This is a genomic window from Streptomyces sp. NPDC060035 (assembly GCF_042736635.1).
GTDB lineage: Bacteria > Actinomycetota > Actinomycetes > Streptomycetales > Streptomycetaceae > Streptomyces.
Genome location: NZ_JBHWVO010000005.1, coordinates 56,138 through 220,570, shown reverse-complemented (window position 1 = coordinate 220,570; position 164,433 = coordinate 56,138). Strand labels below are relative to the sequence as shown.

The following is a 164,433-nucleotide window of genomic DNA, read 5'->3' as shown; positions in this document are numbered from 1 at the left end:
TCCCTCTTTTATCCTCAACTCCACCAGAATGCCCTGTCCCCCCTCCCCCCCCCCCCGCCCGCCCGGCGGGCCCGCGCGCCGGCCCGGGGCCCCCCCCCCACGCCCCGTCGGTGTTCACCGCAGTGGTCGGACTGGATGTCAGACCTCTTCGGTGCCACCGCTCTCCTCGTCGTCTGCCTTCTCTTCCTTCGCCGCCGCGGGCGTCGCGCCCGGCTGCGGCTCGGCCACGGCCACCCGCGCGGGGCGGATGGTGCGCTCCCCGATGCGGTACCCAGGCTGCAGGATCGCCACGCAGGTCGTCTCGGTGACGTCCGGTGCGTAGCTGTGCATCAGGGCCTCGTGGATCGTCGGGTCGAAGGGCTCGCCCTCCTCGCCGAACTGGTGCAGGCCCAGCTTCGCGACGACCGTCTCCAGCGATTCGGCCACCGACTTGAAGCCGCCGACCAGCTCGCCGTGCTCCCGTGCGCGACCGACGTCGTCCAGCACGGGCAGGAGCTCGGACAGAAGGCCCGCGACTGCGACCTCCTTGACCTGCACCCTGTCCCGCTCGACCCGCCGGCGGTAGTTCTGGTACTCGGCCTGCAGCCGCTGGAGGTCGGCCGTGCGCTCACCGAGCGCGGTACGGACCTGGTCCAGCTGCGCCGTCAGGGCCGCTGTCTGCTGTACGTCCCCGGCCGGGGCCGCCGCCTCCTCGGAGGAGGGGGTGGCGGCCTGCGGCTCGACGTCGTCGGAGTTGGCGCCGGAGGGGACGTCGGGCTTCTCGTCGAAGCCCGGAGTCTCCTCGGTCACGCCGCACCGCCCTTGTTGTCCTTCTCGTCGTCCACGATCTCGGCGTCGACGACATCGTCATCGGCCTTGGCGCCGTCGTCGCCCGGAGTGTCGGAGCCCGGCGTCGCACCGTCGGTCTGGGCATTGGCGTACATCGCCTGGCCCAGCTTCTGGGAGACGGCCGCGACCTTCTCGGTGGCGGTACGGATCTCGGCGGCGTCCTCGCCCTTGAGCTTCTCCTTCAGCTCGGTGAGCGCGGTCTCCACCTCCGCCTTCACGTCACCGGGGACCTTGTCCTCGTTGTCCTTGAGGAACTTCTCCGTCTGGTAGACGAGCTGCTCGCCCTGGTTGCGCGACTCGGCGGCCTCGCGACGACGGTGGTCCTCGTCGGCGTACTGCTCGGCCTCTTCGCGCATCCGGTTGACCTCGTCCTTCGGCAGCGAGGAGCCACCGGTGACGGTCATCTTCTGCTCCTTGCCGGTGCCGAGGTCCTTGGCAGCGACGTGCATGATGCCGTTCGCGTCGATGTCGAACGCGACCTCGATCTGCGGGACACCACGCGGGGCCGGCGGCAGACCGGTCAGCTCGAACATCCCGAGCTTCTTGTTGTACGCCGCGATCTCGCGCTCGCCCTGGTAGACCTGGATCTGCACGGACGGCTGGTTGTCCTCGGCCGTCGTGAAGATCTCGGAACGCTTGGTCGGGATCGTGGTGTTGCGCTCGATGAGCTTGGTCATGATCCCTCCCTTGGTCTCGATACCGAGGGACAGCGGGGTCACGTCGAGGAGCAGGACGTCCTTGACCTCACCCTTGAGGACACCGGCCTGGAGCGAGGCTCCGATGGCGACGACCTCGTCCGGGTTCACGCCCTTGTTGGCGTCCTGGCCGCCCGTGAGCTCCTTGACGAGCTCGGCGACGGCCGGCATACGGGTCGAGCCACCGACGAGAACGACGTGGTCGATCTCGGAGAGCTGGATGCCCGCGTCCTTGATGACGTTCTGGAACGGGTTCTTGCAGCGGTCCAGGAGGTCAGCGGTGAGCTGCTGGAACTGCGAGCGCGTGAGCTTCTCGTCCAGGTGCAGCGGGCCCTCGGCCGAAGCGGTGATGTAGGGCAGGTTGATCGTGGTCTCGGTCGAGGACGAGAGCTCGATCTTCGCCTTCTCCGCGGCTTCGCGGAGACGCTGGAGAGCCATCTTGTCCTTGGACAGGTCCACGCCGTGCCCGTTGGCGAACTGCTTCACCAGGTAGTCGACGACGCGCTGGTCCCAGTCGTCACCACCGAGGTGGTTGTCACCGTTGGTGGCCTTCACCTCGACGACGCCGTCACCGATCTCCAGGAGCGACACGTCGAAGGTGCCGCCACCGAGGTCGAAGACGAGGATCGTCTGGTCGTCCTTGTCGAGCCCGTACGCCAGCGCGGCGGCCGTCGGCTCGTTGACGATGCGCAGGACGTTCAGGCCCGCGATCTCGCCGGCCTCCTTCGTCGCCTGGCGCTCGGAGTCGTTGAAGTACGCCGGGACGGTGATGACCGCGTCGGCCACCTTCTCGCCCAGGTATGCCTCGGCGTCACGCTTGAGCTTCTGCAGGATGAAGGCGCTCATCTGCTGCGGGTTGAAGCCCTTGCCGTCGATCTCGATCTTCCAGTCAGTGCCCATGTGGCGCTTGACGGAACGAATCGTCCTGTCGACGTTCGTGACTGCCTGGCGCTTGGCGACCTCGCCGACGAGCACCTCGCCGTTCTTCGCGAAGGCGACGACGGACGGCGTGGTCCTGGCGCCTTCGGCGTTGGTGATGACGGTGGGCTCGCCGCCTTCGAGAACGCTCACGACGGAGTTAGTCGTGCCCAGGTCGATGCCGACCGCACGTGCCATTTCGATTCCTCCAACTGACTACTTGAGTGGATCTGACTCAAGGATGCACGACACCCGCTCCCGAGTCAAAGGACCTGAGTCACATGGGCTCAACTAAGGTGCTCAGACCCATCCCCACCTGGGATTTTTATCTGCTGCACACATGAACGCCCCTCTGCCGTCGAGCGCGACACCCGGCACCCCCGCCACGCCGGACACCCCCGCCCCACCATCGCATCGTGGGATCGTTCTGTCACAAAATGCAGTGAGACGGTCATAACGGCACGTCACGGATCCCGGGCAGGTGCGATGCAGAACGCGAAGCAGACTGCGGTACGAAGGACGACGCACCCCGCCACAGCCACGGCGGCACGGGCGGCGGCCCGCGCGGCCGGGTTCGCAGCAGCGCATCTGGCAGCCATGACCGCCAAGCGGAGCCTGGACCTGGTGCTCGGCTCGGCCCTGCTGGCCCTGACCTCCCCCGCCCTCGCCGTCGGCGCCCTCGTCCTTGCGTTCCGGCCCGGAGGCGTACTGAGACGCGACATCCGGACCGGCCTCGGCGGCCGGCCCTTCGAGCTGCGCTCCCTGCGCACCCGCAGACTCCGCCTCGACCTGCTGTCCCGGCTGCCCCACGTCGTACGGGGAGAGCTCTCCCTGGTCGGTCCGGCGCCCCTCGCACCCGGCGATCCGGCAGCCGAAGGGCAGGGATGCCGGAACTGGCGGCAGGAGCTGCGGCCGGGCCTGACCGGGCTGGCCCAGGTGCGAGCCCGCTCCGGAATGCCCTGGGACGAACCCGCCCTGCTCGACGCGTACTACGCCGAGCATCATGGGACGGGACTCGACCTGGCGATCCTGGCGCAATCCGTACGCATCCAGCTGCGCACGGCACTCCGCGGGCCCGCCCGGCGGAGCAAGGCTCACCTGAGCGACACAGATCACCGCCCGCCCGGCTACAGCGTGGCGGAATAAGTGGATAGTGTCAGCACAGACTGATTAAGTTACTGCTTAGTAATCGCTTGTACGTGCTGGATCCCACCCTCGCAGGCCCGAGGAGCCCCCAATGCAACTCGCCGCGATCATCGTGTCGCTGGTGCTGACTGTCGTCGGCGTTGCGCTCATCGCCCGAGCCGTCGCGCAGATCTACCGGTTCATCCGTCTCGGACAGCCGGTCCCGGCAGGCAGCCGCACCGACGACCCCAAGCAGCGCACGATCACCCTGGTCAAGGAGTTCCTCGGCCACACCCGGATGAACCGGTGGGGGATCGTGGGCTTCGCCCACTGGTTCGTCGCGATCGGCTTCCTGACTCTGCCGCCGACGCTGCTCCAGGCGTACGGACAGCTCTTCCAGGCCGACTGGGTGCTGCCGATCGTCGGCGGCTGGCTGCCGTTCGAGATGTACATCGAGTTCATCGGCATCATGACCGTGCTCGGCATCGTCACGCTGATGGCCATCCGGCTGCTGAACCTGCCCTCCCGGGCAGGCCGCAAGTCGCGCTTCGCCGGCTCCAAGGCCTGGCAGGCGTACTTCGTCGAGTACATCATCCTGATCATCGGCCTGGCCATCCTGGCCCTGCGCGGCCTCGAGGGCGCGATCCACCATGTCGAGGGCTACGAGGCCGCGTACTTCGTCTCGTACCCCCTGGTGCTCGCCTTCAAGGGCCTCGCGCTCGGTTCGCTCCAGAGCCTGATCTACTTCACCGCGATGATCAAGATCGGCACCTCGCTGATCTGGATGATCACGGTCTCGCTCAACACCAACATGGGTGTCGCCTGGCACCGCTTCCTCGGCTTCCCGAACATCTGGTTCAAGCGGAACGCCGACGGCGAGGTCGCGCTCGGCGCACTGCAGCCCATGACATCGGGCGGCAAGGAGATCGACTTCGAGGACCCGGGCGAGGACGACGTCTTCGGTGTCTCCCAGGTCGAGCAGTTCTCCTGGAAGGGCATCCTCGACTTCTCCACGTGTACCGAGTGCGGTCGCTGCCAGTCGCAGTGCCCCGCCTGGAACACGGGCAAGCCGCTCTCCCCGAAGCTGCTGATCATGTCCCTGCGCGACCACGCGCACGCCAAGGCCCCGTACCTGCTGGCCGGCGGCGGCAAGGACATGGAGGGCAACGAGAAGGCGACCGCGGAGCAGCTCAAGGACGTTCCCGCGGCCGCCCTCGCGGAGGCCGAGCGCCCCCTCATCGGCACCGCCGAGGAGAACGGCGTCATCGACCCGGACGTCCTCTGGTCCTGCACCACCTGCGGTGCGTGCGTGGAGCAGTGCCCGGTCGACATCGAGCACATCGACCACATCGTCGACATGCGCCGCTACCAGGTGATGATCGAGTCCGCGTTCCCGTCCGAGGCGGGCACGATGCTCAAGAACCTGGAGAAGAAGGGCAACCCCTGGGGGCTTGCCAAGAAGCAGCGCGTGGAGTGGACCAAGGAGGTCGACTTCGAGGTCCCGATCGTCGGCAAGGACGTCGAGGACCTCAGCGAGATCGACTACCTGTACTGGGTCGGCTGCGCGGGCGCTCTCGAGGACCGTGCCAAGAAGACGACGAAGGCCTTCGCGGAACTCCTCCACATCGCGGGCGTCAAGTTCGCGATCATGGGCGGCGACGAGAAGTGCACCGGTGACTCGGCCCGCCGCCTCGGCAACGAGCCGCTGTTCCAGCAGCTCGGCCAGGAGAACGTCGCGATGCTGAACATGGCGTTCGGCGAGGACGACGACGAGCCGGAGACGAAGAAGCCGAAGTCGTCGAAGAAGATCGTCGCGACCTGTCCGCACTGCTTCAACACCATCGCGAACGAGTACCCGCAGCTCGGCGGCGAGTACGAGGTCATCCACCACACGCAGCTGCTCCAGCACCTGGTGGACGAGGGCAAGCTGATCCCGGTGACGCCGGTCGAGGGCCTGATCACGTACCACGACCCCTGCTACCTGGGCCGTCACAACAAGATCTACACGCCCCCGCGCGAGATCATCGCGAAGGTCCCGGGCCTGCGGAACGAGGAGATGCACCGCCACAAGGAGCGCGGCTTCTGCTGCGGTGCCGGTGGTGCCCGGATGTGGATGGAGGAGCGGATCGGCAAGCGCATCAACAACGAGCGCGTCGACGAAGCCCTCTCCCTCAACCCGGACATCGTCTCCACCGCCTGCCCGTTCTGCCTCGTCATGCTGACCGACTCGGTCAACGGCAAGAAGAACGACGGCCAGGCGAAGGAGTCGATCCAGGTGGTCGACGTCTCGCAGCTCCTCCTGGAGTCGGTGAAGATCCCCGCGGACCCGGCGGGCGACACGGAACCGGCGGACCAGCCGGAACCCGAGCCGGTGAAGTAACAGACGCTGTCGCGCGGCGGAAGCGGCCGGACCTGCCTCGGGGGCAGGACCGGCCGCTTCCGCCGTTCATGCATCATGTGGGTCGCACACAACCCACAGAGGCGTACGAGACGGATGAGGTGCCCGTGCGGATACGGATCGCAACGGCGAAGGCCGCGACGGCAGCACCGCTCGCGGCGGCCTGCGTCGGCCTGCTCCTGCTGACGGCCTGCTCGGGCCCCTCCTCGGCGCACGCACCCTCCCCGTCGGCGCCCGCCGCCCCGACGGGCAAGAACGGCGACGCCCCGCCCGAAGCCCTCGCCGGCCGGGCGGACACCCCGCGGCTGCCCGTCCCGCGCGGCCGGGGCAGCCGCACCGCCGACGACTTCAACGGGGACGGCCACCGGGACCTCGTCATCGACGACCTGGTGAAGGCTCCCGAGGACAGCCACGGCGACGACGCCGGCATCGGCATCGTGTACGGCTCCGCCGGCCGCGCCCTCGAACCCGGCTCCCGCCGGCTGCTGAGCGCCCGCACCCACGCGGCGAAGTTCGGCGACACCCTCCCCGCCGCGTTCGACGCCCAGACGGCGTGCGACCTCGACGCGGACGGCTTCACCGACCTGATCGTGGCCACGGATCCTCCGTACGACGGCATCGGCCGCCCGCCCGTGCCGCTCCAGGTCCTCTTCGGCTCGCCCGGAGGCCTGACCGGCAGGGCCGTCACGCTCCGCATCCCGGACACGGCCAGGTACGGCAACGAGTGGCCCGACCACCCCGTGTGCGGTGACTTCGACGGGGACGAGCACACCGACCTCGTCGTGACGGCGGGCGAGGGCAGGATCAGCCACCTCCGCGGCCCCTTCACCCGCGCCGGGGCGCCGCGCGGCGCCGAGTCCCTCCCGGGCGGCGGACCGTACCTCTTCGCCCCCGTGCCGAAGGCCGACACGAACGGCGACGGCTACGACGACCTCGTCCACACCGCCAAGCCCCACGCGCCCGGCGCGGCGGCCAGGGGCACGCTGCTGCTCGGCACCCCGAACGGCCCGGCCCGCCCCGGCGGCACCTACCGCTTCGAGGCCCCGCCGAACGGCATCCCGACGGCGCCGGTCCGCGGCTCCGGTTCCGCCGAGCCCGCGGAGACGGCACTGCTCGGCTACGCGGACTTCGACGGCGACAGGAAGCCGGACACCGTGGTCCGTACACACCGGGGCGAGGAGGCGGACCTCATCGCCCTGTACCCGGCCACCACTCCCGGCCGCCCCGGGATCAGTTTCTCCACGGCCCTGTTCCTGCGCTGAGCCCCTGCGGCAGACCCCCCAGGGTTCCCCTAGGGGATGTCACAGGTAGGCCGCAATGGCACCCGTGTTCCCCCGGCTCACCCACCGCACCCGCACGGACCAGGTACGTTCGATGCGTGGCTGGATTCAGGATCGGACGCGGCCGGGACAACCGCACGCAGCAGCAACACCCGCAGCAGCAACAGCCGTACGGCACGCAGGCACCACCGCAGCCGTACGGCCGGCAGTCGTGGCCTCCGGCAGGAAGCAACGGCGCACCGTACGGCGGCCCTCAGGGCGCCCCGTACAACGGCGGGCACGGCGGCAACGGACAGGGGCAGGGGGGCGGACACGGCGAACCGGAGTACTTCGGCGACCCGTACCACCAGCACCCTCAACAGGACCCGTACGCCAACGCCCCGGGCCACACACAGGCCTTCAGCATCAACGAGGACCCGTACGGCGACGGGAACACCTACCAGGGCGGCCAGGCCCCCGCCCAGCCCGCAGGCCCGCGCCTGCACTGGAAGCAGCTGCTGAGCGGCGTGGTGCTGCGCCCCGGCCCGACGTTCTGGCAGATGCGCGACCACCCGGTCTGGGGACCCGCGCTCGTCGTCACGTTCGTGTACGGCCTGCTCGCGCTCTTCGGCTTCGACCAGGCCCGCGACGAGGCGATCCACGCGGAGGTCTCCACGGCCATCCCGTACGTCGTGATCACGGGCATCGGCTTCGTCATCGGCGGCCTGGTCCTCGGCGCGGTCACCCACACCCTGGCCCGCCAGCTCGGCGGCACGGGCTCCTGGCAGCCGACCGTGGGCCTGTCCATGCTGATCATGTCGATCACGGACGCCCCCCGCCTTGTCTTCGCCCTGTTCCTGGGCGGCGAGAACTCGCTGGTACAGATCGTCGGCTGGGTGACCTGGCTGGCCGCCGGAGCGCTGTTCACCTCCATGGTGAGCAAGTCGCACGACCTGCCGTGGCCGAAGGCCCTGGGGGCCTCCGCGATCCAGCTGATCGCCCTGCTGTCGATCATCAAGCTCGGCACGATCTGACCCCGACACTGCGCGGAAGGGCCCCGGTGCTCGGCACCGGGGCCCTTCCCACGTCCGCCCGCAGGTCTACGAGTCGAGAACCTGCCCCGCACGGCGCACGACGGGCTTCTCGACGCTCCACGGGAAGTTGATCCACTGATCGGTCTTCTTCCACACGTACTCGCATTTCACGAGCGACTGCGACTTCTCGTAGATGACCGCACTGCGCACCTCGGCCACATGGTCGATACAGAAGTCGCGCACCAGCTTCAGCGTCTTGCCCGTGTCCGCCACATCGTCGGCGATGAGGACTTTCTTCCGCGTGAAGTCGATGGCGTTCGGCACGGGCGCCAGCATGACGGGCATGTCCAGGGTCGTCCCGACCCCGGTGTAGAACTCCACGTTCACCAGGTGGATGTTCTTGCAGTCCAGCGCGTACGCAAGGCCGCCCGCGACGAAGACCCCGCCGCGCGCGATGCTCAGCACGACATCCGGCTCGTACCCGTCGTCGGCCACCGCCTGCGCAAGCTCACGCACGGCGAGCCCGAAGGCCTCGTACGTCAGATTCTCCCGCGCCTCATCAGCCATGCCGCCTCACACCTGAGTCCGGTGGAAGTTCATGTACGAACGCGAGGCCGTCGGCCCCCGCTGCCCCTGGTAGCGCGACCCGTACCGCTCGGAACCGTACGGGAACTCGGACGGCGAGGTCAGCCGGAACATACACAGCTGCCCGATCTTCATCCCCGGCCAGAGCTTGATCGGCAGCGTCGCCAGATTCGAGAGCTCCAGAGTCACGTGCCCCGAAAACCCGGGGTCGATGAAGCCGGCCGTCGAATGCGTCACCAGCCCGAGGCGTCCCAGCGAGCTCTTCCCCTCCAGCCGCGACGCAAGATCGTCGGGGAGCGAGATGACCTCGTACGTCGACGCCAGTACGAATTCACCGGGGTGAAGGATGAACGCCTCGTCACCCTCCGGCTCGACCGTACGGGTCAGGTCCACCTGCTCGACCGCTGGGTCAATATGCGGATAGCGGTGGTTCTCGAACACCCGGAAGTAGCGGTCCAGCCGCACATCGATGCTCGAGGGCTGCACCATCGACGCGTCGAACGGATCAATGCGAACCCGCCCGGCATCGATCTCGGCCCGGAGGTCCTTATCTGAGAGAAGCACGCACCGAGGATACGCAGAACGCGCGAGCCCGCCCCAACCGGACCGCCCCGCGCGCCTGCTCCACCACTCCCTGCCGCCGCTACCGCTCCCCGAGCACCACAGGAACGGCCTGCCTCAACCGGGCACAGCGCGGACAGCGGATGAGCCGCCCCGGACCGATCCGGTCGGACCCGAGCTGCTGCATCGGGAACGACGAGGTAGCAAAGACGTGCCCCTCGGCACAGCGGACGACGGTGCGCTCCATCGACTCCATCAAGTCCCTTCCCCAACCAAGCCTTGGACGAGACCGCCACATTAGGGGATGAACAGGACGCCACTCCAGGCGGCACTCCGCCCGTCTACGCTACCCCTCCAACTCCCGCCCGGCGCACCCGCATCCATCCGGCGAAACACCGGAGGGGCCCCACGGCGAACACGCCGGGGGCCTGCCATGAGGTAGAGTGTGCGGCGATGCACTGCCGGTCATCGGCACGCTTCGCGGGTGTAGTTTAATGGTAGAACATGAGCTTCCCAAGCTCAGAGCGCGAGTTCGATTCTCGTCACCCGCTCCATGAAAAAGCCCCAGGCCAGCGGGCCGGGGCTTCTTTGTTGTCTAGACCGGTCTAGGCGTCGCGCACCACCTCCGCACCACCTTGACCGTCTTTTGGCTGTTCAGAGCCCTTCACCCGAGCGGCCCGGACCATCTTGTCCAGCCCGCTCGCCACCTCTCTCTGCCGCTCGTGATCCGAGTGCTGATAGATCAACGCGGCCTTCTCGGACGACTGTCCGGCCCGGACCATCGTGTCTTTGAGCGTCGCCCCCGAGCGCGTGGCCAACGTGTGCCCCGTGTGACGAAGATCGTAGAAACGAAAGCTGTCAGGCATACCGACCGCGCGTCGCGCCTTGCGCCACTTCCGCCCGAAGGATGAGCGACGGAAGGGCGCTCCCTGCTCCCCCACGAAAAGCAGTCCCTCCGGTCCCTTCTCCGCGTACCAGTCGAGATGCCTCCGCAGATCCAGATGGAGAAAGGCCGGCAGAATCACGTACCGCTTACCGGCCTCCGACTTGGTGTCGCCCAGGGCCCGCTCCCCGGTGTTCAGCTCCGGGGCTGCCTTGCGAACCCGGACGGTCATCGCGTCAAGGTCCACGTCCTTGCGGCGAAGCTCTGCCTGTTCCTCCGGCCGCAGCGGGCCGTAGGCACCGAGGTAGACCATGAGGCGCCACCGGATGCCGACCGCTGCCGCTAGCGCGTCCACCTGCTCCACCGTGGCGATGTCGCGCTCGGCAGGCGACTCCTTGCCCGCGCCACGGATGCGGCAGGGGTTGCGGCGGATCAGTTCATCGTCGGTGGCCGTTTCGAGGATCGCTTTCAGCAGCCGGTACGACTTGGCCACGGTCGTCGCTCCGGTGGCCTTGCGACGCTCTGCCCGCCACTCTCTGACCCTGGGAGCGGTGATCTGATCGAGGTCACTGCTTTCGAATCCGGGAAGGATGTGCAGCCGCAGCAGGCGCCGGTAGAGCTCATCAGTCGTCGCCGCGAGTTCCCGCTCATCCACCCACTTCAGTGCGTACTCACCGAAGTTGACTGCTCCCGCATCAGGGTCTCGCCAGTCCCCGCGGGTGAGGTCAGCCTCCACCTGCGACAGCCAGACCTCCGCGTCCGTCTTCGTAGCGAAGGATTCCGGTGCGCGGCGCCGCTCCCCCGTGGAATCGAGGTACGACGCGGTCCAGCGACCGGAGCGGTATTGCCGTACCGCTCCGAAGCGCCGCATGCTCTTGCCCTTCTTCGGGCCCCTCTTCGGCACTTACGCAGCCCTCCTTGCGCGGCGACGGGGACGGATCGGCTCGACGGTGTTCGCCTTGATGTAGGCGAAGAGGACGCTCTCCGCGATACGGACGTGTGTTCCGGCCTTTACGAAGGTGATGCGCCGCTCGGCAACGAGCCGTCGGGGGAAACGCTCGGTCGTGCCCAGAAGCTCAGCCACTTCCGGGATGGACAGATACCTCTCACGCAAGACGCTCTCCTCGCTCTGCCGTGCCGGAACCGGACAGCCCGGACAGCTCCTCTTCTGACTGTCCGGGTAGTTCTTGCTGGTCAGATGGGGCAACCGGACAGTCGGACAGCTGGGACACCTCCGGTGCGGCCTGTGTCCGGGTCTCGGTGTCCGGGAAGTACCGGCCGCTGCCATCTTTGGTGACCTGTCCGTCAGCAGCCATGCGCGAGCACGTGCGGCGCACGGTGTCCGCGTCGGCTCCCGGCAGCGCTTCTGCGATGTCCCGCGGCTTGGCTCCCGGGTTCGCCCGCACGTACCGCAGGATCGCGGCCCGGGTGTCGCCCACGGTGTGATCGGAAGCAGGACCATCGAGCAAATGCCAAGCTCCCGATGCCTCTTGGAACTGGAGGGCGTATTCGGCTTCGCTCACATCTCGGCCGGTGACGTGAAGGATGCCGTCGGCCTGTCCGCGGGCCCGCTTGAGTACGAGCGTGGCGTCTGCGGCTCCGGCAATGCCGTTGGTGCCGGAGACCTCCGTCAGAAAGTCCTCGGAGGCCATTTTGCGGACGTGGTGGACCAGGACCACGGCAATGCCGTAGTGGTCCGCGAGCCGCTTGGCGTAGCCGACAGAGACGTAGTCCGCGTCGTAGGCGGACACGCCTTGCGGGGCCTGTCCGCGCATCTTGGCGAACACGTCGATGACGACCATTCGCGCGTTGGGATTGCGCTCCAGCCATTGGGCGATGGCTTCGCTGCCGCCCTGGGGGAAGGGCGGGCATTCGGTTACGAGCGTCAGTCCGGACGGTGCCGGCCGACCGCCCAATAGCTTGCCCATGCGGCTCTGGAGACGGCGCGGTGTGTCCTCCAAGGCGAGGTAGAGCACCGGGCCGCCGCCGACGGGCACGGAGTCGAATGCGCGGCCTCCGGCCGCGACGGACAGGCCGAGTCCGAGGGACAGCCAGGACTTGCCGACCTTGGGCGGTCCCGCGAGCAGGGTCACGCCTTCGGCGATGATGCCGGGCACGGCCCATTTCGGCTCGGGGAATTCCGTTGCCATGAGCTGATCAGCGGTCCACGCGGTCCGGGTCCGCTCTCGTACCGGCGGCGCCGTGGGTGCGGGCTGCGGGCCGCTGGGGACGGAGTACAGGTGCAGCGGAGGAATCGGGGACGCGCTCATGCCGCCACCTGCCGCGGCCGGTTCGCTCCGGCTCGGAGACCGGATGCGATGGTGCGCTGTGCTTCCCGCTCGCTCTGCCCAGCCTGCCGGGCCACGTCGGTCAGCCAGGCGGTCACCTCACCGGTTCCCAGCTCTCCCCCAGCAACGAGTTGCCCGAGCGCAATCGAGGCGATGTACAGGGCCTTGTTGCGCCCGCCTTTCGGGGCTCCGGTCACCCGCTTCAGCTCTGCATCGACCGCACCGCGGAGCCACTTGCCGCGCCGGTCGGAGGCAAGCGCCACGGTGATGGGCTGCTGCGGGGGCAGCGGAGCCGGGCGCAGCAGGTCGGTCATCCAGCCGGGCAGTGGTGCGACCGGAGCGTCGTGGACGGTGGTGTACGGGGCGGGGCGGCCGGTGATGGTGCTGCCTGCGGCGACGACGTAGCCGCCGTGCGCACGGGTGTCGATCTTCCATCCGAGCTTGCCCGCGGTGTTGCGCAGCTCGGTCCCGTCCGGGGCCCCGGAGTACAGGTGCATGCCGCCGCTGGGGGTTTTGACGATGTGCGCGGCAGGCGCCATCTCGCAGTACCCGTCGAACGGCTCGCACATCACCAGCTGCCCGAGCCCGTCGGCATCGTGGCGCTCCCACAGGGCGAGCAGCACTCCGAGCCCGTTGCGGATGCCGGGCCGGGACCATTCGGCCGGCGGAAGGTCTTCGGGATTCTTGGGGGTGTCGAGGTCGACAACGACCAGGCCGGACGGGCCCGTTGCGACGCCGATGTTGTAGGGGGCGTGCGACCAGCACCGGGCGATTCGCTCAGCGTCGGTCGTGGCGCGCTCCTCCCAGTTTCGGATGGCGGGGCGCTTATCACCGGGAATGAGTGGGAAGACGTGCCAGCCGCGGCGTGCTGCGTCCAGTGCTGCGGTGAGCAGCGCGGAGTTGTGGTCATGCGTCATGCTGGTGGTTCTCCTGTTTCTGTCGAAGGGACGGAGAGCCGGGGCGGTCGCGGTCTTGTGGTGAGAGGCGACCGCCCCGGGCACAGCTACTGCTCTCGGACCCACAGGGCGTACTGCTGGCGGACGTAGTGGCGCGGGTCGCAGATGACGTCCGAGTCGTCGACGTCCATGAGCCGTGCGGCGGCGCACTCGGCTGCTCCGGTGGCGTCTCCGCCGCGGCTCTCGGCTTCCTCGGCCAGTGCGATGCGGTCCAGGAGCGCGGCTTTGCGAAGCCAGAAATCTCGGCCCATGCGGGTTCCGAACGGCTTGTCGGCCGCTGCCTGAGCGGTCCACCCGATCTCGCGAACGATGCCCGGAGCCTTGGCGTACGCCGTCTCTGGGGTAGGCCACTGGGTGGTGTCGGTCATGGGTCAGTGCTCCTTGGCTCGGTCGATGGCGGGGAGTTCGGGGAGTCCTGCGCGGGTGAGCGCCTGCGGGTCGAAGCCGGGCAGGGTGGCGCGGGCGGTGAGTGCGGCTGCGAGTGCTTCGGCGTATGCGCCGGTTTCGCGGGCCACCTCGATCTGCGTGCGGCTGCGGAGCAGTTCCACCCGCTCGATGTGCGCGTGCTCCTCGCGTCGGACAGCGGTCTGCCGCTCGTACGCCACGGTGCCGCGGCGGTCGGTGCGCCAGTACCGGGCCGCGATCCCGTACGCGGCCGTGGTGGCGAGCGTCCACAGCAGCAGCGGGAGCGGGAGCCCATCGGCGTATCCGGCGACGCCTGCCAGGGCGAGCCCGCCGGAGGTGGCGAACGCGGTCCCGGCGATGACCCCGTCACCACCGCCACGGCCCGCGGCGGCAAACGCGCCGGCCGTTGCGGCACCAGCAGCGAGGACGACCATCAACACGGCGTTGCCGGTGGAGTGTTCGGCGCCGTTGGCGTTCCAGATCCGGCCCAGGATGAGCAGGGTGGAGGTGGCTACGGCCGGTGCCACCTTCGGGGCCGCGAGTGCGACCCAGTGGCGTTGGACAAGGAGTTCGTTCATGGTTGGTCCCTTCACAGGTCGGGGATGGCATCGACGACGGCGGTTGTGAGTTCGTTGATGGGTCCGGAGGCGCCGGTGGAGGCGAGGAAGAACCCGAACATGACGGCGATGAACGCGGCGCCGTAGCCGAGGGTGTTGGAGCGGAGCAGGAAGAACAGGACCAGTCCGAAGAGCAGGACCAGGGAGACGGTGACAGCCACGACGGGAACTCCTTTGAGGCCGATCGGGAGTGCTGGGTAGGGTGCGGGGGCCCCGGGTGCTCGCAAGTTCGGGGCTTGGACCGGCGGCCACGCTGGCGAGCGCCTGACATGGTCGGGATCGCCTCAGGGCGGGTGACCGCCGGTCCCCCGCGTGGTTAGCGGGTGCCGTCGCGGTGCAGGCGGGCGGCGACGTTGTAGAGGTGTCGGCCGACGCGTATGCGCTTGCCGGTGGCCTTGCAGCGTCGGCAGTCCTTGCCGCGCTTCGTGCGGCCCCTGCGGTCGATCTTCATCGCGAAGCCCCAGCCGCGGCACTTGCGGCAGTCACCGAACGGGCTGGCAGCACACAGCCCGATGTAGCAGAACGTGACTGCGAGCAGGAAGCCGATAGTGAGCAGGGCAGGGGACATGAAGGGCCTCCAGAGGCGGTTTTCAGGGGTTTTCGCAGGTGGGCCGCTATGCGCTAGCTGCCTGATCAGGGCTCGCGTAGGCCGCTATCGGGGCTGCTATCGATAGCGGGGCAGTCCGCTATCGATAGCAGCCCCGGGCAGTCAGCTCGCGTCCCGATTTCGGTTACGCTCCGCTACTGCGGTGGTGATGTCGTCGCGCTTGATTCCGCGCTTGTTGACGAACTTGCCTTCGATGCGGCGCCCGATCTGCCCGGCGGTGATGCCGTAGGGCTTGAGGGCTGCGGTCAGGTGCGCGGTCTGCTCCTCACCGCTCATGCGGGCCCAGTCGCCGTAGCGTTCGGGCCGCAGCTCGGCCAGGCGCTCCACGACCGTCTCGTTCCACACCTTGGCCTCATCGACAGGGACGACTGCGAGGATGTCGGCCAGCAGGGTGTCCGCGACCTTCTCGGCCTTGGGGGCGTCCGGGTCGGGGAGTGTGCCGGCCGCGGCGCGGGCGGCCTTGGCCTTCTGGCAAATGACTTCGGCGTTGGCGTTGTCGATGTAGTAGGAGCGGACGATCTGCGGGTTGGGCCCCGCTCCGACCAGGTAGCCGATGCCCAGGTCAGCGGCGGTGAACGAAGTGGCGCGGATGCCGTTCTTGTACATCGAGGTACCGAGCACCATGTCGTTCTCGGGCTGGCCCATGACCTGAAGGCAGAACCGGATCCCGACGTTCGCGCTGATCGCCTTGGGCAGGGAGTCGGCGTCGGGGCGCTGGGTGCCGAGCAGCAGGATCACCCCGAGGGCGCGGCCCCGTTTGATGATGGCGGTGGCGAGTTCGGCGGCCTTCTTGCCGAGCCGTTCGTGGGTGAACACTTCCTGGCACTCGTCGATGGACATGACCAGCGGGTGCAGGCCCAGCGACTTCTTTGCCGCGAGGGCGGGGGTGACCTTGTTCTCCGGGCAGATGTCCTTGGGCAGCTTGTTGATCACCCTTGCCCGGCGGTCGAGTTCGCCGTAGACGTACTCCATAGCGTCCACGCAGCCCTCGACCGTGGCGTCGTCCCCGGGGCCGGAGCCGTAGGAGTGGGAGATGGGCTGGAACGAGGAGAAGTCGCCGGTGCCCTTGAACTCCCAGGTGTGCAGCTCAGCCGTGGGGTCCATGGCTGCTGCGAGGAGCAGGATGCGCAGGGCGAACGTCTTGCCGCGGCCGGGCATGGCTCCGGTCAGGAAGTTCGCGTACATCAGGTCGAACCCGACCTGCCGGCCACGCGGATCCGTGCCGTAAGGAACCGGCTTGAACAGCGTCGTCGCACCGGTCTTGAGCAGCGGCCACGACGGCTGCGGGGCACGGGCCATGTCCTGGTCCCCCACCCACAGCATCACCCGACCGGGGTGCTCCCCGGGCACGGGCTCCGGCCACACACAGCCCAGCGACTTGCGCAGGCCGGAGGCGAGCCGTTCCCGGCGGTCCAGCACATCGGAGACCGTCACCCCGTAGGGAAGGTCCAGGTCGGCGCGCCAGCCTTTGCCGTCCCGCTGGATCGGGGCCTTGAACTCGATACCGGGCTTGCCCTTGGCTGCCTGCTTGTTGATCTCCGCGATGCCCAGGGCAGCGAACGCCCGGGCCACGATGTCCGAGGTCAGACGCTGCACCTGGGGCAGGTCTACCGCCCTGGTGATGACCGGTGCGTCCTCGGGCCGACCCGCGTGGCCCAGGGCCAGTAGCAGGGCGGTGACCGAGACGGCCTGAAGCCAGCCGGGGGCCAGCACGTAGATGGCGAGTGCGGCGCCGAGCCCGACGACCAGGGCGAGCGTGGTCACGAGGGTCCGCAGGCGTACGCGCCCGTCGCGCTGGCGGGAGAGCTTGAGGTACTCGGCTGCGTCCTCGCGCCGGACGGATGCGAGTCGGACCGGCTCCCCCTCCCGGTCGGCAACCCACCGCATCGTGCCGCCGATGAACTTCGCGGCCCCGCGGGGCGAGAGCAGTGCCAGCCGGGCTACGTATACCGGGGATCGAAGGGCGTGGTATCCGGCCTTGTGGCCGTAGTGCCCGGCCACCCAGCCGGTGGCTGACTTGAGTTCCGTCGTGGACTTCAGCCATATCGGAACGACCGGACGGCGTTTGGCGTCCTTGAGACGGTCCATGAACCCGAGGCCCGCCGGGGCCGGACCATCCACCATCACCGGACCCGAACCAGCACCCGACTGAGTCGGGTGCAGATCAGCCGACTCTCCACCGGAGCCGGTGGGAGAGGAGTCGTCCGACCGGTCGGCGCGATGGTCGGCCGACTCGGTCCGGGCCGAGCGCGCCTTGTCGAGGTCGACTACTTCGCCACCCGAGTCGGGTGCGGGGGCGGTGTTCATGTCGGCTTCGAGTCGGTTGAAGAGTTCGCTTTCGTCGTCGTGATTCACTGAATGTCCTTCCCGGACAACAGGGGTTGGAAGGGGTCCGGACGGCGCTTTGAACGGCCGACCGTCCGGACCCCGCTGGGCGGACAGTGCAGGTTCAGCGCGCGGTGCGGGCGGCGGTGAAGTAGGACAGGACGCCGTGCACGCCGCTCTCGCACAGCCACGCGGACACCGCCTTCTTGGCGTCCTCGGTGCTGTAGCCGGGGCCTCCCGTGGCCTTACCGGCATAGGTCCTCTCGCGGGAGCCGACGCCGTTCACGGTCATCACCGTCGCGCGCCACTCGTACGTCACCGTCGTGTTCTCGGGCATGACTGATCTCCTCGAAAGCCGAGCAGGAAGGGGGGTTGGTCAGGCGACGCGGTGTTCTTCGGGGTAGGCGCAGGGCACGCACATGCCGAGCGAGGTCGGGATGCAGTACCCGGCATCGGTTCGGCATTCGGGGCAGGTGCGGCGGGCGGTCATCGCCTTGTCGAGGGCTGCGGCGCGGCCTGGTGTCATCGGGCGTACGGGCTTGGCCATGTCGATGCGGTAGAGGTAGGCGATCAGCACGCCGGACTTCCGGCCGCGGGAGCGGCGCATCAGCTGCGCCTGCACCTGCTGGCCGCCGGGCCGCAGTCCGCGGGCCCGGAGTTGGCGGCGGGTCGCGTAGCCGTCCGGGGCGAGCCACCAAGGGAAGGTCGGTATCCCGTGCCGGGCGCCGGTCGGGTCGTAGCACTTGGCGTAGGTCAGGGTCATCACGCCACCGCCTTCGAGGCGCTCGCGCCACGTCGGCCGGCACGGCGTCCGGACCACGTCGCGAAGAGCCTGCCGAGCCCCGCCCGGCGAACCCCGGCCCGCCCCTGCTTCGCTGCGTACATGGCTTCATCAGCCCGCCGCAACAGGGTGGAGAGATTCTCACCCGGGTGGTCCTCGGCACGGACCCAGCCCAGCGACACCGTGGTGCGCACGTCCGGGGCCAGGCTGGACGCCGGGCGAGCGAGTACGCCGTGCAGCACCGCGAGCAGGTCCCCAACAGTGCCGTGATCGTCGATGACGACGGCGGCGAACTCATCACCCCCGAGCCTCCCCGCAACGCCGGTCCGGCCGACGTAGTGGGCCAGCCGGGTCGCGGTCGCTTGCAGCAGGGTGTCCCCCGCTGCGTGGCCGTGGGTGTCGTTGATCTGCTTGAAGCGGTCGACGTCCGCGAGCACCACCACGGCCCGCGGGTCCTTGAGCAGGACCGTGGCGCGGCGGGTGAAGCCATCGCGGGTGCGGAGCCCGGTCAGTGGATCGAGGCGGGCGGTGTGCAGGCGGCGGCGCATCCACATGGTGTGGACGGACCACCCGGCCGCGAGCGGCCCAGCAGCGGCGAGAGCGGATAAGAGGGTGTTCATGCCGCCACCGCCCCGGCCTGCTCACTGCCGTTGTCGTGCTCGGTGAGCGGGTCGACGCTGTACAGCGGGTGGCTGGCGGTGCGCTCGGCCTTGAGTGCGTCGCGCAGGGTTCGGGCGGTGGCCTGCGAGACGTGCAGCTTGGTACGGATACGGTCCGCGGTCAAAGCCGCGGCCGGCCACGCGGTGGTGATCTCCCGAGCCTCGGACAGAATCTCGTCCGCAGTCCGCTTCCCCTTCGCCTTGCCCCGGGCCCTGCGTGCGGGCCGCTTCGCAGTTGGCTTCGGCTTGCTTTCAGGCTCAGGCTGCGGCTCTGGCTCGGTGGCCGGCACCTGCGTTTCACTCTCGGGGCTGATCTCCCCGAGCTTGAGCAGAACGCGTGCGCGGCGTGGTGTCTTCGACCTCCACCGACGGCCGTGCTGCTCGCGCAGCTCGGCACGGGCCAGTACGCGTTCCCGCTCGCGGGCCAGCGCATCGGCGTAGGAAGTGATCTCCCACAACGTCATCCGGCGCCACAGAGCAAAGGTGGAGGGGAAAGCGAGCAGCCACCGCGAGGCACGGATCTTGTCCATGCGCCGACCGGTGACCGCACCGATCCGGGACGCGTAGACGTGCGCGCCGATCTCGGAGAACACCACCCACAGCAGCGGCATCGTTCCGTGCGCGACCTTCGCCCACATCCCATGGCCTGCCGAGACGTTGAGTCCGCAGGTGACCAGGGTGAGGACCCAGGGCACGAACCGCACCCAGGCCAGCGCCATGTCCATCCGGATCAGCAGCAGGTTCGCCACGGAGAACACTGGGATGGAGACGTCCATCCCGACCGGCACCATCCACGGCTCACTGAACCCCCACCGCAGCGCGGCAGCGGACACCGCGTCGAACGAGGAGATCAAGCCCAGTGCACCGACCCCGGCCGCGGCAAGCGCACCGAACCCGGCCAGGCCCATTTCCGGCCGGGTCAGCGGCGGAACCGCCGGCCGATCCGTGCTCTGCGTCGGGGCGTTCATGCCGCTACCCCGCTCCGGCGTGTCTGCCTGCCGCGGCGAGCGGGCTGCGGCAGCGGGATCACGTTGAAGAGCTCCGGGGCGAACGCCTCGATCGCTTCGACGGCGACCCGGCTGACGTCGTCCGGCAGGCCGGGGTTGTCGGCGAGGATGTCGCGGGCCGCGTCCAGGCGGGCCGCGCGCTCCATCTCGCTCTCGCCCTCCACCCCGAGCCACAGCTCGACCGGGGTACCCAGGGCCAGTTCCACAAAGTCGGTGTCCGAGACGACCTCATGGCCGCCGATGAATGCACGCATGGAGAACTCCAGAACGTCGAAGGGACGGAGAGGCCGGGCGGTCGTGGCCTTGTGGTGAGAGGCGACCGCCCGGGATGAAGCCGTACTTCCGGCTCCCCTCAGCCCCGCCCGTACAAGACGGGCAGGGGAGGCAACCGGCCGCAGCGGTTATGTGCGCTGCGGAGTGGTTGAAGCTGCACTGTTCAGCGCGCGGCTCTCACCGCGCGCGCCGCCTACTTGGGCCAGGAGAGGCGACGAATCCCGATTCAGTTGTCAAGGAACGGGCGCTTCCTTCGAACCCGTTTCACGGGGCCCTCCGGGCGCAGGTGGTACCTACTGCGAGCGATCCCAAAGACTGATGCAGTACCTCTATTACAGGTACCGCATCGACTGCCGTCAAGCTCACTGGCGGAACTTCCGGGACTCTCTCCGGGGACTTCCTGGCGCACCATCAGCATCGCCCCAGGTCAGGGGCGTTGGTTACCCCATACGTGGACAGCTCGGATGCGTCTCGCTACCTTCAAGAGGTCCCAAGACGTCCCACCGGGGGTTGCGATGTCCAACGAACGCTTACGGTCGGCGCTGCTCGCGCAGGGCATGACCGTGCAGGATCTGGCCGATTCGATCGAGGTCAACCCGAAGACGGTCGAACGCTGGATCACTCAGGGGAAGGTTCCGTACCGACGACACCAGTACGCCACCGCGTCCCTGCTCAAGGTGGATGTCACGACCTTGTGGGACGACTCCCGCAGCGTGGACACGGCAACTGACCTGAGCAAAGCGGAGATCGTCACCATCTATCCGCACCGCCATATGGTGCCCAACACCCTGTGGCGTGAGATCTACGAACGCGCAGAGACGCGCATCGACGTTCTCGTCTACTCCGGCCTGTGGCTATCGGAAGACCCGCTGTTCCATGACCTTCTGAAGAAGAAGGTCCAGGGGGCGACCCAGATCCGAATCCTGCTGGGAGACCCCGGTTGCGCGGCGGTCCATCAACGCGGCATAGACGAGGGCCACCGCATCATGGACGGCAAGATTCGTAACGCCCTGGTGAACTACCGCCCTCTCTACACGAGCCACCCCGACATCGGCTTTCGCCTGCACGACGGGACGCTCTACAACTCCCTCTTCCGGTCCGACGACGAGATGCTCGTGAACACCCACGTCTACGGCATCGGGGCGTACATGGCGCCTGTCCTGCACCTGCGGCGACTTCCCGGCGGTGGGCTCTTCGACACCTACGCGAATAGCATCGAACAGACTTGGGGCAGCGCACGCCCGGTCGCGGATCACGACATCACGGGAGCTTGAGCATGGGACGCATCGACTACCTGCACGACCCCGACGCCCCGCCGGCCAACTCGGTCGTGCCGTCCGTCGTGGCGTTCGTACAGAACGGCTCAGGGGACGTCCTGCTCATCCAGCGTTCCGACAACGGACGTTGGGCTCTGCCGGGCGGGGGCCACGATGTCGGCGAGTCCATCAGCGACACCGTGGTGCGCGAAGTCTGGGAAGAGACGGGGATCAAGGCCGAAGTCATCGACATCTCCGGGATCTACACCGACCCTGGCCACGTGATGCTGTACGACGACGGTGAGGCCCGGCAGCAATTCAGCATCTGCTTCCGCGCTCGCCCCGTTGGTGGCGACGTCCGAACGAGCGACGAAACAACTCAGGTCCGCTGGATTTCCCCAGCGGACCTGCCTGCGTACGACATCCACTCGACCATGCGCCTCCGAATCGAGCACGCCATGGACGATGCGCGGTCGGCGCCCTACATCGGTTGACGCTTGACCTCGGCGAGCCGCAGCACGACCCGCGCAGTGCAGGCGAGGATCTCCGGTTCTGCACGACGGATGAACGTCCCGATGAGACTGTCGGGTCCATACCGGCCGGTGATCTCATTCACCCGATCCACGGGGTTCGTCGATGTGCCGTCTGGCGTCGTGTTCATGTCGCAGTAGCAGAGCGCGTCTGCAAGGTCAGGGTGCTCGCGCGGGAACTCGGCTTCCAGCTCGTCGCGCATCCCGCGCGCCTCGGCTTCCATCCACGCGCAGGAGTGGTGAGCGACCAGGCACACGATTCGCTCGTCCGCGTGCGCAACGTCCCGGAGATACCGAGCGCCGTCCAGTGGGTGAAAGCCGGTCTTGGCAAGGTCCGGCGCGTACCCGATGTCATGCAGTACGGCCGCGGCCTCCAGCAGCTCAGCGTCGTCGCCGAGGATCGGGGCGATACTCCGGGCCCGCTCGGCCACACCCTGTGAATGCGCCCACCGACGCGGCAACGGCTCGGCAAGCAGCTTGCCCGCGAGGGAGTAGGCCCAATCGGTCCATCCCGTGGTCGTCAAGATTCCGGAGACTCCGTTCGCTTTGGCAGCGCCCGGACCGAGCGCTGCTTGCCTTGCCGAGCCTCGGACAGCAGGCCGGCGGATTCCAGCTTGTCGAGAGCTTTGCTTACGGTTGGTCGCGAGACGCCGAACCTGGTGCTCAGAGCCGTCGCGCTCGGGAAGGCTTCCCCAACGGCGAGGCCGTCATCCGTAATCACCTCCGCCACACGTTCAGCGAGTGACCGACGGTCGATGTCCTGTCCAGACCGCACCACTCGCCACCGCCCCCCAGGCACTGGCTCTGCGATCCCCTCCCTCTGCAGTACCGCGAAGACCCGCAGGGCTACGCCGCGAGACACACCGTGCTTACGCATCAGCTCTGCAGCTGAAGGTAGTTCGGACAACCCATCATCGGTCTCGATCTGCCCCCTGACTGCCGCTGCGATCTTCAGAAAGGTCCCCCGCGGGTTCACCTGCTGCGGCACGCTTCGTTCCTCTCTTAGCCCAACCAACTCTGCCACGCCCTTCCAACGGTATGGGTAGCCCACCAGGGCACGTGGCGTCCCGGGCAAGCGAGCGGGTCAGAGGATCGTCTGAGGCCTCCGCCTCAGCCCTACTTGGGATAGGGCGAGCGATGGTTGGACTGGATGAGCATCTGACGTCTCCGCTAAGCCGAATCTGCGGGAAAGCACCCAAACCAGCTACCCCCTGTCTAAGCTAGAGCAATTGGGGATCAGGGGTAGCAGCTACGCGTTGACGGGAGTCCCCCGATGACGAACACCAGGGGATTTCACCCGAGGCGACAGCACCAGTTTTGGGGGCGCCATGGACTACAAGGTCTTTCTCGGTTACTCAAAGAATCCTGTCGACGTCTCCCAAGAGATTCAAAATGCGGCGACAGTGATAAATAGGAGCGGCTTCGCCGACGCGAAAACATGGGAGGAGAACCCGGCCACCGGACGAATCATAATAGAGACCGTCCTGCAGGACATCAACGAAAGCACTATTTGCCTATTCGATGTGACAACGTTGAGCCAAAATGTGCTTTTCGAAGTCGGATACGCATTTAGCCAGCGTAAGCATATCGTCCTGTCGGTCTGCAAGTCTAAGGAGTCTCTTCACGACTGGAAGACGTTTGATATCTTCTCCACTATCGGTTGCATTTTCTACGAGAATGGAAGCGAGCTAGCTGCTAGGTTCATGGCCGGGATAACGGCGGCGAGCGAGAAGACGCTCTGGGATGACATATCCCAATCTCTTGAGCGAACGTCCAAAAATTCCGTATTCTATGTGCCTACCTATCACACTTCCGAGGCTGAGCGAAATCTTCGCCGAATGATCGCAAAGGAAAGTGACCTAGGGACCAAGGTAACGATCGCAGATCCAGCAGAGCAGGGCTCAGCGCCACTCGCTTGGTATGTCAACGCGGTTTACTCGTCCGCTGCCACACTGCTCCAAATGTCAGGAGAAAGTCACGACCAGAATCGCATACATAATTCCCGGAGTGCTTTCATCGCTGGCCTGGCGAGAGGGCTCGAACGTCCGTTGCTCGTAGTCGTTGGGGAAGAATACCGAGGGCCGGTTGACTACAAAGACATCCTGTACACCTACCACAACAAGAAGCGACTCGCGGAAAGGCTGCAGCTGTGGCTTTCAGATTCCTTCCAAGCCTGGAGGAAGGAAGGCTCAGCACGCCAGACACCTACCCCTAAAATAGAACTTGCCACTGAGCTTAAAGATTTGAAATTTGGCGAGTATGTTGCCGAGAATGAGTCTGACACGCTAGACGAGTATTTCGTTGAGACAGCAGAGTACGAGGCGGTGCTGACCGAAAGTAGTGTTGTGTTCGTCGGAAGAAAGGGCATGGGGAAGTCCGCGAACATGATTCGAGCTTCGCAAGTTTTGCGTTACGATAAGCGGAACTTGGTCTGCGTAGTCCGCCCTACCAATTACGACTTGGACGGCCTTGTGGGCGTACTCCAATCCATTGGTGGCGACGGAAACCAATCTTTCCTAGTGGAAAGCTTCTGGCGATTCCTGCTTTATTCAGAAATCTCGCTTGAGGCCGTAGCCGCTGCCGACAAACTTCCGGCCGGCATCGGCGAGGGAACTCCCATGGCGAGGCTTAGAGACTATCTGCATCAGAACGACATATCGGATGATTTTTCGGTGCGTCTAGAGCGCGTCATCAATTCCGTCCGCAAGGAATTGCAAGAGGTTACCCCGAAGCTCTCCATTGAGAAGCAGCGAGAACGTATTACACAGGCTCTACAGGGGAAGTTCGTCGGAAATCTTCGACGTCTGCTCGGAGACGCATTGCGTGACCGCCATCGCGTAGCTTTGCTAGTGGACAATCTCGACAGCGGTTGGAGGAAATCTGCCGAGCTCAAGTCACAGGCGGTGCTGCTCGTAGGACTGCTCAGCACTGTAAGTAAAATCGCAGAGGAGTTCCAAAAGGAAAATAACCGACTTCAATCCGTGCACGTAACAATCAGCGTATTTCTTAGATCTGACATCTATGATGAAGTCATTAAGGAAGCCCGCGAGCCAGATAAAATCAACACGAAGAGGATTGATTGGAACCAACCCGATCTATTGAAGCGGGTCATGGATGAACGATATCTATCCGTGCGCCCTAAGGGGACAGAACCGGACGAGCTTTGGGACCGCTTCTTCTGCTCACATATCGGCGACCAGCCGATCTTTGACCATATCCTCTCGACGATTCTACACAGGCCCCGAGATCTCGTATTTTTCTGCAAGGCCGCTGTCTTCAACGCCGCTAATGCTCGACACTCACGGGTGGAACCTGAGGACATCAGAGAGGCAGGGAAGAGCTACAGCAAGTTTGCCCTCGACGCTCTCATCGTTGAATATGGATCAACGATACATAAACTGGAGGACGTGGTATACGAATTTTCCGGATTGCCCTCTGTGGTAACCAAGGCGGAAGTGCTGGAACTAATTGAAGAAATCCCCGGATTGGGTGCAGATCACGCAGGTGAGTACCTAGAGGAGCTTATGAAGATTTCTTTTCTCGGCATAGAGATCAGCAATAATAACTTCGCGTACCCCGACAGGGCGGACGATCTGAGGAAATTCAAGATTCTAGCGCGGAAGGCTTCGCGGCGTGGAGGGGGAAAGGAAAGGTACGAAGTGCATGCCGCATATCGCCACTTCCTTGAGATCGGGCAGTAGCCCCGATATTTCACATCTTCATGCACACCATTGAGGACTAGGTGCTCATGTCCGGACCTTCGCAAGAACTACGTGATGCGGTTTGGAACGCTAGCTGTTCACAGGCCGAGGGGCCTGAGAACTCAAGCTCCCAGCAGCAGATGATATTTGAACAGTACAAGATATGCGTGGAAATGGCCGATCGGATTAGCACGAGACGAGGGTTGACCAATTCTTTTTTCCTTACCTTGAACCTGGCTGCGATTAGCACCGTTGCGGCGCTCGCACCAAAAATCGACCAAGGACTTAATTCCATCGCGTTGTCGATTGTCATCCTAATACTGTGTGGGCAGTGTTTCGTTTGGTTCCACACTTTGCGCTCATACCGCTTGCTCAATAAGGCAAAATATGCGGTGATCGAGGTACTCGAAGAAAAGCTACCTGCCCGCGCATACTCTCAAGGGGAATGGCATGCTCTCGTGCGGTCGGGCCAGCACGGCAAATATTTGCGCCTCACCAGCGCCGAGCAATCTATGCCCCTGCTGTTCACCATGGGTTACGCAATTCTGCTCGCTTATATGATCATCAATGCGCTATCGATCTGAGTCTCACCCACTGCGGGCAGGAGCTCCGTACGGGACTCCTGGACCACGGCTTCAAGACCGGCCGGGACACCCACCACTCGATCCGACCGTGCTTCCATGCCCCACGCATGCGCCTCCCCCTGCGCAGGCGCCATAGGGGAGCCTGTCTGGGTCTGGCGTTACCAGGTCTCAGGCAGGGGGTATGGAATGGCATCTCAGTCCAGATGTGGTGCTCGCACCAAAGCTGGTACAGCCTGCCGGAACCTGGCCGTGGTCGGCACCTCTCGTTGCGCGAAGCACCAGGGGCCTTGGTCGGCCTATGGGGTTGCGCAACGCAAGGAGAAGGAAGCCAAGGCGAAGAAGCGCAAGATCCGCAGGACGCGGTAGACCTGCGCGGGCCGCAGTCTCATCCGTAGTCTCGTTCGCAGCCGTACCTGGTCGTTCAGCTCCTCAGCATGCGCGGCCCTGAGCTGGTCAGTGGACGCGCATGAACTGGGGCGAACACGACCCTGCAGAGTTGGAAAGCGTGTTGGTGGAAATCCGTCGGCGGGTGGTCGAAGGCTCGAGGTGAGCCATGTGTGGGCCAGAGAGGCCAGTCCCAAGGCTGCAAAGTGCTTAATCCCAGGTCAGAGGACCGTGACGTGCTCCTGCATCACAATCTTGAAAGCAGTCACTGTGCGAGCGCGGTAGAACTGCCCCTACTCCATCAAGGCCCGCGCACAGCGCGGGCGCGCGCCGCCTCTACGGCACGGCCCTCCTCCTGTCTTCGCCCCGGCTGGCGCCGCCCGGCCCCGCACTAGCGGCAGCGGCCATGAAGTGGGAGAAGCTCTCTCTGGCTGCGGCGGCCGGCTCCACCATTTTAGCCAGCCACTTTGGGGCGAGCCTCGAAGATCACGGCCCCAACGTCGTGCTTTAACGGGCAGCTCCACAGACTGCCCGACTCACCGGCAGCACGGGCCGTTTATCACTCGCCCCAAAGCTGCTTCCGGCCAAAGTCGCCCGCCGACCGCGTGGACGTGCCCCATTCGGTCCCATGAGACGGGGGAGTCATGGGGATAGCGGTCAGTCACAAGAATTGTCGATGGAGTCACCAAGCTGGAAAGCGCAGTTATTTTTTCGGTGAACTGAGGACTAGATCGCCTCTCGCCGCCGCTTGCTCGGCGGCCATGAGGCCGACTGCGATGCCATCCTCGAGGGGCCCTTTTTCACTCCATGCCCGACGGATTTGCTGGATCGAACCGAACGCGGTTATGAGCAATCCATAGAATGCTGACACCAGAGCCAGAGTGGGGTCTGGAATTATGCCGATGATCGACCAGGCCTCATTGTGAGCAATCACCAAACTGGTGCCGACTTTCTGGCGTCTCTTCAGTGCAAGGTATTCGTCTCTGACGCTTCCCGGAGCATCAGTTAGTAGGATTCTGTCGATGTGGTGGAAATAGGCGTCCAGCTCGTCAACGAGTTTATCTTCGTCAACATTTCCCGTTTTTTCGAACTTTGCCAATCTTTCCACAACCTTGCGACGCGAGCTTTCACTCCTGATGGAAGGCAATAGATCGGCGGGCATGGTGGCAAAGATCTTTCGCGACAGCACAAAGGGTGGGAGGCTCCAAGTATGGGGTTGCTCCGTAGGGGTGTGACGTCGCGTGGGCCTATCTCCCATACGAATATCTACTGGTGTCCAAAATCGGCTCGGAGACACAGGGATATCAGTAGAGACGTGCAGCGATTTTGGTATATTGAGCCTGTATGCCGCCCTAGCCGCTTTATCGATTTGATTCTTCTGCCACTGCGTGACTTCGCCTTGATTTACTTTTCTTTGAAGCCACCTGCGAAGCCTAATGAAGTACAGCGGATCTCGGGCACTAACGTAATCGTACGCCAAACGTTTGACATCAGGCGCGACACGCAATGAGCTATTCTGATCTAGGGAACTTAGGACCTGGTCTCGAAATAGTCGACTTACGTCACCAGTGTCGTATCCCTTTTCCCGACCATCCAATTCGGTCTCTACGAACCTTATGTAAGCATCGCTGCTAGGGGTTTCTGGTACGCCTCGACCTACAAGATCACCCCATACATCGTGTAGCGTCATGCCTGTTCGGACTGCGGGAAGCAGATACCCATAGTGCAGAAGAAGAGACAGGTCTTGGGGTGCCGAGTCTACGGGATTTTCTCCGGACCAAATCAGTGAGCGCAAATAGGGATTGTTGTTCAGCTGAGAGTCGCCCACCAGAAGTTCGTCGAAAAACAGGCAGTGCTGCACTATGTACGCGCGTAGTTGTCTGCCTTTCAGTGGAGATCTCCGAACGCCAAGTAGGTTCGCATGTGGATCAGCTTCTGTCACGTAGAGCCCTGCTGACTGGCGTTCCATATTCCTCGCCCACTCGTTGTTGCGCCTGCCACAAAAGAATCAAAGTGATGGGATCTTGCAACTTTCCCGATTTCATTAGCGATGTTGTGGAATAGATGTCGACTTCTTCAACTCCCTCTATCACCTCACTCTCTTCGGGGCTTCCTTTTTCCGTAAGGAGCCCCCAGCCTAGGAAGCAATGAGTAGGGTGGTAATTGAAGGCCGGATCGGCTACGAGTGCGCCAACATACTCGAGCGAAGAACACTCAAATCCGACCTCTTGGCGGGCTTCCGCGCGGGCTATTGTCTTCGGATCTGCCGCGTTAGCCCCAAACCCCTTTACTGCCTCGAGAATTACCTTGCGAGCGGCATGCCTATAGCTTTTAATGAGAAGGGCCTTCGACTCCCCGACCAGGGGCAATACTGCGACGGAAAAAGGAACTTTCCAAACCCACCGAACATACGTCCCGTGTGCGTTGGATGAGCTAAAGCGAACGTCATCGTCATATAGCTGGCCATAATTGTTTTCGTAAACTACCTTTTCGCGCAAAATTTCGATTTCAGGAGCCGAGTTCCCGAAGGATGGATCCATCATCTTAGACCCCTTTGCCATGCCGGGCTCTTCTGCTTAAACTCGCACAAATATTTTCTCACTAGCAAGCGTGAGGCGCATCTCAGTGCTGCTGAGGTAGAGCCACCGCTTCGCGGCGCGTGAGGCGGTCTCTTGAGCCAGGGCAATATGGTCGGGCGAATGATGACATCCACACTTGACATCAACGACGGCGAACATGTGCGGATTGCGACGGGGTCCTACAGAGCGGCAGCAGTGGCCGCAGTCGTGATCGAACTCCTAAAACGGGAGCCAGACCCTCCATCCCGACTCAGAGTGCTACGGGTCTCGGGCTGCCGTCCGGACAGACCAGCAGTCTCATCGACAGTCTTATTCGCGGCCGTTCAGCTCTCCTGCGAGCAACCCAGTGGCCCGGGCTGCGGATGACCGTGAACCAGTACGAACGGGGCCATGCAGAGTTGGAAAGCGTGGTGTGGACAACCGTCCCCGGGGTCGACTCTCGCAGCCGTCGGCGCGCTCCGGTCCGCTCTCATCGGTGTCGTGAGTCACTTCCCAGACGAGGTACCGAACCGCTGCGCCACGTCCATCGTCAACGGTGTTTCCCTTACGTGCAGGCATCGCCCCGCAGAGCAAGGCAACGTGACCGAGCCCCGGACGCAGCGTCCGGGGCTCGGAAGTGTCCCAGCTGTCCGACTGTCCGCTTAGAGCTCTGACCTGCACCAACCGGCCGGACAGCCAGGCTGAGAGCTGTCCGGGGTGTCCGGTTACCGATGGCTGCAACACCCCCGGGTGTTGCAGCCCGGTGGCGAAGCCACCCCTCGTGAGTCGCGGGCGCCGGTGCGTCTTCCTTTCTCAGGAACGCGCACCACGTCGCACCACCTCCGCACCATCTGCGGCAGAGAACCACGGTCAGCAGCGGTAAACACGACCATGGCTCGGAGCAAGGATCGGACGGTATCCGTGCAGGCCAGAGCGCCCACAGCGGGACGTCTTCTCAGGATTCCCAAGCTCAGAGCGCGAGTTCGATTCTCGTCACCCGCTCTTCGAGGAAGGCCCAGGTCAATGACCTGGGCCTTGCTGCTTGCCTAGACCATTCTTAGGTGGCGTGCCATTCGCGTGCCATACGCCACTCTGACCTGTACAAATGGCACGCGACGGGCTACAGAAGCGGCGGCTGCCACCTCATCGTCCCGCATCGTGAGTTCCGACTGGCCGGCTCGGACCATGAGGTCCTTCGGCTTGACGCCGGTGCCTGCGGCGAGGGCGTTCAGGGCGGAGTGAGCGAAGACGGGCATGTGGTCAGCCCGCGGCCGGTCCGGGTCCGTAGTCCGCCTTGAATCCGCCCAGACCGTCCGCGAGGTGGGCCAACCAACCGCTCGGGGAGTACGGCCGGGGCGGGTCGACCTCCATGCCCAGCTCCGCCACCGCGAGGGCGTATTCGGACTCTTCCAGGGCGAGGGCCAGCAGTTCGTGGAGCTCGCCCGTGAGGCGAGCAACCAGCTGCGGGCCCGTGGTTGCGGTGTAGTCACGTACGGCCGCGTCATGGTCCGGGAACTCGTCCGGCATGTCCTGCGAGAACCAGCCGCCGAGGAACTGGCCGAGCTCGGGGAAGCGGGCATGCCACTCCCAGTGGGTACGAGGGCCGGACGGGGGCGGGACCTCACCCTCCTCGATCGACCGCCTCAAGTGGTCCGCGATCACGAACAGCCAGTCCTGGATAGCCGATTCGGGCAGGCCGACGTCCGGCACGGGGCAGAACTCACCGAGGCTCAGGCGCAGCCGGCCCGGTGGGTTGCGTGCGTACTCGCGGATCTGCTGTTCGGCGGTGGCCAAGGCCCAGGGTCGGGTGTGCCAGGTGTGGCGGAGGTAAGCCTGGAGGGCTTCGCTCGGCTCATCCGGCTCGTCGTTGGCCGACATGCCGAGGTACGCGCTGATCACCTGGTCCAACTCGCCGTAACGGCGATCGAACTCGAGCGGCTTCATGGACACGGCACTGAACCCCTACAGGTAGATCGGGACGGTGGTGAGCACGACGAAGCCGTGCGGGCTGTTCGGTTCACGCTTGAGCACGACACGCGCGGCGCGGACGTCGACGGGGCCGCGGCCGGCGAGCATCATCGCCTGGAGCAGTACCCGGCCCACCGGCTCGTCGCGGGAGGGCCAGGCGGCCTCGATGGTCAGGCGGGCGCGGGTGCTTTGGGCGAGCCAGCGGTGGATCCTCTGCTCGTTGGCGGTCACCACCTGCTGGGTGGCCCAGTGGGCGGTTTCTCGGTCTGGATAGGTGGCCGAGCGGGTCCGTACGGTCATGTCTGTCCACTTCAGCTTGCGTCGAACGACCAGATGAGGCCGATTTCTTCACCAGACACCGCGAGGAGCCCGAAGTCCCAAACGTACTGAGACATCGGCCAGCAGCCGGAAACCCGCTCATAGAAGCCCGGATTCTCACCGCCATGACGGGTGTTGGTGAAGAATGTCGATCCGCCGGGAAAGCGCGAAAGGATCGCCTCCGCGTGGCGTTCCATGCCGGCTCTGCGCTCGGCAAAACCATGTTGCCGCGTCACGTTCATCTCATTGGTGGCCAGCATGACAAGGAGACGCACCACCGAACGGCGTGGAATCTCGAACAGTCCGCTTCGCCACTTCGCAGCGCCCTCCTCGTCCACCGGCGGAACGCGGAACGGGAAGGCGGGGTCCTCTAGCAACTCCGGTTCCCCCACTTCCGGGTCGTCGCCTCGCCACCCTCGAGGGTCCGCCACCTCCCTGCGCATGATCGCGGCTACGTCGGGCAGCCAGTCCTCGTGAGCGCGCGGGCCGACCGCGATGAAGGAATACCGGTTGCGGTACATCTCCACTGCCATCGCCCATGTCCCGGCATCAAGGCTCGTCTGCGGACCTCTCAACGTGGATCGAAGGACCAGATCAGCCCGACTTCCTCGTCGGACACCCACAGAAGCCCCAGGTCCCAGGGGTACTGACTGAGCGGTGAGCAGCTCGAGATCCGCTGATAGAAGTCGCGGGCCGCGCCGCCTCCCGAGGTGTTCGTGAAGAACTGGGCCCGGTCGGGGCAGCGCGAGAGAATTACCCTGGCGTGCTCCTCCATTTCAGCCAGCCGTTCGGGGAGACGGGGGTCCCGGGAGACATCGAGATAGAGGGTGGCCAGCATCACGAGGAGTCGCACCACTGAGGAACGCGGAATTTCCTTGAGCCGGCCTCGCCATTCCGTTGAGCCCGCCTCGTCCACGGGCGGGGTGAGGAAGGGGTAGGCCGGGTCGTCCTCCCTCTCCTCCGCGCCTTCCTCGGGATCGATGGTCCGCCAGGACCGGGGATCGGCCGTCTCCCCCCGCATGATCGAGGCGACATCTGGCAGCCAGTCCTCCCGCGTACGGGGTCCGACGGCGACGAAGGTGTACCGACGGTTGTACATCCCCACCGCCGCCGCCCAGGAGTCGGCATCCAGTGGTGTCGGCGGCCTGTCGGGCGTCGTCCCGTAGTTCATCCAGTCCTCGCTCATATGGGCATCGAGGTGAGCACGAAGTAGGGCGGGTCGAGGCTCGGATCGTGTATGAGCCGCAGGGAAACGCCCTTGGTGTCGTGCACCTCCGAAAGCTTGTTGTCGTCATAGTTGACACCCTTGCCAGTCACGGCGTCACCGGCGAGAGGGCCTTGCAGTGGAATGGAGTCAGTCTCAACGGTGATCATTTTGTCCGGCGCGTCCCCCGCCAGCCACTGATCGATCTCGTCGCTGTTGTCACGCAGGCAATACTGCGTGAACCGTTGTGCGGCCTCGACATCGACGTAGGTCGATGCCGCCGGAATCTTTGGCTCACCATCCGCTCGGCTCTCATCCCTCATCCGCTGCAGCAACTGCTCGTCGGTCTTCCCCACATGCTTGTCAAGGCTATGGGCATTCCCCAACCCTTCCGCCGCGGCAAGGTCCACCGAGTACCTGTACGGGAACTGGCTCTCCGGCAGTTGCCAGCTGTGCTCCTTCTTGAACTCATTCAAGGAGCGCGCACCGAACCCCTGCGCCCGAGCCCGTTCCGCCTGGAACGTGGGCACGCTCAAAAGCGCCTCGTCGAGCTCGAACTCGAGCATGGCCAGCTTGCCCGCAGCATCGCTGAACGCCTCGTGATAGGCCTCGACCGCCGCGTCCATGGAAGCCTTGTCCATATGGGACCGGAAGGTCAGGACGACCTCCGCGACTATGAGTCCGGCCGCGAGCCTGGTGAGTTTGGAGAGATCGAGATCCGAGGTGAGGCTGTTCACCGTCTTGTCCGTGGCCTCCTTGGCCAGGCGCATGGTGGTTTCCGTGGTCTTCTGGCCCATGTCGGCCAGGTCGTCGAAGAGCTTCTGAATGACGTTCGCGCTCTTGTCGAGGACCTCGATGATGGGCCGCCTGGTGGCGGGGTCCACCTTCCCGTGGGTCTTCCAGTTCCGGGTGCCCTTCTTCGCAGTCACCTCGGCCCGCTGGTCACGGGCCTTCCCCCATGCCGTGGTTCCCCAGATCGTCTGGCAGAAGGCCCTCATCGCGGCCTGCCATTCACCGTTGCCCGTGGGGTCGGTGATGGAGGAGATCGCGTCCGTGAAGTCGTCCGCCGCCTTCTTCACGTCCTTGGAGGCATCCCGCCAGGCCCCGGCGATGTCGCGGAACTCCTCTTCCTTGACGCCTGGCGTTTTCTCGTGGATGCGGCCGAGTCTCAGCCCTTCGTCGACCACGGGTTTCATGATGAACATGAGGAAGTCCGGGACCTCTCCCAGGATTCCGGAAATCGCCCACGAGTCATGGTCTTCGCCCTCCCCCCGCCACGTCAGGTCGTTCGGCGGACCGTACTTGGGCGCGGTGTCGATCACCGCTGGAGGCGGCTTCTCCTCCGGTGGCTCTCCCTTGCCCTTGCTCGCCGCCCAGTCCGCCTGCGCGTAGTTGTTCGCGGTCTGTGTGAAGCCCACTGCCACACCGCCCACCGACACCACGCTCTTGGCCCAGAGCTCCAGGAACTTCCCTGCGACGATGCCGTACCGGTCGGCGAAGGAGTCCGCGCCCCAGCCCGTTCCAGCGGACTGGCTGTACTTGTCCAGCGTTTCCGTCAACGCCTTCGCCTTCTTGTCATAGGCGAACTGACCGTCGCGTACGACGAGCGAGGTGAAGTAGAGATGCTGAGGCTTCACATCGAAGCGGCCCACACCTTGGTTGGGTGGCGCGGTCTTGGCCTGATCCCGTTCCCGCTGCCGCTGCTTGTCGGAAGGTAGTTCAGCCATCAGCCCGCACCCCAGCCCCGCATTACCGCCCTGTGTGCCGCCGCATAGTTGATCTCCCCGTTGACCACGACGTCGTGCAGCCACGCCTGGGCCGCCTGAAGGTCCGCCGCGGACCGGTCCCACTCGTCCAGCTTGTCGATGAACACCTCGCGGGCCTCGCCCTCCCAGGTCAGGACCACCTTCTCGGCGCGCCCGTAGAGCAGGTCCAGCTGCTCGTTGAGACGCTTGAGAATGTCCTCGAGATCTCCGGAAAGGTCCTGCAGCGTCGCGAAGTCGACGGCTATCTGGTCGTCGTCCACCATGCTTCCCCCGTTCAGAAGTCGTCAGTTGGCGTTTGGGCCCTCAGAGGTCGGAGAGGGCACTGCGCGGCGCAGCGGGCACCTCGGTGTTCGGCGTCGACAACGCGTCCGTTTCTCGGTTCACATCCGTCTCGACCTGGATCTTCCGGAGCTGCGCCATGATGTCCAGGTCCTGCTCCGAGAACCCGTCCCGGCTCAACCGCACGGCCTGTTCAAGACCCTGGATGACCATGCGGATACGTACGGCGTCCTCGGCCGCGCCCCGGTGGAGGTCCCGGTAGGCACGGGCGGCCGGCCCCTGCCATCCCGCCTCGATCCGGTCGACGATCGCGTCCATGCGTCTGACCTGCTTGTCCAAGGAGTCCTGCATACCGTCGAGGTCATTGGCCAAGTTCGTCAGCCGGTCGGACTCCGTCCGAAGTCGTGGCTGTCCGCCTGCACCGCTCATGGCGTCCCCCAGTCTGTGGCCGTCAACGCAGCTACTCCTCCGCCCACTTGTCACACCCGCGTCACCCTAACAACTTCACTTCAAACCATGGCAGCAGCAAATTTCCATGCATATGGGGTCGCTCTCCCGGAGTGGATCGGTGGATGCCACACCACCCGACACGGCCAGGGCCCGAGAGCGGAACAACTGCCTACGAGGACCCGTGCACATGCCACCCGCCCATCCACATAAGGGCACGCCCGGTCGGCCGGCGGGTCGCGGTCCAGATCGAGCCACGTAACCACGTCCGGATCAACGTCCTCTGGCTCGCCAGCCCCTTCGGGGTGTTGCGGATCCGCGCTTCCTCAGCGGGATGTCCTATGGTGTGACGCCTTGATGGGCGTCTACAGCGGCCCACTGCTCGTGCCCCATCTGTGCCCAGCAGAACGGTCAACAGCGGTGAACAAGGGCGCCCAGTGACCACACCAGGAGCGCCTCCGGAGCGGCGTATCACCAGGTCAGAGCCTGTTCGACCCCCGTAAACACCGTTGCTTCCCAAGCTCAGAGCGCGAGTTCGATTCTCGTCACCCGCTCCATGAATAAGCCCCAGGCCAGCGGCCCGGGGCTTATTTGTCGTCTGGACCAGTTCAAGCGTCCCGTGCCAGATGCCTGGTCATCCGACTTTTGGCGCCGAGCCCGTACGAGGCGGTCAAGGCCGACCGCCACCTCACACGGCCGCTCCAGGTCCGAGTGCTGCCGCAGCCGTCATCGTGTACACGATCGGGCTCGGCGGGCACGAACTGTCCTACTTCCCGCCGGGCTTCGATTGCCTGCTGGAGGACGGTCGCGGCCAGCGGACCCTACGGCTTGCCAAACGCGCGCCTCACCGGTTGACGGCGACGGCTCAGGCTCCGCCCGCATCCCCGCGCCCGACACGACGTGCCCCTTGAGCGGGGGCAGAGCAACCCAACCCCGTTCTTCGATACGGATGTTGGTGGGACAGAACCCGGACATGCGCGAGATCATTTCAGGATCGACTCGGCCCTAGAGTCATCGGTGCAAGCAGGAAGCACCGCAACCAAAAGCCGCTGGAGATCATGATGCGTTCGCGCCTCGCCACCCGTTCCGCCCGTCTCGCCCTCGCCGCCGCAGCCGTGACGGCCCTCGCCGCCACCTCCACCGCCTGCAGCCCCGACGACGTCGCGGACACCAGCAGCTCCTCGGCTCCCTCCGCCGCCAGCGGCGAGAGCGACAGCCCCTCCACCAGCGGCTCCTCCACCTCCAGCCCCTCCACCAGCGGCTCCGGTTCCAGCGGCTCCACCTCCACCCCCAGCGACTCCAATGGCAAGGCCGCCGACTCCGGCGACGGCGAAAAGAGTGGCTACGGGCAGTCCTGCGGCACCAACGACCTGGACTTCACGCTCACCTCGGAGACCCAGGCCGGCGGCTACTACCTCGTCACCGCCAAGGCCAAGTCCGGCATCACCTGCTACCTGGACATCAACACCCCCAGCGTGTCCTTCGGCTCCGGCGCCGACGGCCTCGCCTCCCCTGTCGGACAGGGTGGCGAAGACCCCATCAAGCTCACCGGCTCCACCGTCGCATACACCGGTATCAGCCCCAAGACCACCAACAGCAATGCCGGCAAGGAATTCGAGAACGTCATCATCGCCACCACCAACGACGACCCCGACCCCGCCGAACTCAAGCTCCCCGACACCGCCACCGTCGACAAGCCCATCGTCACCAACTGGGCCACCAACCGCGCCGAGGCCGTCCCCGCCATCGTCTGACGAACCGGGCCGACACCGCCGACATCGCGCTCTACACCATGGCGCCCGACGGCGCAGTCGCCCCCGCGCACCCCTAGGGGCGTCTCGTCGATCACGTGCCGAGCCAGATGAGGGTGCTTGCGGCAAGACGACCTCCAGGTCCTTGGTACGGAGCCGTGAGCGGCGGCACACCGGCCGACCTCTCACCTGACGCGACACGCACAGCCGTGCCACAACGTGCCAGCAGGGGCGGTAAACAGCAGTCACCAAGGGGCTCATGAAGTGGCCACGAGGGCGCCATCTGCGCGCGTATCCGCAGCTCAGAGGCCATACGTGAGACCAGGCACCGGGTGATTCCCAAGCTCAGAGCGCGAGTTCGATTCTCGTCACCCGCTCCATGAAAAAGCCCCAGGCCGGCGGCCGGGGGCTTCTTTGTTGTCTGGACCAGTTCAAGACCCTCGCACCAGATCCGCACCAGAAGGCTTCTTCTCGGCCTTCTCGCGGGCAGTGCGCACGAGGTCATCCAGCCCGCTCGCGACCTCCTGCTGTCGCGCAAGGTCCGAGTGCTGATAGATCAGCGCCGCCTTCTCCGACGACTGGCCGGCGCGGACCATCGTGTCCTTGAGGGTGGCCCCGGACCGGGTGGCCAGGGTGTGCCCCGTGTGACGAAGGTCGTAGAAGCGAAAGCCCTCCGGCATACCGACGAGAGCGCGAGCCCTGCGCCATTTCCGCCCGAAGGTGGAACGCCGGAACGGCTTGCCCTTCTCCCCCACGAACAGAAGTCCGTCCGCCCCCTTCTCCGCGTACCAGTCGACGTGACGCCGGAGGTCGGTCCGGAGAAAGGCCGGCAGGACCACGACCCGCTTGCCCGCCTCCGACTTGGTGTCGCCAGGAGCACGGCGACCGGTGGTCAGCTCTGGCCCCGCCATGCAGACCCGGATAGTCATCTCGTCCAGGTCCACGTCCTCACAGCGCAGCTCGGCCTGTTCCTCCGGTCGTATGGGACCGTAAGCGCCGAGGAAGACCATCAGTCGCCAGCGAGGCCCGAGAGCGTCGCTGACGCGTGCGGTAGAACTTTCTCTACTTCATCAAGGCTCCTCGCTCCGCTCGTCGCGCACTCCCCGGCTCACCGCCGGGGCCCTGCGCTCCTGTCTCCGCCCCGCTCTGGGCCCCGGCTACGCCGGTCGCGCAACTAGAGCGAGGGAACCTGACCGAGGAAAACGGAAGACACGAGAGATGCCTCCGGCGGGGGCGCTCAGACTCCGGGATGGGAGGGGCGCCGTTCGCGGGTGCCGGCGGATTCGTGGCGAGTGTTGGGGGCTCCCATCCCGACCACCTTCGACCCAGGCAGAGCCGAGCAGCCGCGGCCCAGGGCGTCAGAGTCCACTCCGGTGCCCCGCCCTACGGGCCGTCGCGCCGACCGTCCGGCAAATCAGTTTGCCGGATTGGAGTGGGCACTGCTAACCATGCGTGTGCGCGGTGGGTTGCCGTGTTGAGCAGCGATGTTGCCGTGTTGAGCAACGATGGAGGGCTCCGATGCGGGCTGGATACGACGTACGTACACCGCGGGAATCCGATCTCCCGTCGATTGTCGATGCGGTGAACGCGGCTGCTCGGGCAGACGATTCGACGGCAGGGGCCCAGACCGAAGACGAGTTCTTGCGTGCCTGGGCACAGATGGACAGGGCTGAGGACGCGTGGGTTGTGACCGGTCCGAACGACGGGATCTACGGATACGGGCACGTGATCGCCGCATTGCGTGAGGGCCGGATCTTCGCCGACGCGTACACGCACCCCGACCATGTCGGCACGGGAATCGGAACGACGCTCCTTACACATATCGAAGCTCGCGCCGCTGCGATGGCACCTGGCATCGTCTCCGGTGGCGAAGCCACAGACGTCGCCCTGGTGAACTATGTCCTGCTCGGTGGAGATGCCGATCGGATGCTTCGCGCCCGCGGATACCACCTGGCGCGAATCCATAAGCGCATGCGGACAACCCTGGACACACCACTGGTCGCGCCGGTCTGGCCCGGTGAGGTCAGCGTGCGCACGTGCACCGGGACTGCGGAGGATCTGAGGCGAGTGCACGAGTGCGTCGAGGAGGCTTTCGGTGACCGCTGGGGCCGGGCGCCGCGCTCGTATGATCAGTGGGCCGAGGACATGATCTACGAGGGGTTCGACTCTGCGCTCTGGCTCGTCGCTGAACGCGCCGGGCGAGTGGTCGGTGCGTCCCTGTGCCGCTTCCGCCAGTTCGACGACCAGGTCGCCGGCGAGGTCAGTCAGCTCGGCGTTCGGCGCGAAGCCCGACAGCTCGGGCTAGGCCGGGCGCTGCTGCTGGCCAGTTTCGCGCTCTTCGCCGAACGTGGCGCCACTTCCGTCGGACTTGATGTTGACAGTGAGAGTCCTACCGGCGCCCACCGTCTCTACGAACGATCCGGGATGACCACGACAGTGGCCATCGGACAGTTCGAACTACGGATCAGAAGGTGACCGCGCCCGTAGCATGCCCGATCGGAAGGGACACCATGGGGAACCACGGGGAAGAGCGGCGAATCGTCCGCGATCGCGCAGGTCAGCGTCTTGCCAGGTCGCAGGCATGCGCGTACGGGATCTTCCGAACTGGTGATGTACAGCAGCAAGGTGCAGCAACCACCGCGCCCGCAGCCGACCGCTACCAGCCTCGGCAGGCCGACGATGCCCCCGCAGACCACAACGGTTTCGGCCTATATCGCCCAGGTTGCAAAAATGCCCGACTCCTTCCCGATGAAGAGCGCTGCCGAAGTAGGAACCAGCAAGCAAATGCCTATGCCGCCAAGCACGTATGGCGCCACTGGCGTCGCTTTCGGGAAGTGGACATCGGGTCGACGCTTGCGCGCAATAGCGAAGCGCCGGATAAACAGAGCGGCACTCAACATAAGCAGGAACGCGCCGACAATCTGCAGCGCCATCAAGCCGCATTGAATAAGGAAAAGGACCAGGTACGAGAGCAGCACCCCCACGACTAACCTCACTTACTCAGATTTCGGCATCAATCAGAATCCGGTCGGCTTTCATTGCCGTCGGCCGCAACCACACGCAAGGCGGACAATAGGATCATGGCCTGAACTGCGTCAACCTGTGCAACTGAACGCCTGCCCGATGCGTGCCCGACCGGTTGGTAAGTCGCGGCCATCTACGGGCTCCCCCGCCCTGGACCAGCAACCGACAGCGCCCGCCATGAAGTCGACAGCGGCCCGAAAGCGGCCGTAATGACTCTGGATGACCGATCCATTCTTAGCTACGGATCAGAAGGCTTCTGACATCCACGGCTGACATCAACGACGCCGGACGAAGGTGTACACCAGCACCCCTGTCCGGCTGTCGCACCCGTCGACGACGGCCTCCGGAGCGGGTTCGGATCGAACTCCTAAAGCGAGTGTCGAACAGATTGGGTCGTCACGCGCTGGATGGACTCCACGATTGTGGGCCATGGCAGCCCTCGAACTTCTGGGCCCTCGCGGGGTTCATACAATGGCCAGACGTCAGGGCCGTAGACGAGGTCCACGTCGGCCTGCCGGAGCGCCTCGATGTGCCCCTGCCATGCCGGATGTCTTGCATGAGCTGCGTTGACGCGGGGGAACACCACGACGGGGACGCCGATCGTGCCGAGTGCCTCGCTCACCTGCGTCAGGGCTTGATTGTCGGCGATGCCCGTCGCGAGCTTGGCAACATAATTCGCGCTTGCCGGAGCGACGATGCAGCAGTCGGCGACCGGGTGGGGGCGGGGCTCGGTCGGCAGACGAGGGGTGTCCCGCACGGGTAGACCGGTCAGTGCCTCCAGTCGGTCCAGTTCGCCGTTCGCTCGCAGCCATCGGCCGGCATTCGGGGTCAGGGTCACGGCTACCTGCCAGCCGAGGGCGATGGCTGGCTCGACCAGGCCGGGGCGTAGCTGCTCGACTCCATCGGCTGCCGTACCCACAACTGCCAGCACTCCGCGTCTGCCTACGCTCACCGTTCCACCGCCCCGTATCGGTCCGCCCCAGGGCCAGCAATACAGCAGAGAAGTACCGCAACGACAGCGACCATCAGCAGCCGTTGCTGGTCCCCAGCCCCCGTGTGGGACCGTCGACAGCCCCCAGTGACCGCCGTGCCGATAGTTCGCATCGAGGAGGTCAGGGGCTTAACGGGCCTCCAGTCGCGACCTATACGGGGGCCTCCTGACTCTTGAGTCGCGACCTATACGGGGGCCTCCTGACTCTTGCTCCACACGTGGCGCTGCCACTGATCATGACGGCTACGGCACCCCTGGACGGAGCGGGCGCGACGAGTAGCAGGCAAGGCACAGCACCTCGCTGCCATTCCGGCATGCCCCACATAGGAATCCCTGAACCCGTCGTTGACCTGCCGCCGGGTGCACTTTTGATGTTCGCCTTGGTGGTGCTCATCAGGGAACTCTCCCGTCGTACTGGACGGGACATCAGGAAGCCGTGGCTCTTCTCTGCAGTGGCGGCGATCATTTTCGCCAAGTTGCTCTGGCCCTAGCAATGGGTTCCGTACAGCAGCGAAGTACAGCAACCCCAGCAACTAACATCGCCCGGCAGCATCCTCTGGAGATGGAGCAGGACCGGTGTGACCGCTACCGATCGATCCACATTGGGCTGCGGAACAGAAGGTCGAGACACCGCTCCGTCCTGCAGCGTGACGGGACTAGGATCGCAGCGGGCGAAGCCGTAGCGCAGGGGTAGTCGCGCGCGGTCTCCAAAATCGCGAGGACGCCGGTTCGAATCCGGTCGGCTGAGCCTGCCCCCGCTACGCGTCCAGAACGATGAGTGGCCGTGCCAGACGTGTGCCAGAACAACTGGTGACCGGCGGTCTGTCCCGGTCACTCCGAGGGACTGTCTCGGAGTGACCGGGACAGTCCCTCGGAGTGACCGGGACAGCTTTTCCGCAGCTCAAGCACCCTGTATCAACTTGAGTGTGCGGTGATTCCCAAGCTCAGAGCGCGAGTTCGATTCTCGTCACCCGCTCCATGAAAAAGCCCCAGGCCAGCGGCCGGGGGCTTCTTTGTTGTCTGGACCAGTTCAAGCGTCCCGTGCCAGATGCCTGGTCATCAGCGGCTTCGCGCCGAGCCCGCACGAGTTGGTGGAGGCCGGCCGCCACCTCACGCTGCGCGTGGGTCGAAGGCGGACGGGCTGGGAGCTGGAGTGAGTGATGCGTCGAGAGGCCGCGATCGCTCGCCCCATGGCAGCACCCTCGCCATGCGAACACCTGTGGGCTATGTTGAACGCGTTCAAATACCCAGAAACGTGAGTCGCGGGGGCTGAGGTGTCGACGGAGCAGGTAGCCGCTCACAGAGTTGGGCGAGTGCTGGGACGGATCGGGCGATGCGTGCTGACGTACCTGCTCCTTCACACCGCAGCATGGGTAGCCACCGCGCAGACAGTCTGGTGGGAGGAGACTTTTCTGGAGATCATGACGCTCGGGATGTTCCTGCTGCTGATCATCGGCATACCCAGCCTGCTCATCGCCGTTATCGCTGCCTCGGTACACAAACGTATGGACGTGGTCCGGTTCCGAGTACTGCTCGCGATCCCACTGCTCCTCTGCGCATGGCCCCTCCTGGCAAGCAGCGCAGCCGAACCGCTGGTGTTCCAGTTCATGGCGCAGATCGCTTTCGCCGCACTGATCCCCGCGCCGCTCTTTCCCAAGGGCTGGCTGGGTGAGGCTGAGTAGTGAGTTGTGCGAACTGCGGCTACTGGTGGGGAGTGCAGCCAGCAGCCGCTGAAGTCGGCATCCTGCAGTTCAGCACTGACGTCCAGGGAGGGCTGATGCCCATCTCGTGGCACTCGTGCCAGATGCGTGCCAAAACAGGTGGGGAAGAGGGGGCTTCCAGGTCAGGGCCCTGATCGAGGTTCATCGGCCGGTGATTCCCGAGCTCAGAGCGCAGTTCGATTCTCGTCACCCGCTCTTCGAGAAAGGCCCAGGTCAATGGCCGGGGGCTTTCTTGTTGTCCGGACAGGTCCGGATTCACCGTGTCCCCGGCAGAATGGCGACTCTCGGACAAGGCGATCACCTCGGTGCGGCAGCCGTACGATGCCAGGCGATCCGCCGGCCGTGCGAGCCTGGGGCAGGCTTCAGCTGCGGGTGGCGGTCTCCGCTGCCCGAGCCGGCCGCGCCGCGGAGGCCGAGGACCGGATCGGACACGCGAAGGACGCCGCCGAACGCAGGGACGCGTACTCGCACCCTCGGCGCCTCCGAAGCGGCGATCCTCCTGCGGGGCCAAGCGGCCGCGCCGGGAACAGCCGGTCCGGTCGGCACGGTTGCAACTGAGGGACCGGTGCCGCACGGGCGGAAACACGGAGACCACAAGGTCGTCCGCCCCACCAGGACCGGCCCCAGGATTGCGGTACGCCCGCCGCAACTCGAACCAAGACGTAGTTCTGCAGGAGGACTGTCTTTCATGACTGACCGGCCCTTGACGCTCATGGCAGTGCACGCCCACCCCGACGACGAGGCCACCGGAACCGGAGGGGTTCTCGCTCGGTACGCGGCGGAAGGCATCCGCACGGTGCTCGTGACGTGTACCGACGGCGGTTGCGGTGACGGAACGGGGGGTGTCAAGCCGGGCGATCCCGGGCACGATCCGGCGGCCGTCGCCTCGATGCGCCGCCAAGAACTCAAGGCGAGCCGTGACGTCCTGAAGATCAGCGATCTGGAGATGCTGGACTATGCCGACTCCGGGATGGCCGGCTGGCCGAGCAACGACGCCCCCGGATCCTTTTGGCAGACCCCCGTTGAGGAAGGCGCCGCCCGGCTTGCGGAACTCATGCGGCATTACCGACCCGATGTGGTCGTCACCTACGACGAGAACGGCTTCTACGGCCACCCCGACCACATCCAGGCCCACCGCATCACGATGGCGGCGCTGGAGATGACCGCGCTGACACCGAAGGTGTACTGGACGACCATGCCCCGCTCGATGATGCAGCGCTTCGGTGAGACCATGCGCGAGTTCCAGGAGGACATGCCGGAGCCGGATCCTGCCGAGGCCGCCGCGATGGCCGAGATCGGCCTCCCCGACGATGAGATCACCACGTGGGTGGACACCACCGCATTCAGCGGTCAGAAGTTCGATGCGCTGGCCGCGCACGCCAGTCAGGGCGAGAACATCTTCTTCCTCAAGATGGGCAGGGAGAGGTTCGGCGAGTTGATGGGCACGGAGACCTTCGTACGCGTCAAGGACGCCACCGGCGCGGCCGTACCCGAGAACGATCTCTTCGCCGGACTGCGCTGATCCGCCCGCCCGGCCTGGACCCGGGACAGCCCATAGGACGCACCGGACCTACCCTCCCCGTCTCAGTCCGAGGGGCCGCCGCATCCAGGTAATGCAGCGCTCAGTTCCCCCACCAGGCCGACCGCCTCCCCCGGAGGCCGCAGCACGGACGACGGCCTCGCCCTGGTGGTACTGGCGGGCGAGGCCGTCGTCGGGGTGTTTCAGCGGCCGGCGTTCGGCGTTGCAGCCATGGTCGGAAGCCATGCCTGCCGGAGGCGTCCTTGGCCGGTGGTTACGCTTCCTGGAGCTGGGACAGGATCCACTGGCCGAGTTCCGGGGTCATGACGGTGTGTTCTTCGTTGGTGGTGGCGCAGAGGAAGTCGTGGAGGTCGCTGCTCTCGCGGTCGACCTTGGCGTAGAGGGCGGTGTGGTCGTCGATGTCGGCCGACGCCACGGCGCTGATGGTGGGGACGAAGGTGGAGGCGTTGTGGGCGAGATCCGCCTTCTGCCCGTTGACCACCGCGGCCAGCACGGCGGCCATGCCGTAGTTGGCGGCGTCTTCCAGGAGCGGGGCCTTGGGGAAGAGGCCGCCGGGAGCGCCGTCGAGTTCGGGGAAGCCGGTGGTGTTGATCGAGACGGCGGCCTGGCGCGCCTTCGCCATCTGCGCGACGGTCTGTTTTCCGGGGCCCTGGGTGCGCAGCTGGGCGTTCACCTTCGGTCCGAGGGCGGCCATCGCGGTGTCGTCGGTGGGGATGTTGTTCCCGGCGCCGGTGCCCGTTCCGTTGGCGACACCGAGCAGGCGGGGGCGCTGGGGCCAGTCGCCCATCCGATGGAGTGCTTCCAGGAAGTCGGTCCGTTCCTGGGCCTGGCCGGCGGCGACGTCGAGGGTGACCTCGGTGCCGGTTTCGACGTGCCAGCGCAGCATCTGGCGTGCGGCCGGGCTGTTGACCAGGTTGGAGTAGAGGCTGAGGAGCGGGTTGGTCTCACCCCAGCGTTCCTTCACGAAGTGGGCGAATGCCTGGACTCCGAGGGGCAGCCACGCCCCTCTGTGCGGGGTGTCGTAGGAGAGGTAGACGGAGGTCTCGTGGTCCTCCTCCTGCGTTTCCATCCTGGCCAGGGCGTAGCGGGTGACCATTCCTCCCATGCTGAAGCCGCCCACCGTCAGCCTGGCGTCGCCCTCGCGGTCGGCGACCGTCCTCCTGATGCACTCGATCGCGACGTCGGCGTTGTCGAGAATGGATGCGGAGCGTTCGTCGAAGCCCAGGAGGACGACGTCGAAGCCGTTCTCACGCAGCGTGGAGATGAACGGGTAGTCCCCGTTCTCCAGGCCGTCGTACAGCACGTGGCCGTTGCTCCCTCCCATGGCGAAGCCGTCGGCGAGAATCACCGGCCGCCTGACGTTCGTCTGGCCGGATGAGCTGTAGAAGACCCAGGCGGTTCCGTTGCGGAGCTCCCACTCGGTGTCCCAGGGGTCCGCTTCCGCGGCTGCGGGCTGAGCCCCCGGAGGGGTGCCCCAGATACTGACAACAGGCTTGGACATGCTCCGACGACTCCTTGGTGCCGCGGCCGGTCACACCGAACACGGTTATCGTCCCCACGCGAGCATCCGATCCTCGCCCCAATCCACCAAGATCACTCTTCCGTGGACGAAACGCGTTTCACCCTCCCTTTCCTCGCGTCTCTCGTACGCGGGCGCGCCCTGCCTGGGGCGGAGAGCCGTCACGCGCTCCGCAGTCGACCGGAGGCGAACGCAGGTGAACGAGCCAGGACACTCGCTTGTCCAGCATCAACACCTTTGGAAAGCGTGGTGTGGGCAACCGTCCCCGTCGGCTACGTCTCTCCGGGGCCTTGTAGCGGCCGGTACGACCGCCGCTGACCGATCTGGCCAGAGCTACGGATCAGAAGGTGCCCGTGCCCTTCTGTCCCGATCTCCTGGACCTGGCCCTGCCATGGGCCGGTCATCCGGAGCACCGTGAACATTGGCGCCCGCACCAGGTAGGCCAGGGACAGGCGGTCACCCACGGTCGAGGCGGCACGCCCCTTCCCACTCCGATCCCGACTGTTTCGGCAGTGCAAAGGCCTTACAGAGCGAAGCCACTCGTGATTCCCAAGCTCGGAGCGCGAGTTCGATTCTCGTCACCCGCTCCATGATGAAGGCCCTGGTCAGAAACCAGGGTGTCTTTGTTGTCCGGACTCACCGGACACCGGCCTTGGCCTGGACGTGCGCGATGTAGCGGACCGTGAACACCATGGGGATCACGAAACCAGCAACCTGGATAAGCGTGGCGAGTGCCGAGTGGGCGTTCCCTTCGTGCGCCACGAAGGCGAGCACGACAGCGGTCAGGGCGAAGGCCGCGGTCCAGACGGCGGTGATGATGACGTTGGTCTGGATGAAAGGCTTGAGCCCCCAGACCTCGCGCGGGGTGGTGCGCTTGGCGATGCCCGACGTGAACGGCTTACCGATGGCCAGCGAGACCCCGGCGATGACCGCCAGCATGCCCGCCGACAGCGCCGCCGAGTAGTCGTGCACGCGCGAGTCCGGGTTGGCGAAAGCGATGACGGCCAGCACGGCGAAGAAGAGCGCGGAGCCGAACTCGATGATCAGCGCGTCTAATCCGGCTCCCGTACGTACCTGCTGGACGATCACCGCCACCGCGACCACCAGAGCTGCCATCGCCGCCCACTGCCAGTTCCCCGAGGGGAGCACGGCGAAGACGATCCACGGAAGGAACGTGCGCAGGTAGGACATGAGGTCTCCGCTTCAGCGTTTCCATTTCGACATGTCGAAACTAGAAGGTCCTGTAGCGACATGTCAAGAGTGGAATATAAGCTGTGCAGCATGAGCCTTCGACACGCACTGCTCGGGCTCCTCTCCGAGCGCCCCGCCAGCGGCTACGACCTGCTGAAACTGTTCGAGACGTCGCTGGCCACCGCCTGGCCGGCAACCCAGAGCCAGATCTACACCGAGCTGACCAAGCTGGCGGACACAGGGCTGATCGTGGTGGCAGCCGAGGGCCCGCGAGGCCGCAAGGAGTATGCCCTCACCGACGAGGGCCTGGCCGAGCTGCGGCACTGGCTGACCGAGACCAAGCCGCAGCGCAACACCCGCAGCGACATTCTGCTGCGGGTGTTCTTTCTCGGGGTGCTGACGCCCGAGCAGGCGCGCGGCTACCTCACCGAGCTCATCGAGCTGTCCGATCAGGGGTACGAGAGTCTGCGCCGGCTGGAGGAGTCCGTCGACTGGGATGACGACAATCTTTCGGTCTACGGCCGGATCGCCCTGGAGTACGGCCTGCGTTTCAACGCCATGCGCCGCGAGTGGGCCGAGTGGGCGGCCGACCAGATCGCCTGACGGCTGGTGGGTCGGCGGGAGTGCTGCCGGAACCGGACTCTCCCGTGGAACCGCCCTCCGCAACGGCGGCTGACACATCGGTCATGGACCACCGGCTGAGCTTGCAGTTCACTTCGGCGGAGGCGAGTTCCTGGAGACCGCGTGTGAGTTCACGAGCTTCGTAGACGTGGACACGAGCGGTGGAGCCCAGGGCGATCACCTCACGGACCTGCACCGCCGCTTGCTTGCAGACGTGCTCGCCGTGGGCGGCGCTTGCCCCTCGCGCTCACCGGCGGCACACGGTCCAGGCGCACGGCCTGGTCGACCGGCTCAGCCAGGACCTCGATGTCGCGACCGAGAACTCCGGTCGCTGTGCTGCCTGGACCCCTGCGGTTCGCAAAGCCCCCAACTGCCGGAGCCTTTGAATCGTGTACACCTCTGACCGGCACGGCGAACTGTGGGAGGAGGCCTCAGCAGCCCCAGGCCCATCCCCTTCCGCAGCGACCGCGTCTGGACGCCGTCGCTGCGGGATCCAACGCCCGCCCACGCAGAACGCTCGGCTGGGAGTCTCCAGCCGAGCGTCTGGCTGAGCTACTGACAACAGCCGCTTGACCGGCTGGTTGCCTCTCTTGAATGGGCCATCGGGGAGGGGCTTGTGCCTCCGGCGTGGCCTCTAGACCGCCATCAGGTCAGATCGTCGGTGTGTCATCGACGATCGCCTTGTGCGGTTCGACAACGAACCTCCAGCCGTCGCTGGGCTCCAGGAACCGCACTCGGGTCGGGTAGATGTCCAGGGCACGGCGGTCACGGTTTTGGGTGTTCGTGTTCTTACGCCCCCGGGCCGGCTCCTCGTACAGGTCGACCTTGACGTCCGGCACCGCGACGGTTTCCTCGCTCCAGCGCTGAACGATCCCCGCACCGAACGCATCCCGTGCGGCGGCGTAGAGCGACTCCAGGGATTCCGTGTTCCCGTCGGGCACGAAGAGAGCAAGGTTCAGGAGGACACCGGCACTCCGGAGAACCTCGATTTCCTCCCCTGCCTTGTCGGCAATCCAGATGCCGCCCTCTTCAGCATTGTCCGGGAGGACATGAATTTCCTCACCAAAGACCGTCCGCGCAGCGAAGGCCCCTCCCTCAAAATTCTTACCCGGCTCCGTAAGGAAAGCCGGAGCGTAGCAGTCGAGAGGAAGGCCACCCATCCCTGCCGGGACGAAGATACCGTCCTGGAGGCCCAAGCCTGAAATCTCCTCGGCCGTAAGACGTCGAGCCGTAACCTTCTCAGTATTCACGCCACTCCCCTTTTAATCGCGGCATCCTGCGAATTTGTTAAGACCCTACCACGAAAAGGATCAGCCACTTCCCATTACACATGTCTTCACGCTCGCGATGGCACCGGCAAACCCTCCGTGCAATTCCTCCGGGAGAGCAGCGGACAACTCCTCCTACATCACCGACAAAACGCAGCACTCGTAAGTCGGTCACCGAGGTGAAGTCGGTCGGACTCCGATGTGAGGACCGTGTGAGGCAGGGACAACGCAAGCAAAATGCGCATCCTCAGTGCTCTATGTCCACACCACGACAAAGCAGCTACCTGCGCGTACTGAGTAACGACCCCCGGAGCGAACTTCAAGCACGCCTGGGCGGAGCCGACTGAATGGACGACACGGAATTCTCCGCCTACGCACTCGACGGACGGGCAATCACCGTGCTGCGGCAGCGGGCACAGACATGGGCGAACACCACCGGGGAACAACTTCAGGAGCTTGAGGCTCCGCACGAGGATCGATGGTCTTACGAATTCCGATCGCTCGACACGAATGCGGTTCACGAAGGGCTGCCCGCACTCGGTCGCCTTGCCCCATCCGTGCCCTTCGGAGCGGTCAACGACAGTCAACCACGGCACCCAGAGACCACTTCGGCCTCGCCCTTCCGATCCAAAAATACAAGCAGAGGTACTTCACCCGCGCAAGCGCCAATGATTCCCAAATTCGATTCTCGTCACCCGCTCCATGAAAAAGCCCCAGGCCAACGGCCGGGGGCTTCTTTGTTGTCTGGACCTCTTATGACCCACATGCCATGCGCGTGCCATAAGCGTCCTCACGACACGCCAGATTGAGGCCCCCTCCACGAAGGCGCTACGTCGGCGAATGAATCACCCTGTACGCCGACAAGCCGGATGAGGTCCGGGCTGTCTCCACCGGTGGAGACGTAGATGGTGAGCCCGACCACGTTCGGCCGCGTACACCGAAACCCAGGTCAACGTGTGCAGTGACGACCGACCTGTCCCAAAGGTGGACGCGGTAGCGGACATGTTCCTGCTCTGAGGCAGTGTCCCGGGGATCGATGGCGCGCATGCCCGCGTGAGGAGCCTGCGTAGAGAGGGGCCGCTACGGCTTGACGGCCTGCTGTGCCCGTCGTCCAGATCGCCGGAACGGGCACAGTGATCTGGCCTTTGATGAAACCGGTGTACTCGCCCGGCGTGGGGCTTGCTTACCGCCGGCCTGCAGTGTGCAGAACGTGGCCGTCCAACGGTTCCTGATCCGAGACTGGTTCGGAAATTGCGATGACCAACTTGTTCGTGCATGTCTGCCGGTGCCGGGGGCAGGTCTTGATGTCAGTGCGGGAGAGCCTCACTCACCGCACGGGGAAGCCGAAGGAGTACCCCTGCTCCTTCAGCCAGGGCAGCACCTCGCGCAGAGCGGCCAAGGTCTGGGAGCGATCCCCTCCCGCGTCGTGGAAGAGGACGGTCGGCCCGTTGGCGATCTCGCTCTTGACGGTGGCGACCATGGTGTCCACACCGGGATGCTCGAAGTCCTTGGTGTCGACGTTCCAGCCCAACGGTCGCATCCCCCGGGACGCGGCGAGCTGCCGGCTGTACGGGGTGAAAGCACCGCCCGGGGCCCGGTAATACTGCGGCCGGACACCTCCGGACGCCTTAGTGATCATGCGTTCGGCATCCAGGATCTGCTGGGACTGGTAGGCCTCGGACCGGGTGTCCATGGTGGTGTCGTGCGAGACGGTGTGGTTGCACAGCCGGTGCCCGTCTGCCACGACCGCCTTGACCAGGTCCGGGTACGCCTGGGCCTGCGTGCCCACCATGCAGAACGTAGCCTTCACACCGCTGTCCTTCAGCAGTTGCAGCACCTGCGGTGTCCAGACCGGGTCCGGTCCGTCGTCGATAGTGATGTTGACACCCCGTGCGCCGCGATCCGAGGCGTGCGCGATGTCCGCCGCCACGGGCCGGGCGTCCGGCGCTGAGACACGCGCTTGCGGCTGCCGCCCTCCGGCGGGGTCGGCCTGCGCGGTCCACACCGAGGTGGCAGCGGCCACCGCCGTCACCCCGAGTCCCGCCGCGAGAAGCCGGCCGTGCCATCCCCTTCCCTTGTGCCTTGCCATGTCTGCCCGCCCCTTTGCTGCCTCCGCCGATGCCGTGCCCCCATCAAGTCATACGAACACCCTTACAAGGTCCCTCTGTTACCGATCGCAGACGAGATCGCAGGGGGTCGGCGACAAACGCAGGAGCTCTGCGACAGATGAGGGGGCGCAACGGCCTCGAAAAGGTACCGGCGAGGGCGGCAGACGCTGATCTGCACGGATTCCGGCGGAGGCACCCACGCCTGCGTCGGATGGCCCGCGAAGCAGGGCCGATGGCCGCCCCACTCGGTCGGCATGACCATGGCTGGAGATCGTCCAGCTCGCACTGGGCTGCCGTCCTGGCCGCCGATACTCGCCCCGACCTGCCCTCCGGCCCGGCTCCGGGAACCCCGCCGTCTGCGACTCCGGTCGGGAGGGCGTCACGTCGCTCGATCGCTCTGGTGATGACGTCGGTCCAGTCCCCATGGTGGGTGAATCGCAGATGCCGACGGCGGGCGGTGGTGATCAGCTGGGTGGCGGCTGAGAAGAGACTCCGGTTGACCAGCAGATCCACCTGTCCCGACGAGCCTGAGCCATCCCACCGGAAATGGCCCCCGGGCCCACCCAACGCGACAATCGGGCCAGTGGCTGCCCACGCGCCTCGACAAACGACGAAGAGTCCGTCAGCAAGCTGACGGGCTCCCGCAAAAGGTCGAGGCTCAACCTGTCATCAGGTCAGATCGTCGGTGTGTCATCGACCATCGCCTTGTGCGGTTCGACAATGAACCTCCAGCATCGCTGGGCTCCAGGAACCGTAGTCGGGTCGGGTACATGTCCAGGGCACGGCGGTCACGGTTTTGGGTGTTCGTGTTCTTCCGCCCCCGGGCCGGCTCCTCGTACAGGTCGACCTTGACGTCCGGCACCGCGACGACTTCCTCGCTCCAGCGCTGAACGATCCCCGCACCGAACGCATCCCGTGCGGCGGCGTAGAGCGACTCCAGGGATTCCGTGTTCCCGTCGGGCACGAAGAGAGCAAGGTTCAGGAGGACACCGGCACTCCGGAGAACCTCGATGGGAGAACATGAATTTCCTACCCACAAAAGATCGCCCTCGCAACAAAGGACCCTCCCTCAAAATTCTTATCCAGCTCCGTAACCAAATGATCTCGTGAGGTGACTCGGCCCAGGGGATCCCGCGAGCCGCGATGAGTGCGGCGTCCGTCGGTCGTACTGTCGAGCCCGTTACCGAGGAGGACTTCTGATGCGCAGCGTGACCTATTCGATGGGCGTCTCACTCGACGGCTACATCGTCGGGCCGGACGGCGACTTCAACTGGACGGCGCCCGAGGAGGAGGTCTTTCGCTTCTGGATCGACGAGATTCGACAGGTCGGCGTCCACCTGTTGGGACGACGGCTGTACGAGACGATGCTGTACTGGGAGACCGCCGACCAGGATCCATCGCTCGACGACTCGATGCGCGAGTGGACCTCGCTCTGGAAGCCGCTCCCGAAGGTGGTGTTTTCCACCACCTTGTCGGCGGTGCAGGGCAATGCCCGCCTGGCTTCCGGCGGCCTGACGGAGGAGATCGAGCGGTTGCGAGCCGAGCCGGGGGAGGGCGACATCGCGATCGGCGGCGCGACTCTCGCCGCCGAGGCGGCTGCGTCGGGTCTGATCGACGAGTACCAGGCCATGGTCTACCCGGTGCTGGTCGGCGGTGGCATTCCGTTCTTTCCCCGGCGCGAGCGCCGGGTGGATCTCGAACTCGTCGAGACCCGCACCTTCAGCTCGAAAGTCGTCTACCTCCGCTACCGCGTGACGCGTTAGCCGGCTCGTCCGCCGAGCCCTGGGAGGATCGGGCCGGCCAGTGAGGGTTTCTCGATGAAGATCTCCTCGGTGGACATCTACGCCGGCAGAGGAGCCGTCGTTCAGCACTTTTCGTCGACGAGCTCGTCGAAGGCATCCCGGTTCATGGCTCGGCACACCGCCGCTCCTACCCGTTCGTAGGAGACCGCTAGCGCGGCGCGGTGTCGTCGGCCGGGAACGCGGGTCCGTGGCCGGGCACGATCAGGTCCGCGGCGGCAAGTACCCGGAGCCTGGATGCCAGCAGGATCTCGTGGTCCGGGGCCACCGGGTCGTCCACCGGGCCGTTGGGGCGCCACCACAGGTCACCCACGAAGGCCACGACACCCGAGTCCGTACCTGCCAGCAGGGTGATGTCCTCGCGGCTGTGGCCCGGGGTGCGGATCAGCCTGAGCGAGGAGGTCAGTTCGTAGCCCTCGGCGTCGCGGTCGGTCCACTGGTCGTTCCGGTAGATCGCCTTGTGGTCGTGGACGCGGGCCCGGCCGAAGAGGCCCACGTTCATGGTGTTGTCCGGATGGTGGTGGCTGAGCACCACATCGGTGATGTCGTCCGGGCCGATCCCCGACTCCGCGAGCGGCCCGAGGATCCGCTCGCGGCCGGCCACCATGCCCGGGTCGACGATCACGCGGCGTCCCCCGTCACTGATGTAGGAGACGGTGGCGGCCACCCCGGGGCCGGTGGAGAGGGTGTAGCCAGTGGTCAGGATCTGGTAGGTGGCGCTGCGGCCGAGCGGTGCGTCTGTCATGGCCCCAAGTCTTCGTGGCTGGGCCCTTCTTCACGAGTGGCCGCTCTGCCACTGATCGCAGGAATCGTGCCACACTGCCCGCATGCCGCCCTTCGTGACCGTCGCCGCCTACGCCCCGCCCGGTGTCGGGATGCTCGGAGCCGGCATCGTCTCCGAGGTGTTCGACGCGCGCGGCCAGGACCTGCCACGCTTCGACTTCGGCCTGTGCACCGACCGGCCCGGACGGATCCGCAGTGATGTCGGGCTTCCGATCGTGGTCGAGCACGGCCTGGACCGGCTCGCCTCGGCCGACCTGGTCATCGCCCTGCCCTGGGCGGACTTCCGTACACCGCCGGGACCCGCCGTGCTCGATGCGCTGACCGCCGCGCATGAGCGCGGCGCGCTGGTCGCGGGACACTGCGTCGGCGCCTTCGCCCTCGCTGCGGCCGGCCTGCTCCACGGGCGGCGCGCCACCACCCACTGGCGGTTCACCGGACTGCTGGCCGACCGCCACCCGGACGTCACCGTCGAACCCGACGCCCTGTACATCGACGAAGGCCGGATCGTCACAGGCGCGGGAGCCGCTGCCGGCTTCGACCTGTGCCTGCACCTCCTGCGGCGGGAGTACGGCGCCGCCACGGCCAATGCCATCGCCCGCGACCTGGTCCTGCCGTCCCACCGCGACGGGGGACAAGCCCAGTACCTGGCCACTCCGGCCCCCGAGGACTGCCACGACGATCGGCTTGCCGACGTGCTCGCCTGGGCCCGCGAGCACCTCCACGAGTCGCTTCCCGTGGCGGAGTTGGCCCGGCGGTCCCTGATGAGCAGACGCTCCTTCGCCCGCCGCTTCGCCGCCTCGACCGGCACCACCCCGCACGCCTGGCTGCTCGGCCTGCGGCTCAGCCGCGCCGAGGAACTCCTGGAGACCACGGACTTCCCGGTCGAGGAGATCGCCCGTCTGGTCGGCTTCGGAAGCGCGGCCGTCCTGCGCTCACAGTTCGTACGGCGCCGGGGAGTGCCGCCCCGCTCCTACCGCCGGTCCTTCACCCGCACGCCGTAGCCGGCGCGGGCATGCGGGACCGCCGGCTTCCTTCGCCTCGAAAGCAGTCAGCTCCAGAAGCTTCTCGGGTCTCTGCGCGAAGGCCGATCAGTCATGGCGGACCACCTGCTGTGACCGCTCAGGTTGCTTCGACGCCTGCATCTGCCACTTCACTGCATGTTCTGCACATGCGGATGGGCGTACGAAGTCGTGCACACGTACAGCTGCAGGCTGTAGCCACGGCCGATATTGAGCTGCGTGGCATTGACCGGGCCGAGGAAGTGCAGGCCGGTGCAGCCGGCATCCTCGACCGGTCCGGCAGACAGTCGATCGCCGTGACCTGGGTTCACGACAAGAAGGCAGGCGGGAAGCGACCCCATCGTGCGCGGGCCGGCCGGGTACGGGACATGCCGAGTGGTCCACTGCTGCACCTGGGCAGTGCCGACGGCAAGGCCGTCCTGCTCGACCCGCCGCCCCGGGCCGCACCCTCACGGCGTACACCTTTTGCCACGCCGTAGTTCCCAGTCGGGCGCCCGCGCCGGACCCGCCGCCGCTGGGTGATGATGCGGTGGCAGGTCCGGCGCGGAACCGGTCACCCGCCGCGGACGGTCGCGGCGGGCGGGAGTTCTCAGTGCTTCTGCGCCGCCTTCAAGGTGGACTGCAGGGCGAAGAAGGCGGGCTTGCGGGTGAGGTCATCAGTCATGACCGTCGCGGAGCCCTCCCCCGCGAAGAACACCGGGACCCAGGAGTACTTGTCGGTGAAGCCCCAGATCGTGAAGGAGTTGCAGCCGTCCACGGCCAGGCACGCCGACAGCGCCTGCTGGTAGTAGTCGGCCTGCTTCTGCAGTTGCGCATCGGTGGGCTCGCCGCTCTCCGGCAGGTCCATGCGCACGTCCAGCTCGGTGATGGCCGTCTCGAGGCCGAGCTCGTCGAACCGGCGCAGGCTCTCCTCGAGTCCTCCCGGGAAGCCGTAGCGCGTGCTCAGGTGCGCCTGCGAGGAGAAGCCATGAACGGGAACATGCTGCTTCCGCAGGTTCTTGATGAGTTCGTAGTATGCGTCGCTCTTGGCGTTGATGTCCTCGACGCCGTAGTCGTTGAAGAAGAGCTTCGCCTTCGGGTCTGCCTGGTGCGCCCATCGGAAGGCGTCGGCGATGATGCCCGGTCCGAGCCTGCGGAGCCAGATGTTCTCCTCGGTGCGCAGCTTGCCCTCGCCGTCGAAGATCTCGTTCGCCACGTCCCACTGCTGGATCTGGCCGGCGTAGCGGCCGACGACGGTGGTGATGTGCTCGCGCAGGATGGCACGCAGTTCCTTGTCGGAGAAGTCGCCCTCCTCCAGCCATGCCGGGTTCTGGCTGTGCCACAGGAGCGTGTGCCCGCGCACGACCTGCTGGTGGCGATCGGCGAAGTCGACGATCGCGTCGGCCATCTTGAAGTTGTAGCGGTTCCGCTCGGGGTGGATGTACTCCCACTTCATCTGGTTCTCGGGGGAGACCGAGCTGAACTGCTGCCCCATGGTCTTCCGGTACTTCTTGTCCGAGGTGAAGGGGTCCGGGTAGTCCTGCTCAAGGTGGTGGCCGCCACCGGCCACGGCGGTGCCCACGAAGAACCCGTCGGGAGCGGCCCGGCGCAGCTGGTCGAACCTGGCGTTGGAGTGCGGCGCGCCCCCGTGGTCGAAGGACGGGTCGGCCGTGGCCGAGGTCGCCGCCAGCGGCAGCGACAGGGCTGCCGTGGCAAGCGCAGCGGTGACGAAGCGGAGGTGTCTCATCGGAGGACTCTCATTTCGGTCGGCCTTTTCGAAAGTTTCGACAAAATTTACGAACCAGGCTCACGGACGTTAAGAGGCTCACAGTCAGGGCGTCAATACCCGTGCAGAGTCGCGCGGTGGCCATCGCCTGCCCTGCCCGCACCCGGGCGGGCACAACGAAAGGACCCCGTGACACCATCCGACCCGTTACGTGCCCGTTTCCGCTGTCGCTGCGGAAGCGGTCATGTCAGCGAGGTGCCTTCCGGCCGCCGGGCCGGCGGTGTCTGTTCGTGGATCCGGTGTGAGACCTCGACGGAGAGCTCCGGGCGGGCAGTCGGCACCGCAGCCGGGATGTCCCGTGGGCCCGGCCTTCGCCGCAGTCATTCAGCGGGCTTCTCAATCAAGCGATTCCGTAAGCCGTTTGAGAGCAGTACGGGCATGGAGCACCGCCTCCTCGGCGGTCAGTCGTGCGCCGCGGTCGAACGTCTCCGTGAAGGCGGATGCGCCCAGGGCGGCTCGTGCCGACGACGTGATGCGGTCGACGTCGGCGCGTTCGGCAGCCGGGAGCGGGGCTCCCGCGAGGCGGCGGGCCGCGGCCGCCGCGCCGAGGAGAAGGGCCGAGCAGGCGGCGGGTTCGTGGCCGTGCAGGGCGGCCGCGCCCGCCAGACCCTCGAGGGAGAGGGCGAGGGCGCGTGGCTCGGCGAGGGAGCGGGCGATGTCCAGACCACGCAGGTGGCGGGCTGCGGCCTGATGCGCGTCGCCGCGGAGCTCGGCGACGAAGCCGAGCTCCGCGAGGAGCAGGTGGTCGCCCGCCTGGGACGACACATCGGCGTAGCCGTCGCGGAGGTGCAGCAGATGCGCCTCGGCGGCATCGAGGTCGCCGGAGCGGCGTGCGCCGAGGGCAAGACCCATCTCGGAGTGGATCTCGCCGTACTTGTAGCCCTGTTCGGCGGCGATGCGGCGCGCCTGCTCGTGCAGGTCGCGGGCCCGGTCCCAGTCGCGGGCGAGCAAGGCCAGCCGGCCGAGCCCGGAGAGCCGCGCCGACACCTCCGCCTCCAGACCCAGCTCCCGTGCCATCCGGAGCCCTTCGTGCTGGCGACGCGCCGCGTCCTCGTACTCGCCCTTGATCTCGGCGAGCGCGGCGAGCGGCGATACGGTCTGCAACTCCCCCCAGCGATCACCCAGTTCCCGGAAGAGCGCGGCGCTGCGCAGCCCGTCGCGGCCGAGCCCGGTGAGGTCGCCGCAGACCAACGCGAGTGTCGCCCGCAGGCCGAGCGCGGCTGCGGTGCCCCACTGGTCACCCGCGGCGGTGAAGAGGTTCAGGGCGCGGGTGTTCAGCTCGTCGCCGTCGGCTGTGTCGCCCGCGCTGAACAGGCCGTACGCACACAGCCACAGGGCACGGGCTCGGCGCACGGGGTCGGGGATGGCATCGGCGGTCCCGGGAGCGGCGACGCCGGTGGCGGTGGCCCAGGTGGCGGTGGCCCAGGTGGCGGTGGCCCAGGTGGCGGTGGCCCAGGTGGCGGTGGCCCAGGTGGCGGTGGCGGTGGCGGTGACCACGGTGTGGTCGCCGGTGAGAAGTGCGAATGCGGCGTGGAGAAGGGCGAGTTCGGCGGGGGCGGCGGCCTTGGAGGTGGAGGCGGCCGGCTCTGAGACGGCGGCCAGGACGGACCGCAGGCTACGGCGGGCCTCGGTGAGGCGGCCGCGCAGTAGCCACCACCAGGCCAGGGCAGTGGCGAGCCGCACCGCCTCGTCCCCCTCCCCCACGCCGGCCCGGCGCACCGCCTCGTCGAGTGCCACGCGCAGATTGCCGGCCTCGGCGTCCAGGCGGGCCAGCCAGGATCGCTGCCCGGCGCCGCGCAGCTGGGGCTCGGCGCGTTCGGCTAACGCGAGGTGGTGGCGCAGATGGCGGTCGCGTACGGCGGCGAGGTCCTCCATCTCGTGCAGCCGCTCCGTCGCGTACGCGGCGACGGACTCCATGAGCCGGTAGCGGGGCCCGGTGGGCCCGTCCACCACGACCACGAGGGACCGGTCGACGAGCCGCGTGACAAGGTCGAGGACTTCGTCCCGGGCGACGCCGTCGCCCGCGCACACCGCCTCGGCGGCCTCCAGGTCGCAGCCGTCGCTGTGCACGGCGAGGCGGCGCAGGACGATGCGCTCGGGCGCGCTGAGCAGCTCCCAGCTCCAGTCGATCACCGCCCGCAGGGTCTGCTGGCGGGCGGGCGCGCCGCGCTGCCCCGAGGTCAGGACCCGGAACCGGTCGCTGAGGCGTACCGCCAACTCCCGTACACCCAGGACGTGTACGCGGGTGGCGGCGAGCTCGAGGGCGAGCGGGATGCCGTCGAGGCGGCGGCAGATTCCGGCGATGGCGTCGCGTTCCGACGCATCCGGTTCGCGCGGGAAGCCGGGCGCGGAGGCGGCGGCGCGCTCCATGAACAGCTGGACGGCATCCGCGGCCGGGAGGGGCTTGACCAGGAACACCGCCTCGCCCGCCAGGCCGAGCGGCTCCTGACCGGTGGCCAGGACGCGCAGGCCGGGGGCGGTGCGCAGGAGCAGCTCGGCGAGTTCGGCGGCGGCGTCGACGACGTGCTCACAGTTGTCCAGGACGAGCAGGGTGCGGCGGTCCCGCAGGGCGGCGGCGAGGCGGTGCGGCGGCGAGGGAGTACTGGTGCCGGTGCCCGGCAGGGCGGAGGGGGCGTCGTCCCGGATGCCGAGAGTGGCGGCGACGACCTGGGCGAGGTCGGCGGGGGTGCCGGCGCGGACGCCGGCGAACTCGACGAGCCAGATCCCGTCGGGGAGTTCACCGGCCTGCACGCTGTCCCGTTCCGCGGCGGCCGCTGCCACAGCCAGGCGCGTCTTGCCGACACCACCGGGGCCGGTGAGGGTCACCAGCCTTGCTTCGCACAGGAGTTGGGACAGATAGGTGAGGGATCGACGGCGTCCGATCAGGGGGGTGAGGGGGACGGGAAGGTTCGAGTGCGTGTGCGGGCCCTCCGTGGGCGGGTCAGCTGCCCCCGTGGCGGGGCCGTGGTCCACCCCCGTCGAGCCGGTCCGCGAGCCGGGGGAGTGGGAAGCGGGGGAGGAACGGACATCGCCCCCGGTGCCGGCTGCGGTCAGCGCGGGGATCAGCGCCGGGTCCTGTCGGAGCACCGCCTGGCGCAGTGCGCCGAGCGACGGGCTGGGGTCGACCCCCAGCTCCCCCGCGAGCCGGGACCTCAGGTCGTCGTACGTGGCGAGGGCCTCGCTCTGGCGTCCCGCCGAGTAGAGAGCCCGCATCTGTACGGCGCGCAGCCGCTCCCGCAGCGGGTACTGCGCCACCAGGTCGGCAAGCTCCCCGCCCAGGAGCACCTGGTCACCGGCGTCCAGGCGGGCCTCCGCCTGCTCCTCCAGGACGGTCAGCCGCTGCTCCGCGAGGCGCTGCGTGGCCCCCCGTACGAACTCCTCGTCCGCGAAGTCCGCATACGCGGGCCCCCGCCACAGCTGGAGGGCCTCGGTGAGGAGTGCGGCACGCGCGCGCGGGTCCCGCAGCGGGCGGGCCTCCGTCACGAGGGCGCGGAACCGCGCGGCGTCCACCTCTTCGGTGTCGCCACCGAGCCGCAGCCGGTAGCCCGGCAGCTGCCGCACCACCCGGTCCCGGCCGATGACCCGGCGCAGCTGGGAGACCTTGGCCTGCAGCGCCCCCGTGGGCTTGCCCGGCGGCTCGCCGCCCCAGAGATCGTGGATGAGACGGTCGGCGGAGACCGGGCTCCCGTCGTGCGCGAGCAGATCCGCGAGCAACGCCCGGACCTTGACCTCGGGGACTTTGACTTCGTGTCCCTCGTCGTCCCACACCACCAGTGGCCCGAGCACCCCAAACCGCATACGCGCCACCGTACATGTCCAGGGGCTCCGTTCCTGAGCCACCGGAATCCCGCGGCCGGGCCCCGTCCCCGGCACGGGCCGGAGTGCAGCCGTCAGCGGATCGTCAGCGCTCCCGAAGGTTCCCCGAAGCGCTTCCGCGCACAGTGGTCCTCGCCGGGCGGCACCCGCACCGGCCAGGAAACGACACCCAGGGAGGGAGCGGCAGCCATGACCAAGTACGCGCACAGGAAGGCCGTGGTCGCCGGTGAAGCCACCGGCATCGGCCTGGCCATCGCCAAGCGCCTCGTGGAAGGCGGCGCGACGGTCCTGCTGACCGCCCGCACCCCGCAGGAACGCGACCACGCGGGCTCCGAACTCGGCTCCGCCGCCCGTGTCGTCGCTCCGGACGCCGTCGAGGCCGCTCTCGGCTCCGACGGTGAGGTCGATCTTCTCTTCGCCGACGCGGTATCCACCGTGCTGCCGCTGGTGCGGCACCTCAAGGACGGCGGCGCGATCGTGCTCACGGCCCCCGCCCCGTCCCCCGCCTCCGTGACGACGCTCGCCGCCGAGCTCGTCCCGCGCGGCATCCGTGTCAACGCCGTGGCTCCGGGCTGTATCGCGGCGCCGGGCGCCGGCGCCGTACCCCTGCCGCCTCTGGGCCGTCTCGGTGCCGCCGAGGAGGTGGCCCGCGCCGCGCTCTTCCTGGCCACGGAGGCGACCTTCACGACGGGCGCCCGGCTCCCCGTCGACGGCGGTCTCGGCCCGCCGTGACCCGGAACGACCCGGAGCACCACGTCCCCAGAGTCCCCGAACCCCCAGAAGATCCGGAGCACACCCATGAGCACCGCGCCAGACACCGCGGCTGATTCCGCCGCGGCACCGGTAACGAAGAGCGGCGGCCGGGAGCAGCAGAAGCTCCCGCTGCCGGCCCTGCTCGCCCTCGCCACCGCCGTCTTCATCACCTGCCTCACCGAGACCCTCCCCGCGGGCCTGCTCACCGCAATGAGCGACGACCTCCGGGTGAGCGAGTCCGCGACCGGACAGACCGTGACGATCTACGCGATCGGCACCGCCCTGACCGCGATCCCGCTGACCGCGGCCACCGCGGGCTGGCGGCGCAAGGGGCTGCTCCTCACCGCCATGGCCGGATTCGCCCTGGCCAACACCGTCACGGCCGTATCGTCCGTGTACGAGCTGACGATGGTGGCGCGGTTCGTCGCGGGCGTCGCCGCCGGTCTGGCCTGGGCCCTGCTCGCCGGCTACGCGCGGCGTCTGGCGCCCGTACATCTGCAGGGCAAGGCGATCGCCATCGCCATGGCGGGCATTCCCGTCGCGCTCTCCATCGGTGTGCCCGCCGGGACCTTCCTCGGTGACGCGCTCGGCTGGCGCGTGGCGTTCCTCTCGATGACGGCGCTCACGGTGCTGCTCCTGCTGTGGATCTTCACTACCGTGCCGGACCACCCGGGACAGGAACGCGGCGAGCGGCCGAAGATGCTGCGCACCCTGCGCATCCCCGGCGTGACCCCGGTCCTGTTCGTCACGCTCGTCTTCGTGCTGGCCCACACGATCCTGTACGCGTACATCGCCGCGTTCCTCGACGACCTGGGCATGGGCGACAGCACCGGCCTGGTCCTCCTCGTCTTCGGCGCAGCCTCGTTGGCGAGCATCTGGATCGTCGGTGCCCAGATCCAGCACCGGCTGCGCAGCCTCACCCTCGCCGGCGCCCTGCTGGTCGCCGTGGCCGCCGCACTCCTCGCGGTCCTCTCCGACAACACCGCCCTCGTATACGTCGCGGCCGTCCTGTGGGGCCTGGGCTGGGGCGGGGTGCCCACACTGCTGCAGACCGCCGTCGGCGACGCGGGCGGCGAATCCGCCGACGCGGCCCAGGCCATGCTCGTCACTCTCTGGAACGTCGCCATGGCGGGCGGCGGCATCATCGGCGGCATCCTGCTCGACATGGCCGGCAGCGACTCCTTCCCCTGGACCGTCCTGCTGCTCCTGCTGCCGGTGCTCGCGGTCGTCCTCTCCGCACGCGGCGCCGGCTTCCCCGCGGCGCGGCAGGTGGCCCGGGGCGGTGACACGGACCCGGCCTGATCCCCGGATTCGCCTGGTCCCGACTCTCCCGTCAGGTCCATGTGACGGCCGCCGAAGGCGCGACGCTCCCCCGGCCTTCGGCGGCCATTCGCCGTCCCCGCCCGGCTTTCCGGCATTCGCGAACACACAAACCCGCCGGCTTTCGCACATCACGCGCTTGCCCCGCCTTCGCGAACACAGGACGGCCGGAGCCGTCCCCGCACTGCGGCGGACCGGATGTTCATGATGTTTTGACACTTCACCGGCCGGGTTCAGCCAATGGCTTTATCACTGGTAGAACCGCTTCCGCCCCCCGCACGGGCCCTTCCCGAACGCCCCGCCGGGACGCGTTTGTGCTGCTCAGGCCGCGAAGTTGCACAGTAGACGGCCGACCCAGGAAATCGACTCCCCGGACGGTACTTTCGTCTCGTACGTACGTGCCATGTATCCACTTGGGTGCGAGCGAATACGAGTATCGAAGGGGCGTAGCGTTACATGTCGTCAAGTGAGTTACGCACAGCCGTGCCGGACGATGGGGCGCGCATGCAGACGTTCATGGACGAAATCTTCCGGCCGTTCCGCCGGTCGGAACAACGCCGTTGGGCGCAGGCGTATCTATGGGCGCTGATCCATGTCTCCGGCAGGAAGACGCCGCGGCGTATGGCCCTGGCCACGCCGTTGCCCTCGGCCGCGGCACACGGGCTGCACCAGTTCATCAACGCCAGCCCATGGGACTGGAAGCCGGTGCGCCGCAGACTCGCCCGGCGGATCGCCGCGCGTACGACGCCGCGCTCCTGGACCGTCGCCGAACTCCTCATTCCCAAGCGCGGCGAGCACTCGGTGGGCGTGCACCGGCGCGTGGACGCATCGACGGGACGCACCGTCAACGGCCAGCGTGCCATGGGCCTCTTCCTGGACACGGACACCCACTGCTTCCCGGTGGACTGGAGCCTCGTGCTCGGCGGAGCCTGGGACTCGGACAGCGAGCGCAGGCGCCGCGCGCGCATACCGGAGACCGAGACCGGGCGCCCCGTCGGCGCCTACGTCCTCGGCTACGCCGCCGACGTGTCCGCACAGCCCCAGCTGCCCCGTGTCCCCTGGGTCCTCGACCTGACGCGCTGGGACGATGCATGCAAGGTGCTCGCCGGGCTCGCCCGGCAACGGCTCGATGTGGTGTGCGAGGTGGACCCGAGCCGGTTGGTGCTCACCGGGCAGCACACGCCCACCGTGAGCACCGTGGGCGAGCTGATGGAGTTGCGGCACGCCCGGCAGACGCACGTGCTGCTCCGTCGGACCGCGTACGGCCGCACCGAAGCGGTGCCGATCCACGCGTACGCGGGAACGGTACGGCTACCGGGGCTCGGCGCCGGCGACGAGGGCAGCTCCCGCACGTACCGCGTCCTGGAGCGTCCCGACCCGGACGGCCGACAGCCCGCCCGGTACTGGATCACCACGCTCACGGACCGGCGGGTGGAGGAGGTTCTCCGGCTCGCGCGCAGCCGCGCCGCAGCTCTGTCGACCGTCGCCACGCTACAGAAACGGTTCGGCGTACTCGACTTCGAGGGCCGCTCCTTCCCCGGCTGGCACCACCACATGACCATGGTCTCGGCCGCGTACGCCTACCGGCACCTGTACGCCGCTCCCGGCGCGCTGCCCCCCGAACCGGCCGAGTCGCCCGGCGAACTCACCGGTGCCGCGAGCTGACAACGGGCCGGGGAGAAGGGGATGGGACTCATGACGAACGTACTCGTGGTGGAACGGAACGCCTCCGCGGCCGAAGCCATGGTCAACGATCTGCGGCGGCAGGGATACACCGCCCGCAGCGTCGGCACGGGGGCGCGGGCCCTGCGGGCGTGCGGTGACGCGGACCTGGTGCTGCTTTCCCTGGACCTGCCCGACATCGACGGACTGGAGTTGTGCCGGTCCTTGGGGAACGGCAGTGACACGCCCTTGATTGCCGTAACGGACGTCGACAATGAACTGGAGCGGGTCCTCGCCCTGAAAGCGGGCGCGGACGACTGTGTGGTGAAATCCTGGGGATTCCGGGAAATCGGAGCACGAATCGAAGCAGTACTGCGCCGGGCCCGCCCCAGACCGGCCCTTCTCGACGCCATTTCCCTGCGCCCGCTCCACATCGATCCACGAACCCGGGAAGTGCATCTGCACAACCGGCTCATCGATGTGACATCGAAGGAATTCGAGCTGCTGTACACCCTGGCCACAACCCCCGAAACCGTGGTGACAAGGAAGGAGTTGATGGAAAAGGTGTGGGGAAGCAGCTGGGCGCACCCCAGCCGCACCATCGACACGCATGTGAGCAGCCTGCGGGCGAAACTCGGCCACAGCTGCTGGATTCACACGGTCCGGGGTGTCGGCTACCGGATGGGGCACGCCTGGCGCATGCCCGAGGCGTCCGCCGGCTGAGCCGTCGGCCCGCGCGAGGCCCCGGGGAGCGCAGCGGCGCGTGCCCCGGGGCTCTCGGCGTCACGCGGCCGCGCGCTCCAGCCTCCGCAGCAGCGGGTGTGCCGCACCGGCCGCGCCCCCCACCGCGCGCCGCGCCCACCAGGCCGATGCCAGGTTCGAGGTCAGCAGGGTCCGGTGGGGATCCTCCCGGGCGAGCTCGGCGAGGGCACCGATCGTGCCCATGCCCGTACCGGTGAACAGCAGGGCGGTGCCGACGGGGATGTCCCGCTCCCGTATGCGCCGCAGCACCGTAGCGGTCGTCACCTCGTACGGGTCGAAGTGGCCGCCCCCGGACGGATCCGTCGAAGCAGGCACGAGCACGACTCCGTCGACCGTGAGGCCGGCCCGCTCCCAGAAGGCGCGGGACGTGTCGGTGAGCCACGGCTCGTACGGGGAGACGAGCGTCAGGCGGGTCACGCCGAGCGCCTCGCATGCCGCGAGGATGGCCTGCGTCGACGACTGCACAGGGAAACCCACGCGCTCGGACAGCTCGGCGCAGAAGGCGCGATCGCCATCGGGGTCCAGCAGGTAGTGCGAGGCGCTGCACGCCACCACGGTGGCGTCCAGGCGCATGCCGCCGAAGGCGCCGAGGATGCCGGGAAGAACGTCGTTGTACGTCTCCAGCATGGGCCTGAGGCCGATTCCCGGGGTCACCGGGAATCGGGACGTGTACACATTCATTCCGGATCCGAGAAGGTGGTTGAACTCGGGTTCAGCGGTGGGATTTTCCGGCGGAACGACGACCCCGAGCCGGGGCAGCGAGAAGATGTCCATGGCCGCACAGTAGGACCCCGGTCGCAGCAATGGCGGGCCGGTGCGGCCGATTTGTCGTCAGCCGTACACCGGCCTTGCACTCCCTTTCCTTCTTGACATTCCTTGACAGTCCCCCACACAGCCCTGACACGAACGATCTTGCCCTTTCCGGCCGCACAGCGGAGGGTATGGAGAAGCGCCTGCCGAATCCCCCCCGGAATTCGGCCCACAGACCCTGCCGGGAACAAGGAGTGAAGAAATGGCAGCAGCAGAAAGCCTTGAGAAAGTGCCGAGGCTGCCCCGTATATCCGACGCGACCCTGCGGGACTCCGCACACATGGCAGGCGTCGAATTCGGCCCCGAGGACGCCGCGGTCATCGCGGACCTGCTGGTGCGCACCGGCGTCGAACTCGTCGAAGTGGGCATGGTGTCCGGCCCGGACTCCAAGGACGCCGGCCTCGTCCTCGCCACCCACGAGGCCGTCGGCCCCGAGCGCAGCATGACGCTCGTCGTCGTACGTGACCGCCGGCAGGTCGCCGAGGCCCTCGACGAGGCCGAGCGCCTCGGCGTGCGCCACATCATGTACTCCATCCCCACCTCCGAGCAGCACGCCCGGCTGAAGCTCGACTCGCACAGCCCCAAGTACGTGGAGAAGCTGGCGCGTTCGGCGATCTCGCAGGCCAAGGAGCGTGGCTTCCACGTCACGTTCAGCGGAGAGGACGGCGCCCGCACCCCCAAGGAGCGGCTCGTCCCCTACGTCACTGCGGGCTTCGAGGCCGGCGCCGACCGCTTCCGGCTCGCCGAGACCGTCGCGTACCTGTCGCCCTGGCAGATGGAGGAGGTGATCGCGGACCTCGTCGCGATCGACGGCTCCGAGATCGAGATCCACTCGCACAACATGCTGGGCATGGCCGTCGCCAACTCCCTCGCCGCCGTCCGCGCGGGCGCGCAGTGGATCTCGGCGACCGTCGGCGGCATCGGCGAGCGCGGCGGCAACGCCCCGCTGGCCGAGCTGCTCACCTCGCTGCGTGTCATCCACGGCGACACCCGCTTCGATCTGACCCACCTCACCGAGCTGTCGCGGGTCGCGCTCAGGGGCGCCGGCCTCGGGGATGCCTTCCAGTCGGGGCCGACAACACCGCACGCCTTCGCGTACGAGCTGCCGGGCCAGCTCAGCCACCCGGAGGCGTACGAGACCCTGCCGGCCGAACTCGTGGGCAACACGCGCGAGTTGCGGGTGCGCAGCCGCCTGACACCTGCCCTCGTCACCTGGGCGCTGGCCGACTCGGGCCTCCTCGTCGACATCGCCGCCTTCACACCCTGGCTGGCCGAGCAGCAGGAGCGGGACGGCCGCCCGCTGCTGGACCGGGACGCGATCCGCAAGGCCGCCATCGACTTCCGGCCCGTCTGAACCCCGTCCCGCCCGAACCGCATCGACTGCCGGGGCGCGAAACCCTCCCCGTCCCGGCCGCCCGGTCCGTTCCCGAAAACCGACACCCGCGTACGACCTACGGAGTTGAACCATGTCCACCGCCACGCTCACCGGCATCTGCCCCGAGTGCGAGACCGACCTGACCGTGCCGCCGGTCGTGAAGGGCGAGACCCTGTCCTGCCCCGAATGCATACTCACGCTCCGCATCGAGGACATCAAGGACGGCCACCTGACACTGGTCATGGTCGAGGTACAGCTCCGCGACTGGGGCCAGTGACATGGGCGGCAGAGTCGCCGTCGTCGCCGACCGCATCAGCTGGGAGGAACGCCTGCTGATCGAGGCAGCCCCGGCCTTCGGTCTGCGCCTCGACTGGGTCAACGACGAGTCCCTGTGCCTCGGTCATCCGGACGCCCCGTCCGTCAAGGGCTACGACGCACTGCTGGTACGCAGCCGCAGTTACACCCGCGGCGGCCTGATCGCCACGCTCGCCGAGGCGGCCGGCGTACCCACCCTGAACACCGCCCGTGCGATTCACGCCTGTGAGAACAAGGCCGCCCTGCGGGCCGTCCTGCACACCGCGGGCGTACCCGTGCCGGACCACCGGCTCGTGCTCTCCCGCAAGGACTTCGAGAAGGCTCTCGACGAGCTGCCCCTGCCGGTGGTCCTCAAGCCCGTCTTCGGCGGCATGGGCAAGCGGGTCACGCTGATCCGGGACGCCGACACCGCCCAGTCCGTGTACGACTACGTCGAGGATCTCGGGCACGCCTTCGAGCAGGCCTGCGTGGTCGAGCCGTACCTCGGCGGCAGCTCGGTGCGCTGCCTCGTCGTCGGGCGCGAGCTGATCGGCGCCGCGGAGTTCGAGAGCGGCGGCACCGACTGGCGCAACAACGCCGCGCTCGGCAACAAGAACCGCGCCGTGGCCCACGACCCCGATGTCACGAAGATCATCGATGGCGTCACCTCCGAACTCGGCCCCGGAATCTACGGGGTCGACCTCTTCCGCACCCCTGACGGCTACGTCGTCAACGAGGTCAACCACGCTCCCGGCTTCCGGGCAGTGGCCTCGGCGACCGGTGCGGACATCCCGTCGGCCATCGGCCGTTACGTGCAGGAGCTACTCGCATGATCCGCGCAGGAGTCGTCGGCGCCTCCGGGCTCGCCGGCGGCGATCTCATCCGGCTGATCACTCAGCACCCCGACCTGGAGCTGACCTTCCTCGGCGGCTCCTCCAACATCGGCAGGCGCCCGTCCCAGCTCCACCCGGGTCTGCGCATCGACCAGGGCCTGACCGTGCAGCCCGTGACCGAGGACGTCGCCGACCAGGTCGATGTCCTCTTCCTGGCCACCCCGGCGCCGGTCTCGGCCGAGCTGGCCTCGCTGCTCGCCGACCGGATCCCGGCCGTCGTCGACCTCAGCGGCGCCTTCCGCATCCGCACCCCGGAGCTCCACGACCGCTGGTACCCGAAGGTGAAACGGCGTACCGACCTCGCGGACCGCTTCGTGTACGGCGTACCGGAGCTGATCGGCGACCAGCTGGCGGACGCCGCGCTGATCTCGCTGCCCGGCTGCTACGCCACCGCGATCACCCTGGGCCTGGCGCCGCTCACACTCGGCCTCGGCCTGGACCTGAAGACGGTGGTGGTGGACGGCAAGAGCGGATCGAGCGGCGGCGGACTGCAGCTGCGCACCTCCGACCTGCACCCGTTCCGCAGCGGGGCCATCGCCCCGTACTCCCCGACCGGGCACCGGCACGCCGCCGAGGTCGGCGACTTCCTGGAGCGGAGCAAGCCCGGCGCCATCGGATCCCTGTCCATGTCCGCGTACGGCGTCTCGAACGTGCGCGGCCTGCTCACCAGCTCGTATGTCTTCACGGACGAGAAGGTCGACCAGCGGGAGCTGTCGCGGGCCTACCTGCGCTTCTACAAGGGGCGTCCCTTCGTCCGGGTGCGACGGCACGACGAGACGCTGATCCCGGTGCCCGACCCGCAGGCCGTCCTCGGCTCCAACTTCTGCGACGTGACGGTGCTGTACGACGAGGAGGGCGGCCGGATCGTCGTGCTCGCGGCCCTCGACAACCTCGTCAAGGGCGCCGCCGGCCAGGCGGTGCAGGCCGTGAACCTGCGGTTCGGGCTGCCCGAGGAGACGGGCCTGACGATGCAGCCGGTGATGCCCGCATGAGCGCGCAACCGAAAGGTCATGTCCCGACCGTGGTGAAGCTCGGCGGCAGCTGCCTCGACGACCTCGACGGCGCGTGGTGGGACGATCTGGCCCGGCACGGGCAGGAGCGGCCGCTGATCCTCGTACACGGCTGGTCCAAGCCGCTGAAGAAGCTCGGCCCCCGCTACAGCGAGCCGTCGGCGATCCTGCGCGACCGGTACGGCAACCAGAGCCGGTGGACCACACCCGAGGTCATCGACGACATCAAGACCGTCAGCGCGGAGCTGGCCGAGGACGTCCTGGGGCGGCTGGAGCGGCGCGGTATCACCGCGGAGCGGCTGCTCGGCAGCGACGGCCTGGTGAGCGCGGGCGAAGGCGAGAAATGGTGGTGGCGGGAGAAGCAGCTCGTCGAGCTGGAGAACCTCGTCGGCCCGATCACCGGGGTGGACCCGGCACCGCTGAAGAACCTGCAGCCGCGCCACGCCTACCTCGTCACGCCGCTCGCCCGCAACGGGACGGGCCGGGAGGTCAACACCGACGCCGACCGGGCCGCCGCCGCGATCGCCGGGGCCATCGGCGCCACCGACCTGGTCCTGGTCACCGACGTCGCGCACCTGCTGATCGACGGGGAACCGGTGCACCGGATCACCGCGCAGGCCGCGGCAGCCTTCCGCGACAAGGGCGCGAAGGGCGGTATGCGCAAGAAGCTGCGCGCCGCGGGCGAGGCCCTGGAGCACGGCGTGGAACGGGTCGTCATCGGCAGCGCCCCCGTCACCCACCTGCTCGAAGCCCGCACCGGCACCGTCATCACCCGAACGGGAGGAGCGAACACATGACGCAGCCCCGTGTGCTGGTCGTCAACAACGGAACCCTGTCCCTGAAACAACTGCGGTCCCGTTTGGAGGAGTTGGGGTCACAGACCGAAGCCGTCGATGCCTCGTCCGTGCCCGCCAGGCTGGACGGACGCTACCGGGCGATCGTGCTGAGCGGCACCAAGGTGCGCGCCTACGAGAGCGATTACTACAAACCCCTCATCGACCTCGTCCGGAGCACGGACGTCCCGGTCTTCGGCATCTGCGGCGGCATGCAGATCCTCGCCGTCGCGGCCGGCGGACGCCTCGCGGAGGGGCCGCAGCGGGTCGGCGGCTACGAGGCGCAGGTCGACAAGGAGGAGCCGCTCTTCACCTACGTGAAACCGACGGTCACCGTCTTCCACCGGCACACCCTCTACCTGCAGGAGGCCCCGCCCGGCTTCCGCTCCATCGGCCTCTCCGCGCACGCGCCGGTGGAGTTCCTGCGCTCCGACGACGGCCGCATCCTCGGCTCCCAGGCCCACCTGGAGTTCCGCAGGGACGGCCTGGAGATCCTGCGGGGCTTCGCGCAGCTCTACCGGTGACCCGCCTCTCGCACCGGCTTCCCCCTCTCACCTACGGCCACAAGGACTTGGCAATGAGTGCTCTGGAAGACCCGCAGGCTCCCGCCTTCACCGTCCACCTGAACGGGAGCGGCAGCACGATCAAGGGCTGGGTGGTCGTCGACACGCTCGTCGACGGCCTGGCGATGGGCGGCACCCGGATGACAACCGGGGTCACCGAGGAAGAAGTCGCGGGTCTGGCCCGCGACATGACGGAGAAGTTCACGCTCGCGGGCCTGCGCATCGGCGGCGCCAAGGCCGGCATCGTCTCCGACGGCACGCACCGCGAGGAGACCTTCCGCACCTTCGGCCGCACCGTCAAGCCGCTCCTGCACGGCGGCATCCACCTCGGCATCGACATGGGCGTCACCCCCGCCGACCGGGCGGTCTTCTTCGCCGAGGCCGGCTACGACCCGCGCTACCGGCTGGGCGCCCCGGACATGCCGATCGACTGGCGCACCTACTACGAGCCCCTGATCGATGCCACCGGGCACGGTGTCGGAGTCGCCGCGATCACCGCCCTGGAGGCGAACGGCCGTACGGAGCCCGCCCGGGTGGTGGTGCAGGGCTTCGGCGCGGTGGGCCGGGCGGTCGCGCGGTTCCTGGAGGAGCGCGGGCACATCATCGTGGGCATCGCCGACGTGCAGGGCACCATCAGCGCGGACCGGCTGCCGGTGGCCGATCTGGTCGCCGTGACCGACGAGTTCGGGCGGATCGACCGCTCCCGCCTGCCGCAGCACGTCACCGTCTCCGGCGAGCCCGAGGCCTGGCTGGACGTGGATGCGGACCTGCTGATCCTGGCGGCGCAGAAGTACGCGCTCACCGCGGAGAACACGCACCGCCTCCGGGCCGGTCTGGTGGTCGAGGGCGCCAACCTCGCCTCCAGTGACGCGGCGAAGGAGAAGGTGGCCGCCTCGGGCGCCGCCCTGGTCCCGGGCGTGATCGCCAACATCGGCGGGGCCGCGTCGGCCGCCCTGGCCGTCACCCGGGTCGTCCCGTTCGACCTCGCGGCAAAGGCTCGCAAGGCGTGGGTGTTCGACTGGGTCGGCGACCGGGTGCGGCAGAACACCCGGGACCTGCTGGAGATCGCGGCCGCCCGGGCGGGCAACCCCCTGCCCGAGCTGCTCGCGGCCCGCCGGAAGGACCGCCGATGAGCACGGCAGCCACGGAGTCGGCAGCCTCAGCGGCTACGGAGCCGACGCCCTCGGCGACCGTATCCTCAGCACCCGCATCCGCGGCGGCCGAGGAACGGGCGACCGAGTACCGCCGTCGCGGCTGGTGGCGGGACGAGACCTTCCTCGACGACCTGCACCGGCAGGCGCGCCGGCACCCGCACCGGCTGGCCGTCGCGGGCCGACGCGTCGCCGAGTCCCGCACCGACACCCTCGACTACGCGGAGCTGGACGCCCTCACGGACCGGTTCGCCCATGCGCTGCTCGACCTCGGTGTGCGGCGCGGCGACTTCGTGGCCGTACAGCTCCCCAACCGGTGGGAGATGGTGCCGCTGATCTTCGCCTGCATCCGGGTCGGGGCCGTCATCTGCCCGATCTCGCCGATCTGCCCGGCGGACGAACTACGTCACCGCCTCGGCCTCACCGAGGCCCGGGTCTGCGTCACTCTCCCCGAGTGGTCGGGAACGCCCCTGGCGCAGATCGTCACGGAGCTCAAGGACGAAATCCCCTCGCTCGAGCACGTGGTGGTGGTCGACGGCCCGGTGCCCGAGGGTGCGCGGTCCTTCCACGACCACTTCGTGGCCGAGGCGCGCGAGGAGCAGGAGGGGGCCACCGATCCGGACGGGCCGGCCCTCGGCGCCGACGAGCCGTTCGTGGTCCTGTTCACCTCGGGCACCACCGGCGCGTCCAAGGGCGTCCTGCACAGCCAGAACACGGTTCACTCGGCCGTGCGCGGTTACGTCGACGCCTTCGGGGCCGGGGACGACTGGGTGGCGGCCGTGTCCACGCCGCTCGTCCACTACTCGGGGTTCGCGCAGGGCGTCCTCGCGGGCGTCATGCTCGGAGGCACCGTCGCCTTCCAGGACGTACGCCGCAACGAGGCACTGCTCGACCTGGTGGAGCGTTACGGCGCCACCCTGCTGTACGGGCCGCCCACCACGCTCGCCGACGTGGCCGCGTCGCAGCGGGCGGAGAAACGCGACACGAGCACCCTGCGGCACGTGGTCATCGGTTCGGCCCAGGTCCTGAAGGAGCTGGCCGACGAGGTCCACGAGACTCTGGGCGCGCGTACCTACTCGCTGTGGGGCATGTCCGAGAACGGCCCCGTGACCACGACCCGGCCCCAGGACCCCGAAAGCTGGGCGGCACACAGTAACGGCAGCGCCATCGACTCCATGGAGACCCGCATCGACGCGTCCGGCGCCGTCGGGGAAAGCGGCTCCGTGGGCCGCCTCAAGGTGCGCGGCGCGTCGCTGGCGCTCGGCTACCACAAGCGCGACGACGCGTTCCACGCGGAGCTGGACGCGGACCGCTGGTTCGACACCGGCGACCTCGCGAGGGACGACGGCCGTGGTGGCATCCGCATCATCGGGCGGGCCCGCGATGCGATCCTGCGCGGTGGTCTGGTCGCGCCCGTGACGGAGCTGGAGGCGGTCATCGGCAACCACCCGAACGCCGTCGAAGCGGCCCTGGTGGGTCTGCCGCCGGCCCGGGACGGCGACGAGCCGGTGATCTGCGCCGTCGTGGTCCCGCGCGGCGGGGCGGGTCCGTCGCTCGGCGAACTCCGTTCCCGCATCGGGGAGGCGGGCCACGACCCCCGCTTCCTGCCGGACCGTGTGGAGCTGGTTCCCACCCTCCCGAAGACCCTGACCGGCAAGGTCCGCAAGGCGGAGCTGCGGCAGCGGTACGCCACGAGGACACCCTGACCGGACCTGGACCAGGCCCCGGGCTCGGCCCCGGGGCACCGGCGCCCGGCCCACCCCACCCCCGTCAGCCCGTCACACCCATCGCTGGGAGCTGTCATGCCCGAACCCACACCGGTCTCCATGTCGGCGACCCTCGCCGCCGACGAGGCCCTGGCCCGGCGGCGCCGGGCCGGGGAGCGGGTGCTGTCGATGGCCAGCGGCGAGATCGGCCTGCCCGTCCTCGCCACGCTGCGGGACCGGCTCGCCGCCGCGGCGGGCGAGAACGCGTACGGCTCCGTCGCCGGAAGTCCCGCTCTGCGCACCGCCGTCGCCGGGTACTGGGAGCGGCGCGGGCTGGGCATCGACCCGGAGCTCGTGGTGGCCGGGCCGGGCAGCAAGGCACTGCTGTTCGCGCTGCTGCTCGCCATCGGCGGCGACGTGGTCGTGCCCGTGCCGAGCTGGGTCAGCTACGCGGCGCAGGCCCGCCTCGTGGGGGCGCGGCCCATCCCCGTACCCATCCTGCCGGGGCAGGGCGGCGTACCCGATCCGGACCGGCTGCGCGAGGCGGTCGCCGACGCACGGGCCGCCGGGCGCAACCCCCGGTCCGTGGTCGTGACGGTGCCGGACAACCCCACCGGCACGGTGGCGGCGGCCGCCACCGTACGGCGGCTGGCGGACGCGGCCCGGGAACTCGACCTGGTCATCGTGTCCGACGAGATCTACTGCGATCTGGTGTACGACACCTCTCGGCCCGCCGTGTCCCCGGCCCTGCACGCGCCCGAGCGCACCGTCGTCACCACCGGCCTCACCAAGAACCTGGCGCTCGGCGGCTGGCGTACGGGCGTGGCCCGGCTGCCCGACAGCGACATCGGGCACGCCCTGCACACGCGCCTCGTCGCCGTCGCCAGCCAGGTCTGGTCCAGCCCGCCGGCGCCCGTGCAGAGCGCGGCAGCGTACGCGTTCGGGGAGCCGCCGGAGGTCACGGCGCACATCGCGGCGAGCCGCCGGCTGCACGAGACGGTGGTGCGCGCGGTCGCGGACCGCTTCACCGCCGTGGGCGCCGAGTTGGCCCCCGTCGTCGCGACCTGTTACCTCTACCCGGACTTCGAGCCCCTTCGGGACCGGCTGGCGCAGAGGCACGGCGTGCGCGGCGGTGACGACCTGGCCCGCCTGCTCTCCGAGCGGTACGGAGTCGGCGTCCTTCCGGCGAGCGCGTTCGGGGAGCCCGGCCGCGCCCTGCGGATCCGCGCCGCGACCAGCCGTCTCTACGGCGACTCCGACGAGCGGCGCACGGCCGCCCTGACGGCGCCGGACCCGCTCGTTCTGCCGTGGATACGGGAGGCGGTCGACCGGATCGGTGAGGTCCTGGCCGACCTGACGGGCGCAAACGCCCCTGCCCCCGCTCTCACCCCACAGTCCTGACACCCATCAGCACAGGAGGAGTACCTCATGTCCCTGCCCGTTCTCCCCGATCTCCCCGTCCTGTTCGAGGCCACGTACAACGGCGAACGCCATGTCGGTTTCGGCAGGCCCGAGGACGGCACGCAGCAGACCCTGTACCGGGTGGCCGACGGACAGGTCGCGGCCGCCTTCGTCTCCACCGACGGTTCACGGACCGCCCTGAAGGCCGCCCTCACCGAAGGCGCGGAAACCGTCGTCGTCACCGTCGGCGACCCGGAGCTGAGGCTGCTGCCACCGCTGCTGCCGACGGCCACGGGCAACGCGCTGCTCAGCGGTTTCATGGGCACGCACAGGAAGAAGTGGGGCGGTGAAACCGCCCCGGAGGACGGGGAGTTCACCCCGCCCAAGTGGTTCTTCAAGGGCTTCGGCGACTGGGTGCGCCTGCCGGGCGAGACGCTGGACGTGCCCGCGCACCCGGTCGCCCTCATCGAGGAGCCGGAAGTCGCGCTCGTCTACGTCAACGACGCCGACGGCACCCCCCACTACGCGGGCTACACCTTCGGCAACGACCTGTGCGACATCGGCCTGCACCGCCAGGACCCCGGCTACAACCCGTACTGCAAGCTGTGCGACACAGCCCTCACCCCGTGGCTGTTCCTCGGCCCGCCTCCGCGCACCGTGACCGGGCGGGTCACCATCGTGCGGGACGGGGCGACGGCCTGGGAGGGCGGTTTCGACTGCGGCGCCGACGCCCTGTACTACCGGGTGCAGGACATGGCGGCGCACCTGTTCTCGTTCCCCGCGGTACGGCGGCCCGGCCAGATCAACTACGTACTCCTGGGCGCCGACGAGGCCAGCTTCCACGACGGTTTCCGGATCGCCGACAACGACCGCATCGCCATCGACGTGAAGAGCCACGGCGTGGTCTTCGAGAACACGGTGCGGTACGTCTCCCCGGCCCCCCTCACCGCGCCGGCCGCGGCACCCGAGGCAGCCCCGTCGGCGTGAACAGCTCATGAAGTCAGGCCCGTTGGCCTGTCCACGCCGACACCGGCCTGTGCACGCTCATAGGGTCCCATCCACAGCCGGACCTTCGCAGGAGGAAGCAGCACCGTGCCCGCCACCGGAAAGAAACAGGTGCACCTCGCCGCGCAGCTGCCCGGCATCCACAACGTGACCGTCTGGTCGGACCCCCGGTCCGAGAGCCAGATCTCCATCGACTCCTTCATACGGCTCGCGCAGACCGTCGAACGCGGCAAGTTCGACTTCTTCTTCCTCGCCGAGGGGCTGCGGCTGCGCGAGCACAAGGGGCAGGTCTACGACCTGGACATCGCGGGGCGCCCGGAGAACCTGACCGTGCTCAGCGCGCTGGCCGCCGTCACCACGCACCTCGGCCTCGCCGCGACGGTCAACGCCACCTTCAACGAGCCGTACGAGGTGGCGCGCCGGCTCGCGACGCTCGACCACCTCAGCGGCGGGCGGTCGGCCTGGAACGTGGTCACCAGTTACGACGCCTTCACCGGCGAGAACTTCCGCCGCGGCGGCTTCCTCGGCGAGTCCGACCGATACACCCGTGCCGCCGAATTCCTCGCAACCACACGCGAGTTGTGGAACAGCTGGTCGGACGGGGATCTACGTGCCGACGCAACTGCGGGAGAGTTCGTGCGGCCCGGGGCCGGCCGGTTCGCCCATCGCGGACAGCACTTCGACATAGCCGGCCGGTTCACGACACCGCCCGGCCCGCAGGGACATCCCGTGATCATCCAGTCGGGCGAGTCGGACGCGGGCCGCGAGTTCGCCGCATCCGACGCCGACGTGATCTTCAGCAAGCACAACCAGCTCGATGTGGCCCGTGACTTCTACCGGGATGTGAAGCGGCGCCTGGCCCGGTACGGGCGCACCCCGGACGAGCTGACGATCATGCCCACCGCCAACGCCGTCGTCGCCGACACCGACGAGGAGGCCGTCGCGTACGCCGCCGAGGTCAGCCGCGACCTGGTGAGCCCGCAGACCGCGATCGCCCACCTGGAGGCGGTCTGGGGCCGCGACCTGTCGAGGTACGACCCGGACGGACCACTGCCCGACATCGAGCCCGAGGAAGACGCCCATTTCCTGAAGGGGCATTCGGTGTTCCGTAAGGGCCGCGGCGAGACGGCCCGTCAGTGGCGGAAACTCGCCGAGGAACGGAACCTGAGCATCCGCGAACTGGTCATCGAGGTCGGCGGCCGCCAGACGTTCGTCGGCAGCCCGCAGACCGTCGCCGACGCCATCGACCACTTCGTGCAGACCGAAGGCGCCGACGGCTTCGTCCTCGTCCCCCATCTGACACCCGGCGGGCTCGACGACGTGGTGGACCGGGTGGTGCCGCTGCTCCAGGAGAAGGGCGTGTTCCGCGAGGACTACTCGGGGACGACGCTCCGGGACCACCTGGGCCTGAGCACCCCCGTCCGCGCCGAGCGGTCCGTGGGCAACGAGAAGTCCGCAAACAGCGAGAAGTCCGTGGACAACGAGAAGGAGGCCTCGTGACCGGCACGACCGGCAGCACCCCGCTCCACCTCGCCGTCGCCCTCGACGGCGCGGGGTGGCATCCGGCCGCCTGGCGGGCGACGGACGCCAGGCCCGGCGAACTGCTCACGGCCGCGTACTGGGCCGGCCTGGTCGCCGAGGCCGAGCGGGGCCTGCTCGACTTCGTCACCTTCGAGGACGCCCTCGGACTGCAGTCCGCAGCCTTCCACCGGCCGGACGACCGCACCGACCAGGTCAGGGGCAGCGTGGACGCGGTGCTGCTCGCGGCCCACCTCGCTCCCCTCACCACCCGCATCGGCCTGGTCCCGACGACGAACGTCACGCACACCGAACCGTTCCACCTCGCCATCGGCATCGCCACGCTCGACCACGCGAGCAAGGGCCGAGCCGGCTGGCGCCCGCAGATCTCCTCGCGCGCCGCCGACGCCTCCCACTTCGGCCGCCGCACCACGCCTCAGGTCACCGACGACGACGTACGCGACTCGGAGCTGATCGCCAAGCGGCTGCGCGAGCTCTTCGCGGAGGGAGCCGAGGTGGTCGAGGCGGCGCGGCAACTGTGGGACAGCTGGGAGGACGACGCGGAGATACGCGACACCGCCTCCGGCCGCTTCATCGACCGCGCCAAGGTGCACCACATCGACTTCCAGGGCACGCGGTTCAGCGTGAAGGGCCCCTCGATCACGCCGCGAACCCCGCAGGGGCAACCGGTGGTGGTGAGTCTCGCGCACGCCTCCACCCCGTACGAGTTCGCGGCGCTCGGCTCCGACCTCGTCCACGTCACCCCGCACGACCGTGCGGGCACCGCGGCGGTCCTCGCGCAGGTCGACGAGGCGGTGGAGCGTACCGGCAGGGACCTCCGGGACCGGCCCCTGCGGACGTTCGCGGAGCTCCTCGTCTTCCTGGACGAGGAGCCGGGCGCCGCCGCACGTCGCAAGGCCCGCCTGGACGAACTGGCCGGCGCCGAACTCGCCTCCGACGCCGAGATCTTCGTCGGCACGCCCGGCGAGCTCGCCGACCTGCTGCTCGACTGGCGCACCGCCGGCCTCGACGGCTTCCGGCTGCGGCCCGGCACGCTGCCGCACGACCTCACCGCGATCACCCGCGGTCTGGTCCCGGAACTGCAGCAGCGCGGCGTGTTCCGTACGGTGTACGACGCCACGACCCTCCGCGGCCACCTGGGCCTGCCGCGCCCCACCAGCCGCTATGCGGAGGTGGAAGCGCGTCAGTAGCCGTAGCGGCTCTTCAGATGGCGCCAGAAATCACGGAACATCCAGGTGTCGAACTCCGTGATCTGCGTGGCGGAACCGGCGTTCATCAGGAAGCAGCACTGCCCGGTCGGGGTCCAGTCGTAGAAGTCGTCGAGGCCGAAGGTGTGGCCGACTTCGTGCAGGTAGATGTGGATGTTCTCCTGGCTCAGCGCGCCGGTGAAGTACTCCTGCCCCACGCGCTGTCCCCAGTCTCCGCCGGCACCGCCCTGGAAACCCTTCGTCAGCCACAGTGACTGGTCGTAGTGGCGGGCCGCACCGCCGGGGCAGCGTGCGTAGTCGCCGTCCTGGTGGAAGAAGCGGCCGCAGTCCGGCGAGCACTGCGGGGCGCCCCCCTCGTCGAGGTTTCCGGCGTAGATGTCGACGGAGTTGTCGGTCCACTGGAGTGTCGAGCGGTCCTTCACCGCCCAGCCGACGATGTTGACCGGCACCGTGGTGTACGGCCAGGCGTTGTGGCCCTGACCGTTCTCCACCATGGCCGCCGTCCATTTCCCGAACTGCTTCTTGAGCGCGGCGTGGATCCTGTCGCGCAGGTCGGCGCCGACCGGGGCGTCGGACTCCCAGCGGACGCAGTAGTTGATGCTTCCCCTGTTGGCCATGACCTGGTCCCAGCCGTAGTTACGGAAACCGTAGAGGTCGGGGTAGGTCGACTCGACGTGGTTCCACACCTCGCCCAGCGGCTGCACCAGGTTCGCCGGCGGGCTCCACCCGTCGGCGGCCTGCGCGGGGGATGCCGTCGCCGCAGGCGCGGCGACCATCGCGATGAGGGCGGCGAGGACGGTCAACAGACGCGCAAGGTCTTTGCGCATGGGTGACTCCCTTGGTGGGGGGACGGGACTCCGCCCTGAAGTCGCCGCCACCACCCGCGGAGGTTGCCGACCGCACTCGCTCAAGTCACCACCGGGCTGCCCGCGGGTCAGCGGCTCCTGGATGCTGTCATGACCGCGCCATACTGTTGACTGTGCGTCAACTTGCGGCCACACAAGGCAATACAGACTTCGCACGAGGTGCACGATCGGCGCTGCCGAAGCGCGCGGCTCCCGGAGACGCCTCCGCGTTGGCGACGAGGTGAAGCGAATCTCGCTGGTGGAGCCCGGAACGCCCTGGTTAGCATCCGCTGATGACGATGCCGGCGGACCAGCCTTTCCACGATGCCGTACGCCGAGCCGACGTCGACTGGTTGTCCGGTCACCTCGATGCGCAGGTCTGCCCGCCGGCCGTCTTCGGGCGTCTGATCCAGCACGGACATCCTCGTGTGCGGTATCTGGGATTGGTCCTTCTTGCAGAACGAGTCGCGTCAGGCTCGGCCGACAAGAGGCCCGAGGCGGCCGAACTCGCGGCGCTTCTACCGGTGTCGGTGGCCGAGCCGCCGGAGACCGCGCTCGTCATGGCGGGGCTCTACGAGCGGCTCGGGCCGTTCCGGAGGGCTCGCTCCTGGCCGTCGTGGCGTACGGCCGAGCTGCCGGTGCGCGTGCGGATCGCCTGGCTGCGCGCCGAGCTCCTCAACGACCCCGCGGTCATCCGGCGAGAACCTCCGGGTGAACTGCTCTACCAGGCGGTGCGGGAGGCGAGTGCCACCGGCGCGCACCGGCCCGCGCCCCTGGTGGACGAACTGGCGGACAGCGGTGACCCGGTGCTGCAGACCGAGGCTCTCCGGCTGGCCCGGCAGGGCCTGCATGCGGGGCTGCTGGCCCCTGCTCGGGTCCGCGAGGTCGTGATCGGCCTGCTCGGCGGCCCCAGCGCGGTCACCCTGGCCGCGCTGGAGGAGCTCGCCCAGCCCTGGGCAACGATGGATCCGCTGCCGCCGGGACGGCTGTCCCCCCTTCTTGCCGCCGGTCCGGTGATCACGAGACCCGGGGTTGCTGACGCGGCCCTCGTGGTCGCCGCCCGCCACGGGCACGGCGGCCTGCTGCGGCAGGTCATCGGCGATCCGGATCTGCCGCCGGGTCTCCGTCGAAGAGCGATGGAACTACTCGGCGATCTGGCGGACCGCGATGACATCGGTGAACTGACGGCCATCGCCGCGCAGGATCCCCTGCTGTTCGGCGGGCCTGCCGTGACCTGCCTGCGCGGGCTCCACCGGCGGGGCCACTTCGCGGACGACCTGCACGCTCCGTCCGTGGTCGGCCTGGCGCTCGCAGATCATTCGATTCCGCCCGGCGAGGTCGCGACGATCCTCTACACCTGCCGACAGGTGATGTTCCGTGCACTGGTGGACGCGGCCACGGACGATTCCAGCTGGCCGCGACGGCTCGCTCTGCTGGTCGCCCTCGCCGAGCAGGGGGCGGGGGATCTCCCGATCGGGGACGCGATCACACGGTTGCTGCCCCGTGTCACCACGCAGCCGAGGCCGTTTCTGCGCGCGATCCGTGAGCTTCGCCATGCGGACGCCGAGGAGGCCGTGATCGCCCTGCTTCCGTCGGCGCCCGCCGCGGCCCTGGAGGCCCTGGAGGCCGTCGGAGGGCATCGGACGGTACTGGTGCTGAGGGAAGGGCTCGGTCTGAGCGTGCCCGAGAGCCCGAGCGCGCCCGGGGGCGAGGGCGTGATCGCGCCCCATCTCCGCGCCGTACGAAGCCGCGCCCTGGAGCTCCTGTGGCATCTCACCGAGGATCCGACGCAGCGGCGTGCCCTCCTTGTCCGCCTCGATCCCACCGACCTGCCGCCTCGCATCGCGAGCGACCTCGGCGGGCCGGACGAGCAGGAACTGGCGCTCCTCAGCTCTCGTCCGGACCCCGGCAAGCCGGTGGCGGCCCTGTGCAGACTGGCGGCCTACGGCGGCGCCGGCACCCTGCCGGCCATCGAGGACCTGCTCGCGCGCATCGTGACCGAGCTGGCGGCAGCCCGGGAACCAGGCGCAGCAGACTCGCGTCTCGAGAGCGGGCACACGACCGGCGAACCCGCAGTACCCCAGGAGGTGCTGGATGCCGTCCACGCCCTGGGCCGCCGTCTCTACGAGCGGGGACGGATCAGGCCGTCCTGCCTGCTCGACGCGGCGGATGCGCAAGCGGCAGGCCATGCGCTCGTCGCGACGACAGGGCTGAATGTGCTGGACCGGCCAGGTCTGTCCAGCGGTGAGCAGGCGATCCTGCTCGAACTGCTGCTCCGGGCCCCCTACATGCGCACCCGCGCACGCGTGCACCGCATGCTGCGGCACCGCGACCGGCACGTGCGCAAGCACGTGATCGCGTTGCTCGCCCGCGACGCCCGGGGCGACGATGCGCAGGCGTTGTCGGCGACCTTGATCGCGCTGACCACCGCCGGGGACGTCCAGACCGTCCGGCAGGCGCTCCTCGCCCTCGGCCATGCGGGGGCCCGCTGGGCCTGTACCGCGATCGCGGCATGTCTCGCCCATCCGAACATGAACATCAAGAAGACCGCCGCCGAGGTCCTGGTCGACGTCGGCACACCGACGGCTGTACCGGCACTGCTCTTCCGGCTCGGGCACCACGACAACCCCGGCCTGCGCATCGCACTCGTCGAGGCGCTGCGTTCCGTCCTCGGAGAGGCGTACACCGCGACCCTGCTGGCCGCCGCCGAACACAGTGACAGCAGCCGCGCCGTCGAGCTGCTGCTGGACGGGCTCGACGGCGCACTGCCGGTGCGCTCGGTACTCGCGTTGGACGACCAGGCATCGCCGATCGCGCCGACCCTGCTCGCCCTGGTGGCGGCCGGCCTGGTCCGTCTCACCTCCGGGACGGTCGCGGACCTCTCGACGCCACTGGCCGAGCACGGCATCACCGCGCCCGCCGCACGCCGGTCGGCAGCGGACGAAGGCGGCGGGCCGGACCCCGACGTCACGTCGCTGGTGAAGGACGGCTGGAACCCGTCGCGCGCGTTGCGCGTCGCCGGGAGGGACGAGCCTCCGCACCCCGACCGGGTGCGCGGACTGCGGCCCATGCTGGCGGACTGGCTCCGGCTCGCCGACTCCGAACCCGCCGCCCGGGACCGGGTGGTGCGGTTCACGCTGCGGCTGTGCCCCGCACCGTGGGCGGCGGAGGAACTGACGGTCTTCGCCCGGTTCGCTCAGCTCCTGATCGACGTGCTCGCCGACGCCTCGGACGAGGACCGGCACGACCTCATCGCCGTATTCGGCGCGGCCGCGCCGAACCTGACAGCAATCAGGAAGCCGGCTGTCGCCGACGCGGTACGGGCACTGCGTCCCGCACCTGCGGGACGCAGGTCCACGCTGGCGCTGTTGCGCAGCCTCGACGCTGTGCTGGTCCGCACCGATCTCGAGCAGGCGCTCGCCGCTGCCCGGCTCGGTGCCGACCCCTGGCTGGCCGAGGCCGCCGTACTGCGGGAGGCTTTCGCCGCCACGGAGCCTCCCGCGGACTCCGTGCCCGCCGAGGCCGGAGCGTGGCGGGCCGCGCTGGAAGCCGCAGTGCGCACACCGAGCGCCTTGGAGGAATTCCGCCGTACGAACAAAGGCGGGGCCCGCTCCGGAGACCGCCTGAACGCACTGATCGAGGTCTACTCCTCGGCCGGCCCGGAGGTCCGCACCGCGCTCGTCGACTGGATGGCTGCTGTCCAGCCCCTCGACGCACCCCCCTGGACCATCACCGAGACCGCACACGTGCCCACGCCGGCGGCACGGAGCATCAACGCCGACGATCTCGATCAGCCCCGTTCGTCCGCACTTCGTGAGCGCCTGCTGGTCATGCTGCGGGGACCCGCTCCGGACCGCAGAGCGACTGCGGCACTGGCGCTCCTGAAGTGGCCCGAGCCCGAGGCCGGACTTCCCGTGCTGCGGGCGTTTCTCCGCGGCCACGTCGACATACCCGTCGGCGCCGACCTGGCGCGCACACTCACGGCCCTCGACGAGACGGAACTCCGGGCCGACGACATCCTGCGCGACCGGGTGGCTCTGGCGGCCCTGCAGCTCGACCCGTGGGACCTCGTTCCGCTGGTCCCGCTGCTGCTCGAACGGTGGGAACACGACCGGGCCACGGAGGTGACCGGACAGGCGCTGCGCAGGGTCCCGGCCGATGTGCTGGCGGAGCACCTCGCCAACCGCCTGGACGGTGGGGCCTGGGGGTACCTCGACCTGCTCACCGACCGTCCGCTGCTGCGCACCCCCGCGCTGGTCAGGACCTGTCGACGGCTACGGGCCGAAGGACGCGACGACCTCGCGGACAGGCTTCGTCTCGTCGAGGGCCCGCTGCGCGGTCCCGATGCCGCGCAACAGGACTCGGCCGCGCTGGAAGCGCTCCGCGATCGCGCGCGTGCCGTGCCCGCCGGAGCCCCGTACCGCCCGTCCCGGCGGGAGTTGCTGGACCTGGCCCGCACCGGCGATCCTGAGCAGATACGCCGCGCACTCACCCGGCTGGCCGAGATGTACCCGGGCCCGGACACGGACCAGGACCCCGAATTGCGGGACCTTCTCAGTGAGTTGTTGCATCACCCGAGGACCGGGATCCGCCTTCACGCGCAGCGGACCTCGCGGGCGATGCTGGACCGGCAGACCTACCTGCGGCACACGTCGATCCTGCTGGACGACCCTCGGCCCGACGTCGTGCGGACGGCGATCCGGGCTCTCTGCCACGCCTCCTGGGCACCCGCGATCCCCGCCGTGACCGCACTGCTCGGGCACCCACACCCCGTGGTCCGCAGGGCAGCGGCAGAGGGACTCATCGGGATGGGCACACCGGCGATCCCCGCTCTCAGGCGCGCTGCCGACCACGCCCGCCCCGACAGGCGGTCCCTCTATACGGACGTCCTCGACCGGATCACGGCATCCCAGGGATGACCGTCGCTCGCGACCACAGGAACAAAGTGCCCTGAAGACTGCGACGGGCCTTTCCACGACACCGTCGAACTGCCTGTGGTGGTGACGCTCCGACGACACCGCCCGGTGCCGGGCTCGGAGGCCGCGGCCTTCGTTCACGCCGACGCGAAGCGCCGCTCCGTCACCGGGCCTTCTGCCCCTTCGCAGGCGTTCGCGTTCGCCAGTGGTCCGCGGCCTCCGCACCGAAGCCGGCCACTACCAACAGGCATCCCAGCCAGAAGAGCGGGGTGTTCTGCCGCTCCACTCCGCCGAACAGTATGGCCACCAGGCCGACGGAGGGCAGAAAGACCCCGCCGGCCGTCCACCAGCGGCCCTTGAGAGCGAAGTTGATCGCGGAGGCCGAGCTCAGCACGAAGAGCACCGTCATCACTGCCATGGCTATGCGCATGACGGCAGTCTGCCTTCCTCGTTGCCCGGATGGGCCGGGAGGCGGGACCCGGCGGGTGGGGCGGCGGCCGGGTGCCGCCGCCCCGATGGTGCGGTGTTACGGATGTGCTTCCGGGAAGGTCAGCCGGCGCTGCAGGAGACCGTTGGCCAGGTCCAGGATCCGTTGGCCTGGAGGGTGACCCCGAAGTTGTTGCCGCTGCCGTTGGATTTGGCTGTCAGTACCTGGGCGCTCGGGTAGCTGGCACTGATGTTCCAGGTGGAGAGGATCTTCTGGGGGGACGGGACGTTCATCGTCACGGTCCAGTTGCTGGAGCCGGAGACCGCGACGTTGAGGTTGTACCGGTCGCTCCACTTGTCGCCCGCGGACAGGGTGGCGGTGCAGCCGCCGCCACCGCCACCGCCGCCGTCGTTACCGCCACCACCGGAACTGCCCAGCGTGATGTTGGAGTTCCCGCTGCTCTGGTAGCCCTCAGTGGCCATGATCATGTAGTTGTGGGTACCCAGGTTCATCCCCTTCGAGGCCCAGGCGTCGAAGTGGTTGCCGGTGGTGATGGTTCCGCCGGTTCGCTTCGACTGTCTGACACTCCAGAACTGCTTGAAGGTCTTGTTGCCCTCGATGGAGGGGGCGTTGGTGCGTGTCGTCTCGTAGATGTCGTACGTGCCGCCGTCGCTGGAAACGGTGCCCTTGAACGTTCCCGTGGGCCGGTAGGTGCCCCAGTTGTCGACGATGTAGTACTCCACGAGCGGGTTCTGCGACCACCCGTAGAGCGTCAGGTACGCGTTGCCGGACGGGTTGAAGGTGCCCGAGTAGGTGACGCTCCGGCGTCCACCGGTGCTCCAGCCCTTACCGGCCACGAAGTTCCCGGTGTTGCTCCAGGACGTGCTGTAGTTGCCGCCCGATCCCATGTTCATCGAGACCGTGCCGGAACTGTCCGTCCAGAACGAGTAGTAGTAGCCGTTGTTGGTACCGGTCTGATTCGAGTTGACGACCGTATCGGCGCTGGCGGTACCGGGCAGTGCAATAGCGGCGACGCCGGCCATCGCTATGGCGAAGGCACTGCGGATGAACAGCCTGAAGCGGCCGAATGACCTGGTGCGGCCGCTTGCGCGGCTCGTCGTACGTGCGGGTGCGACGTTCATATGCGTATTTCCTCTCGTCCTCGTAAGGCTGTTGGGGCCGGGCAGCGTGACTCGCCTTGCGAAGGTGCCGGTGAAACGGGCGACGACGGCGCGTGCGCGCCGGTGTCGCGCAGCCCGGCCGGACTGCGCCGATCGTCGTGCGCTCGGCGGCCCGGCCCCGGTGACGGGTCGTGGTGGACCCGGATCGACAGTGGTTGGGGTCTGTCAACGGCGCTCAGTGTTGATCTGCCCTCGTCAACTGTCAATAGTTTCGGCAGGAGTTACGAAACAGTCGATCGACAGAGAGGTGTTTATGATGTTCATATGACCTGGTCATCGGCACTATTGCGCCCATAGAACTCAGACCGTTCCCACAAGGCCGGTATCGCTAGATCAAAATCAAAGATCCCCATTTCCGAAAGTTTCGAAAACTTTCGGAATGCGTTGCGCAGCGCGTGCCGATGCCGGACGCGACTCGGCGAGGCCACGTGGACCATCACTCGCTTCTCAGCAGATCGACCGTGCCCGCCAGGCCCTCGTTGCCGTGGCCCTGGGCCACCCGGCGGCGCATCAGCTCCATGAACGGGGTGAGGAGCCGAGGGTCGACCGACTGGTTCTCCGCCGTGGCCAGGAGAGCCTCATTGCCCGCCGCCATCATGGCGAGGCTGGAGGTGACGCCCTGCGTGTAGGCGCCGCTTGCCAGTTGGGCGGCCATCTCGTGGGTCATGCCGGACATGGCGCCGAGCCATTCCGTGAGCAGGGTGGCGAATCCGGCCGGGTCGAGACCCTTCTCGGGGCGCACCAGGGCGAAGGCATGGGTGATACCTGCGAACATGCCGGTCATCGCGCTGAGCAGTGCGATGTCGTGCAGCGCCGCATGACCGGGGTCCTCACCGACGAACTTCACGCCGGCGGGCGCCTCCAGGGCCTCCCGGTGGCTTTCGAACAGCGCGCGGTCACCGCTGTAGAGGATGTAGCCGCCGGTCTCCGGCCGGCCGATCATCGAGGGTACGGCCATGATCCCGCCGTCCAGGAAACGAGCGCCGCGTTCCTCGGCCCAGCGGGCACGTCGCCGGGCCTCGGCGGGGGTGCTCGTGGTCAGGTTGACCACGTCCTTACCGTTCACGTCGGTTGCGCGCAGGACCTCTTCGACCGAGGCATCGTCCAGCAGGCAGAGGACGACGGGGCCGGTTGCCGAAGCCACCGCCTCGGCCGGGGTGGCCACCACCCGTGCGCCCTCGCCTGCCAGCGGTCCGGCCTTCTGCGGGGAGCGGTTCCAGACGGTGAGCGGGTGTCCCGCGAGGAGCCAGGCGCGGGCGAGCGCGGTGCCCATGTCGCCGAGGCCGAGGAGGGTGACGGGGGTCCTGGAAGAAGTGGTGTGGGTGTCCATGCCGATCAGGCTGCTATGCACCCGAACCATGATCAAGTACGCACTTTTTTGTGGGTGGTTACCTTAAAGTAAGGGGATGACCAGGCGGGACACTTACGTGTGCGGCATCGACGCGGCGATCGACGTGGTCGGTGGCAAGTGGAAGGTACTCATCCTGTGGGCGCTGGGCGGAGGGCCCTGCCGGTTCGGTGAGCTGGGGCGAGGCATTCCCGGCGTCACCGACAAGGTCCTCGCCTCGCATCTGCGGGAGTTGCAGGCTGATGGCATCGTCTCTCGGGAGGAGGCGTTCGAGGGAGCGGTACGCCACGTCACGTACGGCCTCACCCCGCTCGGCATCTCCCTGAACGAGGCGCTGAGCCCCCTGGGTGCCTGGGGCAGGGAGCACCTCCTCGGGGGGCCGAGCGCACACGACGCGTAGTCCCGACCGCTCGTCGAGTGCCCGGGACCGGGCTCGCTGCGCGTGCCCGCGGCGGGCGCCACCGCATCCGGCGGGCCCGGAGAGACCTATCCCACAGTGGCCCCGGGCGGGGATGTCGTGGCGGCACTCGGATGTTGGCTCCGGATGAACACACCCGAATCAACGAACAGGACACGACGTGACAGACGTGAACGCCGGCCGCGCAGCAGACACCCTCTCGCGCCCGTTCTCGGTCCGCGGGCTCACCTCGCGCAACCGCATCGCCATGGCGCCCATGACCAGGCAGTTCTCTCCCGGGGGCGTCCCGGGTCAGGACGTGGCGGACTACTACGCGCGACGGGCTGCCGGCGGCGTGGGGCTGATCATCACCGAGGGCACCTACATCGACCACGACTCCGCGGGCACCAGCGACCGGATCCCGCGGTTCCACGGCGAGGACGCGCTCGCGGGCTGGGCGGGTGTCGCGGACTCCGTGCACCGGGCGGGCGGCGCGATCATCCCGCAGCTGTGGCACGTGGGTGTCACACGCACCGAGGGTGCCCCGCCGGTGGCGGACGCGGAGCCCGTCGGCCCCTCGGGTGTGTCCCTGACGGGCGAGCCGAAGGGGCGCGCCATGACGCAGAAGGACCTCGACGATGTCGTTGCCGCGTTCGCCGACGCGGCTGCCGCCGCCGAGCGTCTCGGCTTCGACGGTGTCGAACTGCACGGAGCACACGGCTACTTGATCGACCAGTTCCTGTGGGCCGGCAGCAACCGCCGCACCGACGCCTACGGCGGCGGCATCGTCGCACGAACCCGTTTCGCGGCCGAGATCGTGGCGGCCTGCCGCGCAGCCGTGTCCGACTCCTTCCCCCTCTTCTTCCGCATGTCCCAGTGGAAGATGGACGCCTACGACGCGAAGCTCGCACAGACGCCCGAAGAGCTGGAATCCCTGCTCACGCCGTTGGCCGAGGCCGGTGTCGATGTCTTCCACGCATCCACCCGCCGCTACTGGCTGCCGGAGTTCGACGACTCCGATCTGAACCTCGCAGGATGGGTGAAGAAGATCAGTGGAAGGCCGACGGTCACCGTCGGCTCGGTCGGCCTGGACGGTGACTTCTTCGGCGCCTTCCAGGGGAACGGCTCCGGAGTCACCGGCATCGATCAGCTGCTGGACCGGATGGAGCGCGACGAGTTCGACATGGTCGCCATCGGCCGTGCGCTGATCGCCGACCCCGAGTGGGCAGCGAAGTCCCTGCGCGGACGCACCGGGGACATCACGCCGTTCGGCGCGGAGATGCTGGCAACCCTGCGCTGATCAGGTCACGACGAGGGCGCGGCGGGCCGGTCTCCGCCCGCGCCCGTGGCGGCACCGAGCACCCCGGCGCCGGCGTCGGACCGGCCACCGGATCCCGCCGTCGACAGTGCCTCGGGAAACCACTCGCCCGGAGCGCGGCGTGGGGAGATCATGGGCGCATGGCCATGTCCGGACCTCCGCCGTCCACCGTGCAGGTACCTGCGCGTATCGCCGAACTGGCCGGGGATCAGGCCCTGCTGCCCGTGTGGCAGAACGAGTTGGGCGGCCTGACCTTCCGTATCGGCGACGGGGACGGCCGGCTGTTCGCCAAGTGGGCTCCGGCGGGCTCCGGGCTGGACCTGGCCGCCGAGGCGGCCCGCCTGCGGTGGGCCCGCCCTTTCACGCCCGTTCCCCGCGTACGCGACCGCGGAACGGACCGGGACGGATCCTGGCTGGTCACCCACGGGCTTCCCGGCGAGAATGCCGTCACTCCCCGCTGGAAGGCGGATCCCGGCAGGGCCGTGCGTGCGCTGGGGGCAGGGCTGCGGGCCCTGCACGAGCGGCTGCCCGTGGCCGACTGCCCCTTCCGCTGGTCCGTGGAGGACCGTCTGGCACGCGCCCGGCTCGCGGGCATCGAGGTGCCCTCGGAGCTGTCCGGTGCCCCGGCGACCGACCGCCTCGTCGTGTGCCACGGCGACCCCTGCGCACCGAACACGCTGCTCGACGAGGACGGCACCTGGTCCGGTCACGTGGACATGGGATCCCTCGGTGCAGCCGACCGATGGGCCGATCTGGCCGTTGCCACCTGGAGCACCGGGTGGAACTACGGCCCCGGCTGGGAGGGCGCTCTCCTCGACGCCTACGAAATCGCCCCCGACCCGCACCGGACCGACTTCTACCGCCGTCTCTGGTCCGCGACGTGAGTGGCTGTCCGGTCCCGGCCCCGGCGTTCCCCGTCGTCACGCCCTGAGGGGACCGCGTCACGGGTCCGGACCGCCGCTCGCCGTCAACCACCCGAGGGGCTCAGCGCAGCAGGTGGAGGGGCACGGCCCGGGACATCACCTCGGCTCCGGCGTCGTTGGGGTGGAGGTGGTCGCCGCTGTCGTAGCGCGCCAGGAGGCGTTGCGGGTCGGACGGGTCGCGCAGGGCCCTGTCGAAGTCGATCACCCCGTCGTACGCACCGCTCGTACGGATCCAGCGGTTCACCGTCTGCCGAGCGGCCTCGTTCTCCGGGCTGTAGAAGCCGAGGGTGTCGTTCTTGAACGGCAGGATCGTGCCGCCGTACGCCGTCAGGCCCCGGTCGTGCGCGCGGGCGATGATCTGGCGGTGGGCGTCGACGAGGTCGGCCGCGGTGACCCTCTCCGACTCCGGGGCGACCGTTCCGGGATGGCCGAGGTCGTTCACGCCGAGGAGCACGATGAGGTGCTCGGCTCCGGGCTGGGAGGCGACGTCGCGGTCGAAGCGGCGCAGTGCGCTCTGACCGAAGTACGCCGCGAAGTTCTCGGCCTCGGATCCGGCCGGGGGGTTGGGGTCGTGCAGGAGGCGGTTGCCGCTGATGCCCTCGTTGAGTACTCCCACGGCGTGCGGACCGTATGCGGCGTTCAGGCGCCCGGCCAGGAAGTCGGGCCAGCGGTGGTTGGCGTCCGCGTCGGTGTCGGCGCCGTCGGTGATGGAGTCGCCGAACGTGACGACGGCCGAGGAGCGTTCGGAGCGGCCGGTGCTCACACTCACGCCGGTCAGGAAGTACCAGCGGTCGATGGTGGCGGTCGCGTCGATGTCGCTGCGCCCGGTGACGTTTCCGGAGGCGACGTAGTTGTGCTGGAAGGCGAACGCATGGAGCGTCGAGCCCGGGGTGCGCTCGGGCAGGTGGATGCTCACCACCAGATCGGACCCGGCGGGCACCCGCAGGGAGACCGGGTCGCTGAGCACCGGGGCACCCGCGGGGATCGTCACGGACGTGCGGCCGCCGAAGGTGAGCGGGCGGTCGGTACGCGGGTCGATGCGGGAGGCCGGTCCGTCGGCGGCCCGGCGGGCGAGGTGCGCCGCACCGATGACCAGGGGCAGGCTGCCGAACTCGTTCGACAGCCGGATCCGCACCCGCTCGCCCCCGATGCTGGTGCGGACGGTCTGACGGATGGTCTCGTCCTCGAACGCGGTGGTGTCCGAGGCCGGGGTCGCCGTGGGCGTGGTGGCCCAGGTACCGGTCCATGCCGCGTCGGCGGTCCGGTGGGCTGCGGGCCGGAAGGAGGAGCCGGCGGAGGGCTCGGCGGAGGTGGCCGGCGCCGTGCCCAGGAGCAGGGCTCCGGTGAGTACGGCCACCAGATGGCGGCCCGCACGTCGTGCGCCCAGGGCGCCGGACCTTGCGGAATGCGGTCTCATACGGATCTCCTGAAGAGGTGTGAGGAGGTACGTCAGGCTCTGCGGGCGGGCTTGTCGAAGCGCCAGTGGGCGGCCCGCAGTGCGGGAACGATCCGGTCGACGGCCTCGACGGTCTGGCTGCGGTCGCCGCCTCCGTCGTGGAGGAGCACCACCGCCCCGGGGGTAACGCCCTCCTCGATGCGCCGGACCAGCTCGTCGGTACCCGGCGGCTCCCAGTCGCCGATCGCCAGCCGCCAGCCCAGCGGCTGCATCCCCAGGCCGGCCGCCACCTTCGGTGTCTGCCCCCAGCTCCCGTACGGAGCACGGAAGTAGGGAATACGCGCACCGGGTGCGGCCCGGCGGATCTCGGCGTTGGTCCGTTCCAGGTCCGCCCGGATGTCCTCGGCCGGCCAGGCCGCCATGTCGTCGTGGCGCATCGTGTGGTTGCACAGCGTGTGGCCGCCCGCGACGATCGCCCGCACCAGTTCGGGGTGCTCCTTGACGTGGTCGCCCCACAGGCAGAACACCGCCTTGACGTGGTGCTTGCGCAGCACTTTCAGGAGCCGCGGGGTGTCGGTGGGATTCGGGCCGTCGTCGAAGGTCAGGGCGACGGTTCTGCCGCCGCGCCGGGTGGAGTCGACGATCCCGGTTCCGGCCTGCTGCCCGGCGTGGGCGGGCACCGTCGCGGTGAGGGCGGCCATGCACAGCCCACCGGAGAGCAGCAGGGGCGTCACACGGCGGCGCAGGCGGATACGCAGGCGGGTACGGGTGCGGAAAGTGGTCAACGCTGGTCCCCTCTGAGGCGTCACGCATCGCCGGGTACGAAAGTTTCGGACAGTCCGGCGATCGGGCGAGCAGACGGTAGAGAAGCCTCCCGGCCGACGTCAAGAGGGCCCAATTCCCCTCCCATGGACGCGTTTTCGCTGGTCGAGGCGAGTCGGCGCGGTCATACGGGGTGCGGTCGGCGCCGAATTCGGCGTGGAAGACGCACAGGTGTCGGACCGGTGCAGACCTTCTCCCGACACATGTCGGATGACCTGGGGGAACGCCCCGTGACACCGTCTCACTCACGACGCCGCCGCCTGCGGCCCGGACCGGAGGAGGGGCATGCTCTCGCATCATCGTTTCGATCCGGAACTGGCCGCCGCGCTCACCATGATGCCCGAGGTCGACATCACCGACCTGGGCGCTGCCAGGGCCGCACAGGCCCAGCAGCTGACCGCGTCCCTCGCTGCGGCGGACACCACGGGGGTGGACATCCGGGAGGTCACCGTCCCCGGCCCGGACCGCGCACCCGAGGTCGCACTGCGGATCTACCGGCCCCGGTCGGTCCAGGGGCCGCTGCCCGTCGTCTACAGCATCCACGGCGGAGGCTTCGTCCTGGGCTCGCCGGACGTCGACCACGACTGGAATCTGCTGCTCTGCCGGGACCTAGGGGCACTCGTGGTCTCCGTCGACTACCGGCTCGCCCCCGAACACCCCTTCCCCGCACCGCTGGAGGACTGCTACGCCGGACTGACCGGGCTCGTGGCGAGCGCCACGGAGCTGGGTGTCCGGGCCGACCGGGTCGCCCTGTGGGGCGACAGCGCCGGAGCGGGTCTCGCCGCCGGACTGACCCTGCTCGCCCGGGACCGCAAGGGGCCCGCCATCTGCTTCCAGCATCTGTGCAGCCCCGCGCTCGACGACCGGCTGGAGACCTCGAGCGCACGGCAGTTCACCGACACCCCCGTGTGGAACCGGCGCAGTGCCCGCCTCAGCTGGGAGGCCTATCTGGGGGACGGGGTACGGGGCACCGCCGGCGTCTCCCCGTACGCGGCACCCGCCCGCGCCGGGGCCGCCGCCCTGTCCGGACTGCCACCCGCGTACGTGTCGGTGATGGAGTTCGATCCGCTGCGGGACGAGGGCACCGACTACGTCCGTGCGCTGCGGGCCGCCGGGGTGCCCGCACAGCTGCGGCTGTTCCCCGGCACCTTCCACGGCGCCTGGGCCGTGGAGCACGCCGCCGTCATACGGAACGCGACCGCCGAGGCCGTCGCCGCGCTACGCACGGCACTGGGGCGGTAGGCCGGTGCGCGCTCATCCGTCCCCGGCGTCGCCGTCCTCGGACCGCGCCAGCCGCCAGGCGTACAGGGCAAGTTGGGCACTGAACCGGTCCTGCGGGTCACGCAGCCGGAGGCCGAGCTCCTTCTCGACGTGGGCCAGCCGCGCGGCCACCGAGCTGTGGTGCAGGTGGAGTTCCACGGCAGCCTGCCGCAGCGAGCCCGTACGGCAGAACGCGGCCAGCGCCGCCAGGAGGTCGCCGCCCTGCCCGGCCCCCTCGCCGCAGGCCAGCTTCGTCAGCCGCCGTACGTCCTCCTGGGCACGCAGCCGCTCCACCGGGATGTCCGCCAGCAGAGCGACCGGGCCGAGCTCACCGTGGTCCGCCACCGACTCCTCGGGGGCGCCCGCCACGGCGAACCGCAGGGCGGAGCACGCCTGTTCCCACGAGAGCCGCGCGTCCAGCGGGCCGGCGGGGCCGCCGACCCCCACCCGTACCGCGTGCGCGGGCCGGTGGGCCGTGCCCCGCTCACGGCCCCGTTCGTGCAGGGCCGCCCGTAGTTCCACAGTCGTCGACGCCGTACGGGCACCGGGTCCGTCCCCGTCCGCGCACTGCACCAGCACCGCCCCCAGCGCACCGGCCCGCGCCACCCGGACCGTGCCCCGCACGGCACCGCGCCCCAGCAGCGCCACCGCCTCCAGCCCGGCGTCCGTCCCCGGCCGGCCGGTCACCGCGACCACCCGCAGCGGCACATCGGGGGCCAGCCCCAGCAGCCGCAGCGCACGGATCCGGTCCGCGGCGTCCTCGCGCCCGGACAGCACCAGTTCCACCAGAGCCGGATCGGCCGCGGTGGGCACCCGGGGCTGCCAGGGGCGGCCCGCCAGCACGCGGGCGGTGATCGCCATCCACTCCAGGACGAGCTCGTCGAACGGCCCCGGCACACCGGGCCGTTCCAGCCACACACCGCCGGACGGCTCCAGATCCACCCGGCCGGAGACCTGCGCGGGTACGCCCGGCAGCGCGAGGCCGTCCGGCCCGAACCGTGTCGCCCGCCCGTCGGGCAGCTCGAGGCCCGCCGCACACCCGGCAAGTCCCGCGGTCGACCGCGTCAGGGACACCGGATCGAGGCCGCCGCCCAGCAGCGCCTCGAAGTGGGCGATCACGCGTACGGCGGTGGCGGCGTCCGCGTCCAGCGCCGACAGCCGCAGCAACAGGCCTTTCACAGCAGTCCCTTCACAGCTGTCAGTCTAGGAAGGACAGGAACATGACCAACAGATCCCTGCACGCACCGGCGGCCGGAAGGCGATCGGCGAGAGCACTGCTGACAGCCCTCCTCGCGGGCGTGTTACCCCTCGTGTCGGCGCTCCTCCTCGCCGTCGCGCCCCCGGCCTCCGCCGCTTCGCTGACGGAGGTGACCTCCTTCGGCAGCAACCCGAGCAATCTGAGGATGCATCTGTACGTGCCGGACACCGTCCAGCAGCGGCCGGCCGTCCTGGTGGCGGTGCACTACTGCACAGGCTCCGGCCCGGCGTTCTACTCGGGCACGGAGTTCGCCTCGCTCGCCGACCGGTACGGGTTCATCGTCGTGTACCCGTCGGCGACCAGGAGCGGCAACTGCTTCGACGTCTCCTCGCCGCAGGCCCTCAGGCGTGACGGGGGCAGCGACCCGGTGGGCATCAGGTCCATGGTCACGTACGTCCAGCAGCAGTACGGCGCCGACTCCGGCCGGATCTACGTCACCGGCGCCTCCTCGGGCGCCATGATGACCAACGTCCTGCTGGGCAACTACCCCGACGTCTTCAAGGCGGGGGCCGCCTTCATGGGCGTACCGCACTCCTGCTTCGCGACCACCGACGGATCGGGCTGGAACAGCGCCTGCGCGAACGGCACCGTCGACAGGACGCCGCAGGCATGGGGCGACCTGGTCCGTGCCGCGTATCCCGGGTACAGCGGTGCCCGGCCCCGGATGCAGATCTGGCACGGCACCGAGGACAGCACGCTGCGCTACCCGAACTTCAACGAGCAGATCGACCAGTGGACCAATGTCCACGGCGTGAGCCGTACACCCGCGGCCACCGACACCCCGCAGTCCGGCTGGACCCGCACCCGCTACGGCGCCACCGGCAGCCAGGCCCCCGTGGAGGCCATCAGCATCCAGGGTGTCGGCCACTCCCTTCCGACCGGCGGCATGGCGGCCCGGGCCCTCACGTTCTTCGGCCTGGACGGCACCACGACCACCCCGCCCGACCCGGACCCCGGCCCGGAGCCGGGTGCCTGCCGGGTGGGATACACGACCAGCGCCTGGAACACCGGCCTGACCGCGACCCTCACCCTCACCAACACCTCCGCCGCGGCCATCAGCAGCTGGTCGCTCGCCTTCACCCTGCCCGCGGGCCAGACCATCACCTCCGGCTGGGGTGCGACGTACAGTCCGAGCAGCGGTGCGGTGACGGCGAGAAACCTCTCGTACAACGGCGCACTCGCCGCCGGAGCCTCAGTACAGATAGGCCTCCAGGCGAGCCACACCGGTAACACCGGGAAGCCCGCGTCCTTCGCGCTGAACGGATCCGTCTGCTCCACCGCCTGACAGCGTCCCGGTCCCGGCAGGACGTCCCCCCTGCCGGGACCGGGCATACCTGCGCACCAGCGGGCCCCGGCTCCGTTGCGTTACAGTCGTTGGGTCCTGTTGTCTCCGATAGAGGTGGACGTTGCGCATCTGAGGTTCGCGATCATCGCGCGGTACGGCACTCGCCGTAGCCCTGTCACGCTGCCGTCGGCTTTCCTGCCGCCCCGTGACCCCGCGTGGATGCGACCTCGGTGCATGAGCCGTCCCCCGCACTCCGGAGGACCGCACCCCTCTTCCCATGGCCTGGTCGCCGCGTGGTGCTCGCATACGAAGCCCCTGTTCACGTGCTTGCGACTGCGAGGATCACCATGTCCCATCCCCTCACGCCCACGGCTTCCCTCACCTGCTCCGCCCTGTCCTTCCACTGGCCGGACGGCACGGAGGTCCTCGACGGGCTCTCCCTCAGCATCGGCCGGGGCCGCACCGGCCTCGTCGGCAGCAACGGCTCCGGCAAGTCCACCCTGCTGCGCCTGCTGGCCGGCCGGCTGCGCCCCGCCCAGGGTTCGGTGACCGTGGGCGGCAGCCTCGCCTACCTTCCGCAGAACCTCACCCTCGACACGGGACTGCGTGTGGAGAGCGCACTCGGCATCGCCGAGCGGCGCACGGCGCTGCGCGCCATCGAGGCCGGCGACGTCGCCGAGGAGCACTTCGAGACCGTCGGCGACGACTGGGACGTCGAGGAGCGTGCCCTGGCGACCCTGGGCTCGCTCGGGCTCGGCGGCATCGACCTCGACCGCACCGTCGGACAGCTGTCCGGCGGCGAAACCGTACTGCTGCGCCTGGCAGCCCTGCTGCTGGAGCGCCCCGACGTCCTGCTGCTCGACGAACCGACCAACAATCTCGACCTGTTCGCGCGCCGCAGACTCTACGAGGCCGTCGAGTCCTGGCGCTCCGGAGTGCTCGTCGTGGTCAGCCACGACCGTGACCTGCTGGAACGGGTCGACCGCATCGCCGAGCTGCGGTCCGGTTCCGTGAGCTGGTACGGAGGTGGCTGGTCCGACTACGAGGAGGCGCTGGCCACTCAGCAGGAAGCGGCAGGACGCATGCTGCGGGCCGCCGAGTGGGACGTACGCCGTCAGAAGCGTGAGCTGGAGGAGACGCACATCAAGGTGGCCCGCCGACAGCGCCACAACAAGAAGATGGACGCCCAGCGGCGGGCCCCGCGCATCGTCGCCGGGGAGCACAAGCGGTCCGCGCAGGAGTCGGCCGGCAAGCTGCGCGGCCTGCACGAGGACCGCCTGCAGGAGGCACGCGAGCGGCTCGACGAGGCCTCGGACGCGATCCGCGACGACGCCGAGATCCGGGTGAGCCTTCCCCGTACCGCCGTACCCGCAGGCCGCACCGTCCTGAGCCTTCACGGGCTGCACCCGCGGTTCGGCGCGCTGCGCGACGGCGAGCTCCATGTGCAGGGCCCCGAACGCATCGCCCTGGTCGGGCGCAACGGCGCGGGCAAGACGACGCTGCTGCGGACCCTCACCGGAGAGCTCGCACCGCTGTCCGGCGAGGCCAGGACGTACGTACCGCTGCGCTTCCTCCCCCAGCGCCTCGACGTGCTGGACGAACAGTTGAGCGTCGCGGCGAACGTGGCCCGGCTGGCTCCCGGGATCACCGACAACCACATCCGCTCCCAGCTCGCCCGGTTCCTCTTCAAGGGGGCGCGCGCCGAACAGCCGGCGGGCACCCTCTCGGGCGGCGAACGCTTCCGCGCCGCGCTCGCGGCGACGATGCTCGCCGCGCCTGCCCCGCAGCTGCTGCTGCTCGACGAACCGACCAACAACCTGGACATGGCAAGCGTGCGGCAGCTGGCGGGCGCACTCGACTCCTACGAGGGCGCGCTCGTGATCGCCGGCCACGATCTGGCCTTCCTGGAGTCGGTCGGAATCACCCGCTGGCTGCTCGTCGGGGAAGAGCTCCACGAGACGACCGCGGAGGAGGTACGCGACCTGCTCGCAGCTCCGGAGCCCGGCTGAGCAGGGCCGGGGCAGGGTGAGCGCCCGACCGGACACCGGTGGTGTACTGGAGGGAGCGGGCCGTGGACCGTGGTCCGCTCCGGCACCTGCCGACAACTGATCCGGATCCCCCCATGCACAGTCTCCGAAGAGTTCCCCGGGCGCTCGCCGGCGCGACACTCGTCGCGCTGGCGGCCGGCTGCTCGGCCGCGGCGTCCGGGCAGGCCACAGCACCGGCCCCCGTCGTGGCCTCGGCCTCGGCCTCCGCACCCGCCTCCGCATCCGCACCGGTCGCAGCACCGGCCCCGGCAGCAGTCCCGGCACAGCCACCCGCCGACAGAACCGATCCGCGCACCGAGACCGCGACGCTCTCCATCCCGTCGATCGGCCTCACCGATCTGCGCGTGGTTCCGTACAAGGGGACGACGGACGACTGGCCGGGGACCCGTATCCAGAACCGCGGCGTCGCGGCCAGTCCGTACGGCGAGGACGGCGGTGTGGGCCCGGGCGAGGTCGGGAACTATCTCGTGACGGCACACCGGCTCTCCGCGGGCGGGCCCCTGCGCGAGCTCCCGTCCGTCGGCAAGGGCGACTCCGTCTTCGTCGCGGAGGGCGGCACGGTCTACGAGTACCGGATCACCGAGTCCAGGAAGACCTCCTTCCGGTCCGAGCGCTCCCTCGCCGAGCAGCGGGCCGAGGTCCCGGGCTCTCCTGGGGAGAAGCCGTCCAAGGCGATGATCACGCTCTCCACCTGCGCCACGCCCGAGGACAACGCGGCGGGCAACTTCTGGCGGGACGACAGGGACAATCCGGAGCACCGCATCGACAGGATCGGCGTGCTGGTGGCCTCTCGTCCGTCATGAGCCGTCGGGCTGTTCGATTACGTGACATCACTTGTACCTTTCACAGGAGCGATGCCCCATGCCGAAGACCAGGAGTCTGCTCGACACGCTCCCGTCCGGGAGCCGGGAACGCCTGCTCGCCGAGACGTCGCACGAGGTGCCCCTGGTGCAGGACGCGCGCGTCTTCGAAGAGGGCCGGCGTGCCGACCGCTTCTGGATCATCCGGTCCGGCCGGGTCGAGGTCGACCTCCGGGTACCCGGGCGGCGTGCGGCGGTCGTGGAGACGCTGGGCCGGGACGACCTCCTTGGCTGGTCGTGGCTCTTCCCTCCCCATGTGTGGCATCTGGGCGCGCATGTGGTCCATGCGGGACGGGCGGTGGAGTTCGACGCGGCGGCGGTCCGTGCCCTGTGCGAGGACGACGCAGTGCTGGGCCGTGCGGTGTACAAGTACGTCGCCGAGACGGTCGCGGAGCGGCTGTACGGAACCCGTACGCGACTGATGCAGTTGTACGGGCCCCAGGCCGGGGCGGATGCCTCCGAAGTCTGAAGCAAAAAGTACGGAAAAGTTTCGACTTGTCCGCTGTAGGACTACCGTAAAAGCATGGCCAGAATCGAGCGTCACCACGAACGACAGGCGGAGCACGCATGTCCGGCCTGCAAGCACCACGTCGAGACGGAGCTGAAGCGGCACAAGACCCTCGGAATCTTCGTCCCCGTCTGGGGTCCGGGCCCGTGCCGGAATCCCGAGTGCACGGCGTACGTGACGGAGGCGGAGGGGGCCGCCGGGGTACCGAGGTCCGGTAGGGCTGCCCGTAACAACGGGAACACTGCCGTCGCCGACCGATGACCGGCGCCACGAACCGGAGGACATACCTGGCTCAGGCGGTCAGGCGGAGGCGCTGGCCGGGGTAGATGAGGTCCGGTCCCTCGTCCAGCAGCTCGCGGTTCAGTTCGTACAGGGCGTCGGTGCCACCGGCTACGTCCGCGCGCTCGGCGATGACGGAGAGACAGTCGCCCGGCTCGACCACGTAGGTCCGGTCACCGGCGAGTTCATGGGAGTCAACGGCTTCAGCAGCTTCGGACGCTTCGGAGGCTTCGGGTGCTTCGGAGGCTTCGGACGCCCTGGGGGAATGGCTCTCCGTGCTGCTCGAACTGCCGCTCGACTGCCGGTTCGGTGAGCTCTGTGCCGTCTCGTTCTGCTGGGCGGTACTGCCGGCCTGAGGACTCGGCGCACCGTTCGCACCGAGACGCCCGCAGGTGGGCCAGGCCGACAGACCCTGGGAACGGGCGACGCGTTCACCGACGGCGATCTGCTCGGACCGGGTGGCGAGGTCGGCGCGCGGTGCGTACTGCCCGCCGCCGTACGCCCGCCAGGTGGAGGGGGCGAACTGCAGGCCCCCGTGGTAGCCGTTGCCGGTATTGATGTTCCAGCGGCCGTTGCTCTCGCACGCGGCGATGCGGTCCCAGTCGGTGCCCGTGAGGTGGGCCGGTGCGGCGACAGCCTGCACGGTGGCGGTCCGGGCGGCGACTGCCTGCGCGGTGGCCGCATGAGCGGATGCGACCCGGGCAGGAGCGTCCGCGGCGCTGCGGCCGGCCAGGCCCAGCACGCTCAGGAGAATCAGCAGAAGGGCGAGCGCCGATTCGACGGGCCGCTTGGCGAGGGGTGATGCCGGCATGACGGTATTCCTCCGCTGTGCTCCGAAAGCTGTTCTAGGGCACGTACAGATAAGCCACCGATATGCTTTTTTTTGGGCTTTGACGCGTTCAACGTCCGCACATTCACTCGGGTGGAGGTCTCATGGCACTGTTCGGAAACGCGCACACGGTCGATCCGGCCGCGGCACAGCGGGATTACGCACGCCTGCTCGGCCAGGGCGAGCAGGTACACGCCGCGTACCTGCTGATCCGCGACACGATTCTGTTCACCGACCGTCGGCTCGTCCTCGTCGACAAGCAGGGGATCACCGGCAAGAAGGTCGAGTACCACTCCGTCCCGTACCGCAGCATCACGCACTTCGCGGTGGAGACAGCCGGCACGTTCGACCTCGACGCCGAGCTCAAGATCTGGATCTCCGGCACGTCCGTTCCGATCCAGAAGACCTTCACCAAGGGTGTCGACATCTACGAAGTGCAGGCCATCCTCACGCAGTTCGTGGCGCGGTAGGCCCGAAGGAACCGGCCGGGCGACGGGGACCGGGTGCTACGCGTGCGGTGCCCGCAGCCTGGCCATCTCCTCGCGGATCGCCGGCAGTTGTGCGTACAGCTCCTCGCCGGGGCAGCTGGTCCGGTAGGTGTCCCGGTGGCCGGACACGGCATGGAGGTGGACCACCTCACCCCGCCGGTACAGGCTCTCGTCGTTCGTCGAGACCATGCGTACGGTGCTCCGCGGATCGATGCCCCGGCGCAGCTTCCACGCGCCCACCTTCGCGATCCCCTCCATGAGCGCCGTCGGTACAGGTGTCCCGGGTCCGAAGTTGCCCAGGGCCGCGATCCCCACGCTGTGGGCGTTGAACCCCTTGGCATGGGCGCCTCGTACGGACCGGCCGACACCACCGGCCCTGCCCTCGTATATGGTCCCGCAGCGGTCGACGACGAAGTTGTAGCCGATGTCGTCCCACCCCTCGCCGGAGACGTGGTCCTCCTCCATCGCCCGGAGCATCCTGGGGGCATCGGCGCAGTCGTAGTTGTTGGTGTGGTTGGTGTGGTGGACGAAGACCGCGTTGACCGCACCCGTGTAGGTCGCGTCCTCCTTGACCAGGCTCTCGTCCGCGTGCCAGGCCGCCCGGCTGACGATCGCCGGCCGCGGGGCTCCGACCGGCGCTTCGGGCTCGGCAGTGGCCGGCTCCGGCGCGACCAGCCGGACCGGGGCGTCCCGGAGCACCAGGACGGCAAGCGGCACAACCATGGCACCCAGGGCTGTTCGACGAAGCCACATAGGGCCACCCTGCCCCCTGACCAGCCACTTCGCAGTCGCGCAGCACCCACTCGGGTGAAGCCGGGACGCGACGTCACCGTGCGCCCGCGGTGTGCGGCGCAGGGCGTCGGCGCGCCCGTGCGGGGTACGGCGCGTGGCATAGCCGCGCGCCCGCGCCGGGTCAGGACGCGGCGGCCGTCCTGCTCTCCTCGAGGAGGCGTTCCGCACGGTGCGGGGAGGTGTCCAGCCGGGCCAGTACACCGGGGACGGCGTTGTTGGGGAGGATGAGCTCGAAGAGGGCCGAGATCTCCGCGACCAGATCGGGTGGCTCCGCCATCGACTCGGTCACCAGTTGGACCCCGGTCCAGGCACCGACGAACAGCCGTGACGTCATGACCGGGTCGACATGCGGCAGCAGCTCGCCCCGCTCCTTGGCCTCGGAGAGTATCTCGACACCCATGGAGATCCAGTCCGGCCAGCGGGTGCCGAACAGTCCGCGCGCCCGAGGGTCGACGGACAGCCGGATCGACGCGCTGAGCAGGGGTTCTCTGGGCAGCCTGTAGGCGAGCAGGAGGGCTATGTCCACCCATTCCTGAAGCTTGAACGTCTGGGGCGTGACGCCCTCCGCGGTCACCGCCTCTTCGAGAACGCCGCGGGCCAGCTCTTCCTTCGAGGTGAAGTGGAAGTACAGCGCACCCCTCGTGAGACCTGCCCGTTCGAGGATCGCGGCGATGGTCGCGGCGTCGTAACCGTGCTCGTCGAAGACCTCCGCAGCGGCCTCCAGGAAGACTCTGCGCGTCCGGATCGCCCGTTGCTGCCTTGCCAACTCGCGCTCCCCTTGAATTGACCTTGCGCCTGTTCAAAAAAGACCGGTGAACCGGTATCATATCAGCGCCAGGGGCCCGCTTTGCGCCAGAGTCCGGGGGGACCGTGCCTGAAGTACCTGTTTTCCCGCATACGCCTCACACCGACGTACGGGACGGGGTGCCGAAGGAATACGTCCACCTCGGACGCGACGACACGGTTTTCATCACCGGATGGCGACGCCTCAAAGATGGCGAGTTCTCGCTCACCGCCCAATGGCCCGCTCCCGATGACGGACTGCGCTATGACCTTCGGGTACTCACGCAGACCATTCGGCAGAGCGGCCTGGTCATAGCCCATGCAGCGTACGGCGTTCCACTGTCCCATCAAACCCTGCTGCACTACTTCGACTTCACTGTCGTTCCGGGATTCGATGTTTCCTCCGGCCGGCCGTCCCCCCTCACCATCGAGATCTCCGTCTCGGAACCGACGAAGAACAGACGGACCGTCAGTTCCCTGGGTATGGATGTGCGGATCTTCCAGGACAACACCATGGTGGCGCGGGCGGATTCGGAGTTCGGCTGGATATCTCCTGCCGCCTATCGCCGACTTCGCGGCGAGCACATCACGGCCGGCTGGAACGAATGGCCGCTGCCCGCGCCTGTAGACCCCCGGACGGTCCGCCGGACGAGCGGCACCGATGTGGTCCTGGCGCCCGGCGAACGGCCGCACCAGTGGCAACTGCGCAACGACACCGACAACTTCCTCCTGTACGACCACCCGGTCGACCATGTCCCGGGGCTCGTCCTGATGGAGGCTGCCCACCAGGCCGCGCACGCCGTGCTGCACCCCGCCTCCTTCGAACCCACCACCGTTGCCAGCGCCTTCGAGCGCTACGTCGAATTCGACCGCCCCTGCTGGATCGAGGCGGACGTCGTACCCGCCGTCGGCCCCGGGCAGTCCGCCGTTCTGGTCACGGGGACACAGAACGGGCAGACGGTGTTCCGGGGCCGGCTGAGCGGTCCGTGCGGCTGACGGCTCCCAAGAGCCGTCGGCTCACTGATTGATGAAGCCGCCGTCCACCGGCAGGACGGTGCCCGTGAGGAACGGGCAGCGGTCGCTGAGCAGCCAGGCCACCGCAGCCGCGATCTCCTCGGGCTCGGCCGTACGGCCCTGCGGTGTACGGCTGTTGACCATCTCCTCCAGGCCCGGGTTGCGCCCGAACCAGTCGGCGGTGATCTCGCTGCGCGTCGTACCGGGGGCCACGGCGTTGACCCTGATTCCCTGCTGGGCGTATTCGTCCGCAGCGGCCCGGGTGAGCCCGACGACCGCATGCTTGGCGGCTATGTAGGGGGCCGCGGCGGGAATGGCCACCAGACCGCCCACGCTGCTGTTGTTCACAATGGAGCAGGCCGCGCCGTTCGTCAGCATGGCCGCTATTTCGTAGCGGAGGCAGTTCCAGACGCCCCGCACATTCGTGTCCATGACGGCGTCGTAGACGTCATCACCCATCAGATGCAGAGGAGTTCGGTCACCGCCGAGCCCCGCATTGTTGAATGCCGAGTCGAGGCGCCCATAGGTGTTCACCGTGAAGTCGACTGCCCTGGCAGCGTCCTTCGCCACGGTGACATCACAGACGATATGGGCCGCCTCGCCGCCCTTGTCCCTCAATTCGCCGGCCAGGGCGGCCAGGCGGTCCTCCCTGCGCGCGGCCAGGACCACCGTCGCGCCCTCCTGGGAGAAGACCCGTGCCGCAGCTGCGCCGATACCACTGCTCGCCCCGGTGATGAGGACGACTTTGCCGTTCAGAAGATCGCTCATGGCCGCAGTCTGGCAGGCCTACCCGGGCCGGACCACGGCCGTCGTGATCCGCGGCAGCAGCAGATTCCAGAACTGGGCGACGGCGTGCCGGGGTGACCAGTCCGCATCCGCCCGCCCCAGGGCCTGCGCCCCCACCACCGCCACTGTCACGGCGGACACCAGGTCCTCGATGAGGACATCCGCCACCAGGGCACCTTCGCCACGGGCCAGGGTCAGCACGGAGCGGACCCAGGCGCGCCACACCCGCCACAGTTCGACGTTCTCCTGCCAGGCGGCGTCCGAGGCGAGGCCGAAGCCTGCCCGCAGCACGACGTCCTCAGCGAGCCGCCGCGCCAGGACGTGCGAGGTGTCGACCAGGTTCCGCAACGACTCGGGCTGTTCACAGGGGCGCGGAGCAATGATGTCCTGGAGAATCTGCGCCGCCGCGGACTCGACGGCAGCGCCCAGTGCGCGTTTGCTGCCGAAGTGGAAGTGCAGCGCACCGCTGCTGACTCCGGCCCCGACACTGATCTCCGTGAGTGACGACGGCGCGAACCCACTCCGGTCGAAGGCCTCGGCAGCCGACCGGATCAGCTCCTGACGCGTGCGTACCGCGCGGTCCTGCATGGCCATCCTGGTGCTCCGGTGAGTGGGTTTCCGAGAGTTCCGGGAGCGGCTGCCCATGCTGTGCGTTCGGGCAGCCACGCAGAGTGAGCATTCTAACAAACCGGATGTACTGTTTTCCCGATCGCCGAGGGAGGCGGCCGAAAATCGCTTCCGGGACGCCCGGCCTCGCCGGTTCACCGCGATACCGTGCGGCATGCTCGCTATCCAGTTCGACCGCTTCGGTGGCCCCGAAGTCCTCCGGCCCACCCAGCTGCCCGCCCCCGTACCGGGCACCGGTGAGGTGCTGATCACCGTCGAGGCCGCCGGGGTGAACTTCGCGGACACCCACCAGGTGGACGGCTCCTACCTGGCGGCAGACGCCCTGCCGTACGTCCCCGGCAGCGAGGTCGTCGGCCGCACCCCGGACGGCAGGCGGGTCCTGGCCCGGGTTTCGCACGGGTACGCGGAGCAGGTGGTCGCCAAGGAGTCCGCCGTCCTGGAGATGCCCGAGGAACTGGGCGCCGCCGAGGCGCTCGCTCTGCTGGTGCAGGGGCTGACGGCCTGGCACCTGCTGCGGACCTCGGCCCGGCTGCGTACCGGCGAAACCGTCGTCGTGCACTCCGCCGCGGGCGGGGTGGGCAGCCTCGCCGTCCAGCTGGCCAGGGAGTTCGGCGCGGGCCGGGTGCTCGCCCAGGTCTCCTCCCCGGCCAAGGAGCGGCTCGTCCTGGAACTCGGTGCGGACGCGGTGGTCACCTACCCCCTCCAGGAGAAGGCGGACGTCGTCCTGGACGCCGTCGGAGGCGAACTCTTCGACCAGGCGCTGGACTCGCTGGCGTCCTTCGGCCGCCTGGTGACCTACGGCAACTCCGCCCGCACCGGCTTCACCCCGGTGGACCCCGGCCGGCTCGGCCGGCTCAACGCCTCCGTGGTCGGCTTCTGGCTGCGCCCCACCCTGGCGGTGCCCGGGGCCGTCGGCGGACCGGTCAAGGAGCTCTTCGCCCTGGCCGCCGCGGGGCGGCTCAAGCCCGTGGCCGGCGGCAGCTACCCGCTCGCCGAGGCCCGCCGCGCCCACGAGGACCTGCTGGCACGCCGGACGACCGGCAAGGTGATCCTGGTCCCCTGACCTGCCCCGGCACGTGACCCGGGGATCTTGCGGAGGTGATTAGGGTGGCCGGATGCCGTCCTTGACCTCACTGACCCCGGGCCCGGCCTCCCGGGGAGCCGCAGCCCCGGCCGCACCCCGGGCCGGCCGCGATCCGTACTTCGACAACGCGAAGTATCTGGCCATCGTCCTCGTGGCGATGGGGCACGCCTGGGAGCCACTGCCCGGGAGCGGCCGCCTGGTCGAGACGCTCTACACCTTCGTCTACACGTTCCACATGCCGGTCTTCATCATGATCGCCGGCTACTTCTCCCGCAGCCTCGACCTGCGTCCCGAGCGGGTGTGGAAGCTCGTCACCAGCCTCGTCGTGCCCTACGCGGTCTTCGAGATCGCGTACACGCTGTTCGAGCGCCTCAAGGGCACCCCCGACTTCCCGCTGAGCCCGCTCACGCCCTACTGGCTGCTGTGGTTCCTGCCCGCGCTCTTCCTCTGGCGTCTCACCACGCCGATCTGGCAGACGGTCCGGTGGCCCCTGGCGGTGTCCCTGGTCATCGCGGCCATGGGGGCGGTGACCAGCAACATCGGCCCCGACCTGCACCTCCAGCGCGTCCTGCAGTTCCTGCCGTTCTACGTACTCGGCCTGCAGCTTCGGCCCGCGCATTTCGACCTGGTGCGCCGCCGCACGGTACGGATCGCCTCCGTGCCGGTCTGTCTGATCGCCCTGGCCGCGGCGTACTGGGCGGTCCCGCGCACGACGACCTCGTGGTTCTTCCGGCGGTACGGCGCCGAGCAGCTCGGCTCGCCCGCCTGGACGGGTGCGGTGGTGACCCTGCTCCTGTTCGGCTGCGCCGTGGTGCTCAGCGCCTGCTTCCTGGCCTGGGTGCCGAGCCGCCGGCTGTGGATGACGGCGCTCGGCGCGGGCACGTTGTACGGCTATCTGCTGCACGGCTTCGTCATCAAGGGCGCTGTCCGTCTCGGCCTCTTCGAAGCGGACATCGTCTCCACCCCGCTGGGCCGGATCCTGGTGTCACTCGCCGCGGCGGCCACGGTCACACTGCTGTGCAGCCCGCCCGTCCGGCGGGTGTTCCGGTACGTGGTGGAGCCCCGGCTCGACTGGGCGAAGAAGCGGAACCCCGGTCCGGAGGCCTCCTGACGCACCGCACCCCTGGGCCCGGAGGGCACAGGGGTGCGGTGTCGGCGGACGTCGTCGGCGGTTCAGACGTTGCCGGGCGTCCCGAGCATGGCGGAGGCGTTCTCCAGCGGGGTGAGGGGCACCGCCGGAGCGGGCACCTCAGCCGGACGGCAGGTGAAGCCGAGGCGCGACAGCGCCCTGGTCACCTCGGCGGCGCTGAAGTCGCGGCGGTCCTGCCGGGTGATCACTTCCCCGACCTGCTTGACGGGGTAGACGCGGCGGCTGATGACCACCGCGTCACCGGTGACGGGTTCGGGCTTGATGCCCTTCATCGAATCCTCCACCTCGTTCTTGAACAGATCGAAGGGGAAGCGGGCGATGACACAGCGCATAGTGCCTCAACAGGGTCGAAGAGAAAGCCGGAAGGGGTCTGCCGGACTGCCGGTCCGGTGACTTACGCGGCCCGGTTGGACCGACGGAGCGCGGCAGCTGCACGCGCCTCGGGGGTCGCCGTGTTGGCGTTGGAGCGGCGGCCCTGCGGGGGCCTGCTGCCGCGCCGGCGCGAGGGGGAGCCGCTGCCCTTGCGCTCCGTCATCGGCGCGGAGATGGTCACGGGGACGCCCGAAGGTGCCTGGGCGCCGGTGATGCGGCTGAGCTCGGCCTCGCCGGAGCGGACCTGGGCGACCTGAGGGGTGATCCCGGCGTCGGCCATCAGACGGGTCATCTCACGGCGCTGGTTGGGCAGCACCAGCGTGACGACACTGCCGGACTCCCCGGCGCGGGCGGTACGGCCACCGCGGTGCAGGTAGTCCTTGTGGTCGCTCGGCGGGTCGACGTTGACGACGAGGTCGAGGTTGTCGACGTGGATGCCGCGGGCCGCGACGTTCGTGGCGACCAGCACCGTGACATGGCCGGTCTTGAACCGGTCCAGGGTGCGGGTGCGCTGCGGCTGCGACTTGCCGCCGTGCAGCGCGGCAGCCCGTACACCGCTGTTCAGCAGGTGGTCGGTGAGCTTGTCCACCGCGTGCTTGGTGTCCAGGAACATGATCACCCGGCCGTCGCGGGCCGCGATCTCGGTGGTCGTGGCGTACTTGTCCGAGCCCTGGACGTAGAGCACGTGGTGCTCCATCGTCGTCACCGCACCGGCCGCGGGGTCGACCGAGTGGACGACCGGGTCGTGCAGGTAACGGCGGACCAGCAGGTCCACGTTGCGGTCCAGGGTGGCCGAGAACAGCATCCGCTGGCCCTCGGGGTTCACCTGGTCGAGCAGCTCGGTGACCTGGGGCATGAAGCCCATGTCGGCCATCTGGTCGGCCTCGTCGAGGACGGTGATGGTGACGCGGTCGAGCTTGCAGTCACCGCGCTCGATGAGGTCCTTCAGCCGGCCCGGGGTGGCCACGACGACTTCGGCACCGCCACGCAGGGCGCTGGCCTGGCGGCCGATCGACATACCGCCGACGACCGTTGCCAGCCGCAGCTTGAGGGACCGCGCGTACGGGGTCAGCGCGTCGGTGACCTGCTGGGCAAGCTCCCGGGTGGGAACGAGGACCAGGGCCAGCGGCCGACGCGCGTCGGCGCGGTTGCCCGCGGTACGGGCCAGCAGGGCGAGGCCGAATGCGAGCGTCTTGCCCGAACCGGTACGGCCCCGGCCGAGGACGTCCCGCCCGGCGAGCGAGTTCGGCAGGGTGGCCGCCTGGATGGGGAACGGCACCGTCATGCCCTCGGAGCCGAGCGCCGCCAGCAGGGGCGCGGGCATGTCCAGGTCGCCGAAGGTCTCGGCGGCGGGGAGAGCCGGGGTGATGGTCACCGGGAGGGCGAATTCACCGGAGACGGAGGAGGACCGGCGGCCGTAGCCGCCGGAGCGTCCGCCGCCGGAGCGGCCCTGGGATCCGGAGCCACCCTGCCGGTTGGACGCCGCCGAGCGGAATCCGTTGGCAGTGCGGCCGCTCTGGGCCCCGCCGGAGCGGGTGCGAGAAAATCGGTCGTTCGTGCGAGCTGTGCGATCGCGGTTCAATGGAGAACCCTTCCCTCGAATGGCACGTATCGAGGGATTCTTTTTCCGGGCGGCTGCAGCCAAGTACGGCGCCAAGAATCGCAAGAACGAGCCGATGAAATAATGAAGAACGAAGCCCGTCCGCCGGTAATCAGCCGTATACGGCGCTTCAGAATGACTGCAAAGGGACTGCTCCGGCACGACCCGTGTGCACCAGAAATTTACGTACTGGGCCTACCGCGGCGACGCCGGGGTCACAGTGCCGGGAAACGACAACGAGCTGGGGCCCGCACCCCAAGGTGCGGGCCCCAGCTGCGCCATACGCCTGAGGTGATCAGGCGGGGGTGATGTTCTCCGCCTGCGGGCCCTTCTGGCCCTGCGTGACGTCGAAGTTCACCTTCTGGCCTTCCTGCAGCTCGCGGAAGCCCTGGGCGGCGATGTTCGAGTAGTGGGCGAAGACGTCAGCGCCGCCACCCTCCTGCTCGATGAAGCCGAAACCCTTTTCCGCGTTGAACCACTTCACGGTGCCAGTAGCCATGTCATATCTCCTTCGGGGCGTTGCCCGTGTCCCGCACTGTGCGAACCACGTCGCCGCAAATGATTGCCCCGTCCGGAAGAAACCGGAAATACAAAAGTGCACCCACCCGAGTGAACCGGCGAGAGCACTTGAAGTTTTGGGAACCACAACTGCAACTGAGCTCAACACTAGCACGATTTGGGCAGATGCGGGCTGTACGCCATATCACTCCGGCACCGCTCCGCCACGCATGACATAAACCCTCATCGCTCATTACGCGTATTTCTGTGCTGACGAAAACAGATATGCGCCCGCCCGCCGGTCAGGAATCGGCGCCGCTCCGGCCCACCGCGGGCCCCCGCAGCTCGTCGTTGAGGCGCAGTGCCTCCTCGAGCTGGTCCTCCAGGATGACGATGCGGCAGGCGGCGTCGATCGGTGTGCCGGCGTCCACCAGCTCGCGTGCGCGCGCGGCGATACGCAGCTGGTAACGGGAGTAGCGGCGGTGGCCGCCCTCCGAGCGCAGGGGCGTGATCAGGCGGGCCTCACCGATGGCACGGAGGAAACCCGGTGTCGCACCGATCATCTCCGCGGCCCGCCCCATGGTGTACGCGGGGTAGTCGTCGTCATCGAAACGATCCGTGCCGTGAGCGGGGGTTTCCGGGGGCATCTGCACCTCTTCTGCTGTGCACCGACCCCACCGATGTGGCCCGGCTGCACAAGAAACCCTAGGCATACGAGTAAGCCATGTCTATCGCCGCTGGAATAGATTTCCCCCGGTCGTGGCGGATCCCGGGGCACCCTGACCCCGCCCGGACCCCCCGCCCGGCGCTGCACCGATTCACCCGAATGCCCCAACGCGACTGACCAGCCGGTCAGTTGTCCGCCGACTTGGGAGCGGTCATACTGCAGGAGTAGCCCTTCACGCATCCCCCGTCGTGAAGGGCTACAGTCACGCGCGGTCACCGACGTTACCGGGGCCGACGGAGCCCCGGAGAACACGGCATGCGCGCAACCAGCAGGACCACGACGACGGCCCGCGCGGTCACGGACGTCCTCCAGCCCCGCAATGTCCTGCTCGCCGGCATGCTCGCCATCGGGCTCGCGTCCGCCGGTGACTGGACCGGGCTGCCCTGGGGCTTCCTCGGCGCGCTCTGTGCGGGGCTCGTCCCCGCCGGGTACGTGGAGTGGGAGCGCAGCCGCGGCACCTGGGGCGACCGCCATGTCGTGGACCGGACCCAGCGGGCGCCCATCTTCCTCGTGATCCTCGGCTCGCTCGGCGCCGGTTCGCTGATCATGGTCCTGGGCCATGCCCCAGCAGGCATCCTGCTCGCGATGATCTCCCTCTGGGCGATGACGATCGTGCTGCTGGCCGTCAACACGGTGTGGAAGATCTCGGTGGACTCGGCGGTCGCCTCGGCCGTGGTCGCCCTGCTCTGTGCGGTGCACTCCCTGTGGTGGCTGACCGCCTGCGTGCCGGCCGTCGCCGTGTGCTGGTCGCGGGTGGCGCTGCGCTACCACTCGGTGGCGCAGACGGCAGCGGGGGCGTCCCTGGGCGCGGCGACTGCGGCGGTTTTCCTCCTCCTCTGAGCCAACCGGTGCCGTACCGGGTACGAGTGATCCGTGCCGACATTCGAGATCACCACCGCGAGCGCCGACGACATCGGGATGCTGGGGGAGTGGGCCCATGCCGAGGGCTGGAACCCCGGCCTCACCGACGGCCCGGCCTTCTTCGCCGCCGATCCGTGCGGCTTCCTGATCGGCAGGCTCGACGGCGAGCCCGTCACGTCCGTCTCCGTCGTGCGATACGGCGCCTGTTTCGGCTTTCTCGGCTTCTACCTGACCCGGCCGTCGCTGCGGGGCCGGGGGTACGGAATCCAGGTCTGGCGCGCCGGCCTGGCCCGGCTCTCCGGGCGCAGCGTCGGGCTCGACGGCGTACCCGCTCAGCAGGACAACTACCGCAGGTCCGGATTCCGCACCGCCTGGAGCAACGCGCGCTACGAGGGTGTGGTGCCCACGGACGTCCCCCCGCCGGCCGGTGTCACGCTCGTCGACGCCCGGACCCTGCCCTTCGGGCTGCTCGCCGCGTACGACCGGTGCTACTTCCCCGAAGCACGAGACAGCTTCCTGGCCCCCTGGATCACCGCACCCCGGCGCACGGCGCTCGCAGCGATCCATGACGGCTCACTCGTGGGCTTCGCCGTGCTGCGCGCCTGCCGGGCCGCCTCGCGCATCGGGCCGCTCCACGCCGACTCCCCCGACGTGGCCTGCGCCCTCGTGAGCGCGCTCGCGGCGACCGCTCAGGACACCGCCGTAGCGATCGACGTCCCCGACATCAACCCGGCGGCCGTACGCCTCGCGGAACAGCTCGGTCTGGCCCCGTCGTTCGACACGGCTCGCATGTACGCCGGGCCGGTGCCGGAAACAGACCGCGCGGGCCTGTTCGGTATCACCAGCCTCGAACTCGGCTGACCGAACACACCGACCGGCCGGGACCCGCCACCCGTATCCGTCCGTACAGCCGCTCGAGCACCCGGCCGCGCAGCGTCTCGTGCTGCTCCCGGAGCCGTACGATCTCCGCCGGCCGCTCGGTCACCGTGCCCCCGGTGACGACATCGTGGTCCGAACTGCTCCCGGGTGAGGTCGATCTCGACGCCCGGGCCTCAGCTGCGCGGCATCCCCCGCACAGGCCTCCGGCCCGGTCCGGCGGGCAGGCTGTCCAGCGTGGTGGTCCCGTCGGCCGCCGATGCGTCCACCGGCAGCTCCAGTGCGGCGGCGACGGCGTCGGGAAGCGGCCCGAGCCCGAGCATGCCTCTGACCAGGTCGGCCGTCAGGCGGTGCCAGGACGGGGCGCGCCGGAGCATCGCATGGTCGCTGCCCCGGATCGTGACGAGGCAGGTGCGGGCGCCCGCACGACGGGCCCTGGCCGTGAGGGACTGGGTGGCCTGAGGGCTGGTCACGCGGTCCCGGGTGCTGTGGAGCAGGACGACATCACGCCCGGCGAGCTGGGTGACCGGATCTCCCGGCGGACACCACGGGGCGAGGCCCACCACCGCGCGGACCAGCGGGTGACCGGCGGCGTGGAGGGCGGCACGTGCGCCCATCGAGTGGCCCAGGAGAACCACGGGGATGTCGCCCGCCTCGCGCTGCAGGGCGTCCAGGTCCCGTACGGCGTCGCGCAGCGGGTCCTCGCGGGCACCGTTCCAGCCGCGGTGGGTGTAGCGGACCCTGCGGACGCGTATACCGGAGCCGGGGCGGACGGCCCGGGCCACCGCGCGGGCGATCGGGAGCATCCGCAGGCCGGGCAGGTTCATGGCACCGGGCGGGGGCGGCGCCAGACCCGTCTCGTACCCGCCGTGCAGGATGAGCACAGCTGCGGACGGCGGTCGTTCGGCCACGCGTACCTCCGGGTCGGGGTGCGGAGCTCCTGCCCGCCCACTCCTTCCATAGTCGGTGCCGGGCGGCGGAAGAATGGGCCGAACGTGTCGATACGTGGAAAGTGCCGTTCACTGTACGAGGCACGGACCCACTCGCGTACCGAACCAAGGGAGCTGCCGGCATGGCATCAGGACCCCAAATCGGCCAGAACGTCCAGGACTTCACGCTTCCCGGCGGGATACTGACCGAGGACGCCTTCGAGCGGCACGACTACACGCTCTCCGCAGCCCGCGGCCGGGCCGTCGTCCTGGCCTTCTATCCCGGCGACAACACGGCCGTCTGCACCAAGCAGCTCTGCTCCTACTCCTCGGGCCTCGAAACCTTCGAGGGCCTCGACGCCGAGGTCTGGGGAATCAGTCCACAGGGTGTGGACAGCCATGAGTCGTTCGCCCGCACCCACGAGCTGCGCATGCCGCTCCTGGCCGACACGGGACGCGACATCGCCCGGGCGTACGGGGTCGCGGCACCCGGCATCGGAGTACGGCGCTCCGTGTTCCTGATCGGGCCGGACGGTGTGCTGCGCTGGAAGCATGTCGCCCTGCTCGGCGCCACGTTCCAGTCGCTCGACACCCTCGCCGGGCACCTTTCCGGCATCAGAACCGCGTAAAGACTGCCGGACTCCGGCAGTATCCCTGGCCGGTGCTGTATGGGATCATTCAGCCAGTTCGACGGAAACATTTCGGGGGAAATCGAAAGCCGGGGGAGTGATCACGTGACCATTTTTCTGGGTCTCGGCATTGCGGGAATCGCTCTTCTCACGCTTTCCCTGATCTTCGACGGAATCCTCGAAGGGCTCCTCGGCGACGCACTGGGCGGGCTGCTGAACGGCTTCTTCGACGGCCTGCTCTCCCTGCCGGTCATCGCCGGTTTCGTCTCCATGCTCGGCTTCGGCGGCGCGATCGTCCTCGGCACCACCGGCGCGGGCACCCCCGTAGCCGTCGCGGCCGGTGCCGCGGCGGGGCTCGTGGCAGCCTGGCTGACCTGGAGGCTCAGCAGGGCCCTGATGCGGGATCAGACCACGGCCACACCACGCGGCGAGGACCTCATAGGCACCTCCGGATCCGTCGTCACCCCGATCCCGGCCGACGGCTACGGCGAGGTCCTGCTGCGACTCGCGGGCCAGACCGTGAAGTTCTCCGCCAAGAGCGCGGTACCGGTCGAACGCGGCGCCGAGATCTGGGTGGAGGCCACCCTGTCGACCACCTCGGTCACTGTCCGCCCCGTCGAGCGCTGACCTCCGCCGAGCCGCACGTCTGTCCACCACCCGAACGAGCTGCCACCCCGTCGGGGGGCAGGGGGGACCCTTCTCATGAGTCCAGTAGTGATCGCCGTCATCGGCATAGTCGTTCTCGTCGTACTCCTCGGCCTCGCAGTGATCACCCGGTACAAGGTCGCGGGCCCCAGCCAGGCCTTCATCATCACGGGCCGCCGCGGCAAGAAGTCGACCGACCCGGTGACCGGCCGTACCAGCATCGACAACAGCGGCCAGAAGGTCGTCGTCGGCGGCGGCGTCTTCGTCGTGCCGTTCGTCCAGCAGAAGTTCACCCTGGACCTCTCCAGCCGGCACATCCCCGTCGCCGTACGCGGAGCGGTCACCCTGCGCGGTGTGAAGTCCCACCTCGAAGGCGTCGCGATCGTCAAGGTCGGCGGCAGCGAGGACGCGATCCGCGCCGCCGCCCAGCGCTTCCTGCAGCAGCAGAACGGCATCGTCGGCTTCACCCAGGAAGTGCTCTCCGGCGCCCTGCGCGCGATCGTCGGCCGGATGTCGGTCGAGGACATCATCCGCGACCGCGCCGCGTTCGCCGGCCAGGTCGCCGAGGAGGCCGAGGCCAGCCTCTCCGGGCAGGGCCTGATCCTGGACGCCTTCCAGATCCAGGACATCACCACCGAGGGCTCCTACCTGGAGGACCTCGGCCGCCCCGAGGCCGCCCGCGCCAAGCAGGAGGCCGACATCGCCGAGGCCATCGCCCGGCGCGCCTCGGAGCAGGCCCGGCTGAAGGCGGCCGAGGAGATCGCCATCGCCGAGCGGACGTTCTACCTCAAGCAGGCCGAGATCAAGGCCGAGACGGCAGCCGCCACCGCCAAGGCCGACGCCGCCGGCCCCCTCGCCGAGGCAGCCCGCCAGCAGGAGGTCCTCGCCGAGCAGGAGAAGGTCGCCCAGCGCCAGGCCGCCCTGACCGACCGTGAGCTCGACACCAAGGTCCGCAAGCCCGCCGACGCCGCCCGCTACCAGGCGGAGCAGGAGGCCGAGGCCCGCCGCATCGCCCAGGTCAAGGAGGCGGAAGCCGACGCGGAGCGCTCCCGCCTGACCGGTCAGGGCGAGAAGCTCCACCGCTCGGCCCTCGCCGACGCCGTACGCATCGAGGGTGAGGCCGAGGCCGCCGCCATCGCCGCCAAGGGCTCGGCCGAGGCCGAGGCCATGCACAAGAAGGCCGACGCCTTCGCCCGGTACGGCGACGCGGCGGTGCTCCAGATGCTCGTCGAGGTGCTCCCGCAGGTCGTCGCCAAGGCGGCCGAGCCGCTGAGCGCCATCGACAAGCTGACGGTCATCTCGACGGACGGCGCCAGCCAGCTGTCCCGCACGGTCACGGACAACGTGGCCCAGGGCATGGAACTGCTGAGCTCGACCACGGGCGTCGACCTGGGCGCGCTGCTGGCGAACCTGAAGGGCAAGGCGGGCGGCACGCAGCCCGTACCGGCACCGGCCGCCCCGCAGCCCACGAACAACAAGATCGAGGTCACGGACTGACGCACCTCTGCTCCACTCCACCGTGCCCGGCGGCGATCCTTCACCGCCGGGCACGGTCGTGCAGTGGGCCTCATGGCGTCGGTCCACGGCAATCCCCCGTGCCGCGAGGAGCTCCGGTGCGCCGCTCCGACACCGCCCTGCCCGCTTCCGTGGCCGGTTTTCGTTGCCGGATAAGGTAATGGAAAGCTAAAAAGATCACCAAGCCGCGTCGCCGTACTGCCGCGCTCCTCGGGAGGAAGCCATGGGAACCCACCGCACATCGCTGCCAGGAGTCGGCGTTCAGTACGACTACACCACCGAGTCGGGACAGCACATCTCCGTGGTCGTGCACCACGACGGGCGGCGCTTCCTCGGGTTCTACGAGAAGGACGATCCTGATTCGTGCCTGCTCTCCGTGCCCCTGACCACCGCCGAGGCCACCGGGCTCGCGCATCTGATCGATGCCGCGCCGATCGACGCCGTGCGGACCGACGGGATCGATCTCGTCACCGAGCACATTCCGCTCGGGACCCGCTCCCCGTACGGCGGGCGGCTGCTCGGGGAGACCAGGGCGCGGACCCGGACGGGCGCGTCGATCGTGGCCGTTCTGCGTACGCACAGTGCGCATCCGTCGCCCGGGCCGGACTTCCGGCTGGCCATCGGGGACACGCTCGTTGTCGTAGGCACACGCGAGGGCGTCGACACGCTCTCCGAGATCATTGCGGAGGGCTGACCGTGCACGACACGACTGCACTGCTGGTGGAGCTCGGCTCCGTCATTCTCGGGCTCGGCATCATCGGGCGCTTCGCCGGGCGGATAGGTCTCTCGCCGATTCCGCTCTATCTGCTGGCCGGGCTGGCCTTCGGGGAAGGCGGTCTGCTGCCGCTCGGCGCCAGTGAGGAGTTCACCGCCATCGGGGCGGAGATAGGCGTCATCCTGCTGCTGCTCCTGCTCGGGCTCGAATACAGCGCGTCCGAACTCGTCACCAGTCTCAAGACGCAGTATCCGTCCGGGGCCGTCGACTTCGTCCTCAACGCGACGCCGGGTGCGATTGCCGGTCTGATGCTCGGGTGGGGGCCCGTGGGGGCCGTCGCACTGGCCGGGGTCACCTGGATCTCGTCGTCCGGCGTGATCGCCAAGGTGATGACCGACATGGGGCGGCTCGGTAACCGCGAGACACCCGTCATCCTCGGTGTCCTCGTCATCGAGGACCTCGCCATGGCCGTCTATCTGCCGCTGCTCACGGCGATGCTGGCCGGGGTCGGTCTGGCCGGCGGCAGCATCGCCCTGCTCATCGCGCTCGGGACCGTCGGGTTCGTGCTGTATCTGGCGCTGCGGCACGGGCGGCTCATCAGCCGTGCGGTGTCCTCCGACAACCCGGAGATGCTGCTGCTCGTCGTCCTCGGGCTCACGGTCCTGGTGGCCGGTGTGGCGCAGCAGTTGCAGGTGTCCGCGGCCGTCGGCGCGTTCCTCGTGGGGATCGCCCTGTCGGGCGAGGTCGCCGAGGGCGCGCGCAAGCTGCTGACGCCGCTGCGCGATCTGTTCGCCGCCGTCTTCTTCGTGTTCTTCGGTCTGTCCACCGACCCGGCGGAGATCCCGCCCGTACTGCTTCCGGCGGCGCTGCTGGCGATCGTCACCGTCTTCACCAAGATCGGCACCGGCTGGTACGCGTCGCGGCGGGCCGGAATCGGTCCGAGGGGCCGTTGGCGCGCGGGCGGCACGCTGGTCGCGCGCGGCGAGTTCTCGATCGTCATCGCCGGTCTGGCCGTGGCGACGGAGCCACGGATCGGGCCCATCGCCACCGCGTACGTGCTGATCCTCGTGATCGTCGGACCGCTCACCGCCCGCTGGACCGAGCCGGCCGCCTCCAGGATCCAGGCGATGCTGGCCGGCAGGGGGAAGAAGCCCGCACCGGCAGCGGTGAGCGGCGGGCCCATGCCCTCGCACGACGACCTCACGCCGGAGCACGCCGGGCGCGACGCCGACTGAGCCGCGGATGCCCAGGGGTGAGTCACCTCCCTGGGTATCCCCCGGGGCCACCGTGGGTGCCCAGGGGTGTGTCACCTCCCTGGGCACCCCCCGGCCACCGCCTCACCAGGGTCAGAGCTCCTTCGCCGGCCAGTCCAGCAGCCGGGCGCCGATCACCGCGGTCTGAAGCGTGTAGCGGTGCATCGGATCGGACGGGTCGGAGCCGGTCAGCTGGTGGATGCGCTCCAGCCGGTACGTCAGGGCGCGCACGCTCAGCGCCAGCCGGCGGGCCGTCTCGGCGGCGACACAGCCCGCGTCGAAATACACGGACAGCGTCTGCAGCAGCGGTTCCGCGCCGCCCCGGGCCTCCTGGAGCGGACCGAGCTCACTGCGCACCAGGTCGGCCATCGCCTGCCGGTCCCGCGTCAGCACCGGGTAGACCAACAGGTTCGCGGCGTACAGCACCGGCTCGTCGAGCCCCATCCGCTGCGCCAGATCGAGGGCGTCGAGCGCCTCGTCGTACGAGTGGACGACCCCGCCCGGGCCGCGGTGCGGGCGGCCGACCGCGACCTGGCCGCCGTCCGTCGCGGCATGCGCCTGCTTGGCGAAGTACCGCAGGACGTCCGGCTGACTGCCGGGCGCGATGCAGACCAGGCGCCCGTCCTTCGTGGTGAGCAGGATCTTCCGGCCGCTGAAGCGGGTGAGCAGCGCCGTCTCCACGCTGCGGGGCACGGTGTCGGTCTCGGTGTACGCCTCCGGCCCCGCCGCCACGGCAACGGCGTGCGCCCGCGAGAGCCGCAGCCCGAAGCGTGTGGCGCGCTCCGCGAGCCGGCCCAGGTCGCTGCGCCCGTACAGCAGGTCGTCGATGAACTCCCGCCGCGCCGCTTCCTCGCGCCGTACGGTGAGCCGCTGCGCCCGCTCGAAGCCCTCCGCGAAGGCGTCGATCGCCTGTTCCACCGCGGCCAGCACGGCATCGGTGGCGACCTCACCGGACCGGAGCGCCGTGCGCGGCCATGCGGTGCGGGTGGCCGACAGATGCAGATTCACCAGGGCGCGCAACTGGTGCCCGGCCTCCGCGGCCTCACGGCCCAGGGCGCGACGGGCCTCCAGCTCGTCGCGTGTGAGCCGTCGGCCGGTCTCCGCCACCTCGCCCAGAATGCGGGCATGGTCCCCCAGGAACTTCTCAGGGATCTCCGGATCTGCCACGGCGTACTCCTCCTGATGTTCCTGTACGAGAGGGCGCTGTCCTTTCTCCAACGCACACGGACAGGTGTCGGTGCCCGGCATCAGGATCTCCCAAAGATTGCCGGGTTCCGGCAATGCGGGGAAACAGCCCCCGCTGGCACGATCTCTTCAGCAACACACGGGGGACGCACGGGGGTTACGGGGGAAGCACGGGGGTCAGGGGGGAAGACCCGGCTGCTGCGGTGCCGTTCGCGGTGTCGCAGCGCCGGGCCCCGGTACGCCCGCCGCCACCCCGGGCCGTACAGGGGCGCGCAGCCTCGCAGGGGGTGAACCGGATGACCGAATTCCGTTCCGCAGCAGTCACCTTTCCCGCTGTTCTCTTCGGCGCCGCCCTGGTCGTCGTCGTCTGCTTCTGGCTGCTGGTGCCGGCCGGGGCCGTCGGCACCGACTCCTTCGACAGCGACCTCGACGCCGACGCGGCGGGCGTCGGCGGGGTACCGGTCGCCGTGTCCGCGTCGCTCGCCGTCGTCGTCGCCTGGGTCACCAGCCTGACGGGTTCGGTCCTGGTACAGCGCAGCGGTGTCAGCGGCACCGCGCGGTCCCTGCTCCAGGTCGCCGTACTGGCGGGGGCTCTGCTGATCGCCCGGGGGGTTGTCCGCATGCTCGTACGCCGCTTCCGCCTGTACTTCCCGGTAGAACCCCCTCCATCGCGGCAGGACTTCGTCGGGCAGGTCTGCACGATCCGTACGGATGGCGTCAGCGCCGGCTTCGGGCAGGCGGAGGTGGCGGCGGCGGCGGCCGACGGTTCCACCGCGATCGTGCAGGTCCGGCAGCCGGTGCCGCCGTCCGGTCCCGGTGAGGTGCTCGCAGCGGGCAGTGCGGGGCTTCTCTACGCGTACGACGCCGCGGGCGAGTTCTTCCGGGTCTCGACGTACGACGACGCACTCGGCCCGCGACCGCTGCCGCGCAAGGCCGGCTGACGGGCCTCACCGTCCGGCATCCACGGGCCCGGCCCCGACGGCGACCCCATGACGCGTGCGGTGGCCGCGCCGGGGCTGCCCGCCAACCACAGCCGCGGCCCCCGCTCCGCTCATCGCGGATGATCGGGAATCGAGAGAGGACAAGGCATGCTGGGTTTCGTGCCCCCACTTCCTCAGCAGCCCCAACGCCCCACCATCAGCGGTCACATGGTGGTCTGCGGCGACGACACACTCGCCCGGCGGCTCGCCGTGGAGCTGCGTTACGTGTACGGGGAGCGGGTCACACTGCTGCTCCCGCCCGGGCGCGACACCAGCCGTCCCGATCTGCCACTGACCCAACGCGCCAGGGCTGCAGCCCTGTTCGGCCGGATGTCGGCGGCGATGAACCGCAACGGCGCGGCGGGCGGGACCGGTGACGGCGACACCAACGCCGGGGTCGAGGCCGTACGCATCATCGAGGCGCACGAGCCCTCCGACGACGTGCTGGAAGAGGCGGGCGTCGACCGTGCTGCCGCGCTCGCGCTGGTCTACGACGACGACGAGCGCAACATCCGGGCCGCCCTGACGGCCCGTCGCCTCAATCCGCGCCTGCGACTGGTCATCCGGCTCTACAACCGCAAGCTCGGCCAGCACCTGGAGACCCTGCTCGACCAGGCCGCGGCCGTCGCGATGCCTGGGCTCGACCCGGCCGCCCTGGACGCCTCCACGACCGTCCTGTCCGACGCCGACACCGCCGCCCCCGCCCTGGCCGCCACCGCGCTGACCGGCAGCAGCAAGGTCATCCAGGCCGAGGGCCTGCTCCTGCGCGCCGTCGAGCGCACTCCGCCCCGGCAGGGCGAGCTCGCCGACCCCGGCCTGTGCACGCTGGCCCTGCTCTCCTCCACCACCCATGACCCGGCGGGCACCGAGGGCTCCGACAGCAGCGGCGACGAAGGCCCCCAACTCCTGCCCGACCATGCGACGGTGGCCGCTGCCACCGGCAGGGGCACGGTCGTCCTGGAAGCCATCAGCCAGGCGGGACCCGACCGCACACCCACGCGGATGGGCGGCAGGGGCGCACCGCTCGGCCACATCTTCTCGCGCCGGCTGCGCTGGTCGGCGGCGGGCGTCGCGACGGCCGTCGTGGCCCTGGCCGTCGCCTCGGTCGTCACCACCGGCGACAGCCCCGTACACGCCGCCTATCTGACCCTGCTCGACCTGCTCGCCATGGGCGACCCGGCGGACGGGGACAAGGACCCGGCGTCCCGCCAGATCATCCAGCTCCTCTCCGGAACGGCCGGGCTCCTCCTCCTGCCCCTGCTGGTCGCCGGCGTCCTGGAGGCGTTCGGCTCGCTGCGCACCGCTTCGGCGCTGCGCCGCCCACCGCGCGGCCTGTCCGGCCATGTCGTGCTCCTGGGCCTCGGCAAGATCGGTACGAGGGTCCTCGTACGGCTCCGCGAGCTGGACATCCCCGTTGTCGTCGTCGAGGAGGACCCTGAGGCGCGAGGTATTCCGCTGGCCCGCAGCATGCACATCCCGACAGTCATCGGCGATGTCACCCAGGAAGGTGTCCTGGAGGCGGCCAAGATCCGCCGGGCCCACGCCCTGCTGGCCCTGACCAGTGTCGACACGACGAACCTCGAAGCCGCCCTGTACGCCCGCTCGGTGAAGCCGGACCTGCGGGTGGCGCTGCGCCTGTACGACGACGAGTTCGCCACCGCCGTCTACCGCACCCTGCGCACGGCCCACCCACAGGCCCTGACCCGCTCCCGCTCCGTCTCCCACCTGGCCGCCCCGTCGTTCGCGGTCGCCATGATGGGCCGGCAGATCCTGGGCGCGGTGCCGGTCGAACGCAAGGTCATGCTGTTCGCCGCCCTGGAGGTGGGTGGTCACCCGCAGCTGGAGGGCCACACCGTGGAGCAGGCATTCAGACCGGGATCCTGGCGCGTCCTTGCTCTGGACGCCACCCCGCCGGCCGACCTCCGCCCGGATCCGGCCGCCGTCCCCCCGTACGGCCCGTCCGGCTCCGACGTCACGGGCCGGCCGTCCGGCCTGGTCTGGAACCTGCATCCGGGCTATGTGCTGCGGCCGGAGGACCGGGTGGTGATCGCGGCGACCCGGCGCGGTCTGGCAGAGCTGCTGCGCAGGCAGCGCTCGATGCACCGTCTGTGAACACACAGGCCGGTGGGCCCGGGGCGATCGTCCCGGGCCCACCACCGCGAGCCGGCTCCGCTAGCGGGGCGTGCCCATCGCCTCGCGCACCTCGTCCAGCGTCGCCTCGGCGATCGCGTTCGCCCGCTCGTTGCCCGCGCGCAGCACCGACCGTACGTAGGCCATGTCCTGCGCGTAGTCCGCGCGGCGGGCCCGGATCGGGGCCATCGTCGAGTTGACCGCGTCCGTCACCGTCCGCTTGAGCGCGGCACCGCCACCGTTTCCGATCTCCGCGGCCACGTCGTGCGGGGCACGGCCGAGGCACAGCGCGGCCAGCAGCACCAGGCCGGCCACGCCGGGCCGCCGCTCGGGCTCGTACGTGATGTGCCGCTCGGCATCGGTGGTCGCGCCCTTGATCAGCCGGGCCGTCTCGTCGGCGTCCGCGCCGAGGGTGACGGAGTTGTTCCGGCTCTTGCTCATCTTGGTGCCGTCGGTGCCGAGCAGCAGGGGTGCGGCGGAGAGCAGCGCGTCGGGTTCCGGGAAGACCGCCCCGTACCGCTCGTTGAAGCGGCGGGCGACGGTGCGGGTGATCTCCAGATGGGGCAGCTGGTCCTGCCCGACGGGTACGAGGTTGCCCTTGCAGAACAGGATGTCGGCGGCCTGGTGCACCGGGTAGGTGTACATGAGCCCGCTGACCGCGGCCTGCCGGGAGTGGGCGATCTCGTCCTTCACGGTGGGGTTGCGGCCGAGCTCGGCGACGGAGACAAGGGAGAGGAACGGCAGGAGGAGCTGGTTGAGGGCCGGTACGGCACTGTGGTTGAAGACCGTCGTGCGGGCAGGGTCGATCCCGATGGCCAGATAGTCCAGCAGCAGCCCCTCCACATGCTCGGTGAGCCGCTCGGCGACGTCCCGGTCGGTGAGGGCCTGGTAGTCGGCGATGAGGACGAAGACGTCCACTCCGAGGTCCTGGAGGCGCACCCGGTTGTGGAGGGTGCCGAAATAGTGCCCGAGGTGAAGGGCCCCGGTGGGCCGGTCACCGGTGAGGACCCGGAAGCGGCTTGGATCCTGCGCGAGCTGTTCCTCCAGCTCGGCAGCGCGGCGCTGAGCGGGACCGAGCGGCAGGGCGGGGCCGACGGGCAGGTCTGTGATGGTCACGGGGCTCTCCTCGCTGATCGCGTGTGTGCGTGGAGGACGGCCCGCCGAAGGACATCAGGGCAGCAAAAAAGGGCCGTCCATATCGAACGGCCCTGGTTCCGTGCAGATGAAGGCGGCCGCTCCTAGGAGGAGCGCCACCAGTTTCGGCACAGGACGGAGGTCATACGTCCACTGTAGCGGGCACCCGGTGCCTGATCACGGCACTTGCAGTTCCCGAGGGCCTCTCGGCAGGGCGTCCCGACCGCCGGCGGTCCCGGCCGGACGGTCACTTGTCCGCGTGGCCGCCCGCACAGACACGGTCATTTGTCCGCGTGGCCGCCCACATAGACACGGTCATTTGTCCGCGTGGCCGCCCACATAGAACAACAGCATGATGAACCCGGCGAAAAGGTGCGTCGCGAAGACGTAGACGAAGACGCGCAGGGCGACACCGCGCTCCTTCCAGCTCTCGCTCTCGCTCATGACTCACCTCTCTCCCGGTGTCCGCGACGGGCTCGTCCCCAGCGTACGCAGCCCGGGGTGAGGGCGGCCCGGAGCCTGCGGAATAGGGGGGCGGGGTCTCCCGTTGTAGGGTGTGTTCAGATAGTTCAACGTTCAACCAAGCTGAAGGCGGGCGCCATGCAGTTCGGGATCTTCACCGTCGGGGACGTCACCACGGACCCCACGACCGGTACGACGCCGAGCGAGAACGAGCGGATCAAGGCGACCCTCGCGATCGCGCTCAAGGCCGAGGAGGTGGGCCTGGACGTCTTCGCCACCGGTGAGCACCACAACCCGCCGTTCGTCCCGTCCTCGCCGACGACCACGCTCGGCTACATCGCCGCCCGCACCGAGAAGCTGATCCTGTCGACCTCCACGACCCTGATCACCACCAATGACCCGGTGAAGATCGCGGAGGACTACGCCACGCTCCAGCACCTCGCGGACGGCCGGGTCGACCTCATGATGGGCCGCGGCAACACCGGGCCGGTCTACCCCTGGTTCGGCAAGGACATCCGCCAGGGCATCCCGCTCGCGGTCGAGAACTACGCGCTGCTGCACAAGCTGTGGCGCGAGGACGTCGTCGACTGGGAGGGCACGTTCCGTACGCCGCTCCAGTCCTTCACCGCGACCCCCCGCCCGCTGGACGGCGTCCCGCCGTTCGTCTGGCACGGTTCCATCCGCTCGCCGGAGATCGCCGAGCAGGCCGCCTACTACGGCGACGGGTTCTTCCACAACAACATCTTCTGGCCCCTGGAGCACACGAAGAAGATGGTCGACCTCTACCGCCGGCGCTACGCCCACTACGGACACGGCACCGCCGAGCAGGCCATCGTGGGCCTCGGCGGCCAGGTGTTCATGCGGAAGAACTCGCAGGACGCGGTACGGGAATTCCGCCCGTACTTCGACAACGCGCCGGTCTACGGGCACGGGCCCTCCCTGGAGGACTTCTCGGAGCAGACCCCGCTGACCGTCGGCTCCCCTCAGGAGGTCATCGAGCGGACCCTGTCCTTCCGCGAGCACGTCGGCGACTACCAGCGCCAGCTGTTCCTGATGGACCACGCGGGGCTGCCGCTCAAGACGGTCCTGGAGCAGCTCGACATCCTCGGCGAGGAGGTCGTACCCGTGCTGCGCAAGGAGTTCGCCAACCTGCGCCCGGCCGGCGTGCCGGACGCGCCCGTCCACCCCGCGGTCACCGCCGCCCGTAAGGCCGCAGCCGCCACCGAGGAGGTCTGAACACCGTGTTCGCCACCGCACCCCTGAAGATCGTCGCCGTCGCGGCCGGGCTGAGCAGCCCCTCGTCCACCCGGCTGCTGGCGGACCGGCTCGCCGAGGCCGCCCGCGAGCGGCTGGCGGCCGACCAGGACCGCCGGATCGACGTACAGATCGTCGAGCTGCGCGATCTCGCCGTCGACATCGCGAACCACCTCGTCACCGGTTTCCCGCCGAAGGATCTCGAGGCGGCGATCGACGCCGTGACCGGGGCGGACGGCCTGATCACCGTGACGCCGGTGTTCACCGCCTCATACAGCGGGCTGTTCAAGTCCTTCTTCGACCTGATCGACAACACCGCCCTGACCGGCAAGCCCGTCGTCGTCGCGGCAACCGGCGGCACGGCCCGGCACTCGCTGGTCCTCGAGCACGCGATGCGCCCGCTCTTCGCCTATCTGCGGGCGGTCGTCCTGCCGACGTCCGTGTACGCGGCGTCGGAGGACTGGGGCTCGTCCGGCGACGAGTACACCGAGGGGCTGCCCTCCCGGATCCGCCGCGCGGGAGGCGAGCTCGCCTCCGCAGTCATGGGGCGGACCGTCTCCGGGGCGTCGCGGTCGCTCACCCTCGACGACGGCGAGGACGCGGTCGTGCCGTTCGAGCAGCAGCTCGCGGGCCTGCGGATCGCCTGAACGGGACACCTGGGGCCTCTCGTCCGGCCCATGGGCCCCAAATGTCTGGTTTGGTTAGAGTTATGACGAATGGACGCATGGTGACATGCGGGCCGGATGTGAGCGGACCGAACTGGAGGCAGACATGGGCAGGATCGTCGTGGGCGTGGACGGCTCGAATGCGTCGATCAAGGCGCTGCGCTGGGCCGTGCGCCAGGCCGAACTGACCGGTGACACGGTCGAGGCGGTCAACAGCTGGGAGTACCCCGCGTCCAGCTGGGCGTCCATGATGCCGGGCATGCCGGAGGACTTCGATCCGCAGGCCGTGGCGACCGTGGCCCTCACCGAGGCACTGGAGGAGGCTCTCGGTGCCGTAGGCGCGGCGGCGATCAGCAAGGTCGTCGTGATCGGCAACCCGGCACAGTCCCTGCTGGACCGGGCGGCGGACGCGAATCTGCTGGTCGTCGGCGCGCGCGGCTACAGCGGCTTCAAGGCGACCCTGCTGGGCTCGGTCAGCCTCCACGTCACCCAGCACGCCCCGTGCCCGGTCACCGTCGTCCGCGACTAGGGGGTGTCCGCGAAGGACCTCTCCTGCGGACCACGGGCGGGCCACCCACGCGGTGGCCCGCCCGTTTCCGTGGCCTGACGGAATCAGACCTGGGAGGTGACGTGGTCGATCACCCGGCCGAACTCCTTCGTGGGCGAGAAGTCCACGATCTCGCAGTCCTCCAGCGCCTCGGGGGCATGGCCGGGAGGCCAGTAGAACGCCTGCCCCTCCTCGTAGACCTCGTACGACTGGGAGTCCGCGCCGGTCCGCAACTTCAGCCTGCCCTTGAGGAGATAGCCCCAGTGGGGGCAGGGGCACAGGTCGTCCGGCATGCCCGTGAGCGCCGGGCCCATGTCCGTGCCCTTGGAGAGACGGACGAAAGCGACCGTCAGGTCTCCCCCGATCTCCTTCATACGCAGTTCGGCGTCCTCGCCCTCGATCGCGACGGGGGTCTCGTTCCATGTCGTAGCCGTCATGGCTCCTCCAGGGCTCCTCAGGGCAGGTCCCTGTCCCTGTTTCCAGTCCGGTCCCGGCCGGTACGGGGTGCGACGGGAGGAGCACGGCTCCAATTCCGGAGCGTCACTTCCGGTTGTAGAGCCGCATCGTCACCGTGCCGAACACCACGACGAACAGGGCCTACCAGCCCAGCGACCAGGCGATGTCCGTCGCCGGCCGGTTACCGGCCATGAGCTCCCTGACCGCCGTGGCCACGTGGGTGACCGGGCTGTTGTTCACGAAGGCCTCCAGCAGCTGTGCCGACCTGGTCCGGGCCGCGGGCTTGGAGTGCCCGAGCAGCCGGCCCAGCAGCACCAGGTTCTCCGTGCCGGTCAGGTCCTCGTCGACCGAGGCGTACTGCCCCGTGAGACTGACCCGGCTGCGGACCGCGTCGGCGTCCTTCACGACGTCGTGGCCGAAGACCCGTGCCCGGCCCGCGTCCGGGCGCAGCAGCGTCGCCAGCATCCGTACGGCGGTGGTCTTCCCCGCACCGTTGGGTCCGAGGACGCCGTAGACGGTGCCGGTGGGAACGGCGAGATCGACGCCGTCCACCGCACGGTTGTCGCCGAAGACTTTCACCAGCCCCGTGGTCTCGATGGCCAGTTCAGTACTCATGGTCCGTTCCTTGTCGAGAATGTCGAGGGAGTCGGGTGAGCCGAGGTGCCGAAGGTGTCGCGGGGGCGGGGACCGGGTGCAGGGCCACGACGGCACGGGAGCACCGCGGCACGGGGGAGGTCAGAAAGCACGGCGATGTCAGAAAGGAGCGTGGCCACCAGGTCCGATCTGGCGGCCACGCCCCGGTCCGGAGGGACGCGGCGCTCAGTCCTCCCGCGTGTAGTAGATGTAGAAGGCGGTACAGAACATCCCTGCCCCGACCACCAGTCCGAGGATCGCCGACGACAGCACGCTGTTGTCGTTCAGGCTGTAGAGGAAGCCGATCCCGACCGCGGTCAGCGCGCCGTACGCCGCCGCCCGCAGCTCGCGCGGCAGGGCGTGACGGACCCGTCCCAACGCGAAACACAGCACGGCCAGAGCCACTCCGGAGACGACACCGAGCCAGATCTGCCCGCCGGTGGTCGCGCCGCCGTCCCGTCGGATGAAGAAGGCCCAGAAACCGAAGATCACACCCAGCGTGAGGGGCAGCGCCCAGGCGAGCGCACCGTGCGTCCGCCCTGCCGGTGTGCGGGCATGCGTGCGTCCACGCGTCGGCATCGTTGCGTGAGTGGCCATGGCGGACAGCTCCTTCCCTCGCCCCCGTCCTCCGTCCCTCCAGAGCACACCCGACCGCGCCGACCGGCAACTCGAATGGTCTACGGCCCGGAGCGGCGCGGCCCCGGACGGGATTGTCTGGATGGTGTGCGGACCTATCTCTCAGCGGCTCTGTCGGCAGTACTGCTGGTCCTGCTTGCCGTGCTGGTCCCGGTGAGCGCGCTCTCCGCGTGGGTCGACCTGGAGCTCGACGACACCGACCGGTATCTGGCCGCCGTCTCCCCGCTGGCCTCCGACCCCGATGTCCGGAACACCATCGCCACTCTGGTCACCGACGAGGCGATGAGGAACATCGACGTCGGCCCGCTCCAGGAGACCGTGGAGCAGTTCCTGCACGAGACCGTCCTATCGTTCACCACGACCGATACCTTCCAGCGGGCCTGGGACACCGCGAACCGAACGGCCCACAAGGCCGTGACCGCCGCGCTGCACGGGGACAGCGGGCAGGCGGTGATCATCGATCTGGCGCCGGTGATCGAGCAGGTAAAACAGGAACTGGTGAAATCCGGCGTGCCGTTCGCCGATCAGGTCCCGGTCCGGAACACCGCGATCACGGTGCTCCCCGCCGACCGGGCGGACGATCTGCGGAGCTCGTTCCAATGGCTGCGCCACTGCAGCGTCTGGCCGGCCGTGGGGACGGTGGTGCTCCTCGTCCTGGTGGTGGGTCTCGCGCTCGTACGGGGAGGAATGAGGGCCGGGCTGGGCGCCGCCGCCGTGGTGGGCGGCGGATTCGTGCTCGGCGCGATCGTGCTGCGCATTCTGGTCGCGGTGGGCCGCGACCGGGTGCTGGAGGAGGTTCCGGGCAGCGACCGGGACGCGGCCGCCGCCGTGTACGACGCGCTGACCGCTTCGCTGCGGACGACGGTGTGGATCGTGATCGTGGTGGGAGCGGTCCTGGTGATCGGCGGATCGGCGGGACGGTTCGTGTCGGCGCGGAGGAACACGCGGAGGAACACGGGGCGGTAGGAGGGGGACTCCGGCCCGCCCGCTCCGACATGCGCGGGTGCGTGGGCCGGGCGACAGTGGGACTCGTCAGAGCAGGGGGCGACTGGGAGGTCTGCCGGATGCGAGCCATCGCTGTCAGCGCTTTCTGTGCGGAGCCCTGTCTCGTCGAGGTACCGAAGCCCGATCCCGGCGCGGGCGACGTACGGGTGAAGATCGAGTACGCGGCGCTCAACCCGCTCGACTGGCAGACCGCGGACGGCGCCCTGGACGGGGTTGCTCCGCACACCTTCCCGCTGATCATCGGAGTCGACTTCGCGGGCCGGGTGGACATGATCGGCAGCGGTGACAACCGCTTCCGGGTGGGTGACCCCGTCTTCGGCCGGGTGACGGCGCCCCCCGTCGGGCGCTGCGGGGCGTACAGCGAGTACGTGTCCGTGCCGCAGGACTCCCCGATCGCCCTGGTACCGCGCGAACTGCCGCTCCGGATCGCGGCGGCGCTCCCTTCCGCCGCAACGGCTGCCGCGCAGATTCTGGGGAACACGGCGGTCCGCAGCGGCCGGAGCCTGCTGATCATCGGCGCGGCGGGCGGCGTCGGCAGCTTCCTGACCCAGCTCGCCGCGGCACGGGGCATCGGGGTCGTCGCGGCGGTACGGGGCGAGGAGGAGAAGCGGATGCGGGCGTTCGGCGCTGCCGCCTCCGTCGATACGACCACCGGTCCCGGCGCTCTGGGCGCGGCGGTACGGGAGGTGTACCCGAACGGTGTCGACGCGCTCGTCGACCTGGTCTCCACCGACCCGGCCGCCTTCGCCGCGCATGCCGCGCTGGTGCGCGACGGCGGTGTCGCCGTCACCACGCGGTCAGTGGCGGGCCCGCCCGGCGTCGCGCGGGTCGCCTTCCGGCTCGCCCCGACGGCCGAGCTGCTCGACTCACTGGCCGCCGGAGCCGTGCGGGGAGAGCTGGCCGTGCCCGTGGACACCGAACTTCCTCTGGAGAAGGCCCCTCAGGCGCTCGCCCAGAACCGTGCGGGCGGAGCGCGCGGAAAGACCGTCTTCGTCATCTGAAGCCGGTCCCCGCCGGGCAGGGCCGGCACCCGGCGCATGGGGCGAGGTCCGCCCCTCCGAAGAGGCGGGAGGACTACCGGAGCCGGCGGACCGGCCGCCGCCGGTCGGACACTACGACGGGCCCGGTCCGCGCTCCTGGAGGCGTTCCATCTCCCGGCGGTCGCGCTTGGTCGGGCGGCCCGCGCCACGGTCGCGGACCGGGACCTGGACCGCGGCCTCGCGCGGCGGCGGGGGCGGGCTGTTGTCGACGAAGCACTCGGCCGCGACCGGGGGGCCGACACGCTTCCTCACGATCTTCGAGACGACCACGATCCGGTCCCGGCCCGCATGCCGAAGCCGTACCTCGTCGCCCGTGTGCAGCGCCTGGGCGGGCTTGGCCCGCTCGCCGTTGACCCGCACATGCCCCGCCCGGCAGGCGGCAGCAGCCTGCGACCGGGTCTTCGTCAGCCGGACCGACCAGATCCAGACGTCGACCCGGACACTTCCCTCCGCCTGCGGCGCCTCACCGGAAACCATGCACCCGACTCTAATGCGGTGAGGCGCCCCGGACGGGTCAGGAAGCGAAGTCGCCGATGACCTCACTCATCTCGTAGCTGTACAGCTCGCGCTTGCACACCCGGCACTTGCTCGGGGCGTGCTCGCTCAGCGACCACAGCTTCGGGGTGAAACCGTCGCCCCGGCCATGGGCCAGATACAGGTCCTCGGGACCGTAAGAGCTCTGCAGGATCTTCGGGTTGGCGACGAGCTCCGAGGTGCCGTCGACGGACTGCGGGGTTGCCTGCAGCAGGCGCCCGTTGGCGTAGGCGTTGCTGCGGTGGAAGTACCACTTCCCCTCGTACCGCATGACGCCCTGGATCTTGTGCCAGAGGTCCTCGCCGCCGAAGGTTCCGGTGTCCGGCAGCCCGTAGGCGAGATCCGCCTGCGCGGTCGTGCCCGCCGCGCCTTCGACCGCGGCGGTCAGGGCGGTCATCGGGTACGTGCCGACGCGGCCGTGACTGGAGCCGCCGTTGTTGAAGTTGCAGTACTCCCCGAGGAGCAGGTGGTCGTCACCGGTCCGGTCGAGCGAGATGTACGAGGCCTTCGGGCGGCCCGTCGCGTAGCACTGGTTGCCGCTGGTTGCGCCGCCGTTCTTCGCCGCGGTGAACGCCAGCGTGGCGACCTGGGGCATCACGTACCGGTAGCCGTATCCGTACCAGACGTTGTTCTGGCGGCCGATCCGCTTCGTGTCCGTGACGTCACTGACCAGCCCGTCCGGCGTCGGGTCGTCGACAGCGGTGTCGTTGTCCGGGTTGAGGTCCATGATCGTGCGCAGATCGAAGACCCGCATGCCGTTGGCGGTGTCTGCGACGTACAGGTGGTCGCCGTACCAGACCATGCCGCCCGCGTGGATGCCGTTCTGCGCCTTGCAGGAAGCCGTCACGCCGGAGGTGGCGGTGCACGTCCCCTCGCGTGCGTGCAGCGCGGCGAAGGAAATGTGGTCCTTGGAGTTCAGGTACGGCCACACCAACAGCACATGGCGGTACTTCTGGGTGGCCTGGTTGAAGAAGCTGACCCGGACGCCCTTCTCGTTGCAGGCATCGGAAGCGGAGTCCTGGACGCAGTTGTCACGGCCCGACGCGTTGTCGCTCCGGCCCGGATTCTCCGCGTCGTACCCCGCCACGGCGATGGGCTCCGCGTTCGACGTGCCCCCGTCCTCGTCCTCCTGCGCGTCCGAGACACCGGTGATCGCCTGCGGGACCCACTCCGAGGAGGTCGCGTCGTCGTTCTCCCAGCAGACGCGGGGGGCCGCGAGCAGATCGGGGCCGTAGATACCCGCGCTGCCGCAGGCATTGTTCCAGGGCGCGTCCCGGTTGGCCTGCTCCATGAGTGCGGTGAGGCCCTGCTCGGGCAGTGCGGCTTCCAGCTTGCCGACCAGGCCGGTGATGCTCGGGCCCGTCGCGAGAGTGAAGTCACCGGGTCGCCCCGGGACCACGGCCTGTGCGTCGGCGCCGTCCCTCGCCGAGGGCGAGGAGCCCGTCCCGGCGAGGTCGTCCTGTTCACCCTCGGGCACGTCCTCGAAGCCGTCGTCCGGCATGCCCTCGTGGCCGTCGTCCGGCATGCCCTCGTGGCCCGGTGCGGGGTCGTCGGCCGCCACCGGGTAGGGGCCGGCGGGTACGGCGGTGGCGGCCGTGGCGCCGGCCGCCGGTACGAGCGCGGACAGCAGCGCCCCTGCTGCCACGACACAGGCCGCGAGGCGTGTTCTGCGGGACGGATGTCTCATGTGGGGGCCCTTCGTGAGATCGCTTGCGTGTCGACCGCATTGCTCCTGACTGTTCGTCAGCCCCACCGGCCGCACACGCTAGCAATGCAACTCGGGCCACCGCACGCACATGTGAACGACGCGCATCAGGCCCGCACCCCCATGGGCGCAGGCCTGATGTCACCGGATGCACCGTGCACCGTGTGGCAGGTGTCCTGGATCCGGATCCAGGGATCCCGGACTGCCCGAATCAGATGCCGATGTCGCTGCCGTCCTTGCGCCAGACGGCGACGACGGACGGCCGGACGATCCTGCCGGGTCCGTCCGGCCAGGTGCTCGCCGGCTTCTCGACGGACGCGCCGTCGATCTCGCCCGGGTGCTGCACGGCCACCAGGACCCGTCGGTCCTGGATCACCGGTCCGCAGGTCTCTGCGCCGGACGGCACGGTCAGGAACTGCTTCAGTTCACCCCGCCGCTCGCCCTGCGTCGCGACACCGAACAGGCCGTCGTGCGAGCCGAGCTGAGCGCCGTCCGTGGAGATCCACAGGTTGCCGTGGTCGTCGAAGGCCACGTTGTCCGGGCAGGAGATCGGACTGACCTTGTCCTTGGGGAATCCGGCGAAGTACGTCGACGGGTCGTTCGGGTCACCCGCGACGAGGAAGAGCCGCCAGGCGAAACCGTCGCCCGCCGGGTCGTCCCAGTTCTCCGCGAGCTCCAGGATCTGGCCGTGCTTGTTGGCGTTGCGCGGGTTGGCCTCGTCGGCGCCGGCCTTGCCCGCCTTGCCGCGGTCGGTGTTGTTGGTGAGGGCGATGTAGACGCGGCCGGTGCGCGGTGAGGGCTCGACGTCCTCGGGGCGGTCCATCTTGGTGGCGCCGACCTTGTCGCCCGCGAGACGCGTGAAGACGTACACCTCCTCCGCGGTCATGCCGGGCACGTGCGAGGTGGTGCCCGTGGCGAGCGGGATCCAGACGCCGCTGCCGTCGAACTCGCCGTCGGAGGGGAGCTTGCCCGTGCCGTCGAACTCCGCGGACGGGGAGTCGCCGGACAGCTTGGCGACGTACAGCGTGCCCTCGTCCAGCAGGGTGAGGTTGTGCTCGCGGGCGGCCCGCGAGTTCCCCTTCTTCATCTTCTTGCTGGAGACGAACTTGTAGAAGTAGTCGAACCGCTCGTCGTCGCCCATGTAGACGACGGGGCGGCCGTCGGTGGTCAGCCGCGGCTGGGCCGCCTCGTGCTTGAAGCGGCCGAGCGCGGTCCGCTTGCGGGGGACGGAGTCGGGGTCGTACGGGTCGAGCTCGACGACCCAGCCGAAGCGGTGCGCCTCGTTGGGCTCCTGAGCCAGGTCGAAGCGCTTGTCGAAACGCTCCCACTTGCGCTCCGTGGTGCTCGTCGCGATGCCATAGCGCTTGTCCGTGTCGCTGGAGCCGTTGGCGAAGTACTGGTTGAAGTTCTCCTCGCCGTGCAGCGTGGTGCCCCACGGGGTGGTGCCGCCCGCGCAGTTGTTGAGCGTGCCGAGGACCTTGCGGCCGGTGCGGTCGGCGGAGGTACGCAGCAGAGGGCTGCCCGCGGCCGGGCCGGTGACCCTGAACTCGCTGGTCGCGGTGAGGCGGCGGTTCAGCGGGTGGCGGCTGACCGGACCGAGCCTGCCGGTGCGGTTCTCCTCCTGGACCACGACCACGGAGAGTCCGTGCGCGGCCCAGGCGATCTCGACCTGCTCACGGGTCGGGTTGGCCGGATCGTATCCACGGAACATCAGGATCTCGTCCGTGTACTCGTGGTTGGCGACCAGTATCTGACGGCCGCGCTCGCCGGGGAGCGGGAGCAGGGAGAGGAAGTCGTTGTTGTAACCGAACTGGCCCGCCTGTGCCTTCGCCGACTGCTTGTCCGGGTCGAAGGCGGGGGCGCCGCGCAGGATCGGCTCGCCCCAGCGGATCACCACGTTCTGGCTGTAGCCGTCCGGGACGGTGACCTTGTCGTTCTTGTTCGGTGCCACGGGTGCAAACCGCAGGCCACGAGCGCCCGAAGGAGTGTTCTGGTGCGGGAGCTTCGGCTTGTGGCCGTGGCCCGCGAGCGCTGCGGCCTCGGCCTGCGGAGCGCCCGGGCCGGTGAGGGCGGCGGTTCCGGCGGCAGCGGCGACGGTCACGACCGCGGCGGCGCGCATCATCGACCGGCGCGACAGGGCACCGGCGATGATGTCGCCGGCGTACTCGTTTCCGCTGGTGTTCGGTATCTCCTGGAAGCAGGCGTCACCGCAGCGGTAGCGGCACGTCAGCGCAGAGCGCCCGCCCTGGTGCGAGCCGATGAGCGGCAGCAGATTGCGCACGTTGTTCGTCCCTCCTTCTGTGTGTCCTGCGTGACGGTAGGTGTGCATCCACGCGATATGAGGGACTGCCTGTGAACGCGGGGTGAAGTCCGGGCCACTGCTGTCCGTTCAGGGCTCGGTTGGGGCTCGGTTGGAGCTCGGTTGACACAGGGGCGGGCCGCGCCACCGAACGGCCGGATCCGGCCGCTAACCTTACGTATCCGCCCTGGCCAGGGATCAATTCCCGCAGTACGGACATTTATCGCCACCAACTCATGCGAAAGGCCTCGCCCATGGGCATTCGGAGCTTGCTGCGCAAGGTGTTCGGCCGCACGGAGCAGGACGAGCCGACCACGGCCACCGTCCCGCCCCAGGCCGAGCGCACCCAGCCCACGGAGCCGGAGCCGGAGACCAGCACTTCGGCGGCCGAGCCCGTTAAGGCCTCGGTACCGGCACCGGCCTCCTCCTCTTCGGCGCGGTCCACCGCGGACGGGGAGAACGGACTGGCATCGGATCTGGTGGCGGAGGCCTTCGACAAGGCGGCCACCACCACGTCCACTTCAGCCTCCGGGCCCAGGCCGACGGTTCCGGCCCAGGGGTCGGCTCGCGACGCCAAGCCGGTCGCGGCGGCCACCGCCGCCGCGGACGAACCGGCCCCGGCGGCCGAGACGGCTGCCCCGGCGCCGATCACGATCGACTTCGACGCGGAGCCGGAGCCGGAGCCCGCTGCGGTCGCTGAGACCGCTGCGGTCGCTGAGACCGCTGCGGTCGCTGAGCCGGCCAAGACCGCTGAGACCGCTGAGGTCGCCGAGCCGGCCGAGGCGGAGATCGCACCGGAGCCGGTCGCCGAGGTCGCTGAGCCCGCTGAGGTCGTCGAGCCGGCCAAGACCGCTGAGGTCGCCGAGCCGGCCGAGGCGGAGATCGCACCGGAGCCGGTCGCCGAGGTCGTCGAGGCCGAAGCCGTCCCGGAAGCCCCGGCCGCCGAGCCGGTCGCCGAGCCCGAGGCCGCCACCGAGCCCGAGGCGACACCCGAGGTCGTGGCGGAACCCGCTGCGGAGACCACGCCGGCCGAACCGGCCGCCGAAAAGCCGGTCGCAGCGGCCGCCGAAAAGCCGGTCGCCGAGCCGGACCCGGTCACCGAGGCCCCCAAGGCCGCCCCGGCCTCCCCCGCCGAGCCGGTCACCGAGGCCGAGTCCGCACCCACGGGCGCGGCCTCCGTCGGCGGCAGGCCCGCCGTCGCCCTCGCCCGGGTCAAGACCGCCGCACCCCAGCTCGTCGCCCCCTACAAGGCGGCACAGGCAGGGCTCAAGGCGCACGGACTCACCGGCCTCCGGGCAGGCGTCTACCTGGTGCTCGACCGGTCGGGTTCGATGCGGTCGTTCTACAAGGACGGCAGCGCACAGCACCTGGGCGACCGCACCCTGGCACTCGCCGCGCACCTGGACGAGAACGCCACCGTGCCCGTCGTCTTCTTCTCGACCGACATCGACGGCACCGGCGCGATCGACCTCACCGCCCACGAGGGCCGGATCGACGAGCTGCACGCGGGGCTCGGACGCCTGGGACGCACCAACTACCACCGGGCCGTCGAGGAGATCGTCACGCACTACGAGAAGTCCGAGGCCACCGGACCCGCGCTGGTGATCTTCCAGACCGACGGCGCCCCGGACGCCAAGCAGGCCGCCAAGCAGGCGCTGGCGGACGCGGCACGGCTGCCGCTGTTCTTCCAGTTCGTCGCGTTCGGCGACGAGGACGCGAAGGGCTTCGACTTCCTGCGCAGGCTGGACGTCGAGAACGCCGGGTTCTTCCACGCCGGCCCGGCCCCGCGCGAGGTGCCCGACGCCGCGTTCTACCGTGAGGTGCTCGCCGGGCTTCCCGCCTGGGCCGCCGCCCGCGGAATCGTCGCCGGGGACTGATCCACCGGCAGCCGTACGGTCACGGCGAGCCCGCCCCCAGGGCCGGGTACCGCCGTGACCGTACCGCCGTGAGCCACCGCAATGGAACGTACGATCGACAGTCCGAGTCCCGAGCCCTGTCCCATCCGGTCCCGCCCCTCACCGCGCCGGAACGGTTCGAAGAACCCCGCGATGTCGCCCTTTGTCACCGCAGGGCCGGTGTTGCGGACCACCAGGGTCCCGCCCGCCGACAGCGACACCCGCACGGACCCGCCGGGCACGTTGTACCTCACCGCGTTGGACAGCAGGTTCGCCACCAGCTGCGCGAGCAGCTGACGGTTCCCCCGTACCGCACAGGGCTCCGCCGCGACCGTCACCTCCGGGTGGGCCGGCGGGCGCTCCGCCGCCAGCGAGGGCCGGGCGGCCTCCTCCGTCACCACATGCGCGAGGTCGAACGCCTCGCGCTCGCTCCTCGCCAGCCCCCGTTCGCTGCGCGCCAGCACGAGCAGTCCCTCGATGAGCCGTTCGCTGCGCCGGTTGTTGTCCAGCAGGGTCCGGCGGGTCCGTACGAGCTCGTCCGGCGTCGGATCGTCGAGACCCACCTGGATCGCGGCCCGCTGGGTGGCCAGCGGGGTGCGCAGCTCGTGCGAGGCATTGGCGATGAACCGCCGCTGGCTGTCGAACGCCTTCTCCAGCCGCGCCAGCAGCGCGTCCAGCGTCTCCCCGAGCTCCTTCAGCTCGTCGTCCGGACCGCTGGACGCGATCCGCTCGTGGAGGGTGTGCTCGGAGAGCCGCCCGGCCTTCGCGGTCATCGCATGGACGGGCCGCAGGACCCGTCCGGCCGTCCACCAGCCCACGGCGACCGCGCACGCCGTCATGACGAGCAGCGCGGCGACCGACCAGTACATGAGTTCGCGGCCGGCGGCGTCGCTCACATCGTCGGTGACGTCGTAGACCGTGGGCGGGCCGAGGCGACCCCGTATGTGGAGGGGGCCGTTGACCGCGAAGCCCGGCTGGGCGACCGCGGCGGACGTGGCGATGGCGCGCGCCTGCGAGTCCGTACCGGCGCGCGACGCCAGATTGACCGTCGCGAGCAGGGCCGTACCGAGGATCAGGAACACCCCGCCGTACACGAGGGCGATCCGCAACCGGATCGTCGAGTGCTGGACGTGCGACGCACCTGACGCCCGCAGCAGCCTCAGCAGCCGCGTCACAGTGCGTACCCCACGCCCTGCACGGTGCGGATGAGGGCGGGCTCCCCGAGCTTGCCGCGCAGCTTGCTCATGCAGACACGGACGGCCCCCGTGAAGGGGTCGGCGTTGGCGTCCCAGGCCCGCTCCAGCAGTTCCTCGGCGCTGACGGTGCCCCCGTCGGCCTCCAGCAGCAGCTGCAGCACGGTGAACTCCTTCGGCGACAGGTCCAGATCCCGCCCGTCCCGCGTAGCCGCCCGACGCACAGTGTCCAGCCGGATGCCGTGCCGCTCCAGCTGCGGCGGTACGGGCCGCGCGCTGCGCCGCCGGAGCGCGCGCACCCTGGAGACCAGCTCGGGGAACTCGAAAGGCTTGCTCACGTAGTCGTCGGCTCCGAGATCGAGCCCCTCCACCCGTTCCTCCATGGTCCCGGAGGCGGTGAGCATCAGGATCCTGGTCCGGGAACCGGAGGACACGAGCCTGCGGGCCACGTCGTCGCCGTGCACCCGGGGCAGATCACGGTCCAGGACGACGACGTCGTAATCGTGCAGACCCAGATAGGCGAGCGCCGCGTCGCCGCTGTACACGGTGTCGACGGCGAACCCTGCCCGCCGCAGCCCGGTCGCCACCAACTCCGCCAGGATCTCCTCGTCCTCGGCGACCAGTACCCGCATCGTGTCGTCCCCTGCCTCGTGCACGCGTGCCCACTCCCTCCCAGGATGCGTCTTTGGTACGGGAAAGCATGTTTCGCAAAGCTCTCCGCGGCCGGGGCCACCGATATCGATGTGAGTGGATCTCCCACGGACCGTTAGGATTTCGACCATGGCGGCCACTGGATCCGAGAAGCAGGGGGCGACGGCGTACTACGTCTCGACCCCCATCTACTACGTCAACGACGCTCCTCACCTGGGCCACGCCTACACGACCGTCGCAGGCGACGTGCTCACCCGCTGGCACCGCCAGCGCGGCGAGAAGGTGTGGTACCTCACCGGCACGGACGAGCACGGTCAGAAGATCATGCGCACGGCCGAGGCGAACAACGTCACACCCCAGGCCTGGTGCGACAAGCTCGTCGAGGAGGCGTGGAAGCCCCTCTGGGAGCATCTGAACATCGCGAACGACGACTTCATCCGTACGACGGAGAAGCGGCACACGGACCGTGTGCAGGAGTTCGTGCAGGACCTGTTCGACAAGGATCAGATCTACAAGGGCGGGTACGAAGGCCCGTACTGCGTGGGCTGCGAGGAGTACAAGCTCCCCGGCGACCTGATCGAGGCCGAGGACGGCACGAAGCTGTGCCCGATCCACAAGAAGCCGGTGGAGCTCCTCAAGGAGGAGAACTACTTCTTCAAGCTCAGCGAGTACGGCCCGAAGCTCATGGAGTTCTACGCGGCCAACCCGGGCTTCATCCAGCCCGAGTCCGCGCGCAACGAGATCGTGAACTTCGTCAAGCAGGGCCTGCAGGACCTGTCGATCTCCCGTTCCACCTTCGACTGGGGCGTCCCGGTCCCGTGGGACCCGAAGCACGTCATCTACGTGTGGATCGACGCGCTGCTCAACTACGCGACGGCGGTCGGCTACGGCGCCAACCAGGAGAAGTTCGAGGGCACCTTCCCGGCGAACGTGCACCTGATCGGCAAGGACATCCTGCGCTTCCACTCGGTCATCTGGCCGGCCATGCTGATGGCGCAGGGTCTGCCGCTGCCCGGCAAGGTCGTCGCCAACGGCTGGCTGATGGTCGGCGGCGAGAAGATGTCCAAGTCGAACCTGACGGGCATCAAGCCGCAGGACCTGACCTCGCACTTCGGCGTGGACGCGTACCGCTGGTACTTCCTGCGGGCCATCGCGTACGGCAGTGACGGCTCGTTCTCCTGGGAGGACTTCACCGCCCGCTACACCTCCGAGCTCGCCAACGACTACGGCAACCTGGCCTCGCGCCTCGCCGCCATGGTCGGCAAGTACTTCGGCGGCGCGCTCCCGGAGGCCACGGCCGCCGGTGACGCGGAGCAGGCCGTCCAGGAGGGCCTCGCGCAGGCCGTCGCCAAGGCCGACCTGAAGATCGGCGAGGAGCTGGACTTCCAGGGCGGCATCCTGGCGATCTTCGACTTCGTGAAGCAGGTCAACGGTTACATCACGGAGCAGGAGCCCTGGAAGGTCGCCAAGGACGAGTCGCCGGAGGGCCGGGCCCGGCTCGCGACCATCCTGTACACGGCCGCCGAGGCGCTGCGCGGTGTCGCGGTCCTGCTGAACGCCGTGATGCCGGACACCTCGCAGAAGCTGTGGGAGTCGCTGGGCGCCGAGGCGTCGCTGGGCACCCTGAGCGACCAGCGGGTCCAGGACGCGGGCCGCTGGGGACAGCTGGCCCCGGGGGCGACGGTGACGAAGGGTGCGGTGCTGTTCCCGCGCCTGGAGGAGAAGCCCGCGTAACCGTTCGTACGCAGCCTTCCGTACACAGCTCAGGAGCCCGGGACCGGTCATCGGTCCCGGGCTCCTGAGCTGCGTAGCTCACCGGCCGAGCGCCACGGCGTCCCCCATCACGATCACGGGGTACTTCACCGGGTCCAGGATGCGCAGGAGCTCCCTCATCCGCTCCTCGGGAAGCGAGACACAGCCCTGGGTCGGGCCGCCGTGGTCCACATGGATCCAGATGCCGCCGCCCCTCTCCTCGCCGAGGGGCCGGGTGCGGTCCAACGGGGTCGTGCCCGGGATCCGGTTGTAGTTGATGGCGACGACATAGTCGAAGGACCCGTCCAGTGGCTCCCCGAAGAAGCCCTCGCCGCTCACCGCGAAGCGCGGCTGCTCGTCGTACGGAAGCAGCGCACCGGGATCGGCGAGACGGCCGCCTGCGTCGGTGAGGCCGAAGACCCCGGTGGGCGATCTGAGGTCATCCGCCACGTGGAGGTCCGTCCAGCCCTCCATGCCGTTGTGGGCGGGCCAGGGGCCTGCCTCCGGTCTCCAGCCGAGAGCGGGATCATCGCGGGTGTAGAGCACGGCTGTGGAGCGGTTGACGTCGGGGCCCTGACCGGTCACCACGACGGCCTGCCGGGCGGTGGCCGGGATCTGCGCCCGTGTATGCGGGCCGAGCCCCGGAATCTCCCGGGGGCGGACGGGCGCAGCGGAGCGGGACGCCGCGGCCGAGGGCTCGGGACCGGCGGCACCACGGGGCGCCGAGGTCTGCACCGCACCCGCGGAGCAGCCGATGACCAGCAGGAACAGGGCGGCGAGAAGGACGTGGGGACGGCGCAGGAGGAACACGGTGCGGAACTCCTCGATGACGGGCGGTCGGTCTTCTTCGGTGCCAGTCATTGCCGGGCCCCGCGGCGTCGAATCGGAACCGGGGCCATCCGGCTGTACCCGGTCCATGCACCCGGGGCCGGGGGAGTTCCGCACGGCTGTCCGTACGCAGGGCGAGGAGCCCGGAACCGCTGGGGTCCGGGCTCCTCGCAGGGCCTGGGGCCTTTCGTTCGGATCATGCCGGGCTCGCGGGGTCCGGCCTGATCCGAACGAAAGACCCTAGAGGCCGGTGCCGTCGTTGGTCTCGTCGGGGTCGACGCCCATCGTGATCGAGCCGACCACACCGCGCGCCATGCGGCCCTTGCCGTAGGTGAGCTTGAGCAGCCCTCCCGTGACCCCGCTCTGGTCGTAGATGGTGTCCTCGGTCAGCGTCGTACGGGTCGTGGTGCTGGTCGCGTACGGCTCGATCTTCGCCGAGTCGAGGACCGCGGACTCGGCGAAGAAGAACTGGCCGGTGTGGCAGGTGTGCCCGCCTTCGTACCCGGCGTCGGTCATCTTCCCGCCGACGTGCACTTTGGTGTGGATGTGCACGGTGCGGCCCTGGTACCAGCCGGGGAAGATCGTCGTGAACTCCACGTACCCGTGCCGGTCCGTGAGCTGTGTGCCCCGCAGGTACCGCTCGTCGTCGGTGGGTTCGCTGTGCCCGCCGCCTCCGCCGCCGGGGCCGCCGGAGGGAGGTGTGCCGGTCGGAGTGCCGGTGGGCGCGTCGGTCGGCATGTCCGTGGGGGCTCCGCTCGGCGGAGTCCCGCCGCCGGGGCCGCCCTGACTCATGCTCTCGTAGCCGGAGTAGATCCCCAGAGCGTCGCAGTGCCAGATGTCGACGGCGGCCCGCTTCAGCGGCTTGCAGGTGTCGGAGTCGATCACCTTGAGCCGGAGGGTCAGCGGGATGCCCTCCTTGTCCTCGGTGATGTCCTTCCGGATCTTGTCGGCGTCGATGTAGTACGGGCCCTCGGTGGTCTCCGAGGTCAGCCGGTAGCACTCCTCGCCCTGACCGGTCTGTTTGCCCTTGGCGCTCTTCTCCTCGCCGGCCGAGGCACTGGCGACGACCCCGGCCCCGATCCCTGCCGCGGCCACCGTCGCGCCACCTGCGAGGATCACTCGCCGGCGGGTCAGATCCTTCTTGTGCGCGGGTCCCTGATTCTCTGTCATGAGGGGCGAGGCTAGGCAACCGAGCTGGCAGGGGCATGAGCGCAGGCTGTGTGTTCCTGTGCGTACCCCGTGCGCGCACGAAAACAGTCCCCGGCCGGGGGGCCGGGGACTGTTTCACGTGGAACCGAAGCGGAACCGCTGACGCCTACTTCGCGCCGGTGTCCCTCGCCACCGAGTCCTTGGCCTCCGCCTTGTCCTTCGCCGACGCGACGGGCTTGCGGAGCTGGATGTTCAGCTCGCGCAGGCGGGTCTCGTCCAGTTCGCTCGGGGCGCCCATCATCAGGTCCTGGGCGTTGCCGTTGAGCGGGAAGGCGATCGTCTCCCGGATGTTGGGCTCGTCGGCCAGCAGCATCACGATGCGGTCGACGCCCGGGGCGATGCCACCGTGCGGCGGGGCGCCGAGGCGGAACGCGCGCAGCATGCCCGCGAACTCCCTCTCGACGGTCTCCGCCTCGTAACCGGCGATCGCGAAGGCCTTCAGCATGACCTCGGGCTCATGGTTACGGATGGCACCGGAGGACAGCTCGATGCCGTTGCAGACGATGTCGTACTGCCACGCCAGGATGTCGAGCGGGTCCTTCTCCTCCAGGTCCTTCATGCCGCCCTGGGGCATGGAGAACGGGTTGTGCGAGAAGTCGATCTTGCCGGTGTCCTCGTCCTTCTCGTACATCGGGAAGTCGACGATCCAGCAGAAGCGGAAGACACCGTCCTCGAAGTGGCCGGCGCGCTTGGCGGCCTCGACGCGGACGACGGACATGATCTTGGAGACCTCGTCGAACTCGCCCGCGCCGAAGAAGACGGCGTGGCCGGGCACGAGGGACAGACGCTCGGTGAGGGTCTTGATGTCCGTCTCGGTGAGGAACTTGGCGATCGGGCCCGCCAGCGTGCCGTCCTCGCCGACGCGGACCCAGGCGAGGCCCTTGGCGCCGTGCTCGACCGCGTACGCACCGAGGCCGTCGAAGAACTTCCGGGACTGGCCCGCGGTGTCCGGCACCGGCAGCGCGCGGACGTGCTTGCCGGCGAAGGCCTTGAACTCCGAGTCCGCGAAAATGTCGGAGATGTCGACGAGTTCCAGCTGGGCGCGCAGGTCCGGCTTGTCGTTGCCGTACTTCAGCATCGACTCGCGGAACGGGATGCGCGGGAACGGCGAGGTCGCGTGGCGGCCGTTGCCGAACTCCTCGAAGAGCTCGGTCATGAGCTTCTCGATCGGCTGGAAGACGTCCTCCTGCTCGACGAAGGACATCTCGACGTCGAGCTGGTAGAACTCGCCGGGCGAACGGTCGGCGCGTGCGTCCTCGTCGCGGAAGCACGGCGCGATCTGGAAGTAGCGGTCGAAGCCGGAGATCATCAGCAGCTGCTTGAACTGCTGCGGCGCCTGCGGAAGGGCGTAGAACTTGCCCGGGTTCAGACGGGACGGGACCACGAAGTCGCGGGCGCCCTCGGGGGACGTCGCGGCGAGGATCGGGGTCGCCATCTCGTTGAAGCCGAGGGCCACCATCTTGGAGCGGATGGAGGCGATGACGGACGAGCGCAGCATGATGTTGCGGTGCATGCGCTCGCGGCGCAGGTCGAGGAAGCGGTACTCCAGGCGCCGCTCCTCGTTGACCCCGTCCTCGGCGTTGATCGTGAAGGGCAGGGGGGCGGCCTCGCCCAGCACCTCGACCTCGGTGACCTCGATCTCGATCTCGCCGGTCGGGAGCTCCGGGTTGACGTTGTCGGCACCGCGCGCGGAGACCTTGCCGTCGATCCGGACGACCGTCTCCTTGGTCAGCTTCGACAGGGCGTCGTTGCCGGGAGTGCCGGGGCGGGCGACGAGCTGCACCAGACCGTAGTGGTCGCGCAGATCGATGAAGAGGATGCCACCCAGGTCTCGGCGATTGTGCAGCCAGCCGCTCAGCCGGACGTCGGTGCCGACGTCAGAGGCGCGGAGCTCGCCGCAGGTGTGGGACCTGTACCGATGCATCGTCGTTCATCCAGTCTTCGCGGTCGGGGTGGATTGACACCCCAGGCTACCGCCCGTAGGCGCACCACTTCATTGACATTGATCCCGCACGGCCTCCCGGGCCGCACGGGACGCAGCCGGTGACCCTGCGCGGACGGCTGTCGGGCGGCCGTCCCTCGGTGGCGTCCGTGGAGAACATCTTCATAAAGTGGGGCAATGCGCACCGAGGAAATCCTGGCTGCGATCGTGACCGGTCTGTGGAGCTGGGACAGCTCAGCCGGCACCGTCACGCTCGACGCGGAGGCGGCCCGGCTGCTCGGTCTGCCTGCCGAGGCCTCGGTCTACCCCTCGGAGGAGGTGCGCCCCCGCTTCCATCCGGCCGACTGGTACGAGATCGACGGAGTGGTGAACTTCGCGATCGCCGAGGACACCGTGGCCGAGGCGAGACTGCGGATCGTGGACGAGCAGGGCACGGTGCTCCGCACCGTACGCAGCCGGTCGAAGCCGGTTCCCGTCGAAGGTCCGGGCCGCTTCGAGTACGTGCTGATGGGCATCCTCCAGGAGGTCGCCGAACCGTCGGCGGGAGTCCCCGCCGCGCTCAGCCCGATCACCGGGGACTGGCGCCGTTCACGCGAGGCGTTCCTGCTGGACGCGGGGCGCGCGCTGGCCGAGGCCGGGTCCACGGAGGAGGTGATGCGGGTCGCCGGGTCGCTCTCCATGCCCGGGTTCTCGCCGGACGGGCTGGCCGTCTTCGGCATCTCGGGCGAGCGCCTGACCGTCGTCGGCCACCACGGGCACAGCATGGGCGACGAGAAGCCGTTCACCGACATGCCGCTGGCGACCGACTATCCGGCCGCCGAGGTGGTACGGACGGGGCAGGCGATCTACCTCCCGTCGCCCGAGGAGTACCGGCGGCGCTTCCCCACCACCTGGCCGCTCGCACGCGGCTTCGGACGCCGCTCCTGGGCCTTCGTGCCGCTGATCGCGTCGGGCCACACCATGGGCGCATGGATGGCCGCGTTCGGGCACAGCGTGGCCTTCTCGCCGGACGAGCGGGCCGTGCTGACGACGGTGGGCAAGATGCTGGCACAGGCGCTGGCCCGCGCCGGGGCGGCCGAGACGGAGCGCGAGCTGTCGCTGGGGCTGCAGAAGTCGATGATGCCGTCCCTCGGCCCGGGGGTACCCGGCCTGACGGTGGCCGCCCGCTACATCCCGACCGGCGGAGGGCTCCAGGTCGGCGGCGACTGGTACGACATGATTCCGCTCCCCAACGGCCGTATCGCCCTCGTCATCGGCGATGTCCAGGGCCACGACGTGCGGGCCGCGGGGCTCATGGGGCAGCTGCGGATCGCCCTGCGGGCCTACGCCTCCGAGGGGCACCGCCCCGGTGCCGTGCTCTCCCGGGCCTCGCGCTTCCTGTCCGGGCTCACCGAGGAGTACGACGGCGCAGAGCGCGAGGACGAGGCCACCGCGGCGCGGTTCGCCACCTGTCTGTACGCGGAGGCCGATCCGGACACCGGCAGCCTCGACATCGCCCGGGCCGGCCACCCCGACCCGGTGGTGATCAGCGTCGACGGCACCGCGGTGATCCGGCAGACCGCGGGAGGGCTGCCGCTGGGCATCGAGAGGGACGCGGACTATCCGACGACCCGCGTCGTCCTGGGGCCAGGCGAAACGATCATGCTGTGTACGGACGGGCTCATCGAGACCGGCGGGCACGACATGGCCACCGGATGGACCAGGCTCAGGCCGATCCTGGAGGAACCCACCGAGGACCTGGAGAAGCTCGCCGACTCCCTGGTCCAGGCGGTGCACGGCCCGGGCTCGCACTACACGACAGGGCCACTGGTGGACCGGCGCGAGGACGACATCGCGGTGCTCGTGCTGCGCCGCGAGGGAGCGACAACACGCAGGGCACCGGGGCGCCGTTCGGCGATGACCATCGCCCAGGCCGAGCCCGAGCGCATCGCCGCCGCCCGGCAGCAGCTGCGTGAGCTGCTGCACGACTGGTCCGACGGGGAGCAGATCGACGCCGCGGAGCTGCTGGTCTCGGAGATGTCGACGAACGTCCTCGTCCACACGGACGGGGACGCGCTGCTGGTCGCGGAGGTGAGCGGGGAGCGGGGCGAGCGGCTGCTGCGCGTCGAGGTGGCCGACGCCAGCGACGAGCTCCCGCACAAGCGGCGCCCCGGCGAGATGGCGTCCAGCGGGCGGGGACTGGTGCTGATGGAGATGCTCGCCGACGCGTGGGGGGTGGATCCTCGGGGGGAGGGGAAGTCGATCTGGTTCGAGCTGTACGAGTCGGCGGAACCGGCGGAGCTCAGTACGGCGGGCGGCCCCTGAGCGTCCGGGAGACTCGGAAGGCCCCGGGGTTCATGAGGCTCGGGCTGCCGTGGGGCTCGGACGGCCATGAGCATCCGGGCGGTCAAGAGTGTTCGGGGGCCCCGTCGGCCTTGCGCAGTTCACCGATCACGCCGAACAGCGCCGCGCACACCGGCACCGCGAGCAGCATGCCCAGCAGGCCCGCCACGCTCGCGCCCGCGGTCAGGGCGATCATGATCATGGCCGGGTGCATCTGGACCGTACGGCTCTGGATGACCGGCTGCAGGACATGGCCCTCCAGCACCTGGACCGCGAGCACCACCCCGAGCACCCAGAGCGCGATCACGATCCCCCGGTCGGCGAGCGCGACCAGCACCGCGACCGCGCCGGAGAGGAAGGCTCCCAGATACGGGATGTAGGCGCCCACGAAGACGAGTGCTCCCAGCCCCACCGCGCCGGGCACCCGCAGGATCAGCAGGCCCACCGTGATGCACAGGGCATCGATGAGGGCGATGAACGTGGTGCCGCGCATGAAGCCCTCGACGGCCTCGAAGGCCCTGCGCCCCATGGCTTCCACAAGGTCGCCGGTGCCGCGCGGGGCGATGCTGTGGGCGAGGCCCGTGGCCCGGTCGGAGTCACGTAGGAAGAAGAAGGTCAGCAGCAGCGCCAGGACACTGGTGGTGACGAGCGAGCCGATCAGGCTGATCCCGGTGAGCAGGCCGCCCGCGGCGCTCGCGCCGAACTTCTCGACGAGGTTCCTGGCGTTGTCGGCGAGGTCGTCCACATTGGCGACACCGGCGATGTCGAAGTGGTCGATGACCCACTGCGCGGCGTCCTTCAGCGAGTCGACGATCTGGGCCCCCGTGTCGACGAGCGCCGTGACGACGATGTACCCGGCACCGCCCACCACCGCGACGAGCGTGGCGCAGGTGAGCCCGGCGGCCAGCGACCGGTTCACCTTGTGGGCGGTCAGCCAGCGGTGGACGGGCCCCAGCAGTGCCGTACCGAGCAGGGCCAACAGGACCGGGGTGACCGCTGTCTTGAGCGCGACGCACAGCCAGATCGCCACCGCCGCGACACCGGCGGCCAGGAGCAGGACGCCGCACCAGGCGGCCGTCCGCCGCGCACTGTCGGGCAGGAGAGGCTTCCGGGTAGACACCCTCCCACCCGATCACGGGGCTGACACCGTGTCCCGCCCGATCGGGCGTACGGGTGACGGTCCGTCACCCGCGCCCGCGCGTGCGGTCACATGCCGTGGACGGCGGGCACCGTACCGAGCCGGCCCGCCTGGAAGTCCTCGAAGGCCTGCTTGAGCTCGTCCTGGGTGTTCATCACGAACGGCCCGTAGTGCGCCATCGGCTCACGGATGGGACGGCCGCCGAGCAGGACGACCTCCAGGTCCGGCGTGTTGCCGTCCTGGGCCTCGTCCGCGCGGACGGTCAGCGAGGATCCCGTACCGAACACCGCGGTCTGCCCCATGCGGACCGGGCGGCGCTCCGCGCCGACGGTCCCGCGGCCGGCCAGGACGTACGCGAGGCCGTTGAAGTCCTCGCGCCAGGGCAGGGTCACCTCGGCACCCGGCCGGACCGTCGCGTGGACCATGGTGATCGGGGTGTGCGTGATGCCCGGGCCCTCGTGGCCGTCCAGGTCACCGGCGATGACGCGCAGGAGCGCGCCGCCGTCCGGGGAGGCGAGGAGCTGGACCTGGCCACCGCGGATGTCCTGGTAGCGCGGGGCCATCATCTTGTCGGACTTGGGCAGGTTCACCCAGAGCTGGAGGCCGTGGAAGAGGCCGCCGGACCTGACGAGCGCCTCCGGCGGCGTCTCGATGTGGAGCAGGCCGCTGCCGGCCGTCATCCATTGGGTGTCGCCGTTCTCGATGGAGCCGCCGCCGCCGTTGCTGTCCTGGTGGATGAAGCTTCCGTCGATGATGTACGTCACGGTCTCGAAGCCGCGGTGCGGGTGCCAGGGGGTGCCCTTGGGCTCGCCTGCGGCGTAGTCCACCTCACCCATCTGGTCCATCATGATGAACGGGTCGAGGTGCCGGTAGTTGATCCCGGCGAAGGCGCGCCGCACCGGGAAGCCCTCACCCTCGAAACCGCTCGGAGCGGTCGTGACGGTCAGCACAGGGCGGGCCACGGCGTCGGCCGGGGCCGCCACCTTGGGCAGGGTCAGCGGGTTTTCGACGGTCACTGCGGGCATGAGAGCCACCTCCGGAAGTCTTCTGCATCCAATTTAGTTGAATGGTGAACATCTAGCAAGGCGGCGTTCATTCCCACCCGGCCCCGGACCGCGCGAAGGGGCCCGTACCCAGTCGGTACGGGCCCCTCCCCGGGCCCCGCGATCAGCCGTCCGTGAGGCGATGAAGGCCCCCGAGGGCCGTCGGCCCTCAGCCGTACATGCGGCGCATGGCGAAGTCGACCATCTGCTCCACGGCCTTGGCGTCGAAGACCATACGGTGATCGCCCTCCATGTCCAGGACGAAGCCGTAGCCGGTCGGCAGCAGGTCGATCACCTCGGCGCCGGTGATCACGAAGTACTTGGACTCCTTGCCCGCATACCGCCGCAGCTCCTTGAGCGTGGTGAACATGGGGATCACCGGCTGCTGGGTGTTGTGGAGGGCCAGGAATCCGGGGTTGTCGCCGCGTGGGCAGTAGACCTTCGAGGTCGCGAAGATCTGCTGGAAGTCCTCGGCGGACAGCGAACCGGTCGTGAAGGCCCGTACCGCGTCAGCCAGGGAGGGCGGCGAGGGCTCGGGATACAGCGGCTGCTCGCCGTAGCCGCCACCCATCTGCTGCTGTGCACCCGGGTTCTGGTCGTAGCCATACATGCCGCAAAGAGTAATCGGACACATCGAGCCTTGAGGGGTTGCGTCTTATTACTGACGGGTAGCATCATCGTAGCGGTCAGCTGATATACCCACGTCCGCCCGTCGCCCGATCTTCACTCCTCCACGGGGCGCTGCGCGCCACTGCTATTGATTACGGAGCCTTCCCATGGGGCACTACAAGTCGAATCTCCGCGACATCGAGTTCAACCTCTTCGAGGTCCTCGGGCGCGACAAGCTGTACGGCACCGGCCCGTTCGCGGAGATGGACGTCGACACGGCGAAGACCATCCTGGACGAGATCACCCGTCTCGCGGAGAACGAGCTCGCCGACTCGTACGCCGACGCCGACCGCAACCCGCCGGTCTTCGACCCGGAGACCAACACCGCGCCGGTCCCCGACACCTTCAAGAAGTCGTACCAGGCCTTCATGGACTCCGAGTACTGGCGCCTGGGCCTTCCCGAGGAGATCGGCGGCACCACCTCCCCCCGCTCCCTGATCTGGGGTTACGCGGAGCTGCTGCTCGGTGCCAACCCGGCAGTGTGGATGTACTCGTCCGGCCCGGCGTTCGCCGGCATCCTCTTCGAAGAGGGCAACGAGGCGCAGAAGAAGATCGCGGAGATCGCCGTCGAGAAGCAGTGGGGCTCGACGATGGTGCTGACCGAGCCCGACGCCGGTTCGGACGTGGGCGCCGGCCGCACCAAGGCTGTCGAGCAGGAGGACGGCTCCTGGCACATCGAGGGTGTGAAGCGCTTCATCACCTCGGGCGAGCACGACATGTCCGAGAACATCCTCCACTACGTGCTGGCACGCCCCGAGGGCGCGGGACCGGGCACCAAGGGTCTCTCCCTCTTCCTGGTCCCCAAGTTCGAGTTCGACTGGACCACCGGTGAGCTCGGCGCCCGCAACGGCGCGTACGCGACGAACGTCGAGCACAAGATGGGCCTCAAGGCGTCCAACACCTGCGAGATGACCTTCGGCGACCAGCACCCCGCCAAGGGCTGGCTCATCGGTGACAAGCACGAGGGCATCCGCCAGATGTTCCGCATCATCGAGTTCGCCCGCATGATGGTCGGCACGAAGGCCATCGCCGCCCTGTCGACCGGCTACCTCAACGCGCTGGAGTATGCCAAGGAGCGCGTCCAGGGCACCGACCTGTCGCAGTTCATGGACAAGACGGCCCCCAAGGTCACCATCACCCACCACCCCGACGTGCGCCGCTCCCTCATGACGCAGAAGGCGTACGCGGAGGGCATGCGCTCCCTCGTGCTGTACACCGCCTCGGTCCAGGACGCGATCCAGGTGAAGGAGGCCGCGGGCGAGGACGCCAAGGCGCTGAACGGCCTCAACGACCTGCTGCTCCCGATCGTGAAGGGCTACGGCTCCGAGAAGTCCTACGAGCAGCTCGCTCAGTCGCTCCAGACCTTCGGCGGCTCCGGGTACCTCCAGGAGTACCCGATCGAGCAGTACATCCGTGACGCCAAGATCGACACCCTGTACGAGGGCACGACGGCGATCCAGGGCCAGGACTTCTTCTTCCGGAAGATCGTCCGCGACCAGGGCGCCTCGCTGAACACCCTCTCCGAGGAGATCAAGAAGTTCCTCGCGGGCGCCCAGGGCAACGAGGAGCTGTCCGGCGCGCTGGACAACCTCGCCAAGGCCGCCGTGGACCTGGAGGCGATCGTCGGCACGATGATCACCGACCTCACCGCGACCGGCGAGGACGTCAAGAACATCTACAAGGTCGGCCTCAACACCACCCGCCTGCTCATGGCGTCCGGCGACGTCGTCGTCGGTTACCTGCTGCTGAAGGGTGCGGCCGTGGCAGCCGAGAAGCTGCCGACCGCCTCCGCGAAGGATGTCGCCTTCTACCAGGGCAAGATCGCCGCCGCGAAGTTCTTCGCCGCGAACGTCCTGCCCGGTGTCTCGGCCGAGCGCGCGCTCGCCGAGGCCGTGGACAACTCGCTGATGGAGCTGGACGAGGCCGCGTTCTAGCCCCTCCGCACACTCTGCGCCCGCTCCTGGCGCACACAGAGACGGCCCGCCCCCGCAATCGGGGCGGGCCGTCCCTATGATCGGGGTCCGGGTCCGGAGGGGGAGATGCAGTCGTGGGTTCGATACGTGCGAACGGCAAGCGGTGGCAGGCGCGGTGCGCGGCGGCCGGAGCGGCGGCTCTGCTGCTCGTGGGCTGCGGCGGGGACGCCGACGCGAAGGCGACGCCACTGGACGAGGCTCAGGTCGCATCCGTGCTGCCGGACCCGGCCGCCCTGCCCGGCTGGGACCGCACAGAGGATCCGTCGACCGCACCCATGAACAAGACCGCGCGGCGCAGCTTCTGCACGACCGCGGGCAACAAGGGATGCGAGCAGTCCCTGTTCATGGGCTCCGTCTCCTTCGTGCGCGAGGACGAGAACGCCCGGGCCCGGTTCTGGATGGTCGCGTACAAGAACGAGAAGGCCGCCCGGAACGCGTACGACGTGCTGTGGAAGAACACGGCACGCACCGCCGGCAGGGGCAAGGCCGACCTGGGCCCGGTGGGCGCACGGCGCAACGCCGTATCGGGCGCGCAGGGCTACGGCGGAAGCTACGCCCTCACGGGGCAGATCCGGGTGGGCACGGCCCTGCTCTGGGTGGCCTCGGACGCCCGGACGAAGGACATGTTCGACAAGGACCTCACCAAGGACCTCGCGGCTCTGTTCTCCGACCGTGCACAGCAGGCACAGGACGGCACGAAGCCGACGGCGGCACTGTCCGGACGATAGGCCCCCGCCCTCGTCCGACGCGGCGAATGCTCCCGTCCCGCCGTCGTTAAAGTGAAGAGCATGAGTTCTCCCCTCCGCTTCGACCGCGGTCACACCGACGACCTGATGGCTTTCCTGATGGCCGGCCCCACCCCGTACCACGCCGTGGCCTCCGCCGCGGCCCGGCTGGAGAAGGCCGGTTTCCGGCAGGTCGAGGAGACCGCGGAATGGGACGCCACCACGGGCGGGAAGTACGTCCTGCGCGGCGGAGCGATCGTGGCCTGGTACGTGCCGGAGGGGGCCTCGGCCCACACCCCGTTCCGGATCGCAGGCGCCCACACCGACTCCCCCAATCTGCGGGTCAAGCCGATGCCCGACACCGGGTCCTACGGCTGGCGGCAGATCGCCGTCGAGATCTACGGCGGAACGCTCCTCAACACCTGGCTCGACCGCGACCTCGGCCTCGCCGGCCGGATCTCGCTGCGCGACGGGACGCACCGGCTGGTCAACATCGACCGTCCGCTGCTGCGCGTGCCGCAGCTGGCTGTGCACCTGGACCGGTCCGCCAACACCGAGGGGCTCAAGCTCGACCGCCAGAAGCACATGCAGCCGATCTGGGGGCTCGGTGAGGTCGAGGAGGGCGACCTCATCCGCTTCGTCGCCGAGGAGGCGGGCGTCGACGCCGCCGACGTCACCGGGTGGGACCTGATGCCGCACGCCGTCGAGGCGCCCGCCTATCTGGGCCGGGACCGCGAGCTGGTGGCCGGACCCCGCATGGACAACCTGCTCTCCGTACACGCCGCGACGGCAGCGCTGGCTGCCGTGGCCGGGCAGAGCGACGACGAGATCCCGTACATCCCCGTACTGGCCGCCTTCGACCACGAGGAGAACGGCTCCCAGTCCGACACCGGAGCGGACGGGCCGCTGCTCGGCACAGTCCTGGAACGCTCCGTGTTCGCCCGCGGCGGCTCGTACGAGGACCGTGCCCGGGCGTTCGCCGGGACCGTCTGTCTCTCCTCCGACACCGGTCACGCGATCCACCCCAACTACGGCGAGCGCCACGACCCGACGCACCACCCGGTGGTCAACGGCGGCCCGATCCTCAAGGTCAACGTCAACATGCGGTACGCGACGGACGGCAGCGGCCGGGCCGTGTTCGCGGCGGCGTGCGAGAAGGCGGGCGTGCCGTGGCAGACGTTCGTCTCCAACAACGCGATGCCCTGCGGCACGACCATCGGTCCGATCACCGCCGCCCGGCACGGCATCCAGACCGTCGACGTCGGCGTCGCGATCCTGTCGATGCACAGCGCCCGTGAACTGTGCGGCGCCGACGACCCCTACCTGCTGGCGAACGCCCTGGCGGCGTTCCTGGCCGGCTGACCCCCCGCCTGGCCGGCAGGGGCCTCCGACTCCTCCTCAACGGGCCACCGGGACATGGTTGTTGCCGGGCCGGGTACGCGACCCGTACACCGGCCCGGATTCACCGGGCCGTCGAGGAGGCGGAATTCATGGGACTCGGAGGATGCATTCTCCTGATCGGTGCCGGGGCGATTCTCGCTTTCGCCACCGACTGGAAACTGGACACCGTCAACGTCGACATGGTCGGCTGGATCATGATGCTGGTCGGTCTCGTCGGGGTCTTCGTCTACATGAGCATCGCGCGTCGCCGCCGCATGGTCGTGCCGCCCACCACCACGGTCGTCCCGGAGGACGAGCAACGCTACCGGTGACCTGAGGGGGCGCGGCCGGACCGCTCCCGTCGCCCCGGCGTGACTCTTCGTCGGCTCGGCGGTACCCCGATACCGCAGCCTGGCGACCGCGCTGCTGCGGTCCGCCGACACACCTGTCCCGGTCTCCGGGCCGACGGACTCCCTGTGGGACGACACGCCGCCCCTGGGTCACGCCCGCAGCGTGATCCAGGGGCGGCGTGTCGTGGCTGCGTGCCCTCCTGGTGGGCGCGGACGCGCGGCGGCGTACGGGGTGGAGCTGGTCGCCCTGCGCCGTCAGCCCTGGTCGTCCATCCCGGCCAGCACCAGCGGCAGCCTGGACACCCCGTCGGCGGTGACGCGGACGGGAACACCCCAGTCCTGCTGGTGCACATGGCAGGCCGGGTACTCGTTCTCCGGGTCGTCGTCGCAGGACGCCGCCATCGCGGAGACATGCAGAACGCCTTCGGTGACGCCGTCCGCCAGGACCAGGTCGCGGCCCAGATCGGTGCCCTGCCCCGAGCCCTCCGCCAGCAGTTCGGGCGGGGTCGAGGACACCAGAAGCCGGGTCGAGGGACCGTACCGGATGTCCAGCTTCTGACCGGCGGGCGCCTGGAAGACGACGTCCAGCCGCAGCGTTCCGGCGGCGATCTCGGTGGCTGCCCGCTTGGTGCGGTGCGCCTGGTCGGCGACGCGCACGGCCTCTTCGGGCAACCGCAGCCGGGTCAGCCGGTGCCGGGCGGACTCGACGACGACCAGATCGCCGTCGACGAGCACGGCGTCGCTCGGCTCCCGCAGGTCCGTGGCGAGCGTGGTGACCTCGCCGCTCCCGGGGTCGTAACGCCTCAGGGCGTGGTTGTACGTGTCGCTGACGGCGACGGACCCGTCGGGCAGCGCCGTGACACCCAGCGGGTGCTGGAACAGCGCCTGGCCCGCGGGGCCGTCGCGGTGGCCGAAGTCGAAGAGTCCGGTGCCGACCGCGGTGTGTACGGCGCCCTCCCGGTCGACGTAGCGCAACGCGGAGGTCTCCGAGTCGGCGACCCACAGCCGGTCCCCCGCCGCCGCGAGACCGGACGGCTGCGCGAACCACGCCTCGGCGCCGGGCCCGTCGACCAGGCCCTCGTTGGTCGTCCCCGCGGCGGCCTGCACGGTGCCCTTGGCCGGGTCGTACGTCCACAGCTGGTGCACCCCGGCCATGGCGATCCACAGCCGGTCACCGAACCAGGCGATGTCCCACGGCGAGGAGAGGTCCACGTCCCGGGCCGGACCGCTGGTGGCGGAGCCCTGCCACCACTGACGGCCGGTCCCGGCGAGCGTGGCCGTCAGCCCGGTGGTGAGGTCGAGCGCACGGATCGCATGGTTCACCGTGTCCGCGACCGCGATCCGGCCGTCGGGCAGCACCGCGAGCCCCTGCGGCTCGCTGAACCGGACCTCGTCGGGACCGCCGTCCACGAGCCCGCGTTCACCGGCACCGAAGTGCCTGCGGACCGTCTCACCGTCGGCGTCCAGCTCGACCAGCCGGTGCCGGGTGGTGTCGGAGACGAGGAAGCCGCCGTCGGGCAGCAGCAGTGCCTTGCCGGGGAAACGCAGATGCGTGGCGACGGGCTCGGGCGCCACGTACGGGCCGTCGCCGCGGCGCAGCGTGCCCTTCTCCGCGTGCTCGGCCTCCAGCTCCTCGACGAGCTTCTCGATGGCGTGCGCGTGCCCCTCGCCCGCGTGCTGGGCGACGATGTAGCCCTCGGGGTCGACGACGACGAGCGTCGGCCAGGCCCGCACGGCGTACTGCTTCCAGGTGGCGAGCTCGGGGTCGTCGAGTACGGGGTGGTGCACCTCGTAGCGCTCGACCGCGTCGACGACGGCCTGGTGCTCCGCCTCGTGCACGAACTTCGGCGAGTGGACACCGATGATCACCAGAGTGTCGCGGTGCTTCTCCTCCAGCTCGCGCAGCTCGTCCAGGACGTGCAGACAGTTCACACAGCAGAAGGTCCAAAAATCCAGGATCACAATGCGTCCGCGCAGATCAGCGAGGGTGTACTGCTGGTCGCCTGTATTGAGCCAGCCGCCCTTGCCGATCAGTTCTGGGGCGCGGACACGTGCACGTGCAGTCATGACAACAGTCAACATCACCTCGCCCTGCGCGCATTCCGGTGGGGCGTCGGGGAACCTGTGATCCATGAGACTTCTCGTACGTGAGCGCCTGTTCGCCGTCGGCGACGACTACTGGATCGAGGACACGGACGGGCGCAAGCTCTTCCTCGTCGACGGCAAGGCCATGCGGGTCCGCGACACCTTCGAGCTCAAGGACACGGACGGCCGGGTGCTGGTCGAGATCCGTCAGAAGCTGCTCAGCCTGCGCGACACCATGATCATCCAGCGGGACGGGGAAGAGCTCGCCAAGGTCAGGCGGAAGCGGCTCACGCTGCTGCGCAACCACTACCGGGTGACCTTGGTGGACGGCACCGAACTCGACGTCAGCGGCAAGATCCTGGACCGCGAATTCGCTGTGGACTACGACGGCGAACTGCTCGCCCAGATCTCCCGGCGATGGCTCACCGTCCGGGACACGTACGGCATCGACATCGTGCGCGAGGACGCCGACGCATCGCTGCTCATCGCGGTGGCGGTGTGCGTGATCGTCCTGGCGGACAAGGAGCACGACAAAGAGCTCGGCGACGGCTGACGGCCGGGCGGGCTGTTTCACGTGAAACGCCCGCACGCCCGGGGTGCCCGCACACCTGGAATGCCCGCACGCCCCGCGCGCTCGCCTGCCCGCCCGCACGCCCCGGGGCGCCCGCACGCCCAGGCATCCCGCACGCCCGGGATGCCCGCCCGCGCCTGCTTCAGCGCGGCGGAGCGAGACCCAGACGCCGGTCCTTGAGTGCCGGGAACTGCTCTCGCGTGGCAGCCGTCCTCGCAGGGTCGAATTCCACGGTGAGCACCTCCTCCGCGGCTCCCGCTTCGGCGAGCACCTCACCCCACGGGTCGACGACGATGCTGTGCCCCGCCTGCTCGATCCCGGCGTGGGTACCCGCCGAGCCGACGGCCAGGACGTACGCCTGGTTCTCGACGGCCCGGGCCTGCGCCAGCAGCGTCCAGTGCGAGCGGCGGCGCTCCGGCCAGCCGGCCGCGACGACCAGCGTTTCGGCACCCGCGTCGACCAGGCCCCGGAACATCTCCGGAAAGCGCAGGTCGTAGCACGTGGCAAGACCGAGTGTGGTCTGCGGCAGGGCGACCGTGACGAGCTCCTCGCCGGCGCCCATCATCACCGCCTCGCCCTTGTCGAAGCCGAAGCGGTGGATCTTGCGGTAGACGGCGGCCCGCTCGCCCTGGGGCGAGAAGACGAGCGAGGTGTTGTAGAGGGTCCCGTCATCGGCCCGCTCGACGAAGGAGCCTGCGTGCAGCCAGACCCCGGCCTCGGCCGCAGCCTTCGCCATCACGTCGTGGGTGGGCCCCTGGAGCGGTTCGGCCTCGTCGGCGAAAGCCGTGTAAGCGAAGGCGCCGACCGGCCAGAGCTCGGGGAGAACCACCAGATCCGCCCCCGTCTGGGCCACGACCAGCGAAGCTGCGCGCTCCCTGCGGGAATGGATGGATTCGTCCGGGTCTACTGCGATCTGGATGAGGGAGGCGCGCACACTACCACCGTCCTGGCATTCGAGCCGTCAACACGGGCCTACGATCGTCACACGAAAGCACTGCCGGGGTGCCTGCTCGCAGCGTAACTTAGCGAGCGAACCTCCCACGCAGCCCGCAGACAGCGCCGTCGGTGCCGGCCAGCCGCCGGCACTCCCTGCACTCCAGCCCATGCACCGCAGAACCGCACGAGGGGTCCCGTGACCGTCCATCCCAGCCTCCAGACCTACGCCGATGCCTGGACCCAATCCGTCGAGTCGATAGCCGAGCTGGTGAAGCCGCTCGGCGAGGGGGAGTGGAACCGCCGTACGCCCTGCCCAGGCTGGTCGGTGCGCGACATCGTCTCGCACGTCATCGGCATGGAGTGCGAGCAGCTCGGCGATCCGCGCCCGATCCACACGCTGCCGCGCGACCTCTACCACGTGCAGAACGACCACCAGCGGTACATGGAGATGCAGGTCGACGTGCGGCGCCACCACACGGCGCCGGAGATGACCTCCGAGCTGGAGTACACGCTCATCCGGCGCATGCGTCAGCTGCGCAACGAGACGCGGCAGCCCGAGACCCTGGTGCGGGCGCCGCTGGGTGCCGAGCAGACGCTGGAACTGGCACTGCACATGCGGGCCTTCGACGTCTGGGTCCACGAGCAGGATCTGCGCACGACGCTGGGTCAGCCGGGCAATACGGACTCCCCCGGCGCGCTGATCACCCGGGACACCCTGCTGGCGGCACTGCCCGATGTGGTCGCCAAGGACGCGGGCGCGCCACCCAACTCGGCGGTGGTGTTCGACGTGCACGGCCCCGTGGAATTCCTGCGCACGGTCCGCGTCGACGGGGACGGACGCGGTTCGGTCGACGGTGCGCCGTCACTGGGCCCGGCGGCGACGCTGTCGATGGACTGGGAGACGTACTACCGCCTGGCCTGCGGCCGGGTGCGCCCGCACGCGGTGGAGGACCGGATCAAGGTCGACGGCGACCAGGATCTGGCGGCGAGCATCCTGCAGCACTTCGTCGTGACGTCGTAGCCGTAGTTCCGTGGCGCTGTGACCGGCGGCGCCCGTCCGTCGAAGGACCGGGACGGGCGCGCCGCCGGGGCGCGGTCACGCGGGTACGTGCACGGCTTCCACCCGGCTGACCACGTGATGGTCGCGTTCCCTGTGCGTGGCACTGGCGTGCAGCCGCAGGATCTGCAGGACCCCGAGCGCCTCCAGGACAAAGACCGAGGCGAACGCGATGCGGTAGTTGTCACCGGTCGCGTCCAGCAGCACGCCGACCGCGAACAGCGTGGTCATCGAGGCGACGAACCCACCCATGTTGACGATCCCCGACGCGGTGCCCTGGCGCTCCGGCGGATTGGCCGGCCGGGCGAAGTCGAAACCGATCATCGACGCGGGTCCGCAGGAGCCCAGCACCACACACAGGGTGACCAGCAGCCACATCGGTGCCCGGTCACCCGGGTAGAGGATCGTGGACGCCCAGAGCAGGGCGGTGACCGAGACCGTGCCGAGGGCCAGCGGGGTGCGCGCCCCGTGGTGGCGTGCGATGACCTGTCCGTAGACGAGCCCCACCACCATGTTGGAGAGCACCACCAGGGTGAGCAGTCCACCGGCGGTGCCTCTGCTCAGCCCCTGCGCCTCCACCAGGAACGGCATACCCCACAGCAGCAGGAAGACCATCGCGGGGAACTGGGTGGTGAAGTGCACCCACATGCCGAGCCGGGTGCCCGGCTCCCGCCACGCGGCGGCGATCTGCCGCCGCACGTACGCGGCGCCCGCGTGTTCGGCGGGCGGCGGTTCGTGGCCCTCGGGGTGGTCCTTCAGGAAGAGCAGCAGCAGCACCAGCACCACGACGCCGGCGACCGAACTGCCCACGAAGGTCGTGGTCCAGCCGAACCCGTGCAGCGCACGGGCGATGAAGAGGGTCGAGACGAGGTTGCCCGCCATGCCGAACAGCGCGGCGACCTGGCCGATCAGCGGCCCGCGCCGGGCGGGGAACCAGCGGGCACCGAGCCGCAGCACGCTGATGAACGTCATCGCGTCGCCGCAGCCGAGCAGGGCGCGGGAGGCGAGCGCCGTTTCGTACGAGGGGGAGAGCGCGAAGCCGAGCTGTCCCAGGGTGAAGAGCGCCGCCCCGATGGTGAGGACCCTCTTGGTGCCGAGCCGGTCGACCATCAGGCCGACGGGTATCTGCATGCCCGCGTAGACGAGCAGCTGGAGGATGGAGAACGTCGACAGCGCCGAGGCATTGACGTCGAACCGGTCGGCGGCGTCGAGCCCTGCAACGCCCAGGCTCGTACGGAAGATGATGGCGACGAAGTAGACGGCCACCCCGACGCCCCAGATCCTGGCGGCACGCCGGCCGCCGGGCGGATCGCCGGGCAGGGGGAGGGTGGGGACGGCGGACGTCACCGGTCATCACCCCGGACCAGCACCTTGACCCGGCTGACGTGGCGGCGCACGACCTGCGCGGCGCCCTCCGCGTCACCGGCCCTGATGGCGTCCAGCAGCTCGCCGTGCTCGGTGAGGTTGGCGGCGATCCTGCCGGGGTGCGCCTCCATCACGGCGACGCCCATGCGCAGTTGCCGGTCGCGCAGCTGGTCGTAGAGACGCGAGAGGATCTCGTTGCCCGCGTGCCGCACGATCTCCGCATGGAAACAGCGGTCCTTCACGGATACGGCGGCCAGATCCCCCTCCTCGGCCAGCTGCCGCTGTTCCGCCAGCAGCTGTTCGAGCCGGGCGATCAGCTGCGCCGAGGCGGGGACGGCCTTGCGGGCTGCGAACTCCTCGACGAGCAGCCGGGTCTCCACGACGTCCGCGATCTCCTGTGCGGAGACGGCGAGCACCAGGGCACCCTTCTTCGGGTAGAGCTTGATCAGCCCTTCGACCTCGAGACGCAGCAGCGCCTCCCGCACGGGTGTGCGGGATACTCCCACGGCCTCCGCCAGGTCGCCTTCGGTGAGGAGCGTGCCGCCCTCGTAACGGCGGTCGAGGACCGCCTCCTTGATGTGCGTGTACACGCGCTCGGCGGCGGGGGGCTGCTTCGCGGAGGTCTGCGGGGGCTGGACGGGGGCAGGGGGCGCGGCAGGCATGCACACAGCATAGATACAACATGCACCCATGGCGGGAGCCGTCCGCGATGCGGGACACCCCGGGGCCCGCCCGGCCTGTCCTTCCGGATGGCCTGTCCTTCCGGATGACCTGTCCGTCCGGATGGCCGAAATCACCCGCGCGCGGGTACATCCATCCACGGCCCTCGGGAGTCTCACCACCGAGCGGCACCCTTATGTGGCCGCATTTCAGCGGCATTTGGAGCGTTTGACTTGAAACTCGGTCTTAAGGGCATAAATCGCGCAACCGTTTCCGCCACCGTGGTCCTTACCGCGGGCGCCGTCCTCACGGGCAGTGCGTTCGCCTCCACGGCACAGGCTGCAACTTTGCCCACGCCCACGATCACCGCCAAGGGCGGCTTCGTGATGGACAACGGCACCGCGAAGACGCTCTACGGCAAAACCGCGGACACCCGCCGCTCCACCGGCTCCACCACGAAGATAATGACCGCCAAGGTGGTGCTGGCACAGAAGAACCTGAACCTGGATTCCAAGGTCACGGTCCAGAAGGCCTACAGCGACTACATCGTTTCCAAGAACGCCTCCTCGGCCCGGCTGATCGTCGGCGACAAGGTGACGGTTCGCCAGCTCCTGTACGGGCTGATGCTGCCGTCCGGCTGCGACGCGGCGTACGCCCTGGCCGACAAGTTCGGCTCCGGCACCACCCGCGCGGCCCGCGTGAAGTCCTTCATCGGCAAGATGAACGCCGATGCGAAGGCTCTCGGCCTGAAGAACACCCACTTCGACTCGTTCGACGGCATAAGCAGCGGATCGAACTACTCGACGCCCCGTGATCTGACGAAGATCGCCAGCGGTGCGATGAAGAGCTCCACGTTCCGCGCGATCGTGAAGACGAAGTCGACGAAGCAGAAGGTCACGACGAAGAGCGGCGGCTACCGCTACATGTCGTGGTCCAACACCAACCCCCTGCTCGGCGGCTACACCGGCGCGATCGGTGTGAAGACCGGCTCCGGCCCGACGGCCAAGTACTGCCTGGTCTTCGCCGCGACCCGCAACGGCAGGACCATCATCGGCACGGTCCTCACCTCGACCTCCTCCACCACCCGGAGCGCGGACGCGAAGAAGCTCCTGGACTACGGCTTCAAGAAGTAGCCCCGGATACTCCAGAACGGAGAAAGGGGCCTCCCGCATGATGCGGGAGGCCCCTTTCTCCGTCTGTGCAAAGGCTCGCTAGGCCCAGGTGATCAGGCGCTTGGGCTGTTCCAGGATCGCAGCGACGTCCGCGAGCACCTTGGAGCCGAGCTCGCCGTCGACCAGCCGGTGGTCGAACGACAGGGCCAGCGTGGTCACCTGGCGGGGCTTCACCTTGCCCTTGTGGACCCATGGCTGGAGCTTGATGGACCCGACCGCGAGGATCGCGGACTCACCCGGGTTCAGGATCGGCGTACCCGTGTCGACGCCGAAGACGCCGACGTTCGTGATGGTCACCGTGCCACCCGCCATGGCTGCCGGGGACGTCCTGCCCTCGCGCGCCGTGGAGACCAGCTCGCCCAGTGCCGCGGCCAGCTGGGGAAGGGTCTTGTCGTGCGCGTCCTTGATGTTCGGCACGATCAGTCCGCGCGGGGTGGCCGCGGCGATACCCAGGTTGACGTAGTGCTTCTGCACGATCTCCTGGTTGGCCTCGTCCCAGGCCGCGTTGACGTCCGGGTTGCGCTTGATCGCGACCAGGAGCGCCTTGGCGATGATCAGGAGCGGGTTGACCCGGACTCCCGCGAGATCCTTGTCCTCCTTGAGCTCCGCCACCAGCTTCATCGTGCGCGTCACGTCGACGGTCACGAACTCGGTGACGTGCGGCGCCGTGAAGGCGCTGCCGACCATGGCCTGCGCGATGGCCTTCCGTACGCCCTTGACGGGGATACGGGTCTCCCGGGCGCCCTGCACGGTCTCCACGGTGGGAGCGGCGGGAGTGACCACCGGCGCCGGCGCGGCGGGTGCCACGACAGCCGCCGGCGCAGCCGCGGCGTGGACGTCCTCGCGGGTGATGACACCGCCCTCACCGGTAGGCGTGACCGTCGCAAGGTCGATGCCCAGATCCTTGGCCAGCTTGCGCACCGGCGGCTTGGCGAGCGGGCGGCTCTCCACCACCGCGGCACCGTGGCCGTTGATCTCGGCCTGGATCGCGGCGGCCGCCGGACCCGGGACCTCGACGCCCTTACGGGCGCGGCGCTTGGTGGAGGCCTCGGCCACGCCGTAGCCGACGAGCACCGGCTGACGGCCCTTGGGCGCCTCCGGCTCCGCCTTCGCCACGGGCTCCGGAGCGACGCCGGCAGCGGCTTCCGGAACGGCCGGGGCGTCACCGCTGCCGGGCGCCACGTCCACCGCGATGATCACCTCGCCGACATCGACGGTCGTGCCCTCGGGGAAGCGCAGCTCGTGCACCACCCCGTCGAACGGAATCGGTAGTTCCACGGCGGCCTTCGCCGTCTCGACCTCGCACACGACCTGGCCGTCGGTGACGGTGTCGCCGGGCTGGACGAACCACTTGAGGATTTCCGCCTCGGTCAGTCCTTCGCCCACATCGGGCATCTTGAACTCACGGAAGCGAGCGGACGTTTCGGTCATCGTCGTCACGATCCCTCTCCTCAGTACGCCAGCGAGCGGTCGACGGCGTCGAGCACCCGGTCGAGACCCGGCAGGTACTCGTCCTCGAGCCGGGCCGGCGGGTAGGGGACGTGATAGCCGCCGACCCTCAGTACCGGTGCTTCGAGATGGTAGAAGCAGCGCTCGGTGATCCGGGCGGCGATCTCGGCCCCGGAGCCGTAGAACACCGGCGCCTCGTGGACCACCACGAGCCGGCCGGTCTTCTCGACCGACGCCTGAACGGCGTCGAAGTCGATCGGGGACATCGACCGCAGGTCCAGGACCTCGAGCGACTTTCCCTCCTCCTGCGCGGCGGCGGCCGCCTCCAGGCAGACCTTCACCATCGGGCCGTACGCGACGAGCGTGAGGTCGGAGCCCTCACGGGCCACGGCGGCCTTGTGCAGCGGGCCGGGGATGGACTCGGTGTCGAGCTCCCCCTTGTCCCAGTAACGCCGCTTCGGCTCGAAGAAAATGATCGGGTCGTCGCTCTGCACGGCCTGCTGCATCATCCAGTAGGCATCGCTCGCGTTGGACGGCGAGACGACCTTCAGGCCCGCGACGTGCGCGAACAGTGCCTCGGGCGACTCACTGTGGTGCTCGACGGCACCGATGCCGCCGCCGTACGGGATACGGACGACGACCGGCATCTTGATCTTGCCGAGCGCGCGTGCGTGCATCTTGGCGAGCTGCGTGACGATCTGGTCGTACGCGGGGAAGACGAAGCCGTCGAACTGGATCTCGACGACCGGGCGGTAGCCGCGCAGTGCCAGGCCGATCGCCGTGCCGACGATGCCGGACTCGGCGAGCGGGGTGTCGATGACCCGGTCCTCGCCGAAGTCCTTCTGGAGCCCGTCCGTGATGCGGAAGACCCCGCCCAGCTTGCCGACGTCCTCACCCATGATGAGGACCTTGGGGTCGGTCTCCAGTGCCTTGCGCAGCGACTCGTTGAGCGCCTTCGCGATGGACATCTTCTCAACGGCCATGGCTAGTTGCCCTCCTCGGCGAACGATGCCTGGTAGGCGGCGAACTGCGCGCGCTCCTCGTCGACGAGCGGGCTGCCGTCGGCGTAGGCGTGGTCGAAGATCGCCAGCCGGTCCGGGTCGGGCATGGCCCGCACCGCTTCGCGTACCCGCTTGCCGAGCGTCTCGCTCTCCTCCTCCAGCGCGGCGAAGTATGCCGCGTCGGCGAGGCCCTCGTTCTCCAGGTACGTGCGCAGCCGAAGGATCGGGTCCTTGGCCTCCCATGCCACCCGCTCCTCGTCCGCCCGGTACTTGGTCGGGTCGTCGGAGGTGGTGTGGGCACCCATCCGGTAGGTGAACGCCTCGACGAGGGTGGGGCCCTCACCGCGGCGGGCACGCTCCAGCGCCGACCTGGTGACGGCCAGACAGGCCAGCACGTCGTTGCCGTCGACCCGGACACCAGGGAAGCCGAAGCCCTGTGCGCGCTGGTAGAGCGGCACTCGGGTCTGCTTCTCGGTGGGCTCGGAGATCGCCCACTGGTTGTTCTGGCAGAAGAACACCACGGGGGCGTTGTAGACGGCGGAGAAGGTGAAGGCCTCCGCGACATCGCCCTGGCTGGAGGCGCCGTCACCGAAGTACGCGATCACGGCCGAGTCCGCGCCGTCCTTGGCGACGCCCATGGCGTAGCCGGTGGCGTGCAGGGTCTGCGAGCCGATGACGATCGTGTAGAGGTGGAAGTTGTTGGTCGTCGGGTCCCAGCCGCCGTGGTTCACGCCACGGAACATCCCGAGCAGATTGGT

The 164,433-nt window shown here is 69.0% G+C and carries 150 protein-coding genes, 1 tRNA gene and 3 pseudogenes (1 of these 154 running past the window's edge); 70 read left to right on the top strand and 84 right to left on the bottom strand.

Going from position 1 to position 164,433, the window contains the following annotated elements:
- Positions 1-138: 138 nt before the first annotated feature.
- Together grpE and dnaK are read right to left on the bottom strand one after the other, a co-directional pair.
- Positions 139-789, bottom strand: a complete 651-nt coding sequence (grpE, locus tag ACFWBQ_RS10205) for a nucleotide exchange factor GrpE (RefSeq protein WP_385486144.1) — start codon at positions 787-789, stop codon at positions 139-141.
- The gene (gene dnaK, locus ACFWBQ_RS10200) at positions 786-2,639 is read right to left on the bottom strand and encodes a molecular chaperone DnaK (protein WP_385486142.1); all 1,854 of its coding nucleotides are present in this window, start codon (positions 2,637-2,639) and stop codon (positions 786-788) included. The genes grpE and dnaK overlap by 4 nt, the downstream gene beginning before the upstream one ends.
- A 288-nt stretch (positions 2,640-2,927) precedes the next feature.
- Here dnaK and ACFWBQ_RS10195 point away from each other — a divergent pair, with 288 nt between their 5' ends.
- The 4 genes from ACFWBQ_RS10195 (at position 2,928) to ACFWBQ_RS10180 (ending at position 8,257) form a co-directional block, all read left to right on the top strand.
- The gene (locus ACFWBQ_RS10195) at positions 2,928-3,587 is read left to right on the top strand and encodes a sugar transferase (RefSeq protein ID WP_385486140.1); all 660 of its coding nucleotides are present in this window, start codon (positions 2,928-2,930) and stop codon (positions 3,585-3,587) included.
- 91 nt (positions 3,588-3,678) lie between these two features.
- Entirely contained in the window at positions 3,679-5,946 is a 2,268-nt protein-coding gene (locus ACFWBQ_RS10190) for a heterodisulfide reductase-related iron-sulfur binding cluster (protein WP_385486138.1), read from the top strand.
- A 125-nt stretch (positions 5,947-6,071) separates the two neighbouring features.
- On the top strand, positions 6,072-7,226 hold the full coding sequence (locus ACFWBQ_RS10185) for an FG-GAP repeat domain-containing protein (protein WP_385486136.1): 1,155 nt from the start codon (positions 6,072-6,074) through the stop codon (positions 7,224-7,226).
- Positions 7,227-7,342: 116 nt separating this feature from the next.
- A complete protein-coding gene (locus ACFWBQ_RS10180; protein WP_385486134.1) occupies positions 7,343-8,257 on the top strand; it encodes a Yip1 family protein in 915 nt (304 codons plus the stop codon).
- 66 nt (positions 8,258-8,323) lie between these two features.
- Here the strand turns inward: ACFWBQ_RS10180 and ACFWBQ_RS10175 are convergent, their stop codons facing one another.
- Both ACFWBQ_RS10175 and dcd read right to left on the bottom strand, forming a co-directional pair.
- The gene (locus ACFWBQ_RS10175) at positions 8,324-8,824 is read right to left on the bottom strand and encodes a phosphoribosyltransferase (RefSeq protein WP_385486132.1); all 501 of its coding nucleotides are present in this window, start codon (positions 8,822-8,824) and stop codon (positions 8,324-8,326) included.
- Positions 8,825-8,830: 6 nt separating this feature from the next.
- A complete protein-coding gene (gene dcd / locus ACFWBQ_RS10170; protein WP_329209486.1) occupies positions 8,831-9,406 on the bottom strand; it encodes a dCTP deaminase in 576 nt (191 codons plus the stop codon).
- Positions 9,407-9,883: 477 nt separating this feature from the next.
- Here dcd and ACFWBQ_RS10165 point away from each other — a divergent pair.
- Positions 9,884-9,957: transfer RNA gene (locus ACFWBQ_RS10165), tRNA-Gly, on the top strand.
- Positions 9,958-10,008: 51 nt separating this feature from the next.
- On the opposite strand, the gene ACFWBQ_RS10160 is transcribed toward ACFWBQ_RS10165, so the two are convergent.
- The 14 genes from ACFWBQ_RS10160 to ACFWBQ_RS10095 form a co-directional block, all read right to left on the bottom strand.
- Positions 10,009-11,157, bottom strand: coding sequence for a tyrosine-type recombinase/integrase (locus ACFWBQ_RS10160; protein WP_385486485.1), 1,149 nt, complete (start codon positions 11,155-11,157; stop codon positions 10,009-10,011).
- Positions 11,158-11,190: 33 nt separating this feature from the next.
- Positions 11,191-11,400: an excisionase family DNA-binding protein gene (locus ACFWBQ_RS10155; RefSeq protein ID WP_385486129.1), complete on the bottom strand. Its 210-nt coding sequence runs from the start codon at positions 11,398-11,400 to the stop codon at positions 11,191-11,193.
- Positions 11,393-12,556 carry an AAA family ATPase gene (locus ACFWBQ_RS10150; RefSeq protein ID WP_385486127.1) on the bottom strand — a complete coding sequence of 388 codons (1,164 nt, stop codon included), beginning with the start codon at positions 12,554-12,556 and terminating at the stop codon, positions 11,393-11,395. Before ACFWBQ_RS10150 ends, ACFWBQ_RS10155 begins: the two co-directional genes overlap by 8 nt.
- Complete coding sequence (locus ACFWBQ_RS10145) at positions 12,553-13,491, bottom strand: bifunctional DNA primase/polymerase (protein WP_385486125.1); 939 nt, start codon at positions 13,489-13,491, stop codon at positions 12,553-12,555. The genes ACFWBQ_RS10150 and ACFWBQ_RS10145 overlap by 4 nt, the downstream gene beginning before the upstream one ends.
- A gap of 86 nt (positions 13,492-13,577) precedes the next feature.
- Positions 13,578-13,898: a hypothetical protein gene (locus ACFWBQ_RS10140; RefSeq protein ID WP_385486123.1), complete on the bottom strand. Its 321-nt coding sequence runs from the start codon at positions 13,896-13,898 to the stop codon at positions 13,578-13,580.
- Between the two features lie 3 nt (positions 13,899-13,901).
- On the bottom strand, positions 13,902-14,513 hold the full coding sequence (locus tag ACFWBQ_RS10135) for a hypothetical protein (RefSeq protein WP_385486121.1): 612 nt from the start codon (positions 14,511-14,513) through the stop codon (positions 13,902-13,904).
- A gap of 11 nt (positions 14,514-14,524) precedes the next feature.
- A complete protein-coding gene (locus ACFWBQ_RS10130; RefSeq protein WP_385486119.1) occupies positions 14,525-14,713 on the bottom strand; it encodes a hypothetical protein in 189 nt (62 codons plus the stop codon).
- Positions 14,714-14,868: 155 nt separating this feature from the next.
- On the bottom strand, positions 14,869-15,120 hold the full coding sequence (locus tag ACFWBQ_RS10125) for a hypothetical protein (RefSeq protein ID WP_385486117.1): 252 nt from the start codon (positions 15,118-15,120) through the stop codon (positions 14,869-14,871).
- A gap of 141 nt (positions 15,121-15,261) precedes the next feature.
- Positions 15,262-17,514 carry a cell division protein FtsK gene (locus tag ACFWBQ_RS10120; RefSeq protein WP_385486115.1) on the bottom strand — a complete coding sequence of 751 codons (2,253 nt, stop codon included), beginning with the start codon at positions 17,512-17,514 and terminating at the stop codon, positions 15,262-15,264.
- Between the two features lie 94 nt (positions 17,515-17,608).
- Positions 17,609-17,821, bottom strand: coding sequence for a hypothetical protein (locus tag ACFWBQ_RS10115; RefSeq protein WP_385486113.1), 213 nt, complete (start codon positions 17,819-17,821; stop codon positions 17,609-17,611).
- A 39-nt stretch (positions 17,822-17,860) separates the two neighbouring features.
- Entirely contained in the window at positions 17,861-18,247 is a 387-nt protein-coding gene (locus ACFWBQ_RS10110; protein ID WP_385486111.1) for an RRQRL motif-containing zinc-binding protein, read from the bottom strand.
- On the bottom strand, positions 18,247-18,885 hold the full coding sequence (locus ACFWBQ_RS10105; RefSeq protein WP_385486109.1) for a GGDEF domain-containing protein: 639 nt from the start codon (positions 18,883-18,885) through the stop codon (positions 18,247-18,249). Before ACFWBQ_RS10105 ends, ACFWBQ_RS10110 begins: the two co-directional genes overlap by 1 nt.
- A complete protein-coding gene (locus tag ACFWBQ_RS10100) occupies positions 18,882-19,892 on the bottom strand; it encodes a DUF2637 domain-containing protein (protein WP_385486107.1) in 1,011 nt (336 codons plus the stop codon). The genes ACFWBQ_RS10105 and ACFWBQ_RS10100 overlap by 4 nt, the downstream gene beginning before the upstream one ends.
- A complete protein-coding gene (locus tag ACFWBQ_RS10095) occupies positions 19,889-20,185 on the bottom strand; it encodes a hypothetical protein (protein ID WP_385486105.1) in 297 nt (98 codons plus the stop codon). Before ACFWBQ_RS10095 ends, ACFWBQ_RS10100 begins: the two co-directional genes overlap by 4 nt.
- Before the next feature lie 534 nt (positions 20,186-20,719).
- On the opposite strand from ACFWBQ_RS10095, the gene ACFWBQ_RS10090 reads away from it, so the two are divergent.
- Positions 20,720-21,478, top strand: coding sequence for a helix-turn-helix domain-containing protein (locus tag ACFWBQ_RS10090; protein WP_385486103.1), 759 nt, complete (start codon positions 20,720-20,722; stop codon positions 21,476-21,478).
- Between the two features lie 2 nt (positions 21,479-21,480).
- Positions 21,481-21,954: an NUDIX domain-containing protein gene (locus tag ACFWBQ_RS10085; protein ID WP_385486101.1), complete on the top strand. Its 474-nt coding sequence runs from the start codon at positions 21,481-21,483 to the stop codon at positions 21,952-21,954.
- Here ACFWBQ_RS10085 and ACFWBQ_RS10080 read toward each other — a convergent pair.
- Complete coding sequence (locus ACFWBQ_RS10080; protein ID WP_385486099.1) at positions 21,942-22,514, bottom strand: HD domain-containing protein; 573 nt, start codon at positions 22,512-22,514, stop codon at positions 21,942-21,944. The two genes, ACFWBQ_RS10085 and ACFWBQ_RS10080, sit on opposite strands and share 13 nt — an antisense overlap.
- The gene (locus ACFWBQ_RS10075) at positions 22,511-22,867 is read right to left on the bottom strand and encodes a GntR family transcriptional regulator (RefSeq protein ID WP_385486483.1); all 357 of its coding nucleotides are present in this window, start codon (positions 22,865-22,867) and stop codon (positions 22,511-22,513) included. Before ACFWBQ_RS10075 ends, ACFWBQ_RS10080 begins: the two co-directional genes overlap by 4 nt.
- 451 nt (positions 22,868-23,318) lie before the next feature.
- Between ACFWBQ_RS10075 and ACFWBQ_RS10070 the strand changes: the two genes are divergently transcribed.
- Positions 23,319-25,691 carry a P-loop ATPase, Sll1717 family gene (locus tag ACFWBQ_RS10070; RefSeq protein WP_385486097.1) on the top strand — a complete coding sequence of 791 codons (2,373 nt, stop codon included), beginning with the start codon at positions 23,319-23,321 and terminating at the stop codon, positions 25,689-25,691.
- Positions 25,692-25,858: 167 nt separating this feature from the next.
- Positions 25,859-26,275 (top strand): hypothetical protein, encoded by a 417-nt coding sequence (locus tag ACFWBQ_RS10065; RefSeq protein ID WP_385486095.1) that lies wholly within the window; start codon positions 25,859-25,861, stop codon positions 26,273-26,275.
- Between the two features lie 1,087 nt (positions 26,276-27,362).
- On the opposite strand, the gene ACFWBQ_RS10060 is transcribed toward ACFWBQ_RS10065, so the two are convergent.
- The 9 genes from ACFWBQ_RS10060 to ACFWBQ_RS10020 form a co-directional block, all read right to left on the bottom strand.
- The gene (locus ACFWBQ_RS10060) at positions 27,363-27,821 is read right to left on the bottom strand and encodes a hypothetical protein (protein ID WP_385486093.1); all 459 of its coding nucleotides are present in this window, start codon (positions 27,819-27,821) and stop codon (positions 27,363-27,365) included.
- A 766-nt stretch (positions 27,822-28,587) separates the two neighbouring features.
- Positions 28,588-29,202: an NUDIX hydrolase gene (locus ACFWBQ_RS10055; RefSeq protein ID WP_385486091.1), complete on the bottom strand. Its 615-nt coding sequence runs from the start codon at positions 29,200-29,202 to the stop codon at positions 28,588-28,590.
- Positions 29,203-30,477: 1,275 nt separating this feature from the next.
- Positions 30,478-31,167 (bottom strand): contact-dependent growth inhibition system immunity protein, encoded by a 690-nt coding sequence (locus ACFWBQ_RS10050; RefSeq protein ID WP_385486089.1) that lies wholly within the window; start codon positions 31,165-31,167, stop codon positions 30,478-30,480.
- A gap of 12 nt (positions 31,168-31,179) precedes the next feature.
- On the bottom strand, positions 31,180-31,485 hold the full coding sequence (locus ACFWBQ_RS10045; protein WP_385486087.1) for an RNase A-like domain-containing protein: 306 nt from the start codon (positions 31,483-31,485) through the stop codon (positions 31,180-31,182).
- Positions 31,486-31,496: 11 nt separating this feature from the next.
- Positions 31,497-32,036, bottom strand: a complete 540-nt coding sequence (locus ACFWBQ_RS10040; protein WP_385486085.1) for a hypothetical protein — start codon at positions 32,034-32,036, stop codon at positions 31,497-31,499.
- A gap of 38 nt (positions 32,037-32,074) precedes the next feature.
- On the bottom strand, positions 32,075-32,689 hold the full coding sequence (locus ACFWBQ_RS10035; protein WP_385486083.1) for a hypothetical protein: 615 nt from the start codon (positions 32,687-32,689) through the stop codon (positions 32,075-32,077).
- Complete coding sequence (locus ACFWBQ_RS10030; RefSeq protein WP_385486081.1) at positions 32,686-34,359, bottom strand: RNase A-like domain-containing protein; 1,674 nt, start codon at positions 34,357-34,359, stop codon at positions 32,686-32,688. The genes ACFWBQ_RS10035 and ACFWBQ_RS10030 overlap by 4 nt, the downstream gene beginning before the upstream one ends.
- Positions 34,360-34,433: 74 nt before the next feature.
- Entirely contained in the window at positions 34,434-34,736 is a 303-nt protein-coding gene (locus ACFWBQ_RS10025) for a WXG100 family type VII secretion target (RefSeq protein ID WP_385486079.1), read from the bottom strand.
- Between the two features lie 40 nt (positions 34,737-34,776).
- Entirely contained in the window at positions 34,777-35,181 is a 405-nt protein-coding gene (locus tag ACFWBQ_RS10020; RefSeq protein ID WP_385486077.1) for a WXG100 family type VII secretion target, read from the bottom strand.
- Between the two features lie 1,079 nt (positions 35,182-36,260).
- Here ACFWBQ_RS10020 and ACFWBQ_RS10015 point away from each other — a divergent pair.
- A complete protein-coding gene (locus ACFWBQ_RS10015) occupies positions 36,261-36,953 on the top strand; it encodes a hypothetical protein (protein ID WP_385486481.1) in 693 nt (230 codons plus the stop codon).
- 428 nt (positions 36,954-37,381) lie between these two features.
- Here ACFWBQ_RS10015 and ACFWBQ_RS10010 read toward each other — a convergent pair.
- Positions 37,382-37,993: pseudogene (locus ACFWBQ_RS10010) on the bottom strand (tyrosine-type recombinase/integrase); the annotation flags it as partial.
- Between the two features lie 475 nt (positions 37,994-38,468).
- Between ACFWBQ_RS10010 and ACFWBQ_RS10005 the strand changes: the two are divergent.
- Complete coding sequence (locus tag ACFWBQ_RS10005; protein WP_385486075.1) at positions 38,469-39,425, top strand: GNAT family N-acetyltransferase; 957 nt, start codon at positions 38,469-38,471, stop codon at positions 39,423-39,425.
- Positions 39,426-39,658: 233 nt separating this feature from the next.
- On the opposite strand, the gene ACFWBQ_RS10000 is transcribed toward ACFWBQ_RS10005, so the two are convergent.
- Together ACFWBQ_RS10000 and ACFWBQ_RS09995 are read right to left on the bottom strand one after the other, a co-directional pair.
- Positions 39,659-39,934, bottom strand: coding sequence for a hypothetical protein (locus ACFWBQ_RS10000; RefSeq protein WP_385486073.1), 276 nt, complete (start codon positions 39,932-39,934; stop codon positions 39,659-39,661).
- A 407-nt stretch (positions 39,935-40,341) separates the two neighbouring features.
- Entirely contained in the window at positions 40,342-40,893 is a 552-nt protein-coding gene (locus tag ACFWBQ_RS09995; protein WP_385486071.1) for a flavoprotein, read from the bottom strand.
- Positions 40,894-42,302: 1,409 nt separating this feature from the next.
- Here ACFWBQ_RS09995 and ACFWBQ_RS09990 point away from each other — a divergent pair.
- Together ACFWBQ_RS09990 and ACFWBQ_RS09985 are read left to right on the top strand one after the other, a co-directional pair.
- Positions 42,303-42,647: a hypothetical protein gene (locus tag ACFWBQ_RS09990; protein WP_385486069.1), complete on the top strand. Its 345-nt coding sequence runs from the start codon at positions 42,303-42,305 to the stop codon at positions 42,645-42,647.
- Between the two features lie 727 nt (positions 42,648-43,374).
- Positions 43,375-44,208 carry a PIG-L family deacetylase gene (locus ACFWBQ_RS09985; RefSeq protein ID WP_385486067.1) on the top strand — a complete coding sequence of 278 codons (834 nt, stop codon included), beginning with the start codon at positions 43,375-43,377 and terminating at the stop codon, positions 44,206-44,208.
- Positions 44,209-44,479: 271 nt separating this feature from the next.
- Here the strand turns inward: ACFWBQ_RS09985 and ACFWBQ_RS09980 are convergent, their stop codons facing one another.
- Both ACFWBQ_RS09980 and ACFWBQ_RS09975 read right to left on the bottom strand, forming a co-directional pair.
- Complete coding sequence (locus ACFWBQ_RS09980) at positions 44,480-45,727, bottom strand: esterase/lipase family protein (protein ID WP_385486065.1); 1,248 nt, start codon at positions 45,725-45,727, stop codon at positions 44,480-44,482.
- A 654-nt stretch (positions 45,728-46,381) separates the two neighbouring features.
- Positions 46,382-46,936, bottom strand: a complete 555-nt coding sequence (locus ACFWBQ_RS09975; protein ID WP_385486063.1) for a hypothetical protein — start codon at positions 46,934-46,936, stop codon at positions 46,382-46,384.
- 90 nt (positions 46,937-47,026) lie between these two features.
- Between ACFWBQ_RS09975 and ACFWBQ_RS09970 the strand changes: the two genes are divergently transcribed.
- Positions 47,027-47,539, top strand: coding sequence for a PadR family transcriptional regulator (locus ACFWBQ_RS09970; RefSeq protein ID WP_385486061.1), 513 nt, complete (start codon positions 47,027-47,029; stop codon positions 47,537-47,539).
- A 668-nt stretch (positions 47,540-48,207) separates the two neighbouring features.
- Here the strand turns inward: ACFWBQ_RS09970 and ACFWBQ_RS09965 are convergent.
- From ACFWBQ_RS09965 to ACFWBQ_RS09955, 3 genes and pseudogenes are all read right to left on the bottom strand, one after another.
- Positions 48,208-48,807, bottom strand: a complete 600-nt coding sequence (locus tag ACFWBQ_RS09965; RefSeq protein ID WP_385486060.1) for a hypothetical protein — start codon at positions 48,805-48,807, stop codon at positions 48,208-48,210.
- Positions 48,808-50,152: 1,345 nt separating this feature from the next.
- Positions 50,153-50,914, bottom strand: a complete 762-nt coding sequence (locus tag ACFWBQ_RS09960) for a polysaccharide deacetylase family protein (RefSeq protein ID WP_385486059.1) — start codon at positions 50,912-50,914, stop codon at positions 50,153-50,155.
- A 693-nt stretch (positions 50,915-51,607) separates the two neighbouring features.
- A pseudogene (locus ACFWBQ_RS09955) lies at positions 51,608-51,948 on the bottom strand (hypothetical protein); the annotation flags it as partial.
- Between the two features lie 184 nt (positions 51,949-52,132).
- Between ACFWBQ_RS09955 and ACFWBQ_RS09950 the strand changes: the two are divergent.
- Complete coding sequence (locus tag ACFWBQ_RS09950) at positions 52,133-52,696, top strand: dihydrofolate reductase family protein (RefSeq protein ID WP_385486057.1); 564 nt, start codon at positions 52,133-52,135, stop codon at positions 52,694-52,696.
- A 187-nt stretch (positions 52,697-52,883) separates the two neighbouring features.
- Here the strand turns inward: ACFWBQ_RS09950 and ACFWBQ_RS09945 are convergent, their stop codons facing one another.
- Positions 52,884-53,477, bottom strand: coding sequence for an MBL fold metallo-hydrolase (locus ACFWBQ_RS09945; protein ID WP_385486055.1), 594 nt, complete (start codon positions 53,475-53,477; stop codon positions 52,884-52,886).
- An 82-nt stretch (positions 53,478-53,559) separates the two neighbouring features.
- Here ACFWBQ_RS09945 and ACFWBQ_RS09940 point away from each other — a divergent pair, with 82 nt between their 5' ends.
- Positions 53,560-54,516 carry a GlxA family transcriptional regulator gene (locus tag ACFWBQ_RS09940; protein ID WP_385486053.1) on the top strand — a complete coding sequence of 319 codons (957 nt, stop codon included), beginning with the start codon at positions 53,560-53,562 and terminating at the stop codon, positions 54,514-54,516.
- Positions 54,517-54,665: 149 nt separating this feature from the next.
- Here ACFWBQ_RS09940 and ACFWBQ_RS09935 read toward each other — a convergent pair whose 3' ends face one another.
- The 3 genes from ACFWBQ_RS09935 to ACFWBQ_RS09925 form a co-directional block, all read right to left on the bottom strand.
- Positions 54,666-54,926, bottom strand: a complete 261-nt coding sequence (locus ACFWBQ_RS09935; RefSeq protein WP_385486051.1) for a hypothetical protein — start codon at positions 54,924-54,926, stop codon at positions 54,666-54,668.
- A 197-nt stretch (positions 54,927-55,123) separates the two neighbouring features.
- Positions 55,124-56,260: an endo-1,4-beta-xylanase gene (locus ACFWBQ_RS09930; protein WP_385486049.1), complete on the bottom strand. Its 1,137-nt coding sequence runs from the start codon at positions 56,258-56,260 to the stop codon at positions 55,124-55,126.
- A gap of 375 nt (positions 56,261-56,635) precedes the next feature.
- Positions 56,636-60,097 carry a BTAD domain-containing putative transcriptional regulator gene (locus tag ACFWBQ_RS09925; protein ID WP_385486047.1) on the bottom strand — a complete coding sequence of 1,154 codons (3,462 nt, stop codon included), beginning with the start codon at positions 60,095-60,097 and terminating at the stop codon, positions 56,636-56,638.
- Positions 60,098-60,304: 207 nt separating this feature from the next.
- Between ACFWBQ_RS09925 and ACFWBQ_RS09920 the strand changes: the two genes are divergently transcribed.
- From ACFWBQ_RS09920 to ACFWBQ_RS09905, 4 genes are all read left to right on the top strand, one after another.
- Positions 60,305-60,847 carry an SDR family NAD(P)-dependent oxidoreductase gene (locus tag ACFWBQ_RS09920; protein WP_385486045.1) on the top strand — a complete coding sequence of 181 codons (543 nt, stop codon included), beginning with the start codon at positions 60,305-60,307 and terminating at the stop codon, positions 60,845-60,847.
- Positions 60,848-60,913: 66 nt separating this feature from the next.
- A complete protein-coding gene (locus tag ACFWBQ_RS09915) occupies positions 60,914-62,170 on the top strand; it encodes an MFS transporter (RefSeq protein ID WP_385486043.1) in 1,257 nt (418 codons plus the stop codon).
- Positions 62,171-62,692: 522 nt separating this feature from the next.
- Positions 62,693-63,853, top strand: coding sequence for a transposase (locus ACFWBQ_RS09910; RefSeq protein WP_385486041.1), 1,161 nt, complete (start codon positions 62,693-62,695; stop codon positions 63,851-63,853).
- 30 nt (positions 63,854-63,883) lie between these two features.
- On the top strand, positions 63,884-64,573 hold the full coding sequence (locus tag ACFWBQ_RS09905) for a response regulator transcription factor (protein WP_385486039.1): 690 nt from the start codon (positions 63,884-63,886) through the stop codon (positions 64,571-64,573).
- 60 nt (positions 64,574-64,633) lie between these two features.
- Here ACFWBQ_RS09905 and ACFWBQ_RS09900 read toward each other — a convergent pair whose 3' ends face one another.
- Positions 64,634-65,386, bottom strand: a complete 753-nt coding sequence (locus ACFWBQ_RS09900) for an arylmalonate decarboxylase (protein WP_385486037.1) — start codon at positions 65,384-65,386, stop codon at positions 64,634-64,636.
- Between the two features lie 238 nt (positions 65,387-65,624).
- Here ACFWBQ_RS09900 and ACFWBQ_RS09895 point away from each other — a divergent pair, with 238 nt between their 5' ends.
- The 12 genes from ACFWBQ_RS09895 to ACFWBQ_RS09840 all read left to right on the top strand — a co-directional run bounded on the left by ACFWBQ_RS09895 (position 65,625) and on the right by ACFWBQ_RS09840 (position 78,382).
- The gene (locus tag ACFWBQ_RS09895) at positions 65,625-66,776 is read left to right on the top strand and encodes an isopropylmalate synthase (RefSeq protein WP_385486035.1); all 1,152 of its coding nucleotides are present in this window, start codon (positions 65,625-65,627) and stop codon (positions 66,774-66,776) included.
- Between the two features lie 112 nt (positions 66,777-66,888).
- On the top strand, positions 66,889-67,074 hold the full coding sequence (locus ACFWBQ_RS09890) for a lysine biosynthesis protein LysW (protein ID WP_385486033.1): 186 nt from the start codon (positions 66,889-66,891) through the stop codon (positions 67,072-67,074).
- A 1-nt stretch (position 67,075) separates the two neighbouring features.
- On the top strand, positions 67,076-67,924 hold the full coding sequence (locus tag ACFWBQ_RS09885; protein WP_385486031.1) for a RimK family alpha-L-glutamate ligase: 849 nt from the start codon (positions 67,076-67,078) through the stop codon (positions 67,922-67,924).
- On the top strand, positions 67,921-68,976 hold the full coding sequence (gene argC / locus ACFWBQ_RS09880) for an N-acetyl-gamma-glutamyl-phosphate reductase (protein ID WP_385486029.1): 1,056 nt from the start codon (positions 67,921-67,923) through the stop codon (positions 68,974-68,976). The genes ACFWBQ_RS09885 and argC overlap by 4 nt, the downstream gene beginning before the upstream one ends.
- Positions 68,973-69,791 carry an acetylglutamate kinase gene (locus ACFWBQ_RS09875; RefSeq protein WP_385486027.1) on the top strand — a complete coding sequence of 273 codons (819 nt, stop codon included), beginning with the start codon at positions 68,973-68,975 and terminating at the stop codon, positions 69,789-69,791. The genes argC and ACFWBQ_RS09875 overlap by 4 nt, the downstream gene beginning before the upstream one ends.
- Positions 69,788-70,351, top strand: coding sequence for a type 1 glutamine amidotransferase (locus tag ACFWBQ_RS09870; RefSeq protein WP_385486025.1), 564 nt, complete (start codon positions 69,788-69,790; stop codon positions 70,349-70,351). The genes ACFWBQ_RS09875 and ACFWBQ_RS09870 overlap by 4 nt, the downstream gene beginning before the upstream one ends.
- A gap of 53 nt (positions 70,352-70,404) precedes the next feature.
- On the top strand, positions 70,405-71,523 hold the full coding sequence (locus ACFWBQ_RS09865; RefSeq protein WP_385486023.1) for a Glu/Leu/Phe/Val dehydrogenase dimerization domain-containing protein: 1,119 nt from the start codon (positions 70,405-70,407) through the stop codon (positions 71,521-71,523).
- Complete coding sequence (locus ACFWBQ_RS09860; protein WP_385486021.1) at positions 71,520-73,247, top strand: AMP-binding protein; 1,728 nt, start codon at positions 71,520-71,522, stop codon at positions 73,245-73,247. The genes ACFWBQ_RS09865 and ACFWBQ_RS09860 overlap by 4 nt, the downstream gene beginning before the upstream one ends.
- Before the next feature lie 96 nt (positions 73,248-73,343).
- Entirely contained in the window at positions 73,344-74,648 is a 1,305-nt protein-coding gene (locus tag ACFWBQ_RS09855; RefSeq protein WP_385486019.1) for a pyridoxal phosphate-dependent aminotransferase, read from the top strand.
- A 27-nt stretch (positions 74,649-74,675) separates the two neighbouring features.
- A complete protein-coding gene (locus ACFWBQ_RS09850) occupies positions 74,676-75,635 on the top strand; it encodes a fumarylacetoacetate (FAA) hydrolase (RefSeq protein WP_385486017.1) in 960 nt (319 codons plus the stop codon).
- Between the two features lie 105 nt (positions 75,636-75,740).
- Positions 75,741-77,153: an NtaA/DmoA family FMN-dependent monooxygenase gene (locus ACFWBQ_RS09845; RefSeq protein WP_385486015.1), complete on the top strand. Its 1,413-nt coding sequence runs from the start codon at positions 75,741-75,743 to the stop codon at positions 77,151-77,153.
- The gene (locus ACFWBQ_RS09840; protein ID WP_385486013.1) at positions 77,150-78,382 is read left to right on the top strand and encodes an LLM class flavin-dependent oxidoreductase; all 1,233 of its coding nucleotides are present in this window, start codon (positions 77,150-77,152) and stop codon (positions 78,380-78,382) included. Before ACFWBQ_RS09845 ends, ACFWBQ_RS09840 begins: the two co-directional genes overlap by 4 nt.
- Here ACFWBQ_RS09840 and ACFWBQ_RS09835 read toward each other — a convergent pair.
- Complete coding sequence (locus ACFWBQ_RS09835) at positions 78,376-79,227, bottom strand: hypothetical protein (RefSeq protein ID WP_385486011.1); 852 nt, start codon at positions 79,225-79,227, stop codon at positions 78,376-78,378. The two genes, ACFWBQ_RS09840 and ACFWBQ_RS09835, sit on opposite strands and share 7 nt — an antisense overlap.
- Positions 79,228-79,538: 311 nt before the next feature.
- Between ACFWBQ_RS09835 and ACFWBQ_RS09830 the strand changes: the two genes are divergently transcribed.
- Positions 79,539-84,164, top strand: a complete 4,626-nt coding sequence (locus ACFWBQ_RS09830) for a HEAT repeat domain-containing protein (RefSeq protein ID WP_385486009.1) — start codon at positions 79,539-79,541, stop codon at positions 84,162-84,164.
- Between the two features lie 160 nt (positions 84,165-84,324).
- Here the strand turns inward: ACFWBQ_RS09830 and ACFWBQ_RS09825 are convergent, their stop codons facing one another.
- The 3 genes from ACFWBQ_RS09825 to ACFWBQ_RS09815 form a co-directional block, all read right to left on the bottom strand.
- Entirely contained in the window at positions 84,325-84,591 is a 267-nt protein-coding gene (locus tag ACFWBQ_RS09825) for a hypothetical protein (RefSeq protein WP_385486007.1), read from the bottom strand.
- 119 nt (positions 84,592-84,710) lie between these two features.
- Positions 84,711-85,631 (bottom strand): glycoside hydrolase family 11 protein, encoded by a 921-nt coding sequence (locus ACFWBQ_RS09820; RefSeq protein WP_385486479.1) that lies wholly within the window; start codon positions 85,629-85,631, stop codon positions 84,711-84,713.
- A gap of 574 nt (positions 85,632-86,205) precedes the next feature.
- A complete protein-coding gene (locus ACFWBQ_RS09815; protein WP_385486005.1) occupies positions 86,206-87,129 on the bottom strand; it encodes an NAD(P)-dependent oxidoreductase in 924 nt (307 codons plus the stop codon).
- 46 nt (positions 87,130-87,175) lie between these two features.
- Between ACFWBQ_RS09815 and ACFWBQ_RS09810 the strand changes: the two genes are divergently transcribed.
- Both ACFWBQ_RS09810 and ACFWBQ_RS09805 read left to right on the top strand, forming a co-directional pair.
- Complete coding sequence (locus ACFWBQ_RS09810) at positions 87,176-87,517, top strand: winged helix-turn-helix transcriptional regulator (RefSeq protein WP_385486003.1); 342 nt, start codon at positions 87,176-87,178, stop codon at positions 87,515-87,517.
- A gap of 178 nt (positions 87,518-87,695) precedes the next feature.
- Positions 87,696-88,814 (top strand): NADH:flavin oxidoreductase, encoded by a 1,119-nt coding sequence (locus tag ACFWBQ_RS09805; RefSeq protein ID WP_385486001.1) that lies wholly within the window; start codon positions 87,696-87,698, stop codon positions 88,812-88,814.
- Positions 88,815-88,819: 5 nt separating this feature from the next.
- On the opposite strand, the gene ACFWBQ_RS09800 is transcribed toward ACFWBQ_RS09805, so the two are convergent.
- The gene (locus ACFWBQ_RS09800; protein WP_385485999.1) at positions 88,820-88,966 is read right to left on the bottom strand and encodes a hypothetical protein; all 147 of its coding nucleotides are present in this window, start codon (positions 88,964-88,966) and stop codon (positions 88,820-88,822) included.
- A gap of 6 nt (positions 88,967-88,972) precedes the next feature.
- On the opposite strand from ACFWBQ_RS09800, the gene ACFWBQ_RS09795 reads away from it, so the two are divergent.
- The gene (locus tag ACFWBQ_RS09795) at positions 88,973-89,716 is read left to right on the top strand and encodes a phosphotransferase (protein WP_385485997.1); all 744 of its coding nucleotides are present in this window, start codon (positions 88,973-88,975) and stop codon (positions 89,714-89,716) included.
- A 100-nt stretch (positions 89,717-89,816) separates the two neighbouring features.
- Here the strand turns inward: ACFWBQ_RS09795 and ACFWBQ_RS09790 are convergent, their stop codons facing one another.
- Complete coding sequence (locus tag ACFWBQ_RS09790) at positions 89,817-91,172, bottom strand: SGNH/GDSL hydrolase family protein (protein WP_385485995.1); 1,356 nt, start codon at positions 91,170-91,172, stop codon at positions 89,817-89,819.
- 32 nt (positions 91,173-91,204) lie between these two features.
- Complete coding sequence (locus ACFWBQ_RS09785) at positions 91,205-91,936, bottom strand: polysaccharide deacetylase family protein (protein ID WP_385485993.1); 732 nt, start codon at positions 91,934-91,936, stop codon at positions 91,205-91,207.
- A gap of 322 nt (positions 91,937-92,258) precedes the next feature.
- Here ACFWBQ_RS09785 and ACFWBQ_RS09780 point away from each other — a divergent pair, with 322 nt between their 5' ends.
- Positions 92,259-93,215, top strand: a complete 957-nt coding sequence (locus tag ACFWBQ_RS09780; RefSeq protein ID WP_385485991.1) for an alpha/beta hydrolase — start codon at positions 92,259-92,261, stop codon at positions 93,213-93,215.
- 12 nt (positions 93,216-93,227) lie between these two features.
- Here the strand turns inward: ACFWBQ_RS09780 and ACFWBQ_RS09775 are convergent, their stop codons facing one another.
- Positions 93,228-94,412: a PucR family transcriptional regulator gene (locus ACFWBQ_RS09775; protein WP_385485989.1), complete on the bottom strand. Its 1,185-nt coding sequence runs from the start codon at positions 94,410-94,412 to the stop codon at positions 93,228-93,230.
- Between the two features lie 41 nt (positions 94,413-94,453).
- On the opposite strand from ACFWBQ_RS09775, the gene ACFWBQ_RS09770 reads away from it, so the two are divergent.
- The 5 genes from ACFWBQ_RS09770 (at position 94,454) to ACFWBQ_RS09750 (ending at position 99,453) form a co-directional block, all read left to right on the top strand.
- Positions 94,454-95,776, top strand: a complete 1,323-nt coding sequence (locus ACFWBQ_RS09770; RefSeq protein ID WP_385485987.1) for a PHB depolymerase family esterase — start codon at positions 94,454-94,456, stop codon at positions 95,774-95,776.
- A gap of 347 nt (positions 95,777-96,123) precedes the next feature.
- The gene (locus ACFWBQ_RS09765; protein ID WP_385485985.1) at positions 96,124-97,785 is read left to right on the top strand and encodes an ABC-F family ATP-binding cassette domain-containing protein; all 1,662 of its coding nucleotides are present in this window, start codon (positions 96,124-96,126) and stop codon (positions 97,783-97,785) included.
- Positions 97,786-97,898: 113 nt separating this feature from the next.
- On the top strand, positions 97,899-98,627 hold the full coding sequence (locus tag ACFWBQ_RS09760) for a class E sortase (protein ID WP_385485983.1): 729 nt from the start codon (positions 97,899-97,901) through the stop codon (positions 98,625-98,627).
- 58 nt (positions 98,628-98,685) lie between these two features.
- Complete coding sequence (locus tag ACFWBQ_RS09755) at positions 98,686-99,153, top strand: cyclic nucleotide-binding domain-containing protein (protein ID WP_385485981.1); 468 nt, start codon at positions 98,686-98,688, stop codon at positions 99,151-99,153.
- Positions 99,154-99,207: 54 nt separating this feature from the next.
- Positions 99,208-99,453, top strand: coding sequence for a hypothetical protein (locus ACFWBQ_RS09750; protein ID WP_385485979.1), 246 nt, complete (start codon positions 99,208-99,210; stop codon positions 99,451-99,453).
- 31 nt (positions 99,454-99,484) lie between these two features.
- Here the strand turns inward: ACFWBQ_RS09750 and ACFWBQ_RS09745 are convergent, their stop codons facing one another.
- A complete protein-coding gene (locus ACFWBQ_RS09745) occupies positions 99,485-100,282 on the bottom strand; it encodes a transglycosylase family protein (protein WP_385485977.1) in 798 nt (265 codons plus the stop codon).
- A 122-nt stretch (positions 100,283-100,404) separates the two neighbouring features.
- Between ACFWBQ_RS09745 and ACFWBQ_RS09740 the strand changes: the two genes are divergently transcribed.
- Positions 100,405-100,770: a PH domain-containing protein gene (locus tag ACFWBQ_RS09740; RefSeq protein ID WP_385485975.1), complete on the top strand. Its 366-nt coding sequence runs from the start codon at positions 100,405-100,407 to the stop codon at positions 100,768-100,770.
- Between the two features lie 36 nt (positions 100,771-100,806).
- Here the strand turns inward: ACFWBQ_RS09740 and ACFWBQ_RS09735 are convergent, their stop codons facing one another.
- Positions 100,807-101,541 (bottom strand): peptidoglycan recognition protein, encoded by a 735-nt coding sequence (locus tag ACFWBQ_RS09735; protein ID WP_385485973.1) that lies wholly within the window; start codon positions 101,539-101,541, stop codon positions 100,807-100,809.
- A gap of 160 nt (positions 101,542-101,701) precedes the next feature.
- Positions 101,702-102,346, bottom strand: a complete 645-nt coding sequence (locus tag ACFWBQ_RS09730) for a ScbR family autoregulator-binding transcription factor (RefSeq protein ID WP_385485971.1) — start codon at positions 102,344-102,346, stop codon at positions 101,702-101,704.
- Positions 102,347-102,450: 104 nt separating this feature from the next.
- Here ACFWBQ_RS09730 and ACFWBQ_RS09725 point away from each other — a divergent pair, with 104 nt between their 5' ends.
- The gene (locus ACFWBQ_RS09725) at positions 102,451-103,359 is read left to right on the top strand and encodes a ScbA/BarX family gamma-butyrolactone biosynthesis protein (RefSeq protein ID WP_385485969.1); all 909 of its coding nucleotides are present in this window, start codon (positions 102,451-102,453) and stop codon (positions 103,357-103,359) included.
- A 21-nt stretch (positions 103,360-103,380) separates the two neighbouring features.
- On the opposite strand, the gene ACFWBQ_RS09720 is transcribed toward ACFWBQ_RS09725, so the two are convergent.
- Both ACFWBQ_RS09720 and ACFWBQ_RS09715 read right to left on the bottom strand, forming a co-directional pair.
- The gene (locus ACFWBQ_RS09720; protein ID WP_385485967.1) at positions 103,381-104,145 is read right to left on the bottom strand and encodes an SDR family oxidoreductase; all 765 of its coding nucleotides are present in this window, start codon (positions 104,143-104,145) and stop codon (positions 103,381-103,383) included.
- Positions 104,146-104,163: 18 nt separating this feature from the next.
- Complete coding sequence (locus ACFWBQ_RS09715; RefSeq protein ID WP_385485965.1) at positions 104,164-104,757, bottom strand: ScbR family autoregulator-binding transcription factor; 594 nt, start codon at positions 104,755-104,757, stop codon at positions 104,164-104,166.
- A 187-nt stretch (positions 104,758-104,944) separates the two neighbouring features.
- On the opposite strand from ACFWBQ_RS09715, the gene ACFWBQ_RS09710 reads away from it, so the two are divergent.
- On the top strand, positions 104,945-105,853 hold the full coding sequence (locus tag ACFWBQ_RS09710) for a zinc-binding alcohol dehydrogenase family protein (RefSeq protein ID WP_385485963.1): 909 nt from the start codon (positions 104,945-104,947) through the stop codon (positions 105,851-105,853).
- A gap of 52 nt (positions 105,854-105,905) precedes the next feature.
- Positions 105,906-106,985, top strand: a complete 1,080-nt coding sequence (locus tag ACFWBQ_RS09705; RefSeq protein ID WP_385485961.1) for an acyltransferase family protein — start codon at positions 105,906-105,908, stop codon at positions 106,983-106,985.
- 62 nt (positions 106,986-107,047) lie between these two features.
- Here the strand turns inward: ACFWBQ_RS09705 and ACFWBQ_RS09700 are convergent, their stop codons facing one another.
- From ACFWBQ_RS09700 to ACFWBQ_RS09685, 4 genes are all read right to left on the bottom strand, one after another.
- Entirely contained in the window at positions 107,048-107,356 is a 309-nt protein-coding gene (locus ACFWBQ_RS09700; RefSeq protein WP_383175131.1) for an SCO5918 family protein, read from the bottom strand.
- Positions 107,357-107,418: 62 nt separating this feature from the next.
- Positions 107,419-108,978 (bottom strand): DEAD/DEAH box helicase, encoded by a 1,560-nt coding sequence (locus ACFWBQ_RS09695; RefSeq protein WP_385485959.1) that lies wholly within the window; start codon positions 108,976-108,978, stop codon positions 107,419-107,421.
- Positions 108,979-109,291: 313 nt separating this feature from the next.
- Entirely contained in the window at positions 109,292-109,495 is a 204-nt protein-coding gene (locus ACFWBQ_RS09690; protein ID WP_031090619.1) for a cold-shock protein, read from the bottom strand.
- 301 nt (positions 109,496-109,796) lie between these two features.
- Positions 109,797-110,141, bottom strand: coding sequence for a MerR family transcriptional regulator (locus ACFWBQ_RS09685; RefSeq protein ID WP_385485956.1), 345 nt, complete (start codon positions 110,139-110,141; stop codon positions 109,797-109,799).
- A 335-nt stretch (positions 110,142-110,476) separates the two neighbouring features.
- Here ACFWBQ_RS09685 and ACFWBQ_RS09680 point away from each other — a divergent pair, with 335 nt between their 5' ends.
- Positions 110,477-111,061: a hypothetical protein gene (locus ACFWBQ_RS09680; RefSeq protein WP_385485954.1), complete on the top strand. Its 585-nt coding sequence runs from the start codon at positions 110,477-110,479 to the stop codon at positions 111,059-111,061.
- Positions 111,062-111,094: 33 nt separating this feature from the next.
- A complete protein-coding gene (locus ACFWBQ_RS09675; protein WP_385485952.1) occupies positions 111,095-111,943 on the top strand; it encodes a GNAT family N-acetyltransferase in 849 nt (282 codons plus the stop codon).
- A gap of 191 nt (positions 111,944-112,134) precedes the next feature.
- Here ACFWBQ_RS09675 and ACFWBQ_RS09670 read toward each other — a convergent pair whose 3' ends face one another.
- Positions 112,135-112,869: an alpha/beta hydrolase gene (locus ACFWBQ_RS09670; RefSeq protein ID WP_385485950.1), complete on the bottom strand. Its 735-nt coding sequence runs from the start codon at positions 112,867-112,869 to the stop codon at positions 112,135-112,137.
- Positions 112,870-113,030: 161 nt separating this feature from the next.
- On the opposite strand from ACFWBQ_RS09670, the gene ACFWBQ_RS09665 reads away from it, so the two are divergent.
- The 5 genes from ACFWBQ_RS09665 to ACFWBQ_RS09645 all read left to right on the top strand — a co-directional run bounded on the left by ACFWBQ_RS09665 (position 113,031) and on the right by ACFWBQ_RS09645 (position 117,626).
- On the top strand, positions 113,031-113,516 hold the full coding sequence (locus ACFWBQ_RS09665) for a peroxiredoxin (protein ID WP_385485948.1): 486 nt from the start codon (positions 113,031-113,033) through the stop codon (positions 113,514-113,516).
- 105 nt (positions 113,517-113,621) lie between these two features.
- Positions 113,622-114,143, top strand: a complete 522-nt coding sequence (locus ACFWBQ_RS09660) for a hypothetical protein (RefSeq protein ID WP_385485946.1) — start codon at positions 113,622-113,624, stop codon at positions 114,141-114,143.
- Positions 114,144-114,218: 75 nt separating this feature from the next.
- Positions 114,219-115,658: a flotillin family protein gene (locus ACFWBQ_RS09655; RefSeq protein ID WP_385485944.1), complete on the top strand. Its 1,440-nt coding sequence runs from the start codon at positions 114,219-114,221 to the stop codon at positions 115,656-115,658.
- Positions 115,659-115,899: 241 nt separating this feature from the next.
- Positions 115,900-116,370 (top strand): cation:proton antiporter regulatory subunit, encoded by a 471-nt coding sequence (locus tag ACFWBQ_RS09650; RefSeq protein WP_385485942.1) that lies wholly within the window; start codon positions 115,900-115,902, stop codon positions 116,368-116,370.
- A gap of 2 nt (positions 116,371-116,372) precedes the next feature.
- Positions 116,373-117,626 (top strand): cation:proton antiporter, encoded by a 1,254-nt coding sequence (locus ACFWBQ_RS09645; protein ID WP_385485940.1) that lies wholly within the window; start codon positions 116,373-116,375, stop codon positions 117,624-117,626.
- A gap of 111 nt (positions 117,627-117,737) precedes the next feature.
- Here the strand turns inward: ACFWBQ_RS09645 and ACFWBQ_RS09640 are convergent, their stop codons facing one another.
- On the bottom strand, positions 117,738-118,811 hold the full coding sequence (locus ACFWBQ_RS09640) for a PucR family transcriptional regulator (RefSeq protein ID WP_385485938.1): 1,074 nt from the start codon (positions 118,809-118,811) through the stop codon (positions 117,738-117,740).
- A 314-nt stretch (positions 118,812-119,125) separates the two neighbouring features.
- Here ACFWBQ_RS09640 and ACFWBQ_RS09635 point away from each other — a divergent pair, with 314 nt between their 5' ends.
- Together ACFWBQ_RS09635 and ACFWBQ_RS09630 are read left to right on the top strand one after the other, a co-directional pair.
- Positions 119,126-119,770: a hypothetical protein gene (locus ACFWBQ_RS09635; RefSeq protein ID WP_385485936.1), complete on the top strand. Its 645-nt coding sequence runs from the start codon at positions 119,126-119,128 to the stop codon at positions 119,768-119,770.
- A gap of 147 nt (positions 119,771-119,917) precedes the next feature.
- Positions 119,918-121,921, top strand: a complete 2,004-nt coding sequence (locus tag ACFWBQ_RS09630) for an NAD-binding protein (RefSeq protein ID WP_385485934.1) — start codon at positions 119,918-119,920, stop codon at positions 121,919-121,921.
- A gap of 60 nt (positions 121,922-121,981) precedes the next feature.
- On the opposite strand, the gene trpS is transcribed toward ACFWBQ_RS09630, so the two are convergent.
- Positions 121,982-123,049 (bottom strand): tryptophan--tRNA ligase, encoded by a 1,068-nt coding sequence (gene trpS, locus ACFWBQ_RS09625; protein WP_385486477.1) that lies wholly within the window; start codon positions 123,047-123,049, stop codon positions 121,982-121,984.
- Positions 123,050-123,388: 339 nt separating this feature from the next.
- Positions 123,389-123,517 carry a DUF6126 family protein gene (locus ACFWBQ_RS09620; protein ID WP_385485932.1) on the bottom strand — a complete coding sequence of 43 codons (129 nt, stop codon included), beginning with the start codon at positions 123,515-123,517 and terminating at the stop codon, positions 123,389-123,391.
- 156 nt (positions 123,518-123,673) lie between these two features.
- On the opposite strand from ACFWBQ_RS09620, the gene ACFWBQ_RS09615 reads away from it, so the two are divergent.
- From ACFWBQ_RS09615 to ACFWBQ_RS09605, 3 genes are all read left to right on the top strand, one after another.
- Positions 123,674-124,771: an LLM class flavin-dependent oxidoreductase gene (locus ACFWBQ_RS09615; protein ID WP_385485930.1), complete on the top strand. Its 1,098-nt coding sequence runs from the start codon at positions 123,674-123,676 to the stop codon at positions 124,769-124,771.
- A 5-nt stretch (positions 124,772-124,776) separates the two neighbouring features.
- A complete protein-coding gene (locus ACFWBQ_RS09610) occupies positions 124,777-125,436 on the top strand; it encodes an FMN reductase (RefSeq protein ID WP_385485928.1) in 660 nt (219 codons plus the stop codon).
- A gap of 124 nt (positions 125,437-125,560) precedes the next feature.
- A complete protein-coding gene (locus tag ACFWBQ_RS09605; protein WP_385485926.1) occupies positions 125,561-125,983 on the top strand; it encodes a universal stress protein in 423 nt (140 codons plus the stop codon).
- A gap of 83 nt (positions 125,984-126,066) precedes the next feature.
- Here ACFWBQ_RS09605 and ACFWBQ_RS09600 read toward each other — a convergent pair whose 3' ends face one another.
- The 3 genes and pseudogenes from ACFWBQ_RS09600 to ACFWBQ_RS09590 all read right to left on the bottom strand — a co-directional run bounded on the left by ACFWBQ_RS09600 (position 126,067) and on the right by ACFWBQ_RS09590 (position 127,687).
- Complete coding sequence (locus ACFWBQ_RS09600; RefSeq protein ID WP_385485924.1) at positions 126,067-126,438, bottom strand: hypothetical protein; 372 nt, start codon at positions 126,436-126,438, stop codon at positions 126,067-126,069.
- Positions 126,439-126,607: 169 nt separating this feature from the next.
- A pseudogene (locus ACFWBQ_RS09595) lies at positions 126,608-127,072 on the bottom strand (ATP-binding cassette domain-containing protein); the annotation flags it as partial.
- 204 nt (positions 127,073-127,276) lie between these two features.
- On the bottom strand, positions 127,277-127,687 hold the full coding sequence (locus ACFWBQ_RS09590; protein WP_385485922.1) for a hypothetical protein: 411 nt from the start codon (positions 127,685-127,687) through the stop codon (positions 127,277-127,279).
- A 126-nt stretch (positions 127,688-127,813) separates the two neighbouring features.
- On the opposite strand from ACFWBQ_RS09590, the gene ACFWBQ_RS09585 reads away from it, so the two are divergent.
- On the top strand, positions 127,814-128,692 hold the full coding sequence (locus tag ACFWBQ_RS09585) for a hypothetical protein (RefSeq protein WP_385485920.1): 879 nt from the start codon (positions 127,814-127,816) through the stop codon (positions 128,690-128,692).
- A gap of 98 nt (positions 128,693-128,790) precedes the next feature.
- Positions 128,791-129,732, top strand: coding sequence for an NADP-dependent oxidoreductase (locus tag ACFWBQ_RS09580; protein WP_385485918.1), 942 nt, complete (start codon positions 128,791-128,793; stop codon positions 129,730-129,732).
- Positions 129,733-129,843: 111 nt separating this feature from the next.
- Here the strand turns inward: ACFWBQ_RS09580 and ACFWBQ_RS09575 are convergent, their stop codons facing one another.
- The 3 genes from ACFWBQ_RS09575 to ACFWBQ_RS09565 form a co-directional block, all read right to left on the bottom strand.
- Positions 129,844-130,248 carry an RNA-binding S4 domain-containing protein gene (locus tag ACFWBQ_RS09575; RefSeq protein ID WP_385485916.1) on the bottom strand — a complete coding sequence of 135 codons (405 nt, stop codon included), beginning with the start codon at positions 130,246-130,248 and terminating at the stop codon, positions 129,844-129,846.
- Positions 130,249-130,285: 37 nt separating this feature from the next.
- Complete coding sequence (locus tag ACFWBQ_RS09570; RefSeq protein WP_385485914.1) at positions 130,286-131,992, bottom strand: hypothetical protein; 1,707 nt, start codon at positions 131,990-131,992, stop codon at positions 130,286-130,288.
- 229 nt (positions 131,993-132,221) lie between these two features.
- Positions 132,222-134,291, bottom strand: a complete 2,070-nt coding sequence (locus ACFWBQ_RS09565) for a PhoX family protein (RefSeq protein ID WP_385485912.1) — start codon at positions 134,289-134,291, stop codon at positions 132,222-132,224.
- Positions 134,292-134,563: 272 nt separating this feature from the next.
- Between ACFWBQ_RS09565 and ACFWBQ_RS09560 the strand changes: the two genes are divergently transcribed.
- The gene (locus ACFWBQ_RS09560; protein WP_385485910.1) at positions 134,564-136,186 is read left to right on the top strand and encodes a VWA domain-containing protein; all 1,623 of its coding nucleotides are present in this window, start codon (positions 134,564-134,566) and stop codon (positions 136,184-136,186) included.
- Here ACFWBQ_RS09560 and ACFWBQ_RS09555 read toward each other — a convergent pair.
- Positions 136,120-137,379 (bottom strand): sensor histidine kinase, encoded by a 1,260-nt coding sequence (locus tag ACFWBQ_RS09555; RefSeq protein ID WP_385485908.1) that lies wholly within the window; start codon positions 137,377-137,379, stop codon positions 136,120-136,122. The genes ACFWBQ_RS09560 and ACFWBQ_RS09555 overlap by 67 nt on opposite strands.
- Positions 137,376-138,029 (bottom strand): response regulator transcription factor, encoded by a 654-nt coding sequence (locus ACFWBQ_RS09550; protein ID WP_385486475.1) that lies wholly within the window; start codon positions 138,027-138,029, stop codon positions 137,376-137,378. Before ACFWBQ_RS09550 ends, ACFWBQ_RS09555 begins: the two co-directional genes overlap by 4 nt.
- A gap of 148 nt (positions 138,030-138,177) precedes the next feature.
- Between ACFWBQ_RS09550 and metG the strand changes: the two genes are divergently transcribed.
- Entirely contained in the window at positions 138,178-139,782 is a 1,605-nt protein-coding gene (gene metG, locus ACFWBQ_RS09545; RefSeq protein ID WP_385485906.1) for a methionine--tRNA ligase, read from the top strand.
- Between the two features lie 78 nt (positions 139,783-139,860).
- Here the strand turns inward: metG and ACFWBQ_RS09540 are convergent, their stop codons facing one another.
- The 3 genes from ACFWBQ_RS09540 to aspS all read right to left on the bottom strand — a co-directional run bounded on the left by ACFWBQ_RS09540 (position 139,861) and on the right by aspS (position 143,761).
- Positions 139,861-140,610, bottom strand: coding sequence for a hypothetical protein (locus ACFWBQ_RS09540; protein ID WP_385486473.1), 750 nt, complete (start codon positions 140,608-140,610; stop codon positions 139,861-139,863).
- A 258-nt stretch (positions 140,611-140,868) separates the two neighbouring features.
- Positions 140,869-141,798 carry an intradiol ring-cleavage dioxygenase gene (locus ACFWBQ_RS09535; protein WP_385485904.1) on the bottom strand — a complete coding sequence of 310 codons (930 nt, stop codon included), beginning with the start codon at positions 141,796-141,798 and terminating at the stop codon, positions 140,869-140,871.
- 145 nt (positions 141,799-141,943) lie between these two features.
- The gene (aspS, locus tag ACFWBQ_RS09530; protein WP_385485902.1) at positions 141,944-143,761 is read right to left on the bottom strand and encodes an aspartate--tRNA ligase; all 1,818 of its coding nucleotides are present in this window, start codon (positions 143,759-143,761) and stop codon (positions 141,944-141,946) included.
- Positions 143,762-143,956: 195 nt separating this feature from the next.
- Between aspS and ACFWBQ_RS09525 the strand changes: the two genes are divergently transcribed.
- A complete protein-coding gene (locus tag ACFWBQ_RS09525) occupies positions 143,957-146,083 on the top strand; it encodes a SpoIIE family protein phosphatase (RefSeq protein WP_385485900.1) in 2,127 nt (708 codons plus the stop codon).
- An 82-nt stretch (positions 146,084-146,165) separates the two neighbouring features.
- Here ACFWBQ_RS09525 and ACFWBQ_RS09520 read toward each other — a convergent pair whose 3' ends face one another.
- The 3 genes from ACFWBQ_RS09520 to ACFWBQ_RS09510 all read right to left on the bottom strand — a co-directional run bounded on the left by ACFWBQ_RS09520 (position 146,166) and on the right by ACFWBQ_RS09510 (position 148,892).
- Positions 146,166-147,221, bottom strand: a complete 1,056-nt coding sequence (locus ACFWBQ_RS09520) for an AI-2E family transporter (RefSeq protein ID WP_385485898.1) — start codon at positions 147,219-147,221, stop codon at positions 146,166-146,168.
- An 86-nt stretch (positions 147,222-147,307) separates the two neighbouring features.
- Positions 147,308-148,264: a pirin family protein gene (locus ACFWBQ_RS09515; RefSeq protein ID WP_385485896.1), complete on the bottom strand. Its 957-nt coding sequence runs from the start codon at positions 148,262-148,264 to the stop codon at positions 147,308-147,310.
- 187 nt (positions 148,265-148,451) lie between these two features.
- Positions 148,452-148,892, bottom strand: a complete 441-nt coding sequence (locus tag ACFWBQ_RS09510) for an SseB family protein (RefSeq protein ID WP_307126116.1) — start codon at positions 148,890-148,892, stop codon at positions 148,452-148,454.
- A gap of 166 nt (positions 148,893-149,058) precedes the next feature.
- On the opposite strand from ACFWBQ_RS09510, the gene ACFWBQ_RS09505 reads away from it, so the two are divergent.
- The 4 genes from ACFWBQ_RS09505 (at position 149,059) to ACFWBQ_RS09490 (ending at position 153,361) form a co-directional block, all read left to right on the top strand.
- Positions 149,059-150,885, top strand: coding sequence for an acyl-CoA dehydrogenase (locus ACFWBQ_RS09505; RefSeq protein WP_385485893.1), 1,827 nt, complete (start codon positions 149,059-149,061; stop codon positions 150,883-150,885).
- Positions 150,886-150,998: 113 nt separating this feature from the next.
- Positions 150,999-151,652, top strand: a complete 654-nt coding sequence (locus tag ACFWBQ_RS09500; protein WP_385485891.1) for a hypothetical protein — start codon at positions 150,999-151,001, stop codon at positions 151,650-151,652.
- 60 nt (positions 151,653-151,712) lie between these two features.
- Positions 151,713-153,011: a M18 family aminopeptidase gene (locus ACFWBQ_RS09495; RefSeq protein WP_385485889.1), complete on the top strand. Its 1,299-nt coding sequence runs from the start codon at positions 151,713-151,715 to the stop codon at positions 153,009-153,011.
- 128 nt (positions 153,012-153,139) lie between these two features.
- On the top strand, positions 153,140-153,361 hold the full coding sequence (locus ACFWBQ_RS09490; RefSeq protein WP_385485887.1) for a DUF6458 family protein: 222 nt from the start codon (positions 153,140-153,142) through the stop codon (positions 153,359-153,361).
- Between the two features lie 273 nt (positions 153,362-153,634).
- Here the strand turns inward: ACFWBQ_RS09490 and ACFWBQ_RS09485 are convergent, their stop codons facing one another.
- Positions 153,635-155,446 (bottom strand): NHL domain-containing thioredoxin family protein, encoded by a 1,812-nt coding sequence (locus tag ACFWBQ_RS09485; protein WP_385485885.1) that lies wholly within the window; start codon positions 155,444-155,446, stop codon positions 153,635-153,637.
- Positions 155,447-155,510: 64 nt separating this feature from the next.
- On the opposite strand from ACFWBQ_RS09485, the gene ACFWBQ_RS09480 reads away from it, so the two are divergent.
- Complete coding sequence (locus ACFWBQ_RS09480; RefSeq protein ID WP_385485883.1) at positions 155,511-156,017, top strand: LURP-one-related/scramblase family protein; 507 nt, start codon at positions 155,511-155,513, stop codon at positions 156,015-156,017.
- A 160-nt stretch (positions 156,018-156,177) separates the two neighbouring features.
- Here the strand turns inward: ACFWBQ_RS09480 and ACFWBQ_RS09475 are convergent, their stop codons facing one another.
- Positions 156,178-156,969, bottom strand: coding sequence for a carbon-nitrogen family hydrolase (locus ACFWBQ_RS09475; protein WP_385485881.1), 792 nt, complete (start codon positions 156,967-156,969; stop codon positions 156,178-156,180).
- 198 nt (positions 156,970-157,167) lie between these two features.
- On the opposite strand from ACFWBQ_RS09475, the gene ACFWBQ_RS09470 reads away from it, so the two are divergent.
- Positions 157,168-157,992 carry a maleylpyruvate isomerase family mycothiol-dependent enzyme gene (locus tag ACFWBQ_RS09470; RefSeq protein ID WP_385485879.1) on the top strand — a complete coding sequence of 275 codons (825 nt, stop codon included), beginning with the start codon at positions 157,168-157,170 and terminating at the stop codon, positions 157,990-157,992.
- Positions 157,993-158,067: 75 nt separating this feature from the next.
- On the opposite strand, the gene ACFWBQ_RS09465 is transcribed toward ACFWBQ_RS09470, so the two are convergent.
- Both ACFWBQ_RS09465 and ACFWBQ_RS09460 read right to left on the bottom strand, forming a co-directional pair.
- Positions 158,068-159,375, bottom strand: coding sequence for a nitrate/nitrite transporter (locus ACFWBQ_RS09465; protein ID WP_385485877.1), 1,308 nt, complete (start codon positions 159,373-159,375; stop codon positions 158,068-158,070).
- On the bottom strand, positions 159,372-160,055 hold the full coding sequence (locus ACFWBQ_RS09460; RefSeq protein ID WP_385485875.1) for a GntR family transcriptional regulator: 684 nt from the start codon (positions 160,053-160,055) through the stop codon (positions 159,372-159,374). Before ACFWBQ_RS09460 ends, ACFWBQ_RS09465 begins: the two co-directional genes overlap by 4 nt.
- Positions 160,056-160,286: 231 nt before the next feature.
- Here ACFWBQ_RS09460 and ACFWBQ_RS09455 point away from each other — a divergent pair, with 231 nt between their 5' ends.
- Positions 160,287-161,186 (top strand): D-alanyl-D-alanine carboxypeptidase family protein, encoded by a 900-nt coding sequence (locus tag ACFWBQ_RS09455; RefSeq protein WP_385485873.1) that lies wholly within the window; start codon positions 160,287-160,289, stop codon positions 161,184-161,186.
- 78 nt (positions 161,187-161,264) lie between these two features.
- On the opposite strand, the gene ACFWBQ_RS09450 is transcribed toward ACFWBQ_RS09455, so the two are convergent.
- The 3 genes in view from ACFWBQ_RS09450 to pdhA are tightly spaced (at most 11 nt apart) and all read right to left on the bottom strand, a layout consistent with a single transcriptional unit that may run on beyond the window.
- A complete protein-coding gene (locus ACFWBQ_RS09450; RefSeq protein ID WP_385485871.1) occupies positions 161,265-162,665 on the bottom strand; it encodes a dihydrolipoamide acetyltransferase family protein in 1,401 nt (466 codons plus the stop codon).
- A gap of 11 nt (positions 162,666-162,676) precedes the next feature.
- A complete protein-coding gene (locus ACFWBQ_RS09445) occupies positions 162,677-163,657 on the bottom strand; it encodes an alpha-ketoacid dehydrogenase subunit beta (protein ID WP_385485869.1) in 981 nt (326 codons plus the stop codon).
- A gap of 2 nt (positions 163,658-163,659) precedes the next feature.
- A protein-coding gene (pdhA, locus tag ACFWBQ_RS09440) for a pyruvate dehydrogenase (acetyl-transferring) E1 component subunit alpha (RefSeq protein ID WP_385485867.1) crosses the window boundary here: on the bottom strand, positions 163,660-164,433 show its 3' portion. It continues 375 nt past the right edge of the window; 774 of the gene's 1,149 nt are visible here — the last part of the coding sequence; its start codon lies off the right edge, out of view — the gene reads right to left on this strand; it ends in the stop codon at positions 163,660-163,662.

Bases quoted from the DNA above. Each gene is read 5' to 3' on its own strand.
- ACFWBQ_RS09865 (WP_385486023.1), top strand. From the start codon at position 70,405: ATGAGTGCTCTGGAAGACCCGCAGGCTCCCGCCTTCACCGTCCACCTG.
- ACFWBQ_RS09835 (WP_385486011.1), bottom strand. From the start codon at position 79,227: ATGCGCAAAGACCTTGCGCGTCTGTTGACCGTCCTCGCCGCCCTCATC.
- ACFWBQ_RS09770 (WP_385485987.1), top strand. From the start codon at position 94,454: ATGACCAACAGATCCCTGCACGCACCGGCGGCCGGAAGGCGATCGGCG.
- ACFWBQ_RS09815 (WP_385486005.1), bottom strand. From the start codon at position 87,129: ATGGTTCGGGTGCATAGCAGCCTGATCGGCATGGACACCCACACCACT.
- ACFWBQ_RS09715 (WP_385485965.1), bottom strand. From the start codon at position 104,757: ATGGCCATGCAGGACCGCGCGGTACGCACGCGTCAGGAGCTGATCCGG.
- ACFWBQ_RS10060 (WP_385486093.1), bottom strand. From the start codon at position 27,821: ATGCCCGCCGATCTATTGCCTTCCATCAGGAGTGAAAGCTCGCGTCGC.
- ACFWBQ_RS09930 (WP_385486049.1), bottom strand. From the start codon at position 56,260: ATGAGACACCTCCGCTTCGTCACCGCTGCGCTTGCCACGGCAGCCCTG.
- ACFWBQ_RS09505 (WP_385485893.1), top strand. From the start codon at position 149,059: ATGGGGCACTACAAGTCGAATCTCCGCGACATCGAGTTCAACCTCTTC.
- ACFWBQ_RS09825 (WP_385486007.1), bottom strand. From the start codon at position 84,591: ATGCGCATAGCCATGGCAGTGATGACGGTGCTCTTCGTGCTGAGCTCG.
- ACFWBQ_RS09700 (WP_383175131.1), bottom strand. From the start codon at position 107,356: ATGCGCTGTGTCATCGCCCGCTTCCCCTTCGATCTGTTCAAGAACGAG.
- ACFWBQ_RS09850 (WP_385486017.1), top strand. From the start codon at position 74,676: ATGTCCCTGCCCGTTCTCCCCGATCTCCCCGTCCTGTTCGAGGCCACG.
- ACFWBQ_RS09690 (WP_031090619.1), bottom strand. From the start codon at position 109,495: ATGGCTACTGGCACCGTGAAGTGGTTCAACGCGGAAAAGGGTTTCGGC.
- ACFWBQ_RS10075 (WP_385486483.1), bottom strand. From the start codon at position 22,867: ATGCGTAAGCACGGTGTGTCTCGCGGCGTAGCCCTGCGGGTCTTCGCG.
- ACFWBQ_RS10025 (WP_385486079.1), bottom strand. From the start codon at position 34,736: ATGGTGGACGACGACCAGATAGCCGTCGACTTCGCGACGCTGCAGGAC.
- ACFWBQ_RS09605 (WP_385485926.1), top strand. From the start codon at position 125,561: ATGGGCAGGATCGTCGTGGGCGTGGACGGCTCGAATGCGTCGATCAAG.
- ACFWBQ_RS09780 (WP_385485991.1), top strand. From the start codon at position 92,259: ATGCTCTCGCATCATCGTTTCGATCCGGAACTGGCCGCCGCGCTCACC.
- ACFWBQ_RS10005 (WP_385486075.1), top strand. From the start codon at position 38,469: ATGCGGGCTGGATACGACGTACGTACACCGCGGGAATCCGATCTCCCG.
- ACFWBQ_RS10090 (WP_385486103.1), top strand. From the start codon at position 20,720: ATGTCCAACGAACGCTTACGGTCGGCGCTGCTCGCGCAGGGCATGACC.
- ACFWBQ_RS09905 (WP_385486039.1), top strand. From the start codon at position 63,884: ATGACGAACGTACTCGTGGTGGAACGGAACGCCTCCGCGGCCGAAGCC.
- ACFWBQ_RS09975 (WP_385486063.1), bottom strand. From the start codon at position 46,936: ATGTCCTACCTGCGCACGTTCCTTCCGTGGATCGTCTTCGCCGTGCTC.
- ACFWBQ_RS09940 (WP_385486053.1), top strand. From the start codon at position 53,560: ATGCCGCCCTTCGTGACCGTCGCCGCCTACGCCCCGCCCGGTGTCGGG.
- argC (WP_385486029.1), top strand. From the start codon at position 67,921: ATGATCCGCGCAGGAGTCGTCGGCGCCTCCGGGCTCGCCGGCGGCGAT.
- ACFWBQ_RS09570 (WP_385485914.1), bottom strand. From the start codon at position 131,992: ATGAGACATCCGTCCCGCAGAACACGCCTCGCGGCCTGTGTCGTGGCA.
- ACFWBQ_RS09650 (WP_385485942.1), top strand. From the start codon at position 115,900: ATGGGAACCCACCGCACATCGCTGCCAGGAGTCGGCGTTCAGTACGAC.
- ACFWBQ_RS10070 (WP_385486097.1), top strand. From the start codon at position 23,319: ATGGACTACAAGGTCTTTCTCGGTTACTCAAAGAATCCTGTCGACGTC.
- ACFWBQ_RS09485 (WP_385485885.1), bottom strand. From the start codon at position 155,446: ATGACTGCACGTGCACGTGTCCGCGCCCCAGAACTGATCGGCAAGGGC.
- ACFWBQ_RS09680 (WP_385485954.1), top strand. From the start codon at position 110,477: ATGCGCGCAACCAGCAGGACCACGACGACGGCCCGCGCGGTCACGGAC.
- ACFWBQ_RS09755 (WP_385485981.1), top strand. From the start codon at position 98,686: ATGCCGAAGACCAGGAGTCTGCTCGACACGCTCCCGTCCGGGAGCCGG.
- ACFWBQ_RS09535 (WP_385485904.1), bottom strand. From the start codon at position 141,798: ATGACAGAGAATCAGGGACCCGCGCACAAGAAGGATCTGACCCGCCGG.
- ACFWBQ_RS10145 (WP_385486125.1), bottom strand. From the start codon at position 13,491: ATGACGCATGACCACAACTCCGCGCTGCTCACCGCAGCACTGGACGCA.
- ACFWBQ_RS09985 (WP_385486067.1), top strand. From the start codon at position 43,375: ATGACTGACCGGCCCTTGACGCTCATGGCAGTGCACGCCCACCCCGAC.
- ACFWBQ_RS09920 (WP_385486045.1), top strand. From the start codon at position 60,305: ATGACCAAGTACGCGCACAGGAAGGCCGTGGTCGCCGGTGAAGCCACC.
- ACFWBQ_RS10195 (WP_385486140.1), top strand. From the start codon at position 2,928: ATGCAGAACGCGAAGCAGACTGCGGTACGAAGGACGACGCACCCCGCC.
- ACFWBQ_RS09735 (WP_385485973.1), bottom strand. From the start codon at position 101,541: ATGTGGCTTCGTCGAACAGCCCTGGGTGCCATGGTTGTGCCGCTTGCC.
- ACFWBQ_RS09655 (WP_385485944.1), top strand. From the start codon at position 114,219: ATGAGTCCAGTAGTGATCGCCGTCATCGGCATAGTCGTTCTCGTCGTA.
- ACFWBQ_RS10035 (WP_385486083.1), bottom strand. From the start codon at position 32,689: ATGAGCGAGGACTGGATGAACTACGGGACGACGCCCGACAGGCCGCCG.
- ACFWBQ_RS10100 (WP_385486107.1), bottom strand. From the start codon at position 19,892: ATGAACGCCCCGACGCAGAGCACGGATCGGCCGGCGGTTCCGCCGCTG.
- ACFWBQ_RS09895 (WP_385486035.1), top strand. From the start codon at position 65,625: ATGGCAGCAGCAGAAAGCCTTGAGAAAGTGCCGAGGCTGCCCCGTATA.
- ACFWBQ_RS09685 (WP_385485956.1), bottom strand. From the start codon at position 110,141: ATGCCCCCGGAAACCCCCGCTCACGGCACGGATCGTTTCGATGACGAC.
- ACFWBQ_RS09870 (WP_385486025.1), top strand. From the start codon at position 69,788: ATGACGCAGCCCCGTGTGCTGGTCGTCAACAACGGAACCCTGTCCCTG.
- ACFWBQ_RS09795 (WP_385485997.1), top strand. From the start codon at position 88,973: ATGGCCATGTCCGGACCTCCGCCGTCCACCGTGCAGGTACCTGCGCGT.
- ACFWBQ_RS10040 (WP_385486085.1), bottom strand. From the start codon at position 32,036: ATGGCAGTGGAGATGTACCGCAACCGGTATTCCTTCATCGCGGTCGGC.
- ACFWBQ_RS09855 (WP_385486019.1), top strand. From the start codon at position 73,344: ATGCCCGAACCCACACCGGTCTCCATGTCGGCGACCCTCGCCGCCGAC.
- ACFWBQ_RS10160 (WP_385486485.1), bottom strand. From the start codon at position 11,157: ATGCGGCGCTTCGGAGCGGTACGGCAATACCGCTCCGGTCGCTGGACC.
- ACFWBQ_RS09560 (WP_385485910.1), top strand. From the start codon at position 134,564: ATGGGCATTCGGAGCTTGCTGCGCAAGGTGTTCGGCCGCACGGAGCAG.
- ACFWBQ_RS09460 (WP_385485875.1), bottom strand. From the start codon at position 160,055: ATGCCTGCCGCGCCCCCTGCCCCCGTCCAGCCCCCGCAGACCTCCGCG.
- ACFWBQ_RS10190 (WP_385486138.1), top strand. From the start codon at position 3,679: ATGCAACTCGCCGCGATCATCGTGTCGCTGGTGCTGACTGTCGTCGGC.
- ACFWBQ_RS10020 (WP_385486077.1), bottom strand. From the start codon at position 35,181: ATGAGCGGTGCAGGCGGACAGCCACGACTTCGGACGGAGTCCGACCGG.
- ACFWBQ_RS09590 (WP_385485922.1), bottom strand. From the start codon at position 127,687: ATGGCCACTCACGCAACGATGCCGACGCGTGGACGCACGCATGCCCGC.
- ACFWBQ_RS09510 (WP_307126116.1), bottom strand. From the start codon at position 148,892: ATGTATGGCTACGACCAGAACCCGGGTGCACAGCAGCAGATGGGTGGC.
- ACFWBQ_RS09925 (WP_385486047.1), bottom strand. From the start codon at position 60,097: ATGCGGTTTGGGGTGCTCGGGCCACTGGTGGTGTGGGACGACGAGGGA.
- ACFWBQ_RS09875 (WP_385486027.1), top strand. From the start codon at position 68,973: ATGAGCGCGCAACCGAAAGGTCATGTCCCGACCGTGGTGAAGCTCGGC.
- ACFWBQ_RS09490 (WP_385485887.1), top strand. From the start codon at position 153,140: ATGGGACTCGGAGGATGCATTCTCCTGATCGGTGCCGGGGCGATTCTC.
- ACFWBQ_RS09515 (WP_385485896.1), bottom strand. From the start codon at position 148,264: ATGCCCGCAGTGACCGTCGAAAACCCGCTGACCCTGCCCAAGGTGGCG.
- ACFWBQ_RS10055 (WP_385486091.1), bottom strand. From the start codon at position 29,202: ATGATGGATCCATCCTTCGGGAACTCGGCTCCTGAAATCGAAATTTTG.
- ACFWBQ_RS09600 (WP_385485924.1), bottom strand. From the start codon at position 126,438: ATGACGGCTACGACATGGAACGAGACCCCCGTCGCGATCGAGGGCGAG.
- ACFWBQ_RS09900 (WP_385486037.1), bottom strand. From the start codon at position 65,386: ATGGACATCTTCTCGCTGCCCCGGCTCGGGGTCGTCGTTCCGCCGGAA.
- ACFWBQ_RS09810 (WP_385486003.1), top strand. From the start codon at position 87,176: ATGACCAGGCGGGACACTTACGTGTGCGGCATCGACGCGGCGATCGAC.
- ACFWBQ_RS09970 (WP_385486061.1), top strand. From the start codon at position 47,027: ATGAGCCTTCGACACGCACTGCTCGGGCTCCTCTCCGAGCGCCCCGCC.
- ACFWBQ_RS10095 (WP_385486105.1), bottom strand. From the start codon at position 20,185: ATGCGTGCATTCATCGGCGGCCATGAGGTCGTCTCGGACACCGACTTT.
- ACFWBQ_RS09580 (WP_385485918.1), top strand. From the start codon at position 128,791: ATGCGAGCCATCGCTGTCAGCGCTTTCTGTGCGGAGCCCTGTCTCGTC.
- ACFWBQ_RS09525 (WP_385485900.1), top strand. From the start codon at position 143,957: ATGCGCACCGAGGAAATCCTGGCTGCGATCGTGACCGGTCTGTGGAGC.
- ACFWBQ_RS09885 (WP_385486031.1), top strand. From the start codon at position 67,076: ATGGGCGGCAGAGTCGCCGTCGTCGCCGACCGCATCAGCTGGGAGGAA.
- ACFWBQ_RS09745 (WP_385485977.1), bottom strand. From the start codon at position 100,282: ATGCCGGCATCACCCCTCGCCAAGCGGCCCGTCGAATCGGCGCTCGCC.
- ACFWBQ_RS09890 (WP_385486033.1), top strand. From the start codon at position 66,889: ATGTCCACCGCCACGCTCACCGGCATCTGCCCCGAGTGCGAGACCGAC.
- ACFWBQ_RS09550 (WP_385486475.1), bottom strand. From the start codon at position 138,029: ATGCGGGTACTGGTCGCCGAGGACGAGGAGATCCTGGCGGAGTTGGTG.
- ACFWBQ_RS09915 (WP_385486043.1), top strand. From the start codon at position 60,914: ATGAGCACCGCGCCAGACACCGCGGCTGATTCCGCCGCGGCACCGGTA.
- ACFWBQ_RS10135 (WP_385486121.1), bottom strand. From the start codon at position 14,513: ATGAACGAACTCCTTGTCCAACGCCACTGGGTCGCACTCGCGGCCCCG.
- ACFWBQ_RS09445 (WP_385485869.1), bottom strand. From the start codon at position 163,657: ATGGCCGTTGAGAAGATGTCCATCGCGAAGGCGCTCAACGAGTCGCTG.
- ACFWBQ_RS09705 (WP_385485961.1), top strand. From the start codon at position 105,906: ATGCCGTCCTTGACCTCACTGACCCCGGGCCCGGCCTCCCGGGGAGCC.
- ACFWBQ_RS09980 (WP_385486065.1), bottom strand. From the start codon at position 45,727: ATGTCCAAGCCTGTTGTCAGTATCTGGGGCACCCCTCCGGGGGCTCAG.
- ACFWBQ_RS09960 (WP_385486059.1), bottom strand. From the start codon at position 50,914: ATGGCAAGGCACAAGGGAAGGGGATGGCACGGCCGGCTTCTCGCGGCG.
- ACFWBQ_RS09495 (WP_385485889.1), top strand. From the start codon at position 151,713: ATGAGTTCTCCCCTCCGCTTCGACCGCGGTCACACCGACGACCTGATG.
- ACFWBQ_RS09950 (WP_385486057.1), top strand. From the start codon at position 52,133: ATGCGCAGCGTGACCTATTCGATGGGCGTCTCACTCGACGGCTACATC.
- ACFWBQ_RS10045 (WP_385486087.1), bottom strand. From the start codon at position 31,485: ATGACCGTACGGACCCGCTCGGCCACCTATCCAGACCGAGAAACCGCC.
- ACFWBQ_RS10085 (WP_385486101.1), top strand. From the start codon at position 21,481: ATGGGACGCATCGACTACCTGCACGACCCCGACGCCCCGCCGGCCAAC.
- ACFWBQ_RS09800 (WP_385485999.1), bottom strand. From the start codon at position 88,966: ATGATCTCCCCACGCCGCGCTCCGGGCGAGTGGTTTCCCGAGGCACTG.
- ACFWBQ_RS09720 (WP_385485967.1), bottom strand. From the start codon at position 104,145: ATGAGCGATCTTCTGAACGGCAAAGTCGTCCTCATCACCGGGGCGAGC.
- ACFWBQ_RS10150 (WP_385486127.1), bottom strand. From the start codon at position 12,556: ATGAGCGCGTCCCCGATTCCTCCGCTGCACCTGTACTCCGTCCCCAGC.
- ACFWBQ_RS09635 (WP_385485936.1), top strand. From the start codon at position 119,126: ATGACCGAATTCCGTTCCGCAGCAGTCACCTTTCCCGCTGTTCTCTTC.
- ACFWBQ_RS09860 (WP_385486021.1), top strand. From the start codon at position 71,520: ATGAGCACGGCAGCCACGGAGTCGGCAGCCTCAGCGGCTACGGAGCCG.
- metG (WP_385485906.1), top strand. From the start codon at position 138,178: ATGGCGGCCACTGGATCCGAGAAGCAGGGGGCGACGGCGTACTACGTC.
- ACFWBQ_RS10140 (WP_385486123.1), bottom strand. From the start codon at position 13,898: ATGACCGACACCACCCAGTGGCCTACCCCAGAGACGGCGTACGCCAAG.
- dnaK (WP_385486142.1), bottom strand. From the start codon at position 2,639: ATGGCACGTGCGGTCGGCATCGACCTGGGCACGACTAACTCCGTCGTG.
- ACFWBQ_RS09760 (WP_385485983.1), top strand. From the start codon at position 97,899: ATGCACAGTCTCCGAAGAGTTCCCCGGGCGCTCGCCGGCGCGACACTC.
- ACFWBQ_RS10115 (WP_385486113.1), bottom strand. From the start codon at position 17,821: ATGCCCGAGAACACGACGGTGACGTACGAGTGGCGCGCGACGGTGATG.
- aspS (WP_385485902.1), bottom strand. From the start codon at position 143,761: ATGCATCGGTACAGGTCCCACACCTGCGGCGAGCTCCGCGCCTCTGAC.
- ACFWBQ_RS10110 (WP_385486111.1), bottom strand. From the start codon at position 18,247: ATGACCCTGACCTACGCCAAGTGCTACGACCCGACCGGCGCCCGGCAC.
- ACFWBQ_RS10105 (WP_385486109.1), bottom strand. From the start codon at position 18,885: ATGAACACCCTCTTATCCGCTCTCGCCGCTGCTGGGCCGCTCGCGGCC.
- ACFWBQ_RS10015 (WP_385486481.1), top strand. From the start codon at position 36,261: ATGCGTTCGCGCCTCGCCACCCGTTCCGCCCGTCTCGCCCTCGCCGCC.
- ACFWBQ_RS09750 (WP_385485979.1), top strand. From the start codon at position 99,208: ATGGCCAGAATCGAGCGTCACCACGAACGACAGGCGGAGCACGCATGT.
- ACFWBQ_RS09480 (WP_385485883.1), top strand. From the start codon at position 155,511: ATGAGACTTCTCGTACGTGAGCGCCTGTTCGCCGTCGGCGACGACTAC.
- ACFWBQ_RS09630 (WP_385485934.1), top strand. From the start codon at position 119,918: ATGCTGGGTTTCGTGCCCCCACTTCCTCAGCAGCCCCAACGCCCCACC.
- ACFWBQ_RS09945 (WP_385486055.1), bottom strand. From the start codon at position 53,477: ATGACAGACGCACCGCTCGGCCGCAGCGCCACCTACCAGATCCTGACC.
- ACFWBQ_RS09820 (WP_385486479.1), bottom strand. From the start codon at position 85,631: ATGGCCGGCGTCGCCGCTATTGCACTGCCCGGTACCGCCAGCGCCGAT.
- ACFWBQ_RS09615 (WP_385485930.1), top strand. From the start codon at position 123,674: ATGCAGTTCGGGATCTTCACCGTCGGGGACGTCACCACGGACCCCACG.
- ACFWBQ_RS09665 (WP_385485948.1), top strand. From the start codon at position 113,031: ATGGCATCAGGACCCCAAATCGGCCAGAACGTCCAGGACTTCACGCTT.
- ACFWBQ_RS09910 (WP_385486041.1), top strand. From the start codon at position 62,693: ATGCAGACGTTCATGGACGAAATCTTCCGGCCGTTCCGCCGGTCGGAA.
- ACFWBQ_RS09740 (WP_385485975.1), top strand. From the start codon at position 100,405: ATGGCACTGTTCGGAAACGCGCACACGGTCGATCCGGCCGCGGCACAG.
- ACFWBQ_RS09620 (WP_385485932.1), bottom strand. From the start codon at position 123,517: ATGAGCGAGAGCGAGAGCTGGAAGGAGCGCGGTGTCGCCCTGCGCGTC.
- ACFWBQ_RS09575 (WP_385485916.1), bottom strand. From the start codon at position 130,248: ATGGTTTCCGGTGAGGCGCCGCAGGCGGAGGGAAGTGTCCGGGTCGAC.
- ACFWBQ_RS09790 (WP_385485995.1), bottom strand. From the start codon at position 91,172: ATGAGACCGCATTCCGCAAGGTCCGGCGCCCTGGGCGCACGACGTGCG.
- ACFWBQ_RS10125 (WP_385486117.1), bottom strand. From the start codon at position 15,120: ATGTCCCCTGCCCTGCTCACTATCGGCTTCCTGCTCGCAGTCACGTTC.
- ACFWBQ_RS10175 (WP_385486132.1), bottom strand. From the start codon at position 8,824: ATGGCTGATGAGGCGCGGGAGAATCTGACGTACGAGGCCTTCGGGCTC.
- ACFWBQ_RS09830 (WP_385486009.1), top strand. From the start codon at position 79,539: ATGACGATGCCGGCGGACCAGCCTTTCCACGATGCCGTACGCCGAGCC.
- ACFWBQ_RS09765 (WP_385485985.1), top strand. From the start codon at position 96,124: ATGTCCCATCCCCTCACGCCCACGGCTTCCCTCACCTGCTCCGCCCTG.
- ACFWBQ_RS09710 (WP_385485963.1), top strand. From the start codon at position 104,945: ATGCTCGCTATCCAGTTCGACCGCTTCGGTGGCCCCGAAGTCCTCCGG.